Annotated in this window: 195 protein-coding genes, 6 pseudogenes and 1 other annotated feature (2 of these 202 cut by a window edge); of the genes and pseudogenes, 97 read left to right on the plus strand and 104 right to left on the minus strand. The window is 54.5% G+C overall.

Annotated elements, in window-relative coordinates; all coding sequences use genetic code 11:
• On the minus strand, positions 1-1,341 hold the 5' portion of the coding sequence (locus JMJ04_RS39735; RefSeq protein WP_201375891.1) for a phospholipase C/P1 nuclease family protein. The gene continues 909 nt to the left of window position 1, outside the view; only the first 1,341 of its 2,250 coding nucleotides appear in the window; its start codon is at positions 1,339-1,341; its stop codon lies off the left edge, out of view.
• Positions 1,342-1,709: 368 nt separating this feature from the next.
• Here JMJ04_RS39735 and JMJ04_RS39740 point away from each other — a divergent pair, with 368 nt between their 5' ends.
• The 4 genes from JMJ04_RS39740 (at position 1,710) to JMJ04_RS39755 (ending at position 6,642) form a co-directional block, all read left to right on the plus strand.
• On the plus strand, positions 1,710-3,266 hold the full coding sequence (locus JMJ04_RS39740; RefSeq protein WP_201375892.1) for a winged helix-turn-helix domain-containing protein: 1,557 nt from the start codon (positions 1,710-1,712) through the stop codon (positions 3,264-3,266).
• 59 nt (positions 3,267-3,325) lie between these two features.
• Positions 3,326-4,570 (plus strand): serine hydrolase domain-containing protein, encoded by a 1,245-nt coding sequence (locus JMJ04_RS39745; RefSeq protein ID WP_201375893.1) that lies wholly within the window; start codon positions 3,326-3,328, stop codon positions 4,568-4,570.
• Between the two features lie 65 nt (positions 4,571-4,635).
• Positions 4,636-5,556, plus strand: coding sequence for an alpha/beta hydrolase (locus JMJ04_RS39750; protein WP_201375894.1), 921 nt, complete (start codon positions 4,636-4,638; stop codon positions 5,554-5,556).
• A 210-nt stretch (positions 5,557-5,766) separates the two neighbouring features.
• Positions 5,767-6,642, plus strand: a complete 876-nt coding sequence (locus JMJ04_RS39755) for an LLM class flavin-dependent oxidoreductase (protein ID WP_201375895.1) — start codon at positions 5,767-5,769, stop codon at positions 6,640-6,642.
• 20 nt (positions 6,643-6,662) lie between these two features.
• Here JMJ04_RS39755 and JMJ04_RS39760 read toward each other — a convergent pair whose 3' ends face one another.
• From JMJ04_RS39760 to JMJ04_RS39770, 3 genes are all read right to left on the minus strand, one after another.
• Positions 6,663-7,583: an ABC transporter permease gene (locus tag JMJ04_RS39760; RefSeq protein ID WP_201375896.1), complete on the minus strand. Its 921-nt coding sequence runs from the start codon at positions 7,581-7,583 to the stop codon at positions 6,663-6,665.
• Positions 7,584-7,608: 25 nt separating this feature from the next.
• On the minus strand, positions 7,609-8,559 hold the full coding sequence (locus tag JMJ04_RS39765) for an ABC transporter permease (RefSeq protein ID WP_201375897.1): 951 nt from the start codon (positions 8,557-8,559) through the stop codon (positions 7,609-7,611).
• Between the two features lie 93 nt (positions 8,560-8,652).
• On the minus strand, positions 8,653-10,239 hold the full coding sequence (locus JMJ04_RS39770; RefSeq protein ID WP_201375898.1) for an ABC transporter substrate-binding protein: 1,587 nt from the start codon (positions 10,237-10,239) through the stop codon (positions 8,653-8,655).
• Positions 10,240-10,991: 752 nt separating this feature from the next.
• Between JMJ04_RS39770 and JMJ04_RS47490 the strand changes: the two are divergent.
• Positions 10,992-12,451 (plus strand): annotated as a pseudogene (locus tag JMJ04_RS47490) (gamma-glutamyltransferase family protein).
• A gap of 78 nt (positions 12,452-12,529) precedes the next feature.
• On the opposite strand, the gene JMJ04_RS39785 reads toward JMJ04_RS47490, so the two are convergent.
• Positions 12,530-14,830: an MMPL family transporter gene (locus JMJ04_RS39785; protein WP_201375901.1), complete on the minus strand. Its 2,301-nt coding sequence runs from the start codon at positions 14,828-14,830 to the stop codon at positions 12,530-12,532.
• Between the two features lie 251 nt (positions 14,831-15,081).
• On the opposite strand from JMJ04_RS39785, the gene JMJ04_RS39790 reads away from it, so the two are divergent.
• On the plus strand, positions 15,082-15,537 hold the full coding sequence (locus tag JMJ04_RS39790; protein ID WP_201375902.1) for a MerR family transcriptional regulator: 456 nt from the start codon (positions 15,082-15,084) through the stop codon (positions 15,535-15,537).
• 124 nt (positions 15,538-15,661) lie between these two features.
• Here the strand turns inward: JMJ04_RS39790 and JMJ04_RS39795 are convergent, their stop codons facing one another.
• Entirely contained in the window at positions 15,662-17,032 is a 1,371-nt protein-coding gene (locus JMJ04_RS39795) for a flavin monoamine oxidase family protein (protein WP_201375903.1), read from the minus strand.
• 187 nt (positions 17,033-17,219) lie between these two features.
• Entirely contained in the window at positions 17,220-19,754 is a 2,535-nt protein-coding gene (locus JMJ04_RS39800) for a S53 family peptidase (protein ID WP_236038909.1), read from the minus strand.
• A 757-nt stretch (positions 19,755-20,511) separates the two neighbouring features.
• Here JMJ04_RS39800 and JMJ04_RS39805 point away from each other — a divergent pair.
• From JMJ04_RS39805 to JMJ04_RS39820, 4 genes are all read left to right on the plus strand, one after another.
• Positions 20,512-20,934, plus strand: coding sequence for a MarR family winged helix-turn-helix transcriptional regulator (locus tag JMJ04_RS39805; protein ID WP_201375904.1), 423 nt, complete (start codon positions 20,512-20,514; stop codon positions 20,932-20,934).
• A gap of 363 nt (positions 20,935-21,297) precedes the next feature.
• Positions 21,298-22,575, plus strand: coding sequence for an extracellular solute-binding protein (locus JMJ04_RS39810; protein WP_201375905.1), 1,278 nt, complete (start codon positions 21,298-21,300; stop codon positions 22,573-22,575).
• Between the two features lie 107 nt (positions 22,576-22,682).
• The gene (locus JMJ04_RS39815) at positions 22,683-23,672 is read left to right on the plus strand and encodes a carbohydrate ABC transporter permease (RefSeq protein ID WP_201375906.1); all 990 of its coding nucleotides are present in this window, start codon (positions 22,683-22,685) and stop codon (positions 23,670-23,672) included.
• A 20-nt stretch (positions 23,673-23,692) separates the two neighbouring features.
• On the plus strand, positions 23,693-24,607 hold the full coding sequence (locus tag JMJ04_RS39820; protein WP_201375907.1) for a sugar ABC transporter permease: 915 nt from the start codon (positions 23,693-23,695) through the stop codon (positions 24,605-24,607).
• Between the two features lie 74 nt (positions 24,608-24,681).
• Here the strand turns inward: JMJ04_RS39820 and JMJ04_RS39825 are convergent, their stop codons facing one another.
• Both JMJ04_RS39825 and JMJ04_RS39830 read right to left on the minus strand, forming a co-directional pair.
• Complete coding sequence (locus tag JMJ04_RS39825) at positions 24,682-27,696, minus strand: beta-galactosidase (RefSeq protein ID WP_201375908.1); 3,015 nt, start codon at positions 27,694-27,696, stop codon at positions 24,682-24,684.
• 44 nt (positions 27,697-27,740) lie between these two features.
• Positions 27,741-27,950 carry a type 1 periplasmic-binding domain-containing protein gene (locus JMJ04_RS39830; protein WP_201375909.1) on the minus strand — a complete coding sequence of 70 codons (210 nt, stop codon included), beginning with the start codon at positions 27,948-27,950 and terminating at the stop codon, positions 27,741-27,743.
• 655 nt (positions 27,951-28,605) lie between these two features.
• Here JMJ04_RS39830 and JMJ04_RS39835 point away from each other — a divergent pair.
• Positions 28,606-30,666: a serine/threonine protein kinase gene (locus JMJ04_RS39835; protein ID WP_201375910.1), complete on the plus strand. Its 2,061-nt coding sequence runs from the start codon at positions 28,606-28,608 to the stop codon at positions 30,664-30,666.
• Here JMJ04_RS39835 and ilvC read toward each other — a convergent pair.
• The 4 genes and pseudogenes from ilvC to JMJ04_RS39855 form a co-directional block, all read right to left on the minus strand.
• Entirely contained in the window at positions 30,663-31,640 is a 978-nt protein-coding gene (gene ilvC / locus JMJ04_RS39840; protein WP_201375911.1) for a ketol-acid reductoisomerase, read from the minus strand. The genes JMJ04_RS39835 and ilvC overlap by 4 nt on opposite strands.
• A 23-nt stretch (positions 31,641-31,663) precedes the next feature.
• Positions 31,664-32,521 carry a 3-methyl-2-oxobutanoate hydroxymethyltransferase gene (gene panB, locus JMJ04_RS39845; RefSeq protein ID WP_268887423.1) on the minus strand — a complete coding sequence of 286 codons (858 nt, stop codon included), beginning with the start codon at positions 32,519-32,521 and terminating at the stop codon, positions 31,664-31,666.
• Positions 32,522-32,536: 15 nt separating this feature from the next.
• Positions 32,537-33,408, minus strand: a pseudogene (panC, locus tag JMJ04_RS39850) (pantoate--beta-alanine ligase).
• Between the two features lie 451 nt (positions 33,409-33,859).
• Positions 33,860-34,240 (minus strand): hypothetical protein, encoded by a 381-nt coding sequence (locus tag JMJ04_RS39855; protein WP_201375912.1) that lies wholly within the window; start codon positions 34,238-34,240, stop codon positions 33,860-33,862.
• A gap of 463 nt (positions 34,241-34,703) precedes the next feature.
• Between JMJ04_RS39855 and JMJ04_RS39860 the strand changes: the two genes are divergently transcribed.
• From JMJ04_RS39860 to JMJ04_RS39870, 3 genes are all read left to right on the plus strand, one after another.
• Entirely contained in the window at positions 34,704-34,943 is a 240-nt protein-coding gene (locus JMJ04_RS39860) for a hypothetical protein (protein ID WP_201375913.1), read from the plus strand.
• A 177-nt stretch (positions 34,944-35,120) separates the two neighbouring features.
• Positions 35,121-35,393, plus strand: a complete 273-nt coding sequence (locus JMJ04_RS39865) for a transglycosylase (RefSeq protein ID WP_201375914.1) — start codon at positions 35,121-35,123, stop codon at positions 35,391-35,393.
• Positions 35,394-35,559: 166 nt separating this feature from the next.
• On the plus strand, positions 35,560-35,943 hold the full coding sequence (locus JMJ04_RS39870) for a VOC family protein (RefSeq protein ID WP_201375915.1): 384 nt from the start codon (positions 35,560-35,562) through the stop codon (positions 35,941-35,943).
• A gap of 24 nt (positions 35,944-35,967) precedes the next feature.
• On the opposite strand, the gene JMJ04_RS39875 is transcribed toward JMJ04_RS39870, so the two are convergent.
• Positions 35,968-36,963 (minus strand): phosphotransferase family protein, encoded by a 996-nt coding sequence (locus tag JMJ04_RS39875; RefSeq protein WP_201375916.1) that lies wholly within the window; start codon positions 36,961-36,963, stop codon positions 35,968-35,970.
• Between the two features lie 675 nt (positions 36,964-37,638).
• Here JMJ04_RS39875 and JMJ04_RS39880 point away from each other — a divergent pair.
• Genes JMJ04_RS39880 through JMJ04_RS39890 form a run of 3 tightly spaced genes read left to right on the plus strand, consistent with a single transcriptional unit; the run spans position 37,639 to position 41,674 of the window.
• Positions 37,639-38,163 carry a nucleotidyltransferase domain-containing protein gene (locus tag JMJ04_RS39880; RefSeq protein ID WP_201375917.1) on the plus strand — a complete coding sequence of 175 codons (525 nt, stop codon included), beginning with the start codon at positions 37,639-37,641 and terminating at the stop codon, positions 38,161-38,163.
• Entirely contained in the window at positions 38,160-39,908 is a 1,749-nt protein-coding gene (locus JMJ04_RS39885; RefSeq protein ID WP_236038913.1) for an ABC transporter ATP-binding protein, read from the plus strand. The genes JMJ04_RS39880 and JMJ04_RS39885 overlap by 4 nt, the downstream gene beginning before the upstream one ends.
• A complete protein-coding gene (locus JMJ04_RS39890; protein ID WP_201375918.1) occupies positions 39,905-41,674 on the plus strand; it encodes an ATP-binding cassette domain-containing protein in 1,770 nt (589 codons plus the stop codon). The genes JMJ04_RS39885 and JMJ04_RS39890 overlap by 4 nt, the downstream gene beginning before the upstream one ends.
• A 417-nt stretch (positions 41,675-42,091) precedes the next feature.
• Here the strand turns inward: JMJ04_RS39890 and JMJ04_RS39895 are convergent, their stop codons facing one another.
• A complete protein-coding gene (locus JMJ04_RS39895; RefSeq protein ID WP_201375919.1) occupies positions 42,092-42,337 on the minus strand; it encodes a hypothetical protein in 246 nt (81 codons plus the stop codon).
• Positions 42,338-42,472: 135 nt separating this feature from the next.
• Positions 42,473-42,844, minus strand: coding sequence for a hypothetical protein (locus JMJ04_RS39900; protein ID WP_201375920.1), 372 nt, complete (start codon positions 42,842-42,844; stop codon positions 42,473-42,475).
• A 447-nt stretch (positions 42,845-43,291) separates the two neighbouring features.
• Between JMJ04_RS39900 and JMJ04_RS39905 the strand changes: the two genes are divergently transcribed.
• On the plus strand, positions 43,292-43,768 hold the full coding sequence (locus tag JMJ04_RS39905; protein ID WP_201375921.1) for a DUF6194 family protein: 477 nt from the start codon (positions 43,292-43,294) through the stop codon (positions 43,766-43,768).
• A 150-nt stretch (positions 43,769-43,918) separates the two neighbouring features.
• Here JMJ04_RS39905 and JMJ04_RS39910 read toward each other — a convergent pair whose 3' ends face one another.
• Positions 43,919-45,562: an N-acyl-D-amino-acid deacylase family protein gene (locus JMJ04_RS39910; protein WP_201375922.1), complete on the minus strand. Its 1,644-nt coding sequence runs from the start codon at positions 45,560-45,562 to the stop codon at positions 43,919-43,921.
• A gap of 349 nt (positions 45,563-45,911) precedes the next feature.
• Between JMJ04_RS39910 and JMJ04_RS39915 the strand changes: the two genes are divergently transcribed.
• The 5 genes from JMJ04_RS39915 to JMJ04_RS39935 all read left to right on the plus strand — a co-directional run bounded on the left by JMJ04_RS39915 (position 45,912) and on the right by JMJ04_RS39935 (position 48,947).
• The gene (locus JMJ04_RS39915; RefSeq protein WP_201375923.1) at positions 45,912-46,298 is read left to right on the plus strand and encodes a hypothetical protein; all 387 of its coding nucleotides are present in this window, start codon (positions 45,912-45,914) and stop codon (positions 46,296-46,298) included.
• Positions 46,295-46,513, plus strand: a complete 219-nt coding sequence (locus tag JMJ04_RS39920) for a helix-turn-helix transcriptional regulator (protein ID WP_201375924.1) — start codon at positions 46,295-46,297, stop codon at positions 46,511-46,513. Before JMJ04_RS39915 ends, JMJ04_RS39920 begins: the two co-directional genes overlap by 4 nt.
• A gap of 132 nt (positions 46,514-46,645) precedes the next feature.
• On the plus strand, positions 46,646-47,671 hold the full coding sequence (locus tag JMJ04_RS39925) for a CPBP family intramembrane glutamic endopeptidase (protein WP_201375925.1): 1,026 nt from the start codon (positions 46,646-46,648) through the stop codon (positions 47,669-47,671).
• Between the two features lie 241 nt (positions 47,672-47,912).
• Complete coding sequence (locus JMJ04_RS39930) at positions 47,913-48,335, plus strand: acyl-CoA thioesterase (protein WP_201375926.1); 423 nt, start codon at positions 47,913-47,915, stop codon at positions 48,333-48,335.
• A gap of 21 nt (positions 48,336-48,356) precedes the next feature.
• Entirely contained in the window at positions 48,357-48,947 is a 591-nt protein-coding gene (locus tag JMJ04_RS39935; RefSeq protein ID WP_201375927.1) for a GNAT family N-acetyltransferase, read from the plus strand.
• A gap of 6 nt (positions 48,948-48,953) precedes the next feature.
• Here JMJ04_RS39935 and JMJ04_RS39940 read toward each other — a convergent pair whose 3' ends face one another.
• The 10 genes from JMJ04_RS39940 to JMJ04_RS39985 all read right to left on the minus strand — a co-directional run bounded on the left by JMJ04_RS39940 (position 48,954) and on the right by JMJ04_RS39985 (position 61,855).
• Positions 48,954-50,132: a DUF2330 domain-containing protein gene (locus JMJ04_RS39940; RefSeq protein ID WP_201375928.1), complete on the minus strand. Its 1,179-nt coding sequence runs from the start codon at positions 50,130-50,132 to the stop codon at positions 48,954-48,956.
• A 54-nt stretch (positions 50,133-50,186) separates the two neighbouring features.
• Entirely contained in the window at positions 50,187-50,996 is an 810-nt protein-coding gene (locus JMJ04_RS39945) for a metallophosphoesterase (RefSeq protein WP_201375929.1), read from the minus strand.
• A 92-nt stretch (positions 50,997-51,088) separates the two neighbouring features.
• Complete coding sequence (locus JMJ04_RS39950; protein ID WP_201375930.1) at positions 51,089-52,480, minus strand: GH1 family beta-glucosidase; 1,392 nt, start codon at positions 52,478-52,480, stop codon at positions 51,089-51,091.
• Positions 52,481-52,491: 11 nt separating this feature from the next.
• Positions 52,492-53,520: an ABC transporter permease gene (locus JMJ04_RS39955; RefSeq protein WP_201375931.1), complete on the minus strand. Its 1,029-nt coding sequence runs from the start codon at positions 53,518-53,520 to the stop codon at positions 52,492-52,494.
• 6 nt (positions 53,521-53,526) lie between these two features.
• Entirely contained in the window at positions 53,527-54,510 is a 984-nt protein-coding gene (locus JMJ04_RS39960) for an ABC transporter permease (protein WP_201375932.1), read from the minus strand.
• Between the two features lie 99 nt (positions 54,511-54,609).
• Positions 54,610-56,313 (minus strand): ABC transporter substrate-binding protein, encoded by a 1,704-nt coding sequence (locus JMJ04_RS39965; RefSeq protein WP_201375933.1) that lies wholly within the window; start codon positions 56,311-56,313, stop codon positions 54,610-54,612.
• Between the two features lie 236 nt (positions 56,314-56,549).
• The gene (locus JMJ04_RS39970) at positions 56,550-57,671 is read right to left on the minus strand and encodes a LacI family DNA-binding transcriptional regulator (RefSeq protein ID WP_201375934.1); all 1,122 of its coding nucleotides are present in this window, start codon (positions 57,669-57,671) and stop codon (positions 56,550-56,552) included.
• 243 nt (positions 57,672-57,914) lie between these two features.
• Positions 57,915-58,928: a zinc-dependent alcohol dehydrogenase gene (locus tag JMJ04_RS39975; RefSeq protein WP_201375935.1), complete on the minus strand. Its 1,014-nt coding sequence runs from the start codon at positions 58,926-58,928 to the stop codon at positions 57,915-57,917.
• Between the two features lie 147 nt (positions 58,929-59,075).
• Complete coding sequence (locus JMJ04_RS39980) at positions 59,076-60,848, minus strand: hypothetical protein (RefSeq protein WP_201375936.1); 1,773 nt, start codon at positions 60,846-60,848, stop codon at positions 59,076-59,078.
• Positions 60,849-61,384: 536 nt separating this feature from the next.
• Positions 61,385-61,855 carry a hypothetical protein gene (locus JMJ04_RS39985; RefSeq protein WP_201375937.1) on the minus strand — a complete coding sequence of 157 codons (471 nt, stop codon included), beginning with the start codon at positions 61,853-61,855 and terminating at the stop codon, positions 61,385-61,387.
• Positions 61,856-61,978: 123 nt separating this feature from the next.
• Positions 61,979-62,243: a binding site (T-box leader), on the plus strand.
• A gap of 111 nt (positions 62,244-62,354) precedes the next feature.
• Here JMJ04_RS39985 and ileS point away from each other — a divergent pair.
• The 5 genes from ileS to JMJ04_RS40010 all read left to right on the plus strand — a co-directional run bounded on the left by ileS (position 62,355) and on the right by JMJ04_RS40010 (position 70,774).
• Positions 62,355-65,564, plus strand: coding sequence for an isoleucine--tRNA ligase (gene ileS, locus JMJ04_RS39990; RefSeq protein WP_201375938.1), 3,210 nt, complete (start codon positions 62,355-62,357; stop codon positions 65,562-65,564).
• 316 nt (positions 65,565-65,880) lie between these two features.
• Positions 65,881-66,639, plus strand: coding sequence for a DUF5666 domain-containing protein (locus JMJ04_RS39995; protein ID WP_201375939.1), 759 nt, complete (start codon positions 65,881-65,883; stop codon positions 66,637-66,639).
• Positions 66,640-66,942: 303 nt separating this feature from the next.
• Positions 66,943-68,562: an efflux RND transporter periplasmic adaptor subunit gene (locus tag JMJ04_RS40000; protein WP_201375940.1), complete on the plus strand. Its 1,620-nt coding sequence runs from the start codon at positions 66,943-66,945 to the stop codon at positions 68,560-68,562.
• A gap of 2 nt (positions 68,563-68,564) precedes the next feature.
• A complete protein-coding gene (locus JMJ04_RS40005; RefSeq protein WP_201375941.1) occupies positions 68,565-69,362 on the plus strand; it encodes an ABC transporter ATP-binding protein in 798 nt (265 codons plus the stop codon).
• Positions 69,359-70,774 carry an ABC transporter permease gene (locus tag JMJ04_RS40010; RefSeq protein WP_201375942.1) on the plus strand — a complete coding sequence of 472 codons (1,416 nt, stop codon included), beginning with the start codon at positions 69,359-69,361 and terminating at the stop codon, positions 70,772-70,774. Before JMJ04_RS40005 ends, JMJ04_RS40010 begins: the two co-directional genes overlap by 4 nt.
• Before the next feature lie 59 nt (positions 70,775-70,833).
• Here the strand turns inward: JMJ04_RS40010 and JMJ04_RS40015 are convergent, their stop codons facing one another.
• Together JMJ04_RS40015 and JMJ04_RS40020 are read right to left on the minus strand one after the other, a co-directional pair.
• Positions 70,834-71,313, minus strand: coding sequence for an HAAS signaling domain-containing protein (locus JMJ04_RS40015; protein ID WP_201375943.1), 480 nt, complete (start codon positions 71,311-71,313; stop codon positions 70,834-70,836).
• Positions 71,310-71,654: a PadR family transcriptional regulator gene (locus tag JMJ04_RS40020; RefSeq protein ID WP_201375944.1), complete on the minus strand. Its 345-nt coding sequence runs from the start codon at positions 71,652-71,654 to the stop codon at positions 71,310-71,312. The genes JMJ04_RS40015 and JMJ04_RS40020 overlap by 4 nt, the downstream gene beginning before the upstream one ends.
• A 200-nt stretch (positions 71,655-71,854) precedes the next feature.
• Between JMJ04_RS40020 and JMJ04_RS40025 the strand changes: the two genes are divergently transcribed.
• Together JMJ04_RS40025 and JMJ04_RS40030 are read left to right on the plus strand one after the other, a co-directional pair.
• Positions 71,855-72,601 (plus strand): class I SAM-dependent methyltransferase, encoded by a 747-nt coding sequence (locus JMJ04_RS40025; RefSeq protein ID WP_201375945.1) that lies wholly within the window; start codon positions 71,855-71,857, stop codon positions 72,599-72,601.
• 233 nt (positions 72,602-72,834) lie between these two features.
• The gene (locus tag JMJ04_RS40030) at positions 72,835-74,652 is read left to right on the plus strand and encodes a serine hydrolase (protein WP_236038916.1); all 1,818 of its coding nucleotides are present in this window, start codon (positions 72,835-72,837) and stop codon (positions 74,650-74,652) included.
• Between the two features lie 24 nt (positions 74,653-74,676).
• On the opposite strand, the gene JMJ04_RS40035 is transcribed toward JMJ04_RS40030, so the two are convergent.
• The 4 genes from JMJ04_RS40035 to ada all read right to left on the minus strand — a co-directional run bounded on the left by JMJ04_RS40035 (position 74,677) and on the right by ada (position 77,921).
• The gene (locus tag JMJ04_RS40035) at positions 74,677-75,219 is read right to left on the minus strand and encodes a GNAT family N-acetyltransferase (RefSeq protein WP_201375947.1); all 543 of its coding nucleotides are present in this window, start codon (positions 75,217-75,219) and stop codon (positions 74,677-74,679) included.
• 138 nt (positions 75,220-75,357) lie between these two features.
• On the minus strand, positions 75,358-75,861 hold the full coding sequence (locus tag JMJ04_RS40040) for a DUF5946 family protein (protein WP_201375948.1): 504 nt from the start codon (positions 75,859-75,861) through the stop codon (positions 75,358-75,360).
• 9 nt (positions 75,862-75,870) lie between these two features.
• A complete protein-coding gene (locus JMJ04_RS40045; protein WP_201375949.1) occupies positions 75,871-76,803 on the minus strand; it encodes a DMT family transporter in 933 nt (310 codons plus the stop codon).
• 17 nt (positions 76,804-76,820) lie between these two features.
• Complete coding sequence (ada, locus tag JMJ04_RS40050) at positions 76,821-77,921, minus strand: bifunctional DNA-binding transcriptional regulator/O6-methylguanine-DNA methyltransferase Ada (RefSeq protein WP_236038918.1); 1,101 nt, start codon at positions 77,919-77,921, stop codon at positions 76,821-76,823.
• Between the two features lie 620 nt (positions 77,922-78,541).
• Between ada and proB the strand changes: the two genes are divergently transcribed.
• The 3 genes from proB to proC are packed head-to-tail and all read left to right on the plus strand — an operon-like array spanning position 78,542 to position 81,842.
• On the plus strand, positions 78,542-79,684 hold the full coding sequence (gene proB, locus JMJ04_RS40055) for a glutamate 5-kinase (RefSeq protein WP_201375951.1): 1,143 nt from the start codon (positions 78,542-78,544) through the stop codon (positions 79,682-79,684).
• An 18-nt stretch (positions 79,685-79,702) separates the two neighbouring features.
• A complete protein-coding gene (locus tag JMJ04_RS40060; RefSeq protein WP_201375952.1) occupies positions 79,703-80,980 on the plus strand; it encodes a glutamate-5-semialdehyde dehydrogenase in 1,278 nt (425 codons plus the stop codon).
• A gap of 13 nt (positions 80,981-80,993) precedes the next feature.
• Positions 80,994-81,842 carry a pyrroline-5-carboxylate reductase gene (gene proC, locus JMJ04_RS40065; RefSeq protein WP_201375953.1) on the plus strand — a complete coding sequence of 283 codons (849 nt, stop codon included), beginning with the start codon at positions 80,994-80,996 and terminating at the stop codon, positions 81,840-81,842.
• Between the two features lie 53 nt (positions 81,843-81,895).
• Here proC and argC read toward each other — a convergent pair.
• The 4 genes and pseudogenes from argC to argB form a co-directional block, all read right to left on the minus strand.
• Positions 81,896-82,069, minus strand: a pseudogene (argC, locus tag JMJ04_RS49215) (N-acetyl-gamma-glutamyl-phosphate reductase); the annotation flags it as partial.
• Complete coding sequence (locus JMJ04_RS40070) at positions 82,038-82,559, minus strand: bifunctional ornithine acetyltransferase/N-acetylglutamate synthase (protein WP_420799557.1); 522 nt, start codon at positions 82,557-82,559, stop codon at positions 82,038-82,040. The gene JMJ04_RS40070 and the pseudogene argC, both read right to left, overlap by 32 nt.
• Entirely contained in the window at positions 82,453-82,692 is a 240-nt protein-coding gene (locus tag JMJ04_RS48530) for an amino acid kinase family protein (RefSeq protein ID WP_338001082.1), read from the minus strand. Before JMJ04_RS48530 ends, JMJ04_RS40070 begins: the two co-directional genes overlap by 107 nt.
• Positions 82,693-82,756: 64 nt before the next feature.
• Complete coding sequence (gene argB / locus JMJ04_RS47495; protein ID WP_307811809.1) at positions 82,757-83,149, minus strand: acetylglutamate kinase; 393 nt, start codon at positions 83,147-83,149, stop codon at positions 82,757-82,759.
• A gap of 169 nt (positions 83,150-83,318) precedes the next feature.
• On the opposite strand from argB, the gene JMJ04_RS40080 reads away from it, so the two are divergent.
• Entirely contained in the window at positions 83,319-84,836 is a 1,518-nt protein-coding gene (locus JMJ04_RS40080; protein ID WP_201375954.1) for a hypothetical protein, read from the plus strand.
• A 263-nt stretch (positions 84,837-85,099) separates the two neighbouring features.
• On the plus strand, positions 85,100-85,255 hold the full coding sequence (locus JMJ04_RS40085; protein ID WP_007920481.1) for a DUF5679 domain-containing protein: 156 nt from the start codon (positions 85,100-85,102) through the stop codon (positions 85,253-85,255).
• 287 nt (positions 85,256-85,542) lie between these two features.
• Here JMJ04_RS40085 and JMJ04_RS40090 read toward each other — a convergent pair whose 3' ends face one another.
• Positions 85,543-86,256, minus strand: coding sequence for a cysteine peptidase family C39 domain-containing protein (locus JMJ04_RS40090; RefSeq protein ID WP_201375955.1), 714 nt, complete (start codon positions 86,254-86,256; stop codon positions 85,543-85,545).
• A gap of 227 nt (positions 86,257-86,483) precedes the next feature.
• Here JMJ04_RS40090 and JMJ04_RS40095 point away from each other — a divergent pair, with 227 nt between their 5' ends.
• The 3 genes from JMJ04_RS40095 to JMJ04_RS40105 are packed head-to-tail and all read left to right on the plus strand — an operon-like array spanning position 86,484 to position 89,905.
• Positions 86,484-87,104 carry a hypothetical protein gene (locus JMJ04_RS40095; protein ID WP_236038922.1) on the plus strand — a complete coding sequence of 207 codons (621 nt, stop codon included), beginning with the start codon at positions 86,484-86,486 and terminating at the stop codon, positions 87,102-87,104.
• A gap of 10 nt (positions 87,105-87,114) precedes the next feature.
• Positions 87,115-89,235, plus strand: coding sequence for a sensor histidine kinase (locus tag JMJ04_RS40100; RefSeq protein WP_201375956.1), 2,121 nt, complete (start codon positions 87,115-87,117; stop codon positions 89,233-89,235).
• Between the two features lie 7 nt (positions 89,236-89,242).
• Positions 89,243-89,905, plus strand: a complete 663-nt coding sequence (locus JMJ04_RS40105) for a response regulator transcription factor (protein ID WP_007909481.1) — start codon at positions 89,243-89,245, stop codon at positions 89,903-89,905.
• Positions 89,906-90,087: 182 nt separating this feature from the next.
• On the opposite strand, the gene JMJ04_RS40110 is transcribed toward JMJ04_RS40105, so the two are convergent.
• From JMJ04_RS40110 to JMJ04_RS40120, 3 genes are all read right to left on the minus strand, one after another.
• A complete protein-coding gene (locus JMJ04_RS40110) occupies positions 90,088-91,731 on the minus strand; it encodes an MFS transporter (protein ID WP_201375957.1) in 1,644 nt (547 codons plus the stop codon).
• Between the two features lie 218 nt (positions 91,732-91,949).
• The gene (locus JMJ04_RS40115; protein ID WP_201375958.1) at positions 91,950-94,229 is read right to left on the minus strand and encodes an extracellular catalytic domain type 1 short-chain-length polyhydroxyalkanoate depolymerase; all 2,280 of its coding nucleotides are present in this window, start codon (positions 94,227-94,229) and stop codon (positions 91,950-91,952) included.
• A 92-nt stretch (positions 94,230-94,321) separates the two neighbouring features.
• Entirely contained in the window at positions 94,322-95,341 is a 1,020-nt protein-coding gene (locus JMJ04_RS40120; RefSeq protein ID WP_236038925.1) for an extracellular catalytic domain type 1 short-chain-length polyhydroxyalkanoate depolymerase, read from the minus strand.
• A gap of 1,144 nt (positions 95,342-96,485) precedes the next feature.
• Here JMJ04_RS40120 and JMJ04_RS40125 point away from each other — a divergent pair.
• Complete coding sequence (locus JMJ04_RS40125; protein ID WP_201375959.1) at positions 96,486-97,883, plus strand: pectate lyase family protein; 1,398 nt, start codon at positions 96,486-96,488, stop codon at positions 97,881-97,883.
• A gap of 363 nt (positions 97,884-98,246) precedes the next feature.
• Here the strand turns inward: JMJ04_RS40125 and JMJ04_RS40130 are convergent, their stop codons facing one another.
• Complete coding sequence (locus JMJ04_RS40130; RefSeq protein WP_201375960.1) at positions 98,247-98,939, minus strand: class I SAM-dependent methyltransferase; 693 nt, start codon at positions 98,937-98,939, stop codon at positions 98,247-98,249.
• A gap of 57 nt (positions 98,940-98,996) precedes the next feature.
• Positions 98,997-99,686 (minus strand): hypothetical protein, encoded by a 690-nt coding sequence (locus JMJ04_RS40135; protein WP_201375961.1) that lies wholly within the window; start codon positions 99,684-99,686, stop codon positions 98,997-98,999.
• 220 nt (positions 99,687-99,906) lie between these two features.
• Here JMJ04_RS40135 and JMJ04_RS40140 point away from each other — a divergent pair, with 220 nt between their 5' ends.
• From JMJ04_RS40140 to JMJ04_RS40160, 5 genes are all read left to right on the plus strand, one after another.
• Positions 99,907-100,284: a winged helix-turn-helix transcriptional regulator gene (locus tag JMJ04_RS40140; protein ID WP_201375962.1), complete on the plus strand. Its 378-nt coding sequence runs from the start codon at positions 99,907-99,909 to the stop codon at positions 100,282-100,284.
• 100 nt (positions 100,285-100,384) lie between these two features.
• The gene (locus tag JMJ04_RS40145) at positions 100,385-100,876 is read left to right on the plus strand and encodes a nitroreductase family deazaflavin-dependent oxidoreductase (protein WP_201375963.1); all 492 of its coding nucleotides are present in this window, start codon (positions 100,385-100,387) and stop codon (positions 100,874-100,876) included.
• A 79-nt stretch (positions 100,877-100,955) separates the two neighbouring features.
• Positions 100,956-101,546: a TetR/AcrR family transcriptional regulator gene (locus JMJ04_RS40150; protein ID WP_201375964.1), complete on the plus strand. Its 591-nt coding sequence runs from the start codon at positions 100,956-100,958 to the stop codon at positions 101,544-101,546.
• 269 nt (positions 101,547-101,815) lie between these two features.
• Positions 101,816-102,694 carry a haloalkane dehalogenase gene (locus JMJ04_RS40155; protein WP_201375965.1) on the plus strand — a complete coding sequence of 293 codons (879 nt, stop codon included), beginning with the start codon at positions 101,816-101,818 and terminating at the stop codon, positions 102,692-102,694.
• A 76-nt stretch (positions 102,695-102,770) separates the two neighbouring features.
• Positions 102,771-103,226 carry a PNPOx family protein gene (locus JMJ04_RS40160; RefSeq protein ID WP_201375966.1) on the plus strand — a complete coding sequence of 152 codons (456 nt, stop codon included), beginning with the start codon at positions 102,771-102,773 and terminating at the stop codon, positions 103,224-103,226.
• A gap of 118 nt (positions 103,227-103,344) precedes the next feature.
• Here JMJ04_RS40160 and JMJ04_RS40165 read toward each other — a convergent pair whose 3' ends face one another.
• The 3 genes from JMJ04_RS40165 to JMJ04_RS40175 all read right to left on the minus strand — a co-directional run bounded on the left by JMJ04_RS40165 (position 103,345) and on the right by JMJ04_RS40175 (position 105,975).
• Positions 103,345-104,175, minus strand: coding sequence for an ABC transporter permease (locus tag JMJ04_RS40165; RefSeq protein WP_201375967.1), 831 nt, complete (start codon positions 104,173-104,175; stop codon positions 103,345-103,347).
• Positions 104,172-105,191 (minus strand): ABC transporter ATP-binding protein, encoded by a 1,020-nt coding sequence (locus JMJ04_RS40170; RefSeq protein WP_201375968.1) that lies wholly within the window; start codon positions 105,189-105,191, stop codon positions 104,172-104,174. Before JMJ04_RS40170 ends, JMJ04_RS40165 begins: the two co-directional genes overlap by 4 nt.
• A gap of 142 nt (positions 105,192-105,333) precedes the next feature.
• Positions 105,334-105,975, minus strand: a complete 642-nt coding sequence (locus JMJ04_RS40175; protein ID WP_201375969.1) for a class I SAM-dependent methyltransferase — start codon at positions 105,973-105,975, stop codon at positions 105,334-105,336.
• Positions 105,976-106,452: 477 nt separating this feature from the next.
• On the opposite strand from JMJ04_RS40175, the gene JMJ04_RS48285 reads away from it, so the two are divergent.
• Both JMJ04_RS48285 and JMJ04_RS49220 read left to right on the plus strand, forming a co-directional pair.
• Positions 106,453-106,758 carry an AAA family ATPase gene (locus JMJ04_RS48285; RefSeq protein ID WP_201375970.1) on the plus strand — a complete coding sequence of 102 codons (306 nt, stop codon included), beginning with the start codon at positions 106,453-106,455 and terminating at the stop codon, positions 106,756-106,758.
• Between the two features lie 5 nt (positions 106,759-106,763).
• Positions 106,764-106,994, plus strand: coding sequence for an AAA family ATPase (locus JMJ04_RS49220; RefSeq protein ID WP_201375971.1), 231 nt, complete (start codon positions 106,764-106,766; stop codon positions 106,992-106,994).
• 97 nt (positions 106,995-107,091) lie between these two features.
• Here JMJ04_RS49220 and JMJ04_RS40190 read toward each other — a convergent pair whose 3' ends face one another.
• Positions 107,092-110,334 carry a DUF6788 family protein gene (locus JMJ04_RS40190; protein ID WP_201375972.1) on the minus strand — a complete coding sequence of 1,081 codons (3,243 nt, stop codon included), beginning with the start codon at positions 110,332-110,334 and terminating at the stop codon, positions 107,092-107,094.
• Between the two features lie 157 nt (positions 110,335-110,491).
• Between JMJ04_RS40190 and JMJ04_RS40195 the strand changes: the two genes are divergently transcribed.
• Positions 110,492-111,376, plus strand: a complete 885-nt coding sequence (locus JMJ04_RS40195; protein WP_201375973.1) for an AraC family transcriptional regulator — start codon at positions 110,492-110,494, stop codon at positions 111,374-111,376.
• 227 nt (positions 111,377-111,603) lie between these two features.
• Here JMJ04_RS40195 and JMJ04_RS48290 read toward each other — a convergent pair whose 3' ends face one another.
• A complete protein-coding gene (locus JMJ04_RS48290; protein ID WP_201375974.1) occupies positions 111,604-112,254 on the minus strand; it encodes a DNA glycosylase AlkZ-like family protein in 651 nt (216 codons plus the stop codon).
• Positions 112,251-112,748, minus strand: coding sequence for a DNA glycosylase AlkZ-like family protein (locus JMJ04_RS48295; RefSeq protein WP_201375975.1), 498 nt, complete (start codon positions 112,746-112,748; stop codon positions 112,251-112,253). The genes JMJ04_RS48290 and JMJ04_RS48295 overlap by 4 nt, the downstream gene beginning before the upstream one ends.
• A gap of 320 nt (positions 112,749-113,068) precedes the next feature.
• On the opposite strand from JMJ04_RS48295, the gene JMJ04_RS40210 reads away from it, so the two are divergent.
• Together JMJ04_RS40210 and JMJ04_RS40215 are read left to right on the plus strand one after the other, a co-directional pair.
• A complete protein-coding gene (locus JMJ04_RS40210) occupies positions 113,069-114,043 on the plus strand; it encodes an NAD(P)H-dependent flavin oxidoreductase (RefSeq protein ID WP_201375976.1) in 975 nt (324 codons plus the stop codon).
• A gap of 184 nt (positions 114,044-114,227) precedes the next feature.
• Positions 114,228-115,106, plus strand: coding sequence for a transglutaminase-like domain-containing protein (locus JMJ04_RS40215; RefSeq protein ID WP_201375977.1), 879 nt, complete (start codon positions 114,228-114,230; stop codon positions 115,104-115,106).
• A 90-nt stretch (positions 115,107-115,196) separates the two neighbouring features.
• On the opposite strand, the gene JMJ04_RS40220 is transcribed toward JMJ04_RS40215, so the two are convergent.
• The gene (locus JMJ04_RS40220; protein WP_236038927.1) at positions 115,197-117,323 is read right to left on the minus strand and encodes an ADP-ribosylglycohydrolase family protein; all 2,127 of its coding nucleotides are present in this window, start codon (positions 117,321-117,323) and stop codon (positions 115,197-115,199) included.
• A 295-nt stretch (positions 117,324-117,618) separates the two neighbouring features.
• Here JMJ04_RS40220 and JMJ04_RS40225 point away from each other — a divergent pair, with 295 nt between their 5' ends.
• Positions 117,619-118,809 carry a WD40/YVTN/BNR-like repeat-containing protein gene (locus tag JMJ04_RS40225; RefSeq protein WP_201375978.1) on the plus strand — a complete coding sequence of 397 codons (1,191 nt, stop codon included), beginning with the start codon at positions 117,619-117,621 and terminating at the stop codon, positions 118,807-118,809.
• 129 nt (positions 118,810-118,938) lie between these two features.
• Here the strand turns inward: JMJ04_RS40225 and JMJ04_RS40230 are convergent, their stop codons facing one another.
• Both JMJ04_RS40230 and JMJ04_RS40235 read right to left on the minus strand, forming a co-directional pair.
• Positions 118,939-119,649, minus strand: a complete 711-nt coding sequence (locus JMJ04_RS40230; RefSeq protein WP_201375979.1) for a GH12 family glycosyl hydrolase domain-containing protein — start codon at positions 119,647-119,649, stop codon at positions 118,939-118,941.
• Positions 119,650-119,696: 47 nt separating this feature from the next.
• Entirely contained in the window at positions 119,697-120,728 is a 1,032-nt protein-coding gene (locus JMJ04_RS40235) for a LacI family DNA-binding transcriptional regulator (RefSeq protein WP_201375980.1), read from the minus strand.
• Between the two features lie 245 nt (positions 120,729-120,973).
• On the opposite strand from JMJ04_RS40235, the gene JMJ04_RS40240 reads away from it, so the two are divergent.
• The 3 genes from JMJ04_RS40240 to JMJ04_RS40250 all read left to right on the plus strand — a co-directional run bounded on the left by JMJ04_RS40240 (position 120,974) and on the right by JMJ04_RS40250 (position 124,643).
• Positions 120,974-121,822, plus strand: a complete 849-nt coding sequence (locus JMJ04_RS40240) for a GNAT family N-acetyltransferase (protein ID WP_201375981.1) — start codon at positions 120,974-120,976, stop codon at positions 121,820-121,822.
• Positions 121,823-121,873: 51 nt separating this feature from the next.
• Complete coding sequence (locus JMJ04_RS40245; RefSeq protein ID WP_201375982.1) at positions 121,874-122,962, plus strand: DUF2332 domain-containing protein; 1,089 nt, start codon at positions 121,874-121,876, stop codon at positions 122,960-122,962.
• A gap of 259 nt (positions 122,963-123,221) precedes the next feature.
• A complete protein-coding gene (locus tag JMJ04_RS40250) occupies positions 123,222-124,643 on the plus strand; it encodes a glutamine synthetase family protein (protein ID WP_201375983.1) in 1,422 nt (473 codons plus the stop codon).
• Positions 124,644-125,041: 398 nt separating this feature from the next.
• On the opposite strand, the gene leuD is transcribed toward JMJ04_RS40250, so the two are convergent.
• Together leuD and leuC are read right to left on the minus strand one after the other, a co-directional pair.
• Positions 125,042-125,659 (minus strand): 3-isopropylmalate dehydratase small subunit, encoded by a 618-nt coding sequence (leuD, locus tag JMJ04_RS40255; protein ID WP_201375984.1) that lies wholly within the window; start codon positions 125,657-125,659, stop codon positions 125,042-125,044.
• 22 nt (positions 125,660-125,681) lie between these two features.
• Positions 125,682-127,115 (minus strand): 3-isopropylmalate dehydratase large subunit, encoded by a 1,434-nt coding sequence (gene leuC / locus JMJ04_RS40260; RefSeq protein WP_201375985.1) that lies wholly within the window; start codon positions 127,113-127,115, stop codon positions 125,682-125,684.
• A gap of 263 nt (positions 127,116-127,378) precedes the next feature.
• Here leuC and JMJ04_RS40265 point away from each other — a divergent pair, with 263 nt between their 5' ends.
• A complete protein-coding gene (locus tag JMJ04_RS40265) occupies positions 127,379-128,278 on the plus strand; it encodes a LysR family transcriptional regulator (RefSeq protein WP_201375986.1) in 900 nt (299 codons plus the stop codon).
• Positions 128,279-128,371: 93 nt separating this feature from the next.
• Here JMJ04_RS40265 and JMJ04_RS40270 read toward each other — a convergent pair whose 3' ends face one another.
• Both JMJ04_RS40270 and JMJ04_RS40275 read right to left on the minus strand, forming a co-directional pair.
• Positions 128,372-129,244, minus strand: coding sequence for a S41 family peptidase (locus JMJ04_RS40270; RefSeq protein ID WP_307811810.1), 873 nt, complete (start codon positions 129,242-129,244; stop codon positions 128,372-128,374).
• 504 nt (positions 129,245-129,748) lie between these two features.
• A complete protein-coding gene (locus JMJ04_RS40275; protein ID WP_236038929.1) occupies positions 129,749-130,426 on the minus strand; it encodes an ABC transporter permease in 678 nt (225 codons plus the stop codon).
• Positions 130,427-130,508: 82 nt separating this feature from the next.
• Between JMJ04_RS40275 and JMJ04_RS40280 the strand changes: the two genes are divergently transcribed.
• Both JMJ04_RS40280 and JMJ04_RS40285 read left to right on the plus strand, forming a co-directional pair.
• Complete coding sequence (locus JMJ04_RS40280) at positions 130,509-131,204, plus strand: sensor histidine kinase (protein ID WP_236038931.1); 696 nt, start codon at positions 130,509-130,511, stop codon at positions 131,202-131,204.
• The gene (locus JMJ04_RS40285) at positions 131,185-131,853 is read left to right on the plus strand and encodes a response regulator transcription factor (RefSeq protein WP_201375987.1); all 669 of its coding nucleotides are present in this window, start codon (positions 131,185-131,187) and stop codon (positions 131,851-131,853) included. The genes JMJ04_RS40280 and JMJ04_RS40285 overlap by 20 nt, the downstream gene beginning before the upstream one ends.
• On the opposite strand, the gene JMJ04_RS49525 is transcribed toward JMJ04_RS40285, so the two are convergent.
• From JMJ04_RS49525 to JMJ04_RS40305, 4 genes are all read right to left on the minus strand, one after another.
• Complete coding sequence (locus tag JMJ04_RS49525) at positions 131,809-133,833, minus strand: WD40 repeat domain-containing serine/threonine protein kinase (protein WP_201375988.1); 2,025 nt, start codon at positions 133,831-133,833, stop codon at positions 131,809-131,811. The genes JMJ04_RS40285 and JMJ04_RS49525 overlap by 45 nt on opposite strands.
• Positions 133,834-133,862: 29 nt before the next feature.
• Positions 133,863-134,015, minus strand: a complete 153-nt coding sequence (locus tag JMJ04_RS49235) for a WD40 repeat domain-containing protein (RefSeq protein WP_201375989.1) — start codon at positions 134,013-134,015, stop codon at positions 133,863-133,865.
• On the minus strand, positions 133,963-135,819 hold the full coding sequence (locus JMJ04_RS40300) for a serine/threonine-protein kinase (RefSeq protein ID WP_236038933.1): 1,857 nt from the start codon (positions 135,817-135,819) through the stop codon (positions 133,963-133,965). The genes JMJ04_RS49235 and JMJ04_RS40300 overlap by 53 nt, the downstream gene beginning before the upstream one ends.
• Positions 135,820-136,234: 415 nt before the next feature.
• Complete coding sequence (locus tag JMJ04_RS40305; protein ID WP_201375991.1) at positions 136,235-136,981, minus strand: YqjF family protein; 747 nt, start codon at positions 136,979-136,981, stop codon at positions 136,235-136,237.
• Positions 136,982-137,634: 653 nt separating this feature from the next.
• Here JMJ04_RS40305 and JMJ04_RS40310 point away from each other — a divergent pair.
• From JMJ04_RS40310 to JMJ04_RS49240, 3 genes and pseudogenes are all read left to right on the plus strand, one after another.
• Complete coding sequence (locus tag JMJ04_RS40310) at positions 137,635-140,838, plus strand: winged helix-turn-helix domain-containing protein (protein ID WP_201375992.1); 3,204 nt, start codon at positions 137,635-137,637, stop codon at positions 140,836-140,838.
• 140 nt (positions 140,839-140,978) lie between these two features.
• Positions 140,979-141,638, plus strand: a complete 660-nt coding sequence (locus JMJ04_RS40315) for a nitroreductase family protein (RefSeq protein WP_201375993.1) — start codon at positions 140,979-140,981, stop codon at positions 141,636-141,638.
• Positions 141,639-141,798: 160 nt separating this feature from the next.
• Positions 141,799-142,134: pseudogene (locus tag JMJ04_RS49240) on the plus strand (DUF6069 family protein); the annotation flags it as partial.
• A 69-nt stretch (positions 142,135-142,203) separates the two neighbouring features.
• On the opposite strand, the pseudogene JMJ04_RS49245 reads toward JMJ04_RS49240, so the two are convergent.
• Positions 142,204-142,676 (minus strand): annotated as a pseudogene (locus tag JMJ04_RS49245) (transposase); the annotation flags it as partial.
• Positions 142,677-142,778: 102 nt separating this feature from the next.
• On the opposite strand from JMJ04_RS49245, the gene JMJ04_RS40330 reads away from it, so the two are divergent.
• The 3 genes from JMJ04_RS40330 (at position 142,779) to JMJ04_RS40340 (ending at position 146,184) form a co-directional block, all read left to right on the plus strand.
• Positions 142,779-143,615, plus strand: a complete 837-nt coding sequence (locus JMJ04_RS40330) for a GNAT family N-acetyltransferase (protein ID WP_236038936.1) — start codon at positions 142,779-142,781, stop codon at positions 143,613-143,615.
• A gap of 90 nt (positions 143,616-143,705) precedes the next feature.
• Positions 143,706-144,470, plus strand: coding sequence for an LLM class flavin-dependent oxidoreductase (locus tag JMJ04_RS40335; RefSeq protein WP_201375996.1), 765 nt, complete (start codon positions 143,706-143,708; stop codon positions 144,468-144,470).
• A 157-nt stretch (positions 144,471-144,627) separates the two neighbouring features.
• Positions 144,628-146,184 carry a serine/threonine protein kinase gene (locus JMJ04_RS40340; protein ID WP_201375997.1) on the plus strand — a complete coding sequence of 519 codons (1,557 nt, stop codon included), beginning with the start codon at positions 144,628-144,630 and terminating at the stop codon, positions 146,182-146,184.
• A 516-nt stretch (positions 146,185-146,700) separates the two neighbouring features.
• Here JMJ04_RS40340 and JMJ04_RS40345 read toward each other — a convergent pair.
• The 5 genes from JMJ04_RS40345 to JMJ04_RS40365 all read right to left on the minus strand — a co-directional run bounded on the left by JMJ04_RS40345 (position 146,701) and on the right by JMJ04_RS40365 (position 152,133).
• On the minus strand, positions 146,701-147,627 hold the full coding sequence (locus JMJ04_RS40345) for a carbohydrate ABC transporter permease (protein WP_201375998.1): 927 nt from the start codon (positions 147,625-147,627) through the stop codon (positions 146,701-146,703).
• Positions 147,624-148,535 carry a carbohydrate ABC transporter permease gene (locus JMJ04_RS40350; RefSeq protein WP_201375999.1) on the minus strand — a complete coding sequence of 304 codons (912 nt, stop codon included), beginning with the start codon at positions 148,533-148,535 and terminating at the stop codon, positions 147,624-147,626. The genes JMJ04_RS40345 and JMJ04_RS40350 overlap by 4 nt, the downstream gene beginning before the upstream one ends.
• An 89-nt stretch (positions 148,536-148,624) precedes the next feature.
• On the minus strand, positions 148,625-150,028 hold the full coding sequence (locus tag JMJ04_RS40355; RefSeq protein ID WP_201376000.1) for an ABC transporter substrate-binding protein: 1,404 nt from the start codon (positions 150,026-150,028) through the stop codon (positions 148,625-148,627).
• Positions 150,029-150,172: 144 nt separating this feature from the next.
• Positions 150,173-151,492, minus strand: coding sequence for a WD40 domain-containing protein (locus tag JMJ04_RS40360; RefSeq protein WP_201376001.1), 1,320 nt, complete (start codon positions 151,490-151,492; stop codon positions 150,173-150,175).
• On the minus strand, positions 151,489-152,133 hold the full coding sequence (locus tag JMJ04_RS40365) for an RNA polymerase sigma factor (protein WP_201376002.1): 645 nt from the start codon (positions 152,131-152,133) through the stop codon (positions 151,489-151,491). Before JMJ04_RS40365 ends, JMJ04_RS40360 begins: the two co-directional genes overlap by 4 nt.
• A gap of 353 nt (positions 152,134-152,486) precedes the next feature.
• Between JMJ04_RS40365 and JMJ04_RS40370 the strand changes: the two genes are divergently transcribed.
• Together JMJ04_RS40370 and JMJ04_RS40375 are read left to right on the plus strand one after the other, a co-directional pair.
• Positions 152,487-153,131, plus strand: coding sequence for a PadR family transcriptional regulator (locus JMJ04_RS40370; protein WP_201376003.1), 645 nt, complete (start codon positions 152,487-152,489; stop codon positions 153,129-153,131).
• A 47-nt stretch (positions 153,132-153,178) separates the two neighbouring features.
• On the plus strand, positions 153,179-154,507 hold the full coding sequence (locus JMJ04_RS40375) for an MFS transporter (protein ID WP_201376004.1): 1,329 nt from the start codon (positions 153,179-153,181) through the stop codon (positions 154,505-154,507).
• Here JMJ04_RS40375 and JMJ04_RS40380 read toward each other — a convergent pair.
• The 3 genes from JMJ04_RS40380 to JMJ04_RS40390 all read right to left on the minus strand — a co-directional run bounded on the left by JMJ04_RS40380 (position 154,437) and on the right by JMJ04_RS40390 (position 156,309).
• Positions 154,437-154,934 (minus strand): hypothetical protein, encoded by a 498-nt coding sequence (locus JMJ04_RS40380; protein WP_201376005.1) that lies wholly within the window; start codon positions 154,932-154,934, stop codon positions 154,437-154,439. The two genes, JMJ04_RS40375 and JMJ04_RS40380, sit on opposite strands and share 71 nt — an antisense overlap.
• 108 nt (positions 154,935-155,042) lie before the next feature.
• Positions 155,043-155,849, minus strand: coding sequence for an NAD(P)-dependent oxidoreductase (locus tag JMJ04_RS40385; RefSeq protein WP_201376006.1), 807 nt, complete (start codon positions 155,847-155,849; stop codon positions 155,043-155,045).
• Between the two features lie 70 nt (positions 155,850-155,919).
• On the minus strand, positions 155,920-156,309 hold the full coding sequence (locus tag JMJ04_RS40390; RefSeq protein WP_201376007.1) for a MerR family transcriptional regulator: 390 nt from the start codon (positions 156,307-156,309) through the stop codon (positions 155,920-155,922).
• Positions 156,310-156,709: 400 nt separating this feature from the next.
• Here JMJ04_RS40390 and JMJ04_RS49250 point away from each other — a divergent pair.
• Positions 156,710-156,841 (plus strand): annotated as a pseudogene (locus JMJ04_RS49250) (SDR family NAD(P)-dependent oxidoreductase); the annotation flags it as partial.
• Positions 156,842-156,899: 58 nt separating this feature from the next.
• Positions 156,900-157,253: a Rossmann-fold NAD(P)-binding domain-containing protein gene (locus tag JMJ04_RS47515; RefSeq protein ID WP_236038940.1), complete on the plus strand. Its 354-nt coding sequence runs from the start codon at positions 156,900-156,902 to the stop codon at positions 157,251-157,253.
• Between the two features lie 389 nt (positions 157,254-157,642).
• On the opposite strand, the gene JMJ04_RS40405 is transcribed toward JMJ04_RS47515, so the two are convergent.
• A complete protein-coding gene (locus JMJ04_RS40405; protein WP_201376010.1) occupies positions 157,643-158,239 on the minus strand; it encodes a TetR/AcrR family transcriptional regulator in 597 nt (198 codons plus the stop codon).
• Between the two features lie 137 nt (positions 158,240-158,376).
• On the opposite strand from JMJ04_RS40405, the gene JMJ04_RS47520 reads away from it, so the two are divergent.
• The 4 genes from JMJ04_RS47520 to JMJ04_RS40425 all read left to right on the plus strand — a co-directional run bounded on the left by JMJ04_RS47520 (position 158,377) and on the right by JMJ04_RS40425 (position 161,827).
• Entirely contained in the window at positions 158,377-159,324 is a 948-nt protein-coding gene (locus JMJ04_RS47520) for an alpha/beta hydrolase family protein (protein WP_420799570.1), read from the plus strand.
• A 206-nt stretch (positions 159,325-159,530) separates the two neighbouring features.
• A complete protein-coding gene (locus JMJ04_RS40415; protein ID WP_201376012.1) occupies positions 159,531-160,052 on the plus strand; it encodes an SDR family oxidoreductase in 522 nt (173 codons plus the stop codon).
• A gap of 85 nt (positions 160,053-160,137) precedes the next feature.
• A complete protein-coding gene (locus tag JMJ04_RS40420) occupies positions 160,138-161,028 on the plus strand; it encodes an isoaspartyl peptidase/L-asparaginase family protein (protein WP_201376013.1) in 891 nt (296 codons plus the stop codon).
• A gap of 28 nt (positions 161,029-161,056) precedes the next feature.
• A complete protein-coding gene (locus JMJ04_RS40425; protein WP_201376014.1) occupies positions 161,057-161,827 on the plus strand; it encodes a sugar isomerase domain-containing protein in 771 nt (256 codons plus the stop codon).
• An 85-nt stretch (positions 161,828-161,912) separates the two neighbouring features.
• On the opposite strand, the gene JMJ04_RS40430 is transcribed toward JMJ04_RS40425, so the two are convergent.
• Both JMJ04_RS40430 and JMJ04_RS40435 read right to left on the minus strand, forming a co-directional pair.
• The gene (locus tag JMJ04_RS40430; RefSeq protein WP_201376015.1) at positions 161,913-163,079 is read right to left on the minus strand and encodes an oxalate decarboxylase family bicupin; all 1,167 of its coding nucleotides are present in this window, start codon (positions 163,077-163,079) and stop codon (positions 161,913-161,915) included.
• A 213-nt stretch (positions 163,080-163,292) separates the two neighbouring features.
• A complete protein-coding gene (locus JMJ04_RS40435) occupies positions 163,293-163,430 on the minus strand; it encodes a hypothetical protein (RefSeq protein ID WP_201376016.1) in 138 nt (45 codons plus the stop codon).
• 232 nt (positions 163,431-163,662) lie between these two features.
• Between JMJ04_RS40435 and JMJ04_RS40440 the strand changes: the two genes are divergently transcribed.
• The 3 genes from JMJ04_RS40440 to JMJ04_RS40450 all read left to right on the plus strand — a co-directional run bounded on the left by JMJ04_RS40440 (position 163,663) and on the right by JMJ04_RS40450 (position 168,610).
• Positions 163,663-165,501: an N-acetylmuramoyl-L-alanine amidase gene (locus JMJ04_RS40440; RefSeq protein WP_236038944.1), complete on the plus strand. Its 1,839-nt coding sequence runs from the start codon at positions 163,663-163,665 to the stop codon at positions 165,499-165,501.
• 257 nt (positions 165,502-165,758) lie between these two features.
• Complete coding sequence (locus JMJ04_RS40445; RefSeq protein ID WP_201376017.1) at positions 165,759-166,736, plus strand: CapA family protein; 978 nt, start codon at positions 165,759-165,761, stop codon at positions 166,734-166,736.
• A gap of 47 nt (positions 166,737-166,783) precedes the next feature.
• On the plus strand, positions 166,784-168,610 hold the full coding sequence (locus JMJ04_RS40450; RefSeq protein WP_201376018.1) for a heparinase II/III domain-containing protein: 1,827 nt from the start codon (positions 166,784-166,786) through the stop codon (positions 168,608-168,610).
• Between the two features lie 265 nt (positions 168,611-168,875).
• On the opposite strand, the gene JMJ04_RS40455 is transcribed toward JMJ04_RS40450, so the two are convergent.
• On the minus strand, positions 168,876-170,156 hold the full coding sequence (locus JMJ04_RS40455; RefSeq protein ID WP_236038946.1) for a multidrug effflux MFS transporter: 1,281 nt from the start codon (positions 170,154-170,156) through the stop codon (positions 168,876-168,878).
• Between the two features lie 211 nt (positions 170,157-170,367).
• Between JMJ04_RS40455 and JMJ04_RS40460 the strand changes: the two genes are divergently transcribed.
• The gene (locus JMJ04_RS40460) at positions 170,368-171,264 is read left to right on the plus strand and encodes a LysR family transcriptional regulator (protein ID WP_201376019.1); all 897 of its coding nucleotides are present in this window, start codon (positions 170,368-170,370) and stop codon (positions 171,262-171,264) included.
• Between the two features lie 154 nt (positions 171,265-171,418).
• Here JMJ04_RS40460 and JMJ04_RS40465 read toward each other — a convergent pair whose 3' ends face one another.
• The 9 genes from JMJ04_RS40465 to JMJ04_RS40505 all read right to left on the minus strand — a co-directional run bounded on the left by JMJ04_RS40465 (position 171,419) and on the right by JMJ04_RS40505 (position 178,677).
• Entirely contained in the window at positions 171,419-172,129 is a 711-nt protein-coding gene (locus JMJ04_RS40465; protein WP_201376020.1) for a YIP1 family protein, read from the minus strand.
• A gap of 146 nt (positions 172,130-172,275) precedes the next feature.
• Positions 172,276-173,364, minus strand: a complete 1,089-nt coding sequence (locus JMJ04_RS40470; RefSeq protein WP_201376021.1) for an S-adenosylmethionine:tRNA ribosyltransferase-isomerase — start codon at positions 173,362-173,364, stop codon at positions 172,276-172,278.
• On the minus strand, positions 173,361-174,068 hold the full coding sequence (locus tag JMJ04_RS40475) for an SDR family NAD(P)-dependent oxidoreductase (RefSeq protein ID WP_201376022.1): 708 nt from the start codon (positions 174,066-174,068) through the stop codon (positions 173,361-173,363). Before JMJ04_RS40475 ends, JMJ04_RS40470 begins: the two co-directional genes overlap by 4 nt.
• Before the next feature lie 97 nt (positions 174,069-174,165).
• Positions 174,166-174,594 (minus strand): OsmC family protein, encoded by a 429-nt coding sequence (locus JMJ04_RS40480; protein WP_201376023.1) that lies wholly within the window; start codon positions 174,592-174,594, stop codon positions 174,166-174,168.
• Between the two features lie 71 nt (positions 174,595-174,665).
• On the minus strand, positions 174,666-175,034 hold the full coding sequence (locus JMJ04_RS40485) for an ester cyclase (RefSeq protein WP_201376024.1): 369 nt from the start codon (positions 175,032-175,034) through the stop codon (positions 174,666-174,668).
• 154 nt (positions 175,035-175,188) lie between these two features.
• Complete coding sequence (locus JMJ04_RS40490; protein WP_201376025.1) at positions 175,189-176,109, minus strand: manganese catalase family protein; 921 nt, start codon at positions 176,107-176,109, stop codon at positions 175,189-175,191.
• Between the two features lie 112 nt (positions 176,110-176,221).
• On the minus strand, positions 176,222-176,788 hold the full coding sequence (locus JMJ04_RS40495; protein ID WP_201376026.1) for a hypothetical protein: 567 nt from the start codon (positions 176,786-176,788) through the stop codon (positions 176,222-176,224).
• A 43-nt stretch (positions 176,789-176,831) separates the two neighbouring features.
• Positions 176,832-177,764 (minus strand): sensor histidine kinase, encoded by a 933-nt coding sequence (locus JMJ04_RS40500; protein ID WP_201376027.1) that lies wholly within the window; start codon positions 177,762-177,764, stop codon positions 176,832-176,834.
• Positions 177,765-178,059: 295 nt separating this feature from the next.
• Positions 178,060-178,677: an NUDIX hydrolase gene (locus JMJ04_RS40505; protein ID WP_201376028.1), complete on the minus strand. Its 618-nt coding sequence runs from the start codon at positions 178,675-178,677 to the stop codon at positions 178,060-178,062.
• Positions 178,678-179,277: 600 nt separating this feature from the next.
• Here JMJ04_RS40505 and JMJ04_RS40510 point away from each other — a divergent pair.
• The gene (locus tag JMJ04_RS40510; RefSeq protein WP_236038948.1) at positions 179,278-180,165 is read left to right on the plus strand and encodes a metal ABC transporter permease; all 888 of its coding nucleotides are present in this window, start codon (positions 179,278-179,280) and stop codon (positions 180,163-180,165) included.
• Positions 180,166-180,177: 12 nt separating this feature from the next.
• Positions 180,178-181,062: a metal ABC transporter permease gene (locus JMJ04_RS40515; protein ID WP_201376030.1), complete on the plus strand. Its 885-nt coding sequence runs from the start codon at positions 180,178-180,180 to the stop codon at positions 181,060-181,062.
• A gap of 68 nt (positions 181,063-181,130) precedes the next feature.
• Here the strand turns inward: JMJ04_RS40515 and JMJ04_RS40520 are convergent, their stop codons facing one another.
• Positions 181,131-181,583 carry an SRPBCC family protein gene (locus tag JMJ04_RS40520; protein WP_201376031.1) on the minus strand — a complete coding sequence of 151 codons (453 nt, stop codon included), beginning with the start codon at positions 181,581-181,583 and terminating at the stop codon, positions 181,131-181,133.
• A 379-nt stretch (positions 181,584-181,962) separates the two neighbouring features.
• Complete coding sequence (locus tag JMJ04_RS40525) at positions 181,963-183,141, minus strand: phosphotransferase (protein WP_201376032.1); 1,179 nt, start codon at positions 183,139-183,141, stop codon at positions 181,963-181,965.
• Between the two features lie 469 nt (positions 183,142-183,610).
• On the opposite strand from JMJ04_RS40525, the gene JMJ04_RS48300 reads away from it, so the two are divergent.
• Positions 183,611-183,736: a hypothetical protein gene (locus tag JMJ04_RS48300; protein WP_268887424.1), complete on the plus strand. Its 126-nt coding sequence runs from the start codon at positions 183,611-183,613 to the stop codon at positions 183,734-183,736.
• Positions 183,737-183,740: 4 nt separating this feature from the next.
• On the opposite strand, the gene JMJ04_RS40530 is transcribed toward JMJ04_RS48300, so the two are convergent.
• Positions 183,741-184,490: a hypothetical protein gene (locus JMJ04_RS40530; RefSeq protein WP_201376033.1), complete on the minus strand. Its 750-nt coding sequence runs from the start codon at positions 184,488-184,490 to the stop codon at positions 183,741-183,743.
• Positions 184,490-185,029 carry an RNA polymerase sigma factor gene (locus JMJ04_RS40535; protein WP_201376034.1) on the minus strand — a complete coding sequence of 180 codons (540 nt, stop codon included), beginning with the start codon at positions 185,027-185,029 and terminating at the stop codon, positions 184,490-184,492. Before JMJ04_RS40535 ends, JMJ04_RS40530 begins: the two co-directional genes overlap by 1 nt.
• Before the next feature lie 207 nt (positions 185,030-185,236).
• Here JMJ04_RS40535 and JMJ04_RS40540 point away from each other — a divergent pair, with 207 nt between their 5' ends.
• Positions 185,237-186,190 (plus strand): oxidoreductase, encoded by a 954-nt coding sequence (locus JMJ04_RS40540; RefSeq protein WP_201376035.1) that lies wholly within the window; start codon positions 185,237-185,239, stop codon positions 186,188-186,190.
• Positions 186,191-186,270: 80 nt separating this feature from the next.
• Here the strand turns inward: JMJ04_RS40540 and JMJ04_RS40545 are convergent, their stop codons facing one another.
• The 4 genes from JMJ04_RS40545 to JMJ04_RS40560 form a co-directional block, all read right to left on the minus strand.
• Entirely contained in the window at positions 186,271-186,489 is a 219-nt protein-coding gene (locus JMJ04_RS40545) for a helix-hairpin-helix domain-containing protein (RefSeq protein WP_236038950.1), read from the minus strand.
• A 158-nt stretch (positions 186,490-186,647) separates the two neighbouring features.
• Positions 186,648-187,157, minus strand: a complete 510-nt coding sequence (locus JMJ04_RS40550; RefSeq protein ID WP_201376036.1) for a dihydrofolate reductase family protein — start codon at positions 187,155-187,157, stop codon at positions 186,648-186,650.
• Positions 187,158-187,211: 54 nt separating this feature from the next.
• Positions 187,212-188,090 (minus strand): haloalkane dehalogenase, encoded by an 879-nt coding sequence (locus JMJ04_RS40555; protein ID WP_201376037.1) that lies wholly within the window; start codon positions 188,088-188,090, stop codon positions 187,212-187,214.
• Positions 188,091-188,228: 138 nt separating this feature from the next.
• Complete coding sequence (locus JMJ04_RS40560) at positions 188,229-191,333, minus strand: winged helix-turn-helix domain-containing protein (protein ID WP_201376038.1); 3,105 nt, start codon at positions 191,331-191,333, stop codon at positions 188,229-188,231.
• Positions 191,334-191,556: 223 nt separating this feature from the next.
• On the opposite strand from JMJ04_RS40560, the gene JMJ04_RS40565 reads away from it, so the two are divergent.
• Positions 191,557-192,777 carry an FAD-dependent monooxygenase gene (locus JMJ04_RS40565; RefSeq protein WP_201376039.1) on the plus strand — a complete coding sequence of 407 codons (1,221 nt, stop codon included), beginning with the start codon at positions 191,557-191,559 and terminating at the stop codon, positions 192,775-192,777.
• 36 nt (positions 192,778-192,813) lie between these two features.
• Here the strand turns inward: JMJ04_RS40565 and JMJ04_RS40570 are convergent, their stop codons facing one another.
• Positions 192,814-193,269: a winged helix-turn-helix transcriptional regulator gene (locus tag JMJ04_RS40570; RefSeq protein WP_201376040.1), complete on the minus strand. Its 456-nt coding sequence runs from the start codon at positions 193,267-193,269 to the stop codon at positions 192,814-192,816.
• Positions 193,270-193,398: 129 nt separating this feature from the next.
• Between JMJ04_RS40570 and JMJ04_RS40575 the strand changes: the two genes are divergently transcribed.
• The 3 genes from JMJ04_RS40575 (at position 193,399) to JMJ04_RS40585 (ending at position 195,502) form a co-directional block, all read left to right on the plus strand.
• A complete protein-coding gene (locus tag JMJ04_RS40575) occupies positions 193,399-193,836 on the plus strand; it encodes a DoxX family protein (RefSeq protein ID WP_201376041.1) in 438 nt (145 codons plus the stop codon).
• A gap of 81 nt (positions 193,837-193,917) precedes the next feature.
• Positions 193,918-194,313, plus strand: a complete 396-nt coding sequence (locus JMJ04_RS40580) for a VOC family protein (RefSeq protein ID WP_201376042.1) — start codon at positions 193,918-193,920, stop codon at positions 194,311-194,313.
• A 160-nt stretch (positions 194,314-194,473) separates the two neighbouring features.
• Positions 194,474-195,502 (plus strand): zinc-binding alcohol dehydrogenase family protein, encoded by a 1,029-nt coding sequence (locus JMJ04_RS40585; RefSeq protein WP_201376043.1) that lies wholly within the window; start codon positions 194,474-194,476, stop codon positions 195,500-195,502.
• Between the two features lie 133 nt (positions 195,503-195,635).
• Here the strand turns inward: JMJ04_RS40585 and JMJ04_RS40590 are convergent, their stop codons facing one another.
• The 3 genes from JMJ04_RS40590 to JMJ04_RS40600 all read right to left on the minus strand — a co-directional run bounded on the left by JMJ04_RS40590 (position 195,636) and on the right by JMJ04_RS40600 (position 201,467).
• Positions 195,636-196,466: an aminoglycoside adenylyltransferase domain-containing protein gene (locus tag JMJ04_RS40590; protein ID WP_201376044.1), complete on the minus strand. Its 831-nt coding sequence runs from the start codon at positions 196,464-196,466 to the stop codon at positions 195,636-195,638.
• 235 nt (positions 196,467-196,701) lie between these two features.
• Positions 196,702-198,111 (minus strand): hypothetical protein, encoded by a 1,410-nt coding sequence (locus JMJ04_RS40595; protein WP_201376045.1) that lies wholly within the window; start codon positions 198,109-198,111, stop codon positions 196,702-196,704.
• Between the two features lie 161 nt (positions 198,112-198,272).
• Entirely contained in the window at positions 198,273-201,467 is a 3,195-nt protein-coding gene (locus tag JMJ04_RS40600; RefSeq protein WP_201376046.1) for an efflux RND transporter permease subunit, read from the minus strand.
• 170 nt (positions 201,468-201,637) lie between these two features.
• Here JMJ04_RS40600 and JMJ04_RS40605 point away from each other — a divergent pair, with 170 nt between their 5' ends.
• The 3 genes from JMJ04_RS40605 (at position 201,638) to JMJ04_RS40615 (ending at position 205,475) form a co-directional block, all read left to right on the plus strand.
• Entirely contained in the window at positions 201,638-204,049 is a 2,412-nt protein-coding gene (locus JMJ04_RS40605; RefSeq protein ID WP_201376047.1) for a sensor histidine kinase, read from the plus strand.
• Between the two features lie 13 nt (positions 204,050-204,062).
• Positions 204,063-204,722: a response regulator gene (locus JMJ04_RS40610; protein ID WP_201376048.1), complete on the plus strand. Its 660-nt coding sequence runs from the start codon at positions 204,063-204,065 to the stop codon at positions 204,720-204,722.
• 321 nt (positions 204,723-205,043) lie between these two features.
• Positions 205,044-205,475, plus strand: a complete 432-nt coding sequence (locus JMJ04_RS40615; protein WP_007920702.1) for an OsmC family protein — start codon at positions 205,044-205,046, stop codon at positions 205,473-205,475.
• Between the two features lie 129 nt (positions 205,476-205,604).
• Here the strand turns inward: JMJ04_RS40615 and JMJ04_RS40620 are convergent, their stop codons facing one another.
• Positions 205,605-206,180, minus strand: coding sequence for a hypothetical protein (locus JMJ04_RS40620; RefSeq protein ID WP_201376049.1), 576 nt, complete (start codon positions 206,178-206,180; stop codon positions 205,605-205,607).
• A 124-nt stretch (positions 206,181-206,304) separates the two neighbouring features.
• Between JMJ04_RS40620 and pdxR the strand changes: the two genes are divergently transcribed.
• The 6 genes from pdxR to JMJ04_RS49255 all read left to right on the plus strand — a co-directional run bounded on the left by pdxR (position 206,305) and on the right by JMJ04_RS49255 (position 214,659).
• Positions 206,305-207,774, plus strand: coding sequence for a MocR-like pyridoxine biosynthesis transcription factor PdxR (gene pdxR / locus JMJ04_RS40625; RefSeq protein WP_201376050.1), 1,470 nt, complete (start codon positions 206,305-206,307; stop codon positions 207,772-207,774).
• Positions 207,775-207,919: 145 nt separating this feature from the next.
• Positions 207,920-211,078, plus strand: coding sequence for a winged helix-turn-helix domain-containing protein (locus JMJ04_RS40630; RefSeq protein ID WP_201376051.1), 3,159 nt, complete (start codon positions 207,920-207,922; stop codon positions 211,076-211,078).
• Positions 211,079-211,258: 180 nt separating this feature from the next.
• On the plus strand, positions 211,259-211,489 hold the full coding sequence (locus JMJ04_RS40635) for a hypothetical protein (RefSeq protein ID WP_201376052.1): 231 nt from the start codon (positions 211,259-211,261) through the stop codon (positions 211,487-211,489).
• 121 nt (positions 211,490-211,610) lie between these two features.
• Positions 211,611-212,747 carry an epoxide hydrolase family protein gene (locus tag JMJ04_RS40640; RefSeq protein ID WP_201376053.1) on the plus strand — a complete coding sequence of 379 codons (1,137 nt, stop codon included), beginning with the start codon at positions 211,611-211,613 and terminating at the stop codon, positions 212,745-212,747.
• Positions 212,748-212,849: 102 nt separating this feature from the next.
• Entirely contained in the window at positions 212,850-214,139 is a 1,290-nt protein-coding gene (locus tag JMJ04_RS40645; protein WP_201376054.1) for an MFS transporter, read from the plus strand.
• Positions 214,140-214,410: 271 nt separating this feature from the next.
• Positions 214,411-214,659: a DUF1272 domain-containing protein gene (locus tag JMJ04_RS49255; RefSeq protein ID WP_201376055.1), complete on the plus strand. Its 249-nt coding sequence runs from the start codon at positions 214,411-214,413 to the stop codon at positions 214,657-214,659.
• Between the two features lie 75 nt (positions 214,660-214,734).
• Here the strand turns inward: JMJ04_RS49255 and JMJ04_RS40655 are convergent, their stop codons facing one another.
• Positions 214,735-215,334: an NADPH-dependent FMN reductase gene (locus tag JMJ04_RS40655; RefSeq protein WP_201376056.1), complete on the minus strand. Its 600-nt coding sequence runs from the start codon at positions 215,332-215,334 to the stop codon at positions 214,735-214,737.
• 250 nt (positions 215,335-215,584) lie between these two features.
• Between JMJ04_RS40655 and JMJ04_RS40660 the strand changes: the two genes are divergently transcribed.
• Positions 215,585-215,962 (plus strand): winged helix-turn-helix transcriptional regulator, encoded by a 378-nt coding sequence (locus tag JMJ04_RS40660; protein WP_201376057.1) that lies wholly within the window; start codon positions 215,585-215,587, stop codon positions 215,960-215,962.
• Between the two features lie 83 nt (positions 215,963-216,045).
• Here JMJ04_RS40660 and JMJ04_RS40665 read toward each other — a convergent pair whose 3' ends face one another.
• The 3 genes from JMJ04_RS40665 to JMJ04_RS40675 are packed head-to-tail and all read right to left on the minus strand — an operon-like array spanning position 216,046 to position 217,887.
• The gene (locus JMJ04_RS40665) at positions 216,046-217,014 is read right to left on the minus strand and encodes a threonine ammonia-lyase (RefSeq protein WP_201376058.1); all 969 of its coding nucleotides are present in this window, start codon (positions 217,012-217,014) and stop codon (positions 216,046-216,048) included.
• Positions 216,989-217,165, minus strand: coding sequence for a hypothetical protein (locus tag JMJ04_RS40670; protein ID WP_201376059.1), 177 nt, complete (start codon positions 217,163-217,165; stop codon positions 216,989-216,991). The genes JMJ04_RS40665 and JMJ04_RS40670 overlap by 26 nt, the downstream gene beginning before the upstream one ends.
• 41 nt (positions 217,166-217,206) lie before the next feature.
• Entirely contained in the window at positions 217,207-217,887 is a 681-nt protein-coding gene (locus JMJ04_RS40675; protein ID WP_236039011.1) for a TrmB family transcriptional regulator, read from the minus strand.
• Positions 217,888-218,190: 303 nt separating this feature from the next.
• Between JMJ04_RS40675 and JMJ04_RS40680 the strand changes: the two genes are divergently transcribed.
• A complete protein-coding gene (locus JMJ04_RS40680) occupies positions 218,191-219,456 on the plus strand; it encodes an ROK family transcriptional regulator (RefSeq protein ID WP_201376061.1) in 1,266 nt (421 codons plus the stop codon).
• A gap of 138 nt (positions 219,457-219,594) precedes the next feature.
• Positions 219,595-220,788: a xylose isomerase gene (gene xylA, locus JMJ04_RS40685; protein ID WP_201376062.1), complete on the plus strand. Its 1,194-nt coding sequence runs from the start codon at positions 219,595-219,597 to the stop codon at positions 220,786-220,788.
• 180 nt (positions 220,789-220,968) lie between these two features.
• Here xylA and JMJ04_RS40690 read toward each other — a convergent pair whose 3' ends face one another.
• On the minus strand, positions 220,969-221,898 hold the full coding sequence (locus tag JMJ04_RS40690) for a hypothetical protein (protein WP_201376063.1): 930 nt from the start codon (positions 221,896-221,898) through the stop codon (positions 220,969-220,971).
• A 231-nt stretch (positions 221,899-222,129) separates the two neighbouring features.
• Complete coding sequence (locus JMJ04_RS40695) at positions 222,130-225,234, minus strand: winged helix-turn-helix domain-containing protein (protein ID WP_201376064.1); 3,105 nt, start codon at positions 225,232-225,234, stop codon at positions 222,130-222,132.
• A 225-nt stretch (positions 225,235-225,459) separates the two neighbouring features.
• On the opposite strand from JMJ04_RS40695, the gene JMJ04_RS40700 reads away from it, so the two are divergent.
• Positions 225,460-226,407, plus strand: a complete 948-nt coding sequence (locus tag JMJ04_RS40700; protein ID WP_201376065.1) for an NADP-dependent oxidoreductase — start codon at positions 225,460-225,462, stop codon at positions 226,405-226,407.
• Between the two features lie 6 nt (positions 226,408-226,413).
• On the opposite strand, the gene JMJ04_RS40705 is transcribed toward JMJ04_RS40700, so the two are convergent.
• Positions 226,414-227,259, minus strand: a complete 846-nt coding sequence (locus JMJ04_RS40705; RefSeq protein WP_201376066.1) for a phosphotransferase enzyme family protein — start codon at positions 227,257-227,259, stop codon at positions 226,414-226,416.
• Positions 227,260-227,355: 96 nt separating this feature from the next.
• The gene (locus JMJ04_RS40710) at positions 227,356-228,087 is read right to left on the minus strand and encodes a MerR family transcriptional regulator (RefSeq protein WP_201376067.1); all 732 of its coding nucleotides are present in this window, start codon (positions 228,085-228,087) and stop codon (positions 227,356-227,358) included.
• 185 nt (positions 228,088-228,272) lie between these two features.
• Between JMJ04_RS40710 and JMJ04_RS40715 the strand changes: the two genes are divergently transcribed.
• Positions 228,273-229,580 (plus strand): erythromycin esterase family protein, encoded by a 1,308-nt coding sequence (locus tag JMJ04_RS40715; protein WP_201376068.1) that lies wholly within the window; start codon positions 228,273-228,275, stop codon positions 229,578-229,580.
• Positions 229,581-229,660: 80 nt separating this feature from the next.
• The gene (locus tag JMJ04_RS40720; protein ID WP_201376069.1) at positions 229,661-230,098 is read left to right on the plus strand and encodes a VOC family protein; all 438 of its coding nucleotides are present in this window, start codon (positions 229,661-229,663) and stop codon (positions 230,096-230,098) included.
• Between the two features lie 74 nt (positions 230,099-230,172).
• On the opposite strand, the gene JMJ04_RS40725 is transcribed toward JMJ04_RS40720, so the two are convergent.
• Positions 230,173-230,686 carry the 3' end of an MDR family MFS transporter gene (locus JMJ04_RS40725; protein ID WP_201376070.1) on the minus strand. Its footprint extends 956 nt past the window's final position, so only the last 514 of its 1,470 coding nucleotides appear in the window; its start codon lies off the right edge, out of view; its stop codon occupies positions 230,173-230,175.

A 230,686-nucleotide genomic window follows, 5' to 3' on the forward strand; every position in this document is an offset into this window, starting at 1 on the left:
TTGTACCAGCTGATCATCTCCGAAGGCAATAGCGTCTTTATTATTACTCATCAGCGTCTTGAGGTTGGGTGATTGGAGGATGTCACAGGCGCTGCCCGCGATTTTATAATGACCAACCTCGCCCCAGTATTCGCGATGCCCCGTATTCCAGCTAGTGACAAGGTCCACATCAAGTTCATGGCATACAATGCTCAGGCAACTTGCCAGGGCGAAGCGAAGTTGCGCGCTCCCCTGTGTCTCCTGAACTACATGCCCGCCCCATTGAAGCGCCAGGGGACGCAGGAGGATAGGCGCCTTGATGGGGCTACCTCCTGATTTCTGTTGCCCCGGAGCGTGATCAGGATCAAGACACCAGATGGTTCCTGAATCGCCAGGCATGGTCTGGAGGGTTGGCTGTCCCGGACGGGAGCCGATCAGAAGCTCACTGACATAATCAAAGCCTCCCATGGAGCAGTAGCGGTAGAAGAGAGCCTGGATCTCACCATACATCCTGCCTGAAGCCGAGCCATGCGCGCAGACGGGGAGGCCGATGAGGTCCAGGGAGATATTCTCAGGATTCAGATTCACGGGCGCGCCCAGCTCGCCTAGGCCAAAGATCTGCGCTGTCCACTTGCTGAGATCTTCGATACGAATAAGCCCCGCGTCCAGGTTGAGGTAGGCATTTGTCCCGGACCAGTCGGGATAAACCTCTGCGAAGCTCCTTTTGCGCAACTGATTTGTAATTGCCTGGCCAATTGCCTGCCGTTGCCCATTAGAAATGGTGTAGACAGTATTGCCCGGCTCTCCACTCACATGCTGATTGGTCAGGACATAGATGTTATTGCCGTCTGTAACCAGGCAACCAGCTGAACCTATGTGCTCATGTCCTTGTGTATCGGTCACGAGTGGATAGCCTCCTCCGAGCATGTCATGAGGGAAGGCCACATCTCGCAGGGATGGAGGCGCCTCTTGTTGCTCCGGAGCCAGGATCACGCAGGTGGGAACGATACGGCCATCTGGGAGATAGAGGAAGCGTGGCACCACCTGGTCCGGGTCCGCCTCGATCAAGGCTTGTTGAGTCTGCCATTCTTTAACGAAGACGAGCACGCAGGGCCAGGACCAGGGTTGGACGATGGTATTCTCCAGCGTGCGCTCGGGAGATTGATGACGGTGGCGCCATTCTGTTTGCTTTACAGGTGTGTGCGCGTCGGGATCATCCTGGCGAATGCGGTAAAGGCCAATGGCGGTCGCGACCACATTCTCCAGGTTTGCCAGGTGTACATGATAGGCATCCCGCGCATCCAGCAGGTCGCGCACAGACAGCGACCTGAAGTTTCTGCCAGCATGGCTTGGGTATGTCAAGGCTTTCTCCTCTCAAGCAAACAACAAGCCGCCCACGTTGGCGACCTAATTTGAGTAACCATAAAATGTGTTTGAATTTTTTTGCATGTTCGGCACTCAATTGAATTCATGAGTGTGTATTTCTCTAAATAAGACGCCGAAACGGTTCTCTTTTCGTGTCTCTTTAAGTTTTCTCGCCGCAACGTGGCCTCTTAGGCCCGCCGGAGAAGTTTACAACGCTAAACCCTCAGCGAGCCCAAAAGTGAGAGATATCCACAATGCTAAGCGTCTCAGTCGCCTCTTTAGAACAGCTGGGGCGTTGTCCGTAAGGGGCGCAGTTGTCCGTTCCGCTTTTTGGGGCCTGTAAGTCCAGATGGTGCGAGCCATGCATGTTGATATGGGCTGAGGTGATCGGTGAGATCCCGAATGCGAAGTGCTCCTTGTTTGCTGCCATTGTCTCTGCTATACTTCTCGATGTTGGGAGGAACACGCGGTGTGTTGGGAACAACGCAAGAAAAGAAAGGGCGTATGCCGAGGCCACCACTTCACGCACTCTCTGGTCTACCGATCAGACCCTCTATGAGTTGTATACCTCCGGTCATCTGGAGCAGCGTTTTCGCCAGGGAGACGAGTCTCTGTGGTTGGTCTGGCTCGAAGTTGCCACCTCGTTTGCTTTCCAGGGTCGTTCTGGCCGTCTCAATGTCTACAAAGAAGCCCGGCCACGAGGAGGCCATTATTGGTATGCCTACCACACCGCCGCCAACCGTACCTCGAAACGCTATCTTGGACAGACGGCCAACCTCACATTCGCGTGCCTGGAAGAGGTGGCACACGTTCTGACACGCTCTGCCTCGCCTCAGATGTCACCCACAGCCAGTCCTGTCACTCCGCGCCAGACTGAACACAGGATGGCACCACTCTTGACCAAGCTTATGTATCCACCCGTGCCTATTACACTTGTCGAGCGCGAGCGCTTGCTCAATGAAGTAGATACGATACTTTCTCTCCGACTGCTCTTGCTCTCCGCCTCTGCCGGAAGTGGGAAAACCACCCTGCTCTCGGCCTGGGTAGCTCGCTCTGCGGCCTCGTCCCGCAAGATTGCCTGGCTATCCCTCGATGAGACTGACAATGACCCCACCCGCTTCTGGGTTTCGGTCATCATGGCCCTGCAAACGTGTCAGCCCTCGATCGGTGAGGTCGCGCTCAGCATGTTGCACTCGCCGCAGCTTCCGCATCTCTCGACGGTGCTCACCACCCTCCTCAATGAACTGACAGAGCTAGCTGAGGAAATCGTCTTGATCCTGGATGATTATCATGTGGTTGAAGAGCAGGCCATTCACGAAACGGTGCTGTTCTGGCTTGAACATGTGCCTGCCCAGGTGCATCTCGTGCTGGCCAGTCGTGTTGATCCACCACTCTCCCTCTCCCGGCTGCGTGTTCGAGGCCAGATGCGTGAACTACGTGACGCCGATCTCCGTTTTCACAAAGTTGAAGCGACCCACTTCTTGAACAGAGCCATGAAGCTCACCCTCTCGCAAGAAGAGGTGAGCGTCCTGGGGCAGCGGACCGAAGGCTGGATTGCAGGATTGCAACTGGCAGCGCTCGCCCTGCAACAACGAGAGGATCATGCGGCCTTTGTCCAAGCCTTTACCGGAAGTCAGCGCTATCTGCTGGATTACATTCAGGAGGAGATCCTCTCCCACCTGGACGCTCCTCTCCAGAACTTTCTGCTGCGCGTCTCGGCGCTTTCTCGCCTGAATGCGGACCTCTGTCAAGCGGTCACCGCAGAACCGACCAGCCAGAAACTACTAGAAACGCTCGAACGCGCCAATCTCTTCCTAATCCCTTTGGATGAAGAACGACACTGGTATCGCTTGCATGATCTTTTCCGCGAAGCACTCCTCGCTCATGTGCGCGCCACGCAACCCGCTCTCGTCGTCCACTGAGACAAGCGAAACGTCATATGAAACTGCAGAAAAATAGTATGAACATACAGGAGATTTATGTGAATATTACAAGCAATTTCCACCGCAGCGGATTCTCACAAGAACGTCTGGGTCGTCTGAGCAAAGCTTTGGAAGGGTATGTCGAGCGAGACGAGTTCGCAGGAATCATCACGCTCATCCATCGACACGGCGAACTGGCGCACGTCGACACTATTGGCTGGCAGGATAAGGAGGCGAGGCTTCCCATCCAGCGGGATACCATCGTGCGTCTTGCCTCGATGACCAAACCAATAATCGCAGTGGCCGCCCTGACACTCGTCGAAGAAGGCAAGATCCATCTCTTCGATCCAGTGGACAAGTGGCTGCCAGAACTCGCCAACCGCATGGTGATGCGTGACCCGAATGGCTCGCCTGAAAATGTCTATCCTTCTCCGCGCGCGATCACCTTGCACGATCTCTTGACCTACCGTCCTGGTATTGGGTGGGGAAAATCCAGTCTTGGGTCCAGCCTCCTTGCGTTGGCTGCCGCCCCGATAGCAAATGCACTCCAGATCCCAAACGCGGAGCACCTGGCCCCTGACGCATGGATCGCCCGCATCGGCGAATTTCCTCTGGCCTATGAGCCTGGCACACGCTGGCTTTATCATACGGCCTCAGACATTCTGGGTATCCTGCTCACGCGTGTCACAGGAAAACCGCTGGAAGTGGCTCTGCGTGAACGCATCTTTGAACCGTTGGGAATGGTGGATACCAGTTTTGTTGTGCCACCCGAAAAACGGAACCGCCTTGCTGTTCTCTACAAACCTACGCCAGAGGGTAGGCTTGCTGTGCTGGATCATCCCCAGACGACGGGTTGGGCCGAGCCGCCACTTTTCGCATCTGGGGGAGCTGGGCTGGTTTCCACCGCTGACGACTACCTGCGTTTCGCGCGCATGTTGCTGGGGAAAGGGGCATTGGATGGGGTACGCGTCCTCTCGCGCAAGACGGTAGAGGCCATGACGACAGACTATCTCACGCCTGAGCAGCACACCCACGCCACGTTTGCTTTGAGCACGAACGAGATGTGGGCCAATCGGGGATTTGGCTATGGCGTCCAGGTGGTGACAAAACAGACTGGATTAGGCCCCAGCGTTGGCACCTTCGGCTGGCCGGGCGGCCTGGGCACAGCGTGGTACGTGGACCCTCGAGAGGACCTGGTGGCGCTCATCCTGCTCCAATACCAGAATGCCATCGTAGCTGCAGATTGGCGCAACAAGATCGGCGATGATTTTTTGACGCTGACGTATCAGGCAATCAACGATTAAATAGAGCAATAACTAAAATTACGAGTTTTTGGTGAAAATAACCATAAAAAGAGGAGGTTGTCTTTATGCCTAGTCCGGAAAGCATGCAGATTCGCAGCTATTTGTTGTCCCGTAAAACTGCCCCGCGCTCGCCATTATCATTGGCCGAGCAGCGTGTCGCCTTTGAATCGTTCATCGAAAACGCTGTCGGGCACCCTCTCCCATTGCTAGAAGGAACGCGTATAGAGTCTGTAGACGTGAGTGGCGTCCCAGCAGCATGGATCAGCCCACCTGAGGCCGACGCAGAACGCGTGATGCTGTATCTGCATGGCGGGAACTATATGCTTGGTTCGCTCACATCGCATCGGGACCTGGTCACACGCCTGGCTGCCGCGGCAGGGATGCGCAGCCTGTTCATTGAGTATCGGCGCGCACCCGAGCATGTCTTTCCTGCCGCGCTTGACAATGCGCTGACCGCCTATCGCTGGTTACTTGCCAATGGGACCAGACCTGAGCATCTCGTGCTGGCCGGTGACTCCGCAGGTGGTGGCTTGATCCTAGCCTTGCTGCAAGTCGTGCGTGAAAAGGACGTGCCCATGCCAGCGGGGGTAGCACTCCTCTCACCCTGGACCGACCTGGTAGGTACGGTTGAGAGTTGGACGACGCGTGATGCAACCGATCCCACGTTTACTGGAAAGGCGGTTAATGCGCTGGCGAGCTTCTATGCGGGCACGGAAGATCTCCACCATCCACTAATTTCACCGATCTACGCCGACCTGCGCGGCTTTCCACCCTTGCGGATTGATGTCGGTCAGGACGAAGTATTTTTGGATGACTCCCTCCAGGTCGCAGACCATGCCAGAGCCGCGCAGGTTCCGGTCGAGCTGACCGTCTGGGAGGGCATGTGGCACGTCTTCCAGAACTTCTCTTCCGTCTTACCTGAAGGACAGCAATCACTTGAGCAGATAGGGATGTTTCTCCGCCGCCAAACAAGATCTTCAGAGTGAGGTGAGCAGACCGAGGTTTCGGTTTCTTGTATCGTTTGCCCAGGCTTCGATATGGCTCTTGAGTATGAACGGACCAGATTACAACGCTAAGCCTCTGGCATTTCCCCACCTCATCTTAATAAACCCGAAGCGTCGCAGGCCCTGAGAATATACCATCCGGCGTGATAGAGTAAATGTAGATGGAGTGTTTCTATTTAGAAAGGTGAAAATATGCATGTCAGCATTGGTTTACCAGGAACTATTCAGGGCGTAACGGCTGAGCGTCTGCGGGAGTGGGCGCGTAAGGCTGATGCAGGTCCATTTGCCAGTCTTACCTCGCTTGATCGTCTCGTGTATCACAATTATGAGGCCCTGACGACGTTGGCTGCGGTCTCAAGCGTGACCCGGCGCGTGCGCCTCATGACGACAATCCTCATCGCGCCGCTGCATAATGCGGGTATGCTTGCCAAGCAAACAGCCACACTTGATGCACTCTCGGGTGGTCGCCTGACGCTTGGCCTGGCAGTAGGTGGTCGCGAGGACGATTTCCTGGCCGCGCCCGTTCCTTTTCATGAGCGGGGCAAACGCTTTGATGAGCAGCTAGAGATCATGCATCGCGTCTGGAGTGGGCAGGCTCTCAATGAACAGGTAGGCGCGATTGGTCCGGCCCCGGTGCAGCAGGGTGGACCCGAAGTGCTCATTGGTGGTAATTCACCGGCGGCCCTTCAGCGGAGTGCACGCTGGGGCAATGGCTTTATTAGCGGGGGTGGCGATCCCTCGCAGGCGTCTCAGGGCTATTCCCAGGTTGAGCAGGCCTGGAGGAATGCCGGGAGGCCGGGGAAGCCGCGCTTTGTCGCGTGCGGCTATTATGGCCTGGGTCCTAAGGCGCAGGAGGGAATCTCCTCATATCTCGGCCACTATTACTCTTTCCTCGGTCCCATGGCCGAGAAGATCATTCAATCGGCCTCCTCAACGCCCGAGGCCGTGAAGGCAACGATCAAAGGCTTTAGCGACAAGGGTGTGGATGAGCTCTGCCTCTGGCCCTGCCTCGCTGATCTCGACCAGGTAGATCGCCTCGCCGACCTTGTCGCCAGTAGCGCTTCATAACGGTTAGAGCTTCATAACGGTTAGAGCCGCTCTAGCCGCCGTGTGCTTGTGCGTGGATCGAGGTGATCGCGTATGGCATCCCCAAAGAGATTGAGGCTGATGAGCACAATCACGATGGTCAGGGCCGGCCCAAGCATCATCCAGGGATCGGTGCGCAGAAAGGGTTGAGCCTCGCTGACCATCGCGCCCCATTCGGGCGTGGGTGGTTGTACACCGAGTCCCAGGAAGCTCAGCACCGATTCGTCAAGAATGGCGAAGGAGATGGAGAGCGTGGCCTGGACCAACAGAGGGCTAAAAATATTGGGAATGATGTGGCGCGCCAGGATCTTCCAGGTTCTGGTGCCGCTCACACGTGCGGCGGTGACGTAGTCCTGGGCCGCTATCTGGAGCGTTTGACCCCGGGCGATACGGGCGTAGATAGGGATACGTACCACGGCCAGCGCGATGACCAGGTTGATCATGCTGGGTCCTAGCGCGGTAACAAGAGCCAGGGCCAGGACCAGTGATGGAAAGGCGAGTAAGGCATCTACCAGCATGGTAATGACCTGGTCGACCCAGCCCTTATTATAGGCGGCGAGGACGCCAAGAATGGTGCCACAGACGCCTCCCAGCAGAATCGTAATCGCCGCGACCGAGAGTGAGATACGCGTGCCATAGAAGATACGGCTGAGCTGATCCCGGCCAAGCTCATCTGTGCCAAGCAGATGCGCGCCACTGGGTCCCTGGGCGGTGTGCGTGGGATTATAGATTGTTGGAGAATAAGGACTAAGGATGGGTGCGAAGATGGCTATCAAGATGAAGAGGAGCAGGATCAGGCCACACCACCAGCGGGGATCTTTCCGCAGGGCGTATAGTAATTGCTTAAAACCCGAACTGGCCTTCTCTCTCTTGCCGGGTGGGTCAGCCTGTGTCTCGCTCTCCAGGCTTGTTGGTACACTCATATATTTCTCTCCTTGCATGCAACCCTCACTTCGCCTCAAAGCCTATGCGCGGGTCAAGGACTGCGTAGCCGACATCGACGAGCAAATTGGCTGCCATATACGAAAGGGCAGAGAGTAGCACAACTCCTTGAACGACTGGGTAGTCCTTGGAGAGGATGCTGGTCACAGCCAGTTGACCAATACCAGGCCAGAGAAAAATGGTCTCTATGGCGAAGGTACCCGCCAGAATCGCGCCTACCTGTAAGCCTATAATCGTGAGCACGGGGATGATGGCGTTGCGCAAGGCATGAGTATAGAGTATTGTGCGCTCTCTCAGACCCTTGGCGCGCGCGGTACGCACATAGTCCTGGCTCAATACCTCGATCATGCTGGCCCTGATCTGGCGCATATTGACCGCGATAGATCCAGCGCCCAGTGTTATCATAGGTAAAATAAGGTAGCGTAGGTTGCCTGCCGGATCCTCTTGAAAGGAGATATAGCCACCTGGAGGAAAGATGCGCAGGTTTACGGCAAATAAGAGCAAGAGAAACAAGCCCAGGACGAAGGCAGGGGTAGCCGTGCCAAGCAAGCTGACGATATTGACGAGCCAATCGATCCAGGTATTGCGGTGCGTGGCGGCATAGACGCCCAGGGGAAAGGCCAGCAGCAGGGAGAAGAGCAGCGCGCTAATGCCCAGTTCCGCGCTGGCGGGAAGCCGTTGCCAGATCGACTGTAGTACCGGCTGTTGGAGCTGGATCGATTGCCCCAGGTTGCCATGAAAAGCCTGCCAGAGCCAGGTGCCAAACTGTTCGGGCAGCGGTTTATCTAACCCTAATTGCTGGTGCAGGGCGGCGATGGCCGGGGGCGTAGCGTCCTCACCGAGTAGCACACGCGCCGGGTCGCCCGGAACAAGGTGAATAGTCATAAAAGTCATAAAGCTGACCAGCAACGCTACAGGAAGCATAAAAAGTAAGCGTTGTGCGATATAGCGGGCCACACTGTACTCCTTCACTCATTTTGAGGTTATATATATATTGAGTATGGCTGCCTGGCCAGCAAAGCCAGCCAGGCAGCCATACTCAATATGTTCTTATGCGGCCAGGGTTACTGTCGCAAAGTTGTAAATGCCTGTTGGCAGGATCGTGAAGTTCTTGACGCTGGTGGTCGTTGCCTGGACTGAGACTCCGTGGTTGATAAAGACGTACGAGGCATCCTGCAAGATCTGTTGTTGCGCCTGCTGGTAGTCTGTCGCGCGCTCTTGCTGATCGCTGGAGGTACGTGCCTTCTCTAGCAGGAGGTCTGTCTGGGGATTGGAGTACTGCATATCATTATTGCCGCCGCCCGTATGGAAGTACGAGTACAGGTTGCCATCTGGATCGGGACGCCCACTCCAGCCAATGAGCGCCGCCTGGAAGTTATGGGCGCTGGTGTCGCTCAAAATGGTGGCAAAGGTCTCCTGTTTGATGTTAACTGTAATCCCAGCTGGTTGCAGCTCAGATTGAATAAACTGAGCCTCCTGTGTATTGAGCGGCGAGCCACTGGGGACAAGCAGGGTAAAGGTGATGCTGGTCTTTCCTGCTTTAGCCAGCGCGGCTTTGGCCTTTCCAATATCGTAGGTGTAGGGCTTAAAGTTTTTGTCATAGGCCCAGCTAGTCGGTGGAATGGGGCCATTTGACAGAACACCATTGCCCTTGAGCACGGTATCCAGAATCTCCTGGCGGTTAACGCCCCACTCGATAGCCTGGCGCACATCGGGATTATCCAGGGGCGCGACTTTAGTGTTGAGCATAAAGCCGTAGAAGCTCAGGGCTGGCGCCTGTTTATAGGTCAGGTCGGGGTTGGATTTGGCCGACGCGATATCGTTCGGGTCAAGCCCATCTGCCAGATTGATGGCCCCGGTTTGCAGGTTGGAGAAGCGCAGGCTGCCATTGGTGATGGGGCGATAACGCACACTATCCAGGTAGGGCAGCGCCTTCCCCTGACCATCCTTTTGCCAGTAAGAGGCGTTCTTCTTGATCGTGAGATGGTCCCCTTTTGCCCATTCGCCAAACGTAAATGGTCCGCTACCAGCATTGGTAGGGGCATTTGCCAGGTTCGCGCCCAGTTTTTGAACCGCCGTTGGTGATAAGATCATGCCAGCGCGGTCGCTCAGGGTTGCGAGCAAGGGCGAAAAGGCTTTCTTGAGGTTGAAGACTACATGTGAAGCATCCTGAGCCTGTACCGACTGGACATTTGAAAGCTCACTATAACGGGGCGATGATTGGTTGGATAGAATACGATTGATGTTAAATACGACCGCATCCGCGTTGAAAGGTGTGCCATCCTGGAACTTTACATCGGTGCGCAGGGTAAACACCAGTTGTGTGGGCGAGGAATACGACCAGGAGGTTGCCAGGTCAGGGACGAGTGCATTCTGCTCATTGACGTGAACCAGGGTGTCATAAATATTCAGCATTACCTGCCGATCAACAAGGGCCGTCGATTTGACTGGATCAAGCGTTACAACATCTGTGTTTAAGCCGACGGCCAGGTTACCACCAGTCTTGCTCTGGGTGCTAGACGTAGTGTCGCCGCCGCAGGCTGCTAGTAGCAGCGCCAGGGCGCTCAAGAGCAGAGAAAGTGTCAGGAGCAGCCTTGGCTGACCCATGCCTCCTCTTCGCCAAAAAGAATGTCTCATGGCTTGGTTCCTTCCTTTCGGAGCACTAAATAAAGAAAGAAAGATACGCTATCTTCAAAGAAAGATACGCTATCTTCTCAAAACTTCTCACCACTGCATGGCTCACCTATGCATACTGGTGAGTGTGGTCGCTGACTGGCGGAGCTAGCCAGCGACCACACTCACCAGTATGCGAAGCGTTGCAGACGCTGAGAATACATGATAACAAGAGGAACCGCGTTGTTACCTCAAAAAAACGTTGTCAGTTTATGTAATAGTAGATAACCTGAAGGAAGCAAGTGAGTCAGATTTTATTTGACAATTTTTGCCTGGGGAATAGGATAGAAAGGCAAATGCAACTTGCTTGTTAGTAACAATATAATATCAAATTGACCTTTGTCAAGCTTTTTGTAAAGGCTTAATGCAGAGCTTTCCTATATATAAAGTAATAGAGAATGACTGTAAAGTAATAGAGAATGGTTGCTTTAAAGTAATAAAGAATGGTTGCTTGCTACGAGAATGTGATATACTTCGGTAAATTCCTGCTTAAGTAGCAGCATATTTGTAATCTCAATGCGTCTTGCATTGCTTGTGGTAAAAGGAGGTTTCTCTTGGCCCTCACAGCAGGAGCACAGACATTTCCTCAACATCGTCCGGCTACCCTGGCCCGGCGGGGCATGGTTGCGGCCCCGCACTATTTGGCAGCGGAAGCCGGGTTAGATCTCCTCAAGGCAGGTGGCAACGCGATTGATGCCGCCATCGCAGCGAGCGCCATGCTCCAGGTCGTCTATCCCTTTGTATGTGGTTTGGGCGGCGATGTATTTATGCTTATCTATGAAGGTGCTAGTGGAAAGCTCTACGGCTTAAATGGGAGTGGCCGCTCGGCTGGGACCGCGACCATTGAGCGCTATCATGAGCTGGGGTATGAGCGCATGCCAGTGTTTGGTATTCACTCCGTCACTGTGCCTGGCTGTGCCAGTGGCTGGGGCGAGGCTGCGCAACGCTTTGGCCGCCTGGGATTAGGCGCGTCCCTGTCACCCGCGATCTCCTACGCGGAAGAAGGTTTTGCCATTGGACCCGACCTGCACGCGGCCCTGACTAATGCCAGCGCCAGGCCCGACGTTCACCGTTCCTGGCATACCCATTTTCTCCCTGACGGTAGCGTACCCGCTCACGGGTCGATCATGCGTTTTCCCACGCTGGCGCGGACGCTACGTACCATCGCTAAAGAGGGGCCGGAGGCCTTCTACCAGGGGACCATTGCCGAGCAGATCGCCAGCTTCTTCGCCCGCGAGGGTGGCTTGATTACGCGTGAGGACCTGGCAGCCCATCGCAGCGATTGGGTGACGCCCTTGAGCGTGCCTTTCGCGGGCCTGGATATCTATGAACTTCCCCCAATACCCAGGGGGTGACGGCTCTGCAAATGCTGGGCATGCTGGATCAACTTCCCCTCGGGGCCTCTCCTCTCTCCGCCGAAACGGTTCACCTGGCGGTTGAGGCCAAGAAGCTGGCCTTCGCTGATCGCCAGGCCTACCTGACTGATCTCGGGCACATGCGCGTCGATCCTGCCTCTCTTATTGAAGCCAATTACCTGGCAAGCAGACGCGCGCTGATCGATCCCCAGCGAGCACAGGCTTCTGTTGCTCCCGGTGGCTTTACGGGTGATACCGTCTATCTCTGCGCGGCGGATCGCGAGGGTAACGTGGTCTCGCTTATCCAGAGCAACTATATGGGCTTTGGCAGCGGCGTGGTCGTGGATGATACGGGAATTGTGCTGCAAAATCGGGGCGCGTATTTCTCGCTGGATCCGTCTGCCGCCAATGCCCTGGCGCCTGGGAAGCGTACATTGCATACGCTCATTCCCTCCATGGCCCTGCGCGAGGGGCGACCCGCTATCGTCTTTGGCAGCATGGGCGGCGATGGTCAGGCTCAGACGCATCTCCAGGTCTACACGGCTCTTGCCCGCTATGGCCTGAATATGCAGCAGGCCATTGAAATGCCGCGCTGGGTCCATGGTGCCATCCATGGCACTGGCGGCGAGATGCTGCTGATGGAGAACCGCTTCCCGGGCGAGACGGTCGATACGCTGCGTAGCCTGGGACACGAGGTACAGGAGGGCAAGCCATGGCTCACGACCATGGGCTATGCCCAGGGTATCATTTTCGATCCCGCCACTGGCGTTATGCAGGGTGGCTCAGATCCCCGCGCCGAAGGCATCGCGGCTGGCTGGTAAGATGATGGATACAAGCAGGGTGCCTTCCTACATGGGAAGGCACCCTGCTTGTATCCATTTCTTATATTTGGGATCACCTTAAACGGGCGCGGCCTCTTCTTTTGGAGCATACAGTGTGTCTGTGGGCTGATCCTCCAGGGACTCGCGCAGGCCGAAGCGCTGCCAGAGTACTTGGAGGGGGCGAGGCGCCCACCAGTTCCAGGCTCCAAGCAGGTTCATCATCGCGGGTACCAGCAGGCCACGCACCAGGGTCGCGTCCATCAGGATAGCCAGCGAGATGCCGACGCCAATCTCCTGAATGACCAGGATGCGCGAGGAGGCGAAGGCTGCCACGACGATTGCCAGCAGAAGCGCAGCGCTGGTAATCAGCCAGCCAGTGCGTTGCAGGCCGGTCGCCACGCTCTCGCGGTTGTCCCCGCTGCGATCAAATTGCTCCTTGATACGACTGAGCAGGAAGACCTCGTAGTCCATCGAGAGGCCGAAGGCGATGGCAAAGATGAGGATGGGCTGAGTGCTATCCAGGCTACCAAAGGCCCTGAACTGTAACAGGTTTTGCAGGTGTCCATCCTGAAAGATCCAGACCAGCGCGCCAAAGGTGGCGGTCAGGGAGAGCGTATTCAGGAGAATGGCCTTGAGTGGCATAATCAGCGAGCCAGTCATGAGGAAGAGCAGGACAAAGATCGCCACGCCCATCAGGAGCAGAGCGTAGGGGAACGTCGTCAGCAGGCTGGCGAACTGGTCCACATCTTCCGCTGGCGTACCACCTACCAGTCGGCTCAGGTCTGTGGGTGGTGTGATGGCACGTACATCTTTGACTAGGCTTCTGGCATCATCGGAGCTGGCATCCAGGTTCGCCGTCAAGATGATCTCGGTCACATTCTGCTTCGCCAATTGTTTCGCCGCCTCTGTGATTTGCGGATTTGAAGCTGGATGCGCGTAGAGCTGCTGATATTGCGCTAGCGTCAGGCCGGGAGCTAGGCTGACCACGCTCTGCACATTCGTGACATGTTTCAATTGTTTGAGCTTGCTGACATAGGTATCGAGCTTCGCCAGGTTCTCTGTGCTCAGTGCATCCCCCGGCGTGCGCACAGCAATCGTGAGCTGAGAGTTGTCCTGGTCAGGGAAGTTCTGCTTGAGCTGTTCAACTACGATGCGCGAGGAGGCATTCAAGGGCAGCGAGTGCTCATCGGTCTGCGAGAATGAAGCGTGCAGGAAGGGTGTACCTAGTAGGAGCAGAAAGGCAATAGCCACAACCGTAATGGGAATGCTCCAGCGCATCACAAAGTAGGAGAGGCGGTACCAGGCGCCCTGGCGTGTATCGCTGGCGGAACGTTGGCGGCGACGCAAAAGACGTTGTATGGAGAGCGCGTTCACACGCTGCCCTAGCAGGGCCAGGATAGCGGGGAGAAGCGTGATTGATCCCAGCATCGCGACCAGCGCCGAAGCGATCATGGCCATACCTATCGAGCGCAGAACATCCTGGGGAAAGATCAGCAGGCTTATCAGGCTGGTGCAGACCGTCAGCCCGGAGAAGAGCACGGTGCGCCCGGCGGTCGCCATCGTACGCTGAATGGCCCTGCTCACCTGGTCAGGATTGCTCGCCAGCTCCTCGCGGAAGCGGGTAATGATAAAGAGTGCATAGTCAATCGCCAGGCCTAGCCCGATAATGGTAATCACATTCGTGGCGAAGCTTGAGACACTGGTAAAGGTTGTAATCACGCGCAGGATCGCGAACGAGCCAACAATGGCGAAGCCACCAATCAGCAAGGGGAGCAGCGCCGCGACCAGCCCATTAAAAATGAGCACCAGTAGTAAGGCTACCAGGGGTAGGGCGATGGTCTCAGAAAAGGCCAGGTCATGCTCCAATTGCTGGTTAAACTGGATATCGGTTGCCAGCGAGCCACCTATGTCGACATGCAGCGGAGGCGCCTTGAGCAGCGGAGTCAGGGCGTCATAGACCTTTGTCCCGCCCGCGCTGGTATTGAACTCCATATAGAGCAAGGCCTGGTGCTTGTCGTGCGAGAGAAAAGAAGAACTGTGAGTTGTGTAATAGGAGGAGAAGGCCGAGACCTCCGGGCGGGCCTTCAAGGTTGCGCTTAATTGCTGCGCGGCCTGCGCAAACTGCGGATCGGTCGCCACCAGGCGTGGATCGCTGAGCAGGACCAGCACTGTATCAGTATTCTTGCCTTTGGAGGCAAAGGTGTTTTTGAGTAGATCGCGTGCCTGAACCGATTCGCTATGTGGGTCCTCGATACCAATGCCACGCAGAGCATCAAAGACCTGGAAACCATACAGAGCCATAAAAACGGTGAGTACAACTGCCAACAAAACCACCCACCACCGCGTCCGGTACAGCTTGTCACCAAGCCAGAGTAACATAGGGCATCCTTTCGCCATGTTAAGAAATACAACCCGCAACGCGGCAGCATTTCAATGTATGAATTCTCGAGACCTTTAGAGAGGAGAGATTCCTTACGAATAATACCATAGGAGCCCCGTTTACGGCGCGCCGATTTATTGGTAAATGTCCTGGAAAGTGGCTCTTCACTGTTTTGGTTACAGCTCACAATACTCAAGAGAAACACTGAAAGCTCTTGACCTAAAGCACTTGAGGTTTTTATACTACGGATATGAATAAGACATCATCTATTGGGCATCAAGAAACATACACCATTCATGAAGTGGCTCAAAGAAGTGGGTTGAGCATTCCAACCCTCAGATACTACGAAGAGATAGGGCTTGTGCCTGATGTCGGGCGTGATACCAGCAGTGGTCATCGACGCTATAGTGTTGACACGCTCCAGATTCTCGAGTCACTGGCAAACTTGCGTGCAGTTGGCATGAGCATAGAAGAGATGCGTACCTATCTGACACTTCGCGAACAGGGCGACGAGACGGCAGTCGAAAAGCGAGAACTGTTTCAGGCACACGCCGAAGAATTGGGGAAGCAGATTGCGCGGCTGCAAATACGTCAACGCTACCTCTCGTTTAAAGTCGCCTACTGGGATGCCCGTGCCCGCGGTGATCTGGACGAAGCCGCGCGGATCGCTCTTGACTACGAGAGTATTGTGAAGAATTTAAGATAACTCATAAAGGTGGGAAGCAAATTGATGAGGTTATCTTGGTAAAGGGGTGTGGTGGCGGATGGGCTTTGCCCATCCGCCACCACACCCCTTTACCCTGCACTCAGCACCGCAGGTGCTGAGCAGATTAATGGGAGGAGGATGGCCGAAGCACAGTCGTGACTTCGCTGGCGGCGCGGTAGCCCGTGAGGAGGGCGCTATGGACTGTTCCGGTAAAGCCAAGCGTATCGGTGGCCTCGCCGGCGAAGAAGAGCGTATTTTCAAGCGGCTCAGCCAGGCGGGCGGGAGCATCTACGGCGCCGATGGGGACATAACTGTAAGCTCCACGTGAGTAGGGATCGCGGCTCCAGTTGTGGGTCGCGGTAGAGAGAATGTGAGACTGTAATGTCTCGACGGAGCGGCCAATTGTGCGTGAGAGGGCCTGAAGCGCCTGCTCAACGAGCGAGGTTTCGTCGGCCTTTACCAGGGGCAGGGCCTGGGTGCCACCAACCCAGGCTGTCAGCGTCGGTACACGCAGAGGCGACTGGGTCCACCAGACGGGAAAGGTTGGGTCATCGCTACGCAGAAAGCCCAGGCCGGGTAGCGCTGTCTGCTGTTGCTCTCCTTCCTGCTCCCAGAAGAAATCATCGAAATGGAAGACGACGCGCATCGCGGCCCCCATACGCAGGTCCTGTGCCGCCTTCCACTTGCCTGGTAGGTCCGGATCATAGGCGATAGCTCCGCGTGCGCCTGCCTGAGCCTGCCAGACTCCTAGTGGTACCGTGACTATCGTGGCGTACCCCTGCCAGTTCTCTATCTCGCCCTGAGCATTACGCGTCTGCACCGTGACGCTGCCAGGAGACCAGCTAAGCCGCTGCACCTCCTGTTCATAGACGATATTCTCGCTTCCAAGCTGTTGTACCAGCCAGTCTATCAGGCGACTATAGCCGAAGAGGGGGCGAAACTGGCGCTCTTCGTTGATAGAGTCGGCCGCGTGCTGACACTGCTGGAGCCAGTGGACGCTGACATCCTCCAGGCGAGCGGCGTTAAAGCCTTCAATATAGGAGACAACCTGGGCACGGGCTTGTTGCCAGTGCTTGGAGGCAAAATGCTGTTGCAGAAAATCCTGCGCCGAGCAATCTGGTCCTACGTAGGCGTATAGGGCCGCGAGGATGGTCGCGCTTCCCTTCACATCCTCGTGTGCATCTAACACCTGCCCCGAGTGGATAAAGGAGAAGGTGCCGCTCTCCTCATTGAGGAGGAGTCCAGCCTCATTGAAGAGGGAGAGTAGATGTGGCTCCATGCCATGCACGAACTCGGCCCCCAGCTCGCTCCAGGCATTCGCTCTTGTGCCATTTATATGAGAGGAAGGCTGCTGATGCTCCACGGTGGCAATACGGCCCCCGGCACGGTCGCGTGCCTCCAGAATCGTTACCTGGTAGCCCTGGCGTTGTAATTTGAGCGCGGCTCCCAGGCCAGCGATACCGGCACCAATGATGAGCACATCCGTCGTGGGCATAAACAATTTCCTCTTTTCTCCTACATCTGTTCAATTGGTTCTATCAGTATTGTATCCCAACAGGCGAGTGTTGCACCACATCTTCTTTTCAACAGAGACACGCGAAACAGAGAAAAGCGAGGGCGCAGCCTTTTTAAAGGCTACGCCCTCGCCGAATAATGTGGTCACCAGTCAGGAAGCCAGGGAGCTAGGGAGTGGTGATGTTCAAGGCCGCATCATCAACGAAGAAGTTAGTTGGCAATGATGAGTCGGTTGTTCCCTGGAAGTAGACCTGGACCGTTTGCCCCTTGTAGGAACTCAACGTCGAACTCACATCAAAGGTATATTGTTTCCATCCGCTCGCCGTGTTATTGCACAACGATTTGACCGTCGAGATCGTGGAACCGCTACTGGTACGCAAGCGAGCATAGAAGTAGTCATAGCAAGTGCTACCAGACTCCTGTGTGCTGACGTAGAGCCAGAAGGTGAACTTGATCGTCGTGGCAGTTGAGGGAATGGCAACAGACTGCCAGATCTGATCGTTACAGTTATTGTAACCACACAGGTAGGCGCTATAACTACCGCTATGAGCAAGTGTCGTGTCGATAAGCTGGTAACCGCCGCTCGAACTCTCCTGCCAGGGAGTTTGCCCATTCTCAAAGCCAGGATTCGCGAGCGCCTGAGTGGTGGTGCCGCCGCCCGAGGTCGTGACCGTGACCGTAACGGAGGCAGTATGCGTAGCACTTCCCTCGGTACCCGTGACCGTAACGGTATAGGTTCCCGCCGCGACCGACGAGCCTACGCTGACTGTCAAGGTCGAGGAACCGCCCGCGGTGACCGAGGTGGGGTTCAGCGACGCGGTTGGGCCAGCAGGAGAGACGCTCGCAGAGAGGCTCACGGTGCCCGCCGATCCAGTTGTGACTGCTGTACTGATGGTAGAGGTGCCATTGCCACCCTGGACAATTGAGAGACTGGTGGGGCTGGCGCTGATAGAGAAGTCATTGGTGCCGCCGCCAGTGGTGCCGGCTGCATCACGCGCGAAGTTCCAGACATCTGGGGTGCCAATGCCGGTCGCCAGGTCATAGCCGGTGCCCGCATTGTAGTGGAGATTATTGCCGCTGGTCACATCGTGATAGGCCGTATAGGTCTGGCTGGTATTGAAGAGGGTATAGAGCTCGGCGTTAACGTTGCCAAGCGTGCTCTTGCCCTGGCCTGCCAGGTAGGAGTTAACGTCCGCGACCACGCCAGCCCATAGGGGAGCAGCCGCGCTGGTGCCGCCAACTGCGATCCAGCCTGCCGAGCCGGAGGAGCAGCCGGATGCGCTCACGGTACAGTAAACGGAGTAGCCGGACGCGGGATCGGCATCGGCCGATACATCGGGAACGTGGCGCATACTGTTGCTATCCACACCTGTGCCACTCTGATAGGATGGCTTGGAGAAGTAGGTGCTATAGCCGCCGCCACCGCCCGAACCTTCGGGGCTGCGCTGGGTATCGCTGGGATTGGACCAGGCCGACTCACTACCGTAACTGCTGCCACTTCCCAGTTGCAGGTTGGTACCACCAACGCCGACCACGTGAGGATCGTCGGCGGGCGAGTCTACTGCCAGGCTGGTATTGTTGCAGTCGTAGGCGCCCGAGTCGCCCGAGGCCGCGAAGAAGGATTGTCCCTGCGAAGAACCCTGAAGGAAAATATTATCCAGGGCGCTCAGCTCAGAGGTGCCCGAAGAGGCCTCACAGAGACCCCAACTGGTGCTGGTGACCTTGGCGACATTGTCGGTGACGATCTTGTTATAGGTATCGTTGACGCCAGTTGTCGAGTTGGGTCCGATGTAGATCTTCTGCGTCGCGCCTGGCGCGATGGCCGAGACGACCTCCATATCTAGCTCAACCTCGATGGCGCCAGCACCCGCTGTATTGGTGGCTCCATCCACCAGGACATTGGAGTACTTCGCTGATCCCAGGCTGTACTGGCTGAGATAGGTGTTGACGTCCGAGGCCTTATACCCATCCAGCTCAAAGATAGCGACGGTTTGCCCGCTGCCATTGGCGCTGCTGATCAGCGAGTTCATATCGTAGGCAGTACGCAGATCGGTCGGCGTATAGCCGCCGCCAGGGCCTGCGGCAGGTGCCATGTGCTTTGCGGGATGATAATGCGCCGCATTGTCCAGGCCGCTGATGTTGAGCACCAGACCAGAGAGATTGGCCGGGACAGACGGTTCGCTGGTAGGAGCGTAGACAGTGCTCCCATTGAGCGTGTAATCGGCGATTGTGATGTTGAAGGCACGCTCAACAGTAGAGAGAGATCCAGATGCATCGATTAAGAGACGATTTGAAGCAACCGAACTGACCTGTAAGCCCTGGCTGTGCAGGTAGTTGACGACTGACCTGACGCTAGCTTCAGTGGGGCTAAACTGCGCGGTGAATTGCTGGGGCGTCAGATACTGATGGTATAACGAGGAATGTGGGTCGCTCTGAGCGCGTACCAGGGCCTCCAGCGCGGCCTTATTGCGCAGATTGAGCGCGATAGAGAGCTGGAGTTGCCGGTTTGCAGACGAGGTGTGTAGAGGCGAGTGGTGCTGTAAGGCGGGAACCAGGTGCCCGGATATGACTGAGCGCCCACTGGGCGGTGCCGCCTGAACGGCGGTAGAATGTAAGAGAAACGCTGGCACGATCATCGTAATTGTAGCCAGGACGAGGATCGCCCAACGCCGGGGCGATAGTAGAAGAAATGTGTTCTTCAAGGCTGAACCTCGCTCTAGAAGCCCTGGCGCGCGCTAGCGGCCCTGGCTCCCTACTCTACCAGGATGGTGAAAGATAGTCGCCACCTGGTCACAGTACACAGAAGGGGATACAGTTTGTGCCCCTTCTCAAGGTGAAACGGGTAGTCTGCCTCCACCCTGTCAGCAGGCAAAAGAATGGATTAGGAGAATATTACCTCATCATGCTTTCGTACCACTTCAGCCACGTCTTCTGCACTCAATGCCCTTTTGAAGCGCTTTCATGCATTGAAAATGCTCTATGTCTTACCCCATCTTCTCTAAGTACTGTCTCTCAAACAAAGACTTATATAAGACATGTATTCGTTTGTGCCTCGGCTCCCTCTGCTCGCCCCAGGGTATTCCAGTTTGTGCCTCGGCTCCCTCTGCTCGCCTCGGGGTAAGGGGGTGTGGGTGGCAATACGGCAAAGCCGTATTGCCACCCACACCCCCTTACCCCTGAGCGCCGCAGGCGCGAAGGGGTACGCCAAGGGAGAGCCTTGGAGAAGTCGCGGAAAATTGCCTGCAAAACAGTTGACAATTGAACTGTTTAAAAGTATACTAATTCGAGCAGGCAGGCGAAAGGCGCGCCTGGAGGTTCCGGACGAGGCATTTTGTCTTGCCAGAGAAGCAAAGGAGGGCGGCAAGTCCTCTCATTTCTTGTAAAGGATGAGGGCTCTTTGCCACAATCAGTATGGAGAGCAAGCATGTTGCTGTTGAGCAAGATGTATATCGTCTACTCATGAAGACATCTGTTCTCCTGGATGACAGCGATCGTCAATTCTTCGCTTCATATGGGGTGAACACACGTCAGTACTGGGCGTTGCAACACCTGGATGAGCAGCAGGGTTGTTCGATGGTAGAGTTAAGTCGCGTTTTGTTTACGGATAAAAGTAACGTGACCAGCATTGTTGACCGGCTGGAGAGTCAGCAGCTTGTTGAGCGCAAGACTGATCCTGGCGACAGGCGTGTAATCCTGATTACGCTGACAGCACAAGGCTGTCAACTGCGAGATCACTTACATGGGCTGCATGAAGCTCATATCTGCAAACAATTGAATATTGTCGATCTTGAGCAGCTAGCTCATGTGCGCGATTGCCTGCGTGCATTCAGCGAGAATATCGAGCTCTACCTGGAACAGATCAAAGCTTCATCTCTGCCCTGATACATCTGAAAAGCGTACCAGACAGACTCTACGCCAGCAGTACCAGTATCCACACTATCCATCACGCAGTGTTGCGTGGAAAATTTCCTGGCACTTATGCCAATCATATTCGTTTCTGCTCATTTCGATGTGCCAATACCTGGCTGTATGGTAAATACTCAGGTCTCCCTGCAAGAGGTATTCTCTGCGTCTGCGACGCTTCGCCGTGGTCAGGGTGTGTAGTTGGGTGTCCGGCAGAGCCGGACACCCAACTACACACCCTGACCACGGCGAGCCACGAAGTAGCGAGAAGTCCCGAAGGGTAGTGGCTCACAGTCTATATGAGCAATTGCAAATCTCTCTATTTTATGGAGGTTCGAGGTCATGTCATTGAAGCGTGTCCTATCACTCTTGCTCCCGCTCACGATCCTGGGCGCGATGCTATTGTCGGCTTGTGGCGGTGCAGATTCTTCTTCTTCCCCATCGACGGGGCCTGTCACTCTGAATTACTGGTACACCGAGGGAACGGCTGAAGCTCCAGTGATTCTCGACCTGATCAAACAGTTCGAGAGCCAGAATCCTAATATCAAGATTAACGCGCAGCTCGTTCCATTCGCCGATGCCCAGGCCAAGTTCGCGACAGCGGCCCAGGCGGGTACCGCTCCCGATGTCCTGCGTTCCGATGTGGGTTGGGCGACCCAGTTTGCCTCCTCCCGCTACCTGCTCCCGATTGATTCGATGGTCTCGCAGAGCGACCTGGCCGACTACCTGCCTTCGGCACTCAACTACGACAAATACAATGGCAAGCTCTATGGTCTGCCCCAGGTAACCGACTTCCTGGCCATGCTCTACAATAAAGATGTCCTTGCCAAAGCTGGGATTACCACCCCTCCTGCCACAATGAAGGACTTCGAGGCCGATGCCCTGAAGATCCAGCAGTCGAAGGCCGCCAAGTATGGTTTTGAGACCTCCGGCGCCTCCTACTTTGCCCTGCCCTTCTTCTGGTCATTCGGTGGCGGCATGATCGACAACAACAGCAAGATCCAGGTTAACAGCCAGGGTTCGGTTGATGGTATGAACTTCCTGACCAAATTGCAGAATCAGGACAAAGTCATGCCAGCCAAGGTCGACTTCAACAATGGCTACAACAACATGACCACCGATTTCAAAGATGGTCAGACAGCCATGATCTTCCAGGGCCCCTGGGAGGTTTCGAATATCCTTACCGGTTCCGCCTTTACCTCCAACCACAGCAACCTGGGTATCGCCGCGATTCCCGCGGGCCCCACTAGTGTGACTGGCTCCCCAACGGGTGGTCACACCTATGTGATCTACGCTGGTACCAAGCATCCTGAAGAGTCCTACAAGTTCATCTCTTTCATGAGCTCGACCAGCAGCCAGATCGCGATTGCCAAAGCCAACCATACGCTGCCCACACGCCAGTCGGCCTACGCTGATAGCACGGTCAAGTCTGATCCAGTCATCTCTGGCTACTACGCTGTTCGCCAGGTAGCGGTCAGCCGCCCTGTGATTCCTCAGGGTGGACAGCTGTTCAAAGACTTCGATCCTGCCGTTCAGGCCATCCTGGCTGGCGCGAAGACTCCTGCCGATGCCCTTAATGGCGTGGCAGCTAGCTGGCAGAAGCTTCTGGCTTCAAACTAAGCTGATGGTTTTTCTGTGATGAGTATACCGTGGCGGCCTTAGGCTACCACGGTATACCCATCACGGAAGTTTTCTTCACGCGATGGTTGAGAGGAGACACGTGTATCATGGCAGTAATTACCGAACCGCCTGGTTCAAATTTATCTGCCCAGCAGGTCAAACGCGAGAGGAAGCAGCAGTTCAAGATTGCTGGTCGCGCCTATCTCTGGCTTCTGCCCATACTCATCAGTATGGCAGCTATCGTCTACTACCCCCTGATTTATGGCATTGTGCTAAGCTTTACCAATGCTAATCAGGATAACATCGCACTCCACCTGGGTAGCACCACCCTCCCGGCGACATACAAATTTGTTGGCTTTCAAAACTATATCGATATCATCCAGAGCTGGTTTACGCCCGGCAGCGATGGAGCGCATATCCTCTTACAAACCTTGATCTGGATTGTCGCCAATATTGTGCTGCACTTTGTTATCAGCCTGGGTTTGGCTCTCATCCTGAATCGCAAAATGCGCTTCCGCGCCATCTATCGCGTCCTGTTGATGGTACCCTGGGCTATGCCACAGTATGTATCCGCTTTTGGCTGGCTCTTCCTCTTTAACCAGCAGTATGGTTTTATCGATGTGGCCCTGCAAAGCATGCACCTGCCCATCATTCCCTGGGCCTCAGATCCCAACTGGGCGCTTGTCTCGGTCATTGTCGTCAACGTCTGGCTTGGCATCCCCTTCACGACCGTTACGCTTCTGGGCGGACTTCAGAGTGTTCCAACTGAGATGTACGAGGCATCCGCCATTGATGGAGCGACGCGTTGGCAGGCGCTGCGCTTTATTACGCTTCCTATGCTGCGTCCAATTGCCTTCCTGGTGACGCTGCTAGATGTCATCTGGACGTTTAATGCCTTTAGCATTATCTATCTGATTACGCAGGGTGGCCCTTTCAATCGCACGCAGACACTGGTAACATACGCCTGGGTTCAGGCTATTCAGGGGAAGCAGCTCTTTGGCGTTGGTGGTGCCTATGGCGTCATCATCCTAGTGATCCTGCTCATCTTCACCTTCTTCTATTCGCGACTGTTGCGTGCTAATGAAACTGTCTACTAGGCAGGCAAAAGGAAAGACCCATGGCAGAAATTACTGATAGAGTGAGTCAACCTTCTCTGAGTAGTCAGAAGGTTGCGCAGAAGAGACGCAGTGGAAAGCGCATCGGTCGCACGCTTGAATCACTGGGGGCGCACCTGATCATGATTATCGTGGTCATTCTCTGCGTCTTCCCCCTGATTGTGATCATAGCGACCTCGCTCAAGCAGCCGCAGGACATCTTTACGGCCAGTTTCCAGCTCTTCCCGTCTCACCCCACGCTGGACAACTACGTACATGTTTTGACTGATAATAGTGGCATCTTTTTCACCTGGACCTTTAACAGCTTCAAGATCGCCATTCTGACGACGATTGTGGGCATTCTTTTCGCGGCTCCGGCGGCCTATGCCGTCTCACGCTGGAACTTCCTGGGCAAGCAGACCATCCTGGTCTCCTTCTTGATTACACAGATGTTCCCGGGCGTGCTCCTGCTCGTGCCTCTCTATAACTTGTATGTGCAGTTTAACCTGATCGATAATCATTATGGCCTGGTAATCGCCTATGCGACCACGGCCCTCCCGTTCAGCGTCTGGATGCTGAAGAACTTCTTTGATACCGTACCCAAAGAGCTGGACGAGGCGGCCTATGTCGATGGCTTGAGCTCGTTCCAGACCTTCTGGCGCATTGTCCTGCCCCTGACTATTCCTGGCGTGGCCGTAGTTGGTTTCTTCAACTTCATGGCCGCCTGGAATGAGTTCGTGCTGGCCTTCACCTTCCTGAACGATGCCCATAACGTCACCCTGCCCGTGGGCATCAAGGACTACGTCCACAACTTTGGCGCGGACTGGCACCTGCTGACCGCCGCAGCCGTCCTGGTGACCATTCCTGTGCTCATTGTCTTCCTCTGGGCGCAACGCTACCTCATCACCGGCCTCACCGGCGGTAGTGTCAAAGGTTAATGTGAGAAACAAAGTAGCCGCCTAGGCAGGGAGCGGGCCCGCTCCCTGCCTAGGCGGCTACTTTGTTTCTCACATTAATTTGTTTTTGTGTAGCGCTGGACGCCGCCGAAGCAGGTGACCTCCTGGCCCTGGATGAGAACGGCTCCGGCCCGGTTGGGGAGAACCTCTATCCAGAGTGCTGGCTGGACCTCCAGGCGCTCAGGCTGGGCGCTTTCGGAGACGTAGAGGGCGAGTTCCCCCTGTCCTAGTGGTTGCTTGATGGCCAGCACCGGGCTATCCTGCTGGATGCTCTTGCTCTCCATATCAAGCACGAGCTGGTAGACCTGGCGCATCACATCGCGACTGGCTGAATGCTCCAGTGGCACGCCTGACCAGGCGATCCTGCCCTTGCCCAGGTGGGAGACCTCGAGCCGGTTGTGGGCTTTGCGAATATAGGACAGCTTCTCGCGCTCAAAGCTAAGCTGGCAGCGCTCCAGGCCCTCGCCCTCCAGGTATTCATAGTGACTGACTGGCCCTGGCTCATCTACCTGTGCCTCTTCGGCGAACATGAATGGAACACGCTCCAGGTTGTGGGAGTCGCGGGTCACAACGCCACTCACAAAGAGAGTTGTTCCCTGTTCTACAAAGCGCTCTAGTGCCCACCAGGCGTCCGCATCAAAGGATTGAATGCCTGGTGCGAAGATAATGTGAGGTTGATGCCCGGCCTGTGCCAGTTCCACGAGCTGGTGTTCCCCGACCATTTGGGGTACGATGCCGAAGTCATAGCCCAGGACGCGAATGTTCTGCCGGATGGCTTCTATGGCCAGCTCGGGCCGTACGAACCATTGCGAGTAAGGGATAACTACCCACACTTCTGGCAGGGGACCCTCCTTCGCCAGGTGCGGCTGAATGCTCTGCATCAGGCGCCCAAATTCTAACATGACTCCCAGTTCGGGTTTGGCGCTTCCATCGGCGCGTACCAGGCCGATGCTGTTCTCGTTCTCATTCGCCATATAGGCGTTAATGTGCCAGAGCCACTGGATCAGGCCCGCGCTACGCGCGATCAAGGTCATGATAAATTTGCGCTCCAGCAGGTTGGCCTGCTCCTGCTCGCTGCGCCAGGGACGCCCGTCCACATCGCGCACGAACATGACGCCAACCTCCTGCTGGAGATTGGGTTTTCCCACTGTCTTGTCCAGCAGCATATCGCAGAGCATGTCGTCGATGTTCCACCAGGGATGTGTGGTCGTGTAATCGACGACGGGGGCGTAAAACTGCGGAGAGATACGCGCTCCGGCCTCATCCTGGCCGACACCTATCAGAGTCCGGCTGCCAGCGTCGCGGATCGCAGCATTCATGTGCTCGACCCAACGCGTAAATATCTCCTGGGAGAAGAGGGTATAGTCCATGACCTTGAGCATATGCCGGTTCGCGGTGTAGCGCGGAGTGGTTTCGTAATCCCTGACCTGTGGCAGGTTTACCTGCTCCCAGCGCTCCAGGTTCGCCGTCGTCTCACGCCAGCGCGCGCGTAGCTCGGCCAGGCTGTAGCGCTGCGCGAGCCACTGCTGGAACGCGGCTACTTCAAAGCGGTCATAGTTGGGGATGGGGCGCTCGCTGAAGATACGTTTGGGGTCGCCAAAGCTGGGTTCGTTGATCAGGTCCCAGGAGACGCTCTGGACCGCTGCGTAGCGCCGCGCGAAGGCCGCGACGAACTCCTGCTGCCCCTCGATAGAGCGCGGATCGAGCCAGGGATTCTCGCCCTCGAAGAGTGGGGGTGAGAAGGCGAAGAAGTTGAAAATGACCTGGATATCGTGCCTGGCAGCCGTCATGACGAAGGCGTCCAGCGCCCGAAGCGCGGCCTCATTCGAGATGCCTGCTACAAACATGAAATCACGCCACGCCGTCCAGATGCCGGTGCGGATGAGGTTAATTCCAGCGCGCTTCATGGCAGCGAAGTCGCGTTCCCAGCGCGCCGGGTTGGGCAAGGTCAGGAATTTGCGCTGCACTTGGCTATCCATATAGGTGGTGCCAAAGATGTGGAAGCGCTCCCCCTGCTGATAGAGGTAATCGCGGCCCGCCGTTAAGCGTTTATTTTGTGTGCTCTCGACCAGGGCCTCATTCCAGAGCCAGAAGCCATTCTTGCGCCGGATGGCTGTTACCTGGGCGCCATATGTTGAAACCTCGATCTCATAGAGGCCAGGTGTTTTTAGGGTTGGCAACTGGATGCGTTGCTCGCCCGCTATCCCTCCAGGGAACGTTAGCTCTCGGGTCTCCAGGATTTCGCCGCCAGGCGTTGAAATGGTGACGCGAGCCTGCAAGGTGTGGCGTGAGCGTGTGGAGACCAGGACCGTGGGTGCCTCGCCAGGCTGATAGCAGGCGAATTGTGGGCGTGCCTCCAGCGTATGCATGCCCTCGGCTGCCAGGAGCAGGCTTTTCTGGAGTGCGTCCGCATTGGCGAGCCAGTCCTCTTTCGCGGCAGGCTGCCAGGGAGAGATCAGCCAGCGCCCACCCTTAAAATGTCCCGAGCGTTGGTCGAGCATCATAAGCGGTGTGGCGAGTGGTTGGGCCTCCGCTTCGTCGGCGTTACGCAGGAAGAGGAGTGGTGTCAACTGGGTGTCTATGGGGCCTGACGATCCCAGGTCGGCTGGCTGGTCGTTGGCCTGCGTCAGCATGGGGTAAAAGGACCAGAAGTTTCCGGCCTGCGCATCTGAGAGTTGCCAGGGCTGCTCACGCAGGAAGGCGGCTTCTTCCGAGGGGGCCAGGCGCAGGCTGGTAGTGGGCAGGTGTAGCGGGTAGAAAGGTCCCAGGTAGAGCTGCTCCGTGTAGGCCTGTTGCTCGGGGAGGGCACTCCCCGAGCTATCTACGGGTCGCGTGAAGGGCATGCCGCCAAAAATGGCGAGGTTGCCACCCTGCTGGAGGAAGCGCAGAATGGCTGGCCAGGCCTGCTCAGGGAAATAAGCGCCATGAAAGGATACCAGGAGTGCGCACCCCTGGGCCAGCGCTGTGGGCAACTCCTGGGCATTCGCCACCTGGAAATCCCCCGGCACCAGGCGTGTCAGCTCTTCAGGCGACCAGCCGCCTGGATAAGTCGCGTCATGAAATACAAGCATGCTTTGATTCGTTGGGAGTGGTTGGAACATAGTGGAGCTTTCTATTACAAATTGACATCCTTGGTTGAGAGCGTACACGCTGCGGTCAGACTGTAATCAACGGGGATGCCAGCGTTTAGCAGGGCCGTCCGGTAGCTCGCCGCTCGCCGCTCGATGGTATAAATTGTCTGGATTGGTCTTGGCCCAGGTGTAGTAGGCCCGCCAATGAAGGCGATTTGTCGATGCCCCTGCTGGAGAAGATGCTCCACCGCCATCCTGGCGCCCTCGAAGTTGTCGCTTAGGACTGTATCGATTTTGAGGCCGCACAAAATTGTCGACCAGCACAAGGGGGATGTTAATCTCTTTGATGAGTTGAGTGGTCTCGGCCTCGGCTGGGCCTACCAGCAAAATGACCCTTGTGTTTCATTGAAATGAATGTACTATATTTTCTCTTTGTCGTCAAGGATAGATCCCGTCCCTTCGCGCCTGCGGCGCTCAGAGGGAAGGGGAGGTGTAGTGCGCGGGCGAATGCCCGCGCACTACACCTCCCCTATTTCACTGATTTGGTGATATTTCACTAATTTGGTTGTGAATTTTCATTGAATATTTGAGGCTTGATTTTGGGAAGAGGCTCAAAATCAAAGCGTGTACCATATCACCCCTATTGCCATCCAGTCCAGAGGGGTCCTATCCGGCATTTATCTCGTTTGCTGCTCCTAATACCTTGGAAAATTCCTTGAAAAGCTGTACAATTAAACTAGATTTGATAATATCTATTTAAGATATGATTCCTTTCTCTTCCTCACTATTATCTTCTTATCCGAAAACCTGAGCGCGCGTGTCCCCGAATGGGGGAAGCGCTAGGCACGCCAGTGACGTTGAGTTTCGGAATAAGAGCTTTACTGGTTTCTCTGAAACCGGAGGATTCCAATGCAAACGACGGAAAGCCTTGTCGGCATGACTATGGCTGGCTACTTGCTTACTGCTCAGCTTTCATCAAATTCATACAGCCAAACTTATCTGGGCGAGACTACAAGCGATACCGGGCAGAAGCATACAGTGGCTCTCAAGCATTTCCACACGCGACCGCTCACCTCGCGTGACAATCAGCAACAGTTTCTACGTGAGGCTCAACTTTTTAAAGAATTGAAGCATCCCTCTATTTTGCCTATTGTTGCCTATGGAATTGAAGAAAAAACCTCCACTCCTTATATCATTAATGATTTTGCTCCCTTTCGCTCCCTGCATAACCGCATCTTGCGCCAGTGGCCTCAACCCTTCGCGTTGGATGAAGCCAGAACAATCATCACACGTATTGGCGAGGCGCTAGCTTATGCTCACGAGCGCAAAATTGTGCATGGCAATCTCACTGCGCATAGCGTCCTTTTCAATGCCAACAATGAGGCCTTGCTCACTGATTTCACTATTATTTCTCTGCGTGCGAATATCTCTCCTGAGATGCCAACTGACCAGGTGTATGACATCAACAGCGAACAAGGCGACCTGCGTGCCCTGGTCAGTACGTTTGCTACTCTCCTCAGCAGTGGAAAGAGTTCGGCAGCCTCCTCCAATGGGCGTCCCATCAGTTCGCCTGGTAACTGGTTGCCACAAACGCGCATTACCCTTCCTGTATCAGTGCCACGACCTATCCAGGCCGCGGTCAACCGTGTGCTTGATACTGAATCTCAGCCAGGCTTTGCAAGTGTTAAGGATTTTCTGGCAGCTATTCAGATGCCTATCTCAACCGATGAAGATGCTAAAACTGAGTCACCTCAGTCAAGCGCTCCCGGTAAAATAACTGGTATTTTGCCAGATGTATCTGCTGAGGTTTCCAGAAGCGTTAGCCAGGGGCTTCAGGAGGGTGTGGAGACGCAACGCCTAGCCTTTCCATCACGCCCAACCATCTCCACACCTACACCTCTTTCCAGAACAAAAACTCCAGACCAGTCCGCACGTATGACGAGACCTCTGTCTTCAGATCGTCCACTGGCGAGCAACAGACAGATATCACGTATGCTGGAGTCACAGCCTCCATTACAGGCAAAAAAAACCTTTCCTGGCACGGCTTCGACTCGTACACCTGTGACACCATTGCCCATTCCACCATTAGAAGTGAATAGCGAGCCCGAGGTGAATCATGCCCAGGCTACGCAAAAGCTACAATCACCAGACGCGCAGACTGCGAAGCTGGCGCCCCCAGTGCAATCGGAGCCAAAAGGCACACCCTCGCCTGCAGGCAATCGTAGGAGTGTCTTTGTTCTGGGAACCTCTGTCGTCGTTCTCGCCTGTATTTGCGTGGTAACGCTCATTTATGCGTTCCAGCGGCCTGGTACATCCACTCATATACCATTGCAAGCCCTCGCGACCGCCAGCCAGCAACAGACGGATGCTAGTACTACACCAGGGTTTTTCCCTACCTCAAAGGCGACAAGCCCATCTGAGTCAGGGGGAGTTCAGAATACACCCCAGACGCATGTGACGCCCAAACCTGGCCAGACCCCCTCGACCCAGGCCAATAACACGCCTACCACCGGTCAGCCTGCGACCAATCCAACGACGGTCACGCCAACCCAGGCGCCGGCCCCAAAGACTTTCTATTCGTTTGAAGGAAGTGCTCAAGGTTGGTCAGGCGAATTCTGTGATGTACAGGTCAGTTCTCAATATGTCTATGCAGGCTCGAATTCGCTCGAGGCGAAGAATATCGCTTCTTACGCCTATGCCTATGTCTATGGCGCGACGATATCTCAGGGGGAGACCATCACCTTTTATGTCTATGTACCAGCAGGCTCCTCCTCTGTCTCTGTCGACGTCTCTATCGGTAACAATGCCAATAATTGGGATGATGGGCCAAAGATGACGCTCATACCAGGACAGTGGAACAGAGTGAGTCATACTTTAGCGAAAAGCATCCCCGGATCGCTCAAAATAGGTCTTGATATGTCCGCTAACGGTACCGCTAACGTCTATATCGACGCCGTAAGCTGGAGCTAGAGCATCTTGCGTATTCTGCGCCCGAGCGCCTCAATGGGGTGCTCGGCGTCCTTGCGCCGCATGGCCAAGAGGCTGGGAAGTCCGGCCTGGTTCTCCAGAATCCAGTCGCGGGCAAAGGTACCGTCCTGGATGTCTTTGAGGGCGCCACGCATCTGCTCGCGGGTGTGCTGGTCGATGATGCGCGGGCCGGTGACGTAGTCGCCATACTCGGCGGTATCGCTGATGGCCTTGTGCATCTGGTTGATGCCGCCCTGGTAGAGCAGGTCGGCGATGAGCTTGACCTCTTGCAGGCAGCAGGTATAGGCGATCTCGGGCTGGTAGCCAGCCTCGACCAGGGTCTCGAAGGCGGTGCGGATGAGCGAGGTGAGGCCGCCGCAGAGAACGACCTGCTCGGCAAAGAGGTCGGTCTCAGTCTCCTCACCGATGCTCGTTTGGATGACACCGACGCGAGTACAGCCCAGGCCATGCGCGTAGGCCAGCGTGAGCGCCTGGGCCTGTCCGGTCACGTCCTGTTGTACCGTCCAGAGCGCGGGGATACCCTTGCCCTCGCTATACATGCGGCGCAGCATAGGACCAGGCCCGTTGGGTGCGACCATGGCCACATCGATATTGGTGGGCGGGACGATCTGCCCGTAATGCAGGCTAAAGCCGTGTGCCACCATGAGCATCTTGCCATCGGCCAGATGTGGCCGAATATCCTGCTCATAGACCGCACGCTGGTGCTGATCGGGGACCAGCAGCATAATAATATCCGCCTCTCGCGCGGCCTCGCCAGGCAGAACAGGCTGCCAGCCATCAGCGATAGCCCGCGCGCGGCTCTTGCTTGCCTCGGGGAGGCCGACGACTACGTGATAGCCGCTGTCGCGCAGGTTGAGGGCATGGGCATGCCCCTGGCTGCCATACCCAATGATGGCGATCCGCTTCCCTTGTAGTACGGTAGGATCGACATCGCCCTCGTACGATATATGTGCCATGATGTTTAATTTTATCCTGTTTTTTAATCTTCTATATTCTGTTCACGTTCCTTCAGGAGGGCCTCCAGGACGCTTTTCTCCATGTGGTAGGTCTCTTTTTCAGCGGGGAAGCTCCCCTCGCGCACATCGGCGCTGTAGCGCTGGATGGCCTCTATGGCGGCATCAGCCAGGTTGGCGTATTTGCGCACAAATTTGGCGACAGGTTGTTTGTGTAACCCGAGCAGGTCGTGGAAGACCAGGACCTGGCCATCGCAGTGTGGACCCGCGCCAATGCCAATCGTAGGTACGGCCACCTCCTGGGTGACGATCTGGGCCAGGCTATCGGGAATGCCTTCAAGGACGATGGCGAAGACTCCCGCCTGCGCCAAGGCTTTGGCGTCCGCGATCAGGTCGCGCGCGGCCTGGATGCTCTTGCCCTGTACCTTGTAGCCGCCCATGGCGTGTACGGATTGGGGTGTCAGGCCCAGGTGCCCCATGACGGGTATCTCAGCGTCTAGAATGGCCCTGACCACGGGTAGGCGCTTACGTCCGCCTTCCAACTTGACCGCTCCGGCCTTGCCCTCGCGTACCAGGCGACCAGCGTTGCGTACGCTCTCTTCGGCGGAGACGTGGTAGCTCAGCCATGGCATGTCGACGACGACCAACGCGTTTGGGTTGGTGCGTGTAACGGCGGAGGCATGATGCAGGATGATATCGACGGTGACGGCCAGGGTGTCCTCATAGCCCAGGACGACCATACCCAGGGAGTCGCCAACGAGCAGCATATCGACCGCCGCGCTATCCGCGATCTGGGCTGAGGTCGCGTCATAGGCAGTCACCATGGTGAGTTTCTGCCCGTTCTTGCGAGCGAGAATGGCAGGTGCGGTTATTTTTTCATTCAAGATTGTTCTCTCTTCTTACCTCAATATTCCAGTGTCCCAGGTGCCATCGGTGTACAGGGCGAAGTTATCGATCAGGCGCACTGATCCCAGGCGGACGGCGAGCAGGAGGAGCGCGGGGCTTGTAGCCGTTCGAGTGGTAGGAAGGTCTCCGCGTCGCGTACCTCAGCGTAGTCCAGGTGCGCCTGGGGTTCTTGCGCTACAATCTCGGCCATGGCCTGCATCACAGCAGCGGGGTTGCTCGTGGGTTGAGCCTCAAAGGCCTGTCGACCGGCCTGTAAAGCCTGGTAAAGTATGGGGGCTGCGGCGCGGGTGGCTGGATCAAGATAGCTGTTACGGCTACTCATGGCCAGTCCATCGGCTTCACGTACGGTCGGGCGGACGCGCAGCTTGACGGGCAGATTGAGGTCGCGTACCATGCGTGTGATGACCGCGATCTGTTGCGCGTCCTTCTGGCCGAAGTAGGCCCGCTGAGGTTGTATGAGTTGAAATAATTTGAGCACCACCGTGGCCACGCCGCGAAAGTGATTGGGACGCGAGGCGCCCTCGCCCTGTTCAACCAGGGAACCCTGTGGCTCGACATAGGTTGTGAAGCCTGGGGGATACATCTCGCTTGCAGTAGGCGTAAAGACCATGTCCACGCCTGCCGCCTCAAGCATATGCAGGTCTCGCTCCAGATTACGAGGATAGCGCTCCAGGTCCTCGTTGGGGCCAAACTGCGTGGGATTGACAAAGATGCTAGCGACAACGGTCGTGTTCTCGGCGCGCGCCGTTTGAAAGAGGGAGAGGTGTCCCTCGTGGAGGTAGCCCATCGTAGGCACGAGGCCAACCGGGCCGCTCCACTGCGATCGCGCATATTCTATCTCATGAATAGTCCTGACTATTCGCATACGTCATTGAGTCCTGTCTGTGTTCTTACCATTTATAATAACCCATGCGGCGAAGAGTTGCGATAGGCAAAATTCTCATGCTTGAGAAGCAGTATGTGTGCTTGTATGTTTGGTAACTAAACTATACCTTCTCATGCCCCTTTGCAGTAGAGCTTTTGTGCTTGATTGTAACATAAAAAGCACCTGGATCTGAAGTGTTCCAGGTGCTTTTTATGTAAAACTTACTTATAGAGAAGTAAAATTCTATGGCTGTCCTGCAATTTGTGTGGAACATGAGCTTCTCAAGAGTATGCTCTTTGCAGAATGTACTTGTGGAGCTAGACCACTTTTGCATACTCATGGTATTGCAAAACGTATCATATATATTGCGGGAGAGCCATAGAATTTCTTTTAACGGTGAGCCAAGGATTTGCTCACCAACGCGCTAAGGTATGCGTTGAGTTGGTACGCTCTACTGCCCGAATAACTCACTCACAATCTGCTGCCAGGATGAGCCAGCCGTGTCTTGCTGGGAAGATGAGCCCGTCTTGTTCTGCTGGGAAGATGAGCCCGTCTTGTTCTGCTGAGAAGATGAGCCCGTCGTGTCTTGCTGGGAAGATGAGCCCGTCGTATCCTCCTGCGAGGATGACCCACCCACACTCTGCTGTGAAGGGGAGTCACTCACACTCTGCTGTGAAGGGGAGTCACTCACACTCTGCTGCGAAGGTGAGCCGTCCAAGACGGCAAGAGATCTAGCATGGGAAACGCTTTGTCGCTGACAGATCAGGCAGGTCACAAATACGAGAGCGAGAATAGCCATGTACAGGCTGACTTTTCGCATGTGCTTTAACATTGATAAACTCTCCTTCTCTTTTCTTTAATACTTACACGTCTACATGTTGCGTGAGCCTTCTCTCTTTGCACCGCTGAGATGCTGCTCATACTTCCATTATAGAAGAGCTTCAACCATAGAAAAGAGCACGACAAAAGCGCCTTGAGGCATCGCACGTGAATGAGGAGTCAAAATGCTGGTAGCTACACTGCAGCAGAACAAGCAACTGCGGCTGAGAGTGGGGAATCTGAGCAATTTCTACACATGTATTCGAGCGAGCCCGGGACCTGTACATAGCGTGAGTCAGACTTTCAACGAAACGCGAGCCTACTCTCGGCGCCATCGCCGAGAGTACACTTGCAGAAAGGGTCCCCTACAGGAGCCGCGAATGCTCACCTCTATCTAACCATTAGCCAAAGAAAGCGTATATACACTATAACGATATAAGCGATACCAACAGGTTCCCGTTGTGGGAGGAAGACATATGTTTCTGTTACTGATCTTGATTTTAGGCCTGGTCATTTTTATCGTCTCGCTGAGGGTCATACTGGCGATTGTTGGCCTATTCTTTGGGCGCGTGCTGTATCCGGGGCGCCCTCGTCTCTATCGCCGTGAGCTCTTCTTCTGGCACCCATGGGGCTTCCGCAGGCGTTATATGGGCGGATTTTATGGCCCTCGCCTTCATCATCATCACCATCACCACCATCATCATCGTGGCTGGTAGCGCTACTGTAAATTGGAGCGAAGAAGCCGGCTCTGAGATAAAAGACAGAGCCCGGCTTTCAGCTTTTTTGGGGAACTTTTTCTTATGTCTGACCTATATAACAAGCAAGTGAGTCTGATGAGCGGTGACATGCGTATCTCCTGAGGAGTATGTTTTTTATGCAACAGGAGGTATATCATGGAGGTCTCGTTCACCCAATTTATCATCTGGATTATCATTGCGGCCATCATTGGTATCCTTGGTGAGTTCATTGCTGGTCGCAGAGCCCCGGCGGGCATCCTTGGCGCGATCATGATTGGTCTCTTTGCCATCTTCCTTATCGTAGGCTTCTTCCACTTCCACATCACAGGTGAACCCACTTTTGAGGGCGTGCCTATCGTTAGTACAATTATCGCGGCTGTAATGCTGGTTGTTATCTGGAGCAGCGTGGCATATTATCGTCGTGCTTAAGCAAGCAGGCAGGTAATATGTGGCCTATAGGTTCGCACCTATAATGCGCATAATGCGCAAGATTCGAGAAGTTTTTGCACGCACCATATGGTATATACGTTCTATAAATGTGTCGCTTCTACTTTTTCAGGTAAAATAAGGCGCATTGAAGAAAGGATAATACCATATGGCCAATCTTGTTACCTGGTTCGAAATCCCCACAAGCGATATTGAACGCGCGAAAACTTTTTACCGCACGATCTTGGGCATTAAAGAGGAGCTGCGACAGGAGAATCTGGGCGGAGACATGCCCTATGCCTTTTTGCCGATGGAGCCGGGCGACGTCAGCGGCGCATTGGTCCAGCACCCGAACTATAAACCTGGTGAGGGTCAGGGTGTATGTATCTATCTCGTGGTCCAGGGCGACCTGAACGACACGTTGGCAAAGGTGGAGCCTGCGGGCGGAAGCATCTACATTCCCAAAATGCCTCTCGGTGAGATGAGCCCTGGCTACATGGCTCAAATCGGTGATAGCGAGGGCAACCGCATCGGCCTCTGGTCCGCAGAGTAAGCGCCCATGGCGGCGTTGAGCCCTTCATGTTCCTGCTATAGAGAGAAATGGTTCGATCCACTTGCGGAGCGTAAGGTCTCTCTGCCACCAGACCATGTCTGTGCGGTGTGCCCATTCCCAGATAGCGAGGCGCTCTTTGAGCATGTAGAGCGGAAAGCGAGCTTCAAAGTCTGGACGCGGGGGGTGGAGCTGGAGATAGGTCCTCAGAAAGATATGTGCCAGGTCCACCCTCTCTTGCGTTATGTAGTCGGCAACGGGGCGTGCGAGATCCTCTTCCGTATCGCCAAAGTGGCCATGCACATCAAAGACGCCACTGACGTGCCATTCGGCGTCCCGCTCTTCTACAACGACATTCCCCTCTTTATAATCTCCCATAACAAAGCGTGCCTGAAACGGCTCAGCAAGGGCGCGCTTGCCCTGTTCCACCAGAGCCTCTACCCAGAAGCTATCGGCCTCTGTAGTGAGATTGGTTGCTTGCCGGGATAGGGAAAGTAGGCGATAGATCTCTCCTGTGATATATCCCGGATAGGAGGGATGAAAAGGCACGATGGTATCGTGTGTGGCGTCGTGTTCGCCTGGAGTGGGCCAGGTGAGGGCATGCATCTGGGCCAGGGTTACGCCAAGGGCGGCGGCGATCTGCTGACGCTGCTGATCGCTCAGTTGACGCCTGACAACTGGATCGATGAGGGCGAGTCCTGGCATACGCGGCATGAGGATATAGCTCCAGCCGAAAATATCTGCGTCAGGATCATGCAGGTAGGGCCAGGGAACGGGGACAGTGGTGTGTTCATGCAATTGCCACATAAACCAGCGCTCTCGCATGAATTGCTCCGGCCACAAGGGTTTGCCACGCAGGACAAACTCGCCCTGAGTAGTCGTCAGAAAGATGTTCTGGCCAAAGTTTCCAAAGGGAACAGGCTCGGCCTGGAGCAAGGTACCGAGCTGGAAGCGTGTCAGAGCTTCCTGTAACTGCTTATTAGCGATACTTCCAAGATGCTGTGTATATATCCTAGTTGGCATAGAGTAGGCTCCTTCCTAATGCGTTACTTTATGTGCTCCTCTGAAAAATTTTGCCCAAACAAGTTACCACACAAGAGACAGAAAAGCCATAGGCTAAAGTCTACAAGGTATGCATGTTTCTTGAGTTTGCCTCTTGTTTTAACCTCCCGCTCTTACTACTGGCGAGCCAGTGAGTCAGAATGGATGAATTTTGAAATGTCTTAAAAAATAAACGTGAAAAACTTGACAAAATAATAAACATACGTTAATCTCAATATACACAAATTTCCTCATGGAGGCCAAAAGCACGTATGCCTGACCACTACTAATGCACGCTCAACCATAATGCTGGTGAAAAAACAGGTAACCACTCTCTGCATCAAATAACGCTGTTCTTCTCTGTAAAAAAGGGCAGTTAATAGAGATTTGACGTAGTATGAAAGGTGCTTGTCTGTGTGCATGTGTAGTCCTGGTGAGACAACGGTGTAAGGTCTATCTCCTTTCCAACCCTTTTCTCTCCACGCTTGTTACCAACTTGACTCTAGAGGCTTCTCCGCGCGTTCTTTCCACGCCTGCGCCTGTCCGCTCACCAGTATGCTTTCTAATGTGTAATTTATACCTTTTCATTTGAAAGGTGCAGAAAAGGAGAAGTCGTATGTCATCACTTGAAGGTCAGTTACAAGCCCCCAGCCGCAAATGAGTGCAGAGGCCGTTGTTGAACTGATGCGGCTTTGTGAGCAGAATGGTATTGAGATCTTTGTTGATGGGGGCTGGGGTGTCGATGCGTTGCTGGGGAGACAAACGCGCCCACACGCGGACTTAGACATAGCTCTCCAGCACAAGGATGTCCCGAAGCTTCGCGCGCTGCTTGAGGCACGCAGTTATAAAGATGTGCCTCGTGATGATACGCGGGATTGCAACTTTGTGATGGGCGATGATGAGGGACACGAGGTAGATTTTCACTCCTACACGTTTGATGCTCACGGAAAACTTGTCTTTGGCCTGGAGTACCCGTTGGCTTCCTTGACTGGCAGTGGGTCCATCCAGGGCTACCCGGTGAAATGCATCTCGCCTGAGTGGCTGGTGAAGTTTCATTCCGGCTACGAACTGGATGAGGATGACTATCACGATGTTTCGCTGCTATGTGATCACTTTGGTATTGCCCTGCCAGCCGAGTACGAGAGGTTTGTCCGCAATAAGCCTGAAAGGAAGCATCCGTGAGCCTTCAACCCTTCAAGCGCTATTTTAGTCTGTTCGCGCGCTATCTCAAGCCCCAGTGGGGGAAAGTCTTGCTTATGTCAGTACTACTGCTCATCAGTATTGGCTTACAGCTTTATAACCCAAAGCTGCTGGGCGACTTTATCAACGCGACGTTACAGCAGGGGCTTGGGCAGGGGCTTGCCTGGCTCGCGTTGCTGTACCTTCTTGTCTCGTTTCTTAACCAGGGGGTCTCAGTCGTCTCGGAGTACCTGTGTGAAAAGGTGGCCTGGACGGCGACCAACCAACTCCGCGCCGATCTGCTGTCCCATGTCTTAACTCTCGACCAGGCCTTTCATAAGCAGCATACCCAGGGCGAGTTGCTTGAGCGCATAGATGGAGATGTCAACGATCTCTCGAACTTCTTCTCGAAGTTTGTGGTGCATATGTTCTTCCATCTTCTGCTCCTGCTAGGGTTGCTGGTTGTGCTGACCTCGATTGATTCGCGCCTGGGCGTTAGCATGGGAGGATACTGTCTGCTGGTTGTGGTGGCGCTGACCTGGATGCGCCGCCCCTCGGTCGAGCGCTGGGTCGTAGCCCGGCAGGCCAGTGCGGAGTTCTTTGGCTTCCTGGGTGAGTCTCTGGCGGCAACGGAAGATATTCGTGCCAATGGTGGCATGAACTATGTATGGCGAAACTTCTATAACCGTTTCTATCGCTGGTATGCTACGACCTGCCATGCTGGCTGGTCGGGAGCCTCGCCCTGGATTATCTCACAGGCGCTCTTTGCTCTGGGAAGGGTCTTGGGGCTGGTCCTGGGCGCCTATCTCTGGAGTATCGGACTGGCCTCGCCTGGCACAGTCTACCTGATTTTTGTCTATAGCTCTCTGCTGATGCAGCCCCTGGACCAGGTGCAATGGCAGCTCCAGGATCTCAACAAATCCGAATCCTGCATCCGCCGTATCGAGGGGCTGTTCGCGACGCGCCAGGCTATCCAGGATGGACCCGGCACAAAGCCAGCCGCTGGAGCGCCCTCGGTGACCTTTGAGCATATCGCCTTTGGTTATAGCCTGGATGAGCCAGTGCTTAAGGACATGACCTTCCACCTGTCAGCCGGGCATGTCCTGGGTATTGTGGGGCGCACCGGCGGCGGAAAAACGACGGTCACGCGCCTGCTCTTTCGGATGTATGATCCGCAGTCCGGCTCGATACGACTCAACGATGTGCCGCTCACGGATATGCGCCTGGGCGAGCTGCGCCAGCGTATCAGCCTGATTACGCAGGATGTACAGCTCTTTGACGCCACGGTTCGCGATAACCTGACGTTTTTCAGGCGTGATATCACGGATGAGCGTATTCTTTCGGTGCTGGAGGAGATTGGTCTTTTGCCCTGGTATGCCTCGCTTTCCCAGGGACTGGAGACCATGCTGGGCGCGAGTAGCGCTGGCCTCTCAGCTGGCGAGGCGCAATTGCTGGCCTTTGCGCGGGTGTTCTTAACCGATCCAGACCTGGTAGTGCTCGACGAGGCCTCTTCGCGTCTGGATCCTCTGACGCAGAAGCTTATGGAGCAGGGCATGGCGAAGCTTTTTGCCAACCGGACGGGTATTGTTATTGCGCACCGCCTGGAGACGCTTCAGCGCGTCGATGATATCCTCGTGATCGAGAATGGTGAGGTCCTGGAGATGGGTTCACGGGCCGACCTGGTGGGCAATCCAGACTCACACTTTGCACGCTTGCTACAACACGTTGATGGAGCCATATACGCATGAAGACATATCGATTGCTCGGGGCTTTGACTCGTTACCGCCTTTTTTACAAAGTCAGGATGGTCATTGGCTCCTTTATCAATCATGGCACAATGGTGATGTTTGGCTTGCTGCTCCAGCAGCTCTTTGATACGCTCTATCAGAAGCCCCACTTTGATGCCGCCCTGGGACTGCTCCTGCTGACCCTCTTTGGGCTTATCCTGGTCCAGATGGGTATTCAATTTATCGGCTTTGATAATACCTTGAAGGTGCATTACCCGGTGCGTGGCCTGCTGTGCCGCAACGTCATCGCGCAGATTTTTCAACTACCCGGTGCGCGGGCCGTCAAAGTGACGCCAGGGGAGGCGCTCAATACTCTGCGCGATGACACGGAGATCGTGGCCGATGCGCCGGGTGTGGGCCTGCTTGGAGGCTGGCTCTTCGCCATTGTGGCCATCGTTATTCTCCTGCGCATCAATGCGTTAATCACGCTGCTGGTACTTGTGCCGCTCGCACTTGTCATCGTCATCGCCCAGGCATTGATGAAGAGTATGGAGAAGTATCGCAAGGCCAGCCGTAGCGCCACCGGCAAAGTCACGGGCTTGATCGGTGAGATCCTGGGCGCGACGCAGGCCATCCAGGTCGCGGGCGCCGAGCTGCCCGTCGTCGAGCACTTTCGCCAATTGAGTGATCAACGACTGGTGAAAATGCTGCGTGAGCGCCTGCAAAACGATAGCATCAACGCCGTACTTGGCAACGCAGTCGGCCTGGGAACGGGCCTGGTTCTCTTTCTCGCCGCTCTCAATGCCCATGTCGCACATCTGAGCATAGGTAATATTGCCCTCTTTATCTTCTATATCGATTATATCGCGGGCATCATCTCTGGGATTGGAGCGAGCCTGGGAAGCCTCGCGCAGGTCAGGGTCTCCTTTGGGCGCTTACTGGTCTTGATGCAGGCTCAAGGGCGGGAGCGCAAACTGGTTGAACCTCATCCCGTCTCGCTCAAGAAAGGACCATTGCCGATCAATGAGATGGTTGTAAGCTCTCTTCAGGAGAAGTTGGAGCATATCACAGCTACCGATCTGACCTATCACTATCCAGGAGGTGCGGGAATCGAGGGCATCGACCTGAGTCTGGGGTGTGGAACGCTCACCGCCATTGTTGGGCGCGTTGGCTCAGGCAAGACGACCCTGGTACGCACACTGCTGGGCCAGTTGCCTAGAGAGCGGGGCGAGATCCAGTGGAACGGGAAGCCCGTAGCCGACGCGGCGGCCTTCTTTGTCCCGCCACGCTCGGCCTACACGCCGCAGATCCCTCATCTCTTTAGCGACACCTTGCAGGCCAACATTCTACTTGGGCAGGCCGAGGGACAGGCAGACATCCAGATAGCACTCTCTCAAGCCGTGTTAGACCGTGATGTCGCGGACTTTTCCCAGGGCGTGCAGACAGAGATCGGCACGCGCGGTATGAAACTCTCTGGCGGTCAGGTCCAGCGCACCGCCGCCGCGCGTATGCTGGCGCGCCCGGCCGAGCTACTCGTCCTGGACGATCTCTCCAGCGCCCTGGACGTGGAGACCGAGAGCCTACTCTGGCAGAGGCTCTTCGCCCGGCGCGAGCAGACCTACCTCGTCGCCACCCATCGCCGAGCGGTCCTGCGCCGCGCCGACCACATCCTTGTGCTCAAAGATGGCCAGCTTGAAGCCCAGGGAACCCTGGACCACTTGCTAGTGCACTCCAACGAGATGCGTGCCCTCTGGCACGATGAGCAGGATAAGCACATTGGGGAGTGACTGGCATATCTGTTACATGAAGAAGGGATTTATCTATGTATGACAGAAAAAAGAGCAACCCCTGGCTGCGAGAAAATATTGAGCGCCTGTGCCGTGAGCCAGGAGCGAGACAGCTCCTCAATCTGGAGCGCCAGAATCTGCTGAGTATTGATCTGACCAATTCCGATCTAGCTGATATTCATCGATATTCTACCTGGCATCACTTGTGGAGGCCTACTTGCTCAAAGGCAGTGCCTTTACCTGGCCATCATCGCTGGTATCATTCCCACGCTGCGCGCTATTCCTCTCGTTCACCCCATGCGTATCTCACATATAGCATAACGAGAAATAAGAGATGGAAACATAGCCACCGCAGACGCTTTTACAGTTGAAAAGAGAAACTTTTTCTTGTCAGAAGTAATACCAAAAAGAAGGGAGCTATGCCAGATTGCGTCGATAGGAGATCTCTTCTTTTACTGTGCTAAATCCCAGCTTTCGATAGTCCGCGAGCGTCTCAGGAGCTTCTCCCCAGGCTTTGAGTTCGAGTACTGTTGACTGTTGGAGCAAGAGCCAGCCTATGACAGTCAGGAGGAGCTGAAGCGCCAGGTTGCCCTCACGGTACTGCGTAACAATGCCAGGGGCGTCAATAAGCGCGTTTCGGACTTCTCCTTCTTGTTCGCTCAATGTGGCACGACAGGTAAAGGAAGAAGCGAGACGCCAACAATATTCATCGTCATCATCAAGCTTAATGATCTTACGAGAAGAGGCTTTTCCACCAGATGAGGAACCAGAGAAATTACCGTTGGATAGAGGGGACCCTCACTCAAGCCAACGAGCAGGCCGAAAACCACTCATCAGTATGCTTGCAAAAGACGGGGTGAGATGTCGCTCGTTGAGTGCAAAGCTGTATAACCAACTACTCAAAACACCGTGCAGGCCTGCCTGGGATGCGATAAACACTCCAATGAGCCACACCTGTGGGCTCGCGAGTGTCGCCAACCACAACGTGTGCCCTTGCTTCTGGATGCTTCGAGCATTACTTACTAAAGGCCCGACGGTTGCCGGAGTTAAATGGTAAAAGACCATGAGATCAGGCAGGATGATTCCCCATGCTCCTGATTGGAAACCAAACAAAAATAATCCCAGAAAAGCAGAGCCAATCAGAAGCCGCTGGGGAGGAGAAAGTGACATTTCAGTTCCTTTCATTATCTACAGAAAGAGCAAGGCTAGGAAATAGAAGTATAGATAAAAAGAGGTGGTTTTTCTATGGTAAATGAGGGTCAGTTCTTGACATCAAGCACTGGAGCACGCTTTTTTCTCTAGAAAGGAGGGGAAGGATCAGGATACTTATGAAGAGAGTGAATTTCAAAGCAATTGTTTATCACTCCAGGTGACTGCAATCGATGGTAGCTGTTTAGGAGCGACACTAACAGTAATGTAAAACCTTCAAGTTCCTTTAGAGGCTTCTCCAGATTTTCCTTCTGCTCTCTACTATGTGATCTAGGAACCAGAGCTTGAATATGGCACTGTTGGTATCCATCGCAAACGCTACACGTTGTCCTGAGTCTCCAATTGGGCATGAGTGTTGTACAGTAGAGATGTGATCAAAGCAAAGTAGTCAGGAAAGGATCAATACTCATGAATGAATCTGAGATCAGCCAGTATATCATTGGGACATTTGAGGGCGTAGATGTGGTGGTTGCTTCGGGCGACAGCTTCTTCTTCTACAACCCGGATAGTAACGTACCACCGGATCACAGGTTTCCGTTTGTGACACTTGTGACCAGCGATATCAATGACCAGTTCTCTAACCTCAACCGCCCGACGGTCTTTCGCTTGAACATCGGCATTAGCAAGCAGACGTTTCGCTCGCTCTTTGGCGAACTCTCGCATCCTTCCGGCAGAGACAGCGCGGCGATCAGCGGCGAAAACTCTAGCGACTACGACTTCACTGCCCTGGATCAAATAATGCCTCACCCTGTGTATGGCCGAATGCTCTGGGTGTGCGTGCTCAACCCAAGTGAGGAGACGTTTGAAACGAAAGTGCGGCAGCTTCTGGCCGAGGCGTATGACCTGGCGGTGAGCAAGCATAAGAGACGGGTAGCTCGCAGGTAGGCTCCAACCGGAGAAGATGAAACCATATGTGTAGTTACCTCTTTCATCTTTTTGGAAAAGAATGCGCTTGCAACCCATTCTGTGCCTGAGCATAAGATAGGGATGTGGAGGGTGCTGGCTGCTTGCAACAGCCAGCACCCTCCACATCCCCTATTTGGCGCCGCTACCTCTCACGAAGTGGCCGGGGGTCGCGCCAGTGTGCTGGCTGTCGCGGATGACGCGCATGCCGTTGACCCAGACGTCGCGCACGCCGGTGGAGAGCTGGTGGGCATCCTCGAAGGTGGCGCGGTCGGCGATGGTCTGGGGATCAAAGAGGACTACGTCAGCGTAGTAGCCGGGGAGGAGCAGTCCTCTATCTCTCAGGCCCAGGCGCGCGGCGACGGAACCGCTCATCTTGCGAATGGCCTCTTCCAGGGTCAGGTGCCGCTCCTCGCGCACATATTTGGCCAGGACGCGGGGATAGGTACCGTAGGCGCGTGGATGCGTGGGACCGTGCGGTCTCGCCCAGGTGGGATCGACGCCGCCCGCGTCCGTGGAGATCTTGACCCAGGGCTGGCGCAGGCCGAGTGCCACATTGGCCTCGTCCATACTAAAGTAGATGGTGAAGATACGCTGCTGCTCTGAGATCAAGAGGTCGATCACGGCATCGATCCAGTGCTGACCGCGCATCTCGGCGATCTCTGAGAGGCGTTTCCCCACATATTGCTGGTTCTCGGGCCGCTCGAAGCCGATGGGCATGACGCCCTCGGGACCGATGCCATGCGCCTGGGCCTCCCAATCGCCCGAGGGATTAAGCACCTCGGCGCGTACCCGCTCGCGTACAGCGGGATCGCTGAGCCGCTGGTACATCAAGCCACCCTCGGCCAACCAGGGCGGGAGCACCGAACTCAGGCCAGTTCCCGAGCCAGGATAGGGATACATGTCCGCCGTCACATCGATGCCAGCCTCGCGTGCGCGCTGGATACTTTCAATGGCGAGCTGCATTTTCTGCCAGTTGTGGCTGCCACTGGCCTTGAGGTGATAGATCTCGACGGGTACGTTGGCCTCGCGCCCAATGGTAATGGCCTCCTCGATGGCCTCAAGCAGTTGCTCGCCCTCGGAGCGCAGGTGTGTAACATAGATCCCACCGTATAGCCCGGCGACCTTTGCGACCTCGATCAGCTCTTCGGTCGAGGTATACGTATCGGGAGGATAGATCAAGGCGTAGGAGACGCCAAAGGCTCCATCCTCCATAGCCTCAGCCATCACGCGGCGCATACGCTCCAGCTCATCCTGTGTAGGATCACCCATGCGCAGGCCCATGACATACTCGCGCAACGTGCCGCCACCCAGGAATGATCCCACATTGGGGGAGACGCCGCGCTCAACCATCGCCTCAAGCCAGTGGCGAAAGCGTGTCCAGGCCTTTGCCGGTTCGATCCACTCGCGTACCAGCTCACGCTCCTGGGGTGAGAGATCGACGAAACTATCCGTAATCTGGCCTCCCACAGGCGCCGGGGACCAGCCTTCGCCCATTATCTCTAAAGTGACCCCTTGCGTGATCTTGGAGAGGTCGCGTGGATCGCGCATAAGCGGCACATGCGAGTGGCTCAGGATATCGATAAAGCCAGGACTGACAACCAGCCCCTCCGCGTTGACAACCTCGCGCGCCCTCGCGGGCGAAATATGGCCGGTAGGCGCGATCTCTTGAATGCGCTCCCCGGTGATTGCCACATCTCCATAGAACCACGGATTCCCCGTGCCATCAACGATCTTAGCCCCGCGAATCAAGGTATCTATGCCGCCAGTGCTCATGTTTATCCTCCTTACATGAATGCTTGTGCGCCAGTAGCGCTCGCTCTCTTGCTACAAACCATTGTAGCATTTTAGGAAGGGAAGGCGCCTACCAGGCAGTTTTCGATGCACCCAACTTTGCCACTGTACTGCCACACCTGCTCCATGTTGGTTCGCTTCTTGCCTGAAAGTTCCATAAGTAGCAGTACCTTACGAAATTTGTCATACTTTGTAAAGTTTGCTTGACAAATTTATAATTATCGTTTACATTATGACAAGGAAACTTGACATTTTGACGAGCCTGCTCGACAAAGCTAGAGATTGTAATTGAGCGAGTAAAGAAACCATCATCGAGAAAGTATGGAGAACTATGAACAAACCAGCGAGAAATACATATCTTAAAATACTCTGGCTACCACTGGCTGTGTACATAATCGTCCTGATCATTTCGGCTGTATTAATCAACATCAGCCCCACTTCGGCGTGGTGGCGTATCCCGTTGGCGCTGATTCCGGTAGTGCCAGCGGCTTTTGCCATGTTTGCCTATATGCGCTTTATTCGTCGCATGGACGAATTGCAGCGCCACATCCAACTTGAAGGACTGGCTTTCGGCTTCGCAAGTGTGGGCCTTCTAACGTTCAGCTATGGCTTTCTGGAAAACATCGGCTTCCCCCATGTGAGCTGGATTTACATCTTCCCCTTGATGCTAGTACTCTGGTGCATAGGGAGCGCGCTTGCCGCGCGGAGGTATCGATGAATAATAAGTTAAAAGTGCTTAGAGCGATGCATAACTGGTCGCAGGCTGACCTTGCCGAGCGCTTGCAGGTCTCGCGACAGACGGTGAATGCCCTGGAGACTGGCAAGTATGATCCCAGCCTTGCGCTCGCGTTCAAGATCGCACGTCTCTTTGAGATGTCGGTTGAGCAAATCTTTGATCCTGAACTCGAGCAAGAGAACAAAAAGGAGAGCTAGCATAAAGGGCTGGATGGATGTGGAGAGCAAGTAGCCTTAGTATACGTGAAACACGCCTGGCGTGTGCTAGCTCTAGTTCTCTTTGTACAAAATAAGACAGAGAGATAACTTGAAAGCATGAGGAAAAGAAGCATGTTATCGAAAAATATTACACTGTCAAACGTACAACATGACGGGCGTAAGACAATCTTGGCACAACCTTCACTCGTCGTTTACTTCGTGCTGGCATATCTCATCTCATGGCTGCTTTGGCTGCCATTGATAGTATCAAAAGGCGGAGGTATCGGCCTCCTACCATTCTCTATGAGTTCCGACGCTTCTGCATTAGATGTCCTGGGTGTCATTTTGCTAGGCTCATGTGGGCCAGCAATCGCCGCCTTAATTATGAGTGCCGTTGTGGAGGGAAAAGCTGGTGTGCTCCTTTTACTGCGGCGCATAATCCGTGTGCGTGCAGGTATCCAGTGGTATATGCTGGCCCTTTTCTTGCCCATCGTGGCAAGTGTAGTGTATTACCTACCGCTGGGACCTCTGGATGTGCTGAAGCACCTGTTCAGCACACAAGGAGCATTGGGATTAGCCTTTTACATCGTTGCCGTCCCGGGTGGCATGGTGCTTGGCTCCCCGCTAGGTGAAGAGGTGGGATGGCGCGGTTTCGCTCTGCATCGTCTGCAAAGGCGCATGGGTCCACTGGCCAGCAGCCTCCTCCTCGCGCTCTTGTGGGCCTGCTGGCATCTACCACTGGCCGCCTTCACCGTCTGGGGAGCACAATTCCGAGTAATCGGTCTCCTGCCTGGCTTCATACTTTATATACTGACAGTTGCGGGTTATACCATTGTCATGACCTGGTTGTTTAACAATACGCGGGGCAGTATCTTCCTGGCGATTCTCTTCCATTCCGCTGTTGACACCGTTCCAACGCTGTTCTTTGTAGCGTATCCACAATTGAACAACAAGCTGGGTGCAACCGGTGCGAGCAGTAACGGATCAATGTCAGCAATCCTCGTCTCACTAGCAGGCGTAGGAGCCTGGCTGGTGATCGTCGGAATTATCCTGGTAGCGACCAGAGGGAGGTTATCCTACAAGCCTGGCCTTGAGAAGGATGTTCAGCCATCCATTGATGAGCCAGTCGTCGATGATGAGATGGTTGCCTCAAGGTAGAATTGTGGGCTGGCATGACCCAGGGCATTTACCACTGGCATTCTCTTCTTCTCGTCAAGCGCCTGTAGGCGCTGAGAAGTCTGTGTGTTGGATTAGTCATCTTTTCCTATAAGGCAGTGCATGCTGGCATGGGCCCTCTAATTAAGAACAGCTCGTTCCGCGATTGTGCTATGATGTGCTTGTATTTTAGAATATAATTGCCTATTTGCTTTGACTGGGTGCTAGAGAAGAGAGAGTGTCTATGCCACGAGCAAGCGTACAAATTCGTGTCCCTTTCCCCGATGTTGATAGTTCGAGACGCATCCATTTCACGGCCATGCTGCGCTATTTTGAGGTCGCTGAACATGAGTTGATGCGCGCAATTGGTTTCCCCTATGCGACCGCGCTATGGGGTGTGGCCTTCCCTCGGGTCCATGTGGCCTGTGATTTTCGTGGGGCGGTGCGCTATGATGACCTCCTGAGCGTGGAGGCGTGGGTGGCACATGTGGGACGTAGCTCGTGGAAGGTGGCCTTTACCGCGCGCGCGCTGCAAGAGGTCGCCTCGGAGCTACAGGTAGGCGATATTGTGGCCGAGGGGGAGATCGCGATTGTGTGTATGAATCCAAAGAGCGAGCGCGCCCAGCCTCTCCCCGAGGAGCTACGCCAGGCGCTTGAGAGGGAGTAATGGATAAAGGAGGGAACCTGTATGGCTCAGCCCGAAGAGCAATTAGAGCTAGTGAAGCCAGATGTCAAGTATGCGCAGACCTACCTGGCGATGATCGATGCTCATTTTTCCAGCGGCGAGGAGTATAACTATAACAATATGTGGTTGGCACGCGAAGACTTTGCCGCCTTTGTGCGTGAACTGGAGGATGAGGCGCAGGGCATCGACTTGCTCGCTGGTCTACCCAGGCAACAGACCTATTTTCTGCTCAAGGATGGCGAGCAGATCATTGGCGAGATCCGCTTCCGCCCGCGCCTGGAGGAGCCTTACGAGAAGCTTAATGGGCATGTCGGCTACAATATTCACCCCGCTTACCGGGGGCGAGGGTATGGCACGCGCCAGCTGGCCTTGCTCCTGGAGGAGGCGCGCCAACTGGCTCTGCCCGGTGTCTCCATGACGATTGAAGACGAAAACCCCTCCTCTGTGCGCGTGATCCAGAAGAATGGTGGTCGCCTGCTGCGCGTGGTGGAGAATCCCCCCTCGATTCGCATTGAAGAGGAGAACGGGGAACTGGTGGTGAAGGACACCACCAACGAGGGCGAGCGCTGCGCCCTCTGGTGGATTGACCTATAGATAGTATTAGCTTGTGTGGCGGGCTTTGTAGCGCCTGCGGAGCCAGATCGCACCCGCGACAATGCCTAGTAAGGGGACGCCCACGACGCCACCTACGCAGGCGGCACTTTTCACATAGGTGAGCGTGCAGTCCGGCGGCGGCGAGCTATAATTCAGGCTGATATAGGGGCTGACGGGGTTGAGGTTGGCTTTGGGCGCCAGAATGGGATCGATCCGCATGTGATCAGGGGTGAAGCTGGTATAGAAACGCGTAAGGTAGGCGTTCTCAGGCATTTCTTTGAGGTAGCTGCCAAGCGCGTATGGGCCGACTGGTTGGGCGTACTCAGTGACAAAACCGTAGCCTCCTGCCTTCTGAATGGCGGTGTCTACGAGCTGGTAGTAGTTTGCGCCAGGATTGGGCGTGGAAGTGATTTGATTCTGGTCAATATGAATGTCCTGGTAGTTCTGGGGCGCAAAACGCTCGTTGGCCAGGATCGAGACCTCCATATTCATTCGCGTATTGATGTCGGTGGCCGCCAGGCGAATAGGGATCATAACCTGTTTCATGACCATAGGGAAGGTGATCTTGACAGGTGCGATACTGGTCGTGTCCGCTTTGGCCTGGAGCCTCATGGCAAGGAAATACATGTTTTTCGCCACATAGGGCTGGATAAACTGCTGCGTGCTGGCCGGTACCGCGTACTGGTGAGCTTGTAGCCAGCTGGTAAGCGCCCCGGCGTCACCCGATTTAATCACATCGTAGGCGAAAGGGCCAACCGCTCCGCTTCCATAGACGTTGACGTTGGAGCTACTCGTCGTATTAGACGCGCCTGCTCCCATACCGCTATAGTGTGGCCGTGTTATATCCGCGTAATCGCAGGTGCGGGCAGCAGGTACGACAAACCTGGGAGCAGTAAGCTGTTCCAGCGAGGTGAAGAGGGCTTGCGGCGCCTGGTCTACGCTGGGCACAACGGGTACAGGGAGCACCCAGGCGAAATCCTGGGCCTTCCCTTGATAGCGTATCTGCTCATACAGGGTCGTGCTATGCGTGCCAACAGTAATCAGGAGCCTCTCCGTATCCTGGTTGACCCTTGCCTGGTTTGTACTGGCAAAGAGCCCGCCGCACGCGAGCGCGGAGGCTGGCAGGAGCAGCAGGCAGCACAGCGCGAGCGAGAGGGGCGCGAGGAGTCGTATGAATTTCAGCATAGTTTAGAATGCGGAATCCTTTCTATGGACCATATCTATGGGACATAAGAGGTTTCATGAAAAGAGACGCTGCTGCAGGGCTTTTTGTTCCTCATGGGGGGTGGCTTTAGAGATATGTGGTGCCTGGAAGATCTGGCGATCTGGTAGGCGCACCGCTGTCAGTGTGCCGCTGCGATAGGCTCCTGTGTCGACGCAGATCTTGTTTGGTTCGACGAGTGGCCTGGCTAGCTTCCAGTGACCAAAGACGACGAGCTTGCCCCAATCGTAGTTACTTTTCAGGAAGCCCCTTGGTCCCCACATCTTACGCGCGGCGGGCGTCTCCTCGAAGGGTTTGCCTGGCAAGACGCCCGCGTGGACGTAGTAGGCGAACTCGTCCTCGTACTCCAGACGGGTTTCCTCCAGCCAGTAGCCTATCTCGGCGGGCATATGTCTCCTGTTGGCCCTCCACAGGCGGCGCGCGCTCTTCATGTTGGGGGCGCCAAGAAACTCTGAGCCATTCCAGCACTCCAGCCAGGCGTCCTCATGATTGCCCCGGAGAAAGACGCATAAGGGATGCAGGCGCTGGAGCCTCCGCAACGCTCGTATGGTGGCGAGGGAATCCTCGCCCTTATCCAGATAATCCCCCAAAAAGACCAGTGTGTCCTGTGGATGCAGGGGCAGGAGTTGCAATAAACGCATGAGGAGAGTAATTTCTCCATGCACATCGCCAATGGCATAGGTCACAGGGGGCGCGCCCAGGTCGTTGCGCTCAGCCCTAAATAGGGCCTCTTCCACCGAGGGATAGGTACGCTCTCTTACAGGTGACAGGAAGCCTGCCACCCTGAGTGCCAGGGCCTTCAGTTTTCGCGAAATAAAAGTTATCACAGTGAATTAAATCAATGCTTTGGGCGGGTAAGGGATGTGGTGACGGTGTGGCGAAGCCACACCGTCACCACATCCCTTACCCGCCCAAAGATCTATGCCTGTTCCTCTTTGTATTTCTGGATGAGGTCGGCGTACCAGAGGCCGCTGTCTTTGATGATGCGGCGCTGGCTGTCATAGTCGACATAGATGATGCCGAAGCGCTTGCTGTAGCCCTCGGCCCATTCGTAGTTGTCTAGCAACGACCAGGTGAAATAGCCCTGGACGGGTGCGCCCTGCTCGATGGCGCGCACGATGCCCTGGAGATGCCCTTGCAGGTAAGAGAGGCGGCGTGGATCGTGTACGTGCTCGCCACCATCCCACTGGTCGCGGAAGGCCGAGCCATTCTCGGTGACGTAGAGTTTGGGCAGGGCATACTCTTTATGCAGGCGTACCAGGAGTTCGGAGAGGGCGTTGGGATAGACCTCCCAGCTCATCTCGGTATAGCTGGCACTGGGAATGGGAGCAACCAATTGGCAGGCATCGGCCAGGGGCGCGGGCTCGGTGCCACGAATGACACTGCGGGTATAGTTATTGACGCCCAGGAAGTCGATAGGGGCCGATATAATCTCCAGGTCGCCGTCCTCGATGGGAGGGGCCTGGAGCGCCATGTTTTTAAAGAAGTCTTCGGGATAGCTGCCGCGAACGATTGGATCGAGGAACCAGCGGTCACTGAAGGCGTCGTAGTGTGCCAGGTCGCGTAGGGTCTCGGGTCGGTCGTCGGCGGGATAGCCAGGGGTAAAGTTCAGGGTAATGCCGACCTGGGCGTCGTTGGTGACGTGGGCGCGGATACGTGGCAGGGCGAGGCCATGTCCCAGTAAGAGGTGGTGGCCTGCGTCCAGCGCGCTCTGACGATCCTGTACGCCGGGCGCGTGAACGCCATTGCCATAGCCTAGATAGGCCGAGCACCACGGCTCATTGAGGGTAATCCAGCCCGCGACGCGGTCGCCAAGCCGCCGGGCCACAATTTCTGCATACTCGGCGAAGGCGAAGGCTGTCTCGCGGTTGCGCCAGCCACCCTTATCCTCCAGGGCCTGGGGGAGATCCCAGTGATAGAGGGTCGCGAAAGGTTGGATGCCCTTGCTGAGCAGGGCATCAACCAGGCGCTCGTAGAAATCCAGCCCACGGGGGTTGACGTCTCCGTGTCCCTGGGGCAGGATGCGCGGCCAGGCGATGGAGAAGCGGTATGCGCCCAGGCCCAGGCGCGTCATGAGCGCGATATCTTCGTCTACGCGGTGATAGTGGTCATCGGCGACATCGCCATTATGGCCCTGGTAGACCTTGCCGGGGGTCGCGGCAAAGGTGTCCCAGATCGAGGGACCGCGACCATCCTCATGGGTCGCGCCCTCAATCTGGTAGGAGGCCGTAGCGGCCCCCCAGAGGAAATTAGCCGGGAAGAGCTTTGCCAGGCTGAGCTGTGTTTGTTCGGAGTTGCTGGTTGTCGTCATATCTATCCTTACTAAGCCACCAGGTTTTGGATTTTCTCGCCTTTAGGTTTGCGTTCGCTACGCAGGCGTGGATTGGCGAATTCATCGACGCCGAAGTTGATCAGCGTGAGGGCCGTGCCCACGAAAGCGATGCAGAGCGCGGGCGGCAGGAACCACCAGTAAGCACCCTGAAGAATGGCGTCATTATTATTGACCCAGTAGAGCATAGAGCCCCAACTGACGCTAGTAATATCGCCCAGGCCCAGGAATTGCAGTCCGGAAGCAGCCAGGATGGCGTAGATCACGGTGCCAATGAAACCCGACATGACAATCGCGATCTCGTTGGGCAGGATCTCGGCAAAGATGATGTGAAGGGTGTTTTCTCCACTGGATTGAGCGGCCTGCACAAAATCACGGCTGCGCATCGACATGGTCTGTGCGCGAATAACGCGTGCATTCCAGGACCAGCTCGTCACCGTCAGAACCAGTGCGATGGTCAGGTCGCCCTTGACGGGGAAGAAGGCCGCCAGCACGATAGCCAGGGGGAGGCCAGGGATGACCAGGAAGATATTGATGAAAACCGAGAGGATATCATCAACGATCCCGCCGAAGTAGCCCGCGATCAGCCCGATGGCGGTCGAGAAAGCCGTGATAAGTAGCCCGGTTATGAAGCCCCAGAGAATGGAGGAGCGTGCGCCAACAATGGTCTGGGCGAAGACATCCTGCCCGGTTTGTGTCGTGCCGAACAAGAACTGGCCCGAGGGCGAAGCCAGGTTAGGTCCAACATTGAGGGCGTTAGGATCGGTATGGATAAACACTGGGCCGAAGAGCGCGATAAGGATAAAAATGGCCAGGATGACCAGGCCTGCGCCGACCTTGCGATTGACCGTGACCAGGCGCCAGAGGTCACGCAGACGCCCAGTGGTGGGAGGTGGCGCTCCGACGCCCGCCATGCCCGAAGCCCCAACGGTAAGGGTGCTCTCGGTGCTGGTGCGTGACGCGGCATGTGTTGAGCTGCCTGTTGCCAGGGTATTGGTTGTGTCAGGTTGAGTCGAACTCATAAATGTTTAACCCCTTTCTTGGCGAACACGCGGATCAAGCACAGTGTAGACCATGTCAACCAGGAAGTTGGCGCTCATAACGGCGACCGTAATAATGAGGAAGATGCCCTGCATCAAGGCATAATCCGAGTTCTGCACTGCCTGGAAAAGCGAGTAGCCAATGCCTGGATAAGAGAAGACGATTTCGAGGAAGAGCTGGCCCGCGACCACCTGGCCAAGCGCGATAGCGAAACCGGTGATATTGGGCAGAATGGCGTTGCGCGCGGCATAGTTGAGCATGACGCGGCGCGTGGCAAGCCCCTTGGCCTGGGCCATGAGCACATAATCTTCAGAGAGCGTCATAATCATAGCATTACGCATACCAAGCATCCAGCCCGAGATGCTGGCCACAACAAAGGTGATGGCGGGTAGGATGGCATGCTGGATAGCGCTGGAGATAAAATCGGGCGACCAATCGGGCGAAATGAAGCGATCATAGCCGCCGCTGACGGGGAACCAGTTGAGGGTAAAACCAAAGATGTAGAGCAGGATTAGGGCCAGGCAGAAGTAAGGGATGGCCGAGATAAAGGTCATGAGGGGTGGCAGCAGGCTATCCAGGAAGGAGTTGCGGCGCCAGGCGATGATAACGCCCAGGAGCGTCCCCAGGGCAAAGCTAAGGACCAGCGAGACCAGCACCAGGACCAGTGTCCAGGGGAGTTCCTGCCCGATGGCTTCCGCCACTGGCGTTGGGAAGTAGGTGATGGAGAGGCCAAGGTTGCCGTGGAGCAGATTGTTAAGATACTGGAAATACTGCACCCAGAGCGGATCGTTGGTAATACCAAATTGTAGTTCAATCGCGTGAATGGCCTCGGGCCTGATGCGACCCTGGAAGCGAGCCACAAAGATCAATGCTGGATTGCCAGGCGCCAGGCGCGGGATCAGGAAATTGAGGGTGAGCGACGCCCACAAGGCAATGAGATAAAAGCCCAGGCGGCGTAACAGGTGACGCATACAGGAACTCCTTTGTGAATAGGGCAAAGCCTCTGAAGCATGGAAGAGTTTCTGGGCTGATGAGGCCCAGAAACTCTCCAGAACAAGCGTTACGAGAGACTATTGTGCAGGTGACAGGTGGAGTATGACAACGGCCGCATCGGGGTACTGCCAGGGTGGCGGAACCGCGTACGGATTGTCAGCTGTGGGCCAGCCTGTGAAGTTCTTGGTGCTGTACTCGTTCCAGTCCGCACCGTAGACCAGTGTGATGATCGGAACTTGCTCGACCATGATCTTCTCCAGACCCTGAATGGCCTGTTTCTGCACGTTGGGATCGGTCGTCGTCGAATACTGAGTTAACAGACTATCGGTCGTCGGATCCTCCCAGCGCTCGTAGTTGGAGACCGCTGTTCCCCCAATAGGAGCGGACTTGGCCTTGCTGAGCACGTTGTTATAGGTATAGAACGGCGAGGGACCACTGCCGACGCTACCAATGCTCATATCAAAGCTGCCGGTATTGAGGGCATTCACATAGGAGTTGTACGCAATGGCGTTTACGTTGGTCTGGATACCGATAGCCTTCAGGTCGCTGTTGACCATCTGGCACATGGTGACCCAGTCGCTCCAGCCAGTGACCACGTTCAGGTTGAAGGAGAGCTTCTTGCCGTCTTTATCGACATAGATGCCATCGGAACCCTTCTTCAAGCCGGCGCTCTCCAGCAGTTGTGTCGCCTGAGAGACGTTGGGGGCCTGGTAGGTCAGGTTCTGATACTCGGGGTTGAGGTAATCCTTCTGCGCGGGAAGGATCAGGCCGGTCGGGTTGGCGACAGGCTCGAAGTTGCTCTCCGCAACATGGAACATCTTGTCGCGATCCAGCGCCATACTGATGGCCTTACGGACATTGACGTTGTTGAAGGGGGCTTTCGTCAGGTTCATGAAGAGCGAGACGTTGTTGCCCGAAGGGAACCAGTATTTGTTGTGCTGGGGGTCGCGGTCGATATAGCCTTTTTGCAGGTTCGGTGTGAACAGGCTGACCCAGTCGAGGTTACCTTTGTCCATATCCAGTTCCAGGGACTGGTTGGAGTTGTACGACGGGTAACGCAGTTCATTGACTTTCAGCTGATCCGCCTGCCAGTAGCTGGGGTTCTTGGTGTAGTCCAGCAACTGAGGGCTGAAGGACTTCAGCGTGAAGGGGCCGGTACCCACAGGAGTTGGATTGGTATACTTCGATGGATCGCCCACATTCGCCCAGAGATGCTTGGGAACGATCCAGGTTGTGCCACCGACGCTATAGAGAATAGGTGTGTACACCTTCTTCATGGTGATAACGACGGTGTGGTCATCGGATGCGGTTACGCTGTCAAAATAGTTCCAGAGGCCGTTGGTGTCCGTCGCGGGATACTGCTTAAACAGGTTGAGGGTAAAAGCAACATCGTCGGCGGAGAAGGGCTGTCCATCGGACCACTTGACATTCTGGCGCGTGGTGAAGGTCAGCGTCTTGTTATCACTGGAGAACTTATAGTCGGTCGCCAGCCAGGGCGTGACCTTACCGCTAAAGCCGTTGACGTAGAGAAGGGTCTCATAGACCATACCTACGGTGCCCGGATTGGCGTTAGGAGTATAAGGCCCAAAGTTTTTGGTGAAGTCGCCGGTTGGTCCGGTTGAGATCGTCAGATAATTATTGTGCGCATTCTGCCCACTGCCGCTGCCGGTGCTCCCACCGCAGGCGGCCAGGACCATGCCCAGGACAAGTAGGAGCGTAGTGAGCAATGCTCCAGTGTTCTTCTTCGCTTTGAAGAACCTTGTTAGAGATCGCAGTGTCATTGAAACCTCCTTAAAAAAACAGAGAAACAAGTTTAGTCCATTCGTCATTGAAAAGCTGCTAAACTGATAGGGTTCGATATAAGCTCCTTTCTATAGTCATAAATTTGCGCTGTGGGCGCTATAGGTGACTCGCCCGGGTCAGGCATACAATGAGTGATAGGCTGCATGCCTGGCCTCGGCGACACACTAATCTCATAAGATGAGTTCGTGAACAATGCTGATCCTTGGGAAGCGCTTTATGTTACCTGTTCTATAGATGAAACTGCCTGGTTCTGCCTCGCGCCGCAGGAGGCGCGTACCAGGAGACTGGTTGCCAGTTGGATTTGCTGAACCTGCTCGTCCTCTGGCTGGAGTGGTGTCGCGTGTTTACCGGCTCCCGGTGGGATATATGCGCGTTGCCGATGAGCCAGTTCAATCATGGAGATCAGCAACTTTGCGCCCTGTCGCCCCATCTCTTGAAAGGGCTGCTTAACGGTCGTCAAGGGTGGTCGTACATGCGCGGAAGAGGAGATGCCATCAAAGCCGACCAGGGCCAGATCGTCTGGAATGCGTATACCATGTTCTTCGGCGTATGCTATAACGCCATAAGCCATATCGTCGCTGGCCGCAAAAATAGCCGTGGGGCGTTGCCTCTGTGGAAGCGAGAGTAGCTTCTGCATGGCCTCCATTCCCGATTTACGCCTAAACAGGCCCTCGACAACGAGTGTGGGATCGACGGGTATACCATAATCCTCAAGCGCCCGGCAGTAGCCCTGGTAGCGCTGGCGGGAACAGTAAAGATCTACGGGACCCTGGATGTGAGCGATCCGGCGGTGGCCGAGCTTCAACAGGTGGCATACCGCCTCATAGGCGCCTTGCTGGTTATCTGCACTGATCCAGGGGACATCCGAAGGAAGCTCCCGGTCATCGATCATAACCACAGGGAAGCCATGCTGGTGCAGGCGTATGACATGTTTAGCGGGGAGTCCCGGCAGAATCGAGAGCAGGCCTGCGACGAGGTCGGAGGCCAGGATGTGATCGATGATGTCGCCCTTGTCATCGGCACGAGTCTTGTCATTGATGCTATAGAGCACGAGTTCATAGGGGGTAAGGCCGATAGCTTCAGCGACGCCACAAACGATATCGGGGACCATAGGCCAGGTGAAAGAGGGAACCAGAACGCCAATCAGGTGACTATGCCTGCGAGCGAGGCCCGCCGCAGTCAGGCTTGGGACAAAGCCTTCTTCTTCGACAATACGAAGGATACGCTCACGCGTGGTTGGATCAACATCAGGCTTCTGGTTGAGAACACGCGAAACAGTTGCTTTTGAGACACCTGCCAGGAGAGCAATATCGCCAATGGTACGCTTCCTCGCCATAAATATCTTATCCTTATCGGTTAGCTACATCGCATAGACCAGGGTCGCGCACGCATCGCCTCTTACATAGAGAAGTCTGCGTGTGTAAAGGAAAGAGAAACAAGGCTGTCACGAAATAAATATCGTTCCGTAATCGGTTACGGTAACGCTTACAAAGAAGTATACTGATGAGTAGATTAAAAGTCAAGGGTTTTTCTGCTGATTATATTGGGGTTCCCCAATATAATCAGCAGAAAAAAATTACTACAAACGGGTCCAGTCGAAGATGACGCCCATGGCGCTGGCGCGGCGCTCCTGGAGCATGGCGTATGCCTCGGGTGCCTCGTGGGGCGAGTAGCGGTGTGTGATGAGGTTATTGACGTGCATATCGCCACGCTGTAAATAGCGGAAGAAAAGTTCGGCCTGGCGCAGGTTGTTCCAGTGGGCGGAGTCGCTAGATGGGAACTCGGCGTGCATGTCGTGCGCACCCACAATGGTCAGCCCCTTTGTGATGACATCTTTGGTCAGATGCTGTGCCGTGGGAGTGCCAGTATCACCGAGCAGCACCAGGCGGCCAAAGGAGCGCAGCAGGGGCAGAGCCTGCGCGAAGACTGGCGCGGCACCCGTTACGTCATATACCACATTGACGCCCTGGTTCTCGGTCAGGCGCAAGACCTCCTCACGGGCCTGCTCCACCCCCATCTGGAGCACTGTGGTCGCGCCATGGGCCTGGGCTATGACCAGGCGCTGCTCCGCTACGTCGATGGCGATAATCTGGCGCGCACCAAGCAGGCGCGTATATTGCGTGACGAGCTGACCCAGCAGGCCCAGGCCCACTACCGCCACATCATCGCCTAGTCGGTGCTCGGCGCGCCTGATCCCGACCTGCACGATGGTTGCCAGGTGAAACCAGGTCGCGTCCTCGTCGCTCACGCCCTCGGGGATACGATAGATATCCTCGTCGGCGCGAACGACCGAATACTGCTTGTGGTTGTGGCGCAGGGCCACGCGCTCCCCTTCTCGTACATGCTGAACATTCTTGCCAACGGCGATGACGCGCCCAACCATGCTATAGCCAGGATGAAAGGGATATTTGACCCAGTTATCCCAGTGCGAGCCAGGCTCAAAGTTGCGGCTCAAACAGATGCCCTCGGTTCCTGTACTGATGAGGGACCGCGTGGCCTGGAGCAGAAAATCATCGGGTCCCAACTCGCGTACAGCCTCTTCGTGTACCTCGACCTGGTTCTTACCCGTGAAAATGACATTCAGCGATTTCATGTAAAGGGCTCCTTCCAGAATAAACAGATTTGCTCCCATGCGCTCTTCAGTATAGTAACGCGGAGAAGTGCGCGTCAACGCTTCCTGTCCTGTAGGGTCCATGCTGGCATGGACTGCGAGCCTCGGGAGTCCATGCCAGCATGGACCCTATATGGCGGTTGGTTCGGCGAAGATGCTCCAGAAGCGGTCTGTCTGGCACATAAGGGTGTAGGCCTCTTCCCACTCCTCCGGGCTATAAATCCAGCGCTGGTGTTTGCCAACGCTGGCGAGTAGCAGGCTAAAGGTGCCGTCCTGCTGGCGATAGGGAATGATGTCCAGGAGGTAGCGTATGGTGTGATCTCGGATGCGTTGGCGGACTTTATTTACCGTCTCCTCCGACATGCCAGGATGCTGTTTATCACGAGGGATGTAGAGCGGGGTTGCTGGTTTCAAGGGTTTTTTCCCTGCCTGCGAGGCCGCTGGCTGGCTGCTAGCTGTATCCTGGGGAGTAGCTGGTTGGCTGTTAGCTGGCGTTTGTATGGTCGCTTGAGCAGGCGAGCTAGAGCCGCGCAGATGCTCCTGGAGCTGGGCATAGGTGTAGCCGCCGAACTGGGAGATAAGCTTCTCGGTCTCGGCGGGGAGTCCCTGGTGTAGAGCCACACAGCGCTTGTAGAAGTATTTGCCAGGCTTGTGTACCGTGCCACGCTCGTGAGCAATCAAGGTCTCCAGCAGAGCACCTAGCCAGGCTTGCGGGTTGGTGTGCTGCTTGTAGAGATTGATGTAGTACCCCTGTAGCTGTGAGTCCTCGCCAAAAAGCTGGTACAGGTAGCTTGCAACTTTCCTAACGTTAACGTTTATTGTATTTATTATTTCTTTAAGCGTAACGTTAACGTTATAGGGATTAGCAAACATCTCTGAAGATGAGTCGCCCATGTTTCGAGCTGAAGTCGCCCTTGAGCAGCCTATATGTGTGGCGACCAGTCGCCTGTTTTCTGGCGACTCAGTAGCAGACGAGTCGCCTTTTTGATCATCCAGATCGCCAATTGGAGTCGCCCATGCAGAAGGCGAGTCGCCATTTAGCGGGAACGAGTCGCCAATTGGAGTTGCCATCACAAAAGGCGAGTCGCCATTTAGCGGGAACGAGTCACCTGTGAGCATTCCCTTTAGAGACGACCAGTCGCCATTTCTGGTAGCCGAGTCGCCAATGTGTTTTTTCTTCAACAAAGGCGAGTCGCCATTTTGAGAGGGCAAGTCGCCTTTTGTGGCGGAGAGTTTCGCGGGAGGAGTCGCCTGCTGCTGAATGTAGTCGAGCACGCGGACTGCGATCGAGGCGCCAGACGCGCCATACAGGTCGAGAATCGCCTGTTGCACATCCGCAAGCGTCACCATGAGTCCATTGGGTGTGGAATGCGGTGTATCTGGCAGGGTCATAGGCATAAACTGAGATGTGTAGGACGTAACACAGGTGTCACCGGTCTGGAGCAGGGTCAGCCAGCGTTGCTTAACCTGGCGAGCGAAGGAGGCCACCTTGGGCCGGTAGGAAGTCAGGGCATCCAGGGCGTCGGGATGCGCCAGGCGTGGCTCTCCCAGGGGCAGGTAGAGCGCGACCCCAGGCGATTCCTCACGCACCTGGAGCACCTGCATATGTTGCAGTACCAGCACATATTTATTGAGTCGGTCATAGTCCATGCCCAACAACTGTGCCAGCCAGCGCTGATTGCGCGCCCGCACAATTGCCGTCTCGCCAGGTGCCATCGCCACAGTGGCCTGGGAGAGAAACGCCTCCAAAAAGCTCAGGCCGCCACTGGCGGGCAAGAGAAGGTCGAGTAGTTGTATCAGAGAGGGGTGAGCGTTTCGTATAGTCTGATTGCGGTTGAAATGGAGAGTGTCTTGTTGTATAGCTTGTACAAGAGGAGGTTGAGTAAAGAGAAGATTGGTCATAGTGCCCACTTTCTTTTCCACACAACATATCCACACATACATAGTAGGGCAGGTATCTCTACATATAGAACGTATAAGATACCGTTTTTGTTGCATGAGTTTTGACAGGTGATATGTTGGATTTGTAAAACCAAACATGATATGTAGGCGCGTGCGCTTGCCCCGAATGGGGGTTAGCAGCGCGTCCTACATATCATGTTTGGTGACCACACAGAGGCGAAAGGAGAGGGTGAGAGGCGCGTCGCTCATGCAGGGACGAAAGGTAGGTGCTTATAAATCGCGCACCTACCTTTCGTCCCTGCTGAGCGACTGCATTGGGAAGGTCAATGCGCTCATGTTCGCCCGGAGAAAAAGGATAGGTGTGCGATCCTTGTGTGTCGCATAATGCGAAATGCAGCCGCCCGGTAGGTGTGCAAGGTAGGTGCGCGATTTATAAGCACTCTTCCTTACGCACCTGCATGGGTGGTAGGCTTGCCGGGTGGCACAAAAAGGCATTCTACTCGGGCCTGCTATCTCATTGCTCGCTCTTGTGCTCTTTAGCGATAGCCTTTAAATAGCAGAATCATGCCACCAGTAAGAGTAACTATAATTACAAGGAAAACTACACCTTCCATCCACAAGAAAATTTCAAGGTGGCTGATATCGGCCAAATTTCCAAGTGCCCATCTGATAGAGATACTTGGAAAGAGTGCCAGGTAAGTTAACTTGATTGCCCGAGGATCTTTACCATACATGTAAAATGCTGATTTTTTGTCAGTAAGTATATCTCTTCTTGCCATGTCTACTCTAAACAGTAGCCATGTAGTGTGCGACAAAGCCGCTGCTATGAAGAAAGCTATGGTAGAGATCCACAAAAAGGAGTTGTTTTGTGGGTACTTCCAAAAAAGCCTGTCAGGATCAAAAGAGTTCTTCCCCAAAATACCAAAAATAATGCCAATCACCATGCCCGTCATCATCGTAGCAAAGAGTATTCCTTGGCGCCAGGTTTGCTTTGTGCCTCTATTCATGCCTCTTTACCCTCCTATTATTGTTGAGTTCTATTATAGAACAACGTCGAACCTTTTGTATCCTCCAATGAACCTCTTTTATAGGGTGGACGGGTGTGCTATAATGCAGATGACCGAACTCACTGAAAAGTGTTGAGGGAGACGAGTACGCGCAGGTTGCCCGGTACAGAAAGAGCACGGCTGATGAGAGTGCTACTGGAGACGCGCCGAATATCACTCCTGAACTGAACGCCGAACGTCGCCTGACAAGTAAGCGGACCGGCCTTGCCCCCGTTAGCGGGCAGAGATGTGTTGGCATCTCATCGAGTGGACGTGCCTTGCCCTCATAGGGCTGTGAAGGGACGTCAATAGGGGTGGTACCGCGAACCTTTCAAGCTTCGTCCCCAGTTGGGGCGGGCTTTTTTTTATGCACTTTTTTCCGATTGTTTCATTAGAAAGCTACCCGAATATCCGAATAGCGCATGGTTGGTTGTAGACAGTATCTGGAGCGTTGAAGAGCATGTTTAAAGAGATTGAGACGAGGCAATCATTTCCTGCCCTCGAACAGCAGGTGGAGCAGTGGTGGCAGGAGCATGGCGTGGTCGAGAAGGTGCTCGCCCATGGAGACCGGAAGCAGCCGTTTGTCTTCTTTGAGGGGCCGCCGACCGCCAATGGTCGCCCGGGCGTGCACCATATCGAGTCGCGCACAAGCAAGGATGTCGTGATCCGTTACCGGCGCATGCGGGGCCAGTATATCCTGGGCGCACGCGGCGGTTGGGATACGCATGGTCTTCCCGTTGAGCTTGAGGTGGAGAAGCAGCTTGGTTTCTCGGGCAAGCCCGATATCGAGAAGTATGGTATCGCCGAGTTTAACAAGGCTTGTAAAGAGAGTGTCTGGAACTATGTCCAGGAGTGGGAGCGGCTGACGAACCGCATCGCCTACTGGATCGACCTCAAAGATCCCTATATCACCTATACCAATGAATATATCGAGTCCCTGTGGTGGATTCTCAGAACCTTCTGGGATCGGGGCCTGCTCTTCCGTGACTATAAAGTCACGATGCACTGCCCACGCTGTGGCACCTCGCTCTCAGACCACGAGGTCTCGCAGGGCTTTGAGGACAACGTCGATGACCCCTCCGTCTGGGTGCGCTTCCGCGTGCGCCAGACGGGGCATGAACTGGCTTCGCAGCTAGCGGGTGCCTCCCTGCTGGTCTGGACGACCACGCCCTGGACCCTGCCTGCTAATGTGGCGGTTGCGGTCAAGCCCGATGCCGACTATGTACTGGTTGAGTATAAGGATGAGCGCTTGCTGCTGGTGCAGGCCCTGGCCGACAAGGTCCTGGGTGAGGGCACATACACCGTCCTGGCGACCTTCAAGGGCAATCAGTTGCGCGACTTGCGCTATGAGAACCTCTTCAAGGGTGTTCCTGGCGTGGGCGAGCAGGTGGATTGGGAGAACACTTACTGCGTCATCGCCGACGACTATGTCTCGCTGGAGGATGGCTCGGGCCTGGTGCATATCGCGCCTGCCTATGGTGACCTGGAGATCGGGCGCACCCATGGCCTGCCAACGCTCTTCTCGGTCGATCTGGCAGGTAATACGCTCTCGGCCTATGATGAACTGGGCTTCGGCGGTCTCTTCTTTAAGAAGGCCGATCCCGTTATCACACGCAATCTGAAGGAGCGCGGCCTGCTCTTCAAGGGCGAGCGCGTGCGCCACAGCTATCCCTTCTGCTGGCGTTGTCATACACCCTTGCTCTACTATGCCAAGCCCTCCTGGTATGTGCGTACAACGAAGTTCCGCGATGAGATGCTGAGCAACAATGAGCAGATCAACTGGGTTCCCGAGCACATCAAGACGGGGCGCTTCGGCAACTGGTTGGAGAACAACGTTGACTGGGCCTTGAGCCGTGAACGCTACTGGGGCACGCCCCTGCCGATCTGGATCTGTGATAAGTGCGAGAAGACCGACGTGGTTGGTTCGGTGGCCGAGCTTTCGCAGAAGGCCGGGCGCGACCTGAAGGAGCTGGATCTGCACCGCCCATATGTGGACGAGATCACCTGGGGCTGCGAGTGCGGCGGTGGCTATCATCGCGTCCCCGATGTCGCCGACTGCTGGTTTGACTCGGGTTCGATGCCGGTCGCGCAGTGGCACTATCCCTTCGAGAACGAGGAGATCTTCGCGCAGGCGGGTCAGGCCGACTACATCTCGGAGGCTATCGACCAGACGCGCGGCTGGTTCTATACCCTGCACGCCATCTCGACCCTGCTCTTTGATCGCCCGGCATACAAGAACGTCATCTGCCTGGGCCATATCCTGGACGCCAGGGGCGAGAAGATGTCGAAGTCGCGTGGCAATGTCGTCAACCCCTGGGAGTTGCTGGAGTCCTACGGCGCCGACTCGACACGCTGGTTTATGTGTGCCTCCGCGCCGCCCTACAACTCGCGCAACTTCTCGTTCGATCTGGTGAACGAGATGCAGCGCCAGTTCCTGCTGACGCTCTGGAACACCTATGCCTTCTTCGTGACCTACGCCAATATCGACGGCTGGCAGGCGCCCACAGAGGGCGATCCCTTCGCGGGCGCCGAACTCCAGTTGATCGACCACTGGATCCTGGCGCGTTTGAACGCCTTGATCGGTGATGTCACTGGGATGCTCGACAACTATGATATTCATGGTCCCACGCGCCAGATGGTCAGCTTTATCGAGGATCTCTCGAACTGGTATGTCAGGCGCAACCGCCGCCGCTTCTGGAAGGCCGAGAGCGACCAGGATAAGCACGCCGCTTACCTCACGCTCTATACCTGCCTGACGACGCTGGCGAAGCTCATGGCACCTTTTACGCCCTATGTCAGCGAGTCGCTCTACCAGAACCTGGTTGCCAGCCAGAATCCCAGCGCGCCGCAGAGCGTACACATGGCCGAGTGGCCGGTGGCCAATCCTGCGCGCCTGGATAGCCAGCTCGTTACTGATATGGGGCTGCTGCTGGAGACGGTCAACCTGGGGCGCTCGGCGCGTCAGAACGCCTCGCTGCGTATCCGCCAGCCCTTGAGCGAGCTGCTCATTCGCCTGACGCGTAGCAACGCTACTGTGGAGGGGCTGCGCCGCTTCGAGAGCGAGCTGCGCGATGAGCTAAACATCAAAAGCGTGCGCTTCCTGGGCGTCGAGGATGGCCTGGTGGAGTACTACTTCAAGCCAAACCTGCCGGTGCTCGGTAAGAAGCATGGTCGCCTGATTCCGCAGGTCCGTAGCGCCCTGAGCGCTCTGACGGGCGAGGCCGCCACGCAGGCCGCCCACAAGCTGGAGAAGGGCGAGAGTGTCGCCATAGAGGTTAATGGACAGGAACTGCAACTGGTCTCCGAGGATGTCCTGGTCTTTGCCACCTCACCCGAGGGGTATGCCGTAGCGGAGAGTGACGGTCTAGTCGTCGCCCTCAACACAACGGTATCGCCTGAATTGGCGCAGGAGGGCATCGCCCGCGACCTGGTACGCCTGATCCAGGATGCGCGTAAGTCGGCCGGCTTTAGCATCACGGATCGCATCCAGGTGCGTTTGCAACCGGAGGGCAAGCTGGACCTGCAAGCCGTCCTGAACTCTCACAGCAGCGTCATCAGCAGCGAGACGCTGGCCAACTCGCTGGAGCTTGGCGCGAGCAACGGTGGCTATCATACTACCATCGCCGAACTCGAAGGTGGCAACGTCACCATTGCCGTTCAGCGCGTGTAATAATATTACTAATATTAACTAAACAAAAAGGCGAGCTGTTGCGTATACAACAGCTCGCCTTTTTGTTTATGCACCTGCAAAAGATTGGTAGAGCGAAAATTTTCAAATAATTTACAATTGCTTGAGGTTTTTTCTGGGGCTCTGTGTTAGATTTTCATCTTGAGAGGTATATGTCCTTGAAGTGTGCTTTAACAGATCTATCGTATATATTTTTGAAGAGTTTTATTAGTTCTAATTATGTCATGCAGTGTGGTTGCGGAGCACGTAACTATACTGAACAGCCCCTTGTGCAGTATCGAAAAGGAGGCCTATTTCAATGTATGGGCAACGTTTGCATAAGACTATTATTGGAGGGTTCGCGGGACTCTCGCTCTGCGCTCTCCTTCTGAGCGGGTGTGGTTCATTCCCCTTTCAAGGTAGCGCTGCAAGTTCCACTCCTACGGCGACCAATTGTACCTCTTCTGCCCGTTTCAGGCCCGTGAATGGGACGCTCAAGAGCGTTGACGGGAATACGCTTTCCGTGACGAACCAGCAGGGGAAAAGCGTCACCGCCCACCTCGAGAAGACGACGCGTTTTACGCAGGAGAAGGCCGTCGCGGCCAGTAGCTTGAAGGATGGCATGGTTGTCTCCGCTGTCGTGAAGCAAAATAGCGATAACAGCACATATACGGCGACCCAGATCGTGCTTACCGATAGAAATACTGGCGCGTTCGGGAACAATCGGCAGCAGCGTGGCAACAACCCGAACGCGAACTGTGTGCCTGCCCGCCAGCGTACTCCTACTGGCAACGGTAAAGGTAATGGCAATGGTGGCGTGCGCACCAACGCCAATGGCACGCATATCCTGAGTGGGACCGTGGGACAACTAAACAATAATATATTGACGGTAACGGATACGAAGGGTGATGACTATACCATCAACCTGGCAAGTACCACAAACATTATGCAGATAAGTAGTGCGACCGCCTCCGACTTGAGAGCGGGCGAGACTGTAACCGTGACCGGAAGCACCGAGAAGGACGGCAGCGTTGACGCGCAAAACATTGCCATCCTGCCAGCCGGAAGCACGAATTAATGAATACCATCAGTTTTGTAATGACCTTTCTAAATCCATGTGCTTTAAATCTATAGGTGCCCGATTTATCATGCACAAGGCGATTTATCGCAGCGATGCAGAATAGCATGTAATTTATTGTAACACTGTATATTGTCTTTGGATGAGAGGTTATTCTATGACAAACGATGTTTGGATTGGGTGATTTGTTGCAACCCTGTATCACTGCGATAAATCGCCTCACGCGCGATAAATCGGGCGCCTATGTGGTTGGAGAGGTGTTGTAAACGTAGTGCCTATATTTATGAAAGATGAGAGAGAGATATGGCTGAACAGATAGAAGATATTCCTTTGTTAGATGAAGAAGAGCCAGATCTGGATGGTCCGGAGGGCGAGGAGAAGGCGAGACGGCGCTTCCCACGCTGGATGATCATTGTTTCGGTCATTCTGATAGTCGTTCTGCTGGCGGGCGGCGCTCTCTACTGGCGCACGGCGAGGCCTAAGCCCATCCAGTATACCCAGGTGGCCGCGACGACCGGAAATATCAGCGTAAAGGTCTCCGCGACCGGTCCTGTAGCCGCGAACGCGCAGTATCCCTTGAACTTTGGCACCGCTGGCCAGATCAGCGAGATCGATGTCCAGGTTGGGCAACACGTGACCAAGGGGCAGAAGTTGGCCAAGGTGACTGTTGATACCACAACCCTTCAGGATAACATCGCGCAAGCGCAATTGGATGTAAACTCGGCCCGCGATTCGCTCAACTCGGCCATCAACTCGGCGGGTACTGCCTGGAACAATGTGAGCAAGCAGCAAGGTGTCAACACTGCGAACTTAAACCTGGCATATGACCAGGAACAGACTGATCTGAGCAACTGTAGCAAGCCTAATCCTCAAATCACTTGCCAGCAAGCGAAGGATAAGTACGCGCAGGCGCAGAAGCAGGCGGATAGTAGCAATACATCGACATATAACCAGGCAGTCTCAGCGCAGAACCAGGTCACCTCGGCGCAGGACAATTTGAATAAAGCGTTACTGTCGTTGACCATAGCCCAGCACGCTCTGGAGAATGCCAATACCAATGCCGTGCTCCTGTCCCCGGTTGACGCGACCGTGGCGACTATCAATGGAACTATTGGGCAGAACGTCTCCTCCTCCGGTAGCGTCAGCAGCAGTAGCAGTAGCAGTAGCAGTAGCAGTAGTAGTAGCGGCAGTAGCAGTCAGGGCTTTATCATCCTGACGGATACGGGCAAGCTGATGGTCTCGGCACAGATCAACGAGGCCGATATTGGTAGCATCCAGGTTGGGCAGCCCGCGCAGTTTACGCTCACGGCTTACCCTTCGCAGACCTTCCGCGCCTCGGTAGCCTCAATCAATACCATTGGTCAGGTCACCTCGAACGTCGTGAACTATACGGTCATGCTGGCGGTGGATAATCAGAGTATTGGCTCAGCCCGCGTCTATCCCGGCATGACAGCGACGGTCAATATCACCACGGCCCAGCGTATCGATGCCTTGCTCATTCCGGCCACTGCTTTGAGCTTCCCCAGTACTGCCTTACAGAACGGAGAGATTGATCGCACCCAGTATCTCTCGTTGCTGAGAAACAACCTGGGTGGTTCATCCACTGGCGGCGCGCAGAGCGATACAAGGGTTATCCTGCAATTGAAAGATGGCAAGCTGACCCCCACCGTGATCAAGATTGGCCTGAATAACGGGCAGTATGTCGAGGTCCTCTCGGGCTTGAACGCGAATGACCAGGTAGTGACCGGTCAGACTGGTGGGAGCAGCACCACTTCAGGTAGTGGTACAGGCAGCGGTGGTGGCATCTTCCGCCTGGGCGGCGGTGGCAACGGCGGCGCTGGTGGTCGTGGTGGCAATGGCGGCACCGGTGGTAACGGAGGTGCTGGTGGCAACGGTGGCGCCGGTGGTCGCGGAGGAAACTAAGCATGCTAGATCAAGAACAGACTGTGGAAGTCTCGACCGCTGAAGAGAACGCGCTAATCATTCGCCTGGAGTGCCTCAAGAAGTCCTATAAAATGGGGCGGACGGAGGTGCAGGCCTTGCGCGGCGTCGATCTCTCGATCAAGAAGGGCGAGATGGTCGCGATCATGGGTCCCTCCGGCTCGGGCAAGTCGACGTTGATGAATATCCTTGGCTGCCTGGATCGGCCCTCTGGCGGGAAATACTACCTGGATGGCATCTCCGTGAGCCAGATGAACAAAGGGGAGCTTGCGGACGTACGCAACCAGAAGATTGGCTTTGTCTTTCAGAGCTTTAACCTGCTCTCCTGGATGAGTGCCTTCTCCAATGTCGAGCTGCCACTGATATATGCCGGTGTCTCTACTGAGCGGCGCAAGAAACGGGCCTTGTGGGCCTTAAAGCTGGTTGGTCTGGGGAGCCGGGCCAACCATCGCCCAATGGAGCTTTCAGGTGGTCAGCAGCAGCGCGTCGCCATCGCGCGGGCACTCGCCACCTCGCCAGCCATGATCCTGGCTGACGAGCCGACTGGCAACCTGGATACAAAAACAAGCACCCAAATCATGATGGTGCTTCAGAAGCTCAATGCACGTGGCATGACTATTGTCCTGGTCACGCATGAGCCAGACATCGCGAACTATTGCCACCGTAAAGTGGTGCTACGAGATGGAAAAATTCGCGAAGATAGCGTCAACGCCTTCCCCCTCTCCGCGCAGGAGCAGCTTGCTTCATGGTCGGCACCAGACGAAACGGAGGAGTTACCATGAACACGCCAGACGAGCAGCAGGAGATCATGCTTGAGGACCAGGACACGATAAAAATGCCAGCCTTTGACCCGCCCGAGGAGTTTGCCTTTGCGGATCAAGAGACGGCGAAGATCACGCCACCCCTCGCAACCTCCCCTCTGGAGCGCAAGGGACCTGGCGACGGGAGATTGCGACGTCGTCGAGGGCTCCTGGCCCTGTACCAGAGCTTCTCAAGCGCCGTGGTGGCCTTGCGGGCCAACAAGATGCGTTCGCTTTTGACCTCGCTGGGTATTATCATTGGCGTGGGGGCGGTCATTGTCATGGTCTCAGTGAGCCAGAGTAACGCCGCGGTCATTAACCAGCGCCTCTCGACGCTCAATCCCAACGAGCTCGTTATTCGCTCGGGAAGTGCCAATTCGAGCGGCGTTCGCCAGGGCCAGGGTTCGCTGCAGACGCTCACGCAGGCTGACGCCGACGAGCTCTCTTCACGTGTACCCAACGTCTCGGCGGTCAGTCCTATTGCCAATGCCAGCGGCCAGGTGATCTTCCAGGGCCAGAACTGGGCCTCGACCATCCAGGGGGTCTATCCCTCGTTCCAGACAATCAATAGCTGGCAGATGCAGGAGGGTAACTTCATCTCCGACACGGACGAGCAGAGTGGTGGCGCCGTCGCGGTCATCGGCCAGACCGTCGCGGACAATTTGTTCACGCCCCAGGGCGTTGACCCGCTGGGACAGCAAATTCGTATCCGCAACGTTCCCTTTACCGTTGTAGGCGTGCTGGCCTCAAAAGGCGCCAGCGCGGGCCAGCAGGACGCCGACGATGTCGTCTACGTCCCCTTCAGCACAGCGCAGAGGCGCCTCACCGGGTCCCAGTTTGCTAGCTCAATTGATGTGCTGGTCAGCGACCAATCCCATATGACCGATACCCAGAGCGCCGTGCAGCAGGTATTGGAGCAGCAGCACCATATTGGCGATCCAGCCTCTGACGACTTTGTGATCCAGAACCAGGCGCAGGTCCTGGACACGGTCCAGACGACGACGCAGGCTCTGACCTTCCTGCTGGTGAGCGTGGCGGCCATCTCCCTGCTGGTGGGTGGCATTGGCATTATGAACATCATGCTCGTCTCAGTCACCGAGCGCACGCGTGAGATTGGGATCCGCATGGCCATCGGGGCGCGCCCTCGTGATGTCATGACCCAGTTTCTGATCGAGGCCCTGATGCTAAGTGCGCTCGGCGGCCTGGTAGGAATTCTTATAGGCATAGGAGGCGGATTTATCGTTTCGCTTGTCGCGAACACCCCCTTTGTCCTGAGTCCGCTGGCGGTCCTGCTGGCCTTCGGCTTCTCCGCCGGCGTCGGCGTTGTCTTCGGCTTCTACCCGGCCCAACGCGCCGCCCAACTCGATCCCATCGTCGCCTTGCGTACTGAATAAAGATACTTTACGGGTGAGGCGTTACCAGCGTGTGCCGGTAACGCCTCATTTTCCGTTCTTTACTCTTCAGTAGCAGATCTTACAGGGCGTTTGAAGTAGTGGAACGGGGTCCAGTTTCCACAAGGCTCCCAATGATCGGCTATCATCTCGTTGATAATCGCGTTACGGTTGAGGCTAATGCGACGGGCGTACTCCCACTGCTGAATGTTTCCGGGATCCCAGGGTCGCTGACAATACAGAGCAAATGCGGCGACACCTGTGAGTTCCCAACCCGCCTTGCCTGCTTCTTGCAAAATGCCCATCTCATCGAAGGCTGTGGCGCTAAACGTGCGGCGCTGCATTTCTCCTCCTGCGACCCGTTCGCGGGCAGTCACACGCTCTTCAGCGTACACCTCTGGAGGTCCAAAAGCTTCCAGAGGCGTTTCCCCGCTTTCCGCCAGGTGACTTTCTATCTCAGCGAGAATCTCGCCGATCTGGTGGTTGTCCAACCCATAGCGTTGGAGACAGGCGGTAAGCTGCTCAAGATATGTATCAGTCATTCTTGTTTCTCTCCCCTTGGATAGATTAACGTTGCGACATGTTCGGTGAAGGACGTCCAATCCCCCGCTTGTTCTTTAAAGGTATGATGCCCTTGTTGTGTCAGGGTGTAGTACTTGCGCCCTGGCCCTTGTTCTCCAGCTGTCCATCGGCTTGTGACCAGGTCAGCTTCCTCGAGCCGTGCCAGGAGGGGATACAACGTGCCTCCTTTAATGTGTCCCAGCCCTGCTTGCTCCAGGCGCTGCGTGATGGCGTACCCATAGTATTCGCCATCGGCAAGCACACCCAGAACGCAGAGATCGAGGACCCCGCGAAGCCATTGTGTTCGTCTTTCTGCTTTCATAGCTATATAGTATCACAATCTAGATAGTAAAGCAATATAGATTGTGCCGCAATCTATAGTAAGGAATGACAAATCTTTTTCTTGGCTAAATTCCATTACATCTTCATTGAATTAGCTTCTCTAGAAGGTGCTTGCGAGTGTGGTATGCTGAGCCTGTGATGAATATAAGTTAGTCAGAGCCAGGAAGGCATAGGAAGCTAATGCAGACCTATGACGACATTGCTGAGTGGTATGATCAGTGGATTGGTACGCACTCGATGAGAGAAGACCCTTTCTTTCCCTCCGTCGAAGCGCTCATAGGCCAGGTCGAGGGAACCCGTATTTGCGATCTTGGCTGTGGTCAGGGGCGAGTGGCTCGTCACCTGGCAGACCAGGGTGCGCACGTGGTCGGCGTTGATCTCTCATCCAAGCTGCTTGCAATTGCGCGTCGCCATGAGGAGCACAATCCTCTTGGGATCGAGTATGTGGATGCCGATGCCCGCGCCCTTGACGCTAAGGTGCTTGGTCTCTTCGATGGCGTGGTGTGTTTTATGGCCTTAATGGATATTCCAGACCTGGCCCCGACTCTTCACAGCGTCGCGCGCATTCTGCGACCCGGAGGGTGGTTTGTCTTTGCTATTCTCCACCCATGCTTTCATACCTCGCAGTCGGGGGAGATGGAGACGCCAGAGGGAGTGGTACGAACCATTGGCAGGTATTTTGTCGAGGGCCATTGGCGCTCAGATACGCGACCAGGTCCTCCAGGAAAAGTTGGCTCGTATCATCGGACACTTTCGACCTACATCAACAGTCTTACCGAGGCGGGACTTCAGGTTGAGCGCCTGAGCGAGCCAATTGGAACTTCCGCCGTCGCCACTTCGTCGTCTGTTTCACGTGCAGACAGGCCAGTCTGGCAGGAGGTCCCCAGCATCCTGGTTGTGAGTTGCAGGAAGGGAGATAACCTGTAGGCGAGCTTATGCTCTTTTAAGAATTGCCCCGAGAAGACGTTACCCGAACGATGCGTGCTAGAACAGGAAATTAGTCCCTGTTTTGACTGCATGAGCTAATTATTGCTAGAATCTTGAGTGTTTCTTTGCATATTTTTATGCATTTATATGTATGATTCTGTCAATAATTAAAGGGATAGGACGGCTTGATGATGAGGCATATTTCCAGACGAACGATGAGGCTCCTTCTCCTTATGGTAATGTTTGGCAGTTCGGCACTTTTGTACTCTGGCTGCGTCTTTCGTGGCACCAATGCAGTAATCACAAATGCAAGTAATGGAGCCAACCAGTGGGTTGGTGAAAGCAAAGTTACTGCGCCAGACTTTGACTTCTCGGTGCCAGAGGCCCAGGCGTTGAGCGTCTCCCCACTCTTTGAGCGTTACACTCAGAGTCATGGAGGAACGATAAGCCTGGGAGCCCCGTTGACCGCTGCGTTTCCTACAGACCAGGGATGGTTGCAGTTCTTTGCATCGGGCGCGTTGCTCCTGCCAGTAAGTCAGCAGGGGCATACACAAGGGAATGAGGCCTCGCTGGTTGCCTTAAGCAAGCATGGCGTGAAGGACACCGATACGGGAATCGTGCGCCTGCCGCTGCTCCAGGCCTTGCTTACAGCTGGCAGCCAGGTGCCCATTGGTGGTGATAAGAGTCACTTTACCTATATTAATCTACGCAAGGCAACCAATCCCGGCCTCATGCTGGCGGCACCAGCGGCAGGTCAAACCGCTACGGCCTCCGTGAGTGGGAAGGGCATCTTCGTCAAGGGAGGGACACGCGCCGGACAGGATGTGGGCCATTTCATTCCACAGCCGTTCTGGAGCTATGTCAATCGTTCTGATGTTTCGCCTGACGGGTGGAAAACGGATTTTGGTCTACCACTTACGGAGGCGCTTTCTTTGAGCGTTACGAAGGATGATGGCGTCCATCACCTGCTGGTGCAGGCATTTGAGCGCGATGGATTGGTACTAGATCAAGGCACTGTGGGTGCCTCGGGTCAGCCTCAGATCCAACGCCTCGATACTGGCACAGACTATGTGCATACCATTGGCCTGCCTGCCGTCGCGATTAGCGCCAAGCAGGCGATCTGGGCGCTAGAAGATACAGCCCTCCTCTCCGCTCCGAGTGCGGGCCAGGCGGTGGCGCACGTTGGGCAGAATTTCCCGCTGATACTGCTCGGCGATACGAAATGGGACACAGGCATGCTCTGGTACCATATACAATGGGCAGCTCCAAAGGGTGGTGGAGATGGATGGGTGCCGGCGAACGCCATTACCTTCACCTCGCCTGGCAATGCACCGAGCCAGGCCTCAATGGACGCGCTTTCACCAACTCTGGCAACGTACCTTGCCGGGATCGGCAACAATGCAGGTGCCGTGGTCTACGATGTGTCGCGCCAGCGTTATTATGCCTATAATGACGGTGCTCAATTCATCGTAGCCAGCTCAATGAAAGTGCCCATTATGTTGACGTTCTTCGATACAATTGAGCAACAGGGGCGTGAGCCGGATGATGACGAGATGAATCTCCTGACGACCATGATTGAGAACTCCGATAACGACTCGGCCTCGGCCCTCTTCTTTGATAAGATCGGCGGTGCGACAGGAATTGCAAATTATATGCAAAAGATCGGCGTGAGTGGGCTTAATCCGAGTGACGATGCCTGGGGATACAGCACAATTACGCCGCAGACCATGGTGAATCTGCTGACGCTCCTCCAGGAAGGCAAAATCCTGACGTCCCACGACCGCGATATCTCGCTCAACCTGATGGAGCATATTGAATCTGATCAGCGGTTCGGGGTTGGAGATAGCGTGCCCGATGGAGCCACGGTGGCGATGAAAGATGGCTGGGTGCCTGGACCCGATGATCAGTGGGCCGTGAACTCTTCTGGCATCGTGACCCTGGGCCAGGAAACTTATATCATCTCCGTTTATACAATGGAAAGTGCCTCTTTAGAGGATGGGCAGGGCATTGTGCAGCACGTCTGCGACACTGTTGCCTCACTGCTTACCTAGAGAGTCGGAGTTGGCCGCCTCTATTCAGGTCTCAATGTATTCGTAGGTCTTTCCCAGCCCGCACGGTATTGATGGTAGCCCATCCAGGTCAAGCTGCATATGGGCGAAGCTGTACACTTTCTCATAGCCACTCTGATCTAGGAGCCGTTGCGCCTTCTGGTTGCGCTCGCTGATCCAGCTTGCCCCCATAGTAACACGTGCTCCTGGCGGGGCTTCGGCGACCCATTCCCGGACGCGCATCTCAGCACAATGGAGCAGAAACCCACCGATGCCGCACCCGGTGTACTTGGGTAGCAGCCACACATTGGCAAAGAGGCGGACGCGCCCGCTTCCCTTGGCCTGAGCATAACCTATGATGCGCCCGCTTGATGTTCCTACCACCCACGTATCGGTCAGGATATTGATGCCCTCGGCGTGCCAACTCCTCCAGAGGCGCTCTCTGTCTGAGAGCGGCTTCCCAAAATCCGCCATTTCCTGGGCGATAAGCACCTGCAAGACCGCCTCCAGGTTGCCTGTTATAGCTGGGCGAACCCAGAAACCATCAGGGAGAGCGATTGCCTTCGTCATCTAAGCACTCCTTGCTATAACCATTTACGATATATCCATAACAGATATATTAAGGCAGAGACGCGCTTTCGTCAAGGGCATCTAGGATCTAAGTTGGCTTGACGCTACGTAAATGACGTTTAGGCATGTTTTAACTTTTCACTTGATTGAGATGTTGAGCCGTTCCTGGACGAGTTTCGCAACCTTTGCCTGTTCTGTCTCCCACATCCTCCAGACAGATTGCTCCCATTGTTGGAGCATGTCGATTCTTTGCTGCTCTGGGACGTTGAGTACATCCAGGACGGTCAGCGTTGCTTTGGTGTCTGGAAGGCGAAATGGAGGCCACTGTTTTGGCGTTTTCGCAAGAAACATATGTGCTCTTTGTACCTGTCTCCCGGTATAGCTGTGCTCACATGCCAGGTATAATCCGACCAGGGCAAAGGTCAAAGTAATAGGTTTGAGGTTTGTTCCTGCATGCTGTGCAGCATATGTATCGACAGCAAACTGGTGAGGAAAACTTGCATCCAGCAATGACAGGGTATAGGCAGATAGCTGATCATATAGTTGTCTACATGCAGAGGAGGCGTGATAGCGCTCATCGAATTGCTCTTCTGTTGAAGGCAGAAGGAGTCCACAGCCTGGACACATCACCGTTTTATTCACAACTGCTCCTTACCGCGTAGATGTTAGATTGGTTTCATTATATTCTTTCTGGGAAGGCGCGGGTGGGGCGGGTCTCCTGGCGGGAAGGCGCAGACCGGTAACAAAGCCGGTGCCGGCGAGGATGATGGCGAAGCCGAGTAGGGTGCTGAGCGTGAGTGGCTCGTGGAGCAGGAGCACACCCCAGAACACGCCGAAGCCGGGAACCAGGAAGGTGACGGTCAAGGCGCGGGTGGGACCGACGCGGGCGATCAGGCCAAAGTAGATCAGGTAGGCTATGGCGGTGCAAACGAGGGCCAGGATGACGACCGCAATGATCACTGGTGTGGTGGGAAGCTGTTGGGGAGGAAATGCTACTGCGAAGGGCATGAGGACGAGTGCGGCTCCTAGCTGGCTACAGGTTGCGAGTGCCAGTGAGTTGTAGCCCTGCGCATAGATCTTGGTGTAGACGCCGCCCAGGCCGTAGAAGGCCGCTGCCGCCAGTGAGAACACGAGTGACCAGGCGATGGTCTGGGAAAATGGCAGGGGACTCCAGCCGACCAGGACCGCGACGCCTGCCAGGCCCAGGATCAGGCCGATGATCTTGCGCGGGGTAAGAGCCTCCTTGATCCAGAGTGCGGCGATAACAGCACCGAAGAGTGGGCTGGTCGCGTTCAGGATGGCGGAGAGTCCTGCTGCCAGGTGTAGTTCTGCCGTGGCGATAAAGGTGAAGGGAATGGCGGAGTTGAGTACACCAATGACCAGGTAGTGCCACCAGCGCGTGCGCAGCTCAAGAGGCTGGCGACGGAAGAGGGCATAGGCTAGCAATGCCAGGCCCGCGATAAGCACGCGCAGCTCGATGAGGGCGATAGGTCCCAGGACGGGCGCGGCCACCCGCATACATAAGAAAGACCCACCCCAGAGAGTTGAAAGCAGCAACAAGGCTCCTACATCTTGTTTCTTCATAGTCGTGTTTGCTCTTTCTATTCTTCGCCTGTGGAGAGGCTGTTCTGGGTCTGTTCCAGGGCAAGCAGGCGTTGTTTACGTTCAATGCCCCAGCGATAGCCGCCCAGTTGCCCGTTGTTGCGTACCACGCGGTGGCAGGGGATGAAGACCGCGACGTGATTGGCGGCACAGGCCTGGGCGACGGCGCGTACTGCACTGGGCTGGCCGATTGCCTGGGCGACCTTGCTATAGGAGCGCGTCTGCCCGGCGGGGATCGCTTGCAGAGCGCGCCAGACCCTCCATTGAAAGGCCGTGGCCTGGACATCGAGGGGGATATCGGTCTCAATTGCCCGGCCTGCCAGGGCACGTTGCAGGTGCTCTATCCACGGGCGCAGGCGCTCCGCATCGTATGTGCGCTCCGCATGGGGATACTCGCGCTCTAGTTCTGCCTCCAGTGCCTGCCTGGACTCGCCAAAACGAATGGCGGCCAGGCCACGCTCAGTAGTGGCGAGAAGCACGTTTCCTAACACGCTTTCGCTGATGGTATAGGCCAGGCGCACCCCTTTGCCTCCCCTCTGGTAGGTCGCGGGCGTCATGCCGAGTTGCACCGGTGTGCGCTCATACACGCTGCTGCTCGATTGATAGCCCGCGTTATAGAGGGCGCTGGTGACTGGCTCGCCCTCCTGAAGGCGCGTTTTGAATTGCTTCAGCCTGAGCGATTCAACATACTGGCGGGGAGAGAGGCCCGTCACCTGCTTAAAGATGCGTTGGAGGTGATAGGGACTCATATGAAACTGCGTGCTTAAATCGGCGAGGCGCGGGGGGGCATCTATGTTGTTCTCGATATATTGACGCACCTGCTCAACCAACTCCGTATGAGGAGAAGGCACCTGCTGCTGATCCGGATGGCAGCGCAGGCATGGGCGAAAGCCAGCCGCAACGGCCTCTGCGGGCAAGCGAAAGAAGCGCACATTCTCCCGCCGTGGGCGGCGCGCCGGACAGGACGGACGGCAATAGATGCCGGTGGAGCGTACCGCGAAGACAAAAGCCCCATCCATCCGCGAACTTCTTATAGTCACAGCATTCCAACACTGCTCCTCATCGAGGGTAAACTGATTATGTGTCTGGATATCAAGCATACTGGCGTTTCCCCTTTCCTGATTTCTGCTCATGAGTAAGTATAAGCCAGGAAGAGGGGATAGGCTATCGCTTTCTTGCGCGCCAAACTGAAACTCTTTCCTTGTACAAGTATCCAAGAAATGCGTTAATTGCATCAAACATTCGGTAGGGACTAGCCATGCCCCTATCGAGATTGGAGTATTTCCTCGCAGTGAAGCATTATAAGACTTGACAGAGCAGCACTTTATATGGTACACATTAAAGAAATCTGAATATCTTTGCTGTCACAGAGAAGTAGTACGTCCATCTATGCGTACAGAGAATGGCAAGCTAGTAGCTGCGAGCTGCCATCGCTAAGCGGACCGAACCCATCCCTGAGCAGGTAGCGATGAGCTAGCCGGGTGTTCCCCCGTTATCGGGAAATCAAGTGAGCAATGTTGTGCTGACCGAGCGAGATGCCTCTTCATCATCTCATTGCTAACGAAGGTGGTACCACGGAAGTAAACGTTCTTTCGTCCTTTGCGACGAAGAGAGCGTTTTTTTTGTGGTCTCTTCTCGAAAACCTGAGCGCGCTTGTCCCCGAATGGGGGTTGGTTTTCGCCTAAGAAGGGAATCGACCAAGAAAAGGAAAGTTTGCACAATGGCAGGTAGGCAACACCGTATCGTCGTAAAAATTGGTGGCAGCATTTTAACGAGCGCAAGTTATATGCTGCGTATGGAGCGACTGCAAAGCCTGGTAGACGACATTGCCCGGCTGCGCTCTAGTGGCTTTACACCGCTTATCGTGAGTTCGGGCGCAGTGCCAGCAGGCTTTGGCGCCTTGAGTGGCACGCGCTATCCCACATCCGTCGCCGAGAAGCAGATGGCCGCTTCTGTGGGGCAGGGCCGTTTGATGCACCTGTACCAGCAATTCTTCATGCAGTATGACCTGTTGACAGGCCAACTGCTGCTCACCAGTGACGATTTTCGTGTCCGTGCGCGTTACGTAAACATTTGCAATACTCTGAATTTGTTGTTGCAGCGTGGTGTGGTGCCTATTGTCAATGAAAATGATACGGTCAGTGTCGATGGTATCAAGGTTGGCGACAATGATACGTTGGGAGCGTTGGTCGCCACGGCAGTGGATGCCGAACACTATATCATCCTTTCAGACATCGATGGTCTGTATACTGCGAACCCGCGCCAGGACCCGCAGGCGCGGGTTATCACAACAGTGGAAGCTATTACGCCCTACATCGAGACCCTCGGTGGCGCACGCGGCTCGCTGGGGACCACCGGCGGCATGCGTACTAAGATCAAAGCGGCGCGGATCGCTACCGCCGCGGGCGTGGAGGTGGTGATCGCCAATGGCGAGACGCCCGACATTTTGCAGCGCATCCTCAGCGGCGAGGAGATCGGAACGCATTTCAAGCCGCGCAAAAGGCCGCTCTCAGGCAAAAAATCCTGGATTGCCTTCGGTTCACATCCTGAGGGAAAAATCTTGATCGATATGGGCGCGGTGCAGGCTGTGTTGCACCAGCATAAAAGCCTGCTGGCAAGCGGCATTTTACGGATCGAAGGTGATTTTTCAGAGGGGCACGTGGTCGCGATTTGCGGACCGGATGGCAGCGAGCTGGGACGCGGCATCAGCCAGTATGCCTCGGACGATCTCCAGCGTTTGAAGGGCATGCGTTCACAGGAGATCGCTTCTTTAGCATCGGCAAACATGACGACGGTTCCTGAAGTTGTACACAGAGACACGCTGGCGCTCTATCGCTCAACGATAGTGGCTGCCGCACAGTAGTATGGGTAGGAGAAACAAATGCTTTCAACAGATACAGCCCAGGCTCTGAAAGAGTGGGTGGCAACCCAGGCCCAGGCCGCGAAAGTAGCGGCCCGTGAACTGGCGCGAAAAACGAGCGAGGAGAAGAATGCGGCCTTAGAACTGATGGCTGCCAACCTGGTCACACGCCAGCATGAAATTCTGCAAGCCAACGCGCAAGATGTCAGCAGAGTGAGCGCCGCTGGTGCGGCCAAGAGTTTCATCGATCGCCTGACCTTGACGCCCGCGCGCATTCAGAGTATTGCCGATGGCGTGCGCGCCGTCATGGCTTTGCCTGACCCTATCGGGGTGATGCAGGAGCGCTGGCAATTGCGCAATGGAGTGCTTGTCGAGCGGCGCAGCGTTCCCCTGGGTGTCATCGCCATGATCTACGAGGCTCGGCCAAATGTCACAGTTGACGCCGCGACTTTGGCGCTGAAGACCAGTAACGCCGTGGTCTTGCGTGGCAGTGCTGACGCCTTAGAGAGTAATCGCGCTATTGTCGCGGCCCTGCGGGAGGGCTTGCGCGCCAGTGAAATCCCCGCAGAAGCCATTCAATTGATAGAGAGTGGAGAGCACGCTTCGGTCGAATACCTCATTCGAATGCGTGATGCCATTGACCTGGTGATCCCACGTGGCGGTGCCAGGCTCATTCAGACCGTTGTAGAGTCGTCCGTTGTACCGGTCATCGAGACTGGAGTGGGAAATTGTCACGTTTACGTTGACGAAGCCGCGCAACCGGAGATGGCAACAAAAATTGTCGTCAATGCCAAGACGCAGCGACCCTCTGTGTGTAATGCGGCTGAAACTCTGCTGGTACACACAGACGTCGCGCCGCAGTGGTTGCCCCAGGCGCTCAAAGCCTTGCAGGAGCGTGGCGTAGAGATCCGTGGTTGTGCACGCACTTGCCAACTTGTCCCTGATATAGAAAGCGCGAGCGAGCAGGATTGGGGGACAGAATACCTGGAGCTGATCATGGCCGTCAAAATAGTCGACGATGTGCAAGAGGCCATCGCACATATCGCGCAGTATGGTACGCGGCATACGGAGAGCATTGTTACCGAGAACGAGGAAACGGCAGCGCTGTTCTTAGACCAGGTGGATGCGGCGGTCGTGTACCATAATGCCTCAACGCGCCTGACGGATGGCTTCGTCTTCGGCTTTGGCGCGGAGATCGGTATCAGCACGCAGAAAATGCATGCACGTGGCCCGATGGGTCTCCAGGCCTTAACCAGCTACAAATACGTTGGGCATGGCAGCGGCCAGGTTATTGAGTAGAGAGAAGGTTGAAATGGCAATACAACGCGAACAAACCCTGTTTTTCCTGGGCGCAGGCTCGATGAGCGAGGCGATGATCAAAGGCATCGTTGCCGCTGGCATTTTGCCCGCTGAGCAGATAGTCATCGCTAATCGGCGACATCCTGAGCGCCTGGCCTATCTGCGAGAGACCTATGGTGTACGCATCTGCCAGGAGAAACAGGCAGAGCTTGCCGAAGCTGGCATGATTATTATTGCTGTGAAGCCCTTCGACCTGGCCACGGCTTTACAGGAGATCGCGCCGTATGTAACCGCGCGGCAGCTTGTGATCTCGGTTGTTGCTGGAGCCGCGACCGAGACTATTGAGCAGCATTTTCATGAAGCGGTGCCAGTCGTTCGTGCCATGCCGAATACCTCCAGTTTTGTGCAGGCGTCAGCAACCGCGCTCTGCCGTGGTTGCTGGGGTAATGACGAGCACCTGGCAGTAGCACGCCAACTTTTTGCCGCCATCGGCGTCGCCGTCAGCGTCGAAGAACCCTCGATGGACGCGGTTACAGGTCTCTCAGGCACGGGCCCAGCCTACTTTTATTATGTGATAGAGTCCCTGATGGCAGGAGGACTGGCCTGTGGACTCTCGCAAGAGGATTGTCGTGTGCTCATGGAGCAGACGGTGTTTGGCGTGGCGAAAATGCTGCAAGAAACAGGAAAAGATCCGTCGGAGTTGCGTCGCCAGGTGACGTCGCCTAATGGCACGACGATGGCCGCGATGGAGGTACTAGATCGAGGTCATGGGAAGCAATTATTCATGCACGCTGTCCAGCGCGCAACTCAGCGCTCAGTTGAGATGGGCAAAGAGATGACAACGCAGCCGAATCTGGTATAAGTGAGGGTACCGACGCAGCCCCGCTGCGTCGGTACCCTCACTACCCCTACTAGCTAAGGAACCATGCCTAGGCTAGTTAATCCTAGCGTCTCCGGGAGCCCGCAGAGCAAATTGGCATTCTGAATGGCCTGACCCGAGGCACCCTTGACCAGGTTATCCAGACAAGCGACAACGATCAAGCGCTGTGTGCGCCTATCAACGATTGGATGGAGAAAACAATGATTGCTCCATGACTCCTGTCGACGATGGCAAAATGTTGTCAGGAGCAATCGCCAGTTCCGCAGCGAGGAGTTGCACGACTTCACGAATGTTAGCGAACCCCTGCTCGCCGGTTGCGACATTGGCGTTTTTACTATTGATGACAAAGGCCTGCAATTGCTTATTTGCTATATGTTCGCAACCAACGCGAATAGCGGCCCCACAAAACCGATTCTGTGTAAACATCGCGGGAGCCGAAGCAGGGACATCTGAGGCAATCACCGTAAAGTCCAGCGTCGTGTCCCTAATCCCAACATTTTTCGCGCAGGTGCGAAATCCTCGTGGTTGTTCATGAAGCATGTGTCTACCTTGCTCTTTCGGGCTTCTCCCAACGGTGAGTGGCTCGCCTCGTCTAATGCACAAATTTAGTTCCGAGTGGCAGATCTTCCAATGTATGCAGCAGCACGTGCGGGGCACATCCATTCGCAATCTGGACGCAAGGAACATCTTCCAGTGCATGGAGGCACGCATTCACTTTGGGGATCATACCATCTGTGATAATACCTCGCTCGATAAAGGTATGAGCCTCCGCCTCGCTCATTTCTGCAATGAGGGAACCATCTGAGCCATAAATGCCACCGATGTTGCTCAAAAAGGTGAGGCGTTATGCCTGCAAGGCCCCGGCCAGACGTGAAGCCACCAGATCCGCGTTCATATTAAGACCCTTCCATTCGGTCCAATCCCAGTGGCGCGATAATGGGAATGTAGCCGTCATCGATGACTTGCCGCACCTGCATGGGATGGATAGCGTCGATTTCCCCAACAAATCCCAGGCTTTCGTCCGCTATATGCCCCTGGACGATGTTTCCGTCAGTTCCGCATAGGCCAACAACGCTTCCACCAAGCTGTGTTGCCATAGTCACCAATTCTTGATTAATGTGACCGCACAGGACCATGCGCACCACTTCCAAGGTTTGCGCATCAGTGACACGCAATCCATGCTGGAAACGAATAGGGATGCGTAACCTTGTGAGCCAGTCATTAATCGTGGGTCCACCACCATGTACGTGGATGGTAGACTTTTTCTGGGAAGCGTAGACTCGTTTCAGAACGAGTGATCATGAGCAGATTTTTCAGCCGATGATAGACCTTTTACAGATGCGGAGATGGTAAACTGAGCGAGAGATAGTCGACCTGAGGAGTGCACAAGACCGCCACATGCCGCCTCCTGAGTGAAATGGATATTTGTGTCTGCATATGCTCCATATGCCATTATTTTTGTCAGAACCTCCCCTCCAGGTAGGCGTGGGGTTTCATAACGTCGGAATCACAGGTTCTTTGCGTGCCTCCAACAACGACGTCGCCAAAGAGGCAGAGGCAACCTACCTCGGACGCTGCGGTCATCTGCCACTTCAGGCGAAGAAGGTCGGAGTGCTCGTGGAGCCACCTGCTCCGGTGGAGCTCTGCAGACAATTCGCGTATCTCAGTCATCTCTTCGGGAAAGAGATTGAGCCTATGAGTTTCGCAGCCGTACATGCAGCCAGACAGGCATCCACCCAGGCAACGCCTGGGCAGGCGCTATTGGTCGTTCCGTATATCAATGTTCCTGAAGCGGAGGCGCTGATCCAGAGCACACTAGGGGCCCAAACGTGGGGTTTCCCAGGCAAGATGGTTCACCTCCTCAAAAACAAGGCCGACTTTTATCAACTCCTTGACACCTTTCATCGGGAGGCTGGTACGCATGCGTTGACCGATGCATTCCAGATACCAGACTATCGCATTGCCGCTGTTGATGCGTTGCCAAACGTCGCCCTCTGTTTGCTGCGTGAGATTGAGGCGCTCTATACTCAAGCAGGACTTGCAGGGAGATATCCACTGGGCCTGTTTCTACGCGCCGCCGAATCGGAAGGGAATCGCGGTTCTTGTCTTGTCGTTGAACATGCGAGACAAATCAAAGTCGTCCAGGCAGGCAAGATCAAGGAGGCGAAAGGGGGCAATCAGACCGCTTCGTTTGCGCATTGGGCTGACGCCCTGCAGAGCGCACAGCAAAGGCTCGTGGCGACTATGAACACGGAGAAGGAAGATCGGGTGGTCATCAGCCGCTATCTCGATGTGATGGATTCCCCAGGCATGTCAGTCGTCGTCATCGATGGGCAGGCAGTATCGCTTGGCTGGAACGGCCAGCTGCAAAGAGTAGCAGGCGCGTGTGGCACCGCTTGTATCGGGACAAGCACGTATATCCCTCAGACAACAGCGTTACGCCACGCACAAGAACGGTACGAAGAGCGTGCCGCGATCTTCTTTCCCGACGTGTTACGGTACACTGCCGCACGTTGTGGTATCCCCTTCAACACGCTGCGTGGTATTGCCAACATAGACCTCATGATTCCCGGCGCTCATGAACACTATCTGAGACAGCAGCGTAAGCAAGCACCAGCGCTGTACCTCGCCGAATGCAATCCACGTTGGACCAATTACACCGATGCCATTATGACGGTCCTGGGAGCCAGCAGGAGAGTTGCCACGATCCAGAATATGCGAACCGCGATTCAGGAGGGAATATGTACCATCGACGCGCTGCCTCTTCCAGCGCAACTTGATCCAGCCATCGTCCGCGAATGTCTTGTTGAGCGGGATACCGAGTTGCAACAGCGCGGACTGCGCATTCTCTGCCGGATGGCACGCAATCCGATGGGTCTCATCTACGTGGGCAAGAGACAGCAAGCACGGCAGGAAATGGATCAGATCATCCATGCGCTTCTGCAACAGAAACGTTCCTACGTTGCCAGAGCGTGATGCGAGAAGGCTGAACATTTCGATTTGACGCAAGGAAATTTCGGCTGCAGTCCCTCGACCATGCTGTGAAATGAAAACAGGATGTGTTCCTTTGCAAATGCCCTTTGAGTATGGTTGAGTTTATGGTAACACCAAAAAGTACTCAAAGAGCCTAAAACTGCTCCCAAATGGCTTCGACATACGTGAACGATATAGTCAAATATATGCCACTTGCGTGGGTGTGGTATATTTGGTTTCAGTTCACATTGAAAGGAGGTCTGTCTATGGCAGACGTAGCATATTGCGTGAAGTGTAAGGAAAAGCGGGAGATGAAGGACCCTCACAAGATCGAGATGAAAAACGGGAAACCTGCGATGCAGGGGACCTGCTCGGTTTGTGGCACCAAGCTCACGCGTATTCTTTCCAGCAAAGACGCGTAGTTTTTAGTTACGCTCATTTGAACGAGAATATGCTTGCACGTCCGGTGTGAGCTTTGACCTTATGCAAAAGGAAGCGGCCTCTCGGGGTCGCTTCCTTTTGTCGTTATAATTAGGCATGATTTATCAATTAAAGATGCTCTCCACTTGCTTCTCGTTTTAGCAACTCTGGTGTGATCGTGCGGTGCTCCATCGGTTGGGAATAGATATCTGCTTCTAAACACGTAACCAGAGCCACTCTCCTCCTCAATCCTTCTCCTCAAATGGTTTCGAGTAAAAGATGCCAGGCTTTACCAGGACCGAGAGACAGATATCAGGCGCTCCTCTATCGTGGCAACCTGCTCGATCAAGGTGGCAACCGATGACCAGATGTGCTGCACTCCAGCATACTGGGCCTGTCCAAGGAGGCGAGCCTGCTGTTCGAGCAGGTCTGCTGCCTCAGACAGATGTCCCTCTCTCAAGAACGCCTGAGCATCTACCTTATGTCTGACTGCAAGGGGCAGGGCATAATAGAGCAGGTGGTTGGCGAGATGAGTGGGGGCCTGCGAGCGTAGGGTGTGCGCAAGCATGCGCAAGGCCGTAACGCCGCCATACATCCCTGACTCCCAGCGTTCTTGACGCAGTTTTGCGCCGATATCTGGCACGATCCGCTCGATCATCTGTTGACGGCTGGTTGGCTGGACAGGTCGGAAGGCTGAGCGTTGGGTATAGGGCTCCGTCCGATACGCATTTCGCTCCGCGCGCCAGGCTTTGAGCAGATCCTCAAACGGCAGGATTGTGCAAGGAAACCCTTTGGGATCGTGAACCACGACGCGATCCTCTTCCACGCTCAGCACGACGATAAAGTGATCCACGCCGTCCAATGAAGGAGCCGTGGGATTGTAGGTGAGGTAGCCCATATTCAGGGGACCTATCAATACAGGAGCATGTTGAGCTGCCGCCCGCAGGCGCCCAAGTGCGACCTCTTCCGTGCCGCCATATTCCACCTGACATGTCCAGCCCATAATCTCTTTGATTGTTCTCCATAGGACAAATAGCCCGCAAGAATTGGGTCGTTGTCCCATGACAAGGCAATAGCCTCTCCAGTACCATTGAAGTATCGATATGAAAAACGTTTCACCTGTGAATGTAGCACCGGCTCTTGCACCCGGCGTGGCTCTCGCAGGCACGCTCTGCTGCGTGTCTGCATACCAATGGGAAGCAGGAAAAACCTGCAAGGAGGCTATCACCTATGTTATCAACTTCTTTAAAGCGTTTGAGCGGGCTGAGCCTGCTCGCTGGCAGCATTATCGTGATTGTCGGCATTGTGCCGGGATTTTTTGTAGACTCCGGCCCGGCTGATACGCTCAGCGTTGCCACTGCCCTGATCCGCCTGATTGGCGCGATGCTGATAGTGCTGGGCCTGCCCGGCGTTTCTCTTGGAGGCAACCAGAGAATTGGAGTTCTGGGGCTGATCGGATCTGTTTGCACGTCGCTCTTTTTCCTCATGGCCCTGGCCACGGAGCCCATCTTCGCCTTTGTCTTTCCCTATCTGGCTGTCAAAGACCCGTCGCTCGTGAGCGGTCCGCCTCCGGCTCCACTGTTCATCTTCTTTACGATTGACGGCCTGATGTTGCTCATAGGCGGCGTCCTGCTGGGCATCGCCATTCTGCGCTCCGCCGTCCCACCTCGCTGGTCTGGCCTGGTGCTCATCATCGGCGCTCTGGTCAGTTTCGCCGGTGGCTTCCTCCAGGACCCCATCGGTGACCTGGGCACGGTGATCGTCTTGATCGGACTGATCTGGCTGACCATTGGTCTGTGGCCGAAGCAGGCCGATACCTCGGTCAGTGCTGCCGTTTACCAGCAAGCGTAAGAGGATAAATATGACTCAACCATCATCGCGCCAGGTCCTGCCTTCAAGGCAGCCTGGCACAATATCACATTTGCAGGGCAGGCCGCTCCTGGTTGCCAGAATCTTCTGGCTGTTCCTGGTTGCTGCGTCGCTGATCACTTTTGCCGCGAGCATCCCGGACGCTTTCGCTGCCGCCCATATCATCTGTCCCTCCGCCGCCGAATGCAGCAGCAGCGGTCTCACGCTGAACCAGGCGCGCCAGCTCGCACACCTGGGCCTCTCTCTCGATTTTTATGGCGCTCTGGGTGTCGGACTCTCGATTTTCCTTGAGGTGGTCTATGTTACAATCGGCGTGATAATCTTCTGGCTCAAAGCTGATGACTGGATGGCGCTCTTAGGTTCCTTGACTCTGGTGACCTTTGGTTCGGTCTTTCGCGGCTTCAATCCGGACCCCTCGGCCTCTCTGTTTCTCTATGTTTTGGCCCTCGTGATGGCGTTCTTCGGCAATTGTTGCATCGGTCTCTTTTTCTACTTGTTTCCCAGCGGAGCATTTGCTCCGCGTTGGGTACGCTGGCTCGCACTGATCTGGGTGGTCTACTGGGCTATCAAAACTCTGATTCTGGGCACGGTTATCGCCAACTCTGGCCTGGATTTTGTCTTCTTTCTTGGCCTGCTGCTGAGCGTAGTAGCCACGCAAATCTATCGCTACCGGCGCGTCTCAACGTCCGAGCAGCGCCGTCAAACGAAATGGGTGGTCTTCGGCCTCTCCCTGGCTCTGCTGGGCTTTCTCTCGTTGATAATCGTGGCATCGGTGATCCCGCTGCCGATCATTCCCGACCTGATTGGGGGTAGCCTGCTCTACGTCTTTCTCTCGCTTATCCCGCTCTCCATCGGCGTTGCCATCCTGCGTTCGCGTCTGTGGGATATCGATATCATCATCAAACGCGCACTGGTCTATGGCGCACTCACTGCCTGCGTGGTCGCCCTCTACGTCCTGGTCGTTGTCGGGCTTGGCGCATTGCTGCAAGCCAGCGGCAACCTGCTTATCTCGCTGCTGGCAACCTGCTTGGTCGCGGTCCTTTTTCAGCCGCTGCGCGAACGTCTCCAGCAGGTCGTCAATCGCCTGCTGTATGGGGAACGCAACGATCCATACAAAGTTATTTCGCGCCTGGGAAGCCGCCTGGAAGCGGCGCTGGCCCCCGAAACAGTTCTGCCAACAATTGTGGAGACAGTTGCCCAGGCGCTCAAGTTGCCCTATGTCGCGATCGCCTTGAAAGAGGGGAGCGAACTCTTGACCACAGCATCCTATGGCGAACTGAGAGAGAAGCCTCTTTCTCTGTCGCTTACCTACCAGAGTGAGCAGATTGGCGAACTCATTCTCGCGCCTCGTGGACCGGCCGAACCATTCTCAGCCGCTGATCGCCAGTTGTTGAATGACCTGGCGCGCCAGGCGGGCATCGCCGCGCACGCCATTCGCCTCACCACCGACCTCCAGCTCCTGACTGACGATTTACAGCAATCTCGCACGCAACTTGTGACGGCTCGTGAAGAGGAACGCCGTCGCCTACGCCGCGATCTTCACGATGGACTTGGTCCCGCCCTCGCCACGATCACGCTCCAGGCCGAAGCGGCCCGCGATGCCATCTCAACGGAACCTGACCAGGCCGTATTCCTGCTGGAAAGCCTGGTCAAGCAGGCCCAGACGGCCATTAGCGATATCCGCCGCCTGGTCTATGATCTGCGCCCGCCGGCTCTCGATGACCTTGGCCTGATCGCCGCTGTGCGGGCTCAGATCATGCACTACGAGCATACCGGCCTGCGCGTGACTATCGACGCGCCTTCACGCCTGCCAGAGCTTTCTGCCGCGGTCGAGGTCGCGGCCTATCGGATTATTCAGGAAGCGCTCACCAACGTCATGCGCCATGCGGGCGCTCGCTCGTGTCTGATCCAGCTGGACTGTGACGATGCGCTCAACCTGGCGATCAGGGACGATGGGTGCGGTCTGCCCGCCGAGCCCTCGCTGGGCGTAGGCATCCGCTCTATGCGCGAGCGAGCTGTTGAGCTGGGCGGCTCTTGCAGCGTGGAGAACGTGCCATCGGGTGGAATCCGTGTAAACGTGGTTCTGCCACTTGAAACAAAACAGCAGGAGTAATCGAGTTATGGAGCCAATTCGCGTATTGATTGCCGATGATCACGCACCCTTTCGCGAAGGGTTGCGCGCGCTCTTGCGCTCGGAAGGCGACATCGAAACTGTTGGCGAGGCCGCTACAGGCAGAGAGGCCATTGCCAGGGTTGCAGACCTACAGCCTGACGTTATTTTGATGGACCTGCATATGCCCGATGGCAATGGCATCGAGGCGACACACTCCATCCTTGCTTCCAGCCCGCACATCAGCATCCTCGTGCTGACTATGTTTGAAGACGATGACTCCGTTTTCGCCGCTCTGCAGGCTGGCGCGCGTGGCTACCTTCTCAAAGGCGCGCTCAAGGCCGAAATCCTGCGCGCCATTCGCGGCGTGAGCCAGGGAGAGGCCATCTTCGGGCCTACCATCGCCAAACGCCTGATGTCCTACTTTGCCATGCTCAAACCTTCCGCACCCCTGCCCGCGCCCCCTGCCCAGGCTTTCCCTGAACTGACCGAACGCGAACAAGAGATCCTCGCCTTGATTGCTCAGCACCTTACCAACAGCGAGATCACCGAGCGCCTCGTGCTCAGCCCTAAAACCGTGCGCAATCACGTCTCTAATATCTTCAGCAAACTCCAGGTTGCCACGCGCGCCCAGGCTATTATCCGCGCTCGAGAAGCTGGTTGGGGGACATAGGCAAGAGAGGCTCCCCAAAATTACTTTAACAGCATCATATTATTTTTCAAACAATACGAGGAGCGTATTGTTTTTTGAGGTGGGTGGGTTGTAAATTTGATAATTAAATGGGTGGATTATTAAAAATCTTGACAATTTGTCGCCCTTGCATCAAGCATGGAAGGGGAAAGATCAGGTGCAAATCAGGCTTCTCGAGTCGCACCTGGCGCTGGCTGGGCTGAGGCGTCTGCCACCTGCTTTTGTGGTGCTGGCTTGCCTTCCACCAGGAAGAGGGCGCTGAGAGCGCTGGCGAAGGCCAGGCCCGCGCAGACCCAGGCGACCAGGCGGAAACTGCTCAGGAAGGATTCATTGATGGCGCGCTTGAGAGCGGCCTGGTTCGCGCCACTTACCTCTGTTGGAATGCTGATGCCCGCCAGTTTGGAGCGCTGGACGTCAATCGCTGCTTGTACCGTGGGCGAGAGGTGAAGTGTTGCCAGGTGCTGATCCAGGTTACTGTTGAAGACGGCCAGGACCACGAGGCCAAGGATCGCGATGGCTAGTAGGCCAGCAGTGCGCGAAACGGCGTTATTAATGCCAGAGGCGACGCCGGAGTGACGCGAATCAACGGAACCCATGACAGCGGTGGTCAGGGGCGCGACGGTGATAGTCATGCCCGCGCCCATAGCAATGACGGCGGGGAAGAAGGTAGTCCAGTAGCTTGCGGCTCCACTCCCAACGCCTGGCAGGGAGAAGAGGATAAAGCCAAGACCAGTGATCGTGGGTCCCACGACTAGCGGCAGTTTCGCGCCAAAGCGATTGACCAGGGCACCAGTCCAGCGTGAGAAGATGAAGAGCATCAGGACAAAGGGGACCAGGGCTGCGCCCGCGAAGACAGCTGGATAGCCCTGCACCTGAATCAGATTGAAGGGCAAGTAAAAGGTCAGGACGCCCAGGGCGCCATAGAGCAAGAAGGTAAGGATATTGGTACCGCTAAAGGTGGGCGAGTGGAAGAGCGTGAGCGGAACCATCGGGCTTGCGCTGCGTGCCTCGACCAGCAGGAAGGCGCAGAGGAGCACAATGCCAACTGCCAGCATACCCAGTACCGTAATATTGCCCAGGCCGAGCGAGCCAGCCTCGATCAGTCCGTAGACAAGCGCTCCCAGCCCGAAGGTGACCAGGAATGTACCCCACCAGTCCAGTCGCCCTGTGGCGCTCTCGTCGCGACTCTCCGGAACACGCCAGAAGAGCACAATCAGCACGATCACTGCCAGGGGAACATTGAGGAAGAAGATCCAGCGCCAGGTGGCGTACTCAATAAAGAGTCCCCCGAGAACCGGACCCACAACTGAGGTAATGGCTGTAAAGCCGGACCAGGTGCCTATGGCGCGCCCACGCTGCTCATCGCTAAATGACGCGCTGATAATAGCCAGGCTTCCGGGCACGAGTAACGCGCTCCCGATGCCCTGAATGGCGCGTGCGAGGATTAATTGCGGCACGTTGGGGGCCAGGCCGCACCAGAGCGAGGCCAGGATAAAGATGGTAATGCCCAGGCCGAAGATACGCCGCCGTCCAAAGCGGTCGCCCAGCGAGCCTCCCACAAGGATGAGAGAGGCGAGGAAAAGCGAATAGGCCTCGACAATCCACTGCACATCGCTGGCGGTAGCGTTTAGCTCTTTCTGGATAAAGGGTAACGCTACATTGACAACGGAACCATCGATAAAGGCCATGCTTGATCCGAGGATGGTGGCGACAAGAACCCATACGCCAACATTGGGCGTGCAGGGCTGTGTTCTGGGAGCAGAACGGATTACACCTTCGTCACATGGTGCTTTCATAAAGTTTGGCATGAGTTCTTCTCGTTCCCCTGGCAAAATATTTGTATCCTTCTATATAAATTTCGTAGTGATGCGCAAAAGCAATTCTGACGCAACGCTGGTATAGCTACCAGACTGCATCTATGCTCTCATTGTATCATCTACCAGGGGGAAGTAGCCGCGTACGCCAGTAGCGGGCTGATACCCGCTACTGGCGTACGCGGCTACTGGGGGAAGGAGCTATGAAGTCACTACTGGTACTGTACGCTCAGGACCGGGACATAGGTACCTCCTGAATCGCCGCTGTAAAAATCCATCACGTCTGACTGGTTGTTGTTGCTGGTGGGCAACTGGAAATGGACGCGGAACTGGGTATGGCCACTGAGATTGATATAAGCTAAGGCGCTCTGGCTGAGAGTATCCGTGGTTGCCTGATTCGTTTGCGTGGGTACGACAGTAAAGTAGCCAATGTTCGTCTGGCCCGACGTGGCGTTGTAGTCAGCCTGCTCCAGGGCGTTATTGTTGTTAAAGCCACCAGTGGGCGAGATATCCAGGCTGATGGAGCCAAGATCGCCCAGGTAGTAGTAGGGATCGTAGCGGTACAATGTCACGGTAGCACTGACAATGGTTGAACCAGCCGGGATCTGGCTCGTATCGAAGGAGAGAATGCTTATCTCCGCCTGGTTCAAGGGCGTTGAGCCGGCCTGGAGATAGGCCAGCGATCCGACGGGAATGCCATCATTGGGATAGATGTAGCCATCTTCAGTGGTGATAGATTTGAGGATAATGGTATGCGTCGGCGGTGCATTGATCGTATAGGCCTGGGATTGCACAGGACCGCTATTGCCTACCTGGTCCTTGCCAAAGAACTTGAGTGTCTCTGAGCTTGTAACCTTGATCGGTCCACTGTACTGTGTCGAGCTAGTGGTTGGGGTCGAGCCATCAGAGGTATAGTAGATCGTGCCGGGCATATTCAAGCTGAGCACGACGCTCTGGGGACCACTATAGGTTCCTGCTGGCGGGCTGGCTGTGACCTGAATAGCGGTTATGGTATAGACCTGGCTCTGGACCGTGCTTGTATTGTTGCTGGCATCCACGCCAAAGTATTTGAGGGTCGTGGTTTGCGTAAGGCGGAGTGGCGCGCTATAGGTGGCGGACGAAGCAGTAGGCGTCGAGCCGTCAGTGGTGTAGTGAATGGTTGTATTGCTCTCGTTTGAGCTTAGACTGACCGACACGGGACCACCAAAGGTGCTGCCCGAGGGCGAGGCGGTAATGGTTGGACCTGTGGCATTGATGGTATAAGTCTGGGTAGCCACGGTGCTTGTGCGTCCGCTAGCAACGGCGATGGCCTTCAACGTGGTTGTTTGCGTGAAGGTCAGCGGACCACTGTAGGTAGTTGAACTGGTAGTGGGCGTTGAGCCATTGGTGGTATAGTAGATCGTCGCGCTGGTAGGGCTGGCTGTGAGTGTGACCTGTACGGAACCGTTATAGGTGCCGCCCGCTGGCGAGACGCTTACTGTTGGGGCCTGTCCCTGGGGATGATTCATGAAGAAGGTATACATGGCCTGGGTAGCGCTGGGTCCCTGCGGATCGGTATAGGAGCCACTGCTGCTTCCGCCCGACCAGGCATGACCCATGCTATTGATCTTCCAGTACTCCTGGACCTCATTGCCATTGGTATCGTTCCAGGTCTGGACGGTATAGGAACGACCACCGGAGACCTGGCCGTTGGTCGAGGTTGAGGGACTATTAAAGCTCGCATTATACGTATTGTTAGAGGCCAGGTGGTCAGTCTGCATCCATTGCTGCACAATCTGATCACCGTTGACGGGATAGACGGTATAGTCGCTGGTGCCGTGGAAGACGATGGTAGGCACGACGCGCGCGGCGCTCCCCATGGCGTTATAGGCCGCCTGCCCTTGCTGGGTTGGATTAGGACCTCCCTGGGTTTGCGCGGTCGAGGCGGCGGTAAGCGAGGTGGCGGCCTGGTATTCAAGTCCAGACTCAACGCCGATAGAGGCGAAGATATCGGGATAGGTCGCCCCCATAATGACGCTCATGGCCGCGCCGGCAGACATTCCCGCGACATAGACGCGATTAGGATCGATGCTCCACTGGGAGGTAGCCTGTTTAACCGTCTGAACAATCCCGGCAATAATCGCCGGCTCGCCGCTTCCCCGCGCCTGGTCGGCTGTCTGGAACCAGTTCCAGCAATCACTTGAGTTGTAACTGCTCGTTTGCTGGGGATAGACAACAATAAATTGTTTCTGGTCCGCCAGGGCGTTCATCTGTGTGCCATTGGCAAAATCGGTAGGATTTTGCGTGCAGCCATGCAGCATCACGATGAGCGGGACTGTGGTGCCTGCCTGGTAATTCGCGGGTGTGTAAACATAATAAGGGCGGCTACCGGTGGAGCCATTATAGGTATACTGCTGGAAGGTTCCACTACTGGCGTGAGCATGAGGAGTGAAGGGGGCCAGGCCAAGCATAAGTAGAACCAGGACGGCGGTGTATCTGCATAATCTGGACATGACATGTATCCCCTTAAGGGTCTTGTGGGAGCCTACTGATCTGGAGTGACAGAATTGGTAGGCTCTGTTTGTGTACGAAGCCAGGGAGCTGTTTAACGTGAGTGGCTCATGAAGAAGGTATACATGGCCTGGGTAGCGCTGGGGCCAGCGGGATCGGTATAGGAGCCAGAACTACTGCCACCTGACCAGGCATGGCCCATGCCATTGATGGTCCAGTACTCTTCGATCTCCTGCCCACTGGAGTTGTTCCAGCGCCTGATGGTGTAGGAGTGACCGCCAGAGACCTGCCCATTGGTGGTACTGGAGGGGGAGGAAAAGCTGGCGTTGTAAGAGCCGCCGGAGGCGTCGTAATCCGTCCGCATCCATTGTTGAACGGCCTGATTGCCATTGATGGGATTAACGACGGCATCAGAGGTGCCATGGAAGACAATGACGGGGACTACGTGGGCGTAGCTGCCCATGGTATTGTAGGCAGCGTCTCCCTGGCCGGTCGGATTGGGTCCACCGTAGAGTTGAGCGTAGGCCGCGCCATAGGCATTGGTGGTGGCCTGGTACTCAAGTCCGGAATGGATGCCGATGGCCGCATAGAGGTCAGGATAGGTCGCGCCCATATTGGAGGCCATAGCCGCGCCTGCCGATATGCCAGCGAGATAGACGTGATGAGTATCAATTCTCCAATCGCTGATATCTTGCTCCACAGCCTGCGTAATACCGCCAATAATCCCAGCCTCGCCACTATTGCGGTATTGATTGACGGAGAGGAACCAGTTCCAGCAGAGCGAGGCGTTATTGATGTACTGCTCCTGTGGATAGACGACGATAAACTGGTGCTGGTCTGCCAGCTGGTTCATCTGGGTTCCCGCCGCGAAATCCTGTGGCGTCTGCGTGCAGCCATGCAGCATGACAATCATGGGAACTGAAGTGCCTGGCTGATAATTAGCTGGAGTATAGACATAGTAGTTGCGGCTGCCTTGAAAGGCGTTGGAGTAGGTGTAGAGGTGCCATGCGCCGCCACTGGCATGGGCCGTGCCTGTAGAGAGGGGAAGCAAGAGACTGAAGCTAAGCACTACAAGGCCAACCATGATCTTTGTGATCTTTGCATAATGAAACATCCGTGTTACCTCCTTCAGACACTCCTCTGTGCCTGATCGCCGGGCAGTATCCGCCCTGAGGAAAAGATCGGTTGAGCTATCCCACGAACAATACAACAAACTATATTCATGAAGCAAACATGACAAGTGAATCACTTATCATATACCAGATAGAAAAGCTCTTTGTCAAGATATACATGTGAGGGTATGGCAGAGAAAAGATTAGAAAATAGTGATTTCTCTTTTGCAGAGGAAAATTGCCTGTTTGCTGGGTTGACAATTATATATTGGGATGATACACTACTAACAACGAAAGGAGGTGGTGTGAATAATGTATGAACCTAGTCGCTGCACAAGCAGCACATTGTTGCGCACCTCCCAGAAGAGAGGCCTGAAGCACTAGTTGCTTTCTCTTCTCGGGTGTGATGCACACTGGTAGGTCGCGTGACTTGCTTGCTTGTGCAGTTTCTATAAAACAGAGCACGGGGACCAAGAAATATGCCCTCTGCTCTGTTTTTATTTTTGGAATGTAGTGGGCTATCTAGAATGTCCTCTCTGGAAGCACCACTCCACCCCTGTGCATACAACTCCTGGACTTGATTGAAGACTGCCAGGCGCGGCTCCCGCCGAGCTAGTCGTGATTGTTCAGCTTGAGAAGGGATCGTGGCAGGAACGAGAACTTCTGGCTCCGCGGGATGGCTCGATTGAGACTCCTCTTCTTCAGACGAATTTCTTCTCTTTCGCATCGGAGGTTTGGCTCACTGTGCCCACAACACTTTTCCAGAACGCCTGTGCTGCCCTCTCTGAATTGTGACCGATCACACAGAAATGCCCCAGTATTTTTATTAGCCTGCCCTTAAAATGCCCTTTGAAGCATTACTATCACTCTATAACCATTGATTTTCGTGGAAATTGTGAGTATACTTTGTGTGACCGATCACAATTAATAGAGAAATACCTTCCTCAAAAAGCAAAAAGGAGGTCAGGCAGGAGAGAAATAGCTCATAAAGTGCATGAGCGTACATCCTATCTTATTGTTGACTTATCATACCTCTCTGGACACAAAGAATTGCGAGGGCAGAAACCTCTGCCCTCGCAATTCCCATCACTGTTTCCCTTCTCCTGAAAGGGCAGGATGGAGAGAACCAATCATGGAGGATTGAGTATGCGATTTCACCCCAAAAAGTATCTCATTCCAAGCTGTGTGCTCATCGCGCTGCTTCTGGCAAGCGTTCCACTGGCTTTCAGAGCCTCGAACGCTCGCGCGGCGCAGGTGAAGAGCAGCGCCGCTACTAGCGGCGCAGTCAGCGCTGACGTTACCGCGAAGCTGAACTTTGGGCTGAATCCTGGCCGCCAGACGTTGCCGCAGAACGATGGTTGGGCCTCCGTCGATAGCGGGACAACTGGCGGCGCGAATGCCGCTCCTGCCCAGGTCTATACTGTGACCAATCGCGAGCAGCTTGTCCAGGCTCTGGGAGGCGACAATACCGGGGCGGATGCGACCCCAAAGATTATTTATGTCAAAGGGGTAATCAATGGCAACGAGGACGACTCGGGCAATCCGCTAACCTGCGACGACTATATCACGGGCGGCTATTCGCTTGCGGCCTATCTCCAGGCCTACGATCCAGCGACCTGGGGACGCACAACGAAGCCGAGCGGCCCCCTGGAGACGGCCCGCCATGACTCTGAAAATAATCAGACCAAACGCGTTGAAATCTTCATTCCCTCCAATACGACCATTATTGGCGTTGGATCTGGCGCACGTATCGTCGGCGCGAATTTTATGATCAGCAAGGTCAACAATATAATTGTGCGCAATCTTCAGTTCGAGAACGCTTTCGACTGCTTTCCCCAGTGGGACCCGACCGATGGCTCGACCGGCAACTGGAACTCTGCGTTCGATAACCTTTCTATTCTCAATAATGCCATGCACGTGTGGATAGATCACGATTCGTTTAGCGATGGCAGCTTGTCCGATAGCCAGGAGCCGCTGTACTTCGGACGTGAGTATGAACAGCACGATGGTGAACTTGACATAACGAAAGGAGCAGACCTGGTGACGGTCTCGTGGAACCGTTTCACCAATCATGACAAGACCATGCTCATAGGTTCGACTGATAGCCCAACCTATGATGTGGGCAAGCTGCGCGTGACCATTCACCACAACGAGTTCGTGGGTACGATCCAGCGTCTGCCGCGTGTGCGTTACGGCCAGGTGCATGTTTACGACAACTACTACGATGAGGGGACAAACCCGAACTTACTTTACGCGCTCGGCGTGGGCGCCTCGTCCCAGATCTACGCGCAGAACAATTACTATGTGCTGCCCTCCGGCTTTGCAGCGGGCAACATCATCGGGAATTATAAAGGGACTGCGATCCATACCGAGGGAGATATTGTGAATGGCACACCAACAGATCTGCTGGCAGCCTACAACGCCATCAATACACCAACGCTCAGCGGCGACGTTGGCTGGACGCCGCAGTATCACCTGGCAATTGATCCCACCTTCGCCGTGCCCGCCCTGGTGCTGCTCTTTGCTGGTCCTATCACCATATAGCAGGATGGCAAAAGTGATTTTATGGCGGTAAGTCGGCAAGCATAGGACAGAGATAGGCGGCGCGGATACCCTCCAGATTGGAGGGTATCCGCGCCGCCTATCTCTTCAGAGAGTGTCTGATGTTCTGCAACCCCGCAGGCGCCGGACCTGCGCAGTCTATCCCAATAGCTAAAACATACTGAGCGACGTAGGACATATCCATCTGAATCAGGTCCGGGATATTGCCGCTGGCGAGGCAGAATGTCAAGAACTGGGTCTCCCGCACTTTCCGTGAATGGTCCTTGCAGATCATCCTAGACATCCCCCTCTCATTGTATTGGGCAGTAGGGGAAAGCTCATGCAACTCGATCTTTAAGAAACAGGCTATTGATTTTTTCGCGCTCTGACAAAACCAACTTCGGGCAGCTTTGTCGTCCCAGTTTCGATCTCCCCGCTTTCTATCTGCAAGAATCCTGCTTCTTGTATCAAGGCAGGCTGATCTTGAACTCCACTCTGCCAGGGACCTGTATGGACAGGTCGCTCAGATTGCTCCTCATGCTCCTGCGGGCGCCTGAAATCGACCACCAGCAGACGCCCTTCCGGTTTGAGAACGCGGGCTATTTCAGCGAGTCCTTGACGCTTGAGATCATCAGGCATAACGTGCATCATAAAGGTACTCAAAACAACATCGAACGACTGGTCGGCGAAAGCAAGCTGTTCGATCACGCCAACCTGGAAGTCAATAGAGAGGCCCGCTCTCTCCGCCTTGGAACGCGCGCGAGTGATCTGCTTCAGCCCGGGGTCAATGCCAGACACGCGGCCCACCGCACCCACGTGTTGCTTCGCGATGATTGCCAGTGTCCCGGTGCCGCACCCAACATCCAACACAGTTTCTCCTGGTTGAAACTGGGCCAAGTCGGCGATGTGTTGCTGAAGTTCCTGCCACTTACCACGCGACAGGATATTTTGCCACCACAGCATCAGATCGTAACGCCAGCCCAAATCAATGACATGTCCTTGTGTCGCTTTAGACGACGCCTCGCTCGATTCCTTATGATGATGGATGAATGATTGCATAGATCTTGCTCCTTTCAGGTTTCAGAGACATTCGCTAAGACATTCTGACCTCAGCCTTTATGCAACAAACTCGGCATGAGCAATGGGTTGGCTCTCGCGCAAGATGAGCAAAGCACTCCAGGCAATTGCCAGCCCTTCAGCCGCATACCCGGCTATCTCGATCCACATCGGCACCATCAAGTCAATGCCCAGAATTACCCCACCGACGAGAAACAGTACTCCAATAGGCCAGGGGAAGATGCGTTTTAGCAGGAGAAGAATCCCCAGGAACCCATAGCCAATGATAAGGAGGAGAGACATCAGGAAGGGAGTATAGAGGGCGATCCCGAAGCTCTGAAGCAGAGGACTCTGTGCCACGGCTTGAAAGAAGTCAGGCGAATGGAACTGGGTTTGCAGCGCGGGATCAAAATGCGCAAAAAGGGGATTGAAGAACCCATCAATAAACAGGAGGCCTGCATACGAGATTTGCCCAAGGAGAGCTAGAATCAAGCTGAGGGGCGCGCCCCTGCCCATACGCTCATGGTAGCGCAGGTAGATGGCGATCAGCCCAAAACCGGCCAGGATGGTACAGTAGGCTCCTATCATATGGGCTGCCATATAGGCAGCAGCGCGCGGGTTGATCTCCATGGCGCGTCGTCCGCCATGGAGAAAAGCCTCATAAAAAGGAAGGAAAAGCGCAGGGAGGATACTGACTCCCGCTAACAGACGTGTCATGCGAGTGAAGCTCGCTGGGTAGGTGTTGTACATACTACCAGTTCTTTCTATGCTTGTTCTTCTTGAGAGAGGAGACAGTTTAGTTCAGGATGAGAGAAGGTGATCTTAATAACGGATAACAGTGAAAGTTGGCTTCGCTTGTTATGCTTCCCACATCCTGCTACAATCAAAATAACGGATAACAGTGAAAGAAACAAGTACGCAAAATAATTTGAGGTAGTCTAGAAAATCATACTATAGAAAGGTGCATCTCATGAAACAGCAGCAGAAAACGGCGGGGTGTCCGGTCGAAGTGACGCTTTCGATCGTTGGAGGAAAATGGAAATTGCAGATTGTTTATTGTTTGCTCAACGGAACCAAACGCTTCGGAGAGTTACGCAGGCTCATTCCTGCGACGACCCAACAAATGCTCACCCTCCAATTGCGGGAGCTAGAGCAGGCAGGAATCATTCACCGGCAGGTCTACGCTCAGGTCCCTCCAAAGGTGGAATACTCACTCACCGAGTCGGGACGAAGCCTGGAACCAATCGTCTACCAGATTCATGCCTGGGGAGAGTGGTACTGCGAGCAAAACAACATCGAGTATTGGCAGTTGAGTGACAACATGGAAGATCATGGTATTCGTGTGTGAGATTGGCTGCATTGCCTCCCTTGACAAGTTCCCCATCTCTGGCTACACTATGTTAGTGAACATTCACACACATATGGAGAAGGAGGTAAGGTAGCATCTCATGGCAAAAACATTTCGCCCAACACTTTTCTTCCGCGTGGGCCGCAATATCAACACGTTTCTGCTGCGGGCCGGTGTGAAGAAGGGCAATATGACCCTGCTCACGGTACGTGGGCGCAAAAGCGGGCAGCCTCATACAATACCGGTAGCGCTCGTTGAATACGATGGCCAGCGCTGGTTGACCGCGCCCTACGGCGTCGTCAACTGGGTGCGCAATCTGCGCGTGGCAGGCGAGGCCACACTGACACGTGGTCGCCACACCGAGCGTGTCTCTGCATTCGAGGTGAATGCTCAGGAAGCAGCTCCCATCCTCAAAAGAAGCCTGATCGGAGCTCCATCTTTTGTTCTGGCTTACTTCGATGTCACAGCAGACTCCTCGCTTGCAGAATTTGAGCGTGAGGTATCGAAGCACCCTGTTTTCTTGGTGAAAAGTTTCTCAGAGCAGCCCCATGCTTACAAAAATACTCCGGAAAGAAAGGCTTTGTTTTCATAAGGTTGACCCCACTTCTTGACAAGACCCTCATCTCTGACCTATCATGTTAGTGAACACTCACGCACATGGAGAAAGAAGCATGGGAAAAACACGAGAGAAAATCCTGGAGGCCGCTGAAAAGCTGCTGCTCTTGAAAGGTTCGGCACATGTGACCACCAAGGAGATCGCACGCGCGGTCGGCCTCTCCGAAAGCGCGCTCTACCGGCATTTCGACCATAAAGAAGACATCTTCTTTGCTCTCATGGCCGAGCACCTGCCGGCCTTCCACGAGGTGTTCCAGACGCACCGGGCAGGCACCGCAACCGTCCGCGAGAACCTTATCGCGCTCGCGCTGGCAGTTCTTCACTACTATGAGCAACTGCTTCCCATGGGTGTCTCCTTCCTGGCTGACAAGGAGCTCCTGGCCCAGTTTCGTGCCACGACCTTACCGTTGGGTATGGGCCCACACAACGTTTTTGAACGGTTTGCAGCCTATCTTGAGGAGGAGCAGCGCCTGGAACGCATTGGGCGGCACCTTCCCTCTTTGACTATAGCGACCCTGTTGCTGGGTCCCTGTTTTCAAAGGGTCTTTAACCAGCAATTCCTGGGCTTCGATCCGTTTCACAAAACAGATCAGCAGTTTGTTGAGGAACTGGTGCAAGGGCTGCTGGCTGGCAACACCCCTTCCTGAGCAGGGAATGAAAAGGGTTCTCTCTGTGAGAGCAATAAATGCTTCAACCGATCAACAGGACGAATGTATGACAGGTACATTTGGTGAGGGCTTTTCTCACTCTCGAACAGCATCTGGAAACAAGGAGATACATTGATGACGATCTTCGCACAAACTTTTTCGTGCAAGGGACAAACAGTGAGAACCATAGCGGTTTACGCGGTGATGATTGAGTTATCTACCCTCCCTGGTTTGCAGGTCGCATCGGCTGAAAAGAAGGAGAATCAGGCATGATTAGTGCCGCCTTTCCGTATGAGAAACGCTCTCAAACCGTGCTGGGACATCAGATGGCCTATATCGAAGCTGGTGAGGGCGATCCGATTGTCTTCCTGCATGGCAATCCCGCCTCCTCCTATGTCTGGCGCAATATTATTCCGTACCTGCAAGGGCTGGGACGCTGCCTTGCTCCGGACCTGATTGGCATGGGCGATTCTGACAAGCTGCACAACAGTGGCCCTGGCTCCTATGGTTTCTTCGAGCACCGCAGCTATCTAGATCAGTTGCTTGAGGCACTTGAGGTGCGCGAGAACATCACGTTTGTTCTCCATGATTGGGGATCGGCCCTCGGCTTTGACTGGGCGAATCGTCATCGTCAGGTGGTCAAGGGGTTGGTGTATATGGAACCGATCGCCAGACCATACAGCTGGGCAACCTGGCCGGAGTTCACTCGTGACATCTGGAAAGCCCTCCGTTCCAACGCGGGTGAGCGCATGGTGCTCGAAGACAATGTGTTCATCGAACACCTCCTGCCGCGCGTCGTGTTACGCGAGCTGAGTGAGGAAGAACTGGCGGAATATCGCCGCCCTTTTACTGAAGCAGGCGAGGGACGTCGTTCCATGCTGAGCTGGCCCCGTCAGGCACCCATTGATGATGAGCGTGCGGACATGATTGAACTGGTCACGGCCTATGGGGAGTGGCTGGCCCAAAGCGATGTCCCGAAGTTATATATCAACAATAATCCGGGAACGGCGACGCGGGCGGCGCGGGAGTTCTGTCGCACATGGCGGGCGCAGGCAGAAGTGACCGTCAAAGGCAGCCATTACTTGCAAGAAGATTCGCCCGGTGAAATCGGTACAGCCATTGCGACCTGGCTGCAAACCCTGGCATAGAGACATGTTTGCTCGGCGTTTCCTGGAAACGAGCAGAAAACGCCGAGCAGACGATCACAAGAAAGAGAGACAGATCATGAGCGAAAAAACGACTCATACCACGCGAGAGTATCTGACTGCTCCTGGAAAAGGTCATACGACCCTGCTGACCAGCTTCCGCCGCAACGGCACAGGCATCGGCACCCCAGTAGGCACGGTCGCCTCGGACGGCAAACTCTACTTTATGACGCCAGCGGGTACCTGGAAGGTCAAGCGCCTCGCCCATAATTCACACGTCACCCTCGCGCCTGGCAACCGCAAAGGGGAGGCGCTTGGTCCGGCGATTGAAGGCACCGTGCGCCGTCTGTATGCCGAGGAGGCCAAGCGCGCGCGAGGCATGTTGCGTATCGGCATCGTAGGTCGTTTCTTCGGGATCGTCTTCGACCGCAAATATCCTGGCGAGAAAACGGCGGTGTATGAAATTGTGCTGGATGAGAGAGGCGCCGACATGGGAGATGGAGGCTTTGAGAAGACGCAGGCTGCGCGTTCCTAAGCTGGATCAACGCAGAGTGCATCTCGATCAGGCATGGAGACTCGCAAGACTGCTTCTCCCCATGAAACAATCATGGCTGCGCGCAGCCATGATTGTTTCGTCTATACCAAATTTGATTTTAACGGTTGCGCTCGCGGCGCACAAAGAGGATGGTGCCGCTGACGAGGAAGATGGTGAAGAGAATCGCGATAATGGCCAGGTTTATGAGCGGGTGGAGCAGGACGATCTGATTGTACTCTGGCCTGCCCGCATAGAAGATGCCGCGGACCAGGTCCACTGCGTAGCGCATAGGTGTAATCTCTGAGAGAAGGGTCAGGTACCAGGGAAGTCCACGGATGGGCAGAAAGATGCCTGAGAGGAAGAATTGTGGGAACAGGAGAAAGGGCATAATCATATTCGCTGCCCTCTGATCGCTGAAGAGCGAGGTGAGCAGAGCGCCAAACGCGCCGCCAAAGAGGCAGATTATCAATGAGACGGGTATGACGAGGAGCAGGCTGGTGAGCGAGAGCGGAACACCAAAGAGGAGAGCGCCCAGCAGGACGAGAATGACTGCCTGTACCAGGGCGACAAGTGACTCACCAAAGATTTTGCCAAAGATGATGGTATAGCGCGAGATGGGGGCGATAAAGAGTTCCTGGCTAAAATCGCTCGTTCGGTCCTCGATCAGTGAGACCAGGCCGCTCATCGTGCTCTGGAAGAGCGACATGGCGAGCAAACCAGTCATGCTAAAAGTAATCAAATTATAGCCCGCCGCTTTCCCAAAATTGCCCTGAAGGGGACCTGCCAGCCCGCCAACGAGAATAATGGGGAAAATGAGGGTAAAGACCAGGCGTATCGGGTCGCGTAGGAAACGCATGACGTCGCGCCCAGCGATGGTCAGGATAGCATTCCAGTTGCGAGAGACGTTACTTCGTTGCTCTCTAGCAGGATGAATGACGGGATTGGTCATTTTGTGTGTTCCTCCGTTTGCTCCTCGATATATTCTTGTTTAATGATATGGATATAGGCATCCTCTAGCGAAGGGGTATGGGTTTGGACCATGCTCAAGGGTGTATCGATGCTCTTGAGGAGCTGGTGTACCTGCTGGTTTTCAAGGGCGATAGAGAAGAGTCCATCTTCTTTAAAATCAATATTTTTCGCGTGTAGCTCCACGCGTAGCTGCTCGCGCTCGTGTGCGTCGATGAAGAGCATAGGCTGTGTCAGGCTGGTTTTGATCTGCTGAGGGCTGCCCGCGCTAACAATCTGACCGCGATTGATAATCAGGATGTTATCGGCCCCCTCGGCCTCTTCCAGGTAGTGGGTGGTAAGAAAGATGGTGGTCCCGCTCTCAGCGCGTACCTGGCGTAGATGATCCCATAGCTCGCGCCGACTCTCCGGATCCAACCCGGTGGTAGGCTCGTCCAGGAAGAGGACCTCGGGACGGTGAAGCAGGCTACGGACGATTTCGAGCTTGCGCTTCATGCCCCCAGAGAACGTCTTGACGGGTTTGAAGAGGCTTTCTTCGATGCCCAGGAGATGAGCCAGCTCCTGTACCTGGGCGCGGTAAGTCTTTGGCATCAGGCGAAACAGGGGTCGGTAAGGGTAGAGACCATAGAGGGTCGCATGCAGGCGTATATTCTCTTCAGCGGTCAGATTAAGATCGAGACTGGGCTTCTGGAAGATAATGCCGATCTGGCTACGAATCAGGTGAGCCTGTGTTGCCAGGTCATAGCCCGCGATATGTATGGTACCAGACGTGGGAGCCAGGGTCGTGGTCAGCATGGAGATGGTTGTGGTTTTGCCGGAGCCGTTGGGGCCCAGCAGGGCAAAAAGTGTGCCGGGCGCAACCGAAAAAGAGATCTGGTCGACGGCATTCTTTGTCGCCTTTTTATAGCGTTTTACCAGGTTCTCAACGCTGATGATAGGTGTTTCTATTGAGTGAGGGATATGGCTTGTATCGATAGGAACAAGTGTCTCTTGAGTCATATCTTATCGAACCTTTCCATGGAGGGGTACATCTATCTCCCCTGCGCGATTGACTTGTTTTGAGTATAGCGATAAATAGGATGAAAGAGCATCATCCATCAAGACGATGCGAGGGATGATTTTTGTTTGAAGAGTTATGCTATTAGCCTTTGGCCAGTATTATCACCAGGGGCATCAACTCGCCTACGGGCGTGAGGTATTCAAGTCGTATATCCTGAAAACCAGCCTTCTGGACGGTTTGTACCGTGCTGCGGTTCCAGTGGCAATTGCCCAGCAGGAGCCTGGTAAGGGGAGTAATCAAGTCCTGTACCAGGGCGAGCATGCGTTTTTGGGCGCGCACATGCTCTATCATGAGGAGCTGGCCGCCAGGTTTGAGGACGCGGCGCATTTCTTGCAGGCCACGTAGGGGATTATTGACGGAGCAGAAGACCAGTGTGCAAACGATGCTGTCAAAGTATGCATCGGTGAAGGGAAGTTGCTCAACGTTGGCTTGCGTGAGGGTAACAGACACGGGTGCGCTTTGGGCGCGTGTGCGTGCATAGCTCAGCATCGAGCTATCAAGCTCAGTTGCCTCTACGCGCTCAACAAACTCGGGATCATAGCAGGCGAAGTTCAGGCCGTTGCCCGCCCCCACTTCGAGCACCAGTCCTGCAGCCTGCCCGACAATTTTCTTACGCAACGGCTCCATATAGGCTTTCTCTGCTGCACCTTGCGACATACGCTCATAATAGGAGGCGAAGAGACGCCGTAAAGGTGCAGGTGTAGAGAGACGCTCCTGGTTCATGCCTGGCAACCTCGCTTTCAGCTTAAGATATTGATGCTCACCTTCTGGAAGAATTACAACCCGTGTATAGTGTAATGTAAAGAGGGATATTCTACATCATCCTTTATGGTTATTTGCATAAACTAGCATGGGTAATGTCGTTTCTCAGCATACCTGATTCATACACAACTTTGGTGCGAAATGGTCGGCGCCTGCTTTCTCTGGAAGCGGAGACCAGTGAAATGATATAAATCCCAAAAAGAAAGAATTTCACGCCGGAGTTCCTCTCTCTCCACTCTCGACAAAACAGGACGCACCGCGTTCGCCCTGTTTCCTCAAAGTAGTATAAGCACCTCTTCTTTTCATATGAAATTTTCCTCTTGTTGAGATGACGCTCTATAAGCGAGCACACCAGCGTAGCTATGGTTTTGGAATTCGTATAGAAAGCAAAAAAGAAGTTTTGTTGTATTTGAAACATTTCATGAAGGGAGCTCTTCTATGAAGCGATACATTCTCACTGGCACGCCAGGCTCAGGAAAAACCTCAATTCTGCATGCGTTGAAAAGCCAGGGATATTCGGTGGTGGAGGAAGCCGCAACCGATGTAATTGCCCTTGAGCATAGGCGTGGCAATCTTGAGCCGTGGATGCAGGCTGACTTTATTGATAAGATTATCCAGCTCCAAAAACAGAGGCAAATAGAAACAGGAATGTGTCCTGATGAACTGCAAGTGTACGACCGTTCGCCAATTTGTGCCTTTGCCTTGAGCAGATATCTTGGATATCCCCCTCTGTTTGTCTGTTAGAAGAAATGGAGAGAATTGAGCGCGAGAACATTTACCAGAGGCAGGTCTTCTTTCTCGAAAATCTTGGGTTCTGCCAGCCCACTGAGGCAAGAAAAATCACTTTTGAAGAGTCTCTCCTTTTCGAGAAGATCCATGCAGAAATCTATACCTCTTTGGGCTATCACTTGATAAAAGTGGCTCCTGAAGCCATTTCGCAGCGAGTCCATCGCATTATGACATGGATGAGGAGTTGCTGATGGAAGGGCCTGCTGTTCTGCCTCTTCTTCAAGGATTGCGTCTCACTGGGATTTATGTGAGAAACATCAGATAACCATAATGGTTGTTTTTGAAGACTTAAAGGAGATGCAGCTGGCGGGCAAGCTCACTGGCTGCGTGGCGGTTATTGACTTGCAGTTTGCGGTAGATGCTCTGGACCTGGGAGCGGATGGTATTGACGGAGACAATCAGTTCGCGGGCGATCTCAGGGTTGGAGCGACCTGTTGCCAGCAGGCGTAGCACTCGCTGTTCCTGGCTCGTCAGTGGCTCATAGAGCGGTTCAAAGACGGGGGGCACAACGATGGACTGGTTGGCATCGTGTTGTGAAAAGGCCTGAATGAGTTGGCGTGCATAGTTTCGCAGTGGTTGAATATGTAGATGAGGAAGTATATTGCGCAGGAGAGGCACAAGCCTTTCGCCCTCATCAAGGAATGTGCGCCGGTAACCCTCAATATGCCCCTGCTTGAGCGCTTCCAGGAGGGTTTGATGTGCCTGGGGGAGTTGCTTATGAGCTGCGTAGACCTGGGCCAGCAGTAATTTTATTTGCAGGGCGTGTCGTCCCCGGCCAGCCTGCTGAGCTGCGGAAAGTAGGATGTTTAGGAGATGCAGCGCGGCCTCATACTCATCCTGAGCAAGGTGCAGGCGTGCCATGAGGAGTACGCTCTGTTCGCGCACCAGGACAAGCATATCTGGTGATGCTTGCATACTCTCTGAAGGGTGTTCTTGCATAGCGATCTCCCCTGGTGCAGGCAGTAAATATGGTTCGGAAGATGTAGTTGTGGCGCCGGTACCTGGATGAGGCGTGAATTGGAACCAGTAATGCGCTGTGGCGATATCTCCCTGCGAGAGAAAGAGCTGGACAAGCCAGCTACGTGCCTCATGATAGAAGTAGAGAGGCAGGCCCTCCGGGGTGCTGTGCACCTGAGCTAGAGCATTGGCCAGGCGTTCTATAGCCTGATCGGTTTCTCCCTGGGCATGCTCCAGCCGTGCCATAAGTAGCTCAACCAATGGCTGGAAGAAGTCCTGGGGGACCATCGGAAAGTTTTGGGCCAGGGCTGAGAATGCCTGAAGCTCGCGTTGTACACCGTCGAGATCGTTCCTCTCATAGAGGACCTGGGCCAGACCAAGGCGCGCGGCAAGGGCGACAGGGCCATCTTCAAGGATAGTTCTCTTATAAGAAAGCTGTTCAAACTGGTGGGCTGCCTGGCGTAGTTCACCAGTTTCATAGCAGATCATGCCTGTAAAAAGCGTAATGCCATCTAGAATGTGCAAGCTATGGAGAACTTGCCAGCACTTGCCGACCTCCGCAATGAACTGCCTAGCCTCGTTGAGTCGACCTGTTTGCAGGGCTTCGATTCCCAGAACCACTAGGCTCATGCCTCTCCATAAAGGCTCTGTTGCTGGGAGCCAGGCCAGGGCCTGCCTGGCCCAACTTACAGATTGCTCGCGCTTGCCTTGTTGATAGGAGAAAAGAGCACGAAAGGCGAAGACCTGTCCAAGATGGGGAAGATCTTTACGTACGTGCCAGCCTTCTTCAGCCAGTTGCAACAGTGTTTCTAGTTGTTCCACGAGGAATGGATCTGGTTCCTCTTGCTCGTCGCGACCAAAAATGAGTGCTACAGCATAGCTTAAACAGAGTTGGGGAGAGCTTTGACGTGTTTTTTCGGGTAGCTGCGTGAGCCAGCGGCGCAGAGTGTGAAACTCGCGAAATTCCTGTACGTGCATGGCCTCTATATATTGCTCTATCAATCTCGCGGCCAGCTCGCTATCCTTAGCCTTAAATGCTGCTTCAATGCCTTCTGTAAGCAGGTCATATTCTGAGAACCAGTGGCTGGCTCTCTGATATAGTGTGCGTAGTTCATCCTCGCCCAGGCGCAGGCGCGCCTCATGCTGCATCGCCTCGGCGAAGAGGGCATGATAGCGGTACCACTCGCCTGTGCCATCGAGGGCCTCCAGAAAGAGGTTGGCCCGCGCAATACTTTCTAACAGGCTCGCGCTCTCTTGCTGACCGGTGACAGCCAGACAGAGAGGAACACTTAAGCGCGCCAGGATACTCGTGCGTAGCAAGAAGTCTTGCAGCGGCTCGGGCTGAGCCTGGAGGACCTCACTGACAAAATAATCCCGAATGGAGCGATGATTGCCGCGAAAGGTGGTAAGGATATGCTCTATCTGGGCCTGTGTCTTGTGCCCCTGCAAGGAGAGCGCGAGCAGGCGTAATCCGGCGGCCCACCCCTCCAGGTGCGTATCGAGCGTAGCCAGGAGTTGCGTAGAGGGTGATGCTGGAATAATCGGCTGGAGGAATGCAGCCGTTTCCTCGGGTGAGAAGCGCAGGTCACTGGCATAAATAGAACTGATTTCGCCTCGTGAGCGCAGGCGAGTAAGCGAGAGTGGAGGCTCTGTGCGTGTCAGCAGCAGAATATGCAGTGTCTCAGGCAGATTAGCGAGGAGAAAGTCAAGCGTCTCATGAATCCTTGCCTCAGTGATGACATGGTAGTCTTCTAAAACAAGCAGGCGATGTTGAGAGTGTTGTGCCACCTCGTTGAGGAAAGGAATGAGTAGCTCTTCGAAGGGACGCGCCGCGATGCCTGTTTGAGGTGAAGGGAGGTTTAGAGGAAGAATATATGGTTCGGGAAGGGAGTGCCATCCCTGGCAAGCGCGCAGGACATAGCGCCAGAAGCGAGCCGGATCATTATCATTCATATCTAGCGAGACCCAGGCCGCCTCAGATAGGAAGTCATTTTGCGCAAGCCAGGAGGTGACGAGCGTCGTTTTGCCCGAGCCAGCGGGCACGATAAGCAACGTGAGCTTGTATGCTGACCAGCTATCGAGGCGCTTAAATAAGCGTGGTCGCTCCACCAGTTCCAGGGGGAGGCGCGGCGGACGCAACTTGGTATCCAGTAATAGCTGATCCTGCCTCGATGAAGCTTGTTGGGAGTGCTGAGATGCTGTTATGGATTTATCAACCATGTGCCCATTGGAGGTGATAGGCGTATCTGCGGGAGAGAGAAAGCTTTCTGCAATGTTTTCTAGATGGCCTACGGAGAGATCGGCCGTGCGGCCAAGATAACGTTTGCTCGTTCGACCCTGGGATGAGCGATAAGCATACCAGTAGGGGCCATTGCGTTGAATATTCTCCTTGCGCGCCGTAAAGTGAGCGCCAGTGTAGCTGTAAAAGGCAAAAGAGCTGATATCAACCAGCTTATGTAGCAGATCGGAAGGTTCAAGAGTCTGGCCACCTGATTGAGAGCATCCCTGGTCGAGAAGTTCATATTTTTGTGCTTGAGGAGACCAACGCAGGAGGTAGGGAGCCTGTCTGGGCATGTGTGCTCCTTTAGGGAAATACGGTATTACCTAAAGCCATTATCTATCATCCAATATATTACCACATCTTTGCTTTTAGGTAATACGTATGAACAAGGATCGCATGATATAATTTGCAGAGAATCCATTGTCTTCCTATAGCAGAGAGACATGAGACGTGAAGAAGTTCCAGCATGATGATGCCAGGCCATATCAGGCTTTTGATGTGCCGCCAGAACATATTATACAGTCGAGTAGGGGGTGGGATTGGAATGGTTTTGATATTGCGGACGTCGTGCATCCCGATGATGACTTTGCCCTGCCCGCGCTGGCAAGACATGTGCTAGTAATCAATCTGGGTGCCGCTACCGAGGCTCAGGAACGGCTCGCCGGGCGCCAGGGGCAACTGGGAACAGGCAGCCTGACAATTCTACCCGCGGGCGCACCAAGCACATGGCACCTGGATAGTTCCGAGGAGGTGCGCCACCTGCATCTCTATCTGCCTCCAGCTCTACTCAAGGGGGTTGCCGCCGAGATTGATCTCAATCCCGAACGCGTAGAGCTTATTGACGAGATTGGCGTAAGTGATCCCCAGATCGAGGCACTGGCGCTCGCATTCTTGAGGGAACTCCATACTAATGACCTCGGTGGTAGGCTATATATCGATTCCTTGACGAACCTCTTTATCCTGCATCTGCTAAGGCAGCATTCTTCAGTAAAGTTGCCCACAAAAACACAGCGCCATCGCTTACCTTCACGTCATCTCAAACGTGTACAGGCTTATATTGAAGAGCGCCTCGCGACCGATCTTACTCTCGCCGAGCTCGCGGCCCAGATTCATCTTAGCCCTTATTACTTCGCGCGCCTCTTTAAAGAAGCTACCGGCCTCTCTCCCCACCAGTATGTGCTCCAGCGTCGCGTAGAGCGCGCCAAAGTCTTGCTCACCACCACTGACTGGTCTGTGCTCTCTATCGCTCACAGCGTGGGCTTCGCCAATGAGAGCCACCTGGCCCAGTACTTTAAGCGTCTCACTGGTCTCTCGCCAAAACAGTACCGGCGCTAAATTGTAGGGTCCAAGCTGGCTTGGACTCGCCCGGCCCGCAGGCGCTGAGCAGGTCGCTTCGCTCGGAGTCCAAGCCAGCTTGGACCCTACAGACGATACTTCGTTGCAGTGGTCTATGTACACCGTGGTGATGGCAAAAAAATCATCGGCCTCTTGTAAATTCGCTGCCCCAATGCTCTTCTCTGGTCTAGCATGGCTCGAACTCTGTCGAGCCAGCTCCAAGATCGCTAAAACTGGGAAGATGAGGGAGACTCATATTCCAGTAAGACCTTCTTCCCGAAGAGGTCACTGAGCCGTTCCGCTTCGGTTTCAATCCCTTTTCGGATCGGGGCGGTGGGTGAGGAGAACAGGTTCACCTTAATGACAGTTTGCGAGCGTCGGATTGTAGAGCGCCAGACTCCTTGTATGGAACCGTTGATCAAAATGACCGCAAAGGTCCACCCTTGAAGGTTGAAGACCTGGCGCTTGTAGGCTTGAGCGAGTAGGGGTTCGCAACCGCGCGGCGCCGCCCCGATCGTATAGGCATCGAATAAGGGAAGCAGGTGGATCTGCTCTGCTGGTTCAACGCTTTGGATGAGCGGAAGGGTCGCACGCAGGGCGAAGGCTCGCCACCCTTCTACCTCTACTTCTTCCAACTCCTCTTCTATCGATTGGAAGAGTTTTTTTGCGAGGGTTTTCCCACATCCCCACCAAAAAGCAAAATCGTCTGCGGTCGCCGGGCCATATGCTCGCAGATACCGACGGGCTATTTCCTGAAGCGCCAGCTTGGGCTCGATTGGCTGCCATTTCCCAATCCATCCTCTGGGGTTCATGAAGGTGACCGTCTTCCCCTGGCCTGGCCCGAAACAGAGATCTCCGCGATAGGCCGATGGCTTCAAGGGAGACCCCAGCTCTCAGAGAGGATCAAGTCGCGCACGCGAGCAGCACCCGTATGCTTCGCAACAGCGTCAGCGAGTTGCAGACGAGTCATTGGTCCCTGCTCCAAAACATGCGGGATAGCCAAGAGATAGGCCTCCTGTTGCTCTCTTGAGAGGCCGAACTCAGCGAAATAATTCGACCAGCTCGCAGTATGCTGCCAGTCACGCGCCGCTATACACAGAGGGAGTTCTCTTGCAGAGAGTAAGTGTAATGTGCCACGCATGGCCCAGGTCCTCACCAGGGTGTGGTCCTGGAAGATCGCAGCTTTGACATCATGTGGAGAGAGCCCTTCCACACGGGTACACAACGCTAGCTCGGCAGCAGACATCACCTGTGCCTGAATCCCACCAGTGCGTGTCACCGCCTGAACGAAATCCTGCGAGGAGAAACGCGGGGCAAGGCCATGTTGCGACAAACGCCAGGTATGCACCTGGCGCCATTTCAATACTCTCATCTTCGCTCCTTTCAATCCCACCAATGCTTTTACATAATCTTCAATCACAGTGTACTGGTTCATGCGGTCAGGATGTGTCCTCATTACGGCGGTTCTGCCCAAAAGAGGGGGTTGAAGAAAAAAAGAAGACTTCCTCGTGTTGGAAGCAGATCAGTATCCTACAGACTTGGTGAATAGACCATTTAGAGTGCAAGAATATGATGGAAAGGCGCAAGAATATAGCGGTCTTTTTCCCTCCAACTGTAATATAGTAGGAGCAAAATAAGTAGTCTGGCGAGTTGAGAAAGAACGGTTCGCCAGGAAGAGTGAGGAGATTACTTATGCTACATACGCATCTTACAACCTGCTGGAAGTTGAGCTATCCCATCGTTGGTGCGCCAATGGCGTATGTGGGTAAAGGGCGCCTGGCGCGAGCTGTGAGCGAGGCGGGCGGTCTGGGCATGCTTGGTATTGGGAGCAAAGATTCTGCGGCGTATATCGCTCGCGAGGCACAGATCGCGCGTGGAGACGACCAGGGACGCTTTGGTATTGGCCTGTTGGCCTGGTCCCTTGCGTCAAGACCGGAACAGCTGGAGGCGGCGCTGGCGGCTCGCCCCTTCCTTATCTCTATCTCGTTTGGCTCGCTTGCTCCCTATGCTGCACGTATTAAGCAGGAGGGTGTGCTGCTTGCCTCCCAGGTGCATTCGCGGGAGGAGGCCCTGGCGGCAGTACAAGATGGAGCGGACCTGCTTGTGGCGCAGGGGACAGAGGCCGGAGGCCATACTGGGCATGTGAGCACGCTGCCTCTGCTCCAAAGTATTTTGGATGTTGTTGAAGTGCCTATCATCGCCGCTGGGGGCATAGCGACGCCGCGTGGAGTGGCGGCAGCCCTGGCCGCTGGCGCGGAAGGTGTCTGGATCGGAACCTGTCTGCTGGCCTCGCCGGAGTGTGATACTACTGAGGATGCACGCTCACGCATTATCGCGGCGCAGGAGAGCGAGACCGTGCTTACCCGTGCCTTCGATGTGGCGCAGGGCTTTGCCTGGCCCCCTGAGTATCCTGGTCGCGCTTTGCGGAACCGCTTCAGTGAGCAGTGGCATGAACGCGTAGATGAGCTGGCAAAGGATCAGGAGGCGCAGCAACAACTGAGGGAAGCGGTCGCGCGCAAGGATTACGACCTGGCCCAGATTTATGCAGGAGAGGCTGTGGGCCTGGTAAGGCAACGCCTTCCCGCGGGCGAGATCGTCCGTCGCCTGGGCGAGGGAACGGAACAGCTTTTGCGTGAGCGATATGCTGCCCTTTTAGGGGAAGCGTGATATACAAAGCACAACTTTATCTGTAACCACCGCCAGGCGATTGTTTTGCTTATAGCCGTAAGAATTAGCAGGGGATATTCCGTTATTGTCTACCTTCCTGACAAAAGATGTCAGTTGATGGATGCTATGCTGGAATGCCAGGAGAACATATGTCTCTTGGCATTTGCTGAAAGGAAGAGCGTTTATGGCTGGAAACGATCAGGTATTGGCGTATTATCGCGAGCAGAGCGCTTTGACGGACCCAGGCAAGTATGCTTATCTCTATGCCGACCTTCCACGTGATATGGCTGGCCTGGTGAGTGTGGTGCAGGGGCTGCTGATTCCACCTTATACAGAATTGTTGCGTGAGGGTTATGGGCTTGAAGTAGGCGAGATTGATAACGCGCTCTTTGGAGAGCGGCGTACCGAAGCTTTGCTGGCGCGTATCCTGCGGCGCCGACTAGAGCCTTTGACCATGCGGCGACCACCAGTAGATCGTATAGGCATGATCTGCCGTAATTTCGCCGTGTTGCTGGTCTCTATGCTGCGCTACCAGAGGGTGCCCGCGCGGGCGCGAGTCGGATTTGGTGGCTACTTCCGTTCAGCCTACGCCGCTGATCATCGCCTCGCAGAGTATTGGGATGCAATCCAGGAGCGTTGGGTGCGCGTTGACCCGATGATCGACGAGGTTCAGCAACGGGGTCGGGATATGGGTTTCAACCTGCTGGATATGAAGGCAGGCGATCCCTTCTGGCTGGCGGGTGAGGTCTGGCGGCGCTGCCGCGCAGGCGAGCTTGAGCCGTGGGACTTTGGCGATAGCGACGTGGACAGGGGCATGCCACCCATCCGCTACGCTCTCCTGCAAGACTTTGCCTATTTGAACAAGCTCGAAATGCTAGGGAATGACGACTGGGGCGCGTTAATTACAAAGCCCGAGGCGGAACTAACACGCGAAGACCTGGACCTGCTTGACCGTATCGCCCTCCTCACAGAGAACGCCGACACCCACTTCGATGAGTTACGAACGTCCTTTCCCCAGACAGCCTATGGCCAGACTGTGCTAGAGAGCATAGCAAAAGTATAAGCCCCTGAGTAGCCGCGTACGCCAGTAGCGGGCATAGCTGAGTAGCCGCGTACGCCAGTAGCGGGCGCCTGCCACTTGCGTACACGGCTACTATGAAGTGGCTGGTTGGATACTGACGGTGTCACAGCCAATGCGACCTTCCTGGCAGATGAGTGCGATAGCTCCACCCTCCAGGAGATTCTCTGTATCCTGAAGATCAAAGAGGGGTTGCTCGTTGATCCAGGCCTGGATGTGTGTTCCCTGCACCTGCAAGCTTAGTGCGTAAGGCTGATAGAGTTCCCAGGGGAATGACGTTTCGGCCAGCACGTGTTCTCCGTCTAGAACTTTGACCAGTTGGGCCCGCCCTGAGCGAGTCAGCAGGAGGGCATAGTAGCGCTGGAGGCCCTGTACGCACGCGGCCAGACCAAAGGCTTCGGCCAGGTGGGGCGTGAAGGTCGTGCTGATGCGGTAGTCTTGCCAGTCACGTGTTCCTTGAATGAGCAGACCCCGTCCGGTGTTTTGCACCAGGCGAAAGGACTCAGCTGCCCATGGCTCAAACTGGTCGACAGCGTTCGTCCAGGCGCGATGCCACATCTGTCCTCGCCGAGCGGGACGTGTCAGGGTTGTTATGGGTGCTCCCCGCCGGTCCAGGCTCTCCAGATAGACTCGTCCTGGATTGCCGCTTGCTTCGTTCCGTAGGGTAAGTCCGATCTCCATGATGGGTTCACCTGTTGTATCAGGAATTTGCCATGTCATGACTTGCTTTGCCTGTGGTTCCAGCGCAACAATCGGCCCCCAATACGTTTCTAGCTGATCCTCTGTCCCATAAGTACGCACGAAAAGCTGGACGCTTATAGGAGCTATATTCGCCTGATCGGCCAAAAGGCGCGCTTCTACAATCTGGCCAGCATAGAATGTGGGTGAGGCCAGAAGCTCATAGCCGGGCATATCCTGTGCAGAGGGTGGAATAAATGTCGGCGTTGCCAGCGAGGTCTCCCGCGCACCCTGATAATGAACGGCCAGGCAGCGTTGCGTGCTATTTAGAGGATGGACAACATTGCTGAGGATTGCGTTCGTTTCCTCTCCTCCAAGTTGAAAGCCTTGCAAGGAGCCGGGCAGCGAGAAGTTAAAGCGTGGCGGGAGGGTGAAAGGAAGACCGCGTAGTGCGTGCGCCACGCTGGCAAGCTGATAAGTTACCTGGACAGCGTCAGAGATGCAACTTCCTCCATCGGCGGTCGGCAGGTAGAGGCGGTCCGCCACGGGACCGCGCCAGTCGGGGCCAGCGTCCAGGGTTTGTAAACCATTTTTGATGGCTAGCAGACAGCCAACATTGCCCGAGTTACAGTCGGTATCCCAGCCACATGTATTGACGATCATCAGTGATTGCTGAAAATCGTCGTCTCCATACAATAGCGCGAGGATGATGAGGGCATGGTTGGGAATGACGTGGCAGCCACCACTGTAGCGATCATAGCCGTAACGAGCTACGATGCGCTCACGCGTCCTGCGCCAATCACCATCCTCCTGGTGCCAGGCACGGATGTCCTGGATCATCCTGGCTACAAGCGAGGTCGAGGGAATAAAGGAGAGCCCAATATCAAGGAGCGTGTCCAGGTCATGCTCAACGAAGGCCGCCGCCTCCATCGCCGCGATTACCTGCGCGGCGTAGACAGCCTCTCCATCATGGCTCACGCTTCCAGCCTTACGGGCCAGTTCCGCCGCCAGCACTGGATCACCCGGCGCGACCATCCCCCAACCATCGATAAAGATTTGCGCGCCGATCTGCTCGGCGACGACCTGGCCATTTAGCTTGCTGGAGCCACTTTTTGGAGCCTGGATGCCAGCTTTGAGCCGCAGATAGGCCGTATGCTCGGTAGAGGTTCCCATTCCGCCCCACCAGAGGATTGTGTGCCGCTCGATAATGTAGTTAAGCCACGTTTGTCCGATCTGGGCCGCGCTAAGATCAGGCGAGTTGCCATAATCGGCGAGGGCGCGCACAAAGGTAAAGGTACCAGAGAGATCATCGTCAGTCACTATGAGTGGAACGCCCAGTTTATCATGAACATAGTAGTTGATCTCGCCTAGCTCTTGCGCGATACGCTCATAGGTCCAGCCCTCAAAGGGCCGCCCCAGGTAGACACCGATTATCTTGCCCAGCACCCCGGCATAAACCCGTTCTATATAATCGGGTGGAAGTTCTTGCAGTGGAAAGCGCTCGTTATCTCGGTGCATCGTCATCGCCATCATTTCTATCCTTGTTTTAAATAAGGCACAGGGAGAACGTGATTCTTGAGCTTTATTATAGAACACAATTGAAATGACCGTTATAGGCTGATTCATACCTGTGCCTAGCTTTTCAATGCTCGCGAGGATGGGGCGGATACTCTTTCTCGCGAGCCGAGAGAGAGTTCGAAACTTGCGCGCAACTTTTGATAATCCTCTGGCATTATATTAAGTATGCAATTCAAATAACTCTACCATGTTTTGCGTAAGCATAGAGTGGATAAAAATACAAGTCACGATGGAGTGTACTATGCGCAAAAAAAGTATATTCTCAACTATTGGTACGGTTTCAGCTCTGGCTGCGCTTCTTTTGCTCGCGGCATGTAGCGGTGGTGGAACAACCTCGGCGTCTTCTTCTACCGCAACACCGACCTCATCAACTACTCAAACGCCTGCTACCGCGGAGACACCTGTGGCTAACAGCACACTGACTGCTACATTGCCCTCTTCGGTCAAGGGACCGCTGACCGCCATTCGCATGCTTACGACGCAGCAAGGGTGGGCTATGACGGCCAATGCCATACTCAAAACAACTGATGGCGGGAGGCACTGGACAAATGTAACGCCGCCTAATGCACCTGGTTACCAAGTCGCACGAGGAACCTTTATTGACAATCTTTATGCCTGGGTTGTTAGCGCTCAGGAGACCCAGAACAAGGTTATCATCCAGCATACGACCGATGGAGGGCAGACCTGGAGCAGCCTAACGCTCGATGTCCAGGACCCTGCGGGCGTTGATATGTTGCATTTTAGCGGCAACGAAGGCTGGTTTGAGGCTATCACCTCTCCTGGAGCTGGGAGCCAGGGCGCTTACATCTTCCGGACGACTGATGCGGGTCAGACCTGGAAGCTCATATCCCAGGCTGGAAGGAACGGTCTGCCGCTTGGTGGCTTCAAGTCAGGTCTCTCCTTTAAAGACGCGAGCACTGTCTATGCTACGATTCGCAGTACGACTGGTCAGCTAACCGATCCAGGCCTCTATGTTTCCCGTGATGGCGGTTTTACCTGGCAGGAACAGCAATTGACTCCCCCGGCTGGTCTTACTGTCCAGCAGATAGGCACAACGCCTCCCATCTTCTTTGGAAATACCGGTCTTTTGCCTGTCTATATCACCACACCAGACGGACATGCCCACCTGGTCCTGTATCACAGCAATGATGGTGGCTCATCCTGGTTTCCGACACTACCTATCGAAACGAGTGCCGATAGCACCTACGTTGCCGATACCTCCCACGCCTGGGCCTCTGATTGGCAGAGTGGTAAGCTCTTCTATACCACCGATGGTGGCAAGAGTTGGCAGACGGCCTTAGTTCGCCCTGGCAAGCTCAAAGAAATGAGCTTTGCCGATGCGAATAATGGCTGGGCCGTCACAGAGAGCCAGCTCCTACATACCTGGGATGGTGGCAAAACCTGGGGCAACATCTCCTACACCAATCAATAGCATTACATATTAGAGCGCACCCGGCAGCTTGCGTGCTGCCGGGTGCGCTCTAATAGGCACTTGAGTATGAATAGAACGAAAAACAACGCTAAGAAAACTCATTTCTCGCACTGTGACGGGCGATAGATGCTAGCGGAGGGAGGATGTCGCGCCGATTTCCACGAAATATGCCGTCGTGTCCAGGCGGCCCGCACCGGTAAAGACTTCCGCGCCAGCCTCCACGCTGATGAGATATTGCGAAGTGCTCAACCCACGTTCGACGAGATAGTCAAAGAATTCGCGCAAATCGAGCGCCTGTGAAGTGGTATTGGAGGTGCGGAGAAACGAATGGACCGGCCAGCCACACTGAGGCAGAGAACCCTCCCATAGCTCCCAGGTCGTCCCGCCAAGCTCGATGGAGGTCTGCTTTGTGCCGATTGGACGAATATCACCGCTTTGATAGAGCCAGATCATAATCTCATGATCGGCGTTAGCATTACCCAGGTGCGGGTCGGAGGAGAGCCAGAGGTCATATGACACATTGAGACTCCCAGGAGTTGTCTCTTGCAGGTGGAAATCCCAGGACGTCTGGACATTGCGGTGCTCGCAAAGCTGGAGAGGCAAGCCGGTGCCAGAGAGTTTCCAGCCCCAGTGCCATCCAAGCACTGCGCAATTGTAGGATTTCACGGTATCGACTGGCCCGCACCAGTCCCAACTGGTGCCCCAGGCAATGGCCGCATCGCTCTGCGACGTATCCCAGAGGTATTGCGAACCGGACCCGGTTTCGGCTCCCCAGAGATTGCTGTTGAGCCAGTATTTGCCCAGGGTGAACGAGTCACCGTCCTTGTGCAATTGTGTCATGCTATCCTCCTTGTGTTCTAGTGTGTGAAAAACACATCCGCGATAGACTACACGCGAGGTGCGGCGCAGGACTGACGCAGGATCAATTCTGGCTGCACAGTCACGCGACACGCGTCTTCTTTTGGGAGGCCGCCCTCGATCAAACGATGGATCAAGCGTGTCGCGTGGTCAGCCATCATCTCAACCGGTTGGCGGAAGGTAGTGAGGGAGGGAAACCCCTCGGCAGCCTCCTCGATATCATCAAAGCCGAGAATGGACAGATCTTCGGGCACCGTGCGGCCCACCTGCCATGCCCCACTCATCGCACCAAGAGCGAGCAGATCTGAGGCACAGAAGAGAGCGGTGGGCGGCTCTGACAGGGCCAGGAAGTGGCGCACGTGAGCGGCGGCATCGCTGCGTGAACTGTGGCAGTGCTGGGCATAGTACTCCTGCCACTCCAGGTTCCGCTCTTGCACAAAGCGCTGGAAACAGACGAGCCGCTCGCGCACTCCTGCATGCTCTAGATTGCCCAGAAACGCGATCCGGCGGTGCCCCAACTGGTAGAGGTAGTCCAGAGCTAGTTGGGTTCCAGCCTCCTCATCAATCGCCACTGCTGGAAGCGCCATCTGCGTCCCGCAGGCTACAGCGACACAGGGACGAGGGCGTTGCGTGAGCATCTGAAGCAGGGGCGCATCGCCTGGCAGGTTTCCCAGCAAGAAGAGGCCATCAAACCAGGGGTTGAGCAGAAACGCGAGATGCCGCTCGGCGGTGGAAGGATCAGAAGCAGCGTGTCCCACTAGAAGATCAAAGCCCTCCTGATGTGCTGCCCGCTGCAAAGCTCGGACCAGCACGCTCAGAAATGGATCGCCGAGATCACGAAGAATAGCTCCCAGAACGCCTGTGCGCTGGGTTCGCAGGGCGGCTGCAAAAGGATTGGGGGAATAGCCCAAACGCCTGGCAGCCTCTCTCACTCGTTCCACCGTGGCCTGGCTGATCGGAATGCTGCCCTCGCGCTGATTCAAGACGCGGGAGACCGTGCTCACCGAAACGTGGGCAGCTTTCGCGATATCCGCGAGGGTCAGGGAGGAATGATTCTCCATCACATTTTCCTTTTTAATACAATCGATCTACGTATAACGATTGCATTACACAGTGTACCTAACGTTGAAGGGCCTGTCAAGCATTGTCAGGGACGAAATAAAGGTATAGACGAAAGAGATGCCTTGTGCCGTGTTCGCTTACCAGGCAGTGCAGGCTATACGCTTGTGGTAAAATGAGCTTGATAAAGCTCCTGAAGGAGTTAGAGGTCAATTTTATATTTCTCTATTTGGAAAGATTATAGCGTATGCATATTGCAATTCAGCCTTTACTTGAAACTGATATAGACAGGACAGATATCGTTGTACAGGCGGCCTATGGTTCGAGTAGTCGCAAGACGACCCTCTACTACTATTTATACCTCCAGCCGGACGGGGCATTTGTGGCGAAGAAGGCTGACGCGATTGTAGGTTTTGGTGGCTTTCTCGACTATGACGATTTTGCCTACATCGGCATGATGTCTGTGGCGCCTGGCGAGCAGCGGCAGGGCATTGGTCAACGTCTATTAGAGGCAATTCTCAATCGCCTGGAGGAGCGAGGATGCCCTACAGTCCTCCTCGATGCCTCGCCCGGTGGCGCGCCCCTCTATCGCCGCTATGGCTTTTATGATGATGGTGAGGTGCTTGACCTCAAAAAGAGCCAGCAGGTGGAGTTACCAGGCAGCGGTGCTAAACCAATTCTCTCAGCAACCGAGGCCGATCTTCCAGAGTTACTGAGCTTCGATGCCTCCATGTTTGGGGGTGACCGCGCCAGGCTCCTCAAGACATATTGGGCTGAAAGCCCTGAGCGCACCCTTATCACGCGTGATGAATATGGACAAATCAGTGGTTATCTACTGGCACGGGCGAGTGTGCTGGGACCGTGGATTGCTCGGAACCAGGAGGTAGCTGAAAGGTTACTGCTAGCGGGATTGGCCCTGCCATTTCAGGATATGCCTCAGGTCTTCGTTGCCGCAGAGCACAGGGACGCCCTTGCGCTACTCACGCGCTATGGTTTTACCATTCAACGTTCGCTTCAACATATGTATAAAGGAACGAGAATAGCACGCCCGCGTACAACCAATATTTTTGGCCAGGCCAGCCTGGGTTTCGGCTAAAAGAGTGGTATTCGCGCCATTGTAACAAACATAGGAAAGGATGCCATCACAATGTCTGCCTCTGCCTCCTTACCAGAGAAGCTGGCCCAACTTGCTAGCTACTTTGAGCAGCATGGGAATTACATCTATAAGGGGAAGTCGCCTGAAAATTCGTCTCCTCTTTATGCCTATCTCAGCCAGCAAGTCAGCCGGGACCCTGACTTATTGGCTCTGCTTGTGAATGTAGATACCTCGACAACAGTCACCAATCTCTTTTTCAGTGCCGTTCACTTCCTCTTACTCAAGCAACCAGCACATCCCCTGGCAGAGTTTTATCCCGATCTCACAGCGCAAGCGCGCCCACCCCATGAGAGCTATCCTCCTTTTCGCTCCTTTTGCCTGGAGCATAAAGAAGCGCTTATCCACCTGGTAACGACGCGCCCAGTCCAGATCAACGAGGTTCGACGCTGCTCGGCCCTGGCGCTGGCATTCTGCGTGCTTGATCAACGCCTGCAAGGACAACCCCTGGCTCTTGTCGAGATCGGCACCAGTGCAGGGCTACATCTGCTCTGGGATAGCTATGCCTACGATTATGGTGAAGGTCGCTCCCTCGGCTCGCTGAGTTCACCAGTACGCATAGTTTCTGCGTTTGAGGGAAACTTCCCTATCCCTGGTAAGCAACCATTCCCTCTAGTTGCTTCGCGCGTGGGACTCGATCTCAATCCCCTGGATGTTCATAATGAGGATGATATGCTCTGGTTGCGTGCCCTGCTCTGGCCTGAGCATCATGATAGCCAGCAGCTTTTGCAGTCAGCTATAGAAGTGGCGCGCCAGTATACACTTACTCTCGTGAGAGGCGATGCCTCCATGACACTTCCGCAGGTGATAGCGGCGATACCACGAGAGCAAGCGCTCTGCATCTATCACAGCTATACTTTGAACCAGGTTCCCCGGCAGACGCGTGAATATATTCTCAAGCAGATCCTTCAACATTCAGAGCAACGCGACCTGTATCGCATTGAACAAGAAGGCTATTCGCTTCAGCAACCTCCTGGCCTGTTGCTCCACACCTATCATAAGGGACAGATGCAGAGCGAGCGCCTGGCATCCTGCGAATCACGCGGACGCTGGATCAAATGGCAGCCTACTCAAGTGAACTAAAAAAAGAAGAGTTGTTAGTAATCTTCTGAAAGAGCAAGCAGGCACTATATTGACAATGCTAGAGACTGATTTTATACTTTATTATTGCTTGGTTAAAAAATTGTAGTGCAGCTATGCTAGTCTATCATTCATGAACTTGATGCTATCTCCAGGATTTTTACTATCATGATGTTGTTCCATGTAATGTGCACATTCTGCTCTTAGATTGTGCTAAAACTCTTATTTTCGTCTCCTGTCAGAAATCCAACAAAGGAAAAACATGAACGATCTTTTTTTGGCACTTCCTTATGATGAGCTTGAAGAGTTAAACATTGGCGCGAGGGAAAAGCGCGACAAGGTTCCAGTGGAGGAACAGGAGCGCGAATATCGCTCTTATCTGGAGAAGGAAAAGCGCATTAGAGCAGTGACGCTCTGCTTCTCGGACCTGGAAGGGCGCTTCCACATGTTAGATTATGACAAGAAGTTTCTCTTAGAATCGGCAGATAATCTGACATTTGATGGTTCATCTATCCGAGGATTTACGGCTCAGCATGAATCAGATTTGCGTATCAAGCCTGATTGGAGCAGTTTTTTCTGGTTACCAACCGATCTTTTTGGACCTGGCAAAGTCATTATGTTTGCCAATATTTTAACACGCGAAGGTGGTCAGTATGCCTCTGATTTCCGTGGTTTATTGCAGAACTTCACGCGAGATCTCAAGGCACAAGAGGGTTTAAGCGCACTCGTAGCGGCAGAGGTTGAGGGATTTATGTTAGCGGGGCGGAACGCGGAGCAGAATTTTGATGAGAAGGATGGTTTTCAACTGCTCTCCACGAGTGGTTATTTCCATTCGTTGCCACGTGACCCGCTACGTCAATTTATCGATGAGGCTTCGGTGGTCCAGCGAGCTATGGGTTTTAAGAATGAGAAAGACCACCCTGAAGTGGCTCCATCTCAGTTTGAAATGAACTTTTCCTATGGAGAAGCCTTACGTGTGGCCGACCTGATTCAGCTCTACAAATTGCTCTGTCGTCAGGTTGCTAGCAACTTGGGCATGACTGCATGCTTTCTGCCAAAGCCTGTTATGGGTATTAACGGCAGTGGTATGCATATCAACATGTCTATGGCAAAAAACGGGGAGAATCTTTTCTACGATAAAGCGGGAAAAGGGCAATTATCGACCTTTGCGCATGATTTTATTTCCCGTACGCTTAACCATGCACAAGAGATCTGCCTGGTCTTGAACGCGAGTGTCAATGCATATCGTCGGCTAGATCCACATTTTGAAGCGCCGAATCAGATCAAGGTCTCGGCGATAGATCGGGGTTCAATGGTACGTATTCCGGTGGGCAACGAAAGGACCGCGCGTATAGAGGTCCGTTCTGTTGGTCCGGATGCCAATCCCTACCTGCTCCTTTATGTTCTTTTCAAAACGGGGCTACATGGCGAGCTTTCATCGGTATCTGCTACGGGGCATGAGCCAGCGAGCCTGTTGCCTGGTACCATTCAAGAGGCGATAGCGCTTTTTGAGTCTGGCGATTTCGTGAAAAAGATCCTGGGTAAGGAGAATATTGATAAATATCTGGCTTGCAAAAAACAGGTAGCCAGTCGCAGCCCTAGTGATCTGGGGACGTTGGTAAAGACATCTGAAGTCACCTATCATCACGAGATTACCAACCAGGGATTATGGAATAAATTCTAAGCCCCGCATTGAGTGTGCACTTGCACAAATCGCTAAAACGAGGTAAGCCCTTCCATCGACGCATGGAATGGAGAATGCCGAGTAGACGAGAGGCGTTGCAGCCTCCAAGCGCTGAGTAGCCCCAGGAGGCATTGTAGCCTCCAAGCCTCTAGAAGCTGTAGAGAGTATAGCATTAAGCGTCGTCCCCACCTCATCATCCCCCTCCGTTATCGGCCTCATTCTGAAAAGAGCTTTACGTGGTGTAGGACCCATACTGGCATGGACTCAAGACGCACAGGCAGGGAGAAGTCCAGAGTGGAAAGGTCGCTGCGCTCGGAGTTTATGCTAGCATAGGCCCTACAGGTGGCTTTTCTTGTCAAGGTACCACACACTACCTGAATTTATCGGTTAGCTTCTCTCTACGCAAATTGCCAGGGAGTGACCTGGGCGCGCTGGCGCTCGTACGCGGCGATCTTGTCCTGCATATGCAGGGTGCGGCCTACGGCATCCAGTCCCAGCAGGAGAGCCTCTTTACGGTAACTGTCGATCTCGAAACGTAGTACGCGGCCTTCAGGTGTCGTGACTGTTTGCTCCGCGAGATCGATGTGCAGGGTATAGCCCTCGGTGGTGTTGACCTCCTCGAAGAGCGACTGCACGGTCTCGGCATCGAGTGTGATGGGCAAGATGCCGATGTTCAGGCAGTTGTTATAGAAGATATCGGCGAAGCTGGGGGCGATGATGGCGCAAAAGCCATACTCGGCTAAGGCCCAGGGGGCATGCTCGCGTGAGGAGCCACAGCCAAAGTTCTCACGTGTGACCAGGACGCTGGCGCCCTGATAGCGTGGCATATTCAGCTCAAAGCTGGGATTAGGCTCTTTGGTGGTCTCGTTCGCGTAGCGCCAGTGTGAGAACAGGCCCTCGGCAAAGCCAGTGCGCGCCACAGAGGTCAGATACTGCGCGGGAATGATGGCGTCAGTATCGACGTTGGCGCGGTCCAGGGGCATAACGATGCCGGTATGTTCGGTAAATGCTTGCATTGAATAGTGCTCCTCTCCGCTCTTATTCCCAGGTGCGAATATCGACAAAATGGCCCGCAATTGCCGCCGCAGCAGCCATGGCGGGACTGACCAGATGAGTGCGCCCGCCCTTGCCCTGGCGACCTTCAAAGTTTCGATTCGAGGTGCTGGCACAGCGCTCTTCCGGTGCCAGGCGGTCACCGTTCATGGCGATACACATGCTGCATCCGGGTTCGCGCCACTCAAAGCCCGCCTCGGTAAAGATAGTATTGAGTCCCTCTTCCTCGGCCTGCCGTTTGACCAGGCCACTGCCGGGAACAACCATGGCATGGACGTGGTCAGCCACCTTCTTGCCTTTGACCATGGAGGCGGCGATGCGCAGGTCTTCCAGGCGGCTATTGGTGCAGCTCCCGATGAAGACGCGATCCAGCTTGATTTCTTCGATAGGCGTGCCAGGCTCCAGGCCCATGTAATCCAGGGCGCGGCGTGCGATGGCGGGATCCGAGAAGGCTTCTGGCTCGGGAACGATGCCAGTGACGGGTGCAACCATGGCGGGGGTTGTGCCCCACGTAACCTGGGGAGCCATTTCCTCGGTGGTTAGGGTAATCTGTTTATCGTATGTGGCGCCGGCATCGGTCTTGAGGCTATTCCAATAAACAATGGCCTTCTCCCAGGCTTCGCCCTTGGGGGCAAAGGGACGGCCCTGCAAATAGCTGAACGTCGTCTCGTCGGGCGCAACTACACCCATGCGTGCTCCAGCCTCAATTGCCATATTGCAGAGGGTCATACGGCCCTCCATCGAGAGCGAGCGAATGGCGGAGCCGGTAAACTCGATGCAGTAGCCAGTACCAGCGCCGGTGCCGATCTTGCCAATGATGAAGAGTGCCAGGTCCTTGGCGGTACAGCCAGCGGGAATAGGGCCTTCGACGCGGACCTCCATGGCCTTGGGACGGCTCTGGCGCAGGCACTGGCTGGCGAGTACATGCTCGACCTCGCTGGTGCCAATACCAAAGGCCAGGGCGCCAAATGCACCATGGGTCGCGGTATGGCTATCACCACAGACAATTGTCATGCCTGGGAGGGTAATGCCCTGCTCTGGCGCGGTCACATGGACGATGCCATTACGCGCATCATCCACACCAAAGAAATTAATGCCGGCTTCTTTCGCGTTCTGCTCAAACGTCTGAATCTGGAGCGCGGCCTTGGCATCCACGACCGGGACGCTGCTGCGTTTGCCCTGTACCTGTACTGGCGTAGTAGGAATACTGTGATCGACCACGCCAAAGGTCGCATCTGGACGGCGCACGCGCCGGCTGGCCTGCCATAACGCCGCGAAAGATTGGGGCGAGGTTACCTCGTGGACGAGATGGCGGTCAATATAGAGGAGTGTACCCTGCCCTGGTTCTTCGCTGATCGCGTGTGCTTCCCAGATCTTTTCGAAGAGTGTGCGTGGATGGGAGGATGTAGCCTGATCCATAGCAAATTACCTCTTTCTTAGCGTTACGTTTATCTTCTGATCCGAAAACCCTGAGCGCGCTTGCCGTGCCACCGCTTGCCCCCGAATGGGGGTTAGGTGGTCCCCGAATGGGGGGAGCGCTAGCCACGCCAGTGACGTTGGGTTTCGGAAGAAGATCATAGTCAGGTCTTTACGGAACAGTATAACGGAGCTATACTGATATGTCTAATACCTATTTTTTAGGTTTGTGATGCTTCCTTGTTATCAAGCCTTGAAGGAAAAGCATGGAACTGCGCCAATTAACCTATTTTTTGACTGCGGCCCAGACGCAGAATTTTCGCAAGGCAGCTGAGTTATGCCTGGTGGCCCAGCCAGCGCTCAGTCGCCAGATTGCGGCCCTGGAGGAGGAGTTGGGCATTGCGCTCTTTCGCCGGGTGAAGCAGCGCGTGGTGCTTACGACCGCCGGTCAGGAGTTTGCCAGCTATGTCAAGAATGCCCTTGATACCTTACAGCAGGGGCAATTTGCCATGTCGCGCTTGCAACAGGGCCAGAGCGGAACGCTGCTCATCGGGTGTAATGAATCGCTGGCAACGGCGGTCCTGCCCGAGGTCTTCGCGCGCTTTCGCGTCTCTTATCCCGATGTGCGCTTGAAGGTCAGCGTCAACCGTACTGACGAGGTGATCGCGTTGGTGGAGACGGGCGAGGTCGATGTGGGCCTGATCTTTGATCCCGATGTGCGTTCAGAGATCGTGGTGTTGCGCGAACTCTTTCGCCAGCAACTCCAGGTACTGGTGGCCTCCTCGCATCCACTCGCGCACCTGGAGCCACACCGGGTCACCTTGCAACGCATCTTGCAAGAACCACTGATCGTATTGGACGAGTCAGCTAGGCTGCGCAAAGTGCTTGACCGCATCTTATTGCAGCGTGGCTTTAGTATCTCGCCCAGCGTGGAAATCAGCTCAGTGGAGGCGCTGAAAGAACTGGTGCGTCATGGAAGCGGAGTGACGTTGATCTCGCCCGCTCTCATGCGTTCCGCCCACCACGAGGGGCTAACCCTGCTTTCTATCGCCGATTTGCAGGAGGAGTTTCTCTACGCGCTGGTCTACCGGCGTTTTGGTACCATTCCCCTGCTGGCACGCCAGTTTATCGATATCGTGCTACAAACCGAGGCGTCAGTAGAATAACAGCCTTACCGTTTTGTGTCGGCAGCCCAGAGTACCCAGGATATGAGCACAAGCTGTATGATACCGACTCACTGACTCGAACCTGAGACCTTGCTAGAGATCCTGAAGCGCTTTCTCAAGGACGGGATCATGACCCGCAGCCAGATCTGCCGATGTGGGATGAACTTCATCGTCAGGCGGCACGCCAATGCCATCGACGATCTCTCCAGCAGGCCCTTGCATAAATGCAACTGGCAACGCTATTACGCCCCCATCGTCGAGCAGGAATTCACTGGACGGTCCAGAGACCGCTCCCATCGTCTTTTCTCCCACCAGGTGCCCCAGATGGAGGTCATGAATATCTGCGGCAGTAGCATCGCAGGCAGATGCGCAGCCTCGATCAATCAAAGCAAACAACCGGACGTAGAATAATGGTATACTGTCATCTGTTCTTTGATCTGTGCGTTGCCCCTGTTTGTCAACAAAGGAAACAATGATCTGGTTATGGACAAACATGCTGATAACACGCCTCTGTTCCCCTACATCTCCACCTCCGTTCCCGCGTAAATCGAGGATCACACCCTTGAGTTGCGCTCCGGCCTGTTGCATGGCGCGGTTGATCTGCTCATAGACGCCTCTCTCAAATCGGGTGAATCGCACATAGAGGATGTTTCCAGGCAGCATACGTGTGGAGACGAGAGGAGCGGCTGGATAAGCGGCAGGAGCCAGGCTCACATGTATCGTGCTATCCGCACCCGGATGCTGTATCTGTAATTGGACCGACACCGAACGCGAGAGCTGGCTTATTACCTCCGGTACTGGCTGTTGATTGATAAAAGGAAGAAAGCCGTTGATTGTGATGATGGTATCGCCGGGTCGCAATCCAGCCTGCTCCGCCGGACTACCGGGATCAACACTGCGAATATAGAGCGGAGGCGAGCTTTGCGTGAGCTGATTGGGATTATAGAAAGGGAGGTGAATGCCCAGCCCTGTCTGCGTGCCAGGTGGGGGGACTCGGCGCCATTAGTATCGTCCGTTTGGGCAGGCATGTAATGAGCGTGATCATCATGCAAGCCGTCCACCATTCCCGCAATCGCCGCTGCCACAAGTTCTTGTTGGTTCAACGACAGATGAGCTGTCATCGTCGTATAGGTCCGCTCAAATGCCTGCCAGTCCGCCTGGCGATCACCGGTCAGCGCGGGCAAGACGGCGCCGCGCTGGTCTTGATGGTGTTGAACAAGGTAGTTGACCATACCGCTCATCGCGTGCTGGACTCGCCAGGCGATCACGAGCCCAGCGCCCAGGATGACGATCACGCCCAGCAGAAGGAGAAAAGACTTCAGGCGCAGGCCTGCCTGCCGCTGCGGCTTTTGTTGCAATAATTCCGCTATTTTTCCTTCTTTTGCTTGTTCTTCCTCATTCAGCATATCTTCAATCCTTCCATTTCTTCATCAAACTTCATTCGACCTTGAATGGTGCTGCTGATGTATGTTATTCATAGCGCAGGGCTTCAGCGGGTAAGATGCCGGAAGCTCGTTGAGCGGGGACAACGGTGCATACGAAAGACACCAGGCAGCAGCCCAGCAAGATGCCAAGCGTGGGAAGCACCGGGATCGCGAAACCTTTTGAGGTGGCGTAGGCAATCTCTGAGACCAGCCACCAGGCCAGCGCCGTGCCGATGACCAGGCTCAATAGCACGACAAAGCCTGTCTCCAGCAAGAACGAGCGCCGTACCAGTACGCGTGAAAAGCCAAGGGCGCGCAGCATGCCAATCTGTTGACGCCGCTCTACGACGGCGCGGCTGGCGATCACTCCGATGATTAGCGCCCCAAAGACCACCCCGGTGATCAGGTACGCGACTAAAAACCGGGTGATACTCGTTGTGTAGGCATTTTGCGTTGCCGCAAGCTGTACAGCAGATGATTGAGAAGTATCTACTGCCTGCTGCCCGACCCCAAGATTGTTGGTGATGATGAGTATGACCAGGAACAGCACCAGGCTGAGGAGAGAGATGGCGACTCCGGTACGGAAGCGAAACGTCAGCGGATACGCCATGCTGGGACGGCTGATTGGCGCCAGACCGCGCACCTGCCGGATGATCAGATGCAAAGCGCTTGCCAGGCTATCGCTGTTCACCATGACCAGCACGACCATGCCAACAAGCGGCACAAGTATACTGAGCAGTACGTTGGGCAGGAAATCTGAGAGCTCGAACTAGTCCGGTGGTAGCGCGGAGGTAAATCAGAAACTCTTGCGCGAATTGGAGGCGGCGCATATTCAGCTCGAAGACTATGCGGCACGCGTCCAGGATCTGACGTTGACCACAGAGAGACAACGGATGGCCCGCGAACTGCACGACACGCTGGCCCAGGGGCTGGTTGGCCTGACGATGCAACTGGAGACCATTGACTCGCTCCTGATCAGGCAGCGTTGCGAGCAGGCGCGAACCATCGTCCAGCAGGCGATGACACGTTCGCGAGCCACGATCACCAGTGCGCGATCCGCGATCACAGATCTGCGGACAGAGGTACCTACGACGCGTGATATACTCGTCGCCATTGAGGCAGAAGCGGAACATTTCACGATGGCGACCGGTATCCCTTGTCCCTGTTCTCTGGAAACAAGGCTTCCAGACGAGTATTATGAACATCTGTTACGTATGGTCAGCGAGGGGCTGACCAACATTGCCCACCACGCCCAGGCCAACAAGGCCTGGATAAGGGCAAGTGTCGAGAATGAAGCGATCACGCTTGAAATAGGTGATAATGGGGTTGGCTTTGAGTCAGCAAAGATCACAACAGGTCACTATGGTCTGCTGGGACTGCGTGAACGAGCACGTCTGATGAATGGTCAGCTGCTGGTGAGCAGCAAGCCTGGCAAGGGAACGACGGTCTGCCTCTGTCTTCCCCTGCAGAGAGGAGGCGAAGATGAACGAAAAGCAGGATGATATTCATGTCGTAGTGGTTGACGACCATCTCGTCGTGCGAGAGGGGCTACGGATGATGTTGGAAATCGCCGGTGAAGGCTTTGCCCTGGTTGGCGATGCGGCGGATGGGGCAGCGGCTCTGTGCGTGATAGAGGAACTTCAGCCTGACGTCGTGCTGATGGATCTGCGGATGCCTGGCATGGATGGTCTCGTGGCGATCACTCAGATACGGGAGCGCTGGCCGCATATCGCTATCGTCATTCTGACAACCTACAATGAAGACGATTTGATGCTGCGCGGGCTGCGGGCAGGCGCATGCGGGTATCTGCTCAAGGATACCGACCGTGAGACCTTGTTTCATGCTATTCGTGCGGCGGCTCGTGGTGATCTACTCCTCCAGCCAGAGATCATGGCACGTATTCTAGCCCGCACCACAGATGCACCTCATTCGACACCCTCAAGATCTCAAGCAGAGGAGTTGACCGAGCGTGAGTGTGAAGTATTAGAGGCCGTAGCACGTGGCGAACGCAGCAAAGAGATCGCGTCTCGGCTTGGGATCAGTTTACGCACTGTTGGATCACATCTCACGAGTATCTATACTAAGCTCGGCGTCGATTCGCGTGCCTCAGCGGTGGCTATTGGCATTGAGCGCGGTCTGCTTTCGCGATAACACAAAATAAAATGATTTACACTTTCCAGACGCGAATAACTCCGTTTTCGTCGCCGAAAGCGATAAACTGATTATTGGGTGACCAGGCAATGCTTTTGATCGTTGCCCCTGACCTGGATAGGATCGGAGCAGCTTGCCGGTTGTGCTATGCCAGACCTGTAGGACTCGGTTGTCTCCGAAGGACGCGATGTACTTCCCATCGGGCGACCAGCTCATCACCAAGCTCACAATATCGTCAGTGAACTCAACGATCTTCGTGCCGGCGAGAGCGTTCCAGACGCAGGGCGAACCATGCGCCATTTGCGAAACAATGCGTGTGTTGTCCGGTGACCAGAGAGCGTCAATGGCGGCACCAATACCATGTGTAAACGAGCTAATGCGCGTGCGTGAGGGCAGTTGTAGGACATCGAAGCCCTGAAATGTCTGCTGGACAACGTATTTGCCATCAGGGGAGCAACGAGCTGGTAAGCCATCCAGGGAAATATAGAGATACGACATGTGCTTATTGGTAGGGTTCCAGGTGCGAATAGTGCCATCGCTACAGGTAAGAAGAAGCTCCACTGCATTGGGTGCCCAGGCGATTCGATCAACGCTACCAATGATGTCATCAGGTGGCTCAATATCTTCATCATGGGTCGCGATTCCCTGCCCGGTTGTAGGGTCCCAGAGATGCGTCTGAGGATGACCATAGCCAGAGGAAGCAACGCTTTTGCCATCAGAAGACCAGGCGAGCGTCGCCACTGCATCTTTATGGCCGTAATAGATCGCGACATTGTTCCCCGTAAATGCATCCCAGGCATGTACACTATGGTCATCATGCACCGCGGTAGGAGTCTCACCTATATGCGTTACAGAGGGTGCGGCCCCCCCACCGGAGGCGATGCGCTTGCCATCAGGGGACCAGCCCAGAGCGCTCACCAAACTAGAATGCCCCTTGTAAGTGTACACCAGCGCGCCCGGTTGTATTACCGTTGGTGTAGGAGTAGGGGGATGTTGTGTGGTTGGAGTCTGGGAAGGGGATGACAGGTGTGCGCTATTCCACCAGGTAAGCCCACCAACTCCAAGCAGAGCGAGCGCGCCTACTCCGAGCGCGCCCTGAAGCACGTACCGTCGCGGAACAGAAGACGGACCGGGTTGCTGGGCAGGCACCACCTGTTGAGAATCATGCTGGCAGGCGTATTCCAGGGCGTTCGCGAAGGCGTTGATATTCGCGAAACGTTCGCCAGGGTCTTTGGCAAGCGCCTTTTGTAAGACAGATTCCAGCGCAGGCAGTGGTTGCCCCATGTGCTCGTGTAGAGGCGGTGGAGGTGTGAGCGCATGCTGCGTAGCGATCTCGACATAGGTGCCGCTGAATGGGGGCTGTCCTGTCAACCACTCATAGACCATAACAGCAAGCGCATATTGATCGCAAAGGGGCGAAAGCTGATGCTGAAATTGCTCGGGGGCCATATACTCTACGGTTCCGACAATGTTCTCCTGCGCTTGCTGGCTCGTCAGGCTCGCGAGACCGAAGTCGCTGAGCAGTAACTGCTGCTGAGAGCTGATGAGGATATTTTCGGGTTTGACATCGCCATGTATCAGCCCCTGGTCATGAATGTACTGTAAGGCGGATGCGATTTGTCTGCTGTAGTGAGCAACATGTGTGAGCGGCAGGCGTGTATGTGCTGGTACACGCTGGCGGAGGGTGCCGTTGGGTATGTATTCCATGACCATATAAGGTATCGCGTGCTGTACGTCAAATTCCAGAATCGGTACGATATGTGGATGTTGCAGGCGGGCGATGAGGCGTGCCTCCTTGAGGAAGCCCTCCTGATCTGAGTGCTCGGTGTGCAACAACTTGATGGCCGCCTGGGTTGCCAGGTACATATGCTCGGCAAGATAGACTTCCGCGAAGCCACCACGCCCAAGTAAACGTTGTAAACGATAATTTCCGAATTGCTTCCCGGCATGGGAGACAGAGCTCTGTTGCTGCTGCTTCATAACGCTTGAATACTCCTCACAATACAGTTCTAAAAAGAGGTAACCTGCCAGAGTCGCACCGTCTTGTCCTGGCTGGCGGAGGCAAGTCGCTTGCCATCAGAAGACCAGGCGAGCGAGTGGATAGTGTCACTATGACCCTTTCCGGTAGAGACGACTTTGCCGGTGCTTGCTTCCCAGATCATTACCGTGAAAGAAGCTTCGTTGGCGCTCGCGGAGGCAACGTTTCCCATTGGGTGACCAGGCAACAGGAGCGCTAAACTGGGTATAGATCTGAGAGAATTCTTTCGAGTTTGTATCGACATCCCATAGCGCGACCTCCTTCTCCGCACCGATAACGATGAGATTGCTTTTGGCAGACCAGGAAATGCTGAGCTGTTCATTCGCTCCTTGCAGGGTATAGGCCGCGTGTTGTTTATCCCCATCCAGCCTCCATATGCGAACATAGCCATTCGTTTCGGCAGTAGCTATGCGCTTGTTATCGGCGGACCACGCCAGGGCGTTTACATCGCCAAGGGTCAGCCAGTTGGAGTTAACGTAGCGAGTAGGAGTCTCCGAACTCTGTATATTCCAGACCGCAGGATTTTGTGCGGCAACAGCCATCTGCTGGCTGTCGGAACTCCAGGCTACCGGTCGCCTGCCCCAGGAGAAGAGATCACCACTCTGTCTGTATTGGGTTGGTTGGTGTATCGTTGTCACGTCCCAGATGCGTACAGAATTGCTGTCCTCCATTGCACCGGAGGCAATGTAGCGACTATCTGGACTCCAGGCCACATCTGTCACCCTCCCCTGAACGTCTTGCGACCAGAGCGTGTTGCCTGTCGCTGCCTCCCACAGGCGCACCGTGTTATCGTCACCTCCCGAAATGAGATGCGAGCCCTTGGGGGACCAGGCCACGCTGACGACGCCCTCTATATGCTCGTTATACACGCGAAGAGAGCGAGCCTGTACGAGATAAGGCGGCGGTGTGTCTGGATGGCTTCCGGTCGAGTTTCCCTGCGCGCTCCGGCCATAATTCCACCACAGCGCGCCAGCGGAGAGCGCGATGGTAGTGGCGCAGACACCAACGAGCAGGCCGCGACGCGAAACAAGCGGGCTTATACTGGCCGCGCTGGTCCCTTGCGGAGGAGTCGTAGTAGGACCAGCGACAAGTGTTGGTGGAGTCATAATGGGCGTGTCAAAGCGGGAATCGTGTGCGGCGACCGTCGGAGATATTACAGGGACAGAGGGCGTGCTAATGTGCGTCGTGGCCATGGGAGATTGGCTGTGGGAGGTATGTAGCGGAAATTGCTTGGGTGAGCGATATTGGCCTATCTGATGCGCGATCTCCAAGGCCGCGACAAAATCGGTTATGCGAGCATAGCGCTGATGTGGGTCTTTCGCCAGGGCAGTTAATACGGTAGTTTCAACGGCTGGTGGAAGCGTTGGTACCATCTCGCGTAGCGACGGCGGTGGTGTCTGGAGATGTTTGGTCGCGATCTCAAGATAGTTGGAGCCTTGAAATGGTCGCCTGCCGGTGAGCCATTCGTAGGCAACGATAGCCAAGGAATACTGATCGCTCGCCGGGCGTGGTCTACCCTGTAGCTGTTCAGGAGCCATATAGATTACGGTTCCCGTAATCTCCTGTAGTGTCTGGGAGCGAGAACTACGAACCTGGGTCGCGATCCCAAAGTCGCTGAGAAAGATCTCATTCTGCTCACCGAGAAGTAGGTTTTCCGGTTTGATATCACGATGAATAAGGTTCTGGTCATGCGCGTATTGTAGGGCGGAAGCGATCTGTCGCAGAATTGGAAGGGCGTCAGTGAGTGGCACGGGTCGACCAGGGGGGAATCGCTGCCTGAGTGTACCATTCGGCGTATAGTTCATGACGAGATAAGGAACCTCATTCTCTTCGACTCCGAATTCTAAAATATGGATAATGTGAGGGTGTTTTAGGCGAGCGACGATGCGAGCTTCCGCCAGAAAGCTTTGTTGCTCACTCTCGCTCATGCGCGTATGCAACACCTTAATAGCGGCCTGTGTCTCCAGGTGGCGATGGTGGCAAGGTAGACTGCCGCGAATCCGCCTTTGCCAAGAAGCCTCGTTAAAATATAGTTCCCTAAACGTTTCCCAATCAGAGTTTCCGTTGCGTCAGTCATAAGCGCGAATTGTCTTACCTCCAATATATACGCTCTTATCTTCAATTTGAAGTATAGGTTGCTTGCGATCCTAATGCTATTTGAGCATGTCTGGCATCAATTATAAGACCACCGGAATCCGAGGTTGTATGATCTTCATCACATAATTGGCATGCAGGAGACGAGAAAGGGAGGCCAGTCGAAATGTGTAAATCACGGAATGAATGAGATGTCCCTTACGGCGAGCATAATAACTCTGAGTATATCCCATAATTTTGGCTGTCTTTTTATTTTACGCGTTGCAGCGGCCAGATCAGGACCTTGAGCTGGTGCGAGTAGTGCAGGAGTGGCTGTGTGTCGGGAAGGATGATCCCATGTGCCTGGGCCATGGTGTTGACCCCACTCTCTAGCTCGGCCTGCCAGAGGGGCCAGCGCATATGGTGAATATCGCCGCGATAGAGATGACGCCGCTTATCCAGAGCATACAGGCAGTAGCGCTCGGTAAACCACTCCTCGACGGAGCCGGGTCGGGCGTGCGCCTCTTGTGGTAGAGGGCGATAGCGCGCCTGGTAATCAGCGGTTGGGGCACCACGATGGGTCCGATGGCTGGAATAGATGGTCATATTCTGCTCATGCGCGACCCGCATCTGGGCGTTAAAGTAAGGAAGATGAAAGAAGGTCCGCGCACTGGCAACGGCTATTGGGCTACTGGCGTCCAGGCTGAAGAAATAGACCCCGGGAATGCCCTGCGCTCGCACATAGGTGCGCACATTAAGCTCAACTGTCGCGGAAAGACCAGGAACCTCGGGGAGAGTGCGCAGACGAATATGAGCCATGGTAAAAGGCACCACGCCGATCCAGCAATCACCCTCATAGGTGTCCAGTTCCAACTCTGGCGGGATAAGAGGACGTAACTGAGCAGGCTTGATGGGCCAGTGCGAGAAGAGCAGATCATTCCAGGTCTGAGTCATAATCCAGCGCGTATTAGGCAAGGGATAGGGGCGGTGAGCAATATTCTCAAGTAGTGTTTGCATAGACACGTTAACCTCTTTACTACATACCTTTTCCATTCTCCGTACCATGCTATATAGACGCGTGCTTGAGCAGCATCGGGGCACATCCTCTGGCTACTCCACAGAAATACGGGCTAGGGAGCCCCGGTCTTCGCAAGCCCCCGCATTCGATGCGGGGATATATGACATCGCGCTAGTTCTCACCACTACTATAGGGCGCTTTTATGCTCAAAGACAAATTGTTGCCAGGAACTCGGCAATCTCGGCCCCGAGTATTAACAGAAAGTCCTGTTCAGGATGACGACAGCCGAAGAAGAGCAGTGATGGCCCAGTCTTTTTGACAAGCTGAACTATTTTCTCCCCTTGACAATCAATACCGTATCTAAGGTGATGGATTCCTGTGTAGGAGAAGCAGAGCAGAAAGAGTCAAAAAACAGTTGATTGTGAGATATTCTTCTCGCCATTTATGGGAAGCTCTTGCAAGATGATTTAAAACCACGTTATGTGTTTTCTGGGTATGAATCCTCTTGAGCATTGCTTTCAGCAATGTTATACTCCGTTCTGGAACAGCCGCGGGAATGTTTTTCATCATCAGCAGTGTTCTGGAACAACAAGGAGGATGCCTTCACTGTCATCTCTTTCTCTTAATTCATCGCACGAGGAGAAGAAGAGCGTTGGAACGACCAACGAAGAGTGGCGGGGTCGTCACTGGTTCGACTCTATTCTATCAACTGGATGCCCAGGAGATGAGTATCTCGGTTGATTCTCCTGCCTGGTACGCCTGGTTAGAAAAGGCACATTCTTTCTCTTTCCGGGGCGACGAGGGGACCTTCACCGCCCACAAGGCTCGCGCAAGTAACCAACGCGGTGGATGGTATTGGTATGCCTATTGTCATCGAGACGGTCATTTCTTCCGCTCTTATCTAGGTGCTTCCAAGAAACTCACACTTGAACACATGCGTGATACGCTTTGGCAGTTCGCTTCCCAAAGTTCGGCACGCGGTCACGATTCATCAATTTCCGCAAGATCACGCACGCGCTTAGAGAGCCAGACGCGAGCAGTATCCTTTAGACAAGAGAGGCGTTTACAACCTCATACAAAGCGAGAGCCAGTTTCCTTACCATATTCTCTGTCAGAATACGCACAGAGCGCTTTGCTGGCCACGAAATTTCACATTCCGCGCCTACCTGTTCATCACATCGCGCGTTCACACCTCCAAGGCACACTTGATGAGGTGGTAGAAGCTCGGCTGACCCTTGTTTCTGCTCCTGCGGGATCAGGGAAAACCACACTGTTGGCTGCATGGGCGAGAACAACCACTGTCCCAGTTGCCTGGCTCTCATTGGAGGCGGCGGATGATGACCCACAGCGTTTTCTTTCCTATGTTCTTGCTGCCATCTCGTCTCTCAATACATCAGTCAACAAGCCCGATGCTGTTCCGTTGCAAATACCGCAACAGGACTCCTGGGAGGAGGAGCTAACTCATCTCGTGAACGATCTTGACCGGATGCTTATGAGAGATACGGTCCTCATTCTGGATGACTACCAACTCATCTCAAGCGAACCGATCCATGCTCTGCTCCGTTTTTTGATCGATCACGCACCTGAGCGGCTGCATCTTCTGATCGGAACACGAAGTGAGCCGCCACTGCCTTTGGTACGTCTGCGTGCGCGAGACCAACTCCGGGAATTGGGAGCCGAGCAATTGCGCTTTTCTCCTGCCGAGATGCAGGCATTTCTCCGCACGATGGGATTAAACCTTTCTCTTGAGACGCAGCATCATCTCGAACAGCAAACTCGTGGATGGGTAGTTGGCGTCCACTTGCTGGCTCTGGCGCTCCGTAGCCAGAGGAACCCCACTACCCTGCTCCAGCCCCTGCCTTCGGTCCATCGTTTCTTCTTGGAGTACGTCAGCGAAGAGATCCTGGAACACCAGTCAGACCAGATCCGCCATTTTTTGCTTTGTACCAGTATCCTTAAGCGCCTGACTGGCTCACTCTGTGAGGCGGTTACAGGTGTATCAGGTGGCCAGGATCAACTGGCAAGCCTGTACCGGCGTAATCTCTTGCTGCAGATGTTAGATGACGCAGGAACCTGGTATCAGTACCATCCTCTGTTTGCCGAGAGCCTACGTATTCATCTCTTGAAGCAGGAGCCAGAACTGGTGCCAGAGTTGTATCGTCGGGCAAGCTTCTGGTATGAAGAGCAGGGCTGGTATGAGGAGGCATGTGACGCAGCCTTTCAGGCTGGCGATCTGCCTCGCGCGGCGGCCTTGCTTGCGGATCTGGTGCCAGAGCTGATCGTGCAGGAGCAAGATATCCAGATGCGCCGATGGCTTTCTCAACTCTCGCCCGAAGTGATTGTTGCCTCTTCGCAGCTCTGGTTTGCTTCGCTCTGGACGCAGTGTGGTGGTGGAGGGGCTGTACAGCTGATCAAGCAACTTGAACAGCAAGGCAGGGGAAAGGTTCGGAATACAGACCTATCCCGAACAGACGCCCCAGCTGAACTCAGCCTCTTTCAGGCATGGGCGGCGCTGTATCAGGGCGATCTTCCACAGACGATCGCTCTTGTGCAGGAAGCGCTCCATGCCCAATCTAGACCTGAAGGGAGATTAAGCCATCTGATAGCAGTCCATCAGAGCATCGTTCTCAGCACGGCTTATCGTGCCAATGGAGATCTGGAGGCCGCTGAGCGGGTCCTCCTGGAAGCAACGAACAGAGAGGCAACGAGCGCAAATCACCTTCTTGCTCTACGTGCTCAAGTGAGTCTCGCCGATCTGTATGAGCCCTGGGGTCAGCTGCACAAACAGGATCGGCTCTACCAGGAGATGTTTCTCATACTCGACCAACTTGGTGAAGCGGCACTCCTCTTCCTTGCCCAGGCACAGGCACGCTCAGCCTCTCTATTGTATGAATGGAATCGGCTCAAGGAAGCTGAGAGCGTTGCGCAACAGGCGCTGGAGCTTGCACAACGCCTGCATTTGCCTACCGCTCATGTTTCGTTGTTCTGCCTTTGGGTTCTCGTGCGCATTGTCAGGGCTTTGGGCAATGATGAGCGAGCCAGGTATTTGCTTGAAAAGGCAGAACCTGACTTGCGACAATTGCAGGAACTAGAGCCTGCGAACCTCCTCTGTGCTCTTCCTGCACAGTCTATGGTCGCGCGTCTTGCGCTGGCATGTGGTCAGTTTGAGCAGGCCGAGCATTGGGAGAAGACGCGAGGATTGCACTTTGATGATCGCTTGAGCCTCCCACTTGTGAGCAGCACCTATGTTGATTACGTGATGCTCACACGCATCCTGCTCGCACGCGGACGCAGGCAACGCAACCCAGTATTCTTTACACAGGTGTTGCTTCTTCTAGACCATTTGGGTCACGCTATTGAAGATCTGGGCTACCAGCGTTGGCATATTGAGACCCAGATGTTGACAGCCTTGACGTTGCAAGCACAGGGCAAGACGAAACTTGCCTTGAAGATACTGGGTCCTCTTCTCGCACAGGCTGAACCAGAGGGATATATACGTCTCTTCGCCGATGAGGGCCAACCAATGGCGCACTTACTTGCTCAGATTGCGGCCTATACAACGGCCTCTTCGGGCTATATTCAGACACTCCAAGAGGCAGTTCTTCTCCCTCTGAAGACGCTGTTAGACACCGCTGAATCCTCAGTTCCACGTCAGCCACTCCTTGATCCGCTGAGTAGACGTGAACAAGAAGTCTTGCAGCTGTTGGCTCAGGGTTTCTCGAATCAGTCTATTGCGGAGCAATTTGTCATCAGCCTGCACACGGTCAAACTCCATGTCAAACATATCCTTGCCAAACTGAGCGTGACGAATCGGACGCAGGCAGTAGTGCGCGCTCGCGAACTTCAATTGCTCTAGAGCGCAAGAAGAATACCCCTTTCGCTACTCCTTTTGAGGTACGACAAACCCTCTCTACTACGGTAGACTGCTCGTAGTTGCACAGCAGCAATGAGGCGGCAAAGTGCAATAAATATTGAAAGAGGAGAAGGAAGAGGAATATGTCCACACTTGATCTTTCCACTGATGTCCTACTGAGTACAACGCGCGCTGTGCGCAAACGCCTGGATCTCACCCGCGCGGTGGAGCCAGAGGTGATCCGAGAATGTCTCTCACTCGCTGTGCAGGCTCCGACTCCAGGCAGTATGCAGAACTGGCATTTTCTGATCGTGAGCGATCCAGCTCAACGCGCCGCTTTAGCCGCAATCTATCGCAAAAGCATTCACGCTCCTGGCGGTCAGGAGGAGATATTCGAGCGCATGATTGCAGCGGCGACCTCTGAGCAGGAGATTGCAGACCTCACGCACATGTTTGCTCCTGCGCGGCATCTGAACGAACACCTCCACGAGGTTCCTCTCTATGTCATTCCCTGCCTTGAGGGGCGTGGTGAAAAGCTCTCTGGAGCTGCGCTAGCTGGCTACTGGGGTGGGATCTGGCCAGCGACCTGGAGTTTTATGCTAGCAGCGCGCTCACGTGGTCTGGGCACAGTCTTGACCACGCTCCATCTCGATTTTGAGCAGGAGGCGGCGGAGGTACTGGGGATCCCGTATGAGCAAGTGAGGCAAGTTGCGCTTATCCCTGTCGCCTATACACTGGGAACCGCATTCAAACCTGCTGCTCGTAAACCGTTAGAAGATGTTTTGCACTGGGATCGGTGGTAAAGAGAAGCTAAAACGACGTAAGGAACATCTGCTTACACATATATGACCATCAAAGATTTCCAAAGCACATCGGGTTCTCGTGGTAAGGTGGTTCGACAATATTACGCACAGTTAAAGGAGAAGCAATATGCAAGGTACTCTGAGAAACACTGAAAAGAAGATGGGAGCATTACGATTCTTCATCGTAGGAATCCTCACAATTGCGGCAACTGTGGTGGTGAATCTCGTGGTGCGAGCACTGGCATTTATGAGTTTCCCTATTGCACCGACATTTCCACCATTACAGATAGGACAATTAAGTATCAGTACCTCTGTCTATGTAGGAATCGGTGTCCTCGTCTATGCGCTGGTGGTGCGTTTCTCCAAACGTCCAGCCCGCATATATACTATTATCGCACTTATTGCACTACTATTTTCTCTTGTTCCTGCTTGTCTCCTCTTTTTCTATCCTGATCCTAAAATGTATCCTGGGATCACGCCATTGGCAATAAGCATTTTGATTGTTTTACACATCATTGATGCCACAATCGTTCTTGTGATAGTAACACGACTCGCCTCGCTCAAAAGCACGATTGGCCTGGAAAACGATTCTGATCTGTTCAGCCAGTTCGGCATCTTTCCGCGTGTGCTCGCTCGGCTGGCGTTTCCCCCAGGCGTAATAACCGCTGGCCGAGACATCGAGCACACGGCACATCTGCGCGATGGGATACTCGTGCTGGTGCTCTGCAATGAACTGATATCTCACTGCCTTTCTCGCGAAAAGATGTCCACTGCCTTTTTTAGGATATCACGCTCCTGTTTGACAATCTCCAACTCACGCTTCAGTCGGCGTACTTCCTCTTCTTGATCCGTTTGATGCCCACTGCCTGGAAAAGCTTGGGAACCGTGTACAGCCAGTTCCTTGCGCCACTGATGAATCGAGGTATCTGAAATGCCCAGCTCGCGGGCCACCTGCGCGATGGGTTTCCCACTGGTCTGTGCCAGGCGCACGGCTTCTCGCTTGAACTCCGGTGTGTAGGTCTTTTGTACCTTCTGCATGATCCATTCCCTCCTTTGAGAAGAGTATATCCGAAGCTTCTCCTCTTCCACAATTTCGGGGCAGGATCAGAAACATGTCGTGACCCCGCCTTGGGCGGCTTCGTGTTACAATATCTGGGAGCGACCTTCTTCTGGCAATGCTGCCTTGCCACAGACCTGTTGATAGTGCTCGGCTATGGTATTCCGGGCAAAGTGCGTCGTACCTACGCAGGTGGTCCCACGCTCTGCACGATTGAGCCACAACCCGCCGCACCCCCTTTGGAAGTTGAACTTCCGATTGAGAAAGAGCAGAAGAGAGGGTTGAAAGAGGAAGGTATCCTCTCTCAATCCTCTCTGAGAGAAAGTCCAAAATTGGAATCTGAGAGAAACATGTTAGACAAAAGCATTGAATGGTTCAGAGTCATTTTGAAGCGTAATCCAGGCACGCCACTTCCTCAAGTGTTCTTGCCACAGGGGTATGCCTTCGTTCCCTATCAGGAGGGAGATGAGCAAGCATGGGGTGAGATTGAAGTCTCGGCTGGAACGTTTCAAACGGTGGAAGAGGCCGTTGCGTATTTCCGCCAAACCTTTCTGCCTTACCTGGATGAAGTGAAGAGGCGAACATTCTTTATTCAAAAGGAAGATGGGGAAAAGGTCGCGAACTTCACTGCATGGTGGGGATATACAGGGAACCGTCGTTATCCCTTTATGCGGTGGGTCTCGGTTAAGTCCAATTACCAGGGATTAGGCTTGGGAAAAGCGATTATCGCGGAGGGAGTAAGACGTATGGTAGAGATAGAGGGAGATAGTGCCATGTATATTCCAACCATGACTTGGAGCCATAAAGCGATCAGGCTCTATCGATGGGCCGGATTTGAACTGGAATTCTCCGAGCCTGCACCAGGAGGATATACAAACCAGACCGCGCAGGCCCTCCCTCTTATCAAGCATCTTATTTAAAACAAAAAGGAGCAATACCTGTGCTGTTTGCCATTGATATCCCTCACTTTGGTCCATTCAGTGACCCGCATCTTGTCGCCGAGCTGGCGCATGAAGCCGAAGAAGCGGGTTTTCCTCTGGGATCACATCAACTACAAACTGGCTGGAGCGCCAGAACCGCTGCTGATCGCTGATCCCTGGATCCAACTGGCCGCGATAGCGCTGCGTACCAAATATATAAAGCTGGGGCCAATGGTCACGCCGTTGCCACGCCGTCGTCCCTGGAAGCTGGCCCGTGAAACCGTCACCCTTGATCAGCTCTCAGGAGGGCGTCTGATCCTTGGTATTGGCCTGGGGAGTGACCGCAGCGGAGAATATGGCGACTTCGGCGAGACCACTGATGCGAGAGTTCGCGGAGAGGTGCTCGATGAGGGACTTGACGTCCTGACGCAGCTCTGGAGTGGTGAAGAGTTCAGTTACGAGGGACAGCATTTTCAGCTTTCGCGGGTCCAATTTCTGCCCACGCCCATTCAGCAGCCGCGCATCCCAATTTGGATCGCAGGCAACTGGCCTCACAAAAAGCCCTTTCGTCGTGCGGCTCGGTTCGATGGTGTCTTTCCCCAAAAGAGCGGTCGCGACCTCACTCCAGAGGACTTCCGTGAGCTCCTTGGCTATATCCATACCCATCGGACAGGAACAACCCCTTTCGATGCGGTTGCCTTTGGGCTGACCAGCGGGATCGATAAAGCTCAGGATGCGGCGCATGTGGCCTCGTTTGCTCAGGCAGGTGCCACCTGGTGGCTGGAGAGCTTTGACCCCCTTCAGACATTTGAGCAGATCCGCCAACGGATTCACCAGGGACCACCGCGCATCTGATGACAAACCACCCCCCATTCGGCAATCTTTGGCGAGACCCGGGAGAAATTGGTAGGCCTCTTGCTATTTCGAAGAAGGTCACTATAATAGACCGTAGCATCATAGTATTGATAATTATGCATGCACTTATTTTTTCTTTATTGTATAGGTAGTTTGTATGCCGCAAGAGAAGATCCAGCTTAATGGATATGAAATCACAGAGACTGTATTTCGAGGCCACTATAGTACTCTCTACCGAGGAGCGGCGCGTGATGACAAGCGCCCGGTCTTCATTAGAAACTGGCCCATGGCGCATATTGCTTCAGAACGTAAGCAGCAGCGCTTACAGGTTGAAGTCGAGAAACTAAAAAGCCTCAACGAACATCCTCATATCCTGGATACCTATGAGCTGGTTATCGGAGAGCAGGGCATGGCTCTGGTATCCGAGGCCGCACAGCAGGATTCGCTCCAGGCTCGGCTTGCGGATACCTCGCAGGCACCTTTTGCGCAGGAAGAGGCCTTCGCCATCATTGAGCAGATTGGGAGCGCCCTAGTTGCCGCGCATGCGCAAGGTGTAGTCCACGCCAACGTCACGCCCGAGACTATCTACTTTCGCCAGGAAGGCGAGGCGGCGCTGACCGATTTTCGCCTGCGGAATATGATTGGGGCCATCAGCGATTATCACGCCTATATCGAGGATGCCGTTCCGCGCAGCTTATATATGGCTCCTGAGCAGTTTGATGGGCGTGTCAGCCAGGCGGTTGATCAATACGCCCTGGCTTGCCTCGCGTATATGTTGCTTACAGGGCGCGCTCCATTTGCTGGCACGGCGCGCGCCACCCTTTTACAGAAGCACAAAAATGAGATGCCTATCCCCCCTTCGCGCGTACGGCCGAATCTTCCAGCCTGGGTTGACCCAGCTTTGCTACGTGCTCTGGCGAAAGAACCTTCGCGTCGCTTTCCCGATGTCCAGTCCTTTCTGGCCGCGCTCAAAGGCAAGGATAGAGAGGCGCCTCTTATTCTTCCCACAGCAACGGCTGGCTCGCCGGAGGAGCCAACCCAGGAGTTTGTGGCTCTCCCCACTGTAACCCGGGAGACCAGTCCTGCTCTGGCTCATAATATTGGCGACAATTACGAAAAAAAGTTAAGCAAGAAAAAGGTGTTGCTCGCGGTGCTACTTCCTCTGCTTGCCTTGCTGGTCATCGTGACTACCATTCTTGCCCTACCGCGTCCCGCTCTTCCACCACTCCTGCAAGCTGTTCAGATAAGTGTCGTGGCGACAAGCGCTCCAACCCCAACGCCTGTCATCACGCGGGGTGTGACGCCAACTCCTACAGTCCAGCCCAGCCCGACGCTTCGCCCCTTGCCAACTGCCAAGTCAACCTCGAACCCAAAGCCTACCCCAACCCCCACGGCTCAGCCTGTGCAGACCACTCCGACCCAGACAGCTCAAGGTCAGGGGAACGTCGCGCCTGTTTTTGAATGCGTGCAGCCACATGGCAACAAATATGATGCCTACTTTGGTTATAATAATTCAGGCTCAAGTACAGTCACTATTCTCCAGGGAAGCACTAATATGCTTATGCCAGGACAATATAATGGCTCCCAGCCGACAGTCTTTAATCCGGGTCGCCAGTACCATGTTTTTCGCGTCACCTTCTCCAATGGTGAGATAGTAATGTGGATGCTGAATTATAAAATGGCGACTGGTAGTCAGTATGGTCCAGGCTGTTGAAGCACACGTCTACATATGATGAGGCGCATCGCGTTGGGAAGTCGTGCAGCAGGAAGCTGCGCTGCTAATGGACTTTAAGAAAATAGTCTGGGAATACTAAACGACATATTTTGAAATATCATAGGCACCCGGTTTACCGCGTGCGAGGCGATTTATCGCAGTGATACTGGGCAATGGGTATTTCCTTCTCATAACGTGCGGTTTCCTGATAGGTGTCACGAGAAACGCTGGTTTGCTGTCTCTGCCATGACCTCAGATCTCATGAGGGGAAGACACCTGCTATGCCGTATTTGTGCGATACATCGGCTTGCACGCGATACATCGGGTGCCTAGAGATGGTAAGCAGCCTTTCTCAGGTTCATTTTTAAAACTCCATAAGCACGCGCCTACATATCATGATACGAGATGCTCCGTCCCATGCATGATATGTAGGCGCTTGCTTTAGCAGCGCAACCCTCCACAGTATCGTTCGGAGAGCACAAGCAGCGTTGGACCCTAAATGCTACCCTACGTTCATTAGCCCTTGACGGAGCCTGCCAGGATGCCACGCACAAAGTAGCGTTGCATCGAGAAGAAGACGACCAGGGGCAGCGCCATTGAGATGAAGGCCGCCGCGGTCAGCACCTGATAGTTATTGCCATAGGTGTTGACCAGGTTAGCAATGATCAAGGTCATCGGTGCGTTCTGGGGGTTACCTCCCAGGAAGATCAATGAGATTAGCAGATCGTTCCAGACCCACATAAACTGGAAGATGGCCAGTGAGGCCAGTGCCGGCACCGAGAGTGGAAGAATGATATTCCAGAAGATGCGCACATGCGAGGCCCCATCGATATGCGCCGACTCCATCAGGTCGCTTGGCAATGCCGCGAAGAAGTTGCGCAGTAGGTAGATGGAGAAGGGCAGACCAAAGGCGGTATGTGCCAGCCAGACGGCGGCATACTGGCCGTTGAGTCCCAACATGGTATAGAGACCCAGGACGGGAACCAGGGCAATTTGCAGCGGAATAATCTGGAGCGCGACAATTCCCAGGAAGATCCAGTTCCGTAATGGGAACTTCATCCAGGCGAAGGCATACGCGGTGATAGCTCCAATGAGCAGCGGGAAAATCGTGCCGGGAACGGCGATGATAATGCTATTGAGAAAGGCGCGCCCAAAGCCCTGGGCCTGGATCACATCCATATAGTTCTGGATGGTAAACTGCCAGGGCGGAACAAAGCCTGTCCACCAGCCGGTGGTATTAATCAGGGAGGGCGGACGGAAGGAACTGACAAAGAGACCAAAAGTAGGGACCGACCAGAGGAGGCCAATCGCGACGACCAGGGCAGCCACGAGTCCACTACTGACACTGCGTGCTAGCAAGTGCCCCAGGTTTGAACGCTCCTGCTTTGGCTCCTTCAGCTCCGGTGCTGAAGTGACGACCTGTTCTGTGTTTGTCGTGCTCATCGTAACGCCTCCTCCTCCCGTATTCTGCGCACGTTAATATACATCACGGGAATAACCGTTATCAGTAGCAGAACCGCCAGGGCGCTCGCCAGGCCATAGTTGTTAAACTGGAACAGTTGATTATAGAACTCCATAGCTACCACATCAGTGTGGTAGTTGCCGCCAGTCATAATATAGACCACGTCAAAGATCTTAAGAATGCTGATAATCATGGTTGTCAGGACGACCACCAGGGTCGACTGGATCATCGGAACCATCACACGCCAGAAGAGCGTAAAACGGTTCGCACCATCGATCTTTGCCGCCTCCAGGATCTCGTCTGGAATGCCCTTCAAGGCCGCCGAGATGATGACCATACAGAAGCCAGTCCACATCCAGGTGTAGACGAGAATCAACATAAAGTTGCTGAGCGTGGAGTCCTGTAACCAGGCGTGAGACTGGCCACCAAAGAAGGTGACCACTGCGTTGAGTAGGCCCGTTTGTGGCTGATCGGCAGGATCAAACTTATACACAAAGCGCCAGATAACGCCAGCCGCAACGAACGAGATAGCCATAGGCAGGAAGAGCGCCGATTTCACAACGCTCTCAATTTTGACGCGATCCACCAGGACCGCGATGAGCAGACCCAGTCCGACCGTTAAGATGGTTGCCAGCACGAGCCAGAGCAGGTTATTTTTGATGACCTCCAGGAAGGCTGGATTGGTAAATACCTGCTGATAGTTTCTCAGGCCCACAAAGGTGGTTGAGGTACTATTGTAAAAGCTCAGAAGAATCGTATTAAACAACGGATACAGGAAGAACGTGATCTCCAGGATGAGGGCGGGTGCGATCCAGGCCAGTGCCCACCAGTAATTGGAGCTACGCGTTCTCCTTGTACGTGGAGATGTTGTGACTTGCTGTGTTGCCATACCCTGCATCCTTTATCTGTGGTGTGTGAGTGGGCATTGGCAGCCGCAGACTGCCAACGCCCACTCACACACAACCTACCAACCACGTCTTAGGACTGGTATGCCTGTTGAGCGGAGCTTTCAAGTGTGCTGAGAATGCTATCCAGCGACTTGGGATCGCTGACATAGGAGATAATAGCTTTCCAGAAGGCGGTCTGTAGTGCTCCAGGAACCAGGTCGCCCGCGCTCAGGCGTACGGCTGAGGCATTGATCATCTGTTGCGCAGCCTTGCTCGCGATAGTATTCGGATAATCGCTTGACTGGACGGCCTTGTTGACCGAGGTCGCACCACCACGTTTGACCCAGATGGTCTGCGCCTCCGCGGTCGAAATGTACTCCAGAAGCTGGCGTGTACCATCGTTATCCTTAAAGGCCGCGATAATATCGGCGCCACCGATCACGTTGCCTTTGTACTGGTCCTCAATGCTGGGGAAGTCAAAGAATGTATAATCGGTACCAGCCGTCAGGCTCTTATACTGGGCTTGGATAAATCCAGCGGTAAAGTCGCCCAGGAAGTACATGTAGGCCTTAGGCGGAGTCGCGAAAGGCAGATAGGACGCGTCCTCGTAGTTTGTGGCCAGGATAGCCTGGGGTGCACCATTGATATAGTGCTTGCCCTGTGCGATGGAGCCAAACATCTGGAAGGCATCCTTGATACTGGGATGCGTCCAGGGAATCTTATGGCTTGTCCACTGGTCGAACATGTCCGGGCCGTACTTTTTGATGTAGATCGTCGAGATCCAGTCGGTTCCAGGCCAGCCGCTGGAGGCCGCGCTCTCGATACCCAGCGCCCAGGGATATTTACCAGCATTGGCGATCTTATCCGAGACCGCGATCAGGTCATTCCAGGTCTGGGGAACGGAGCCGCCAACATCCTGGAAGTTCTTCGGGCTATACCAGACGGTCCCTTTGGTGTTGGCTTTGGGAAGGACGCCATAGAGCGTGCCCTGATAAGATGCCAGGTCGATCCAGGCCTTGCCATAGTTCTGCTGGATCTTGCTCATATCAAAAAACGCGTCCAACTTGACCAGTTTCCCCTGGCTGGCATACTGCTGGAACTGGGGAATACCCGGCATACCAGCGGCATCGGGGGGATTATTGCCCCGCAGACGCGTCGAAAGGACGGCGTTGACGTCACGTGTAGACTCGATGTTGACGGTGATATTACTTTTCTTGGTAAAGGCCGAGGTAATGGCCTTGAAGGAGTCCAGCTCCTCGCCACTCCACTGCGTCAACAAATCGATGCTTTTCACTTTGCTGGGCGAGCCACTATTTGCCCCATTGCCAGCCGGAACGCCACCACAGGCAGCCAGCAGGGCCGATGCGGCACTGACGCTTAGTCCTGCCGCCGTGGCTTTCTGCAAAAACTCGCGGCGTGGCATGCTGCGGGTGGCAGTATAATCCTCTACAAGCTGATCGATATCCTTACGACGTTGACGATCAAAGATAAACATGAGACCCCTCCTTGCGCTTCTCTGCGCATAGTAGTTATACATAGGAAACGGGTTAAGCCCTACAGATAGATTCAAATTGGCCAAAGAGGTGGTGAGTAGAGACATTTGTCCCTATTTCTCACCGCAGTTTTGTATATGAACACCCTATGGTCCGGGTTCTACGTTCCAGACCTGGACCGAGTGGTCCTCACCGCCTGAAGCGATCTTCTTGCCGTTGGGCGACCAGGCGACGGCATCGACAACATTGTTATGCCCTCGATAGCTCAAAAGCGTCTGGCCTGTATTGGCGTCCCAGACCTGGACTGTAGTATCATAGCTGCCTGAAGCGATCTTGCTCCCATCGGGCGACCAGGCCACCGATGTTACCTCTTTGCTATGCCCATAATAGGTTAAGAGGCGTTGACCGGTCGTGGCATCCCAGACTTGAACGGTGGCATCACGGCCCCCGGCTGCGATTTTCTTGCCATCGGGAGACCAGGTCAGGCTATCCACGGGATCGCTAATGGTATAAGGGTGGTTGAGATAGGTAAAACCGGTATGGGCATCCCAGACCTGGACAAAGTCGTCATGCCCACCCGAAACAATCTTATTGCCATCAGGTGACCAGGCCAGAGTACTGACCAGTTCCTTGTGATTGTCGTAGGTAAGCAATGTCTGACCAGTATAGGCAGTCCAGACACGGACGATACTATTGCTTCCAGAGGCGATATCATGCCCATCAGGCGACCAGGCCAGCGTTGTAACTCCCAAGGTGTGTCCTCTATAGGTGAGGAGGGTTTGGCCCGTGAAGGCATCCCAGACCTGGACGGTATGATCCCAGCTGCCCGAGGCAATGTGCCGTCCATCGGGCGACCAGGCGACTGTATCAACGACTTTTGCATGTCCATGATAGACACTGACCAGTTCACCCGATTTTGCCTTCCAGACCTGGACGGTGTCATCCCAGCTCGCGGAGGCAACATACTGCCCATCGGGCGACCAGGCCACCGCGCTGACAAAATCTGTGTGCTGGCGGTAGGTCGTAACCGCGACCCCCACCTGGCTGGCTAAATTTGTGGCGGCCAGGTAGAAATTCCCCAGTAGCATGACGCCAAAGAGAATACAGGCCACTGCCAGAAACGGGAAGACCCGCTGCCAGCGTTGCGTTGGATGGACGTTAGGATGGCTTATACGCGACTGGATGTTGGCAAAACTTTGTGCCGACCTACGCACCGGGGTATCCTCATGCTTTAGCTGTTGACTATGTTGTTCTAGCAAAAGCGAGATGCGCGGAATGGGCTGTACGCTAGGGGCAGGGAGACGTTTCAGTGCTGAAGCAAAAAACAGGTAATCCTCTCGCGCCTGGCGACAGGAGGCACACGTTTTCAGGTGTGCCGCTAACGCCTCTTGTTCGGCGGTGGAGAGATCTTCGGGCTTGTGCGCCAGCTTCTCCTTCCACCTGGCACACTGAGAAAAGAGATTCATTGCGCTTTTCCTCCCGTGCCAGGTTTGCTATAAGTATCCACATATTTGCGATAGATCTGGCGCAGATCCTTTAAACCTCGACTGACATATTTGCTCACACTAGTTTCCTTCATACCAAGTAGTTCAGCAATTTTGTTCTGGGGAAGATCCTCAATAAGATGGAGAATCAGGCAGGGGCGATAGGTAGGCGAGACCTTCTCCAACGCAATTCGCAGCAGTTCTAGCTCTTCAACCCTCTTCTCAGGCCCTTCGATATAGAGATCATCGGATTGTTCCAGGTAGATCTCAAGCGAGAGCTCTTTTTTGTGCCGGGCCTGCTTCTTTAAATAGGTATAGGCACAATTGGTCGCGATGCGGTAGAGCCAACCGAGAAAATGCGTTGGTGAGCGCAGACCAGGTAAGTAGGTCCAGACCTTGACAAAGGTCTCCTGCGTCAGCTCGCAGCCAACGCCATCATTCCCCACCATACGGCTCAGGTATCTGCTAATCTGGTTATTGTACAATTCATACAAAGCTTCAAAGGCTCGTATATCGCCCAATTGGGCCTGGGTCACGAGTGCGATCACCTCATTCTCGGCCTCTGCACCACTCCCGCTCCTCTCGGAATCCGGGAATGACTGATCCTCAATCAAATACGCCATTACCACGCTCCTTGTGAGCAGACACCCTTGTCTGCTTGTTTATCCCTCGCTCTACCCTCACTTATTGATGCGCTGCATATCCTTTGAAAGATTCAAATCCATGAGTGCAGTTCGCGACGCCGTTTCACCACAGAACCTGCATGCTTGAAAGGGTATTTTCCTGTCTACTTATTATGACTCACTTCCTGCCCAAAACCTGACAATTCTTTGAGTTCCTGGCGAAAACTCATCCTGATCAGTATGAACTTTAGGATGGCGAAGTTAGACCCTCCTTGACTATTTCAATATATCATATTAATATATCACAGTGTTATATTAGCATGATGTGTTGATTTCACTGGAGGAATCAGGTTATGGATAGCGAGCATGTTATTCTTGGAGTCATCAGCTTTACCCCATGTTCAGGCTACGATATGAAGGCCGAGTTTGAGAAGGGTGGAGCTGGGATGCTCTCTGCACTTAGTTTTGGGAGTATCTATCCACGCCTCAAACAGCTTGAGCAGAATGGTCTCATCGAAGTGCAGCAAGCCGAGAGTGAGGGACGACGCAGAAAAGTCTACGAATTGACCGCGCAGGGTTGGCAGGATCTGGCGCAGTGGTTGGAGCAGCCCTCGGACTCTCCTCCTCCCATGCGCGACGAACTCTTACTGAAAATGATCTTCTGGGGACCGGCAGGCCAGGAGAGGGCAACCCTGCTTGAGCACCTCCAGGCGCGCCGCCGCGAGACACAGCGGATGTTGCACGAACTGCGCGCGTGGCAAAAGAACGGTCGATCCTTTATTGATGAGTATGCTGAACTTGTCTTCAGCTATGGCGAATCGCGTCTGGAAGCTGAGCTTGCCTGGCTTGCCAAAGCTATACCCCAGCTTGAGGGACCGGAGCGCACTCCCTTGCAGGACCCCAACAATTTGGCTTCTGCACAAAAGGCCAGGCGCACCAGAGCTCTCGAGCACCAATCTGATGGGGCATTCACTCTCTCAGAACAATCGCAAGAATAGTCAGGAAGCACGAAGAACGAGCATTGCAAGGAAGAAATGATTTCATTATGCAGTATCACAAGGATATGAAAAGGAAGAGCTTGCCAATTTTGGCGCTCTTTGGCGCAAATGGCATTTCGGTGTTGGGAAGTATGTTAACAGCGCTGGCCATCCCGTGGTTTGTCTTGCAAACGACTGGTAGCGCTGCCCAAATGGGCCTGACTGCCTGTGTTGAAGTCGTGGCGAATCTCGTGGCTGGAGCGTTTGGGGGAACATTGGTTGATCGTATGGGTCAGAAACGCATCAGTATTCTGGCAGATCTGGCCAGTGGCTTTGCGGTTGCGCTTGTTCCGTTACTCTACTACACAGTAGGGTTGGCCTTCTGGCAACTGCTCGTACTGGTCTTTTGCGCCTCGTTTTGCAATACACCGGGCACAACCGCTCGTACAGTATTGTTACCTGATTTAGCGGAGTTGACCGGAATGCGCTTCGAGCGCGCCAGTTCTATCTTGCAGGCTATCCAACGCGGAGCTGGATTGTTAGGAGCGCCTCTCGCGGGTGCGTTGATCGTGATCGTAGGCACAACCAGGCTGCTCTGGGTAGATGCGACAAGCTTTCTCCTCTCAGCATGCATCGTTGCGCTCGTCGTGCCTGCATTTCGCACCAGCACAGATCGTGAAGCTCCGCCAGAGGGTCACAGGATTGCAGAGGTCCAAGCAGAGGAGCGTTTCGATGTTCCATCAGAAGAGATCCCATCATGGCAGGCTGGTTTCAAGCTGAGTTTTCAAACACTCTGGCGCGATCGGCTTATGCTGGCAATTATGTTTGTGCTCATTATCACTAATCTGCTCGACGCCTCGTTTTTCGCTGTCGTGATGCCCATCTACGCCAGAGTACACTTTGGCAGTGTCTTGGCTTTCGGTTTGGCCTCCGCGGCCTTTGGCGGCGGAGCGTTGTTCGGCTCCATCCTTTTTAGCATACTTGGCGTGAAGCTGCCGCGCCGTGTCACCTTTACTCTTGCCTTTATCGGTATGGGGCTCCCGTTCTGGACACTTGCACTGCTGCCCGCGTTCCCGGTTATGCTGCTAGCAGCAGCCGTAGGAGGCATTGCCAGCGCGCCGATCAATCCCATTATTATGACAGTAGCGATGGAACGGGTGTCTGCGGAGATACGCGGACGGGTACTTGGACCGCTGATTGCCCTGGCTCAGATCGCGGTTCCCCTGGGACTGTTGCTCGTTGGAGCCAGCGTGGAGCGTCTGGGCGTGCAAGGCACGCTTTTCTTGATAGCTGCCGCTTACCTCGTCGCGACGCTCAGCCTACTCTTCAATCCCGTACTGCGCCAGATGGAGGGCCGTGCGGAGGCAGAGAATGAGCCTGTAGCTGGGCCAGCTTAAACACGAGATGATTCCGGATACTCATGCATGTCTCCGGGATCATCTTTGCCGCCAGCGTGTTTCTCACAATCGAAACTTGTTGCATTTCAGTACTATCTCCCTGCTGTGCATAGGGTTGCTGGCGCTCACGTTGTGCCTGCTTAAACGTGCCAAATTGCGGCGGCATTTTCACTTCCGCCTGGTGCAGCAGTTCTTCTATGGTCACTATCTGAATACGCGGATAGTCTTTGTTCCAGCCTGGAGAGTGATAGAAGCTGGCTTTGAGGGCCTCCATCACCATATCACGCGACGGCTCCTCCAGGGTAATAAAAACGCCTATTGCTGCCTGCTCGCGCTGGATCGTGCCCACCAGGTTGTAGATCCCAGAATTAAATGAGGCAGAATCTGTACAATTAAACGGGTGGTTATTCCCTCCAGATGAGGGCAAACCACCCGCTTAATTATCCAATTTTCTCCCATTTAACTCTGGGATCTACAGGCCGTCCTACATTCACGAGAAAGAAATGACTCTGAACATCTTGCCTCTCATTCACCCTTATGCGCTTTGCAGAATATCATAGAGCAGATCCGCAATAGGTGTAGATATCTCTACCTGTTGTGAGGTCCTCTTAAAGAGGCCAACATCCTTCAACGGGATCGCGCTCGTGAAAGGCGTTGAGAGTTCGGCGACTCTCTGGCCATAGCTCTGATAGATGGGGGCGGAGAATAACGTGCTTGTGAGCATGTCAATCACTGCCTTTGGATCGACTCCGTTGTTGCGGGCCATTGCGAGCGCTTCTCTGATAGAGTGTCCCGCTGAAACAATCAGGAAGTTTCCCACGAGCTTGACGATATTCGCCGCGCCGATCTCCTCGCCGAAATCGAAGATACCTTTCCCTCCCATCGCTTGCAGAAGTGGCCTGACACGATCTTTGGCCTGCTGTGGACCCGCGAAAGGAATCCAGAGATTGTGGGCGATGGCTGCTTCAGGCCTGCCAAAGATCGGCGCTTCGACATAGATACAGCCATGTTGCGCGTGGAGGGCAGCCAGCCTCTTCGATGTCTCAGGCAAGATCGTACTCATCGCAATATGCACTCCGCCCGCTCCCAGCTTCTCTAGAAAACCATCGCTCATGACAATGCTTTCCAGAGCCGCGTCATCCCACACAATGGTCGCGACAATTCCTCCGCTCGTCGCCACGTCAGCCGGTCGCTCCACCAGTTGCGCGCCCTGAGCCACCAGCGGTTCCGCTTTGCTCGCGGTGCGGTTGTACACGCGCAACGCATATCCCGCTTGCAGCAGATTGGTCGCCATTGGCAAACCTAACCGGCCCAGTCCAATGAACCCAATCGTTTCGCTCATTTTTCCACTCCTTTTGTATAAGATGGTCACGTAAAACATGACGTTAACGTCATGTTTTGGACAAAAAAAACTAGAGATTTTCCCGTTCCTCAAGCCAGTTCTCGAAACGCGCGATATGGACCAGAAGGTCAGCGCGAAATTGCTGAAGCGCGCCGACCTTCTGGTCCACCTCGGCGAGATGTTGGCGCAGGATAGCGAGAACCTTCTGCTTTGGCTGTACCCCACTTCGATCAGTGAAGTAGAGATCGATCACGTCGCGTATCTCTTCCAGGCTCAGCCCAAGCTTCTTGAGCTGGTCAATTTTGCGCAGGCGGGCCAGCGTCTCTTCGGTATAGTAGTGCTGACCATGCCCCTCGCGCTCGCCCGGGGGAAGCAGCCCAATGCTCTCGTAATAACGCACTGTGCGCGGAGTTACCCCTGCCCGTTCGGTCAAATCGCCGATCCGCATACGCTCGTTCATCGCTCTCCCTCAAAGTTAACGTTAACGTCATATTGCTATGATACTGTTCTGACAAGACATTGTCAAGAGCCTGTACCCCTTTTTGAATTTATCACCGACATTTTCGATGCCGCCCGCAAGGTTCCGACCCGCCCCTTGCCCAACTGGCTTATACGCATGGTCGCGCTGTTTGATCCCGCGGTCAAAGGGGTGTTGCCAGAACTTGGCAAACACAAGAACACATCCAATGAAAAGGCGTGTCGCTTGCTGGGTGCCGAGGAGCCCGAGGGACGCAGTTCTCGCCAAGGCCCGGAGTCTATTGGAGCTTGGGCTGCTGAAAGCGGTCTAGCTAATAACTTGATGGAGGAAAACGATGTCGAAGACTGTTCTGGAAAATCCATTAGAGCGCAAAGCCTACATCATGACTGGCCCGACCTCCGGTATAGGTCGCGCCACGGCAATCGAGCTGGCCAAGCACGGCACGGTCGTACTGGTCGGGCGCGACCGTCGAAAGCTCGACGAGATGCAGAAGATCATTGAAAGAAAAGGCCGGCACGCGGTGTCGGTCGTGTGCGACCTAGCTGATCCTGCGAGCGTGCGGCGCGCGGCGAGTGGAAACCAGGTGGCTCTGCGATGCTGGGGCAGACGCCTACGCGACGTCCAAGCAATGTATCCTCGCCGCAGCGATAGAGTTTGCCCGCGAAAATCCACGGCTCCACATCAACGCGGTTGAGCCAGGCTTCATGCCAGCCTCAAATCTTGGGCGCGAAGCCAACGCCTTTGTACGCTTCTTAACGAAATATATTCTCTCGATGTTTGCTCCATTCATCAAATACTGGAGCACCTCGAAACGAGCCGTGCGTGTCATCACGAAAATTCTGATGAATGAAGCGGGCCAGACCGGCACCTACTACGACGACGGAGGCCATCTGATGCTCGCATCCACACTAGTACTACTTTGGTAGTTTTGTAGATGTGAGCTTGGAGCAAAGAATTAAGGCTGAGCATGAGCGTGAGGTTTTGTGTACCCCACGTAGCTCGTTCATTAGAAACCACCAAAGTAGTACTAGTGCGTGACCAGAATTTCAGATCACGAGTCATGGCCGAAACGCACGCCCTGCTTTCGACGATCCCACTACCAGCAACGAACAAGCACAATCCAGCAGAAGCGTAAGGTGACAACAGAAGATAGAGCAATTTCAAATAACAAGATACTTGCCGTAAAAGAACCTATTTCATGCTGGGATTGACACGTTGCATATCCCGTGAGATGAGCCACGAAATTCCCACATGGACACGAAGTTGATCAACCTTCTCGAGGTACTGCCAGTGCTCCTTCTCTGGATCAGCAGCATCAGGTCGAGCGCACTTGGAGGAGTCCCGCGATGAGTAGCTTCACCATGCGGCGGGCATCGTAGCGCGGGTCGTTGTCGGCGCCAATGCAGAGATTGCCGATGCCACGCATTAGTTCGTAGGCATCCATATCGTCGCTGATCTCGCCGGCTTGTGCGGCGGCGGCGAGCAACTGAGCGCAAACGGGCACGAGGCGGTCAAGGAAGTAGGCATGCAGCGCGTCGAAGCCTGCGCTGCCGGGTTGCAGGACTGCGGCAAGTCCATGCTTCGTGACCAGGAAATCAACGAAGAGATTGACCCACTGACTGAGGGCTGCGTGCGGTGAACCACTCTTTGCCAGCAGGACCGGACCAACCTCGGCGCAGGCCTCGACCTGATGGCGGTACACGGCCACCACGAGATCCGCTCGCGTCGGGAAGTGGCGGTAAATCGTCCCCATCCCGACGCCAGCCGCAGCCGCGATGTCACGCACCGGCGCCTCGACACCGGACGTGACGAACACGGATGCGGCGGCGGCCAGCAACGCCTGCTCGTTGCGCTGCGCGTCGGCACGAATCTTTCGGGCTGGTTGCCTCGCTCCCTCGTCGTTGGTTGTCATCGCTTTCTTCCCTCCATCAAACAATCACTTGACGAAACGGAACGATGTTCCGTATAATATTAGCGGAACACTGATCCGCTAATATTATACCATACTCGAAAGAGCTGGGAGGAAGATCTTCTATGAACGAATCAGACATGGCGAGAATGTCCGTGGCCATGAGTGCGCCTACTCCTATCGTTTCTGTCAGTCCAGTGGTGCTGTCAGCTCCGGGGCGTGCGATGGATTTGCAGATGCGAGTTTCCGCGCCTGTGACCGGGCGCGATCTACCCATCATCCTCTTCTCGCACGGCCACGGAAACTCGTGGTACCTTTCCTCGTTGAACGGCTACGGCCCGCTTGCCAATTTCTGGGCTGCTCACGGCTTCGTCGTGATCCAGCCCACCCATCTGGACTCAAGGGTGCTCGGCCTTAGAGATGCTCCCGGAGGCCCCTTGTTCTGGCGGTCCCGTGTAGAGGACATGAAGCGCATCCTCGACCAGCTTGATCTTATCGAGGCTTCCGTGCCGGAGCTCAGCGGGCGCCTGGACCGAAGCCGGATCGCCGCAGCCGGGCATTCATTGGGCGGGTATACGACAAGTATGCTGTTGGGCGCGCGGCTTATCGATCCCAAAGACGGAACGGAAGTGAATATGGCCGATTCCCGGATCAAAGCGGGTGTGCTGCTTGCTGCGCCTGGCAAGGGCGGTGCTGATCTCAGCGCATTCGCGGCAGAGCATTATTCATTCTTCCTGAACACCAGCTTTGCTGAGATGACGACGCCAGCCCTCGTGGTCGCGGGCGATAAAGATGTCTCGCCCCATCTGACGGTCCGTGGTGCGGACTGGCATGCTGATCCGTACTTTCTGAGTCCCGGCCCCAAGTGCTTGCTTACGTTGTTTGGCGCAGAACATGGGCTTGGCGGGATTGCTGGGTACGACGCGGCTGAGACGACCGACGAGAACCCCGAGCGACTGGCTGCGGTCCAGCGGCTCACCTGGGCCTACCTGCGCACCGCGCTCTACCCCGAAGACTCCGCCTGGCCCGCAGCGCGCACGGCTTTGATGGAGAGTCCCAATCCACTGGGTCGAATTGAGTCGAGGTGAAGCCCTCAGAAGCGCAGTCGCGATTTCTGATCGATTCGGTCGCGGACAACCTCCGAGGCTATCGGAGCCCTTGGCGAGGCGTTAGACGTCCCGCGACGGTGTCTCGGATATAGGGGGAAGCTTAGCGGCTTCGCCCCACAAGGCTAATAGCTTAGGGAACTCCTATCGGACAAACTTTTTATTCAAGAGAAAGGGGATTTCTTCTTATGGATATTCAGGATAAAGTCGCTATCATTACAGGTGCATCCGGAGGCATTGGTCTGGCTACCACACGTCTCTTTGCGGAGGCCGGAGCAAAGGTCGCACTTGCGGCACGTTCTACCGATACCCTTACTACCATTGTCAATGAGCTTCATGAGCAACATCGTGAGGCTATCGCGGTTCCCACCGATATGCGCAATAAGGATGCGATTGAGGCTCTGGTGGACAGCGTTTTTCAGCAGTATGGACGCATTGATATCCTCATCAATAATGCGGGACAAACTGTGCTTGGCAACGTGGCTGATGTAGATATTGATCAGTTTCGCCAGATTTTTGAGCTCAATGTGCTTGGCCCTGTAGAGGCGATGCAGGCTATAATCCCAAAGATGCGTCAAAACGGCGGAGGTCTGATCATCAACGTCAGTTCGATGGTTACAAAAATGCACCTGCCCGCCATTAGTGCATACGCTGCGACAAAGGCTGCCCTTATGAAGCCGGCCACCCGCAAGGGGTGGCCGGCTTCATAAGGGCGGCGCGCCCCGTTTAGCAATACAGCCAGGTTGCATGATACAATGGACCCAACCATATCAAACACAGGAGTACACATTATTTATGCCTATCGCTATCATTGTTCACGGAGGAGCGGGAACCATTGCTCCTGAAAGAATAGAGGGCGCGCGCAAGGGCTGCAAAGAAGCCTCCGCCATTGGCTGGAACGTGCTACAGAGCGGCGGGACCGCGCTCGCAGCCGTCGAAGCCGCTGTGAGATCTCTGGAAGATAACCCGCTCTACGACGCGGGCACCGGTTCCTACCTCTCCCTGGACGGCAAGATCGAAATGGACGCCGGCATGATGGAAGGACACACCTTGCAGGTTGGGTCAATCGCGGGCGTCGAGCTGATCAAAAATCCCATTTCACTGGCGCGCCAGGTGCTGGAAAGCCCGCATGTATTGCTAGTCGGCAAAGGGGCACAACAATTTGCGCAGGAAAGGGGCATCCCTCTGTGTGAGCTAAAAGACCTGCTCACCGAGGACCAGCACGAACGCTGGAAAGCGGCACGTAAGGCGCTCGACGAGGGCAAGCTCCAGGAAGGGGAGAAGCATGGCACGGTCGGCGCGGTCGCCATCGACAGCCAGGGGCATTTAGCCGCCGCCACCTCAACTGGTGGCATCTTCAACAAATATCCCGGACGCGTCGGCGATTCACCGCTGGTCGGCTGCGGCTACTACGCCGACGAAGATGCCGCCGTCTCCTGTACCGGCTATGGTGAGGATTTCATCCGTCTGCTCATCGCCAAACGTGCCAGTGATTTTGTAGCTGGTGGTATGAATGCTCAGGAGGCAGCCGAGGCTGCGATCAAAGTGCTAGGCGCCAGGGCCAGTGGAACTGGCGGCCTGATCATGGTGGATCACCGTGGCAATATCGGCTTTGCCCACAATACCCCCAATATGTCCAGGGCCTCTATGCAGGAAGGTATGCAGGAGCCGACCGTCGCGTCATAAAAGGGTTGTGTTGTAAAAAAGGAAAAATATGAACGAACATCACGATCAATCTGTTTCGCTACAAGCGTGCTGGCTACAACTCCTCCACATACAGGAAGAACTTCTCACAACACAGACCGAAGCCATTCAGCAAGCGGCGCAGGTCTGTGCCGAATGCATTGAATATGGAGGCGTCATTCACACCTTTGGATCAGGGCACTCACGCGCCTTCGCTGCCGAATTGGTCCATCGTGCCGGTGGTCTCGCGCCGATTAATCGCGTCGATTTTGAAGATCTCGCACTTTATGGTGACTGGTCATTGAAACATGTTCGTAGTCTGGAATGTGAGCGTGACCTGACGGCGGGAGCTGCATTACTCTCCTACCACCGGATCGAACCGCACGATGTCTTTTTGATTGCCTCGCAATCGGGGGTTAATGCCGCTGTTGTTGAATATGCTCTTCAGATAAAACAGCGCCAGCACCAGCTCATTGTCCTCACATCGCTGAAGCATACAAGGGAGACCCCTTCACGCCATCCTGGCGGTCAGAAGCTCTATGAACTTGCTGACATTGTGATCGATAATCGTACGAGTTGTGGCGATACGCTGCTGGCGTTGCCTTCATCTGAGCAGATCTGTTCGGCCTCGTCGTTGATAGGTGTTCTGGTTGCTCAGCTTTTGAATAGCGAAATAGTCAACGTATTGCAATCGCGTGGCAAAGATGTTCCGGCCTTTGTTTCAGACAATATTGAAGGGGGGATCGAGCGTAACCTTTCACTCCAACGGCGCTATGAAAAGCGTGTACGCTACAAAGGCTAGCAGCTGCTCCTGTTTTAAGTAGCGCCTATATCATGCTTTTGTGGAATACTCTCTTTCGAGTTTACGCCCTCTACATCTGTGCGCCTCAAATGACCACTGGTTGCTTCTGCTTATGCAGCGCATCCATGACCGTCTGGTTGAGATGCAGATGGTCCTGCACCAGGGCAGGGGTGGTCAACGCCATCCACTGGTTCAGCGACACGTCAGCAAAACGATTACTCTTGAACATCTCCAGGAAGCGCAGCGGCGTTTCGCCCGTATTCTCAATATAGTGCCCCATGGCAAATGGAACATAGCCCACGTCCCCAGCGTGGTAGTCGAATGTGCGAGCCTTGCCCCCGGACGCAAACACAGTCATACGTCCCTGGCCTTCGATGTAATACTGCCATTCATCATTATTGGGGTGCCAGTGCAACTCCCGTAACCCGCCCGGTTCAACTTCCACCAGGGCCGCAGCAATCGTCGTTGAGGCAGGAAAGTTGGTCGAGTCAACGATGCGTACCATCCCACCCCTGCTGTGAATCGGCTCCTGCTCCATCAACCGATAGACGAAGCTCTGTGGCACGGTGCCATTGGGGGCAGAGACCTGATCGGCAGATAACTCGCCAGGTACATCACTCTGAAAGATATAGCGCTCATGCGCTGGGATGCTGGCAAAATTGCTTTCTGCCACACTGAAGTTCTTTGCCAGGATCTCTTTGGGTGTGTGTGCGAACCAGTCGGTGATCAGGAAGGTCTCATTCTCGGAGAAGCTGCCGTTATCGAACACTAACAGGAATTCGCAGCCTTCCTTCAGACCCTGGATCGAGTGCGGAATGCCAGCAGGAAAGAACCAGAGGTCTCCTTCGCTGACATCCTCGATGAAGTTGTGCCCATCCTGATCCATCGCCGTCAGGCGGGCGCGACCATTGAGCATGAGAGCCCATTCGGATTCCTTGTGCCAATGTAACTCTCGCACCGCACCTGCGGTCAAGCGCATATTCACGCCTGCCATCGTGGTCGAGACGGGCAATTCCCGCACCGTCACCTCGCGTGCCCAGCCTCCCTCAGAGAGCCGATTATGCGCATTGGAAAACGAGAACTTCAGATTAGGAATCGTGCCAGCGTCAGTATGAGGCGGAGTCAGCAAATCAGGATTCTGGAGGTCTAGCAAGACATTGCGCGGACCCGGGTCGGTTGCGCCAAGTCCGTCTGCCATAGGTTGAGGCACCTCACTGGTCTCTAAGGCGAGGTTCAGTGGTCGTTTCTTCATGGTCCTTGTCCTCTTGCGGTTCTACGGATAGTAGTGGCATTTCATTGAGTGTGTGTGCTGCTGTTAGAGCACGAAAGTTAGATGCCAGAGGCCAGGCACAGAATGCCTTCTCTGGCGCCTGAATAGCGCAGGTCTCTCACCTGCATGTACTTTCACTATACCAGCCCACCCAAAGCGATGTGCCGGATGCCCCTCATTTTGGACTCTTTCGATTCACGCAAAGTGATACTGTTGGCAAACCGAATTATAGCCCTCAAAGAAGGGTGGGGAAGCCAGGTGAAGCGATATCGCGAGCGTGACCAGAAAGAGGCTTGTTGTTTTTGTCCCGACGAGTTGGTTCCTCTCTCTCATAGGAACAACAGCACCTTTCCCCCTGCTCCCTTGCCACTCCAAAACAGCACCACTTCTACTCCAATGCATTCTCAACTTCTACAGATTCCCTCCGCTAAAGCTGGTCAATATGTTATTCTTAATATTGGTGGCGATGGATCCAAATCAGACCCTATCATCACTGGTTTTCCCCGACCCTCTGCTCGCTCGCATCTTTTGTGAAACATGTATTGCATGGAGGTAGTACTTAACTATGATGCATCGACGCATAGCTTTCGCTCGCCTCTCGCTCCCAGCCTTGTTTACCCTGCTTGTACTGCTCGTGGGGCTCCTGGGAGAACCTTCCCCAGCCAGAGCACAAACGGTCAGCAGCGGCGCAATCGGCTCGGCCTTCGAACAGGCCAGCAGCGAATTCGGCGTGCCCGCCCCCCTGCTCAAAGCCCTCTGCTACATGGAGGGACGCCTGAGCATGCACCACGGCTCTCCCAGCATCGACAACGGCTTTGGCTGCATGCACCTGGTCAAAAACAAGCACACCGATACTCTCGACCAGGCCGCTAGCCTGTTGCACGTCAATGCAGCTCAGCTCAAGACCGACATCGTCACCAATATCCGCGGCGGCGCAACAGTCCTGCGGGCCGAGGCCCTACGGCTCTCTGCCAGTCATACCCTGCCCGCCAATCTCTCCGGCTGGTATGGTGCGGTTGCCGCGTACAGCCACGCCACTGTGCGCTCGACTGCGCTGATGTATGCCGATGCGCTCTACCAGATTCTGGGCACCGGCTTCAATACCCAGAGCGACACCGGAGAGATGGTAACCCTGGCGGCTCAGGCGGTCAAGCCCAATAAGGCTACGGCTGCGGCAGTCCAGGGAACCAGCACATTGCCCGCCGGATGCAGCAATACGCCCACCGGCGACTATTCTGCCGCGGTCAATTGCATTCTGGATCCCAACACCTTCGACTGCACGCTATCCCAAACTGTCTACCCGCCCTGCAACTACGAGGAGCGCACTGATGCGGGCTACCCGCTGCCAGTGGACTACGTGGTCATCCATGACACAGAAGGCTCCTTGCAGGACGCTCTCAATGTTTTCCAGAACACCGATCCTCAAACTGCCCCTGGTTCCGCCGCCAACTATATTGTGGACTCGGATGGCACGGTTTATCAGGTAGTCCATGATGCGGATTTTACGTATAATTGTGGCAACTACTGGTATAATCAGCATTCGGTCGGTATCGAACACGTGGGCTTCGATGCGACCGGATTCCAGTGGTACAACGCGGCCCAGTACCTGGGTTCGGCCAAGCTGGTGGCCTATTTGCTCACCAAGTACCATTTGCCACTGTCTCGCAATGATATCGTGGCGCATGGCACGGTGCCACCTCCGTTGTATCCGTACGGTCCTAACCACGTTGATCCAGGTCCATACTGGATGTGGGACTACTACTTGGGGCTGATCCATCAGCAGGGCATCCCCTATCCGCAGGAGACACTCACGAAGGGAACCATCGAGCTGCACACGAAAAATCATCTGGAGAAAGGCGGAGTGGAATCGCCTGCCGACTTCAACTTCTACTATCTCTACAATGGTCCCAGCACCGCCTCGGGGCGCATCCCGCAGTATAGCGACCCCACCGACATTACCGACGAGACGAACAATATCGAGACAGATATCAGTTATGCCTACCTGGCTAAGGTCAAGGATCCGGCGGGAACAGGAGATACGCTATACGAGATCTGGTATGGCGAAGATGATCAGGTTCACTTGAATCCCTCCAGCCAGTTCCAGGACGGAAAACTGGTCTGGCTGGCGGTTCCTCCGGGAGCTAATGTCACCGAGGGAACGGGCACGCTGGTGAGCATCAACGAGAGTGGGGTCTCTCAAGTCTTCGTCTATGGCAATCCCATTCCCGGCCATATTCTGGGTGGCGTCCCCAATGGGGCGATTTTCGACTCGGGATATACCATCGCACAGGATAACTCCACTACCCTGTGGTATGAGATCAACTTCTCCCATCGCCAGGCTTGGATCCCGGCCAGCGAAGTCACGATCGTCCATGCCACACAAACCCAACAAATTCAGAAATAGACATACAAGAGGAGCGGGGTATAAACGTACTAATGAAATGGGTGGTCAGTTCTCTTTTTGAGAGAACTGACCACCCATTTCATTAGTAAATGCCATGCGCAAGTAATTCTGATCATGGCCCATCTTTGTGGAGTGAAGAAACTTGAAAGAGGGAGTTTTAAATACACTTATCTACAGCAAGATATATAATTCAAGGGAGAGAAGGCAGTGAGAGTCAAGGCAGATTGAATGGTTCATGGCGAGGAAGGAGAAGGCATATGCGGCTTCTCTTTGTTGGCGATGTGATGCTGGGGCGGCTCATAAATCAGATTTTAATGGAAGAGCCTCCAACCTATCCGTGGGGGGATACATTATCTCTTTTCCAGCAGGCAGATGTGTGTATCTGCAACCTCGAATGTGCCCTGGCGGACCATGGATCGTTCTGGAGAGCGACCCCCAAAGTATTTCACTTTCGCTCGGATGCAAAAAATGTAGATGTCCTCAAGGCGGCTCATATGACTGCTGTGTCGCTTGCCAATAATCATGCCCTTGATTTTCATTACGAAGGACTGTTAGAGACGCTTGAAGTGGTGCGTGCTGCTGGCATGTACACCGCGGGGGCTGGTCGAAAGAAGGCTGAGGCCGCCGAAGTGGCGCTGTGGGAAGCACAGGGGAAAAGGTTGGGGCTGATCGCGTTGACGGATAACCAGCCAGAATGGGAGGCAACTGAAGAACTGCCCGGAGTGTGGTATGTGCCTATTGACTTGAAGGATGAGCGGGCCGGAGAACTTTTGGAGATCGTCAGGAAGGCGAAAGAGAAGGTGGACCTGCTGATCGTATCGGCTCATTGGGGACCAAATTGGGGCTATACCCCTCCAGCGGAGCAGGTCCCCTTTGCGCATGCTTTGATCGAGCAGGGAGCTGACATTGTTTTTGGCCATTCCGGTCATGTAGTACGCGGAATCGAGCTGTACAAAGAGAGACCAATTCTGTATTGCGCTGGTGACTTTATCGATGATTACGCGGTTGATCGTATTGAGCGCAACGATCTTAGCTTCATTTTCCTGGTGGAGGTAGAGGATCAGAGGATCAGGGGGCTACGGCTCTATCCTACGGTGATTCAAGATTTTCAAGCGCGGCGGGCCTGGGATCAAGAGAGGGAGATCGTGGTGGCGACAATGCAGAAGCTCTGTACAGAACTGCGAACATCAACCGTATGGAATGAGCAGGATGCGTTTCTAGAGATCCAGATATAAGGGCTTCCTGGAACCGTTCAGGTAGATGATTGGAAAGGCAAGGGCACATGGCATCTTCTTTATCATCCATTTTCGGTGTGACACTACAACAACTGCAACAACTGCTACCCACGCGGGATCTGGCTTTCCCTGAATTGGAGGAGGCGCGTTCAGCGCGGCAGCGGTTGGAGCATGCGCCGCAAACCCAGCGTGTGCTCCAGCAGACGGAGTCCCTGCTGGCCGGGATCGGGACAATCCCGCAGACCACCTATACAGCGTATCGCCTATTTCGTGAGAGCGGGGAGCGCAGCCGCTACGAGACCGCGTATTTTCTCAAGCGAGCACGCCTCTCCGCCGCCGCGCTGCGCCTGTTCCTCGGCCAGACAGCTTTACGCGAGGTTGTACAGGATTATATCTGGAGCATCTGTGAGGAGAGCAACTGGGTGCTTCCGGCCCATGAGCGAGATCTGATCGATCTCTTTGCCGCCGAAACGGGCTATTTGCTGGCCGAAACTCTCCTCCTGTTCGGCGAGACTCTTAATGAGGAGGTGCGCCAGCGGGTCCGCTCGGAGATTGAGCACAGAATTTTCGAACCGTATCTGCGTTTCTTTCACCTGCATACCTGGTATCAGGGGGCGAGCAACTGGAATGGCGTTTGCAATAGTTCGGTCGCGGCAACCTTCCTTCTACTGGAGCCGGAGCCGGCGCGAATACAGCGCGCCCTGGAAATTGCCTTCACCGGGCTGCACACCTTTGTGGAAACGGCTTTCGCAGAAGATGGTAGCTCAAGCGAGGGGGTAGCCTACTGGCATTACGGCCTGTTCAACGTTGTGGCTCTCTCAGAGCTTTTGTACGCGTGTAGTGCTGGCCAGATCGATCTGCTCGCGGGCGAGAAGTTGAAGCTGATCGCGGCCTTTCCCGCGAAAATGCAACTCTCTGGCGCCAACTTTGCCAGCTTCGCCGATTGCGATGAACATGTTGGCTTTCATCCTGGCATCCTCACGCGCCTGGCGCTGCGTACTGGCGAGTTAACTCTACTCAATCTGCTTACCCAGCCAGAAGACCCGGACAACAATTGGCGCCTGCCCATGATGCTGCGTGATATCCTCTGGTGGGACGGTAGCCAGCCTGCAAGCGTTCCACCAGAGGACACTCAACTGCCAGCGGGTGGGACCGCGCGGCTGGTAACGCAAACTGAGCAGGGGGCGCCAGTCGTGTTGAGCGTCAAAGCGGGGCACAACGACGAAGAGCACAATCACAATGATGTGGGCAGCTTCCTTCTGCACGTCGCCGGCGAAAATCTGCTGACAGACCCCGGCCGGGGACTCTATTCACGGGACTACTTCGGGCCGCGCCGCTACGAGAACATTTTCGCCAATTCCTACGGGCACAGCGTCCCACGCATCGATGGCCTGTTGCAGGGCACTGGCCTTGCTTTCTCCGGTGCGTTCCAGGGAAGCGTAGACGCCAGCGACTCGGATGGAGAAAAACGGATCGTGCTCGAATTTGCCGCGGCCTACCCCTGCCCAGATCTGCTTAGCGCCCGCCGCGAACTGTGCTTGATCACGCGAGGAGCCGGGGCGGGTAGTGTCTGGCTACACGACCATTTTCAGTTTGCTCAGGGAAGCCACCAGGTGGAAGAAGCCTTTATTACCTGGCTGGATTGCGAAGTCGACGGAGCCATTGCCATCCTCCACGGCCAACACCATAATCTGCGCCTGTCCATCAAACAGCCCCAGGGATTGAAATTTTGCCTGGAACACCTGGAAGGGCAGAGTCAGGCTAACCATAAAACGCGGGTACTGAAACGTCTGACCATTGCGCTGCCAGAGGGGGTAGAGGCCGATGTATATGTACAGGTAACTCATGTACAACAACACATCGCTAGAGGCTAAGGTAGAGCTGACTTATTCCCTTCTTCATGATGCTTGGTCATTTCTAATGTATGCTCTGGAGGCTGACTCTCAACTCTTCCCTCTCTCCTCGCAGTATAAGGCAGGGCAAGAATTATCACACCAGCCCAGGTAGCTGCGTACGCCAGTAGCAGGCCTGCTACTGGCGTACGCAGCTACCTGGGCCTTATAACTTGTCGGAGTGCGGTATATCTTTGCGAATAGTTTAAATGATGCTCTCGCTCCGCCTTATTGTTGACAACAATTATTATGCCCGCGCAGGGCGGCATAGGAGAATGAAGGTGAGCAGGGTCGCCAGGGCGAAGGCCGCGATAGAGGCAGCCATCGGGAGCGCACTCGCGCTGCCGCCGAGGCCAACCAGGGGAGCGACGACCGCGCCAATCGCCAGTTGCAAGACACCCAGCAGGGCGGCGGCACTTCCAGCCGCTCGTGTATTTGCCATCGCCAGCGTTGTCGCGTTCGGCATGATGAGACCAAGGCTGGAGGTCAGGATAAAAAAGGCTGGCAGGATGCCGATAAGCCCGATGCCGCTCAGGACAACCACGAGCAGGGCCACACCACCAAGGGCGATCATGGCGTAGCCATAGCTCAGAAGATGTTGTGAGGAAACACGGCCAACTAGCCTGGCATTGACCTGGGCCATGATGACGATACCCAGAGCATTAATGCCGAAGATGATGCCCAACAACTGGGGCGAGATGCCATAGATGTTCTGTAAAACAAACGGCGAGACAGAGATGTAGATGATGCAGGCGGTAAAGGCAAAGCCACAGGAGAGGGCGTAGCCTACGAAGCGCCGGTCCAGCAGTAGTTCACGGAAGGCACTCAGGGTTGTTGTAATACCCCCACGCTGGCGCTGGCTGACAGGCAGTGTCTCTCCAAGTCCAAGCGCCGAGGCGGCGAATAACAACACAGCGGCGAGCGCGAGGGTGACGAAAATGCTATGCCAGGAGGTCACTCTAAGCAGTTGTCCACCAAGCAGCGGCGCGAGCATCGGAGCCAGGCCGTTGACCTGCATCAGCAGGGAGAAGAAACGCGCCTGGGCGATTCCGCTGTACAGATCGCTGACCATCGCCAGGGCCAGCGCCACCCCAGCCGCGCCCGCTACACCCTGGATAAAGCGCAGGGGAATGAGGATCGCCATGGAAGGGGCAATGGCACAGAGTAGCGATGTAAGCACATAGACTGCGATGCCGATAAGCAAGGGCCAGCGCCTGCCCCGGGCATCGCTGATCGGTCCCGCGACTATCTGTCCCAGGGCCAGGCCAAGAATAAAGGCGCTCAGGGTCAACTGTGCCTGCGAGGTCGTCGCCGCCAAATCGTGGCTTAAGGTCGGAAGCGAGGGGACATACATATCATTCGCCAGCGGCCCCAGCGCTCCCAGCCCACCTAGAATCAAGACATGACGTGCCCGAATGCGTGCTGAGGGCTTCTCTCCCTGTTTCTGCGTATCCACTTGAGCATCAGTAGTAGAGAGTATATTATTCTGTTCATCAGGTTGTATGGATAAAATGTTTTCAGCCATCATAGCTCCAATAGTTTATTTTCAATCTCTCACCCGTGGTGTGCTGGAAGTGTGGGAGTTGGTGCGCACGCACCAACTCCCACACTTCCAGCACACCACGTCATCCCAGATGGTGAAGCGGATTGATTATTCATCACTTGCTTGTCAGCAGTATACTTGATTTTGTATAATGAGCGCAAATCATATTTATCATAAACTTATGAAGGACATACATATGAACTTCTCACAGCTCCAAAGTTTTGTGGCCCTGGCCGAAACGGGCAGTTTCACGGAGGCGGCCTATACCATAAACCTGACACAATCGGCGGTAAGTCACGCGCTCTCGGCGCTTGAAAGCGAGCTGGGCGTGACGCTGCTGGAGCGCAATCGTAAGGGCGTTGTCTCGCTCTCTCATGTTGGAGAAAAGATCCTTCCACATGTACGCCTACTCCTGGCCCAGGCCGAAGCGATTGAGCAAGAGGCAAAGGTAGCGCGTGGCGAGGCCGCGGGGAAGGTGCGCCTGGGAAGTATCGAATCGATGATTCCTCCGCGTTTGTTGGCTAGCATGCTGACGCGCTTTCGCGTCGCATATCCCGACATTGAAGTGGTGCTCTTTGAGGGACCCATGCACGAGGTGGGGGACTGGATCGAGCAGGGAGTTATCGACGTCGGGTTTGTGTTGCTACCCGCGCCAGGGATTGATGGAACGTTGCTAACGACTGATGAACTCTGCGTGCTACTTCCGCCTGGACATCCTCTCCAGACACGCAAGACGCTTACGCCAGAAGAGCTGCGCGAAGAGGGCTTTGTGATGGAGAAGACTCAATGCTCGCTGAACCTGATGCGCAGAGCGGGCTTTGTGCTAGACAAGTATAAATCACAAATTCGCTATCAGGCTAGCGATACCGCGACGATTCTGGCCATGGTCCGTGAGGGGCTGGGCATTACCTTGATGCCACGTAAGCTTCTCCCTAGTAAGCTTGAGGGCGTTGTTGCCCTTTCACTCAATCCTCCTCAGGATCTGCGGATCGGTCTCGCGGTCAAGTCGCAGGATGCAGCGCCACCAGGAGCCAAGCTCTTTATTCAGACCGCCCTGACCTGCGTCCAGGCACAGGCCGAAGCCATGGCCTGAACAGCCGTATGTGAGCGGCTCCTCTGTAACTCCTTTATGGCTTTTTATCCGGTCTCTATATAACCTATACATTATAAGGAGCGGATTCGTGTTTTGATCTCATCGTTATAGTGTTTGCATTGGCCTGTAGGACGAGGTCCTTACATCCTAAATTTTAATGTGCCATGTGTAGCATATTCGCGATAGAGTGCGCGAGCACGGCGAGGAGGCCACAAACCGCCATGACGCCAAGGATGTAGGGAATAGCCACAGTTATGATTGACTTCTCGCGGCTCAGCCCGTGGACACCCATGACAACCGAGGTGTTAACAAAGATGCCATAGAAGAAGAGCGCGACACTGATAATGGGCGCAAAGAAAAGCGTTGAGAAGTGCAGTGCCACAAAGACAGTGATAATGAGCGCGCCAATAAATGCCAGCGGGACCTGGTAGAGCAGCATATCGAAGCAGTGAGAGACGAAGCGCCCATGTCCACCAAAGGCCCGCGCCAACAGGTATTGCAGGGCCGCGCCCACAAAGAACAGGAGTGGCACAAAGACGACCTTGAGGCCAAAGGCCGCGATGGTCGCGCCCACGGTCAGGACATCCATAAAGCCAAAGAAGACGTTTGAACGTGTATCGATCCCACTGGAGGTATCTCTGAGCACACTACGCAACAGGCCCAGCGCCGCAGGAATAATCAGCAGCAAGACGAGCTGGATCCAGACCAGGCTCCAGCGCGCATACTCGGCGGCCCGGGCAAAGACACGTGGCTGCGGCGTCGTGACGGCCCGGGCGTAGAAAGCGGGCAGGCGTGTCGCGGGATGCTGCGCCGCGAAGGAAGGTGGAACATTTCCGCCTGGCATATATTGAGGTTGTCGTTTCATTGCGTGTACCTCGATTCCTCGGAAACTGATGTGATCGTGTCAGTAGCTAGCATGCCACTTTCTTTTCATTTTACCGAGCATCGAGAAGCCAAAAAGCCCTCCCGCCATGTCGTCCCCCGACAGTGTGGGACTCCTCTCCCGCCGCCTTATGGCAGCAGGAGATGCAGGTCGCCAAACTCATGCCAGAGGTATTGCTCTTGCAACGCTGCGGCATAGGTCTTCCGCAAATGCTCACGACCGGCCAGCGCTTCGAGCATAAGCAAGTGAGAGGCACGAGGCTCATGCAGACCTGTAAGCAAGGCGTTGACTGCTCGCAGGCCACGCTGTGGCGTGATCACCAGGCGTGTCCATCCCTCCCCCGGATGCGTGACACCATCCACGTCCGTGACAGTCTCCAAAGCGCGTACAACCGTTGTGCCCACCGCGACGACGCGTTTATGGTTAGCGTGAGCAGCATTTATAGACCTGGCGGTTTCTACAGGCACACGATAGTATTCTTCATATGGTGGCTCATGCTCCTCCAGGCTCGAAACGCCGGTATGGAGCAGCAGGGGCACAATCTGAATTCCGTGAGCAACCAGGCGCGCGATGAGTTCAGGCGTAAAGGCGCGCCCCGCCGAGGGCATCTCGGCACTTCCATACTCTGTCGCGTAGACTGTCTGATAGTACTCAAGCGGCCAGGCTTCGGGCACATAGTTATAGCGAATGGGGAAGCCATAGTGCGCGAGATACTCCTGAAGTGGTGAAGCAAGCTCAAGGGTCGCGATCCAGAGCCGTTGCCTGGCTGGTTGGAGCCTCCCTTCTCCTGCGCTGTATGGTGTGAGCAGGTGCAGCGAGGCTCCTCCTGGCAGCGGCACCCGTTCGCCAGCCTGCATCTCAGAGAACGGGAACGTTTGCTCTTCCCGTTTAAGGCGAACCTCAACGATCCACAGATTGGCGGGCAAATGTGTCGAGAGGTGGACTTCCAAGGGAGTGCCGTCTGCGCGGGTCGCGCTGAGCGCGGCATTCATCGTTCCGCTGGTATTGACGACGAGCAGGTCGCCTGGCTCCAGAAAGTGCTCTATCTCACTGAAGCGGTCATGGATAATATGGTCATTGGCGCGACACGAGACCATCAGGCGCACCTCGTCGCGCGCCAGGCCGCGAGCCTCAGGCGGCCTGGTCGCCTCAAGCTCGGCTGGTAGCACGAAATCAAGCGATGCGTCTAACGCTGTCCGGATGGGTAAGTTGGTCATGAGTGTGCGTCCTTCCCTGGCAGGGCACGTGCCTGATAGCGACCACTGGGATAGTCGCCCTTGATGAGTTGAAGCAGGCCCGGGACGCTCTCCTCTGGCAGCGGGCGATCAGAGATGTCCTCGCCTGGGAAGGCCTCCTGGTGCATCTGGGTGCGCATATCGCCGGGATCGACCCAGTAGACACGCCAGGCTTCCTGCTCAGCCGCCAGGATATGTGAGAGTTGCTCCAACGCAGCCTTGCTTGAGCCATAGCCACCCCAGCCCGCGTAATTCTCGATAGCGGCATCACTGGTGATATTGAGAATCCTGGCCCCTGGCTGTAAAGAAGGCTGGAGCGTTTGCAGCAGCGCCAGGGGTGCGATGACATTGGTGCGGTAGACCTGTTCCAGCGTCTCAAGTGGATACTGCAACAGTTGAGGTTGAGGGCTGGGTCCCAGGATGCTGGCATTGTTGACGAGGACATCGAGAGAACCAATTGTGTGTAGCGCGATGGCGAGCGCCTGGCGATGTGTAGCGTCTGTGATATCTCCAGCGATAGCGATTACCTGCGTCTCGCGCGCAAGCTCCTGGCGAGCAGCCTCCAGGGCCTCATCTCCACGCGCATCAATAATCAGGTTCCACTGCTCTTTCGCAAGCTGGCGCGCTAAGGCCAGGCCCAATCCTCTTGAGGCTCCCGTAATCAGAGCGGTTTGTGTATGTGGCATGCGAGTTTCTCCCTTTCAGTCGTACGTTCTTTGTTTTCTCTGCTCGTACTGTACCTGAAAAAGATGCGCTGCGGATTGTGCAAGAGGACAGAAAGCCTTAGTCCCTTTGGACAGGTTCGTGAATTTGAAAGGTGTGCTTGATTGCGGCACTCTTTCCAAGCATGATATTGACGCCGCAGTAGTTGGTCGTATCCAGCTCAATGGCGCGCTGGATGCTCTCCGGGCGCAAATTGGTGCCGGTAAAGATATGCTCGACAGTAATATCGGTAAATACTTTGGGATCTTGCTCGGCACGCTCGCCATGGACGCGAATCTCATAATGAGTGACATCCTGGCGCATCTTGCGCAGAATCGAGAGGATGCCAATGCCAGCGCAGCCAGCCAGCGCCCCGAGTAGCGCCTCCATCGGGCTGGGACCCTGGTCGTCTTCTACTGAGCTTAAAACGATGCGATGCTTGCTGCCAGAGTCAATCGTAAACGTGCTGGTGCCGGTACTTTGAGCACGCACGGATAATGGTTTGGTCATTGCCCCCTCCTTGGAGTGCAGATAAATATCACTGATCTCTTGCTATGGTATACCTTGCAAGATGACCGATGTCAATCTTTTGGGAGCAAATCTCCGCCCTCATTCCATTCCCCCTGAATTTTCCCCTGACTGACATGGAAGATCTGGATCATGCTTCGATACACCGCTTTCTTGCTCTTGGCATGCGTGCCCCGCCAGCTTGTGCGTATCACAACTCTGTCGCCCTCGGCGACCAGGTCATCGATAGTGATACGCAAATCAGGAATCGTATCATATAACGTTGCAAAATACGCCCACACGCCTTCTGGCCCCACAGTCTGCTCAGGCGTTGAGTGGTCCACAAAACTTTCGGCGAAGACCTGCTCTATCCCTGCCAGGTCTTTTTCATTGAAAGCCTTGTAGAGCGCAAGCACCATTTTTTTATTCTCTGCTACTGACATGGTGTAGGCCTTTCCTGATAGTTCTATATTGACAGTTCTTCTATTGATAATTGTATATTGGGATTAACCGCTCACACAAAGAGACTATTCCGATCACTGTAATCAAACAGAGCCAGAATAGTCTCTAGTATATACTAAAGGACGGGAGGTTGTCTTACTTCAACTTACTCACTTGCTCAACCAGTTCCATAATCTCAGGTGTCAGGCCGGGAGAGAACTCTTCTGGCCGCTCAGGACCGGGCGTAAAAGGGACACCTTCAGGTGGTTTCTCGGGCACCTCTAGTGGTCCGCCGGTAACAGAAGGTGCCTGCCCCTGAAAGACTTTGGCCATCTCAGAGCCATCAAGCCGCCAGTGATACTGCTGGTTATGAATGCCCTTCTCCATAAGCGTGCGTACTTCGGGAAACTTGGTGGCATCGAAGTTTGGGATGGGAAGGACTTTCCCCCAGTTGACACCCAGCGATTCCAGGGCCTTGGCGTAAACGTTCTCATGCGCGTGATCGCGTACAATCAGGTAAGAGATGGTGGAGCGTGCCGTCTTATTATCGGTCATTTCATAGAGACGGCATTTTTGTAAACGCCCCGTTGCCTCCAGCATCAAATTGTAGATGAGATCGAGCGTGAGATTTCCACTATTGTAGACATATGAGCCAGACCAGGGATTGCCCGCGGCATCAATAGGCATCGCTCCCTGTGAGGCCACCAGGAAGTGGTGAATATTTCCCTGGTGCAGAGCCATATTTAAAGGCGTGGAACCATTTTGTCCAGGCATGTTTTGGGTTGCGGCATCGAACACGCCCCCTTTTGCCTTGTAGCCAGGCGCGCCATCTACCAGGCGGTTGATGGTGGTCGCGATCAACTCCACATGGCTAATTTCCTCTATCCCAACTCCCTGAATCAAATCGAGGTAGGGTTTGGCTTTGCCGCGGAAGTTAAAGCTCTGGAAGAGGTACTGCATCATCGTGCGCATCTCTCCAAATTGCCCGCCCAGACCTTCCTGCAATGCATTTGCCGCAGCGGGATCAGGCTCGTCAGGAACGATCTCATTGATCAGCTTTTGAACGTGAAAAAACATGCAGTTTTCTCCTTTGCACATGACCACTCTGCATTACACATCGTTGTATGTCCCGGTCACTGTGCTAACACGTTCAAGTAATGGAGCGGTGTTACAAATTTTTTGTGGATGACTACTTTTCCAAGCAGGGTTCGTTGATAGGCGAGATACCCATCTGAACCAATTCTTTCCTGGTAAGTTCCTGTTGATCTCCCAAACGATAGTAATGGGCCGGGCCTGGCGTTTGTCCTTCTAGCAGGTTTGCGGGATTGTTCGCGATTAGTGGATAGAGCGGGTCAGGTTCAAATATATAGCGCGCATGGTAAAGCAGGCACGGCCATGAATCCTCCTCCCAGTTCTCATTTCCATTCCCTATAAATTTTTGCTTTTTGAAGGCGAAGACTCCTTGTTCGCATAAGACGGTCGCGTTGAACGAAGCGAGGGTCTGGATAGGCGTGCTATAAGCCGAATCCAGACCCTCATACACTTTTATGCCAAAGAAATACAGCAGGGCCGAGTTCCGAGTCAGAGTCTGAATCGAAAAACGGCCTTTGGCACGCACATTGATACTCTGAGCAGAAGCCAGCATTTCAACCGTTTCTGAAGCAGAAAAGTTCAGGAAATGCCCTTGATTGGTACAGAAGGGTCTGGTAGCAAAATGACCGGGAATTGGCAACGGTTCAACGCCCGCTCTCGGCATAGATTTCTCCTTGTTTTATGTTATGGCCTTTGATAGAGGAGGCTTAGCTTTCCTGCTGGGCCAGGGGCAAGGTAAACCAGAAAAGTGATCCCTCGCCTGGTACGCTATGTACCCCTATTGCCCCCTGCTGGCGCTCAATAAGGGCGCGGAAGAGGAAGAGGCCCAGGCCCAGGCCTACGGAGGAGCCATCCTGTACCTCAATCCCTTTGACGCGATAGGAGATATCCCAGATATTGTCCAGTTCATCCGCAGGAATACCGGTGCCATAGTCCTGAACCTGGACCTGGGCCATGCGCGAAGCCTCTCTCTCTTCTATGGTCAGCATCACTTTGACCGGTCGATCTGGCATGGAGTATTTCATCGCGTTACTCAGCAAGGCATTCAGGGCCTGCTCCACACGTTCAGGGTCGGCGTGAATGGTAATTTGGGATTCCTCCTCTGGCACTGTCAAGTCAATTATACGATCCATCTCATGCGTATTCTGAACCGCATTCTGTACAATCTGTACCAGGTTGCAGGGGCGCATGACGATAGAGATCTTGCCCGACTGAACGCGTGAGACATCCAGGAGATCGCTAATCATTTTATCCTGCTCGTTTACGCGGTAGACAATGTAGTCAAGCGGTTGCTGAAGGCGTTCGAGATCAGCACCAAGCGTGGACGCGTCGATCTGTTCCTGTTGTCCGACCTTACGCCGAAGTTTCTCCAGACGTCGCAGAGCAAGCTGGGCATTGCCTTTGATCGTGGTCAGGGGGGTGCGTAGTTCGTGCCCAGCGGCACTGATAAAGGAATCGAAGCGTTTACGCGTTTTGAGCAGGGCCTGCTCTAGTTGCTGGATCGTCTCTGCCTCGGGTGGCGAGCCGCTTTCTGCTCTCTGGACAGCAGGCTCTATCTCCGCCTGAAGCGCTAACTTCTCTTGAGAATGCTGCGGATATTGGTGTATATTGCGTGCTTGAGAAGCATCTGAACTGCCCATTATTTCCTCGTATTCGTTTCTGTGTGGCACCTGGAACATGTTAGCTCTTCCATGCCATCCCTATCCACCATGGATCTCCGGTAGAAAGAGGGGAGCCGTCCTCCTCTGCCACGCCTCACCTCCCCTAGTGCAATAATACTTGACATATTTCGCTTTTCCTTGTTATACTCTTCTTGCTGATCCAGGCTGGATGCGGGAAGCGACTGCTGAGCTAACGGACTATTTCTTCGATCCGTCTAAGGATCCTGCAATGCAATAGCAATAGCACGAACATCCGTGGCAAGAGGTTTCGCATCTAGCAGCCTGTATAGCGATGAAGCGCTTGCATCAATTGCTTTGCGTATGTTGGCGAATAGGGGCAGAGATCTTGTGTCTCTATCTTGACGACCGGCCCTTCAGTAAATGAGTAGAGACAACTTCGCCCCTCAATCGCACTGGTATTCCCCTGGAAGAGAGCTTCGAGCTGTGTGGATTCTACCGCGATCATGTCCGCAACTTCTTCCTGTTGCAGAAGAAAACGTGGAGTTGGTGCCTGGTAATGATACAGGTAGACATGGCAAAACTCGCGATCAATAAACTGATCAATTTCAATCGTGCTTGGGATGACTCCAACAGGGAGCAACTCATGGTAAGCAACCGTTATCCCCACTTCCTCCTCAACCTCGCGAACCCCATCCCTGACCGTCTCGCCCGCGAGCAAGTGACCCGCGGCCGTAATATCGAGTTTGAGGGGAAAATCTTTCTTTGAGGCTGCCCGCCGCTGAAAGAGAAGATACGTGTGCGCGCCCTCCTGGCGAAAAAACCAGCAATGGAAAGTCTCATGCCAGTGTCCCTGCTGATGGACCACGGCCCGCGGCAGTGTCCCCAGGGGTTGCCTCTGTTCGTCGTAAATAGCGAGGATCTCTTGCTCCACCTCACCCTCCTGAATTTCATCAATAAATGCTGTATCCCCACTATAGCACAAAAAAGAGGAGTAAACTGTCTGATTTGGGGACAACTTTCCTGCCTATCATTGCTTATAAAAACCGCCGGATGAGAGTCTGTGGCGACGGTTGACTTCGCCAGCCGTCGCCACAGACTCTCATCCTTTGCGGAGCACCGCGGGTGCTGTGGAGGAAGGATAAGGAGTAGTTCCTAAGGAAGGGGAAAAAGGAGGGCATGGAGAAGATAGACAAAGAACCGCTAGTGCCCACAGTATCAGTTCCCGCCATCTCCTCGCGAAACACACCTCATTTATATAGTCGCACGAAAGCCAATTTTGTTACACTCTGACAAATATTCCCCTTAATTTGGGCCGTGAATATGGTGTGTGACCAGCACACACCATATTCACGGCCCTGGTGACCACCGTAAGCGCGAGAGGTATGTTGAGACACGATATCACTATGTTGACAGCGCTTTGAACTCTATGCTATGCTGTAGCAAACGATACACAGTATCAATTTATATGTGCGCTGGTACAGAAGGCGCAGTTTCGGGGATAGGTTGGCAAGGAAAGGGCCTGCTACAAACCATGCTTGATATATTCACCTATGCTTTTATCCAGAATGCCTTCCTGGCTGGAACCTGCGTCGCGATCATAGCTGCGCTTGTGGGATATTTCCTGGTTGTACGCGGTCTGACCTTTGCAGGCCACGCACTCTCTCATATTGGTTTCGCGGGGGCCGCAGGAGCCGTCTTACTCGGGATTGATCCCATCTTCGGGCTGCTTGCCTTTACGGTTGGCTCGGGCATCGGAATTGGCCTCCTGGGCAAGGAGTTACGCGAGCGGGACGTGGCCATTGGCGTCATTATGACCCTGGCCCTGGCGCTTGGTATCCTCTTCCTCTCACTCTATAAAGGATACGCTGAACGCGCCTACAGCATTCTCTTTGGTACCATTCTGGGAATTAGTCAGTTCGATGTACAGACCAATATCCTCTTCTGCCTGCTCTGCCTGGCACTCATTGCTCTGCTCTTCAGACCCCTGCTCTTTAGCTCGTTCGATCCTGAAGTTGCACAAACGCGAGGCGTTCCGGTACGCCTGCTGGGTGTGCTCTTCCTTATTATAGTGGCCATCACCATCTCGATCTCCGTCAAAGTTGTGGGCATCCTCCTGATCTTTACTTTGCTAGTGGGGCCTGCCGCGACGGCCATCCGCATCGTGCATTCGCCTGTCAAGGCGATCCTCCTGGCCTGTCTCCTGAGCGTAGGCTATACCTGGCTGGCCATCTTCCTGGCGGCTCTGACGCCGTGGCCTGTCAGCTTCTTTATCACGGCCCTGGCCTTCATCGTCTACCTACCAGTACGCCTGCTCTCGCCGCTCTGGCTAGGGAAACATGGGCGCGAAGATGCTCTAGAGGAGTCGTTGACAAGTGACGAGCACGCAGCCGAGATGCAGTTTAGCGGTTCATTACATTAAGGGGAGAGTGAGATGTCAGCACTACTTCAATTGTTTCAGCTCTATCAGAACCAGGAATTTGTGCGTAATGCCTTCCTGGCGGGAACGGCCGTCGCCATCATTACGGCAGTTATTGGCTATTTTGTGGTCCTGCGCTCGCAGTCCTTCGCGGGCCACGCGCTCTCCCATGTCGGTTTTGCGGGGGCCACGGGCGCGGCTCTGCTCGGGCTCAGCTCTCTCACGGGTATGTTCCTCTTTACGGTCCTGGCAGCCCTCGGGATGGGCATCTTTGATAAGCGCCTGCGCGGTCGCGATATCGAGACCGGGATGGTGCTCTCCTTCGCCCTCGGACTGGGCGTGCTCTTTCTGAACCTGTATACCCAGTATGCAACTCAGACGGTTGGTGTGCTCTTTGGCTCGCTTTTAAGCGTCTCGACGAGCGATGTCCTGGTGACGCTGATCTCGGGCACCATTGCCCTGATCATTCTGGCGGCCATCTTCCGCCCCCTGATGTTTAGCTCGATTGATCCCGATGTCGCGCAGGCACGGGGCGTGCCGGTACGCCTGCTCTCCATCGTTTTTCTCCTGCTTATCGCCATTACGGTCTCGGAGGCTGTGCAGGTCGTAGGAGTCCTGCTGGTCTTCGCACTCTTAATTGTACCTGCCGCGGTCGCGCACCAGTTGACTAATCGGCCTATGATAGCCTTGCTTCTCTCGATTCTCCTGGGGCTGCTCTTTACCTGGGCGGGATTGCTCCTGGCTCTGGTGGGGCACTGGCCCGTCAGTTTCTATATTGCCGCACTCTCCTCCATATCCTATCTTATTGTCGCAGGCTATAAGCGCTTACGCACACCTGTGCGCTATCAACCTCAACCCCATCCCAGCCGCGAGTGCATAGGAGAGCATACAGCCGTCTGAATAACCCACCCAGCCCCAGATGCTGGCGCCTGCATATCACCAGCGGCAAGGCAAGCGGCAGCATCGGGTTATTCTGCTTCCGCAACAGACTTCAAATAGCGGTTTCTGGAGAGGAGAAGATTTTTCATATAACGAGTGAGGAAAAGAGTTTCAGCCAGACGCCCAAGGAAGCCCAGTGGGGCACTGAACGTAAAAATATCTATCATGAGCGTTCCAGGGGATTGCGGAACAAACTCATGAACATGCTTCATTTCCCGAAAGGCTCCTCGAAGCATCTCATCGACAAAACGGTGAGGCCGCTCATAGGCCGTAATTTTTGACGTTAGATGCTGTTTGATGCCGAAATGGACGGCCTCCCAGGTCACGGTATCGCCTAACTTCATGACCCCTGTCGTCACGCCAGCAATTGGACGCTCACGCGTCTGGGCTACAGAGTGACTATGCGCGTCAACATTAAGCGAAAGATCAAAGCAGCGCTCCGCTGGCGCCTCAATGTAGGTTTCTAAGCGAATAGTAGGCATGAATTCTTCTCGCTTCTTACAGTTGGTAAATGCCCTGGAAAGTGGCTCATGGCCAACTTTGGTGAAAGCCCTTCAATAAAAGAGACTAAAACTCATTAGTTTACGCTGCAGAGAGCAGAGGCCTTTCTTCCGATAACCTCATGATTCACCAAACCTGGCCATGAGCCGGAAAGTGAGCAGCTTTTGCCCTCAAACGTGAGCACTTGCCCTCAATCTTGAGCACCGGTCCACGCGGTCCCTGGTAAAACCGCTCTTCATCTGGCTTCTTCCATCGATATCTTGTAAATTGGAGGGAGAAAAAGAAAGGCTCGCGTTAGCTCTCCTCAAGAAGGTGTCTAAGGTAGGCCCCAGAAGCCTCTTTGTCTGTCAATGACACTTGCTAACGGAATGCTGGATAATAAGGCATCTGATCTGCTTCGGGAGGCAAGAGCTCACGCAACCTGCCAGCAATCCGCTCAAATGTCTTGCCGAGAGCTTGCAAGTACTCACTGGCTTCAATGGCTTCTCTTGCTACATCGAAGCGCAGCAGGAAACGCTGCCGAGCCGTTGCAAGGCCTGGCGACCACTGCCAATCCTGCTTCAGATGAAGATGCAGAAAGCGACAATCATCGATTGTCCAGTAGGCGCAGGCAGCAGCAACGGCCTGCGCAAATAGCTTGTCATCATGTGCTGCGGGGCAGCCCTTCGCCAGTTCCATACGATAGCTTGCCTCCATCCGATGAATGATGTGAGTAGGAAGTCGGCTGACGCACCAGCAGGTAGGGAACGGCATGCGAGCATAGACGCCTTCAATGAGCGCATGACGATACGCTCCGAATTCAAAGTCAAACAACTTTCCGGATGTGCCAAGAAGGATGTTATCGGGACAGGGATCGCCATGCGTATAAGCTGAGAATGGCCCTGGATTTTCCATGATGGAAGTAAGCAGCTTCAATTCATCCTCGATGCCAGCAGCAGGTGCGACATTGAGCATATGAATGGTCTCCCACAATGCTGACGAAATCCAGGCATAGTCGGGGATATCTACTGGCCCAAGCTCCTGACGAATGTGGGAGAAAGCCTCTTGCTTCCCAATCGTGGCTGCATGCATCTTCCCCATGGTAGCTGCATACTGTACAGCTGCCTCTTCTGCCACCTTAGGGTTATCCGCGAGCAGCAGATGGTGTAGCCCATTTACCGTTCCCAGATCCTCTATGACTATGAGTCCATGCGCTTTGTTCCCAGCATAGAAGCGGGGAGCGAGGGCTAGATGAGGTGCGATCTCACTTAAAAACTGTAATCCGGCCCAATCATTGAATAAGAGCTGAAAAGCATTTTCTGGAGCTGTGTTGGAGGCTTCGGATATGCCTTCCGTCATATGCAGGGCTTTGACAATAACGTGCTGCGGGGCATCAACCGACTTTTTAAGGAGCGAGAAGCGATACACTTGGGTGCGACCACTGGCCTTAAGATCTGCGGCATTTGGAGCAAGTTGCACCTCGTTACCCCAGACCTCCGTAAGCAGTTCCTCAACCCGCATTTTGAGAATTGAAAGCGGCCTTCCCTGGTCAGTTGACATAAATAAGCTCCTGTAAAAGATGAGTAATGAAATAAGTGTATCATATCAGAAGTTCTGTGTGATGAGACGTATACTTCATTGCAGTTGCTCACCCCATGTGGTTTCACTCTTGGCGGGTGATAGACCTTCCATGGTCGCCTCATCTTATCGATGAACTTGAGGAGAGCTAACGCGAGCCCTTCTTTTTCTCCCTCCAATTTACAAGATATCGATGGAAGAAGCCAGATGAAGAGCGGTTTTACCAGGGACCGCGTGGACCGGTGCTCAAGATTGAGGGCAAGTGCTCACGTTTGAGGGCAAAAGCTGCTCACTTTCCAGGGCATTTACCAACTGTTGCATATCTAACTGATTTAGCGGTTGGAAAAGATATGATAATATATATGTATTCAGTGCGCTTAAAAAGTCTGTAGTGTGTTAGCACTACGCATAACCCTCTCTCTTGTATACTTCTATAATAGAAGGATAAAGCATGCAAGAACAACCCCCTATTTCACCTCTTGAGCCTCCAATTGGCGAATCTGTCACCTCCTCCTGGGCCATAGCCGCCTGGCGTACGCGGCTATGGCCCAGGAGGGGTAGCCGCGTACGCCAGTAGCGGGCTACCTCACCGCGAAGTAGAGGCGGTAGGCGAGCTGGTCATTCCAGTACAACTCGATCTTCCCGGAGAGGGCGACCGAATAGCTGAGGCTGATATACCCGTGCTTATTCTGGTTAGCCTCAATAGCGGTCTCTTGCGCCTTGTCCTGGATACCATTTGTAAATACCTTGACGGCTATCTTTCCCGCATCTTTCTTCGTTGAGATATTGTAGGTTACATAGAAGAGAGTTCCAGGGGCGAAGACCTGGTGCTTGTCCAGGGCGATATGGCTATTAGGATCGATACGCGATGTGGTGGTGGCGGAGGTAATAATGCTCGCGCCAGGACCAACCTCGGAGGGACCAGGATCAGGAATATGCGTGGCGATGACGGTTGGTATGGGAGTTTTCGTGCCAACCATTGCTGACTGATGCTTTGGCCCAAAGAGAAGAAGCGCGCCGCCAACAAGCGCGGCGACAATGAGCACGGCGGCAATAGAGCTCAATACACGTGCCAGGCGGCTCCAACCCGCCTTCTTCGATGAAATATCCATAATCGTTTTCCTTTTTTGTTGTATAGCTAACTCCTTGATGGAGCTGGTTCTTTTTTCCTGTTGCGGCTGCTGCAAGTGTGCCTCCAGGCGTTCCTGGACGCGCCACAGCGATTCCCTGTTGGCATGGGCATAGGGGAGATAGCTGTGCTGTACGTCTTCGAGCAGGCTGTGCTCGCTGTGTTCAAAAGTTGCAAAGAGATCCTGTTCGTTGTCGGGCATTACCTGCTCCTTCCTGTCTCTTTTCCACTATAGGCGCTGCGCAAGACCTTGAGCGCACGATGCAGGATCATGCGGACAGCGGCCTCGCTCTTGGCTACAATCTGCGCGATCTCGCTATAACTTAGCTCATGACCGAAGCGTAATTGCAGAATTTCGCGCTGTGGCTCTGGTAGCTCTTGCATAAGCTTATAGAGTTGCGCGTACTCCTCGCGGCGCAGGGCGGCCTGCTCTGGCTGTCGCTCATCGCGCTCATAGAGCATCTCCTCGACGTTCGCCAGGGGAACGCTGGGATGCCTGGTGAAGTGGCGGAAGTGATCAGCCACCTTGTGGTGCACCACGGACCAGATATAGGCGCGCACTAAATGTTCGTCCTCTTGTAGGGCTGGGCCTTTCTCAACTAGCGCTAGAAATACCTCCAGTAGCAAGTCTTCGGCATCCTCGCGCGAACCAACCTGGCGCATCAGGTAGGCGAATACGGCGGGCGCGTAGCGCTGGTAGAGCGCGATTGACTGTTCTTGTGTCCGGGCTGGTTGATGCATGCATTACTCCACATTTGAGATCTCGCCAGTATATTCGCAAATAACATTGTTTTGTAACAGCTTGCTACTTATGTACGCGGCTACTGGGGGTATGCCTGGCGGACGTGGCTCATTGGGCATGATACAATATGGCCGAGATATACCCATGCAAGCATTTACTTTCATCTATTTAGACAGGAAAGACTACTATTCTGGAGGGAAGAAGCCTTGAGTCAGTGGACGACAAACGATATACCGGACCTGCGGGGGAAGGTCGCGCTAGTCACGGGCGGCAATAGCGGCCTGGGTAAGGAGACTGTGCAGGCTTTGGCGGCTAGAGGAGCGCATGTCATCCTGGCCGCGCGCAACCCTGAGCGGGGCGAGAAGGCTCGCGAAGAAGTTCTTCAAAGTGTGCCTGACGCATCTATCAAATTTATGCAGCTCGACCTGGCATCACAGGCCGCCATCCGCGAGTTCGCGACCAACTTTCTGGAGGCGCACCAGCGACTGGATCTGCTCTTTAATAATGCTGGCGTTATGGCCATTCCACGTCGTGAGACCAGAGATGGCTTTGAGATGCAGTTTGGTACCAACCATCTGGGGCATTTTGCGTTGACAGGCCTCCTGCTCCCACTTTTGCTCGCCACGCCAAAGAGCCGGATCGTGACCACCAGCAGCATGGCGCGTGCCATGGGGCGCGTCAACCTGGCTGATCTCCAGGGCCAGAAGGGCTATACGCGCTGGTCGGCCTATGGCCAGAGCAAACGTGCTAACCTGCTCTTCGCCTTTGAGTTGCAGCGCCGCCTCGCCGCCATAGGCACGGAGACTATCAGCGTCGCAGCCCATCCCGGCTACGCGCACACCAATTTGCAATCGACCAGCGCCACGCTCAGCAACTCCAATCTTGAACTCTGGTTCTACGAGAAATTTGGGGCGTTTGTGGGACAGCCTGCGGCCATGGGAGCACTACCCCAGCTCTACGCGGGCCTTTCGCCCGATATTCACGGTGGTGAGCTGGTCGGACCAGGCGGCTTCTCAGGTATGCGTGGTCATCCCCGCGTCGAGACCAAAGCCCAGCGCGAGTACGACCACCCCACGGCCGAGCGCCTCTGGGATGCCTCCGTCGAACTGACCGGCGTCGACTACGCTCAGCTGAAACAGAGCCAGTCAACCTCTGTATAGTAGTTATAACGGCTGGGACGACGCTGCTAAAGCACGCGTCATATGTAGGCGCGTGCTTTAGCAGCGTCGTCCCCCTATCACTAGCTCGTCTCGTCCGCGAAGGACAGGCCAAGCTGGCTAAGGGCGTGACGCAGTTGCGTAATCGTCTTTGGCCCAACACCATGAAGCCGTTTAATTTCCGTCGACCTTACCTTTGTAAGCTGCTCAAGGTGTCTATAGCCTGCTCCAAAAAGCGCCCGGCGCGCTGGCTCCGACAGCTCTGCTGGCAGATCACTATTTTGTTGATCCTGGTGTTCCATCTTTCGATCTATTCCTTTCTCATAGATATTCCGCCTCGCCAACATCATAACCTACCAAAAGCCCATAAAACTACTCCAATCTTGCGCAAACAAGACAGGCAGCTACTAGGGGACCCCAAGATGCGGCCCCTCAGTAGCTGCCTTTGTATCGAATGGCTTTATTCTTGGCCTAAGGCGTAGCGCAGTTGGATGACGCCACCCCCGAGGGGTTTGCAGTCCAACAACTGCACATCCTGATACTGGTAGTGGTCCTGGTCGAGCAGGAGGTTGAGTCCCTTGCCCTCCATTACAGGGGCGACGTTAAAGATGACCTCGTCGACAAGTCCCTGGCCGAGAAAGGTATTGTGCAGATCCGCGCCACCCGAAAGCAGGGCCGTGGTATGGCCTTTTCTTTGTAGGTAGTCAAGGGCATCCTGGGGAGATTCCACAACCTTAACACCAGGAATGTCCTTGACGCTCTGAGAAACGACGACAATGTCCACTTCACCAAAGGGGTTCCCACCACTTGCCTGCATACCCTCGAACGTCCTTCGTCCGACGATGAAGTTTCCCATAGCTCTAGCTTGCGCCGCGAAGTCGCCGAGCGCCTCCATTTTGGGTGGATGCTCAGGACTCGACTGCGCATAGTTTCCGTTAGCGGTCAAGGTTGCCCAAAGAATGGTCTTCATGAAATTTCTCCTATGTTTAGTGTGTATTTAACATAAATCAATAATGAGTGATAGCTAGTTCAGCTTTTGGAGCCAGCTAGCGATAGCCTGGCCGATCTCGTCGGGCGAGTCCTCCTGGGGAGTGTGGTGGCCGCGCACGTGTACCTCGCTTTGAGCGGGCCAGGTGCGGTTGAACGCAGTCTGATCTGAGCCTTGCGTTCCTGGAACGGCCTGTATCAGTAGCTTGGGGACAAGGCTCTGGGAGAGCCACTGACCGGAGGCAGTGACAATCTCGGCGACATCGGCTGGCTCACCCTCAATGGGAATCTGGCGCGGCCAGGTGAGCGTGGGGCGGCGCGCCTCGCCCGGCTCAGCAAAGGGACGACGATACTCGTTCATCTCTTCCTCTGACAACTTACGCAGAACAGTCGCAGGCAGGTTGAACTCGATGAAGGAGTTTTGCTCCAGCACCATCTGCTCGCCTGCTGGACCTCGTAGAGCCTGGAAGCGGGAGCGGGCGATCTCTGGCATCTGATCCCAGGAGGAGGTCCCGATAACTGCTTCCATATAGGCAATGCCGCGCACGGCCTCCGGGTGGCGACGCGCCCAGTCAAAGGCCAGGGCCGCGCCCCAGTCATGTCCAACCAGGGTGACGTGTTCGCGGACATCCAGCGCTTCAAGCAGCGCATCGAGGTAGTGGCGATGCTCGACGAAGGTGTAAGAAGCGGGGCCGCTCTCGGGCAGCTTCTGTGAATCGCCCATGCCGATGAGGTCTGGGGCGATAATGCGCCCCAACCCCTGCACGTGAGGGAGAATATTACGCCAAGCGTAAGAAGAGGTGGGATTGCCATGCAGGAAGACAATGGGATCACCCTGACCCTCCTCTACATATGCCATCTCTAATCCTAAGATCTGCTGCTGTTTTTTCTGATAGGGAAATGCTGCGCTTATCATGTCGTTCTTCTTCCTTTCTGAAAGCACGTGTTTGTTTGATGTGCACATCATAGCTTTCAGATGGATGATTTGACTTCATGCGCGAGGATGATTGCATGCATGATTCGCAGCCACGAAAAGAGGGAGCCAGAGGGATGATTAGATCAGGTGAAGCTCGCGTGCGACTTCACTGGCAGCGTGGCGTGTATGGACGCCCAGTTTGGCATAAATGCTCTGGACCTGAGTGCGAACAGTATTGACCGAGACAACTAGTTCATTGGCGATATCCGCGTTTGAACGCTGCTGGACAAGCAAACGCAAGACGCGCTTTTCTTGCGGGGAGAGCGGCTCAACCAGGGATGACGCCAGCGTCTGAGTTCCATCTTGTTGCTGAACAGGAAAGGCGCTTAGCAGGGCACGCATATAGGCAAGCAAGGATTGCTCGTGAACCTGGGGCAGGAGGGAGCGTAAAAGGATCGCCATCTGCTCCCCAGCATCGAGGAACAGGCGCTGAGCGTTCCCGGCGAAAGCCTGGACAAGTACTTCGCGTAGCAGATGTAGGGCCTCTGTCTTGCGTTTGCTTGCGGCAGCGACCAGCACCATCTCGACCTGAATCTCAAGCACGCGGCGCGTGTATTCTGCCTCTTGTGTCGCAAGAAGCAAGTTCTTAAGCTGATGAGATGCCTCTTCTAGCTTGCCCTGGCTACGCAACCAGCGGGCAACAAGCAGGTCTTCCTCTATTGCCTGTGAGAAATTGTGCTGAGGCTGGCGGCCAGTCGCCCAGCGATGGATGGTTATCTGGTCCCCGGCGGAGAGCGCCAGGCGCGCCTGGGCAGTCTGGACCTCCTGCAAGAGGAGTGGCAAGGAGAGAGGTATCTTGTCGAGAAGGGCCGCGAGTTGTTGTTGGGCAACAAGGGCCGGGCCCTGCGCCTGTTGCACACGCGCAAGGATGAGCGTTGCCCGCACCTCGTGGTATACCAGAGGTTGAGATTGACTGGTAGTTATGGCCTCCTGAGCATAGTGAGAGGCGCTTTCCAGCTCATTGTTCTCGTAGCAGAGGGCCGCCAGGCCATACAAGGCACTGCAAAGCGTATAGATGGGTCCGCTCTCCCTGGCTGAAGCGAGGACCTGACGATACAGGGAGGTAGCTTGCTGATTCTCCCCCTGCTCAAAGAGGACCTGGGCAAGCTTGAGCATAGCGACGCGCTGGAAATAGTGATTTTCCGCGGCTGCGCACAGAGCCTGGGATTCAAGCAAGGCAGTGCGAGCCTTTGGGAAGTATCCCGCTTCTATCCATTCTTCTGCCACGATGCTCAGGCTCAAACCACGCCATATAGAGTGGGTTCCCTGCATGATGGGTGGCTTTCCTTGTAGCTGAGGTAACCAATCCAGGGCCTGTTTCGCATAGTGTGTCGCGGCTGGCATGTCGCCCTGCCTCAAGGCAAGTAGCGCGCGAAAGGCATACAGTTCTCCAAGCTTCACTTGCTGGTTTGCCACGCGGAAACCCTGTTCTGCTCTAAACAAGAGTTTCTCAATCGAGAGCTGGGTTGCAGTATCGGGGAGCCATGAAGGACTCCGAAATAATAGCGTTGTGGCATAGCTCAAACAGAGAACGGGTTGCTGCTCCAGATGCGCGTCTGGAAGCTGCTCCAACCAGCGATACAGGGTATGAGGCTCCTGGATCTCACCTGGGAAGGTCTGCCTCTCAATGGATCGCTCGATCAAGCTAGCGGCTCGATTGTAATCCTGGGCATCCAGAGCCACATCGATGGCCTCGCCAGGATAGCCATGTGCTTCATACCAGTGTGAGGCACGAGCAGAAAGGTAGCGCAATTGCTCCTCACCGAGGCGGTGCCGGGCCTCGTTGCGCATGGCTTCGGCAAAAAACGCGTGATACCGATACCATTGCCCATCGTTGTGAAGCGGTTCCAAAAACAGATCAAGGCGTTCCAGTTGCATGAGCATATCCTGGCTGTTGTCTTGTGCGGTTACTGCGTCGCACAGAGAGGCGGTCAGGCGGGAGAGGATACTGGTCTGGAGCAGAAATTGCTGCACTGGTTCTGTTTGCAGGGCAAGCACTTCGGAGACAAAGTACTCCTGGAGAGAGGCATTTCCAAGGGGGAAGCGAGCCAGCACCTGCTCGCCCTCGGCGGACATGCTTGTTCGTTGAAGAGCGAGCTTTACCAGGTGGAGTCCTGCCCCCCAGCCTTCTAACTGAGCATGTAGGCGCTGAATTGTCGAGGTCTCCAACGAGAAAGAGAGCGAGCGTTGGAGCAGAAGCGCGCTCTCTTCCTGTGAGAAACGCAGGTCCGCCGCGCGAATTTCATACAAGGCATTGCGGGCGCGAAGGCGCGCCAGAGAGAAAGGCGGATCGCTACGCGTGATCATGATTAGATGGAGCGTGGCTGGAAGATGCTCAAGGAAAAAGGAAAGCGTTTCATGGATCAGCGGGGAGGTAATCACATGGTAATCTTCCAGCACCAGAATGCCTTGCGTGGGCGATTGAGCCAGCACGTTGAGCAAGGTAGTTAGCATGGTCTCCAGGGACGAGGGGAGAAAAGGCGGCTGTGGAGCCAGGGAGGCCAGGGTGCTGTAGACCTCTTGCAGATTCACTTGAAATGCCTGGCAGGCTGCGATCAAGTAGCGCCAGAAGCGCAGCAGATCATTGTCAGAAGCCTCCAGAGAGACCCAGCCAAAGGGCAAGCTGGCGTGTCGTATCGCCAGCCATTGGGAGACGAGGGTTGTCTTGCCAAACCCGGCAGGCGCCGAGAGCAGCGTGAGAGGAACTTCGCAGCCAGCATCGAGCAGTGTCAATAAGCGTGAACGGTCGAGAAGAGAGGCATGCAAGCCCGGCGGAGACAGTTTGGATAAGAGGAGCGGAGACGCTTCAACGGGAGCCGATTGGAGCGAGGCTGAAGCTTGACCTGGCTCTTCTAGAGCAGGCTGATGCGCATCAGACGTACCTTCTAGCAAGCGAGCGATTTCCTCTAAACGCGCATACGTGAGGTCCGCTGTTTTGCCGAGATAGCGCTTGACGATGCGCTCACGCAGACGACGATATGCATACCAGTAGCTGCTCCCGCGTTGCACCCGCTGCTTGCGGACGGTATAGTGAATACCCAAACGGCTATGAAAGGCAAAGGAGGCGTTTTGCTCAAGCCACTCACTCGTGAGCGCCTGTTCGCTGGCATGCTCGCCAATGAAGAGAACATAAGTCTGGTCGCGCTCAGACCAGCGTAGCTGAGCATGGGCATACCTGGGCATAGACGTTCCTTGTCACTAGATAGAGAAGGGGCATATCGTGTTGCCTAACAATTGTAACCTAACAAATATAGCACAGCTTGCCTTGTTAGGCAACAAAAGTAGCTTAGTTAGAAAGGCACAGTTGAGGTGGCTTACTCGAACAACAGAGTCAGCAAAGCAAAGTTGGAGGTCAAAGAAGGCTGGTGTGTACAGATAATGGCCCTGTTTTACAAGCAGCCATCCAATGACTCTGCTCCAGGATATGCTTTCCATCAAGAAAGGATCGGCAACCATCGTGACAACAAGAGATAATGAGCTGCCAATTGTGATTATTGGCGCTGGCATTGGAGGGCTTGCTGCAGCGCTGGCGCTACAGCAAGCGGGCTTTGCTGTCCGTGTGTTTGAACGTGCCAGGGAGATCAGGGAGGTGGGAGCCGGACTCACACTCTGGCCCAATGCGGTGAAGGTTTTACAGAGGCTTGGCCTGGATGAGATGTTGCGTGACCTTGGTCTACCTGAAACGGCCATGAGTGGCTTCTACTCTGCTCGGGGAAAGCTCCTGGCCCCGCTCTCGCCAGCGGAGATTGAGGATAAATTGGGCGTGCCAACCATTGTGATCCATCGAGCAGAGTTCCAGGCGGCGTTGCGTGAAAAGGTGGGATCAGATGCGCTCCAACTAGGCGCGAGATTTGTCGCCTTCAAACAGAATGAGAATGGCATCACCGCCTCTTTTGCGGATGGGCAACAGGTACGAGGCTGCCTGCTAATTGGCGCCGATGGCATTCATTCATCTATCCGTCAACAGCTCTTCCCACAGAGCATACCGCGCTATGCAGGCTATACAGCCTGGCGTGGTGTCGCTGCTGCTGTTCCTCAAATGATTGGAGAGTTCTGGGGACGGGGCCTGCGCTTTGGCATTGCCCCTTTGAGCAGGGAGCGTGTCTACTGGTTTGCGTCCCGCAATGCCCCAGAGAACGCGACAGAGGCACCAGAGGGGCGGAGAGAAGAGTTGTTGGCAATGTTTAAATGCTGGCATCCAGCCATAACAACGCTTATCGAGGCGACGCCTGTGGAGGAAATCCTGCGCTCCGACATTTATGACCTCAAGCCTCTATCTCATTGGAGCAAAGGGCGTGTGGTCCTGCTCGGAGACGCGGCGCACGCGATGACGCCGAATATGGGGCAGGGCGCTTGCCAGGCACTCGAAGATGCATTTGTCCTCGCCCAGGCCTTACAGCACACCCAATCTATTGCGGAGGCACTCCATGTCTACCAGCAGAAGCGCCTGGCTCGAGCTAACATGGTTATCACGCGCTCGCGCCAGATCGGGATTATAGGGCAATGGGAGCATCCATTCGCCTGCTGGCTTCGTGACCGCGCACTTATGCTTACGCCCAGGCATCTACTCATTCAGCAACTCGCATCTGTCGCGGGCTACATTCCTGGCGAGCAAGCCAGCACCTAAACATATTTCTATCTAAAAGACATCTCCTTACTTCTATTAGAGTTGACTGACTAAGCTATCGGGGCCTGCGAAGACTGCCCGTCCCTGGCGCACTGTTTCGCGGATCAAGGGAAGCATCTGCTCGCGTTTGGCCTTCATGAGTGCGATCCAGTCTGCCGGAGCGCCGGTCTGGGGATCATGCTCGGCGCTCCAGTTGGCCATCTCCACCAGGAGTGGAATCAAGTCCAGACCCTTCTCCGTCAAGGCATATATCTCTTTACGTTCGTTTGTGGGATGAGACCGTTTGATAAGAATCTCCTGCTGCTCCAGGTGCGCCAGGCGGCTGGCGAGAATATTGGTCGCGATCCCCTCTTCTGACGCCAAAAACTCCGTATAGGTCTTCTTCCCAAAATAGACAATATCGCGAATAATCAACAGTGACCAGGGATCGCCAAGAACTTCCAGGATGAAGTTAATGGGGCAGTCCGAACGCCTGTGATGTTTATGTTTCATGGTAGATACTCCCGATTGGTTCATTTGCTATTTCCGCTTTTGCGTCCTGGTATTGGAATAGTATAGTACCTGTACTTGCAATTTGCAAGTACAGGGCAAGTAAATAGCGAGAAACAAAGGAGCATCAAGATGAACAATGTCGCAAGCCTTCAGGTATCAAACGAAAATAATACCCAGGGGAAACGTCAGAACAAGGTTATGCTCACCACGCTCTGGAGTGTTCAGGTACTGCTCGCGCTGATCTTTCTCTTTGCTGGCAGTATGAAGTTGCTCATGCCAATCGAGATGATGACCTCGCAGATGAGCGTGCCGCTGCCCGGCCTCTTTATCCGGTTCATCGGCGTGGCTGAAGTCGCTGGTGCGCTTGGCCTCATCTTGCCTCTCCTCCTGCGCATCAAACCTTTCTTGACTCCGCTGGCTGCTTCCGGGCTAGTAATCATCATGATAGGGGCTACGGCGATAACGCTTATGGGGGGCGATGTCGTCTCTGCCCTGCTCCCGCTGGTGGTGGGCCTGCTCGCCATTTTCATCTTCTACGGTCGTCGGTCTTATTTCAAGGCCGCCTGACTCCAACCTTCTTACTTAAAGGAGTGCACCCCCTGGTAATCCCATATGCCAGGGGGTAAACAGAAAGGATCAATGAGAATAATGGATATGAAACTTGAGCTTGTACCAGTGCCAGTTACTGACATTGATCGCGCCAAAGCTTTCTATGTGGAAAAGGTGGGATTTCACGCGGACCTCGATATCCAGCCAACTGATACAATTAGAATAGTCCAGCTTACGCCACCTGGATCGGCTTGCTCGATTGTTCTGAGTACCGGCCTCGATGGTATTGAAATGCAGCCCGGTTCACTCAGGGGTCTGCACCTGGTCGTTGGGGATGTCCAAAAGGCTCGCGAAGCGCTCATGAGGCAGGGCGTCGAAGTAGGCGAGATTGATGAGCATGATCAGGGGATTAAGTACGCGGCCTTCAGCGATCCCGATGGCAACACATGGACTTTCCAGGAAATGCCCTGGAGGTCCTCAGAGTTTAGCTCGTAAAGGCGTTTTGCTCATTTGCACAGGCATACGGTTTGCGCTTCTGGATCGTGTTCCTTGTAAGTAAAGGGTGAGTGTGCTCAGCCCAGTCGCGTAAGTCTATGCTTGCATAGACTCTACAAAAAACGCATCACCTATACACAAGCAAAGGAGCAAATTATAGATGAAAGCCGTTGGATTATACCGTTATTTACCCATAGATGATCCTGAAAGCCTGGTGGACCTGGAACTGCCCAGGCCAACGCCAGAGGGGCGCGACCTGCTCGTGCGTGTCAAGGCCGTCTCTGTCAATCCGGTGGATATCAAAACGCGCAAACGTGGACCAAAAGATAAGGTAGAAGAGCCGCCGCGTATCCTGGGCTGGGACGCGGCGGGCGTCGTGGAGGCCGTGGGACCCGAGAGCGCGCTCTTCAAGCCCGGAGACGAGGTTTACTACGCGGGCGATATCACCCGTCCGGGCTGCGATAGCGAGTTTCATCTCATTGATGAGCGCATCGTGGGGCATAAGCCCAAAAGCCTGGATTTCGCCGAGGCAGCGGCCCTCCCCCTCACTTCCTTGACGGCCTGGGAGGCTCTCTTCAGCCGCCTGGGCGTTACGGAGCAGCCAGCCGAGAACCAGGGCAAGAGCATCCTCATCATCAATGCCGCGGGTGGTGTTGGTTCTATCGCGACCCAGCTTGCCAGACGCGCGGGCCTGACCGTGATTGGAACGGCCTCGCGTCCGGAGTCCATCCAGTGGGCGAAGGAGCACGGCACGGACTATACCATCGATCATCACCAGCCCTTCGCGCCACAGCTGAAGGCCCTGGGCAACCCCACTATCCCCTACATCTTCTGCCTCAACAACCTTGACCAGCACTGGGACCATATGGTCGAGGCCATCGTCCCCCAGGGAAAGATCTGCTCCATTGTCAGCCCCCAGAATCCGGTCAATCTGGGCGCCTTGATGGGCAAGAGCGCGACCTTCGCCTGGGAGCTCATGTTCACCCGTCCTCGCTTCCAGACCGCAGACATGATCGAGCAACACCACATCCTCGATATCGTGGCGAGCCTGGTCGACGCAGGCGAGATTAAGACCACCCTCACCCAGCGCCTCTCGCCCATCAACGCCGCCAACCTGCGCAAGGCTCACGCCACCTTGGAGCAAGGCAGCATGATCGGCAAACTGGTCCTTGAAAAATTCCCCGAATAGTAGCTGCGTACGCCAGGGCGCAGTCCCAGTAGCCGCGTACGTAAGTAGCGGCTACTGACTTATTATCGCATTCCAATAGTTGTTGAAGGCGTTGCCATCAATTCTGGTGATTCGGTATCCAGGTGAAATTTCGTCATCGTAAATCTCTTTCTGCTTGTGAGACAGCCATGCGAATGAAACGCTGTATCTCGGGATTGAGAGATGCATCGAACGTTTGCTTGTTGTGCCAGGCCTGCGAGTGCTCGACGGTGCTGCGCCAGGGGTCGGGCAGGGTCGCTAGCGCCCAGGCGACGGCCTGCGGTTTGCTGGGTAGCGTGCCCGTGGCAAGCGTACAGAGGGCACGGCACATGGTTTGGATGACGTAGGCTTTCTGTCCCAGGTGGAGCTGCCAATCGGGATCATCAGGCTGGTTGGCCCAACGTAGCCATTCCGGCATCCTTAAGCGCACTGCATCGCGCAGTTCGTCGGCTGATATCGGGTCAATAAGCGTGGTCGGTGCGGGACCACAGAGCTTCAAGCCGTGCTCCCGCACGACCCAGCGTTCAAGCACCCAGTTATAGTCATGCTCGTACCACTTCAGACGCTCCTGGCGGAAGAGCGTTGGGAGCCGCTCGCCCAGGGTGAAACGCCGTACCGAGACGCGGGGAATGTAGGCTCCCTCAAGGTGTACCGCGTATGGATTGGGCAACGTTGCAAGCGTATCATGCATAGTGGTTAGGTCAGTGAACTCCGTCTCTGTGAGCAGATGCTCGGTGACTGCGAAGAAGTCAACGTCACTGGCCAGGGGATCAAAATCGCCCATTGCCAGGGAGCCGCGCAGGTAGAGGCCAACAAGGTTTTGCCCAAGCATCTGCTGGACGCCGAGCAGCAGGGCATCTAGAAGCGTGGGTACGGTAGCGGGTATAGTGGGATCGGACGTGAGCCTGGCAAGCACATCCTGCGGGAGATGCAAGGGTAAAGACATGGAGTAACATTCCTTCCTGAATCAAAAAGCACGTATGGGTAGAGACTCACCTGCGCTTCTGCGCGTAGTGAGTTGTGGCGACATGAATTTGCTATCCTCTTCACAGGCGAATAGCTTGGTTGTTACATCATGCCAGGGCTGCCCATACTGCTCCTTCTTAGAAGTAATGCTAGCCCAAGTATATGCAGTGGAGAGATGAAATGTCAAACCGGAGTCCATTACGAGGTGCGATTCATTACCAGAGCACTGGTTTTTTCCACTCTTCCCAGCGCATCGCGTGTGCAGGTACATAAATACCATTCTCCTTAAAAACATCTAGGGCTAACTGGCGGTTCTTCTCATCGGAGTGTAGGTGACCAGTCGCATCGTCGACGTAGATCAGCGTATAGGGGTAATGCTGCTCTACCAGAGTCGAGAAGGGGGGCGTGGAAAACAGCTCACGAAGCTGCTGCTGCTCCTGCTGTAGTACTTGCGTGCGCTGTTGCGAGTCCATTTGTTCACAATAGAAAGCAAAGCAGTTGGTACGCCTCAGGCGACAGGTGCCTGCAAAAAGGCCTGCAAGATTGCCCATCCCCGCCAGCAACATATAATGCGTGACTTGCTCTCCAGCATGCCAGCGAGGATGAAAGACTAATCTGTCCTCACCTGTAGCTCTATCGCGGCCAATCACATACATCAGCTCATCACCTGTCTGTACCGGGCTCTCGATCTCAGTCTCTCTCATGAGCAACTGCTCAAAATCGGGATGCTTAACACTATAGAGTGTGATCTTGAGCCGGTCCAGGCGTTCCATCTCGATATATTCGAACTCGGTCAGTACGCTGGGATAGTCACCATCGGCGCCCAATTCCTCTTTCAATCGCTGGAGCGTGTGCGTCCGGCGCAACTCGTGAAGATGCGTAAGTGAAGCTGCATCACCAGCCAACAAATGTTGGAATAATGCCTCTTTTGAGGCTTGCAGATGGGGCTGCATGGTGGGGCGTAGGCGGTCGTCTGGACGATAGGAACCCAGCTTCAAGGCAGCCTCATTAAGCGTGAAGATCTTCCAGACGCGGGACTCAAAATGTTCAAAGTCTGGCTGATCTTGGTCACGACCAACATCTAGCCAGGCACCCAGAACTTTGAAAAGCGAGTAAATTGGATCGTGTGGACTGGGAATTTGATTGGCCATTAAGGTATAAAAAGTAGGCAGATGGGGCTGGGCCAGTTTGGCCTGCACTCGATCATAGGATAGCTGTATCAGCTCAGGATGGCGCACGTAGATAGCCGCGGCTTCAGGCGAAACATATCCCAGAAGGTCATACAATGCAGCTTGCTGGCTTTCCGAAGGTGCATTTTCAATATTGGCAAGAAGCTGACCAACCTGTTCAGGCTCTTCTGTCGTGGCGCGTAGTAGCGTATCAAGAAAGCTGTTGACACTGGCATTCAGGTGCTTTTGAATAGTTTCGGCCTGATCGATGATGGTCCGCACTGCGCCCTCGAGCACCTGAAACTGCTGTAAAGCAGATTGCATCTGGTCGAGATCGTTACTGGTGGAGAGCATCTGGAATTGTCTGTTTATTTGCTGTGCCCGATTGCTCAGTTCCGCCAGGTTCGTCGAGTGAGAAGCCTCTAACATGTCCGTGTGTGATAGAGTTTCATCCACAGTCAGTCCGCCTTTAATGTTTTTATTCATCTAGAATAGCACAAGAATTCCACAGAGCCCTAAACAGAGGCTTACTCGTCGGGCATTCGCCGTGCAGAGTAAGCCTCTATTTCTTGGGTATACGTGGTTCTCTTTCAAGAGAACCACGTATGCGCCTCATACTAGACCATTTGTGACTGAGGCTCTGGAACTGGCGGGAGTTCCTCCTGGGAAGGCAATGAGCCTGAGCGTCCACGAATATCCTCTACAATGGTATAGAGGGTGGGCACAATCAACAATGTCAGGAAGGTCGATGAGGTTAGACCACCAATCACGACAATTGCCAATGGACCCGAAAGGAACGCGCTTGAACCGCTCACGCCCAGCGCCATCGGAATCAGCGCCAGGATGGTTGCTACTGCGGTCATCAGAATGGGGCGCAGACGACGCCTTCCGCCCTCGATGACTGCCGTACGCGCGTCCAAGCCCTTCTTGCGATATTGATTCACCAGGTCAAGGAGTACAATAGCGTTCGTTACCACAATGCCAATCAGCATCAGCAGACCGATCAGCGCTGGTAGACCGAGCGCGGTATGTGTGATGAGCAAGAGCGCGACCGATCCTGTACCCGCCAGCGGAATCGAAACCAGAAGCAGTAATGGCTGGAGGAGGCTGCGGAACGTTGCAACCATAACGACGTAGACAAGCAGAATAGCGATCAGCAAGGCCAGGCCGAGGCTCTGGAAAGCTTGACTCTGCATTGACGAAACACCACCCAACGAGAAGGACGCTCCTGCTGGCAGGCTAAGCGCTTTCAAGCGGCTCTGTACATTCGCACTGACCGCTCCAACATTCTGGCTTGTTACGGTTGCGCTGATCGTTGCGGTTCGGGAACCGCTAACATGTGTAATCTGAGTTGGACCGTTGACTTGCGTCACAGTAGCCAGGTCTCCCAGGCGCACAGTACCAGTCGTGGAAGGGATGAGCATGTCCTTCATTCCCTCAACGGTCGTTGCTGGGTCTCCAAACTTGAGGTCAACTTCCTGCGTCTTCCCATTCAGCGTCACATTGGTGACAGTTGTGCCATTGTATATAGTGCGCAGTACTTGTCCAACCTGTGAAGGTGTTAACCCATACTTGAGCGCCTTCTCTCCATCCACATGGATATCGATTAATGGCGCAGCATTGACCAGTGAACTGGTCACATCTTTCAAGTTGGGGGTTTGTGTAATGGAATCAAGCACCTCTTGCGTAGCCTGATTCAGCGTTCCCTCATCGGAGGCCTGCACATTGATCGATAACGTAGAACTACTGCCCGAAGACTGGGAACCCGCAACCGTAATAGTGCCGGCATTACTCAGCGTTTTTATTTGATCGCTGACTTGTTGTTGCACCGTCGTTTGATCAACACCATCATTTGTGGTCACTGCAAAGGTAGCGGTATTCGTACTTCCGCCCGACGATCCGAAGAATCTACCACCACCACCACTACCACCAGATCCAATGGTAACCTGATAGTTCTTGATACCCTGAATATTTTTCAGGATCGCTTCTACTTCTTGAGCTGCTTTGTTTGTAGTATCCAGATCAGCGGTGGCTGGCAATTGCTGGCTAATGGTGAAACTATTCGAGCTAGAGTTCCCAATCAGATTGGTATCCAGCTTAGTGGCACCCCAGCCAGCCGAGACCAGAAGGGCCAGCGCAATAATCAGGGTTACGACCCGATAGTGTGTGACCCAGCGGATCATTGGCACATAGGCTCTTTCTAGAATACCAATCTTTTCGTGGCTATCCGCGCGCTGTGCGCGTTTAGGCGTTTTGAGGAACCAGTAGGCCAGTACAGGAATAATGGTCAGTGCGATCAATAGCGAGGCCAGAAGCGCGATGGTAACAGCTACTGAGAAGGGCTGGAAGAACTCTCCAACCAGGCCGGTGGTGAAGGCAATCGGCAAGAAGACGGCAACCGTCGTGAGCGTTGACGCTGTGATGGCGCCTGCGACCTCGCGTACACCATTGAGAACCGCAGCGCGTTTCTCTTCACCAGAGTGCAGATGGCGATAGATGTTCTCCAGCACAACGATGGAGTCGTCAACCACACGCCCAATCGCAATGGTCAGACCACCCAACGTCAGGATATTGAGTGAAAAACCACCCACCCACAGCCCAATCAGAGCAATGATGATAGAAACAGGGATAGAAATGGCGGTCACAAGTGTAGAACGGATTGAAAGCAGGAAGAGCAAAATGGTGAGAATCGCGAATCCAGCCCCAATGGCCCCTTCTCTGACCAGATCATTCACTGAGGCCTGGATCGATGGGGCCTGATCGGCAATGACCGTAATCGTTGCCCCTGAGCCGAGCTTTTGTTCTAGCTCTGACAGTTTGTTCTTCACCTCCTGGGAGACAGAGACGGTATTGGCATTCGAGTTTTTTGTAATGGAGATTCCCAGGCTATCTTTCCCATTGGTACGGGTTAGCGTGGTGGAGGGAGACAACACTTGCTCGACAGTCGCCACATCCTCGAGCTTAACTGGCGTCGAGGGGGTAGACTGGGTTGTCGTTGTTGGTAAAGTCATCCCGGGAGGTAATTTCTGGCCACCCGGCATGGATGGCGATGTCTGTTGGGAGGTGCTGCTTCCCCCGCTCACAACAAGGTTTTTCAGGTCATCTAGCGTTGTAACAGCGTTATTGACACGTACAGCAACGGTCTGCCCATTGTCTTTTACTTCACCGACCGAGATCGTCGTATTATTGGCCTGTAAAATGCTCTGCACCTGGCTTGTGCTCAATCCCTTCGCCTGGAGTTTCTTGAGATCAAGCGTAATCTGGACAAGCTGAGTGCGCACGCCGGTTACCTGAACCTGGCCTACGCCATTCAGACCTTCCAGAACGGGCGTGACGTCCTGGTCCAGCTTCACAGCTAGATCTTGCTGATTGCTGGAAGAGGAGACAGCCAGGCGAATAATCGGTTGATCCGCAATGTTAAATGTGTTGACCTGGGGTGCCACACTTGAAGGAAGGCTTGTCTGGGCCTTATTCACCAATTGCGTCAACGTTTGATTGGCTTTATCCAGATCGACACTATAGTCATACTGCACAATAATTTGAGAGACACCCTCACTGGAATAAGATGTTATTTGTTGGAGTCCTTGCACTCCCTGAATACTCTTTTCAAGTGGATTAGTGACCTCTTGCTCCACACTCTGGGGTGAAGCGCCAGGATAGACCGTGACAATAGAAATCGCGGGAAAGGACAACGATGGCATGAGTTCCTGCTTGAGCGATGGAATGACAAACGCTCCGACCAGGATCACCGCTATCGTTACCAATGCCGCGATGCTTCGATTGGCAAGACTTAAGCGAGAAAGAGAAGACATAGTGCTCTCCTGATAAAATTTATAGAATCTTACAATGGTTGTACTTTCGTCAGCTTAACGGCATCAAGGAGCACCTGTCTACAGGGAAACCCCTAATGTTTTCCTCGCTCAAACCAGTTACAATACTGTAAGGCAACGGTTACTCAGAACTTCAGAAGCAGGGACATCGCATGGATAAAGCAAAAATCTCTTATTTCCTCACGCATCGCTGGCTGGTGATTCTGTGCGGTCTGACCATTCAGGTGTTTGTGATCATACTGGCATATACCAGTTCATTTCAACCAACTCAATCTGATATCACGCTTGTCCCGATTGCGGGACGCTCCGATGTCTGCCGTATTGTGCATGTCTCAATGTTTACCGATGCCTGGATCAATGGCATTGAGCCGGGGATGCTTGTGCACGCGATCAGTGCACCTTTCCCTGTTGATCATTCCGAGGCTGGGACACTGGTGCATTGCCAGCCAACGGCATCATCCATCTATGTCCAGGTTATTGGCCACAACATCGTCCTTCACCTCAACGCAGCTATCTCTACATATCCCCTTTCATCACTCGTTGTGTCCTGCTTTATGGCCATCATCTTTAGCCTGACCGGGATTACCATCTATCTTCGGGCCACTGATCGGCCAGCAGCGCGTATGGCATATGGCCTGTTCTACTGTGCCTCCTATCTCTTCTTTCTGATGAATGCCCAAAGTCAACTCTGGACGAATATCGTCTTCTATATTCTGGGGTCGATGACATGGGGCATAGCTGCTACCTTTGTTTGCTTGCTGCCTCGCATCCCACCTGGACAGAAATATCGAATGCTGCCCCTCTTACCATATGCGCCCCTGATCATGGGCATCGTTCTCATTGCCTGCGATTTGCCCATTATCCTGTTTCTCCCCTGGGCGCGTTCGATAGCCGCGCTTATTATCGGCATATACGCTGGGATCTGCGTCCTGATTATTGGCGGGATCATGTTCTGGGGACTACGCCATCTCAGATCCTCTGAAAAACAAATCAGCCGGCTGATGATCGCTGGCGTTGCCTTTTTCTTGCTCGCGCAAGCACTGAGGCATAATGTGATCATTCCCAATTCATTCGTACTCAATAGCTTTACCCACCTGCTTCCTGCCCCCCTCATGTTGTTGCCCATTCTCTGCGGCTACTCACTGATCCGTCATCAGTTTTTAGGTCTGACTAGCCTGCTTAGTCGCCAGGTGATGCGGGTTCTGATGTGGCTCATGCTGGCTTGCTTCTTTCTTGTTCCGACCATTATGCTTATCGAAACTATCCAAAACAGTATTGCGTCACAGGTCGTACAAGACTACTGTTATGCTGGCTTATTGATTGTCAATCTCTGTCTCTTTCCCCGGGCCTGGCATGCCATCCGCAATCTCGGCGACCAGGTTTTCTATCATGATTTTTATGAATATAATCGCTCGCTACGTGAGTTAAGTGCTGAACTCACACGTTTACAACATTTTGACCAGATTTGCGCGTTTATTCTGCCACGCCTGGCAAGGCTACTAAACGCCACCGGTGTTGCCTTGCTGGTACGCACGCAGGGCCATGCGACGACTAGCGCTGACCACAAATACCTTGTACTACCATGGCACATCTATCTCAATACAGAGCCTCCTTTCCTGGCTGGTGAGCGATTGGCAGCCATTGCGAACCTGGCACTTACGCATATCAGGCCACACTCAGATGAACCGCTTCTACTCGATGGTGTGCTCCTGTTAGCACTCTCTGACGGTGATACACTCAATGGTTTCCTTTGCCTGGGGCCAAAGCAAAACTATGAGCCATATAGCCGTCAGGATAAAAGCTTCCTGGCAACACTGGCAGCCCAGCTTTCCGTGCTGGAAGTGAACAGCCGTTACCTGGAACAGACCCAGGCGAACGCGCGTCAGCTCACCGCATTGAATCGGCGTGTCATCTCAGCGCAAGAGGATGAACGACGACACCTGGCTCTAGAACTGCACGACGAGGTACTACAACAGGCGCTGCTCCTGGTGCGACAGCTATCAGATGCGAGCATCACGAACGACGTTGCCGCCCCATTGCCACTTGCACGCTCGCTGGTGAGCAGCCTGCGCCGAACCTGTTTGGAACTGCGCCCTCCGCTGCTCGATGATTTAGGGTTAGAAGAGGCCTTACGCTGGCTAGCTCAGCAGACAGAGCAACGTACTAAATTCCTGCAAATTACCGTGTTCTGTACCAGAACAGACAACACCCGCCTGCCATCCGAGGTTGAATTAGCCTTCTATCGTATTGCGCAAGAAGCGTTTTCCAACGTGACCAAACATGCACGAGCCAGCCGCGTGATGCTGCGCTTACGCTCTACCTCGATGGGAGGTACCTCATTACTCATCTATGATAATGGACGTGGTTTTCTCAAAGGCAAACCTGAGCATGAGCAGCTAGGTCTGATAGGTATGCATGAGCGTATGATCGCGGTAGGAGGTCAGTTACAGCTACGCACACAACCAGGACGTGGCGTCATTGTTCGTGCAACATATAGATCACAATGTATTCTCGAAACGCCCTCCCGGAGAGATGATGCCTTCACCTCTCTTGAAAGAGCGTAAAAGGAAAACGACCATGAAAAAAAGCATTAGTATCTTGCTCGTTGATGATCACCCAATGATGCGCGAAGGCACAAGGCGGTTATTAGAGGAGAACCCAGGGTTCTCTGTAGTCGGCGAGGCAGGTGATGGCGCGCAAGCTCTCGCCTTGTGCCAACAATACATGCCTGATGTGGTAATCCTGGATATTTCCATGAAAGGAATGAATGGCTTCAGTGCCGCGCGCTTAATGCTGGCGCATGAGAAGCCGCCAGCGATCCTGGTGCTCACTGCCTATGAGCAGAGTACCTATGTCCAGACGATGCTAAAGTTGGGAGTGAAGGGCTACTGGCTCAAAAGTGCCCGCAGCAGTGATATCCGCCAGGCTGTTCTAGACGTAGCAGAGAATAAAAGAACATTGGACCCGGAAGTACGCGAGGTGCTGGAGGAGTATGAAGACCATGCTCTCACACCAGTAGAACAACTGACTAATCGCGAGCTCGCAGTGTTGCGCCTGATTATCCAGGGCACACGCAACAGTGAGATTGCCCAGCGGCTCGCTATTTCCGTTAAAACGGTCGAGGCCTATCTTACCAGCATCTATGGCAAACTGGGTGTACAATCACGCGCGGAAGTTATCGCTCTGGCCCAGAAACAAGGTCTACTATTGGAGGATGAGCCAAATATCACAACCTAATGCATTGGGTTCTGTCTTTTCTCTGTTTGTCATGCCTTATCTACCCTTCAGTGTCAAGGGGCATTTTCGCAAGTCTATGCATGAGAAAGTGCTATAATAGCTGCAGGAGAAGGACAATATCAGAGATTGGCTTGATACTAGCGAGACGCCCCTGTACGCCAGTATCGAATAGGCGAGAGCCATTTTATCCTGACATGTACACCTTAACCCGCTTCGGAATTACGATATACCTATGTTCCTTTGATGAGGAAATAAGGTCCAATGAAAAGGACCAGTTCATTGTTGAAGCTAATTGATGAGAGTCATAAAGGAGACGTAATTATGCCAACACGTACAGCAGACGCCGAATGGCAAGGCGATCTTCGGCAGGGTAAGGGGACCATGCGTGTGGGGAGTGGAGCCTTCGAGGGCAGCTATTCGTTTAAATCACGCATGGGCGATGAGACTGTCGGCACCAATCCTGAGGAACTCATTGGCGCAGCGCACGCTGGCTGTTACTCGATGGCGCTGTCGAACGCGCTCGCAAATGCTGGCTTCACGCCAACGAGAGTGCACACAACCGCGCGCGTACATTTCAATCAGGTGCCCAGCGGATTCGCCATCAACCCTATTGACCTGGAGACCGATGCCGTTGTGCCAGGCATAGACGAAGAGACCTTCCAGAAACTTGCGCAGGATGCCAAGGAAAATTGCCCTGTATCCAAAGCGCTCGCGGCCACACCCATTAACCTCAAAGCAACCTTAATCAAATAGTACTTCTCAGGAGCAAACTTCTCGCTGAAGTGTATTTCCTGATGAATGGGAGGGGAACCATTTTCCCCTCCTACGCATTATCGACGAAGTTCAGGGTCTTCGATCTCTTGCACTATTCTTCCCCTTTGCTTATCGACCAGGCGCGAAGATTGCTTGGACTTCTACCTGCACGCCCTTGATCTCTTCTGCCAACAGGCTTTTTTGTGAACCATGTAAACAATATTCCAGTGCTGGCCCCATCGTCATCTGTCGCTGCCACAAGATGCCTTGTTGATCGTATGGCCTCTGATGCAGAATTTCGTACAGTTTGTCGTAGCTCATGCCAGAGGGCTTACTGAACCAGGTGGCGAAACGCATCTCAGCCACCTGGGTGAGATTGATTGTCCCTTCCTTCAAACGATACAGGCCACCAGTCCCATTGTTCGCCAGGCGCGCAACCTGATGATGCGGCTCTCGGCAGATTCCAGTCACCGCTGCATTGTCCAATGGATCAAGTGCCGCCGAATTCTCAACGAGATACCAGTCTTCGTACACTTCACTCCCTTCCACCATCCACGGCAACTGGGCCATCTCCAGGACCAGAGAGCCCACAAAGCCCTGTGGTTGCCGCTCTTGCAATATCTGGTGAAATGCGACCAGTTTCTCCTGGTATTCCTCTCTCGTTACGTTACTCGCCCGCTGATGCCAAAACACATATGCTAACATCTTTTTTCCCTTTCATTTCTTCTTGAAGATTGCTTCTTTGTGCTATACTACAAGGAAAGTGGATGCAAGAAAAGGACCACTAATTGCAAAAATGAAGGAACCACTTGAAGGAGAGGTACCCACATTGGCGAGAGCTTCCCTTGGTCTGTCAATCACGCTGGATCGCAAGCACAAGGAGTCACTCCATACCCAATTGGTGCAACAACTACGCCAATCCATTACCAATGGGCTGCTTCCAGCCGGGGTACAATTACCATCAACGCGAGCATTTGCCGCAGATCTCGGCCTCTCGCGGAATGTCGTCATCGCAGCGTATGATGAGCTTTTTGCTGAAGGGTATCTTGAGGGGCGGCATGGATCAGGAACCTACGTCAGACAGGATCTTCCGCTACACACTCGCCTGTCACGCCCTTCCCCGCCCCCATGTCCTCGATGGGTTCGTCCTCCAACGCTCCCTGAGATCTCCGCGCCTTCGTCAGATCCCCATATGATTGAATTTCGGCTTGGCACTCCCACGATCACGCCCCTCTCGACACGTATCTGGCACGAGGTCTGGCGCAAAGCCATTGAGCACTTGCCGCCAAATATGTGTGGATCACCAAACGGAGACCCACGCCTTCGAGCGGCCCTGGCGGATTATCTTGGGCGAGCAAGGGGCATTGCTTGCCAGGCAGAAGATCTCATTGTGACTTCTGGTGCAACGCAAGCGTTGGATTTGCTCGCGCGAGCCATCCTGGGACCAAACGACCTCGTGGGCTTCGAGGAGCCGGGATACCCTGTAGCCCGTCATATCCTGGCTGCTAGCGGCGCGCAGATTCTTCCGTTGCCTGTTGACGATGATGGGATGTGCGTGGATCAGCTTTCCCAGAGCCCGCTTGCTCCTGTGCTTGTCCATGTCACACCATCCCACCAATACCCCCTTACGACCAGGCTCTCGGTGACTCGCCGTCTGGCACTGCTCGACTGGGCACAAACAAACGATAGCCTGATTATCGAAGATGACTATGATAGCGAGTTTCGCTTCCATGCTCCTCCGCTGCCAGCACTTGCCAGTCTCGATACCACGGGGCATGTGGCCTACATCGGAACCTTTTCGAAGGTGCTTACCCCTGCTTTACGTATTGGCTATCTGCTTGTTCCATCGCCCCTGCGGGAGCCGGTCGAGCGCTTGAAACGATTTTCCGACTATCACACGTCCTGGCCGACACAGCAAGCACTGGCAATCCTGCTCTCAGAAGGGCATCTCGATCGGCACATTCGCCGGATGCGGCACCATTATGCACACAAACGCCAGTTGTTAAAGGAGGTTCTCGCTCCTATCGCTCACCTCGCGCAGTTACGTGGCCTTGATGCCGGTTTGCATGCGTATCTCGAACTCCGCGCGGATCTGGACGCCCATCGTGTTGCTCAGGATGCAAAGGCGCGCAGCATTCTTGTTTCAACGATAGATACGTGCTATGCTGGAACGCCAGATCGCAATGGTCTTCTTCTTGGGTATGGAGGGCTTTCGGCGAAAGATGTTGTGTGTGGGGGACAGGTTCTCCGAGAGGTAATTGAACACCTTGCTGGCGAGACAAGAAGGAATCTCGGTTGAAAGGCTTGTTCTCAGTGCTGACGCGTCCAAAATTGCACCGCACTCGCTTGCGTTGCCGTTTGCAAATCGTATTTGTTTTCTTCATCTCTGCTATACTCACCCTGTTGGGGAGTTGGGGATGAAAGATATTGTGTGAAAGGAATCCATGCCAAAGCGACCCACATATATACTTATCTGGTCGAGCGAGAACAACGCCTATCGTCTTCATGTTCCGGAGCAACAGCCCCAACTCCTGATGGCGGAAGATGAAGATTCCTGGTTTACCTGGTTAGCGACGCATTCCTCCTTCTCCTTCCAGGGCCGCTCTGGCCATCTCAGCGTTCTCAAAGAGGCTCGCTCACGGGGCGAGGGATATTGGTATGCTTACCATACCGTGGCTCGCCGTACTCACAAACACTATCTTGGACGAACCCCTCATGTGACCTTCACACGCTTAGAAGAAGTGGCTCAAATTCTCAGCAGCAAGACAGTATCCGCCACTCTTCCACCTGAGTTTCCGCAAGACCATTCCGGGCACAAGCCGATGCTGCTACTAACCAAACTCTCTCATCCGCGTCTCCCTTCCTCATTAGTAGCGCGAGAACACTTGCTTACACGGCTCGGTGCCACGCCCCTCCATCGACTAACGCTGCTCTCTGCCTCCGCTGGCTGGGGCAAGACCACCCTGCTCTCTGCATGGGCGACCCACGCTTCTTTCCCCATTGCCTGGCTCTCGCTTGATGAACTGGATAATGATCCAATACGTTTCTGGGTCTCGGTCCTTGCCGCCCTACGCACCTGTCTGCCTGGGATTGGAGAGGTGGCCCTGGCAATGCTCCATTCGCCTCAGCCTTCGCCTCTCACTACTGCCTTAACTACACTTTTGAATGACCTGAGTGTTCTGACAGAACCAACCATCCTGCTACTGGATGATTACCATCTTATCGATGAACAAGCTATTCATGATTCGTTGCTATTTCTACTTGAACACCTCCCGACGCACCTGCACCTGGTGGTTGCCAGCCGCGTTGATCCCCCATTGGCACTTTCACGACTGCGTGCTCGCGGTCAATTGCTAGAACTACGAGACGCCGATTTACGTTTCTTGCAAGAGGAAGCCGCTGCTTTTTTGACACACACCATGGGTCTCGCACTTGAAGACGAAGAAGTAACCCAACTGGCGCGTCGTACAGAGGGTTGGATCGCGGGATTGCAACTGGCAGCGCTCAGTCTCCAACAGCGTGCGGATCACGCTACTCTGGTGCAAAACTTTACCGGCAGCCACCGCTATCTGCTGGACTATGTGCAGGAAGAGATCTTGGAGCGCCTCCCTCTTCCTCTTCAAGTCTTTTTGCTCCAAACCTCCCTTCTGAGCCGCTTAACCGCCTCTCTCTGCCAGGCTGTCACGACAGAAGCGAGGAGCCAGGAAATGCTAGAAACGATTGAGCACGCCAACCTCTTTCTGGTTCCCCTTGATACAGAACGGCGTTGGTACCGCATGCACGATCTTTTTCGAGAAGCGCTCCTCGCGCGTTTACAGGCCACCCAGCAGGAGCTGGTACCACTACTCCATCAACGAGCAGCACACTGGTATGCAGAGCGAGGAGCGTGGCAAGAAGCCATAACACATGCGCTAGCAGGGGCAGACTTTGCATATGCCGTAACGCTAATAGAGCAGACAGCCGAGAAGTTCTGGCTCCATGGTGAGAGCCAGACGCTCTACCAGTGGGTCATGGCGCTCCCCGAGGTACAAGTACGCGAACATGCTCGCATTGTCCTAACTGCGGCACTCTATCTGCTGAATGCCAGCGCGTCAATCATTGCCGCACAACGCGGGAAAACACGAACGCAGGCGGAATACTTGATGGCACGGGTAGAGGCAGTGCTCAGGCAGCGAGGCGAAGAAATGCTAGAAGCTCAGGAGGTGGCACTCCTCCAACAGCGTCTGTTCCTGCTACGTCTCTGGAGCGACGCGATTGAAGAGATGGCACGAGGTGATCGTGACCAGTATCGCCTCATCGAGCAGCGCATGCAGCACATGGACCAGGAAGACGAGATGATCTGGCAGATGATCCCACTCTCCGTCACCTTCATTCTGCATTGGACCTTGCTGGGAGAAGGAACCTCCCTGGTCCAGCGCTTTGTGGATGCAAAGCAGCAAGCATTGCAGTCTGGGAGCCACTTTGCAATCATCAAAGTCATGCAATGGCTGGCCGGAATCGCTCTGAGGGCGGGACAATTACGTCTGGCGCACCAGGAAAGCGTCATGGCGCTCAACCTGATCTCCCAGATTGATGGATATGCTCTCCTGGCAGGGTACTTTTCGTACTGGCGAGCGTGCATTTTGTATCAATGGAATCATCTGGAAGAGGCTCGTTGCCTCCTGAGAACACTGATCCAGGATGCAGAGACCTACCAGCAAATAGATTTGCAGGTTATTGGGCGTCTACTCTTGATAGACATAGAACTTGCATCTGGGAAGCATGCTTCCGCTTCCCAGATACTACAACAGACACAAGCCCTGATCCAGAGCCAGGGGTTTTCGCTGCACCATCTTCTGCTCATCTCTACCCAGGTAAGGTATTGGCTAGCGACAGGAGACCAGCTCCAGGCCGCAGGCTGGGCAGCACAAGCGTCCTTTTCTCAGGACACCTGGGAGAATGAGCGCCAAGAGGAGTTGCTGATGCTAGTTCGAGTTTTCTTAGCGCAACAGCAGTACCATGCTGCGCGCGAAACCCTGGAACGTTTCAGCGAGCACCTTGACCAGCGAGAGGACATCGAAATTACAACCTCTTTTCTGGCGCTCTATGTGGTCGCGCTACACCAGACAGGGGAGAGAGGACACGCGCGAACCATCCTCATGCGTCTACTCACTCTGACAGAACCAGAGGACAATGTTCGTGTGTTCCTTGATGCTGGCAAACCAATGCGCCACTCGCTCCAACGCTTCTTGAACGAACCGCAACACAAAACGAATGCCGCACCTGCAGCGTTTCGGCTCTTCGTGGAAAAATTGCTGACAGCGTTCGAACAGGAGGAACAGAGGCAGGCTTTGGGGGGCGCGGTGCAGGCCGAAGGAGCGCAAGAGCAAGAGAACCGTACAGCAAGTTCCCCTTCAACACCTGCACTCCTGGACCCGCTCACAACCCAGGAGCAACGGGTGTTACGCTTGCTCGCAGTTGGACAAACGTATGTTGAAATGGCGCAGACCTTGATTGTCTCCCGCAACACCATTAAGACTCAGGTCAGCAGCATCTATCGCAAGCTCGGCGTGAGCCGTCGCGCGGAAGCTATCGCGTTGGCCCAACGTTTGTCTTTGCTCTAACGCGCTCTCATTTCCACGTCATCAGTGCCTTTTCTGGGTTATCCGGTATTTCCTCAAATCGCATCGTTATCACCCTTTACAATCACGAACAAGAGTGATGATTCTCCCTGCTTTCTCCCCTATACTTCTCTCAAGCACCGCAGCATACGTGCCAGAGGAAGCAGAGGAAGGAGAACGCATATGCGTGTACAGATCCGTGTGAAGGAGCATCTCGACCTCTCCTGGCAAAGCAGATTTGAGGACCTATGCATTGCACATCAAAGCGATGGTACCTCGTTGCTCTCAGGGGAGCTTCCAGATCAGGCGGCACTCTATGGCGTGCTGCTTACCATTCGTCGTCTCGGTTTGAGCTTGCTCGACCTCTCGACGAGCGCGCATCTTTCATGTAAAGAAAAAGGAGAGCAGGGATAAAAGCGCTTCAATACACGTGACATATTCACTACAAAGGAGGGTCAATTCTGCCCTCCTTCGGCACTACACTGTCTTTGTAAGCAGAGGAAAAAGCAAGATAGACGCAAGGAGCGATGAATCTATGAGCATTCAACCATTTCACATTGCTATCCCACAAGCCACCCTTGACGATTTGCGTGAGCGCCTGGCTCGCACCCGCTGGCCCGATGAGGTCGAAGGCGCGGGTTGGGAGTATGGTACGAACCTGCAATACATGAAAGAGCTAGCCAACTACTGGCAGCATGAGTACGACTGGCGGAAACACGAGGCGGAACTGAATACCTTGGCGCATTTCAAAGCCGATGTTGATGGCGTGGGCGTCCACTTCATCCATGAGCGCGGCAAAGGACCAAACCCAACACCGCTGCTGCTCCTCCACGGCTGGCCCGATTCCTTCTATCGTTATCACAAGGTCATTCCCATGCTGACTGATCCCGCCCGCTTTGGTGGTGACCCGAACCGCTCGTTTGATGTGATCGTTCCGTCCATCCCCGGAACCGGGTTTTCAGACCGCAAAGCGATGAACAACGATGCGCACGCTGACCTGTTCATCAAATTGATGCGTGATGTTCTCGGATACGACCAATTTGTCTCCGCAGGAGGTGATGGCGGGACGCTGATCACCATGTCGCTCGCGCGCAATTACCCGGAGGCGTTAACCGCCATCCACCTGACGGATGCTGGCTATCCAGATTTCACAAAGACCTACGATCCTCCCTTCTCACCTGCTGAGCAGGAGTTCGCGGGCTTCATCGGGCAGTGGTGGATGAAAGAGGGGGCTTTTAACATGGTTCAGTCCAGCAAGCCACAAACCCTTGCGTACGGCATGAATGACTCCCCTGCCGCTCTGGCGGCCTGGATCATGAGCTTCATTTGTACTGGCTCAACGGTGGAGGACATTGAGCAGCGGTTTGGCAGAGACGAGTTGCTCACCAATATCACGCTTTATTGGGTTACGCAAACGATTGGCTCCTCGTTCCGCTGGTACTATGAAATGGCTCACGCAACCCCAAAAGCAAACGCGGAAGAACGTCCATCTGTTCCCGCAGCCGTCGCTCATTGTCCCTGGGATGCTCCTCTGCCCCGTGAATGGGCTGAGCGGCAGGTGAAGCTGAAGCACTTTACCGACTTCCCTCGTGGTGGGCACTTCACGGCCTGGGAGGAACCCGCATTGTACGCAGACGATCTCCAGGATTTCATTGGCCAACTCGGCAAATAGCCGACTTGCTTGATGCGGATCATCATTGGCGGCAGCTTCGTCTGCCGCCAAGGTTTTCTTTCGTTCCAATCTGATTGGAGCAAGTGAAGGATACTCTCCACCATGAACACACTGAACAGGACGGATCTTGTGGGAAGGCGTAAATGGCAGTTCCTTCTTGGGGTGTGGATTGATGCTCTGGGTTCAGGGCTATTTCTTCCATTCTCGTTGCTTTACTTCACAAATGTCGCCAGATTGCCTCTGGCAGCCGTTGGAGGCGTGATCACCATTAGCATGTTGCTGAGCCTGCCTATGACTCCACTGGCGGGTATGCTGGTGGATCGCGTGGGAGCACGCCGGGTCATCCTCATTAGTATGGCGCTTGCCGCTTTGAGTTGTCTGGGCTACCTCTTTGTGCGTACCATTCCGCTGCTCGCGTTGACGACATTGCCAGGAGCCATCGCAGGCCGCCTATTCTGGGTAGCCTTACCCACTTTTATCGCAAGTATTTCGACAGAGGGGAAGGCGCGAGATCGTTGGTACGGGCTAGTGGGAGTGGCGCAAAACGCGGGAAATTGTATTGGAGGCGCACTTGCAGGGCTCCTCGTTGCCTTTGGAGGTCCCACTGCTTATCAGGTGATATTGTACGTTGATATTGCGAGCTTTTTACTCGCAATGGCCTGTATCTGGAGCCTGCCTGTAAGCAAGCAGGTGGTATCTGAATATCAACCTCTGAATGCCCCCACAGGGCCGGGGGGCTATCGGGCGGTCCTGCGTGACAAAACGTTTCTGGGTATTCTTGTCAGCAGCTTTGTTTTTGTGCTTTGCTTAATCATGCTCTCAGATATTGTTCCCTACTACCTGGTGAACGTGCTGCATTTACCTTCCTGGATTGTTGGTGTGGAAGCAACATTCAGCGCAACCCTCCTCACGCTGCAAGCATTGATCGTACGGCTCGTTGTTTCCTTGAGGAGGACACGCATCCTGATCCTTGCTGGATGGGTGTGGATTGGATCAGGTGGCTTGTTTCTCCTGGCGCTTGTCCTCCCTTCGGGCTGGCTGATTCCTTACATATTATTGGTCGTTGGGATCTATACCTGTGGAGGACTGCTCTATGGCCCGGCAATGAACGCCCTGGTCGCTGAAATAGGCCCAGGGCCCTCACGTGGCCGTTACATCGCAACATATCAATTCGCGGCCTGGGGATTGGGCCAGACTATTGCACCAACCCTGTTCGCGTCGCTGTTCACATTGGGACCGGCCTATCCCTGGATCGTCCTTATTGGGCTGACGCTCTTTGCCAGCCTGTTCTTGCTTAGACTAGAGGCGAGAGACCCGAGGCTTGGAGTGATGCGCAGATCTATATCGGGTACTCTCACATCCTGTGAAGAGTCAGCCGTTGTAGCTGATTGAGCTAACAAGGCATGAAACCATGAGAGCGGTCTTTTGTTGCCTGGATGAGCATGCCGATGCTTCAGCCTCCCTTTCCTGCGAGTGGCTCCTTTCTTTTTTGCAACAAGTGGCTCTTTCCTCAGGTCCACGTTCTCTGTAATATGATGTTTAGAGCAAATCAAGCTGACAAGACCAGCGTTCTCCTTTTCCCTTCTATAGAACAGGAGTCTCTCCTGTTAGGGGAAAAGGAGAGAATACGCTTTTCATCTCTCTTTCATGAAGGAGGTTATCTATGCTTGCTATGCGCCCGAACTGCGAATGCTGTAATCGGGACCTTCCTGCGGATAAAGAAGGGGCTATGATCTGCACCTTTGAGTGTACCTTTTGCATAACTTGTACTCAGGACATCTTGAAAGGCCAATGCCCGAATTGTGGGGATGAGCTAGTTTGTCGCCCTCTCCGTTCATCTGCAAACTTAGAGCAATATCCAGCCTCAACGCAGCGAGTCCTCAAACCTGAAGGCTGTCTGATGAAGGCTTAGTTCCGCTCATGCTCAACCATTCCATTGCCCTTGATGTCACTGGCAACCCTGAGCTGATAGTACTCGAATGCCTTGCTAATCTTGAGACAGCCGATCACGTTCGCGCGCCGGTATGAGGGCGGTGACCCACCACAGCAACTCGGTCATCATTCCGCTGAAAGATCGGTCGAGGAATGCTCCACTTGGCGAATCAGGCGCGTCAGAGACGCTGGGAATCCAGTTCGGGACCAGAGAGATGCCAACTTGCTCGCGAATGGGGACCATTTTGAGCTCGATGAGTACCTGGCGCAACTGCTCCGCCGCCCGATAGCCTGCGGCGAAGCCACCATAGCTGACGATAGCGGCAGGCTTATGTGCCCACTGGGAGTACAGATAGTCGATGGCGTTCTTGAGCACTGCCGAATAGCCATGATTGTATTCGGGGGTCACAAAGATAAAGCCATCAGCCCGATCAACCTGTGCTGCCCACTGCTCAGCTTCAGACGCGATGTGCCCATACACGGGCGAGGTAGGAGAGTCAAAGAAAGGAAGTGAGATATCGCGCAGATCAACCAAGTCAAATGTAGCATCGGTGCGCATCGCCAGGCGGTCCATGAGCCAGTTTGCCACGACTTCACCTCTGCGGCCCTGCCGCGTACTCCCAAAGATCACCAAAATACGGGGATAGGCATTCATTTTTCTCCTCTTGTTTCTCTTCAAAATGGACTGATGACTTCCACTTATTATGTCGTTTTTACACTCGCCTCTCTGGCCTTTTCCGTCGCTTTTTTCGAGCTTCTGGTAGCGTTGCTACGCGGCCAAACGCTCGAATCAATCAGCTAGTAGAGATGCAACTCTCTCTTCGTGCTATACTCACTATAAGAGAGTAAAAGCCTTTCTACAAGAACGCACTTTTTTGTACATGACTTACCAGGAGGTGAGTGGCATGGAAACTGGAGAATTGCTTGGGAAGCTTCGTGGGTCCGACGTCTGGAGTGTGCGCTGCCCATCACGGCGCTTGCTCGACCTGATTGCCGACAAGTGGACCACGCTGGTAATCGTCGCCCTGGCGGACGGGCCCAGGCACTACAGCCAGTTGAAGCGCGATGTGAGTGGTATCTCGCACAAGATGCTTAGTCAAACGCTGAAACGGTTAGAGAAACAATGCTTTGTCACACGTACGGTCTACCCAACCGTGCCTCCGCGTGTCGAGTATGCGCTCACGGCACTGGCTCAAACGCTGCTTCCAACGCTGTGTGCGCTCATCGATTGGGCCCAGACCCACGCCCCCGAGTTCCCCATGCTTGAGGAAGAGGTCAAGTGAGCGGATAGGGTGCTGCTGTCCATTTGGGGGGCTGGGATTATATGCTTCATGTCTCTAACGAGAAAAGATGCCACAATTGCTCATCATCGCATAGCGGCGAGTGAGGAGAGAACTTCGAGTGTCGTATTGCCACCACTGGCAATGGCGACCACTGGTTTGCTCATAGGCAAGAGGCCCTGATAGGCTTGTGCTGCTGCCAGGGCAACGGCACCAGCAGGCTCAAGGACCAGATGTGTTTCGACCAGCGCATCGAGTGTTGCCGTAGCAATCTGGGCTTCACTGACCGTTACGACCTCATCAACATAGCGGCGAAGAACAGCATAGGGGAGGTCGCCAACAGCTTGCACACGAATCGCGTCAGCAATACTCTTGCTTACCGAAGGACTCGTGACCAGTCTGCCCTGCGTGAATGACAGCCAGGCATCATTTTCCCATTCGGGTTCTACGCCAATGATCTGAATAGAGGGATTGAGCAACTTGATCGCGAGGGCGATACCAGCAATTAATCCTCCTCCACCAATGGGGACAAAGACGGCGGCAGGAGCACATTGCTCCATGATTTCGAGTCCAATGGTTCCCTGTCCCAGCAGAATGTCTCGGTGATCATAGGGCGGAATGAGTCCCAGGTGGTGTTCTTCCGCCAATTGCTCGGCAAGCACTCGTCGCGCCTGAGATGTAGGCTCAGCCCACACAATGGTTGCTCCAGCTTTTTGGGTACGTTCGACCTTGAGCGCAGGCGCATCGGGAGACATCACAATCGTCGCGGGAATCTGCTGGAGCGAAGCGGCCAACGCCACGGCCTGAGCGTGATTGCCGGTGGAATATGCCATAACTCCTCGCCTGCGCTGTTCGGGCGACAGGCGTGCGATGCAATAGGAGGCTCCACGTATTTTGAATGAGCCTGACCGTTGGAGGTTCTCGGCTTTGAGCAGGATGGGATGCCCGGTTTGTGTCAGCAACGAGGAAGCCTCCACGATGGGCGTTGTGATGATCTGCGGAGCCAGGATCGTCTGAGCCAGACGAAAATCAGCAAGGGTGATGTCCAGGTTCATCAGTCACTTCTTTCATGTTCAGCGATACTCCAGGAGGCGTGAGCGTTCCTTCTAGTAAATGGCGCAATGGTTGATCAGGATCGAGACCAGCAAGCGTGATGCGGCTACTCAGATCGGTCAACTGCGTCGTCAGTTCACGTTTTTGAGCCACGGGTAAACGCGACCAGAGGTGTAAGGTGAAGCGTTCGTGAGCTACATAGAGCCCAATAACACTTGCCAGATAGCGATTCCATGCCCAGATGCCTGCACTGTGTGTTCCATCTTCGGTGAGAACGCCAATGATCCCGTGAGGCCATGAGGCCAACAGCAGGAGCCTCCCTGCTGTGCGGCGCGAATATCATCAGCCGCGAAATGCTTGGTTGCCTCCGGCCATGTTGCGGGAGGGATACCAAAGGAAATCGCTTCGATGGGAAGACGACGCTGCTGTGCTTGTTGGAGGGCTGGCGCAAGCGCTTCTAACTCGGACGGAAAGGCAGCTAGAAAGAGGGGTCGGTCGGCCTCCTGAATAACCATACGGCATCGTTCGAGCAACGCTTGAGCATCGGTAATCGAGACAACCTGAGCTTCTTCATGGCTCTCTTGAAGGCGATGAAGGGTATGTTGTGCCTGCTTGGCAGCCAGAGAGAAACGTTCCTGCTGAAGCGCCACAAATTGCGAGAGCGGAAGTGCAAGAAAGCGATCTTCGCTGCTCCGCACAATGACCTGTTTCTCAAGTAACCGTCCCAGACAAGCATAGACATTCCCACGAGCAATTCCACTCCTCTTGGCGACTTCATAGCCAGTTAAAGGACCAAAACGCAACAAGGTAGCGTAGCTACGAGCCTCATTATCGCTGAGCCCGAGAAGCATCAATTGATGAAACAGTTCTTCCATCACGAGCACAGGCCTCCTTTGCATCCATATTCATTTCCTCACAGAGAATTCGATTCTGTGATAGTATACCTAACCGGGTATACTAAAAGCAAGTATTCTTATTTTCTTTGGGACCTTCGTAGCGCAGGGAAGTAGGGCAATACAGTGCTTAGGTACTTCGTGCAAGTAGCGAAAAAGCGAGCGGGGGGGCAGAGCCTTGACAGGAATGATCGTCTTCAGGTATATTTCTTTTTAGAAGCAAAGTTAAGTAAGTTTCTTTACTTATTTGCTTGCCCTCAAGGCCATAGTGAAAGATGAAGAGCAGTGACATCGTTTCTTGAGATCCCGGCGGTTCCCGGCAGTTTGCGGCAGATGAATCGACTGACCGTCTTACGTTTGTTGCGCAAATTTGGCCCCATCACCAAACCCGCGCTGGCCGAATATAGTGGGATTAGTCGTCCAACTATCACCAAATTGGTCGACGAATTGGAAGAACAGGGTCTGGCGGAATGTGTTGGGATAGCCGCGCCGACCGCCAGCGGCGGTAAACCTGGTGCGTTGTATCGTTTTAACGCAGAGGGGGTGCAGAGTGCGGGGGTCTTTCTCACAGTAGATACCGTGCGCGTCGCGCTGGTCAATGGGAATGGGCGCGTGTTAGGTCGTCTTGAATGTCCCCTGGGGCTGGATCGGCGACCAGAACCTGTCATAAATGCGATCGTCGAGACCTTGCAAGAGCTTCTTGCCTCTCTTCATGTTACGCTTCCTCAATTGCTCGGTATAGGGGTTGGCATGCCAGGTTTGACCTCATTCGCGACAGGAGTAGTACATTTTGCACCGCATTTCCCGCAGTGGCAAGATGTACCAGTGAGAGACCTGTTAAAGGCCAGGCTGGGCATCGAGGTGTGGGTAGATAATGACTGCCACGTGCAGGCACTGGCTGAACGTCATTTTGGCGCTGGCCAATCTTGCACAGACTTTGTCTCGGTCGAAAGTGGCATCGGGGTCTCTGCCGCCTTTTATTTACAGGATACTCTCTATCGTGGCGTCGGGGGAACGGCTGGTGAAATCGGCCATATGACAATCCAGGAGGATGGACCGTTGTGCGAGTGTGGCAATCGAGGATGTTGGGAGACCCTGGCCGCAACCACCTGGATGGTAGAGCAAGCATGTCAGTCTGGGCAGGCCACGTGGTTGCCCCTACCCACCGGCGCACGCGTCGAGAATGGGGCAATGACAACGCGAGAACCTGACGTCATGAATACACTTGCGCACGCGATCTTTCGCGCTGCGCAGGAGGGACACCCAGAGGCCATTGATCTTGTTCGTCAGCATGCCATGCACTTTGGTGTAGGACTTGCCACCATTATTAACACCCTCAATCCACAATGCATCATTATCTGGGGCGACTCAATGAAGGGGGGCAACCTCTTTCTGGAAACCGTGCGCGCTGTTGTCCGTCAGCGCGCCCTGGGGCGCCCACGCGACATGTGTACCATTATCTTTTCATCGTTTGTCCAGGATGTCGGCGTGATTGGGGCGGCGAGTCTTGTCATAGATGCGCTGTTTACCTATCATCAGCCGGCATCATAATGTTATCTGTGTAGCAACGCGGCGGGCTGGTTTTCGTCTGTCCAGAGTTCATCACATGTAGCCCGCATATGGGCATGACCCGGCAAAGCTCGATGGAAGAGCTTTGCGGAACATAGTTCAGAGAGGATAAGAAACATCATGACTCAGATCAAAGAAGCAACCAGTGATCAGTATACGCCAACGAAGGCAGACAAATTTAGCTTTGGTTTATGGACCGTCGGGAACCAGGGACGTGACCCCTTCGGGGAGGTTGTCCGCCCTGAACTCCAGTCAACGTACATTGTCAAAAAGCTTTCAGAACTGGGAGCTTGGGGTGTGAACCTGCATGACAACGACCTGGTCCCCTTTGACGCCACCCCTCAGAAGCGTGACCAGATCGTACGCGACTTTAAACAGGCACTCAATGACTATGACATGGTTGTCCCCGAGGCCACGACCGACCTTTTCCGCCATCCCGTCTTCAAGGATGGTGCCTTTACCTCGGTTGACCCCAGCGTGCGGGCCTTTGCGCTGCAAAAGACCATGCGCTCCATCGACCTGGGTGTAGAACTGGGCGCACCCATCTATGTCTTCTGGGGAGGGCGTGAAGGAGTGGATGCCGAGGCCAGCAAGAATCCTGTCGATGCCATCAAACGTATGCGCGATGCCATCAATTTTCTGAGCGAGTATGTCCTTGACAATGGCTATCACCTGCGCTTCGCCCTGGAACCCAAGCCCAACGAACCCCGTTCCGATACCTATTTTCCGACCATCGGTCATATGCTGGCCTTCATCGCCACCCTTGATCATCCCGAAATGGTTGGTGTCAATCCCGAAGTGGCCCACGAGCACATGTTGGGGCTTAATTTCGTCCATGGCGTTGCTCAGGCCTTGGAGGCTGGAAAACTCTTCCATATTGATCTCAACGACCAGAAGGGCCCACGGTATGATCAGGACCTGCGCTTCGGGAGTGAAAACATCAAGAGTCTGTTCTTCCTGGTCAAATTATTAGAGGAGCAGGGGTATACAGGCCCACGTCACTTTGATGCCCATGCCTATCGTACTGAGGACGAGCAGGGCGTCTGGGACTTTGCTACTGGTTGTATGCGCACCTATAACATATTCAAAGAGAAGGCGCGTCGTTTTAACGCCGACCCCGAAATCCAGGCCCTGTTACAGGAGATCAACAGCGGCGACTCCGTCTACGCCGCTCTCTTCAGTGGGGGATACAGCAAAGCGGCTGCGGATCAGATCAAGGGGATCGACTTCCAGCCTGACATGCTGGCGCGACGTGGCTATAAATACGAAAAGCTCGACCAGTTGACCATTGAACTCTTGCTTGGCACGCGTTAAGTACAGGAACTGAGCGTCATCCTTGAAAAGAGCAACGAAGTTACTATCTCTGTATCCTCATCGTTGCTCTTTTCTCACTCACCAACAATGGCCTCTTGGTAGCATTTTGACGTTTAACACCGACAGGCTGAATTCTTGTCAAACCTCGGGTCCTGACGATCTCAGGTCCATCCCCAGTGATCAGACATCCGCCGCAAGTTGCTGGCGCGCTGATCTGCTTGCCTGAAGTGAGGGCAGAACCACCAACAGAGCCATCAGAAGCGCACGTCCACAGGCATCTCCAGTGAGTTCTAGCACATTGCCTACGCGCATCATTATCGGCCATGAGGTTTGCCCAAGTAAAGGAATCCAGGCTTCCAATGCCGCCCCAACCAGCGCGATATATAGGCCTGTGGACCAGCGTGATTTGGGCATCACGGCGATGATAGGCAACATTGCCAGCACAAAGAGAATGCCACGTACTGCCTCCAAGATGAGTGTGGTTGCAGTGGAAGGCACTACTGTATGCAGTGAGGCAATAAATGCCGCATCGTAATAATACGCGTGTTCAAGTGGTGTCACCAGCATCGTGAAGAACAGGTAAATCGCCGCATAAGGCACGCCTGCCACCACGATGCGCCAGGTCCAGGAGAAAAAGCTACGCTCACGCATCACCTGGGTAAAGCGTGGAGCGTTCCGTGCATCCTCATTCGCCGGAATCAGCCAGGCGATGATACCGGTAATGAATAGCAGAGGCAGTCCTTCGATAATCAGTGCCGCAACCAGGGAAAACGGGGTTAGCAGGCTCGTATAAAAATATGCCTCGATCATATCGGTAAGTGTGCCAGTGATATAGAGTGGCACAAAAATCGCTAGAAAACGCGGAAAACGGCGGTAAAAGATCCGACGGGCCAGAGGAGTCATACTTGCCACATAGAACACACCAGAAATAACACGAATAATGATATTTTGTGCGGTGAATGTAGCCGATGATTTCCCAGATGACAAGAGAGACGCAAACACGATGAGCACAACTGCCGATAACAATCCTCCAATGACGACACGAACGATCAGATGCATTGGAGTGATATTCCTCTGGTGCGTTTTTGCAATATCTTGTTGTTTATTCATTCTTTCTACCTTTATTTTTAGAGCAGAAACAGTAGTATTTAGGTAAAGCGCAACAAGGCCTTCCGCCGTCGCATTACTAGTAAAGTAAGTCGATGTGTGCGGCGTATGTAATGGCATGAGCTCTACCTTCCACGACTGTAGCCGATAAAAAGGGGGTATGTCATCACCTAAACGAGGTATTGCAATGTGCAAAGATGAGATCAATCGGGCAACTATCGACAGTGGGAGATGTTAGAGCAAGCCTAGTTCCCTGGCGCGGGCAATTGCTTGCGTACGGCTATGGACATTGAGTTTGTCATAAATGTGTTTGGTATGCGTCTTGACTGTGTTTTCAGCCCGTACGAGATGGCGGGCTATTTCCCGATCTGTGTATCCTTCCGCCAGGCAGCGCAAGATGACAAATTCATGTTCACTCAGCAGTTCTGTGCTTGCGCTGTTCTCGGCAGGTTTCTCTGCCATATCTTGCTTGTCTAGCATAGCCAGAAGTTGTCGGATGTAATTTGGAGAATAGTTCGCTAGTGGCTTGAGATTGCGCAAAATCTTGAGAAGAGGTAGAAGCGCTTCACCCATGTCAATAAATGTGCGGTTATAGCCCAGAGGTTCGGCCAGTTCTAATGCCAGCGCTAGCTCTCCTGTTGCTTCAGGGACATGTTCTTCCGCGTACAATGCGAGAGCATGAAGAATCAGCCATTGGATACAACGCCTTTTATTCGGTCCATTCATGAGAGGACTCTGAAGTTGCGCGAGCAATCTCTTCGCACCTGGGAGATTGCCCTGTGCGAGGTACAGGCGGATCAGGACCAACAACTCAATCAGCAGAAAATAGGTTGATGGCAGCGAGGCAATTGTATCCACTTCACCATAGAAGTAGAGCCCTGTAGCGTGGGCGCAGCGAACAGCAGCATCTATGTCATGTGCAGCCAGCCAGAGAACAACGGGGCGGCGTGTGACAAAATCCAGAAAGAATGGATCGTTGGTCTGGTGGGCCAGTTCCTGGGCTTGTTGTAAGAGCATGTGCGAGTCCTGCATCCTGCCCTGAGCCAGTCTGACATCAGCCAGTGTCAGCGTGCAGTCAAGCGCCTGGATACTATTTCCGCCACGTCTGGCTAGTTCAAGACCTGCGACCAGATGGTTCTGCGCGCCCTCCAGATCATTCCACTCATACAACAGATTTCCACATCCCGCATGGATATGCCCCATCACGGCGGAATGCATCAGACCATGATGGGTAGCGAGCTGAATACCTTGTCGATACGTCGCATTTGCCAGGCCAGGTCGACCCAGCAAAACCTGTGTCTGCCCCAAGAGATGTAAAGCAGTGAGTGCGCGATAAGGATCATACCTCTGAAGGTCAGGGTGAACAACTTCACGCAACACTTGCTCAGCTTCGACCAGGTTGCCAGCATGCAAGTAAGCCCCGCCCATAGCGGCTCGCACGCTGGTCCTCCACTCCAGGTCATCCTCTGGTAGGAGAGCCAGAGCCTCGAACACGTAGGCCAGAGATTTCTGCGCTTCTCCTCTCGAGCTATACAGATGGGCGTAGAGTGCTGCTATGCGTCCACGAAACGCATCAACCGTGTTGGATGCTATCTTCTCAATGCCTACGTGTTCCAAATCGCGCAAGATCTCTTCCGCCTGGTCCAGACGCCCACTTGCAATGTACAATCTGACCAAAGCCTGGCATAGCCAGGGGCGCTCCGTCAGTAAATCAGTTGGCAAAAGTTCCTTCCATAGTGTGACACTGGCAAACTCATTCTGTTTGAGCATCGTATCAACCAGACGCTCGAGCAGATCTGCTGCGCGTACAAAATCCGTCGCGGCCAGCGCGTGTCGGATCGCATCTTCCAGCAAATTGTGTTGCTCATACCATGCACTGGCCAGTCGATGGAGTGTGCCAAAATACTCTGGTTGCTCCTGGCGCACACGAGTACTCAAGGCTTCCGTTAGGAGATGATGATAGCGGTACCAGCGGCCTTCGTTGTCCAGAGGAAAGAGAAAGAGATTTTTCTGTTCCAGGTAGGCCAACATGGTTGTCCCATTCTTCTCGCCAGTCAGAGTATCACAAAGGGAAGCCGTAAAGCGTTCTAGCACCGAGGTAGCCAGCAAGAAACGTTGCACATGCTCTGGCTGGCGCTCCAGCACCTCATCTACCAAATAGCTCAAAATAAAACGATGGCTCCCTTTGAATGAAGAGATAAACTGAGCAGTATCCTGGAGCGAATACAATGAAAGAGCGGCCAGTTGCAAGCCGGTAATCCACCCTTCAGTACGTTCCATCAGCATCTCTATATCAGCCTTTGCCAGCGCAAGATGTTCGGTCTGCGCAAAAAAGACTTCGGCCTCGGCGGATGTGAAGGAGAGATCGGCGGAATGTAGCTCAACGAGATGGCGTTTGGCACGGAGTGAGGCAATAGAGAAGGGCAACTCGTGACGCGAGGCGAGCACAAGATGAACGTGCTTGGGTAGATGGTCGAGGAAAAACACCAGCGAGTCATGAATGACCTGCGCTTCAATGAGGTGATAATCATCCAGGATAATCACTGTCTCGTTGCCCTCTTCGCCTAGAATATTCAGCAATTCGCGCACCGTTGGTATGAGCGACACAGGTGGCTGGGAGCGCACCATTTCCAGGAGAGGTGTGATTTTTTCAAGTGAGGCTCGTTGCAGAGCAGCAAGAATGTACGACCAGAAACGTGCGGGATCGTTATCTTCTTTATCTAACGCGACCCAGGCGATCAGCGCAGAAGATTGGCATGCCCATTCGCTGAGCGACGTCGTTTTTCCAGACCCCGCCGCGGCAGAGAGCAAAATCAAGCGGCGCCGCAGGCCCACATTGAGGCGCTGGACAAGCCGTGCCCGCGCGACCAGATGTGCCTGGAACACAGGGATGTGCAATTTTGTATGCAACAGATGGTAAGTAGTCCGATCGTGCACTATCTTGTGGCTCTTATTCACGTTTAATGCTGCAGGAACTGCTGATTTTTCGTTTTTTTCTGTCACCCATGAATTACATTTATCGTCTCCCTGCTCCAGACGTTGAGCCAATTCCTGAGCCACAGACTTGAGTCGGGCCATTGTCAACTGGTTGCTTTTGCCTAGATAGACTCGATAGAGCTTCCCTTGCTTTTTGCGATAAGCCCGCCAGTACGAGCCACCACGACCATTAGATACCCGTTCTTTGCGCGCGGAAAATGCTCCATACTGACTATGAAAGGTGAATTGCGCTACCTCCTCAACCCAGGCATACCAAGCAGGAGTCTCAACAGCCAGCAATGGAACCAAAGAAGGTTTTGTAGAGGCATAGACGTATGCGTCTTCCTGTACAACGTATTTCATTGAGGACTGGTCTTCTTTCTAGTTAGTTCCCGAACAGTATAACATCAGTTCGGGAACCGACGCCAGAATCGCCGTCTTACCCAAAGCTTTTTTGGACTGGTCGAGAATAGATTAGGAACCTACTCTCTTGCCCATTAGTACAGGTTAGATACTGACCGTTTGCCTCACGATCTTGTTACACGACCATGCTACTATTGAAGGCAAATAATAGAGGAGGTTGTATGTATGCCGCCACAGACAATGAAGGCTATACAGGTTCAGCAATATGGCGGACCTGAAGAACTAAAACTTGAGGAAGTAGCACGGCCAGAGCCAGCCCCAGGTGAGGTGCTGATACGTGTTCATACTACGGGTGTATTGCCAATTGAGTGGAAAATTCGTCAAGGAGCATTCCACGACGTTATGCCAGCATCTTTCCCTTATATTCCAGGTAGTGCTGTTGCTGGAGTCGTAGAGGCGGTTGGTCGTGGCGTTAGTGAGTTTCGGAAGGGGCAGGCGGTCTATGGTCGCAGCAATAAGGGAAGCTATGCCGAGTACACAACCGCTGCAGTAGAGAACCTGGCACTTAAGCCAGAGGCGCTCAGCTTCGATGAAGCGGCGACGATTTCAGGTGGAGCAACAACTGCCTGGACGGCACTCTTTGAGACAGCTGAATTGCGAGCTGGACAAAGCATCCTGATTCATGGTGCGGCGGGTGGCGTCGGACTCTTCGCCGTCCAGTTTGCCCGCTGGAAGGGCGCACAAGTCATTGGAACTGCGTCGACGCCTAATGTAGACTTCGTACGCTCCCTTGGCGCCGAGACTGTAGTAGATTATACAACGACGCCATTTGAGCAGGTGGTGCGAGATGTAGATGTCGTTCTGGACTCGATAGGCGGCAATGTATTGGAACGTTCTTTGCACGTGGTCAGGCGAGGGGGCATACTGGTATCGCTTCTTGTATCGCCCTCACAGGAGCAGGCGCAAGCGTTAGGCATCCGCGCTACGAAGAACACGGCTTTACTTCCCTATCCATCGACCCGCCTTCTGGGAGATATAGAGCAATTATTGGTCAAAGGCCAGGCGCGAACCGTTATTGCGCGAACCTTTCCCCTTCACCAAGCAGAACGCGCCCATGAACTCAGTCAAAGTGGTCACGGGCGTGGACGCATTGTGCTTCATATAGCCGATTGAGCTTAACTATGCCTCTATAGCAAGCTCTAACTCGATCCTGTATTTCGCGGTGAGATCGTGAAAGCCTCGATTCAGTAACCACGTGATCGAACCCAGTAGGCGCAGGAGGCGATAATGGGCCAGTAAGTGCTGTGTCTCTGCGTTGTTTGCGATGGTGCCATAGCCCTCTAGGAAGGGAGCTGTCAGTGCATGGTCCCACAGCGTGAGAACCGCGATATCCAGGAGCGGGTCGCCAGGCTGCGCGTCGATAAAATCCAGAAAGGCCAGAACCTTCTGGCTCTGGGGATCAAGCAGAATATGCTCATCCTGAAGATCACCATGGAGCAGTCCAATTGGGCGTTGTGCCAGAAGAGGCCGCAGGCGTTCAAAGCGTTCTCGCAATCCTCTTGCCTGCCCCTCATCGAGCACGCCTGCTTGCCGGGCGTGCTCGATCTCCAGGTTGCCCCACCACAAAATAAACTCTTCCCAGTGTTGCTGGCCTCCTGAGAAGGGCGGTTGCGCGCCCAACCCATGTAAGCATCGCAGATACACTCCTGCCTCCCTGGCGGCGTCTGGATAGTGTGAGGAGAGAGGAACGCCGATCACCTGGCGCATGGCGAAGACCGCGGGCGGACCCGCTTCAAAGTTCAGGATCTTCGGTGTTGGCAGCCCGGCTGATGCCGCCTGCTGCGCGACCTCATGGTCGCGCCTGAGCACCTGTACATCGCTATATACCTTCAAGATAATATGTGCCTCTTCAGCCAGGAAGATAGCGCGATCAGGTTGTGTATAGAGCAGCTTCAGCGGCTCTCGTGAGCCAGTAAGGCGCGTGAGCATGTCCGTGGCAGCTAATGCTAAACTGTGATTAGCCAATATTCCTTCTCCATAATTCTATAGCCGAATCAGTGGCAATACAAAGGCAAGAGACGCCTTCTCTCCACATATGTAGGGCCCAAGCTAACATGGACCTTACATGCTCTCTAGCTCCCCACAAAACTCATGTACATAGTGCTGAAAGTTGGCCATGGCCTTAACACACAGCCAGCTTGTTCGCGTCAGTTCCTCGCGCCTCTTCTCCACTGTCACAATAGCTTTTTCTGGCCGACCTGCCGCCAGCTCGTCCAGGACTGATTGGATCACATCGAAGTTATAGCCAGCCTCCCTGAGCAGGACGATCACGCGCAGGCGCTGCATCTGTTGCTCGTCATAGAGGCGATAGCGGCTATCCTGGTCGCGTACCGGGCGCAGAAGACCCTGCTGTTCCCAGAAATGCAGTGCCGAGACACGCACACCCACCTGCCTGGCTGCCTCTCCCACGCGGAGACTCTGGGAAGGGTGCGCGCTTTGTAGAGAAGCGGGTTGCGCGGCCAATGCATGCAGCGCCGAAAACGTCTGTTCAACTTGCAGACGTTTGTTGGCAAGCTCGGCGTGGCGTGAGTCTATCAGGGCCAGCGAGGCTGAAAGGTCCCCCTGGTGAAGGGCCTGCATAATCGCCGACGTCCGCTGCCAGCTATAGCCACCGACCATGCCGCGCGCGGTCTTGAGCGCGGCAAGGTGGCGCTGGGTATAGAGACGATAGCCGCTCTTGCTGCGCGAGGCCGCTGGTAGCAGCCCCCAGGCCTCATAGTTACGTACCTGCTGAACACTGATCCCTGTGGCCCTGGCCAGGTCAATAGTACGCAGAGAATCGCGAAGTACCATGTAAAACCCTCAGATATGTGTGAAGACTTTTCGCATTTACATGCCTCTTTATACCACATGGAATCAGAACTCAACCCTCCATACTTGCATCTGTGTTATAAAGTAGGTGTGATCTGAAAAAGGCCAGGCCAGCGTGGATCTGAAGCAGATGAAAGCGAAAGTGAAAACAACGGAGGTTTTGCCTGATGACTCACCCGGTTCCCACATATACAACCCTCGATGACTGGATTGCGCGCGAGGCGCTTCCCTTCTCTCTCGATGAACCGAAGGCCTTCAACGCCGCCGTCGACCAGGTGCTCAGCTCGCCTGATGATTCGGTGGAACTGCTTGGCTTAGGCGAAGCGCTTCACGGCGGCGAGGACATTCTCATCCTACGCAACCGCCTCTTCCAGCGCCTGGTGGAGGCGCATGGCTATAGCGCTATTGCCATTGAGAGCAGTTTCCCTCGGGCGCACATCGTAAACGAGTACGTGGCCAGCCGTGGTCCGGCGTCGTATGAGGAAATACAGGATGAGGGCTTCAGCCACGGTTTTGGCCGGCTCGACGCGAATCGAGAACTCGTGGAGTGGATGAGGCAATACAATTCCGATCCTTTCCATCACATCAAACTCCAGTTTTATGGCTTCGATAGCCCAACTGAAATGGTGGGCAGCGATAGTCCGCGCCAGGTCCTGCATTTTGTGCTTGATTACCTCACCTCGGTTGATCCTGCTAGAGGCCAGGAGTATCGCCAGCGTTTCGACCCACTACTTGGTCAAGATACCGATTGGGAGAATCCGGCCGCCATGATGGATCCGGCGCAGTCGATAGGCCTCTCACCAGCCGCAACGACACTACGAATTGAGACGGAGGGCCTCATTTCAGAACTGCACGTACGCCGTCCCGAACTGGTGGCGATGAGCGCCGAGCGCCGCTACCTGGAAGTTGTGCATTATGCTAGAGTGGCAAGGCAGTTACAGAACTATCACGCCACTGTGGCGCGAGCGTCGAGTGACCGAACTGCCAAACTTCTCGGTATGCGTGATGCATTGATGGCGGATAACCTGGTGTACATGGTGGCGCGTGAACGTGGCCGAGGGAAAGTATTTGCCTTCGCTCATAACAGCCATTTGCGCCGTGGTAAAACAGAGTGGCAGCTCGGCCCCGATCTCCACACATGGTGGCCGGCGGGCGCGCACCTTCATGAGATGCTTGGCTCGCGCTATATCGTCATTGGTTCAGCGATGGGTGTTTCGGAGGCCAATGGCATCGGCCAGCCCGAACCTGGTACGCTTGAGGGCCGTCTGACTGCCATGCCGGGGCCAGCACGTTTCCTTCCCACGCATCGGGGGCAAGGGCTTCCAAACGCGGAGATTACAGCACTTCCAACTCGCTCTAGCAGCGCGAAGAACCCTACCTACTTCGCCCTCACGCCTCAAAGCCTCACTGATTTCGACTGGCTGGCCATCCTGGATGCAACAACATACAGTCGTGGTGGTCCATCGTTACCATAAGAGCATTAATATTGAATACGTGTTCTTTTTGTGTATACTGAGCTATGGAAGAAAGAACAGTTTTGCGAAGGAGTCAGGATATGTATTTTGCCTCAGGCAAATCGGTAACGAATCGCTCTATACCAGCGAGCACAGTTATTCCTGTACTGGCTTACGAAGATGTACTGCAGGCTGCAGAGTGGCTTTGCAAAACATTTGGTTTTAAAGAGCGCCTACTCATAGGACATCATCGCGTTCAGCTTACGGTGGGTGATGCTGCGGTCATTGTGAATGAGGGGAAGCCAGAAGCACCTTCTCGCGCTGAGAGTCACTCTGTACTAATACGCGTAGAGGATGTGGACCGCCACTATGAATTCACACGCGAACGTGGCGCGCATATCTTGCGACCACCAACAACTTATCCTTATGGGGAGAGACAATACACCGTCGAAGATCCTGGTGGCCATCGCTGGACCTTCTCACAATCCGTCGCCGACGCTGACCCCGAGGAATGGGGCGGGACCTGGCCCAGCGCGTAGTAAAACTTGTTGTGTGGAGACCCAACGTCTTGACCTGTTTCCAGGTCAAGACGTTGGGTCTCCACACAACATCCCTATATTCCGGCTTCGACCTGGAGCGCAGGCTCCAGTACCTGCTCGGGCTCGACCTGTTTCCCGCGCTGACGCATGGTGGAGGCAGCGTCCTTATCGCGCACGCGCAGGGCGAAACTGACCGCGATGATCGCGAGAATGGCTGAGGTGATGAAGGCAGCATGATAAGCCGTCAGATTCGGCTGAACGCTACCATTGGCGATATGTGTCATTCCGACCGTGCTCATGACGGTGCTGATAAGCGCTACGCCAAGCGAAGCTCCCACCTGGCGCTGGGCATTGTTCAGCGCCGAGGCCTGGCCGGTCTCAGCGGGCGAAATTGTCGCGAAGGCCGCCGCCTGTACAGGGATAAAGGCATAGGCCATGCCCGCCCCGGTCAGGAACATTAACCCACGCATTATCCACAAGTCGGTATCCATGCCTATAGTAAGCATGCACAGCTCGATAATCGTAACCCCGATCAAACCACCAGCGATGAGGCGGCGTGGCCCTACCTTGGGATAGAGACGCGCCACA

The sequence above is a fragment of the Ktedonobacter robiniae genome, from assembly GCF_016587375.1.
GTDB lineage: Bacteria > Chloroflexota > Ktedonobacteria > Ktedonobacterales > Ktedonobacteraceae > Ktedonobacter > Ktedonobacter robiniae.

Bases quoted from the DNA above. Each gene is read 5' to 3' on its own strand.
- leuD (WP_201375984.1), bottom strand. From the start codon at position 125,659: ATGCAAGCATTTACCGAACATACCGGCATCGTTATGCCCCTGGACCGC.
- JMJ04_RS40360 (WP_201376001.1), bottom strand. From the start codon at position 151,492: ATGAATCTCTTTTCTCAGTGTGCCAGGTGGAAGGAGAAGCTGGCGCAC.
- JMJ04_RS40560 (WP_201376038.1), bottom strand. From the start codon at position 191,333: ATGCCCAGGTATGCCCATGCTCAGCTACGCTGGTCTGAGCGCGACCAG.
- JMJ04_RS39835 (WP_201375910.1), top strand. From the start codon at position 28,606: ATGCAAACGACGGAAAGCCTTGTCGGCATGACTATGGCTGGCTACTTG.
- JMJ04_RS40145 (WP_201375963.1), top strand. From the start codon at position 100,385: ATGGCAAAAACATTTCGCCCAACACTTTTCTTCCGCGTGGGCCGCAAT.
- JMJ04_RS40630 (WP_201376051.1), top strand. From the start codon at position 207,920: ATGCCAAAGCGACCCACATATATACTTATCTGGTCGAGCGAGAACAAC.
- JMJ04_RS40440 (WP_236038944.1), top strand. From the start codon at position 163,663: ATGATGCATCGACGCATAGCTTTCGCTCGCCTCTCGCTCCCAGCCTTG.
- JMJ04_RS39925 (WP_201375925.1), top strand. From the start codon at position 46,646: ATGTTATCGAAAAATATTACACTGTCAAACGTACAACATGACGGGCGT.
- JMJ04_RS39955 (WP_201375931.1), bottom strand. From the start codon at position 53,520: ATGAGTTCGACTCAACCTGACACAACCAATACCCTGGCAACAGGCAGC.
- JMJ04_RS40165 (WP_201375967.1), bottom strand. From the start codon at position 104,175: ATGACCAATCCCGTCATTCATCCTGCTAGAGAGCAACGAAGTAACGTC.
- JMJ04_RS40640 (WP_201376053.1), top strand. From the start codon at position 211,611: ATGAGCATTCAACCATTTCACATTGCTATCCCACAAGCCACCCTTGAC.
- JMJ04_RS39960 (WP_201375932.1), bottom strand. From the start codon at position 54,510: ATGCGTCACCTGTTACGCCGCCTGGGCTTTTATCTCATTGCCTTGTGG.
- JMJ04_RS48295 (WP_201375975.1), bottom strand. From the start codon at position 112,748: ATGAGAGTATTGAAATGGCGCCAGGTGCATACCTGGCGTTTGTCGCAA.
- JMJ04_RS40170 (WP_201375968.1), bottom strand. From the start codon at position 105,191: ATGACTCAAGAGACACTTGTTCCTATCGATACAAGCCATATCCCTCAC.
- JMJ04_RS40365 (WP_201376002.1), bottom strand. From the start codon at position 152,133: ATGGCGTATTTGATTGAGGATCAGTCATTCCCGGATTCCGAGAGGAGC.
- JMJ04_RS40355 (WP_201376000.1), bottom strand. From the start codon at position 150,028: ATGTTTATCTTTGATCGTCAACGTCGTAAGGATATCGATCAGCTTGTA.
- JMJ04_RS40100 (WP_201375956.1), top strand. From the start codon at position 87,115: ATGACTCAACCATCATCGCGCCAGGTCCTGCCTTCAAGGCAGCCTGGC.
- JMJ04_RS40655 (WP_201376056.1), bottom strand. From the start codon at position 215,334: ATGAATGCCTATCCCCGTATTTTGGTGATCTTTGGGAGTACGCGGCAG.
- JMJ04_RS39790 (WP_201375902.1), top strand. From the start codon at position 15,082: ATGAATAAGACATCATCTATTGGGCATCAAGAAACATACACCATTCAT.
- JMJ04_RS40645 (WP_201376054.1), top strand. From the start codon at position 212,850: ATGAACACACTGAACAGGACGGATCTTGTGGGAAGGCGTAAATGGCAG.
- JMJ04_RS40225 (WP_201375978.1), top strand. From the start codon at position 117,619: ATGCGCAAAAAAAGTATATTCTCAACTATTGGTACGGTTTCAGCTCTG.
- JMJ04_RS39940 (WP_201375928.1), bottom strand. From the start codon at position 50,132: ATGCTGAAATTCATACGACTCCTCGCGCCCCTCTCGCTCGCGCTGTGC.
- JMJ04_RS39740 (WP_201375892.1), top strand. From the start codon at position 1,710: ATGTTGATATGGGCTGAGGTGATCGGTGAGATCCCGAATGCGAAGTGC.
- JMJ04_RS40240 (WP_201375981.1), top strand. From the start codon at position 120,974: ATGCATATTGCAATTCAGCCTTTACTTGAAACTGATATAGACAGGACA.
- JMJ04_RS40430 (WP_201376015.1), bottom strand. From the start codon at position 163,079: ATGAAGAAACGACCACTGAACCTCGCCTTAGAGACCAGTGAGGTGCCT.
- JMJ04_RS49235 (WP_201375989.1), bottom strand. From the start codon at position 134,015: ATGATCTGGGAAGCAAGCACCGGCAAAGTCGTCTCTACCGGAAAGGGT.
- JMJ04_RS40045 (WP_201375949.1), bottom strand. From the start codon at position 76,803: ATGAAGAAACAAGATGTAGGAGCCTTGTTGCTGCTTTCAACTCTCTGG.
- JMJ04_RS40435 (WP_201376016.1), bottom strand. From the start codon at position 163,430: ATGAGAGAGAGGAACCAACTCGTCGGGACAAAAACAACAAGCCTCTTT.
- JMJ04_RS40600 (WP_201376046.1), bottom strand. From the start codon at position 201,467: ATGTCTTCTCTTTCTCGCTTAAGTCTTGCCAATCGAAGCATCGCGGCA.
- JMJ04_RS40090 (WP_201375955.1), bottom strand. From the start codon at position 86,256: ATGGGCTGGACATGTCAGGTGGAATATGGCGGCACGGAAGAGGTCGCA.
- JMJ04_RS40405 (WP_201376010.1), bottom strand. From the start codon at position 158,239: ATGACAACCAACGACGAGGGAGCGAGGCAACCAGCCCGAAAGATTCGT.
- JMJ04_RS40675 (WP_236039011.1), bottom strand. From the start codon at position 217,887: ATGGAAGAACTGTTTCATCAATTGATGCTTCTCGGGCTCAGCGATAAT.
- JMJ04_RS40535 (WP_201376034.1), bottom strand. From the start codon at position 185,029: ATGCATCAACCAGCCCGGACACAAGAACAGTCAATCGCGCTCTACCAG.
- JMJ04_RS40495 (WP_201376026.1), bottom strand. From the start codon at position 176,788: ATGCCGAGAGCGGGCGTTGAACCGTTGCCAATTCCCGGTCATTTTGCT.
- JMJ04_RS40000 (WP_201375940.1), top strand. From the start codon at position 66,943: ATGGCTGAACAGATAGAAGATATTCCTTTGTTAGATGAAGAAGAGCCA.
- JMJ04_RS40455 (WP_236038946.1), bottom strand. From the start codon at position 170,156: ATGATGGCTGAAAACATTTTATCCATACAACCTGATGAACAGAATAAT.
- JMJ04_RS40385 (WP_201376006.1), bottom strand. From the start codon at position 155,849: ATGAGCGAAACGATTGGGTTCATTGGACTGGGCCGGTTAGGTTTGCCA.
- JMJ04_RS40715 (WP_201376068.1), top strand. From the start codon at position 228,273: ATGACTCACCCGGTTCCCACATATACAACCCTCGATGACTGGATTGCG.
- JMJ04_RS39950 (WP_201375930.1), bottom strand. From the start codon at position 52,480: ATGACGACAACCAGCAACTCCGAACAAACACAGCTCAGCCTGGCAAAG.
- JMJ04_RS39890 (WP_201375918.1), top strand. From the start codon at position 39,905: ATGAAGACATATCGATTGCTCGGGGCTTTGACTCGTTACCGCCTTTTT.
- JMJ04_RS40020 (WP_201375944.1), bottom strand. From the start codon at position 71,654: ATGAAAGCAGAAAGACGAACACAATGGCTTCGCGGGGTCCTCGATCTC.
- JMJ04_RS40340 (WP_201375997.1), top strand. From the start codon at position 144,628: ATGCCGCAAGAGAAGATCCAGCTTAATGGATATGAAATCACAGAGACT.
- JMJ04_RS40015 (WP_201375943.1), bottom strand. From the start codon at position 71,313: ATGACTGATACATATCTTGAGCAGCTTACCGCCTGTCTCCAACGCTAT.
- JMJ04_RS39760 (WP_201375896.1), bottom strand. From the start codon at position 7,583: ATGAGTGTACCAACAAGCCTGGAGAGCGAGACACAGGCTGACCCACCC.
- JMJ04_RS40490 (WP_201376025.1), bottom strand. From the start codon at position 176,109: ATGTTTTTTCACGTTCAAAAGCTGATCAATGAGATCGTTCCTGACGAG.
- JMJ04_RS40085 (WP_007920481.1), top strand. From the start codon at position 85,100: ATGGCAGACGTAGCATATTGCGTGAAGTGTAAGGAAAAGCGGGAGATG.
- JMJ04_RS40585 (WP_201376043.1), top strand. From the start codon at position 194,474: ATGAAAGCCGTTGGATTATACCGTTATTTACCCATAGATGATCCTGAA.
- JMJ04_RS40470 (WP_201376021.1), bottom strand. From the start codon at position 173,364: ATGACCAACTTACCCATCCGGACAGCGTTAGACGCATCGCTTGATTTC.
- JMJ04_RS40615 (WP_007920702.1), top strand. From the start codon at position 205,044: ATGCCAACACGTACAGCAGACGCCGAATGGCAAGGCGATCTTCGGCAG.
- JMJ04_RS39965 (WP_201375933.1), bottom strand. From the start codon at position 56,313: ATGACACTGCGATCTCTAACAAGGTTCTTCAAAGCGAAGAAGAACACT.
- JMJ04_RS40375 (WP_201376004.1), top strand. From the start codon at position 153,179: ATGCAGTATCACAAGGATATGAAAAGGAAGAGCTTGCCAATTTTGGCG.
- JMJ04_RS40720 (WP_201376069.1), top strand. From the start codon at position 229,661: ATGTATTTTGCCTCAGGCAAATCGGTAACGAATCGCTCTATACCAGCG.
- JMJ04_RS40350 (WP_201375999.1), bottom strand. From the start codon at position 148,535: ATGGCAACACAGCAAGTCACAACATCTCCACGTACAAGGAGAACGCGT.
- JMJ04_RS39855 (WP_201375912.1), bottom strand. From the start codon at position 34,240: ATGTTAAAGCACATGCGAAAAGTCAGCCTGTACATGGCTATTCTCGCT.
- JMJ04_RS40465 (WP_201376020.1), bottom strand. From the start codon at position 172,129: ATGAAACGACAACCTCAATATATGCCAGGCGGAAATGTTCCACCTTCC.
- ileS (WP_201375938.1), top strand. From the start codon at position 62,355: ATGTTTAAAGAGATTGAGACGAGGCAATCATTTCCTGCCCTCGAACAG.
- JMJ04_RS40005 (WP_201375941.1), top strand. From the start codon at position 68,565: ATGCTAGATCAAGAACAGACTGTGGAAGTCTCGACCGCTGAAGAGAAC.
- JMJ04_RS40150 (WP_201375964.1), top strand. From the start codon at position 100,956: ATGGGAAAAACACGAGAGAAAATCCTGGAGGCCGCTGAAAAGCTGCTG.
- JMJ04_RS40570 (WP_201376040.1), bottom strand. From the start codon at position 193,269: ATGAAACATAAACATCACAGGCGTTCGGACTGCCCCATTAACTTCATC.
- JMJ04_RS47520 (WP_420799570.1), top strand. From the start codon at position 158,377: ATGGCGAGAATGTCCGTGGCCATGAGTGCGCCTACTCCTATCGTTTCT.
- JMJ04_RS40230 (WP_201375979.1), bottom strand. From the start codon at position 119,649: ATGACACAATTGCACAAGGACGGTGACTCGTTCACCCTGGGCAAATAC.
- JMJ04_RS40345 (WP_201375998.1), bottom strand. From the start codon at position 147,627: ATGAGCACGACAAACACAGAACAGGTCGTCACTTCAGCACCGGAGCTG.
- JMJ04_RS40515 (WP_201376030.1), top strand. From the start codon at position 180,178: ATGTCAGCACTACTTCAATTGTTTCAGCTCTATCAGAACCAGGAATTT.
- JMJ04_RS40030 (WP_236038916.1), top strand. From the start codon at position 72,835: ATGGTAATGTTTGGCAGTTCGGCACTTTTGTACTCTGGCTGCGTCTTT.
- JMJ04_RS40425 (WP_201376014.1), top strand. From the start codon at position 161,057: ATGAACGAACATCACGATCAATCTGTTTCGCTACAAGCGTGCTGGCTA.
- JMJ04_RS40565 (WP_201376039.1), top strand. From the start codon at position 191,557: ATGACTCTGCTCCAGGATATGCTTTCCATCAAGAAAGGATCGGCAACC.
- JMJ04_RS40175 (WP_201375969.1), bottom strand. From the start codon at position 105,975: ATGAACCAGGAGCGTCTCTCTACACCTGCACCTTTACGGCGTCTCTTC.
- JMJ04_RS40305 (WP_201375991.1), bottom strand. From the start codon at position 136,981: ATGCAAACACTACTTGAGAATATTGCTCACCGCCCCTATCCCTTGCCT.
- JMJ04_RS39880 (WP_201375917.1), top strand. From the start codon at position 37,639: ATGAGTGCAGAGGCCGTTGTTGAACTGATGCGGCTTTGTGAGCAGAAT.
- JMJ04_RS40415 (WP_201376012.1), top strand. From the start codon at position 159,531: ATGGATATTCAGGATAAAGTCGCTATCATTACAGGTGCATCCGGAGGC.
- JMJ04_RS40300 (WP_236038933.1), bottom strand. From the start codon at position 135,819: ATGAGCGAGAGTGAGCAACAAAGCTTTCTGGCGGAAGCTCGCATCGTC.
- JMJ04_RS39995 (WP_201375939.1), top strand. From the start codon at position 65,881: ATGTATGGGCAACGTTTGCATAAGACTATTATTGGAGGGTTCGCGGGA.
- JMJ04_RS40190 (WP_201375972.1), bottom strand. From the start codon at position 110,334: ATGCCCAGACAGGCTCCCTACCTCCTGCGTTGGTCTCCTCAAGCACAA.
- JMJ04_RS40160 (WP_201375966.1), top strand. From the start codon at position 102,771: ATGAGCGAAAAAACGACTCATACCACGCGAGAGTATCTGACTGCTCCT.
- JMJ04_RS40660 (WP_201376057.1), top strand. From the start codon at position 215,585: ATGGAAACTGGAGAATTGCTTGGGAAGCTTCGTGGGTCCGACGTCTGG.
- JMJ04_RS40690 (WP_201376063.1), bottom strand. From the start codon at position 221,898: ATGAATAAACAACAAGATATTGCAAAAACGCACCAGAGGAATATCACT.
- JMJ04_RS40155 (WP_201375965.1), top strand. From the start codon at position 101,816: ATGATTAGTGCCGCCTTTCCGTATGAGAAACGCTCTCAAACCGTGCTG.
- JMJ04_RS40605 (WP_201376047.1), top strand. From the start codon at position 201,638: ATGGATAAAGCAAAAATCTCTTATTTCCTCACGCATCGCTGGCTGGTG.
- JMJ04_RS40025 (WP_201375945.1), top strand. From the start codon at position 71,855: ATGCAGACCTATGACGACATTGCTGAGTGGTATGATCAGTGGATTGGT.
- JMJ04_RS39820 (WP_201375907.1), top strand. From the start codon at position 23,693: ATGGCAGAAATTACTGATAGAGTGAGTCAACCTTCTCTGAGTAGTCAG.
- JMJ04_RS40420 (WP_201376013.1), top strand. From the start codon at position 160,138: ATGCCTATCGCTATCATTGTTCACGGAGGAGCGGGAACCATTGCTCCT.
- JMJ04_RS40520 (WP_201376031.1), bottom strand. From the start codon at position 181,583: ATGCCTACTATTCGCTTAGAAACCTACATTGAGGCGCCAGCGGAGCGC.
- JMJ04_RS49255 (WP_201376055.1), top strand. From the start codon at position 214,411: ATGCTTGCTATGCGCCCGAACTGCGAATGCTGTAATCGGGACCTTCCT.
- JMJ04_RS39870 (WP_201375915.1), top strand. From the start codon at position 35,560: ATGGCCAATCTTGTTACCTGGTTCGAAATCCCCACAAGCGATATTGAA.
- JMJ04_RS39875 (WP_201375916.1), bottom strand. From the start codon at position 36,963: ATGCCAACTAGGATATATACACAGCATCTTGGAAGTATCGCTAATAAG.
- JMJ04_RS40580 (WP_201376042.1), top strand. From the start codon at position 193,918: ATGGATATGAAACTTGAGCTTGTACCAGTGCCAGTTACTGACATTGAT.
- JMJ04_RS40070 (WP_420799557.1), bottom strand. From the start codon at position 82,559: ATGCACTGGAAGATGTTCCTTGCGTCCAGATTGCGAATGGATGTGCCC.
- JMJ04_RS48300 (WP_268887424.1), top strand. From the start codon at position 183,611: ATGCAAGAACAACCCCCTATTTCACCTCTTGAGCCTCCAATTGGCGAA.
- JMJ04_RS40095 (WP_236038922.1), top strand. From the start codon at position 86,484: ATGTTATCAACTTCTTTAAAGCGTTTGAGCGGGCTGAGCCTGCTCGCT.
- JMJ04_RS40545 (WP_236038950.1), bottom strand. From the start codon at position 186,489: ATGGAACACCAGGATCAACAAAATAGTGATCTGCCAGCAGAGCTGTCG.
- JMJ04_RS40010 (WP_201375942.1), top strand. From the start codon at position 69,359: ATGAACACGCCAGACGAGCAGCAGGAGATCATGCTTGAGGACCAGGAC.
- JMJ04_RS48285 (WP_201375970.1), top strand. From the start codon at position 106,453: ATGAAGCGATACATTCTCACTGGCACGCCAGGCTCAGGAAAAACCTCA.
- JMJ04_RS40450 (WP_201376018.1), top strand. From the start codon at position 166,784: ATGGCATCTTCTTTATCATCCATTTTCGGTGTGACACTACAACAACTG.
- JMJ04_RS39770 (WP_201375898.1), bottom strand. From the start codon at position 10,239: ATGAGACATTCTTTTTGGCGAAGAGGAGGCATGGGTCAGCCAAGGCTG.
- JMJ04_RS40500 (WP_201376027.1), bottom strand. From the start codon at position 177,764: ATGGGCAGTTCAGATGCTTCTCAAGCACGCAATATACACCAATATCCG.
- JMJ04_RS40525 (WP_201376032.1), bottom strand. From the start codon at position 183,141: ATGTCAACTGACCAGGGAAGGCCGCTTTCAATTCTCAAAATGCGGGTT.
- JMJ04_RS40250 (WP_201375983.1), top strand. From the start codon at position 123,222: ATGAACGATCTTTTTTTGGCACTTCCTTATGATGAGCTTGAAGAGTTA.
- JMJ04_RS39755 (WP_201375895.1), top strand. From the start codon at position 5,767: ATGCATGTCAGCATTGGTTTACCAGGAACTATTCAGGGCGTAACGGCT.
- JMJ04_RS39910 (WP_201375922.1), bottom strand. From the start codon at position 45,562: ATGAGCACTGGCGGCATAGATACCTTGATTCGCGGGGCTAAGATCGTT.
- JMJ04_RS40710 (WP_201376067.1), bottom strand. From the start codon at position 228,087: ATGGTACTTCGCGATTCTCTGCGTACTATTGACCTGGCCAGGGCCACA.
- ada (WP_236038918.1), bottom strand. From the start codon at position 77,921: ATGCTTGATATCCAGACACATAATCAGTTTACCCTCGATGAGGAGCAG.
- JMJ04_RS39785 (WP_201375901.1), bottom strand. From the start codon at position 14,830: ATGTTACTCTGGCTTGGTGACAAGCTGTACCGGACGCGGTGGTGGGTG.
- JMJ04_RS40060 (WP_201375952.1), top strand. From the start codon at position 79,703: ATGCTTTCAACAGATACAGCCCAGGCTCTGAAAGAGTGGGTGGCAACC.
- JMJ04_RS40620 (WP_201376049.1), bottom strand. From the start codon at position 206,180: ATGTTAGCATATGTGTTTTGGCATCAGCGGGCGAGTAACGTAACGAGA.
- JMJ04_RS39830 (WP_201375909.1), bottom strand. From the start codon at position 27,950: ATGGCGGTGGAGCATCTTCTCCAGCAGGGGCATCGACAAATCGCCTTC.
- JMJ04_RS40115 (WP_201375958.1), bottom strand. From the start codon at position 94,229: ATGTCCAGATTATGCAGATACACCGCCGTCCTGGTTCTACTTATGCTT.
- JMJ04_RS39750 (WP_201375894.1), top strand. From the start codon at position 4,636: ATGCCTAGTCCGGAAAGCATGCAGATTCGCAGCTATTTGTTGTCCCGT.
- JMJ04_RS40480 (WP_201376023.1), bottom strand. From the start codon at position 174,594: ATGACCAAACCATTATCCGTGCGTGCTCAAAGTACCGGCACCAGCACG.
- JMJ04_RS40215 (WP_201375977.1), top strand. From the start codon at position 114,228: ATGGCTGGAAACGATCAGGTATTGGCGTATTATCGCGAGCAGAGCGCT.
- JMJ04_RS39825 (WP_201375908.1), bottom strand. From the start codon at position 27,696: ATGCTTGTATTTCATGACGCGACTTATCCAGGCGGCTGGTCGCCTGAA.
- JMJ04_RS40245 (WP_201375982.1), top strand. From the start codon at position 121,874: ATGTCTGCCTCTGCCTCCTTACCAGAGAAGCTGGCCCAACTTGCTAGC.
- JMJ04_RS40530 (WP_201376033.1), bottom strand. From the start codon at position 184,490: ATGCCCGACAACGAACAGGATCTCTTTGCAACTTTTGAACACAGCGAG.
- proC (WP_201375953.1), top strand. From the start codon at position 80,994: ATGGCAATACAACGCGAACAAACCCTGTTTTTCCTGGGCGCAGGCTCG.
- JMJ04_RS39795 (WP_201375903.1), bottom strand. From the start codon at position 17,032: ATGCCCACGACGGATGTGCTCATCATTGGTGCCGGTATCGCTGGCCTG.
- JMJ04_RS40110 (WP_201375957.1), bottom strand. From the start codon at position 91,731: ATGCCAAACTTTATGAAAGCACCATGTGACGAAGGTGTAATCCGTTCT.
- JMJ04_RS40370 (WP_201376003.1), top strand. From the start codon at position 152,487: ATGGATAGCGAGCATGTTATTCTTGGAGTCATCAGCTTTACCCCATGT.
- JMJ04_RS39915 (WP_201375923.1), top strand. From the start codon at position 45,912: ATGAACAAACCAGCGAGAAATACATATCTTAAAATACTCTGGCTACCA.
- JMJ04_RS40120 (WP_236038925.1), bottom strand. From the start codon at position 95,341: ATGTTTCATTATGCAAAGATCACAAAGATCATGGTTGGCCTTGTAGTG.
- JMJ04_RS40665 (WP_201376058.1), bottom strand. From the start codon at position 217,014: ATGAACCTGGACATCACCCTTGCTGATTTTCGTCTGGCTCAGACGATC.
- JMJ04_RS40315 (WP_201375993.1), top strand. From the start codon at position 140,979: ATGTCCACACTTGATCTTTCCACTGATGTCCTACTGAGTACAACGCGC.
- JMJ04_RS40555 (WP_201376037.1), bottom strand. From the start codon at position 188,090: ATGATAAGCGCAGCATTTCCCTATCAGAAAAAACAGCAGCAGATCTTA.
- JMJ04_RS40125 (WP_201375959.1), top strand. From the start codon at position 96,486: ATGCGATTTCACCCCAAAAAGTATCTCATTCCAAGCTGTGTGCTCATC.
- JMJ04_RS49525 (WP_201375988.1), bottom strand. From the start codon at position 133,833: ATGAAGCAGCAGCAACAGAGCTCTGTCTCCCATGCCGGGAAGCAATTC.
- JMJ04_RS40635 (WP_201376052.1), top strand. From the start codon at position 211,259: ATGCGTGTACAGATCCGTGTGAAGGAGCATCTCGACCTCTCCTGGCAA.
- JMJ04_RS40220 (WP_236038927.1), bottom strand. From the start codon at position 117,323: ATGACGATGCACCGAGATAACGAGCGCTTTCCACTGCAAGAACTTCCA.
- JMJ04_RS40550 (WP_201376036.1), bottom strand. From the start codon at position 187,157: ATGAAGACCATTCTTTGGGCAACCTTGACCGCTAACGGAAACTATGCG.
- JMJ04_RS39970 (WP_201375934.1), bottom strand. From the start codon at position 57,671: ATGGCGAGGAAGCGTACCATTGGCGATATTGCTCTCCTGGCAGGTGTC.
- JMJ04_RS40130 (WP_201375960.1), bottom strand. From the start codon at position 98,939: ATGCAATCATTCATCCATCATCATAAGGAATCGAGCGAGGCGTCGTCT.
- JMJ04_RS40695 (WP_201376064.1), bottom strand. From the start codon at position 225,234: ATGAAATACGTTGTACAGGAAGACGCATACGTCTATGCCTCTACAAAA.
- JMJ04_RS39935 (WP_201375927.1), top strand. From the start codon at position 48,357: ATGGCTCAGCCCGAAGAGCAATTAGAGCTAGTGAAGCCAGATGTCAAG.
- JMJ04_RS39810 (WP_201375905.1), top strand. From the start codon at position 21,298: ATGTCATTGAAGCGTGTCCTATCACTCTTGCTCCCGCTCACGATCCTG.
- JMJ04_RS40035 (WP_201375947.1), bottom strand. From the start codon at position 75,219: ATGACGAAGGCAATCGCTCTCCCTGATGGTTTCTGGGTTCGCCCAGCT.
- proB (WP_201375951.1), top strand. From the start codon at position 78,542: ATGGCAGGTAGGCAACACCGTATCGTCGTAAAAATTGGTGGCAGCATT.
- xylA (WP_201376062.1), top strand. From the start codon at position 219,595: ATGACTCAGATCAAAGAAGCAACCAGTGATCAGTATACGCCAACGAAG.
- JMJ04_RS40210 (WP_201375976.1), top strand. From the start codon at position 113,069: ATGCTACATACGCATCTTACAACCTGCTGGAAGTTGAGCTATCCCATC.
- JMJ04_RS40265 (WP_201375986.1), top strand. From the start codon at position 127,379: ATGGAACTGCGCCAATTAACCTATTTTTTGACTGCGGCCCAGACGCAG.
- JMJ04_RS39975 (WP_201375935.1), bottom strand. From the start codon at position 58,928: ATGAAATCGCTGAATGTCATTTTCACGGGTAAGAACCAGGTCGAGGTA.
- leuC (WP_201375985.1), bottom strand. From the start codon at position 127,115: ATGGATCAGGCTACATCCTCCCATCCACGCACACTCTTCGAAAAGATC.
- JMJ04_RS40475 (WP_201376022.1), bottom strand. From the start codon at position 174,068: ATGCCACATACACAAACCGCTCTGATTACGGGAGCCTCAAGAGGATTG.
- JMJ04_RS40485 (WP_201376024.1), bottom strand. From the start codon at position 175,034: ATGTCAGTAGCAGAGAATAAAAAAATGGTGCTTGCGCTCTACAAGGCT.
- JMJ04_RS39985 (WP_201375937.1), bottom strand. From the start codon at position 61,855: ATGAATAGAGGCACAAAGCAAACCTGGCGCCAAGGAATACTCTTTGCT.
- JMJ04_RS39860 (WP_201375913.1), top strand. From the start codon at position 34,704: ATGTTTCTGTTACTGATCTTGATTTTAGGCCTGGTCATTTTTATCGTC.
- JMJ04_RS40610 (WP_201376048.1), top strand. From the start codon at position 204,063: ATGAAAAAAAGCATTAGTATCTTGCTCGTTGATGATCACCCAATGATG.
- JMJ04_RS39900 (WP_201375920.1), bottom strand. From the start codon at position 42,844: ATGTCACTTTCTCCTCCCCAGCGGCTTCTGATTGGCTCTGCTTTTCTG.
- JMJ04_RS49220 (WP_201375971.1), top strand. From the start codon at position 106,764: ATGGAGAGAATTGAGCGCGAGAACATTTACCAGAGGCAGGTCTTCTTT.
- JMJ04_RS39805 (WP_201375904.1), top strand. From the start codon at position 20,512: ATGAAGACATCTGTTCTCCTGGATGACAGCGATCGTCAATTCTTCGCT.
- JMJ04_RS39865 (WP_201375914.1), top strand. From the start codon at position 35,121: ATGGAGGTCTCGTTCACCCAATTTATCATCTGGATTATCATTGCGGCC.
- JMJ04_RS39815 (WP_201375906.1), top strand. From the start codon at position 22,683: ATGGCAGTAATTACCGAACCGCCTGGTTCAAATTTATCTGCCCAGCAG.
- JMJ04_RS40390 (WP_201376007.1), bottom strand. From the start codon at position 156,309: ATGAACGAGCGTATGCGGATCGGCGATTTGACCGAACGGGCAGGGGTA.
- JMJ04_RS40135 (WP_201375961.1), bottom strand. From the start codon at position 99,686: ATGTACAACACCTACCCAGCGAGCTTCACTCGCATGACACGTCTGTTA.
- JMJ04_RS40335 (WP_201375996.1), top strand. From the start codon at position 143,706: ATGAAGCCGAAGAAGCGGGTTTTCCTCTGGGATCACATCAACTACAAA.
- JMJ04_RS40445 (WP_201376017.1), top strand. From the start codon at position 165,759: ATGCGGCTTCTCTTTGTTGGCGATGTGATGCTGGGGCGGCTCATAAAT.
- JMJ04_RS39980 (WP_201375936.1), bottom strand. From the start codon at position 60,848: ATGACCAATCTTCTCTTTACTCAACCTCCTCTTGTACAAGCTATACAA.
- JMJ04_RS40460 (WP_201376019.1), top strand. From the start codon at position 170,368: ATGAACTTCTCACAGCTCCAAAGTTTTGTGGCCCTGGCCGAAACGGGC.
- JMJ04_RS39920 (WP_201375924.1), top strand. From the start codon at position 46,295: ATGAATAATAAGTTAAAAGTGCTTAGAGCGATGCATAACTGGTCGCAG.
- JMJ04_RS40235 (WP_201375980.1), bottom strand. From the start codon at position 120,728: ATGGAGAATCATTCCTCCCTGACCCTCGCGGATATCGCGAAAGCTGCC.
- JMJ04_RS40105 (WP_007909481.1), top strand. From the start codon at position 89,243: ATGGAGCCAATTCGCGTATTGATTGCCGATGATCACGCACCCTTTCGC.
- JMJ04_RS40575 (WP_201376041.1), top strand. From the start codon at position 193,399: ATGAACAATGTCGCAAGCCTTCAGGTATCAAACGAAAATAATACCCAG.
- JMJ04_RS39905 (WP_201375921.1), top strand. From the start codon at position 43,292: ATGAATGAATCTGAGATCAGCCAGTATATCATTGGGACATTTGAGGGC.
- JMJ04_RS40590 (WP_201376044.1), bottom strand. From the start codon at position 196,466: ATGTCTTTACCCTTGCATCTCCCGCAGGATGTGCTTGCCAGGCTCACG.
- JMJ04_RS40285 (WP_201375987.1), top strand. From the start codon at position 131,185: ATGAACGAAAAGCAGGATGATATTCATGTCGTAGTGGTTGACGACCAT.
- JMJ04_RS40140 (WP_201375962.1), top strand. From the start codon at position 99,907: ATGAAACAGCAGCAGAAAACGGCGGGGTGTCCGGTCGAAGTGACGCTT.
- JMJ04_RS40700 (WP_201376065.1), top strand. From the start codon at position 225,460: ATGCCGCCACAGACAATGAAGGCTATACAGGTTCAGCAATATGGCGGA.
- JMJ04_RS39930 (WP_201375926.1), top strand. From the start codon at position 47,913: ATGCCACGAGCAAGCGTACAAATTCGTGTCCCTTTCCCCGATGTTGAT.
- ilvC (WP_201375911.1), bottom strand. From the start codon at position 31,640: ATGGCACATATATCGTACGAGGGCGATGTCGATCCTACCGTACTACAA.
- JMJ04_RS40510 (WP_236038948.1), top strand. From the start codon at position 179,278: ATGCTTGATATATTCACCTATGCTTTTATCCAGAATGCCTTCCTGGCT.